The organism is Pseudoalteromonas shioyasakiensis, assembly GCF_024518675.1.
GTDB lineage: Bacteria > Pseudomonadota > Gammaproteobacteria > Enterobacterales > Alteromonadaceae > Pseudoalteromonas > Pseudoalteromonas shioyasakiensis_B.
This window is the reverse complement of record NZ_JANIGL010000002.1, coordinates 230,685-461,370: the sequence shown is the minus strand read 5'-3', so window position 1 is coordinate 461,370 and position 230,686 is coordinate 230,685. Positions and strand designations below refer to the sequence as shown.

Below are 230,686 nucleotides of genomic sequence, written 5' to 3'. Positions count from 1 at the left end.
CGACCGCGACACTTATTGTGATTATCAAGGACAACCCACCAGAAACTCGACGATTTGGCTCAGCGCCAAAAGCAAATGTGACTGTCGCTGTTTCTCATCTACAAGCGCAACCTTATCAAATTATGATCAATAGTTTTGGCACGGTAAAACCGCGAACGCAAAGCATGCTGGTGTCACAAGCCTCGGGGCAAATTATTAAAATTAGCGAGCAATTTCGTGAAGGTGGCTTTTTTGAAAAAGGCGATGTGCTGCTTGAATTGGATGATAGAGATCATCGTGCAGAAGTTAAATCTGCCCAAGCTAATTTATTAAGTGCACAACAAGCTTTATTAGAAGAAGAAGCGCGTGGTAATCAAGCGCAAACAGATTGGCAACGCTTAGGCAATGGTGAACAAGCCAGTTCATTAGTACTGCGTAAACCACAATTAGCTGCAGCGCAAGCTGAGGTGTTATCAGCACAAGCACAACTAGAAAAAGCTGAGCTTGATTTAGAACGCACTAAAATCAGTGCACCTTATGCAGGTAGAGTTTTAAGCCGCAGTGTTGATTTAGGCCAAGTGGTAAGTAATAACACTGAGCTTGCTTCTATTTATGCTATTGACAGTGTTGAAATCCGTTTGCCAATTAAAAACAAAGATTTACCTTTTATCGAATTGCCTGAGCAGTTTCGTGATGGTGTGAGTAATGAGCAAGGATCACCTGTTGTTTTTCGTTCTGATTTGGTTGGCTCACAGCAATGGCAAGGTCAGGTTGTAAGAACCGAAGGCGCTATAGACTCATCAGCACAGCAGCTTTATGTTGTGGGTCAAATTAATGACCCATACAAGGCAACAGAAAATAATCAATACCCAATTAAAATTGGCCAATATATAACAGCGCAAATTAAAGGGGTAGAGGTGCAAGATGCGATTGTAATTCCTAATAGTGCTATTTACCAAGGCAGCTATGTATATATCGAAGAGCAAGGTATCTTAAAACGTAAAGATATTAACCTAAGGTGGCAAAATGCCAATGATGCGATTATTGCATCAGGCCTTAAAGCAGGCGATAACTTAGTGATAACACCGCTTGGCCAAGTTAGCTCAGGCACACAAGTGAACATAATGGGTGAGCAAGCTTATCAGACTACCCGTGGCAATAAGCAAGGACGGGGAGAGCGCCCAAGCAAAGAGCAACTTGAGCAAATGGCAAAAGAGCAGGGTATTTCAGTTCAAGAGCTTATGAAGCAACGTCGCCAAGCTCGCGGCCAAGGAGCTAAGCAATGATAGCTTGGTTTACTAAAAACCATGTAGCCGCCAATTTATTACTTATTAGTATTGTGTTGTCTGGGCTATTTAGTTTATCGACCCAAATACCTCTAGAAGTATTTCCTTCTTTTGAAGCAGACCGAATTAGTGTGCAAGTAACGTTACGTGGTTCAACCCCTGAAGATGTTGAAAAGGGTGTCACCATTCGTATTGAAGAAGCGGTGCAAGATCTTGAAGGTATAGAACAAATTTCAAGTAGCTCTTCTGAAGGTTCATCCTCAGTGAGTATTGAAGTTGAAACCGGCTATGATGCGCGAGACTTATTGGCTGATATAAAAAGCCGAGTTGATGCTATTAACACTTTTCCTGTTGATGCTGAAAAGCCAGTTGTTGCGCTTGATCAACGTATTCGCGAAGTAATCGCAGTGACTGTTTCGAGTGAATATGGCGAAAAAGAAACCCTCGAATATGCAGAAAAAGTACGTGATGACTTACTTCGCATACCTTTAATAACTCAAGTAGAGCTAAGTGGGGTACGTGATTACGAAATTTCCGTTGAAGTAAGCCAAGATGTGTTACGTCAATACGATTTAAGCTTAGCGGAAATTTCTTCAGCTATTTCACGTTCAAGTACCGATGTTTCTGCGGGTAACTTAAAAACCGAGGGCGGTGAGGTGCTTATTCGCTCAAAAGGCCAAGCTTACCGTAAAGATGAATTTGCGAAAATTGTCGTTAAACAACAAGCAGATGGCACTATTATTCGTTTAGGTGACATTGCCAGTATTACTGATGATTTTGAAGAAACCCCAGTTCGCACTCGTTTTAATGGTAAGCAAGCTGCATTCATTGATGTCTACCGTATTGGGCCACAAAGTGCTATTGGTGTGGCTGGTGCAGTCAAAGAATATATTGATCAACAACAGCAAAGTCTGCCTGTAGGATTTGAGCTTAGCTATTGGGATGACGATTCGCAAATAGTGAAAGGGCGCATAGCAACGCTAACGACTAACGCGATTCAAGGCGGCATTTTAGTTCTAGCATTACTGACGTTATTTTTACGTCCAGCGATTGCGATATGGGTATTTGTTGGTATTCCAGTATCTTTTATGGGAGCCTTTTTAGCGATGCCACTGTTTGGTATAACGCTAAATATAATGAGCTTATTTGGCTTTATTCTAGTTTTGGGTATCGTGGTTGATGATGCGATTGTGACCGGTGAGAATGTCTATACCCATTTAAAAACAGCAGAATCCGGTGAGCAAGCGGCTATTCGAGGAACCCAAGAAGTTGCCACCCCGGTGACATTTGGTGTGTTAACAACTGTGGCTGCATTTTTGCCTTTGGCGTTTATCGAAGGTGGGCGAGGCGCTTTATTCGCGCAAATTCCAGTGGTGGTTATTCCGGTATTGTTATTTTCACTTATCGAATCTAAGTTTGTATTACCAGCCCATTTAAAATATATCAAATTACGTAACCAAAAAGCAGAGCCATCAAAACTCGAACGATTACAACAGCGCTTCGCTGATGGTTTTGAAATGGCAATTATGAAGTACTATAAGCCCATACTTAATTTGGCGTTAAAAAATAAATTAGCCACAGTGAGTTCATTTGTTGGCATATTTTTAATTATTTTAACTCTTATTTCGAGTGGTTGGACTAAGTTTGTATTTTTCCCTCGGATCCCAAGTGAAACGGTGAGAGCCAGTCTTACTTTTCCTGCCGGTACGCCTTTTGAAGTAACAAATAAATACATAGTGCTTATGTCAGATAAAGCCAAAGAGTTACAAGATAAATACCGCGATGAAGATGGCGAAAGTGTGATCTTGAATATTTTGGCCAGCACCGGTGGCCGAGGAGGCACATCAAACAGCGGCTCTGTGCGTTTTGAAATTACACCTGCTGAAGAACGTGATTCAACAATCGGTTCGCAACAGCTTGCTAGTGAATGGCGTGATTTAATTGGTGTAATACCCGGGGCAGAAAGTATGACCTTTAGGGCTGAAATTGGCCGCAGTTCAGACCCCATTGATGTTCAGCTCACCGGTAGCACAATTGAAACCTTAGAAATTGTTGCTGAGAAAATTAAACAGCGACTCGCTACTTATCCCACAGTATTTGAAATCGCTGATAGTTTGTCTGATGGTAAAGAGGAGCTGCAGGTTGAACTGACAGATCAAGGCTTAGCGCTGGGCTTAAATCGTACTGATGTGTTACAGCAAATTCGAAATTCGTTTTTTGGTTCGCAAGCACAGCGTATACAACGTGGTCGAGATGATGTTCGGGTGATGGTAAGACTACCACTTGAAGAGCGCCGCTCGGTGGCTGATTTAACCGACATTCTCATTGATTTACCAGATGGGGGGACCGTACCACTGTCTCATGTTGCTAAGCTCAAAACAGGTAAGAGCCCGTCGAGTATTCGTCGTGTTGACCGTTATCGCACACTTAGTGTGACCGCCGATGTTGAGAAAAACAACACCAATATGACGGTACTTCAAGCTGACTTGAAAGGGTATTTAGACGAGCTTGTGCAACAATACCCTGGTGTAGATTACACCTTAGAAGGTGAGGCGAAAGAGCAACGAGAGTCGTTTGGTTCACTTGCCTGGGGATTATTGTTTGTATTCTTTATCATTTATGCTCTATTGGCGATCCCATTTAAATCATACTTGCAGCCACTGATTGTAATGAGTGTGATCCCATTTGGTATGATAGGTGCTGTAATGGGGCACTGGATCATGGGTATGGATTTAACCATAATGAGTTTACTTGGCATGTTAGCTCTAGTGGGGGTTGTTGTTAACGACTCTCTGGTATTGGTTGACTATATAAATAAAAAGCGCAGTGAAGGTGGCGATTTACTTGAAGCTGTAAAACGCGCTGGTGCGGCTCGTTTTCGTCCCGTTATGCTAACGAGCTTAACTACGTTTATAGGTTTAATGCCGCTATTGTTTGAAAAGGCTACACAAGCACAATTTTTAATACCGATGGCTGTAAGTCTTGGCTTTGGTATTATCTTTGCCACCTTTATTACTTTGTTACTGGTGCCAGTTAACTATATGTTGATGGAACGCTTTCAAGGTTGGTTTAAGTAACATATTCACCGTCAAAACTGACAAATAAAAATGCCGCAATGAAGCGGCATTTTTTATCTATAAATTTTACTTACTGTTTATTTAATGGCTTTTTTTACTTCACGCCAGTCAACAATTTTAAAGTTTTGTGGTTGTAGTGGCATACGGTTGTAACCATCTTGAACGATTAGCATGCCTTCAGGGTAACCTGGTAAAGCCTTCGAGGTAACAGTTAAGCCGTCTGTTTCACCTGCGCCATCAATGCCTTTATCAAGATTCGCGATGACATTAAACTTACCCGCAAAGCTCAAGCTTGGCTGAGTATCATCTGAGATATTATAAAGCACATAACTATTATCGCCTTGGCTTGATACCACTAAATAACGCTCATCATCACCATGGTAAATTTCCATACCTTCAACATCTGCCACAAGTTGTTCATTAACACCTTGCAGCATAACTGGTGAATTACCCGCTGTAGGCTCTGCACCGATATACCAAATACCTTGATCTTCTTCGCCAGCAAATAATTGGCCTAGTTTATCATCTGCAGTGCAGCCTTCAGGTTGGCTTGGTAAAGTAAACTCTCTAACTAATTCGCCGCTGACATTATTTTGCTCACCGGTTAATTTGTATTGCTGAAATAAGCCAGATTTATCATTTACATAAACATAGTGGCCAGAATCAGATGAATACATACACATACCGTAAATTTCAGCTAGGTTTGTTGCCACTTCTGTTACATGTTGTACCTTGTTGTCGTTATCGACTGTAAAAACGCTGATGCTGTTCAGTGTACGGTTACTGGCAGTGATCCAGGTGTTAGTTTGATTGTTTATACCTTGATGTTGGCGAACATCAACATTGTTTAAACGTCCAACATTGAGTGACTGTATTTTATTGCCATCAAGATCATAAACCATTAAGCCACGGCGTTTATCTGTGCCTAAAATCAAGCTGTTTTTAGCATCTTGCGGGTTTATCCAAATTGCAGGATCATCCGCTGCATCGCCAAACGCGGCTACGGGTGTGGTTTGTGCGCTCGCTGTAATGTGAGTCATCGCCGCCTTGTTTTGAGAAGCCGCCGTTTGCGCTGTGTAGTTAACTTTTGTGGTAATGTAAGCGCCCGTTTCATCATCAATTAATACCAACTGTGCTTGCTCATTATTAATAAGCTCTGCTGCCACAGACTCAATTGCCAACTCACCGTTAAGTGACCACTGACTAAGTTTTTCTGTTTGTGCGTTGTAGGCATACACTTCATTGTTATCAGTGGCTGTCAGCCACAAGGTGCCATCGTCTGATACAGATAACGCGCCGATTTCAGCTTTTAATTCACCGTAAGGCTCAACTAATGCCACTGGCTGTTTATTGGCATCGGATTCAGCGTCAGCATTGATAGCCCAAACGCCGAGTTCAGCTTCGCCCACATACAAGGTTTTTGTTTCGTCATTAACTGCGCAACCTGAGGCTTCAGTAACGGCTGAAAATTCACGAACAGCGATGTTTTTTGCTTGCTTGCTCGCTAAGTCATAAATAATGGTTTCACTGATCAAGCCGCGAACATCTGGCACAAACGCTGATACAGTTGCATTATTATCGTTTTTAAATAAACACACTGCATCTGGTTGTGCTTGTGGTGGACTGATACGTGTAAGCTCAGTTAGCTGCCAAGATGAATCCGTTTTCAGGAGCTTAAAAATAGCCACATTGTCTTGATTGTTATCTAGGCTAGCCAATAAAAATTGTTGCTCTGTGATTTTCTTCAGTGAGATAGATTCAAAGTTACCCGCTAATAACACACTGCTTTGGTCTTTATCTGTCACTAATAAGCCCTGGCTTTCGCTGGCAATCAACCATTGGTTATTACCCAGCGCTGCTGCCTGTGAGCCTTGCATATTTTGTTGAGGGCCAAATTTTTCCACAGCTATTGCTGCTTGTACCATAGCTGCGTTGCTTTGGCTGCTAGGTTCCTCATTACTTGTGCAGCCGCTAAGAGCTGTAACCAGAAGCGCACTTGAGAGCACTGTTGAAATGGTACTTAATTTAAAGTTCATTATTTTATCCTTTACTTATTAATATGCTTTTCAGTGCTAAAACGTACTTCACCAAGGTGATTAATTGCGCTCATTTTTAGCGTTTCACCATTGATAGATACACTTAAAAAGCCAGGGGTTGCTTCTGCATAACGGGTAAATTCACGCTGTTTTACAAAACGTGCTTCGCTTCCTCCGCCAGAGACAAAGTGAGCAACCTTGCTATTTTTTGGTTGGTTGTATTGCAGGTCATGCTCGTGCCCAGCAATATAGGCTTGCACGTTATGACGTTCTAAAATCGGCTCTAAAATATCGCGAATACCTTGGTTACGGCCAAAGCGTTTACCACTGGAATAAAGTGGGTGATGACCGACCACAATCTTCCACTTTGCTTTACTGCCGGCAAGTTGGGTTTCAAGCCAAGCCAATTGTGTTTGATAACCTTGACCTTGAGTTGAGCGGTATTTTTCACGGGTTTTATATTCAGGCTGAATTGGGTTGGTATCTAAAAACACCATTAAAACTTGTTCATTGTTTTCAAGTTCAAAGGTTTTACTGTAATACCTTGCGGGTAACTGCCAGCGCTGACTTTTGTTTGTATAGTCAATTTGTGCTTGGGCGTTGCCAAGGTAATCATGGTTGCCTAATACAACGTACCAGTCTTCAAATGTATGTGGGCCATGATAGATATCTTCGTAAGCGGATTGCCATAAAGGGTCGTTGACGCTTGCTACCCCATTCGGGTAAAAGTTATCACCAGTTGAGACGATAAAGTCAGCATCGGTTTGATACATGGCTATTTCTAATTGGTGTGCGACTTCTTTTTGATAAAAGTGGCCGTTATGTCCCCAGTCGCCAATTACCATAAAGTTAAGGCTATCTGGTAGCGTATTTAACTTGGCAATTTTTTGCTGTTGATAAAGCTCATCTTTATAAATAACTGGCGTGGCAGCACTAAGCGTATGAGATGCTAATAATGCAGCCATGATAAAAGACAGTTTAAACATGTTTTAACTCCAAAAAAGCACGTAATGGCTTGCCAATACGTGCTTAAAATGACAATACCCGTGATTAGAATGCGTAACGTAGCATTACTTGAATGACTGGGCCTGCTTCTTCAGACTCAAGCTCATATTCATCAAAGTCACGATTGTTTTGGTCATCAAGTGAGTCAAACTTGTTGAAAACTTCATCTTTACTAGCATCTAGTAAGTTTGAACCCACCAGGCGAAGTGTTACATCTTGCCAGCGTTTTTCTACGAATAACTCCAAGTCAGCGCCGTAAGAGGTTGTTACTTCTTCCCCTACAAAACGTCCGTAAGCATCACCTTGGTTACGGTATGTTGCACCAAATGATGCGCCTAGGTCAGGTAAATCTTGAATAAAGCCAATGTTATAAACATAATCTGATTGGTCATTAAACTTACGTTTACCAAAGCTGTCTTCAACTTCACTATCAAGCCAAGAGTAGTTTAAGAAAATACCAGTATTTGGCATGTTGATTGCGCTCAGTGGCGTTGATAAATCAAACTCAATACCTTGTACTGTGCCATCGCCAGTATTTTGTGGTTGCAGTACAAATGTACCTTCGCCTTCTGAGCCTTCAACACCTGTGCTGGCAATTTCAATTAGGTCGCTAACGTCACGGTAAAATACGTTTACACCGACAACGCCACTTTTACCTAAACGGTATTCGTAACCTAAATCGATACCCCAAGAAGATTCTGGCTTAAGATTTGGGTTACCTAAAAAGTCATTATCAGCGAGTTCTTCTTCAAGAAGAGCCGGTGTCATGTAATCAAAATCTGGGCGGCGTAAGCTACGAGCAACAGAGGCGCTGACTCGGCCGTTATCACTTACACTGTAACGAAAGTGAGCCGACGGTAAAATAAAGTCATAATCATTTTCGGCAGTAACGCCTTCATTGGTATCGGTAATGCTTGAGTCAGTTGACTCCCAGCGCACACCCATTTCCCATGAGAACACATCGGCTTCGTGTTTGATTAAAGCAAACAAATCAAAACGGTCTTCTTCGAGGGTGTTCACACCGCCGTCTACTGCTTCAAATTCGTTATTAAATACAGCTAAAGACATAGGCGTTTGGTTAAACTGATCCCAGCCAGTAAGTGTTTGCTCATTTTCATCTTCAGCTTCAAAAATTGCTGTGTCGCGCTCTTTACCTTGTACAAAAGCACCGAATTGAACTTCTTTTGAGTCGCCTACAAGCAAGCTATGCTGCCATTGCAATGACCACTCTTTATCATCGATATCAACAGTTTCTTCGGCTTCTTCAAAAACCATTGGTAGTTCAGACGTATCAAGCTCAACTTCTTGCTCGTATACAGATTCTTCAAAGCTGGCGTAACCTACTTTAAACTTACTGGTACCGCCTAAAAGCGGTAGTTGATAGCCTGAGTTTATGTTGTAGTTGGTTTGGTCAATGTAGGAAACATTTGCGTTGTCTGAAAGCAAGTTACCGCCTTCAACCACTGAGTTAGATGTGGCTGTCGCGTCGTCATATTCAAAAGAGCGCTCATCTTCGGTACGGTCGGTATCGACCCACATTGCGCTAATATCAAATTTACCGCCGTTATCAAACGCCTTTTCAAAGCTAGCGTTTAGTGAAGTATCATCGCCATCACGAGTATCTGATTGATCTTCTCGGTTATCAAAATCATCTGTTGCATAATTAGGATTATTTTCAGGGCTATCGCCATAACGAATACTTGATTTTTGTTTTGGGTTATAACGACCTTGTAAGTTGGCACCTACTAGCAAGCGGCCGCCAGCAAACTCAGTGCCGTATACGCCTGCAAAGCTTTCTTTTAATTCGCCGTCATCATAACGCAGACCGCCGGCGCGGATATAGCCGCCGTCTAGGCTGTAGCCATCACGTAGTACAATATTAAGCGTTCCCGCAATAGCATCGGCAGAGCGGTTTGCACTTGATGAACGAATTATTTCGACACGCTCGATTAATTCGGCAGGAATACGGTCGACAAAGAATGAACGGTCAGCGCCTGCGCCCGGTACTTCTTCACCATTAATGAGTACTTTAGTATACGCAGGGCTTAAGCCACGCATACGTGCGCCGTCTGATTCAAGTACGTCAGATAAAAACGTTACACTAGGTACACGCTTTAGTGCATCACCTGCTGTTAGTGGCTCAAAACGCTGAAAGTACTCTTGTGAGTATTCAAGTGTAGGGGCCAATTCTTGTGAGCGGTTGCGATAACCAATCTCACCATATACCACAAGCTCTTCTGATACTTTTACTTCAGGCTCTCTTGGCGATGTTTGTTCTTCTGCATTAACGCTAACACTAAATTGGCTTAATGCCAGTGCTGCTACTACAGCGTTTAATTTAAATTGTTTCATTGATTTGCTCCGGTTGTCCTTGGTTTGGTGAGCAAACTAAAAAAAGTAAATGACGCTAATGTGACAGTTATAAAGATAATCTTTGCTAAAGCGCTAATTTACAGCATTAAAAAATATATTTGAGCTTTTAAAACATCGCTGTAAGCCGCTATAAATGGCAGCTTATAGTTTTTTTATTTACAAATTTTAATCTCAATGTCATATCAATGAGCCAAAATGACCCTGCCTTATAAAGTGCAGCTAAGCTAGCATTAGCATTAATGTAAACTGAAGAAGATTTAAACAATGCGATATAACCCATTTACCAGCCACGTAAAACTTACTAACACCATCATTTCGTTGTTAGTGATTGCTGTAGCAATATGTGCATATTTTGGCGAATTAAAACAATGGCAAGAAATTGCGTGGCTCGATATTTTAGGTGAAGGCGGCATTGTGTTGATGACATTAAGTTGGATCATTGCGCTACTGATCTCTCGTCCACCAGGAAAAGTAACCAGTTTATTAGTGCTTGGTTTAGGCCTGTTTATGTTCTCTGCGACTTTGGATTTACTCGATGAATGGCTTAAGCAACCATCACAGCTTTGGTTGACTTGGTTTGAATCATTACCAGCTCCTTTTGGCATGTCGCTCACAAGTGTTGGGCTTTATTATTGGCATCAAGAGCAATTTGTTTTAAACCGACAATTACGCCGTCGCGAAGCACATTTAAGAGAGCATGATAAAGTTTGCCCAGTGACGGGTTTATATCGTGTGAATTACCTGCATTCGTTAATGCAGCAACATCAAAGTGAACAGCGAACAGCCACTTTAGGTATCATTGATATTCGTGACTTCGCCAAGTTTAACGCTCAATTTGGTTTTACTGAAGGCGATAGATTGCTTCGAGAAATCAGTGATTTATTAGTGATGAATTGCCGTTTGAATGATGTGTTATGCCGCTACGCTGGCGATTGTTTTATTGTGCTAATGCCGGGAACTAGCCAAAGCCAAGGCAAAGAATTATTAGCGCAAATGAAAGCTGCACTTAATCATTGTGCTTTTAAAGTAGCAAAAAGCAAAGGTGCGCAGTTTCAGCACATACTAACCGCTACCGCTGCATTACATTTTGAGCACGATCCCGTACAGCAAACCAGCCTATTACATCAGCAACTACAACAACAAAAGGCGCTAATTGGTGCAGCAGTATATTAGTTTAGATGATAAGTACATCAGCGCTGCAGGAATGGTCACTGCGCTGGTGGAGTTAGCGCAAGGTCGTGGGATCCCGCTGCATAAATTGCTACGTGGTACCGGGATTTTTGAGCAAGACTTATATGATTTATCTCAGCGCTTTAGTCTATCGCAGTTATTGTCTTTAATTAGCCAATTTAAAACCCTAATGAAAAGTAATGACAGTGGCTTTTTATTAGGGCATCAACTGGTTAATGATGTTAGTCCTACAATGCAAAGTGTGCGTTTAAGCCCAAATCTTGGCAGTGCTTTAAAGCAATTACAAAAAATACGTAGCACACTTACGCCGTTATTTTTTACTCGTCAGCATATTTTTCAAGATGACTTTTACCTGTATCTACAGCCGAGCGTTGGCATGGATGAATCGTTAAAAAACTATTGTTTTGAAATATACAGTGCTGCGTTTATGAGTTTAATCAAAAGAGTCAGTAATCATTACCCACACTGCTATTTTGATTTTACTTGTAAGCGTCCACGGCATATTCAAGAGTATGAACAGCATTTAGGTTTACGGATACGTTTTGAGCAGCCTTATACTCGATGGCATTTTAATAAACAATTATTGAAGTGCCCAAACCCAGAATCAAGCCCGTTGCGCTGGCAGCAGTGTTTAGCTCAAGTGCAAGGGCGAGCGGTGACGTTTGTCGAGGCTGTGTGCCAACGAATTCATCAAGATAAAAATAATAGCCTAGTTAGTAGCGCCGAATACTTTGCAATGAGCCCGGCAACATTTAAACGTAAGCTCAAACAACACGGGGTTAGTTATTCGCAATTACAAGACGAACAAAATAAGCTCAAAGCCCTTTATCTACTGGGCGTGCGCCAACAAGGCAATGAACAAGTTGCAGAGCGTTTAGCGTTTTATGATATCCCCAACTTTCGTCGTGCCTTTAAGCGGTGGACTGGTATTACACCAAGTCAGTTAAAAATATAAAGTAAATGACGTATGTGAAATTGCTTATTTTTATTTTTTAAAGAAAGTTTTAACACCACTTTTTGTCAAGCTACGTTAAACTCTGATTATAGATGTAATTAATTGAGATCCCTATGATCGAGTACCCAGTTGACCAACTTCCTCAACTCATTGATGAGTTATTACAGTGCGACACCACCTCCCGCAAAAACAAACTGTTGGCAGATGCCAAGGACAAGCTATCAACTGAACATCTATCATTATTATTTGAGGCGCTTCCGAAAGAGCAGCGCCTAGAAATATGGCTATTACTAGATGAAGACACCCAACACGAGATTTTTATTAATTTAGGTGCTGATAGCTGCCGTTGGTTATTACAAACTCTGGATGAAGTTGAAGGCTTTAAGCTTTTAGATGAAGTGAGTGTTGAAGAGTTACTGGAATTAGAAGAAGTTATTCCTGAGCGCTTTGTAGATTATGCCCGCAGGCAACTTGATGAAGTACAAACCAAGCAATATGATTTAGCACAGCAATATAACCCAGAACAGCTAGGTCACTGGCTTAACTTTGACTCAATTAAAGTATCTGAAAAGCTTACCGTAGGCGGTGTGCGCAAAATATTACAAAAAGGGCTGCCGCAATTTACTGAAGTGATTTATTTGGTGAGCCGTAAAGGCACCTTAATAGGCGAAGTATCAGTTAATGCGTTATTTAAAGCACAAGACTCGGATAGTTTGCTCGACTTTGCTAATTTAGATATTACCTCACTGCACGCTGACGATGATTTATACGAGGCTGCAGAAGTGGTGATCCACAGTGAAACAATGGCGATGCCAGTGGTCAATGCGGATAATAAGTTGCTTGGTCGTTTAACAGTGTCCTCTGCTTACGAACTACGTCAGGAGGTTACGGACGAGGCCGCTGCCAAAGCGGGTGGTTTAAGAGAAGATGAAGACTTATTTTCAAGTGTAACTAAATCAGCAAAAAACCGTGGTATTTGGTTAGGAATTAACTTGGCAACAGCGTTTTTAGCCTCATGGTTTATTGGTTTGTTTGGTGCAACCATAGAGCAGGTTGTTGCATTAGCTGTATTAATGCCTGTGGTGGCTTCAATGGGCGGTATTGCCGGTAGCCAAACGCTCACCGTTATAGTGCGTGGTTTAGCGCTGGGGCAGGTGACCGATTCAAACCGCAAAGCATTACTTAAAAAAGAATTGCGGGTTGGGGCCGTCAATGGTTGCGTTTGGGCAATAGTGATTGGTGTGCTGACTAATCTTTGGTTTAATGATGTGATGCTCAGTATAACGATTACCGTGGCTATATTGTTAAACTTAGTGGCAGCATCGCTTTCAGGAGTCATTATTCCGTCAATTTTAGATAAAATGAAAATAGATCCTGCGCTTTCAGGGTCAGTAATTCTAACCACAGTAACTGATATTGTTGGTTTTGTAACTTTCTTAGGGTTGGGTAGTTTGTTGCTACTTTAAAAAATAAACCGGTTATTAATAAAATGGAGTAAAGGATGAGTACAAAAATAGTAAAAGGGTTAATAACTAGCTTGGTTTTTATAATGTGTAGCCAAGTGACTGCACAAGATAAGCTAGCTGAAGATCCAACTAAAGTAGTGACCCAAATCGGAGCTAGTTATACTGATGAATTAAAGTTCAGTGGCTCACTAAGTTTAGATCCCGTTAGAAAGCTCAATGCCAGTGCAAATACCGATGGTGATGAATGGCGGTTTGGCGGTTCGTGGTTGTTTGATATTGGTATTGTAAACTTTAACTTAGGTAAAACACAGTTTGACCACGGTGCTGAAAAAACAAGTTACAGTATCGGAACATTTGTACCCTTAAGTTACTTTGATATTAAGCCTATGGGGTGGCAGATTTTTGCGATGGGTGGCTACAGTCATACGGATGGGGATATTGCCTGTGATACCGGTTTATATGACTGCTCAGTTAACGAAATGCCTTCTACAGATGGTTGGGTGTTAGTGCCTAACTCATCAAACGGTGGCTATTTAGGTGCCTTTGCATTAAAGCCTTTAGCTGGCAATTGGACAATAATGACAGCTGCTGCTTACTCAATGGGATCTGATGATTATTCAGGTTATTTTGCTGCGTTAGGAGCGAGTTATCAAATTGATAAACAGCAAAAAGTCAATTTTTATGGATCAGCTCAAGATAATGACTATGGTTCAGATCAGTTCATTGGTGTAGGTTATGCCTATCAATTCAATTAATTTCAGTTTTATTGCTAGTTTATGAATTTTTCGTGAATAAGTGGTTGCAGGCTATTAACTACTACTTTTATATAATATTGTAGCTATCTCACTAATACGAGACTCATCTATTTAAAAGGAAAGATAATGGCTAAGAAACCAGCTAAAGCTAAGAAAAACGACGTAAAACTTGCTAAAAAAGAAGTTAAATCTATCAAAAAAGAAATTAGCGCACGTAAAGAAAAAGTGGCTAAGCAAAAAGCTAAAATTGGTAAGCTAAAAAAAGAGCTTAAAAAGTCAGCTTAATGCTTAACTGCTAACTCACTGCATTGTAAGTGTATTGAGTTTACGCAATGATGGTGCCATTACCATCATTGCAGCTTTACCCCGCGGAAATCTCACAGCTTTGTTAAATTATTGTCATTACTTTGTGCTAACATTAATGTAGAAATTATTAGTGTTAAATGTAATGAATCCAATTAATTTATTCTTGTTTTTAAGTATCTGTTTATTGAGTCAGTTAGCTCATTCATCCGAACACCTTAGCGATCATGAGCAATATTGCTTAAATTTTACCAGTGAAAATTGTTTAGACTTAATAAACACTCAACTTACTGCTCAAACTCTTTACTCTAAGTCGTGGTATAAGCTGAAGTCCATTCAATTAGATTACATATACGATATTGCTGACTACAGTGAGTTGATCACACAAATCGAGCCACTCATCGACTTGCCTTCAGCACCTACCGTATTTCGAACACAGCTTTATTTTTACTATGCAAAAGCATTGAATTCTAAAGGTGATAAAGTCAATGCAAAGATATACGCCGATAAAGCAATTGCAAAACTAGAAAATATGTATGAAGCCTTCGAAAGCCCGTACCGGTTGCTAGAATTGGCGAATCTTCATTATGTATTTGGTGATAGAAAGCGCTCGTATAGCTTGTTATTGCATGTGGGTAATCGGTTTGCAAAAAGCAAAGATGCTATTTTTCACTTTGAATTAAATTCTAATAAAGCCAATATTTTTTACGTGTGGGATGAGTTAGATAAATCCCTGAAGTATCGTTTGTTAGCCCTCTATGCCATTGAGAATACGGAGCATAATAGTAAAATTGTTGTGGCAAGTGGCAATGTTGCGCGAACATATCAGTTATTAGGGCAGTATGAATCTGCAATTAAACATTACACAGATTCTTTTGGTTTTATGCAATTTCCTAAGCACAATAGTAGTAAGGCTGTTTATACACTCAGGCTAGCAGAGTTGAACTGGCAAAGTGGTAATGTAGGGCAGGCCGCTTCTTTATTAGCAAAAGTACAAACAGAGGGTTTGAAACCCGGGCATTTGAGTTTATATAACCAGCTTAAAACAGAGTTAATGACAAATGAGTGATAGTACGCTTTAGCATACTAGCACTCTATTTTTTCGGTGAAGTTTAGAAATTGTACGTAATATTGCCATAAATAAAACGGCCATCTAGGCTATATGGTGTAAATGGGCTATAACTAAATATTTGATTAAAATCACTATAACCAATGTTACTTACAGTATCTTGTGGGTATTGATCAAACAGGTTATTGGCACCAATTGCAAACTTCCACTGCTGTGTTGGTAAGTAAGCAACCTCAAGGTCTGTGATCCATTTTGCTGCAATCACTTCATCGCCTTCAGGCGTACTTGAAGTATCCGTGACTTCGCCGTAGCGAGTAGCACGTAATGTTGTTTGAAAATTAGCGAAGTCCCACGTTGCAGATAAATTCCATTTATCGGCAGGAGTGCCTTCTTCAAATCGGGTGATCTCACGGCGAGCAAAATACTCGTAGTCATCGCCTAGGGCTTCTAGCTCTGGTGGATTTTCTTTAACATGAGTCACTTCGGTATCATTAAAGTTCACCGCAGCGCTTAAGCGTAAATCACCATAGTTGTCTAACCCTAATGAGTAAGTCGCAACAATATCAATACCTTGAGTACGTGAGTCAATGGCATTTGTGAAGTAACGAACGCTTTGTGTATTTAGCTCGCCTGCTTGAGCTAAAATTTCTTCCACTTCAGGGCCTTGTAGATTTTCTGATAAGACAATCCGATCATCTATCTCAATCCTATATGCATCGAGCGTTAGGCTTAAATTACCTTGAGTAAAGATAAACCCAGCAGTCATGTTAACAGACTCTTCCGCATCAAGTTCACGGGCACCGAGTGCTTTAGCCGCAGGTTCATCGACAGGAAATAAACCTACTTCACTAGGAACGCCGTTTTCAAATACCGTGCTCACAGACTTATAACTGGTTTGCGCAAGAGAAGGTGCTCTAAACCCTGTACTGATTGCGCCGCGTAGCGATAATGACTCGTTAATGCTATAGCGTGATGCGAGTTTTGAGGTAAAGGTACTACCAAAATCGCTGTAGTCTTCAAAGCGCCCGGCTAGTACAACATTCCAATCTTCGGTTAAGTAAGTATCAAACTCAGCAAATACAGCTATATTATGGCGGCTTTTATCTGTGGTGTTCTCTGGAGAAAAACCCGCTAATACTTGTGCACCGCCAGCAGCAACCGGATCACCGTTTTCATCCAGCACAGTGATATAGGAAGCTTCTTCACCGGCTTTTATTTGATATCTCTCGTGGCGGTACTCAGCCCCAATAGTAACAAACACATCATCAGGTAGGCCAAAATCAAAGCTGTTGTTTGCATCCATGTTTACTAGGTATTGTTCGTAAACTAATGCTCCGTTATCAAACTCGGTAGGGCTATCTATCCCCATTGAGGTATTTATACTGTTACTTACGCCTAAAGCAAAGTCATTTAAACCATATTTAGTACTTACATCCCACGCCCAATCATTGGTTTCGCCGTTTAGGCCAATAGCAAATGAGTAGTCGTCTACGTCAGTATCAATTTGTGGTAAAAAGCCGTCAGGGTAAACCTCTGGTAAATTACGAGAGTCTTTCGCACGGCGATAAAATCCTGCTGAGTTACCTTTACGATTTGAATAGCTAGCAAATGAATACAATGACAGCGCATTGTCAAAATCGTAACCTAGGTTATAAAACAGTGCGATATCTTCAATATCGGCTTTACCAAAGCGGTGATTATAGCGGTCAAAGTCAAACTCTCGTGAATCTAAGGCGCCAGTTTCATCACGGTTATACTGCTCGCGTTCGTCTATACCTGAACGATTTGTCGGCTCGTTATTACGCGACTCAATAGAGATATTGATAAAGCCGTTATCAGCCAACGAAAAGCCTGCATTTGCACTGGCCGTGCGTGAAATACCATCATTTAACTTGCGATCACTGCCTTTAATAAAGCTTAAGTTACCTGCTGCATCTGCTGTGGTATCTAAAAGTTGAGGTGAGCCAGCCATTTGGGTATCGTATTCGCCATAAGTATAGCTAACCGTACCACCGTCATCGGCATCTTTAAGAATGATGTTAATAACGCCTGCAATGGCATCAGAGCCATACTGTGCTGCAGCGCCGTCCCGAAGAACCTCAACACGTTTTATCGCAGAGGTAGGAATGTTATTTAAATCAACAGCGGTTGAACCGCGCCCTACAGTACCACCTAAATTTAATAGTGCACCTGAATGGCGACGTTTACCATTAACCAATACTAATGTGTGATCTGGCGCGAGGCCACGAAGTACGGCAGGTTTTGCATGGTCAGTGCCATCAGCAAGGGTTGCGCTTGGGTAATTAAAGCTCGGTAATTGGGCAGCAAGAACTTGGCTGATTTCAAGCTGGCCTGTTGTTGCAAGGTCACGGCTTGTTAATAAATCTACAGGCACTGTGCTTTGGGCAATACTGCGCAGACTACGGCGTGTGCCTGTGACCGAAATTACTTCAATGTCTTGTGCTGTGTTGTCAGTTGTTTGCTCAGCAGCGATTGCAGTCACTGATGTCCCAAGCGTAGTTGCAATGGCAAGTTGCAAAGGTAACTTTTTAAAAAATGTCATTGTTGATCCCGTGTGGCTATCATATTGTAGCGCAGTGTATATAGCCTATTAGGAACAAACAAATAACATTAAAATATAGTATATGTGTAACAAGCGAGACTTGTTAACCTAGTTTTTATATTGTTAATCATATATTTATACGCTAACAATTATTTTATTTCTGCCGTCGGTTTTCGCCCGGTATAAGGCGGTGTCGGCTGCGCAGATTAATGCTTCATGGGTACGGTATTGGTTATTGTTTTCGCAGGCAATACCTTGGCTCACGCTAATTTTAACGCCAGGCGGTAGACCAATATCGGTAAAGGTCATGCTGTTTATTTGTTGTTGGATATGTTTTGCCACTACGTTTGCACTTTCTCGGTTACAACGCGGTAATATCACTGCAAACTCTTCACCGCCGTATCGCGCAGCTAAACAATCTCTTGAAGGGATACAGTCTAATATCACCTTGGCTATTTTTTGCAGGCATTTATCACCTTTAATATGGCCATAGGTATCATTGAATTTTTTAAAGTGATCCACATCAATGAGTATACTGCTTAGTGCTTGTTTGCTTTGAATGCTGTCAGCCCAGTATTTTTCTAATGACTCATCGAGCGTTAACCTGTTTGCTAAACCAGTTAAGTGATCGGTCGATGCCTGTATTTTTAATTTATTATACATAGCTTTATGTGAGCTTATATCATGCAAAATACATATATACAGCTTTTGTGCACTCGCTATACTATTTGGAATGCTTGATATTGATAAGTCGGCTTCAATAATATTGCCATCAGATTTAGCTATTTTCACTTCGTTTGGGCCAAAGTTAAGCCGAGTGTCTTTAATATCTAACCAATTTAATAATGTATACATGTATTTGTCGCGGTCGGTATTATATAAAAAGTCTAATAAGCTTTGGCCGATTAACGCTTGTTGTGAGTCTCCTAGCAATTGAGCGGCTACTGGGTTTACAAACTCAAAATTACCATGTTGGTCGATTACAAACATGCCCTCAGCTGTGCCGTTAAACAATTCAATTAAAGAACCAAATTGCAGATGAGACAAAGAGGTAGACAGGCTACTTCCAACTTGCTTTGTTTGTGCATCTGTAGCCAGCAGTTGGCTGTTATTATTAGTTTGGTTAGACACGTTAATTCCTTTACGCTTTGCTATACGTTTTTGGTGTCTACTAATTTATGAAAAAAACAGCAAAAATACCTTCTGGTAACCTTCTGGTTTTAAGTTATTGATTTTAATGCTTTTATAAATATTCACGGGTTCTTAAAAACCTGTGAACTATATAAACTTAGTGAGTACTAGCGCCTTAATTAAACCTCTTCTTCATTTTTAACTTGAGGATCGCGGCTTTTATAGCTCTTTCCGTTGCACTCTACGATGAAAATCATACACACTACACCAGTATTTTTATCTGTATCAGCAATATGTATTGACTGGCCGTTCTCAATCAAAGAGAAACTAAAATCTTGAGCGCAGTCGCCTTCAACATTTGTAAAGCTTGCTTCTGTAAATGCAAAACCTTGCTCAATTGTTGCATCATCTAACGTGTAAACCCCTAGGCTGTTTCTTTCGTTAACTGTACCACCGCCAGATACTTTTTGACCATTTTTATAATAAGTAAATACCGCTTCATTATTACTATCTAATTTAATGCTTACCGTAAAGTTATAGGTTTTATTCTCGCTCATGTTACTTCCTTTTTAATGTGGTTTATAATGTGAAATCACTAATTCCTAAATCAATAAGTTTGTTTTTTAGTGTGTCTAGTTTACTTGCTTTATTTAAACAGCTGTATGCCTGAATGAGAGGGTAAATTTTATTTATACTTTTACTGCCATGATTTTTTTCATTGCTCGTATTTATAATTTTATTGCATGCTGCCAGTTTCTCTAATTTATTGCTAGCAAGTTTTGCTTTTATTATATTTATTCTTACAAAGTTTAAATAGTTTTCAGCTTTGCTCATGTCATTAATTTTCTCTTTAAAATCGGAACTACTTTCAAGCTTGGCTAAAAGCTCTTTCGCTTCATCAAAATATTTACGATTAATAAAGTAGTGAACTAGGCTAAGTTGGATGTTGATAATACTTGTGTTTGAAAACCCCTGCTGATTGACATAACCTATAATTTCTTCGAGTCTGTTACTCGTTTTGTCGTTATCTAACAGCATCAACTGATATGCTAGAGACCGATAGTGCTTTCGTATGAAGTTTTGATTTTCTGGATCTTGAGCTTTTGCTTGCTCTATTGCATCCGTTGCTTTCACTGCTTTTATATAGGCGTTATTCTTTTGCGGGAAATAACTTAAAAGGTAGCTTTGTTGCATATATGTATTTGAAATATCATTTAGTAGGCTTGCATCATCTGGCTTTATAGCTAATAAGGTATTTAGCTGAGCTATTGCTTGATCAAGCATATTAAATGCTGCGTTAAAATCACCTAAATTTTCTTCTGTTTTTGCAAGCCAGCTGATGGTGTCGGCTTTGTCGCGCAATAAGTTTTTATTGTTTGGCTTTAGTTTAAGGGCTTTGTTTTTAAGGGCGAGCGACTCTGTAAAGCTTTGTTTTGCTGCGTTATAGTTAAATTGCTTTAAATACAATGACCCCAGTGAATTATGTGAGTACGATAGCTCCATAATGGAGTTAAAATCATTCGGTGCTAACGAATACATGGTTTCACTATAAGCGTGGTATTTTTTAAATAATGGCTCAGTGGCCGCGTAGTCACTGTTATCATAATTAAGTTGACCCAACCAAAAGGCATTAGCCCCTGCAAGCGTGAGTAGCTCTATGTTGTTTGGTTGGGTTTTTAATAATGCCTCAAGACGAGTGCGGGCGTTTTCAAAGGCGGTGAAAGCTTCGTCGGTTTTACCGCGGGAATAGGCCACTTCCCCCATGGCCTCTAGGGTTTGTGCATATTGAAAGCGGTTGTTAAAGTCAGCTTGGTTATCGGTGAAATTAAATAACGAGTCGTTATGCTGTTGGTTAGTAAAATATTCCAGCGCTTTATTACTTATACCATCGAGTAAGTCCATACGTTTTACGCTACGTAGTTTGTCAGCAAATTCACCTACCATAAAGCCGAGCAAACTTTCTGCTTCTAGTCGTTTTTGCTGGGCTACTTGCTCAGCGTGGTAGCTGCGTACACTCATTGTAATGGCAATGACACTGATAACAAAAAACACCGCAGTGGTTAATTGTAGTAAGCGTTTATTACGTTTAGCTTTTTTGTTTGAGGCTTTAAGTAGTGCAGTTTCTGAGTTTGATAATCTAAACAGTGAACTGTTGGCAATACTTTGCGCTTCTTGTAGTTGTTTACCTTGGGCTAATAAAAAGTCAGAGTGTTTTTTCTCTCTTATCCAACGTTCGGTAGCGTGTTGCAATCGGCTTTTCATAGCAAGGCTTTCTTGGTGCTCACTTATCCAACTAATAGCACGTTGCCAATGACGCAGTAATGCTTCGTGGGCTAAGCTAAAACAGGCTTGCTCATTTTTAAGGTGTGAAACAAATAAGCGGCTATCGACCATAGCTTGTACTAGTTGTTTTTGCGCTGAGTTGTTTAGCTCATCCCAACGTGCAGCGCGGCTAGTGAGGGTTTCACCATCGGCGTTTAAGGTAATTAATCTTGACAGTATTAAACCCAGTTCAGCCTGTTGTGACTTGGGTAATTGCGTAAATACTTGTTCGGCTTTTTGACCAATAGCACCTTCAATACCACCTAATGCTTGGTAGTGTGAAACTAATAACTCATCATTGTCACTGCGTTGTAAATACAATTGTTGCAAGGTGTATTGCAACATTGGCAGGGCGTCTGGGTTATTAATTGTGTCGTTACAGAGTATTTCATCCAGTGGTGTTTGGTGCTCAGGGTCAAGTTGCCATTTTAGGCCGGCAGTTAAAGCGGGAAGGCGGATCATCTGTTTGAGTTCAGCGCGCGTTGGCGCGAGCAAATCAAAATGAGCGCCGTTGGCTTTGCCTGCCATTAAGCTTGGCTCGCTGACAACATGCGGATAGAAGTCATTACGACAGGCACTAAAAACAATCATACAATCGCTGCTAGCAAACAATTCTATAAGGCTAAGAAATTGACTGCGCTCTTGCTCGCTAAATAACGCTGATGAGAGTAATACCTCAAGGCGGTCAATAAACAAAAATAAATAGGGTTTTACTTGGTTTACTTGCTGCTTTAGTGCTTTTTTACATAGTTCAATTACTTGCTCTGGCGATGTTAATAGTAACTCGCATAGCACATCAGCACTGATATCGTTAAAAACAGGGGCATGGCTAATTTCTAAATCAAGTAAGGTCGAGGCTAAATCAAGAAACAATCGCTCTTTATTAATATCGGCAAAATCGAGCTGACAGTAAGATTCAACCCTAAAACCGTCGTAGCCTGCGCCATTCATTAATGCTGGTAAAACACCGGCGTTGACTAATGATGATTTACCAGAGCCACTTGAGCCAAGTAATAAACAAAATGCACGGCCATAACTTATTTGCGTTGAAACACGTTGGAGTAAGGTGGCGATTTGTTTGGAGCGACCAAAAAATACATTGGCTTGCTCAGGCGAAAATGCACTTAAGCCAACAAAGGGCAAGTCACCTTGCCAGGTTGTATTACTGGCTTTTTGCTCGTCATTAAGGGGGAACCTAATAGGAGCAATAACACGATAACCACGTTTTCGAATGGTTTCAATGTACTTAGGGTCGCTCGCTTTATCATCAAAGGCTTTACGTAATTGAGTGATAACTTTGTGTAACGGGTTATCGCCTACAGCAATATTTTGCCAACAATGATTTATTATGTCGTCACTGGAGAGTAGTTCACCTTGTTTCTCACAAAGTAATAACAGTACATCCATTGCTTTGGGTTCTAGTTGCTTGACGCTATCGCCCAAGCGAAGGGTGTTTGTCGCTGGCGTTACCTGCCAATCACCAACAAAAAAGATAGGTGTGCTCATGCTTTGCTCATTATTGTTATTTAAGCAGTATTTACTCTATTAGCATCCTACTGCAAGAGTAAATTTAATACAATATTATGAGGTTAATGAGGCTGGCAAGATTAAACTGCGGCTGTTAAATTTTTATTTTTGCCCATTTGCATCGCGCTTATAAGCCACATTATAAAACCACCAGCAAATAATACTGCTGCAACGTAGCCAGTTTGATTGGGTAGAGCACCATTTGCTATAACCAGCCCACCAACCCAAGGACCAATAGCATTGGCAACATTAAATGCGCATTGTACTAATGCTCCTATCATGGCATGGCCGTTTGGTGATACGTCCATCAGCATAGTTTGAATAACGGTTCCTAAACCTACACTACAACCAATAAAGAAGATAACTGCGTACATGAGCCAAATATGCTCACTTGCACTGACGTACATAGCAGCAAAAGCAATAGCACTTAACAGTGCAATACCCGTTGTATATAACGGTGAGTGATCTGCGGCTTTACCGAGAATATAATTGCCCAGAGTGCAACCAATACCGAACATGATCATTGCAATAGAAATTGTATAGGCTGGTGTGTGTGTAACTTGTAAGATTGTGTCGGCTATATATGTGTATATACAAAACACACCGCCAAAACCAATAATTATGATACCTAAAATAGACCACACTAATTTGTTTTTAAGTACGCTTACTTCACCTTTTATATTTGATGCGTGTTGGTTATCTTTATTTGGCACCACCTTGTAAACTAAAAAGAATGCAACAAAAGCCAATACAGCTGCGCCAGCCAGACAATAGCGCCAGCTAAAATTTTGCCCGATTAAGGTAACTACGGGTACACCCACAATGGTTGCAACGGTCAGGCCCATAAATACTTTCGACATAAAACTTGCTCGCTTACCTGATGGAGCAATGTCTGCTGCCAGTAGTATAGCTGCGCCAAAGTAAGCGCCATGGGGTAGCCCACTTAAAAATCGAAATAGTACTAATTGCTGCAATGATGTCGCAATAGCACTTAAACCATTAGCTATACACATCATGGCTAAAAAAATTAATAAAGCTTTACGCTTACGCATATTAGCCGTACTGAGCATTAATATAGGTGCGCCAACCACTACACCTAATGCATAGGCGCTTATAGCAAAACCTGATTGTGAAGGTGTTGATGCGAATGTTTCGCTGATCAACGGGAGCATCGGCATCATCGAAAATTCAGAAAGACCTAAAATAAATGTACCAAGTGCCAATACCAATAAAATAGCAGAAGTACTTAGCGTATTAGTGACATTGCTAGGTTGTGAAAACATAGGTGAACCCTGTAAGAAAGAATATAGCCAAAGTAAAACTGAGTAACTTACTTAAAGTTGCGACTTTAAGTATCAAGGATATTCCTAATTAATATGATTCATTAAAATTTAGGAACGTTCCATTTGACTGTGAATTCTACAGTCCAGCATTAAATAATCAATCATTAATTTGATCTACTAATAGAGAAATAAGGTATTGTGTGAGTTGTATGTACAGATTAAATATTATGGAGTAGTTAAATGAAAAAATTAAGTAGCTTAGTATGCTTACTGGCTATCCTGCTTGTAGTACTGCCGGGGCCTTTATATAAATGGCAGTTTCTTGACCTAGGTACTGCTTTTACCAGTATTCGATATGGTGTATTTGCTGCAATTGCAGGGCTTGTTTTACTGCTTGTGCAAGCAGGCTTTTATCGTAAAACCATCCATTGGCCTTTGTTTGCTATTAGTGGGGTGTTTGCTGTTGTGGCGATTGTCATGCCTTTAAGTATTATGAGTAAAGCTAAAAGTGTACCGCCTATTCATGATATTTCGACCGATGTAGTCACGCCTCCTGAATTTGTTGCTATAGCAAAATTACGAGCCGATGCACCTAACCCTGCAAAGTACGCAGGAGCTGAAACTGCAGCTCAGCAATTAAAAGCCTACCCAAGTCTAACCACATTAACATTTAAAGAGAATACAAAACATGTGATTCGTGTATCCATTGACTCGGTAAAGAGTTTAGGCTGGGAGCTTGTCAGTGCTGATGTGGAAGGTGGAATTATTGAAGCCACAGACACAACCTTGTGGTTTGGCTTTAAAGATGATGTTGTTATCCGAGTGACAGCCAAAGGCGATGGCAGTGAGCTAGATATCCGCAGTAAGTCACGGGTAGGTAAAAGCGATTTAGGTAAAAACGCTGAGCGTATAAGTCAGTTTATCACGCTCTTAAACACACAGCTTAGCCAGCTATAATTAACAGACTTATGTAGGCATGCTACTAGGTAGCATGCCCGCTATTAGTTTTTATTGCATAGAACTGGGGTGCGACAATTTGTCGCGTGTTCAGGTCTGTCTCCAAGTTATATACTTTGTTCATCTTAAACCCGTTGTAATTAAACAATAAAATGAGCAGCAAATTATCACTTTCTTATCCTCAGTATGTACTTTCTCCTTTAGCAATTAGTATCACATGTTTGCTTTCACCTTATGCGTTTGCTGATGATTCAATTGAGCATATTGAAGTTCAAGGTCAATATATAAATTCCCATGCAAATTTAGGTAATGCAGATCAGCTACTAAGTGAGCTGGGGGTTGATTTTTCGGCGGCAGGTGGCGTGTCTAGTTTGCCTATTTTAAATGGCATGATGGGCGATAGAGTCAAAGTGTTAGTTGATGGCGCTGATATTACAGCGGCATGTGGTAATCAGATGAACCCGCCTTTATCATATATTTCAGCTAATCAGGTGTCGTCGTATCAAGTGGTTGCGGGAATTTCACCTGTAAGCGCGGGGGGCGATAATATTGCCGGTGTCATTCAAGTCAACACTATTGCTCCGCAATATAGTGAAAGTGACTCCATAGCTTGGCACTCAGGTTACGTGTCGGCACAGTATCAAAGTGTCAACAACTCCCAAGCAGTAGGCGTTGGAGCAAGGCTTGCTAGTGACACCTTTAGCTTAAATTATCAAGGCTCATTTGAAGATGCTGACAGCTATGAAGATGGCAATGGTGATTTGGTACTAGATACACTTTATCGCGTACAGAATCATGCATTAACAGCGGCAATACGTGATGAAAAGCAACAGCTGGTGGTTAAATTAACTCATCAAAAAATACCGTTTCAGGGCTTTCCAAATCAATATATGGATATGACCGATAACACCAGTTACGGTTTGATCAGCCAATATAAACGCTCGATCGACAGTGGTGAGTTCCAAGCACAAATTAACTATAATGATGTAAAGCATGAAATGGGTTTTTTCACTGATGAAAAAACCGGCATGATGCCGATGAATACCGATGCGCAAGATATCAGTTATCAACTTAACTGGCGTTTAGAACTCGACAAAGACACCACATTATTATTAGGACAAGAATATTTTGGCTATCGCATTGATGATTGGTGGCCTGCGATTGAAGGTTCGATGATGATGGGACCAAATGATTATGTAAATATAAATGATGGTGAACGCGATCGCTACACTGCTTTTGCAGAGTTACAAAAGCAGCTAGATAAACAATGGTGGGTATCAGCGGGCGCACGTATTGAGCATGTTAAAACCAATGCCGGTGAAGTACAGCCTTATAGCGATATGAGCATGGCTGGCGGCATGGATGATATGTCAGATATGGATGCAATGGGTGATATGTCGAGTATGAGCGACATGTCATCGATGATGGATGATCCAAACCAAGATGCAGCAATGGCATTTAATGCTATCGATAGAGAACGCAGCGATACATTAGTTGATGCAAGCCTACTCTTTCGTTATCAAATGACAAATGAAGATGAGCTTGAATTTGGTCTAGCACGTAAAAACCGGGCCCCTAATTTATATGAACGTTATAGTTGGGGAGTGAGTACTATGTCGACCAGCATGATTGGCTGGTTTGGTGATGGTAACGGTTATATCGGCAACCCTGATTTAGAAGCAGAAACCGCACATACACTCAGTAGCAGTTATACTAAATCTGCGAAAGATGAGACTTGGCAGATAAGCGCCAATGTTTGGTATACCCAAGTTAATGACTATATTGATGGCACGGTTGTGGGTAGCACTAATCGAACTGAAATGGCTATTACGCAGCGAAATACGCTCCAGTTTACTAATTTAGACGCTACATTATACGGTGGAAGAATTGAAGCGGCTGTACGAGTCAGTGATAGCAAAAGCGCAGGTATATGGGACTTAACGGCGGCAATTACCAGTACTCATGGTGAACGTGATGACAGTAATGAGCCACTTTATCAAATTATGCCATTACACACTAAAATCGCATTAGCTCAGCAAAGAGGTAATTGGCAGAGTTCACTCAGTTGGGAGTGGGTTGATAGTAAAACCCGCGTTGATCCTCGCCGACTCGAAAATCAAACAGCTAGCTATAGCTTATTAAACTTACAGACGAAAGCTACGTGGGATAAGCTAACCGTTAAACTTGCTGTAACAAACTTACTTGATGAATACTACCAACAGCCACTAGGTGGGGTCAGTATTGCCCAATATAAGGTGGATATGAGCCAAGGCTTTACGCAATTAGCAGGACAGGGCCGCTCGATTAATTTGGCTATGAGTTATAGTTTTTAGAATTATTAATAATTAATTATTAATTAAGAATAAAGCTATGACTAAAAATAGCTTTATTTTGCTTCAGTTTCATCTACATGATTAAGTTGGCTTTGCTCTAACGCTAACTTTTCGCGCTCAGCCTTTGAAATGTATGCAGGCTTATTACTTTTATGTAATTTTGCGTTAGCGCGTTTATCTTTTTTCTGGAATTTAGTGACGATCTTCTTTCTACGGTTCATGTTTGATTGCGCCGACGGCTACTTAAAATTGGTGGCGTAGTATACAGCGTATAAGTAACGTTTAGCTATTTAAATATTCAATGTGCAAAGCTAGCTAAAAGGGAGTCAACAGCGTTACAATTATAACTTCTTGCCTACCTTTCATTTTATAGGAATTTGCTTTGAAAAATTTTGTTTTAGCCAGCCTAGCATTACTCACCGTCAGCGCCCATGCCAACTTAGACCAAATCAGTGATGATGCCGCTGCATATGCAGTAAATACATATCAGGATGCACAAATCCATACTTTGACTAACTTAGTGTCATACCCAACAGTTAATAAAGAAGGGGTGGCTACACCATCAAACCCAGACTTTATTAGCTTTAAAGCATTGTTAAAAATGAAAGCGGCAGAGCTTGGCTTTGACTATCAAGATTTAGGCTACACTGTGTTAATTGGCATGGGTCAGCAAGCTGAAAAAATCACCATAGTAACTCATGGCGACGTGCAACCGGCTGATGCGAGTAAGTGGCAACAAAGCCCATTTAAAGTAGATAGCACGTCAGAGCCGGGTAAATTAATAGCCCGCGGTACAGAAGATGATAAAGGTGCCATTGCCACGGCACTTTATGCAATGAAAGCAATAAAAGATCAAAATATTGAACTTGATAACCGTATTGAGTTGATGATTTATTTAGCTGAAGAGTCTGACTGGGCGCCGCTTGAAGAGTTTATGAAAATCTATGAGCAGCCAAAATATGCGGTAACCATTGATGCGTCGTACCCAGTTGTTGTAGCAGAAAAAGGCTGGAGCTTAATTGCGCCAACGTTTTCAGGCACCTCAAACCAAACAAGCACATATGTGAGCAATTTAGAGGGCGGTGCATTTGTAAGCCAAATTCCAGAGGACGCCAGCGCTATCTTACATAATGCAACGGAAGCAGACATTGAAACACTTAATTCTAATATTGCCACACTCAAGGATGTAAAAGTTGCTGTTACTGAGGTTAATCAAGGCATTAAAGTATCGGTTAAAGGTACTTCAGCGCATTCATCAGAGCCAGAAGCTGGTTTTAACGCCATTGCCCACCTAGCAGAAGCCTTTAAAGGAATTGAGCTTGAGGATAATAGCGACGGTCAAGCTATTGAGTTTATTAATCAGCTTATAGGTCTTGATTTATACGGTAAACAGTTTGGTGAAATTGCGTATAGCCATGATTTTATGGGGCCGATGACGGTGTCACCAACGTTATTAAAGCGCAAAGGCAATGACATTACTTTATCGGTAAATATGCGTCGCCCAGTAGGCAAAACCGAAGCGCAACTTAAGCAGCAAATAGATTCTGCTCTAGCAAACTGGCAGGCGAACAATACTGTTCAAATAAAAGAGATTAACGTTATTATCGGCACGCCTATGTTGCTGGATGATGCGCCACACGCCCAAGCATTACTGGATATATTTAAACATTTTACCGGTGATAGCGATGCAGGCTTTGTATCAATCGGCGGCGGCACCAATGCTAAGTTATTTGAGAATGCTGTGTCGTTTGGCCCATCTATGCCCGGCAAAAAATACACAGGGCATTCAGAGCATGAGTTTATAACCGTTGCACAACTTAAACTCAATCTTAAAATGTACACCGCGATGATGATCAAACTGGGTAATATGTGATGACTCTAATTTAGTCTATACAAACGTACTTAAAGCTTGACCACTCTATGACTAGTAGTATCCATGCTGAAAAAAGCATGGATACTACTTTGATTTAAAAATCACAAGGTGGGTTATCGATAATCGATTGTGACGTTACTTGACCGAACAGTGCTTGAGTAGCAGCATCACCTGGTAACGTATCACTAAATGTTAGTAAGTCGGCAGGTTCACCTGTTATGGTTTCATAAAATACAAGCGAAGAGAGTAGTTTACCTAACTGTGTTGCATGGTTGCCATCGTTCTGATGAAGATCTAACCTAGGCGATATTGCTAATGCTTGATTCCATGTTAACCCTACAGGTGCGACGCAACTAAATTGTTGCTCTGCAATTCCTTCATGAATACTCTGCACGTATACGGCATCTTGTGGGTTATTAACCAGTGGATGTTCAGGAAAAAGAATAGGGGTTGCGCCTACCGCTTTCACCCGTTGTATCCAGGTTTCAGTGGCATCAGTAGGGTATAAAGTAGACTGGCTTTGTGAGTACTTTTGCCCTTGTAAAATAACATGGCTCCATTGCTTATTTTGTAAGGTGCTAATAATACTGTCGTTATCAACTATGGTATCGAGAAACATCCCTCCATGGGTTTCAATATTTATTGGTTTATTAGCATGGGCGAATATTTTTTCTAATAAAAGCCCAACACCTGAAACATGGCTATTACCTATTATTAAAACATCATAAGTATCTAATTGTCTGTTATCAGGAATAGCTAAATTATCCGTTGATTTGATTGGCTGAGTTGCACCATCACCAACTGGAGTTGCATCTTTTGTCGTGTTATTTGAGCCACCGCTACCGCATGCACCTAGCATAAGCATCATTGCATAAATAATTAAATGTTTTTTCATCATTCCCTCGTATTTTTATTTGTTACTTGTTGAGTTTGTCTAGGGCTGCAAATTGAAAAGAATACTTGTTCATGAACTTTAATTATAAGTAGGTATTTACTTATAGGTAGTTTTAACCAAAGCAAGCATAATTTTAGTACCCATTAAGAGCAATAATTGAAATGGATGTCAATGTTAATGATATTAATGTGCAACAAACTGGTTGTTATATTCACTGAGCTTAATATGAAAATGACCGAGCGAATTGTTCTTCAAAGTGGATAAATGGGCAGGTAAAAGCCTGCTAGGCTCAGAGGTTCAGTGCCTAACAGGACGGTGGAATTTACCGTTTTATTGTTTAAGCTGAGCGGTTAATGAAATCTCAGCATTGATCAGTTTTGAAATAGGGCAGCCTTGTTTTGTGTGTAAACAAAGTTCGTCAAACTTTAGTTGTGAAATACCCTCTATTTTCGCCTCAACGTTTAATGCTATATGGCTTACTTCAAACCCATCATCTACCTCATCTAGGCTAACAGTTGCCGTGGTTTTGATGTCATCGGCAACAAAGTCAGCTTCGGTTAGTGCGAGTGACAGCGCCATACTAAAACATGCGCTGTGCGCTGCTGCAATAAGTTCTTCAGGGTTGGTACCGGGTTTACCTTCAAAACGGGTGTTGAAGCCGTAAGGCTGTTGATCGAGCGCGCCGCTTTCACTGTTAATTAATCCTTTGCCTGATTTAATATCGCCAGTCCAGTTAGATGATGCTGATTTTTTAATCGTCATAATATCTCCTTGCTATGTAATTAGTGCTGTTAAGCTGTAAGCTTTTCACGTTTACGTACTGAATTATGCGTAAAAGGCCATCGTGTGAGTTAGGTTGCAAAATTAATACCTTAAAGCATGCCTTATTTTGTTAACTTGTAATTTTAAGCAAACTAATCCAAGGTGATTCGTTGGCTGCGAGCGATAGTCACATTTAATATCGGTTTTTATTGCTAGTGTTGTTTTTAAAAAGGAGATTTCGGTGTATTTAGATTTAACGAATACAAATGAAAAAATTAATATTTATAGCCAGCTAGTTGGCGGGATAACGCCTAGGCCAATTGCTTGGGTAAGTACAGTAAGTGGTGATGGCGTGAGTAATATTGCGCCTTATTCATTTTTTACTGTCGCTAGTGTGAACCCTCCCGTATTAAGTGTCACTCAAGTAAACCCGCGAGATAATAAAAGTAAAGACACCCTAAGTAACCTTATGGATTCTAAAGAATGTGTAGTCAATATTGTTAGTGAACATCAAGTTGAGCAAATGAATCAAAGCTGTGCAAATTATCCACCTTCAGTGAGTGAGTTTGATGCTGCAAATATTGAGTCAGTGGCGAGTCACAATGTAAAAGCTTTGAGCGTTAAGTCTGCAAAAGTACGTTATGAATGTACACTTCGAGATGTGCTGACAATTAGTAAGCAACCCAGTGGAGGGCAAATAATGCTGCTTGATGTCGTTGGCGTGTATATTGATGACTCGATCCTAACCAATGGTAATATTGACCAAGACGGGTTAAGCACTATTGGTAAAATGGGAGGCGATTACTATACCAAAACAACTGATCTTTTTAGTTTAAAGCGGCCACTTATTAAATAATTTTTGTTTTTGCACAATGTTTACACTTTATTTGTATACCCTGATTGACAATTTAAAAACAGGGGGATGCTATGTCTTTAATAAAACCTATTTTGAAAGTGTTTGTGTTGAGTGTGTTATGTATAAGTGTCGCCGCATGTAATAGCAGTTCCGACGTTGGTGATGATATTTTAAATACCGCGCCAACTGTTAATGCTGGAGTAGATCAACAGTTAACCTACAGCGAAAACGTTTATTTACAAGGTAGTTATACCGATGATGATGCGTATGTGAGTATTTTATGGGCTCAGCAATCAGGTACTGCGGTAACAATCACTTCGCCAAATGATATTGCAACACAAATAATAATTCCCACTTTGTCGGCAACCGAAACCTTAGTATTTACTTTAACCGTTGATGATGGTGTAAATGAAGCAGCCACCGATAGTGTAGAAATAACACTCACTGTGGCCCAAAGCAGTGATAATAGTTTAGTTTCAAATTGGATTATTAATAATGATACAACATCAACCTACATTAATAATGGTAGTACTGGCGTAACAGAAAGTGTTCAGGTTGCTGAAGTTGTTAGCTTATCAGATGTAGAGTACATGCATGTTAATGCCACAGGTATACCGCGTTATGATGTCACACTCAGCCAGACGCAAATTGATTGGCTTAATGAACGTCCTCGCGCTGCCACAGATTTCACTAATGGGGTTACCAGTGCAGAGGTAGGGCAAACTATCTTATTTGGTGAAGACATTGGCTATAACAGTAGCACTGAAAACTGTGATGATACTGGTGGCAGTGGTTATTGGCCGCCAGGCCCAGGTTGCCCAACGGAGCAAAGTGTTGATGCATATTTCACCCTTGAACCGACAGAGAACGAAACCGAGTGTGAAACAGGGCTTGGCACAATTGGTTTAATGGTTAATGGCACCAGCATATTTAACTGGGGTGATGGTATGAGTTATGGTCAAGGAGTATGGTACAACTTAGCCCCGATAGCAGAACAATATGATGTAGATGTTTGCGGGGGGCATGCTGCTAATGGTGAGTATCATCATCATTTTTATACAAGTTGCTTGGCATATATGCTTGATGATGATGGTTCTGCTCACTCACCTATTTATGGCTTCGCAGCAGATGGATATCCATTGTATGGTCCTTACGAAAGTAAAGAGCAACTCGCATTAAGCGGCTGGGAAATACGAGATTACGGCGCACCAACAAGCGAAGGTGGATGTGCGAGCGAAGGTCAGCGTAGTTGTATTTTGGTGGATCAGTATGATGTTAGCAAAGGGGTTGAAACCACGCAAGCTGGACCTGCTATTGGCGAATCAGTTTCTACTTTATCAGGAAATACTTTGGCTGCCGATGATGGCTATTACTTTGAAGATTACTATTACGCGCAAAAAGAAGTGACTGGGGCACAGTTAGACGAGCATAATGGCCATGATACCAATGACGGTAAAGGCTACCATTACCATATAACGTTAGTGCAAGACGGTGATGGTAAATTACAGCCCTCATTCCCTTATCAAATAGGGCCGCGGTTTAAAGGTCAGTTACCTGAAAATTCAATCGGCAGTTGCAGCACAGGTAATGTTATGGGCCCGCCGCCGCGCTCTTAGGGGGTAATATGAAAATAACGCTTTTGAGTATCTGTTTGGTATTACTATTTAAGCTAACTACAGGCATGGCACAAATGCAAATGGATCATTCTCATTTGCCGATCGCTGTGCCAGATAATGCCACTGTGCCTGCACTTAGTTTAACACTTGAGGCTGATGTAATGTCAGGTTATAACTTAAGTATAAATACTAAAGGTTATATATTTATGCCACCACCAACTGGGCTAAATATGATGCAGTTAATGTCCGCAGACCTTGACGAATCGACCCACCAGTTAAAAGGACATGCCCATTTATACATCAATGGGGTTAAAATTCAGCGAGTGTACGGCAAGTACGTACATTTACCTGCTGATTTGTTTAGTGCAGGTTTGAATACCATTTCTATCACATTAAATAACCATGGACACATGTATTGGACAGCAAATAACAAAAAAATAGTGGCTACTTTGTATATTAATGACCAAATCGATACATTAGTGACTTACCGTTTTGAAAGTTTTCCAATTGATGGCTAAATATTAAAAAAGTATGGATACTTTTTTCTTTTATAAGTGACCGATGAAAATACATAACAAGTTATTCTTTATTTTATTTAGTTTCAGCTTTGTACTGATCGCAGGCCTAATACTGCTAATGCAATGGAGTATTGGCCAAGGCATGATTAATTATGTAAATGCAAAAGAAGTTAAAGCACTACAGCCACTTATAGCTAGTTTTTCGCAACAATATGAGGCTGAGGCATCATGGCAATCTATCCGAGGGGATAACCGACAATTCTTTAGGTTAATACAAAAGCAATTAAGAGATAGCCAGTTTGTACCCAGCAGACCTATGCGAGAAAGAGCGCCGCGTGCATTTGACGATCAAGATCAACGTATGCACGAACCCAAACCACCAGAGCATAGACTTCCACCTGGGCATGAAGCGGATTACGCACTGCTCGATAGTAAAAAGGCTTTAGTCGCAGGGCGTTACAAAGGTGACCTTGATTATACAAATATACCTATTGAGTTAAATAAAGTCGTTATAGGGTATTTAGCAGTATCAAAGCGTCATGGTTTAATAGATGGCTATGAACTGGATTTTTTAGAGCAACAAACCAGCTATTTATGGCTGATTGGCATAGCTGCGGTGTTATTTACACTGCTTATTTCGTTCTTTTTAGCACGCAATTTGGTTGGCCCTGTAAAACAAATTGCCAATGGAATGCAGCAACTCAGCCAAGGTAACTTTGAGTATAAGTTAAAGCTCGAGCGGCAAGATGAGCTAGGCCAATTAAGTGAAGACTTTAATACACTGGCATTAACTTTGGCGAGTAACGAACAAGCTCGAAAGCGTTGGCTTGCTAACACTTCGCATGAGTTACGCACTCCGATTGCCATTTTAATGGGGGAACTTGAAGCGATGCAGTTAGGAGTGAGACCGCTGACAGTTGATAATATTCGTTCTGCGCATGATGAAGCCGATCACCTAACACGCCTAATTGACGACCTGCATATGCTCAATAGTGCCCAGTTAGGGGGGATGTACTTTACCAAGCAACCATTATTAATGAATGAGCTATTAAATGCAGTGAAGAAAAAATATATGCCTATTTTTCATCAACATAATATTACTTTTAATGTAGCAACGCTCTCTGATGATATTGACTTCAAGGCAGATAAAACTCGCCTCATGCAGTTGTTTGGTAATATTTTAATGAACGCGATTCATTATGCTCAGTGTTCACGGTTAGATTTGCAAGTCACTTCGCTCATTGTGGTTGAGCAAAAAAATATACATATCAGTATTGAAGATAATGGTGTAGGCGTTGATGACGCTCACTTAGCGCATTTATTTGAATATTTATATCGCGTGGATGATGCTCGTAATCGCCAACAAGGTGGGTCAGGGTTAGGTTTATCACTTTGTCAGCATATTGTGCAGGCACACAAAGGAGTGATCACTGCACAGCGATCCCAATTAGGCGGCTTGGCCATAATTATTAACATACCCGTGGAGCAATAATATGTCAGCATCGGCTAAAATATTGATTGTCGAAGATGAAGTGAAACTGGCTAATTTAATGAGCGATTTTTTGTTAAGCCAACATTTTGAGACTCACCAAATTCACCGAGGTGATGAAGTACTTCCTTGGCTTAAAGAAAACCACCCGAGTGTGATTTTACTTGATGTCATGCTGCCTGGTGTAAGTGGAATCGAGCTTTGTAAAGCAATAAGACAGTTTTCAACTGTGCCTATTATGATGGTCTCGGCCAAAGTAGAAGAAATAGATCGGTTACTTGGGTTAGAATTAGGTGCTGATGATTATGTTTGTAAACCATTTAGTTATGCAGAAGTGGTTGCCCGAGTTAAGTCTTTACTGAGGCGAAGTGAACTAGCTCAACCGGAACAAAATTCAGATATGCATTTAGATGAAACGACCTATAGTGTACATTTTAAGGGGCGTTCGGTTGAACTCACCAGTGTTGAGTTTCAGCTTTTTAAGCCGTTATTTGAAAAGCCAAATCGTATATTTAATCGTGAGAGCTTAATGAATAATATGTACGACGATCAGCGCATTGTTAGCTTTCGCACCATTGATAGCCATATTAAAAAATTACGTAAAAAATTGGATGAAGTGTGCGAGCAAGATAGCGTTATTCAATCTGTTTATGGTGTTGGTTATCGTTTTGTAAAACCCTAAACTTCCTTATTTCTTGCACATTGTTTGCGCTTTTTAAGAATACTCTTGTAATTAGTTACTTCACTAACTCTATTTTACAAGAGGTTGAGATATGAAATCGTTAACAGCAATCGCTTTACTAACAGCATTATGTGTTGGGTTTACAGCGCATGTAGATGCCAAAGGTCGTGAGAACAAGCCACCACGTCCTGACTTTTCAAGCATTGATAGTGACTCAGATGGCGTGATTAGTTTTGCCGAATTTAGTGAACAAGAGCTCCCGCCAGGCGTTGACGATATTCAACTTATCTTTGATGAGATTGACGCTGATAAAAATGGTGAGATTTCAGAGCAAGAACTTCAAAACCATAAACCACCACGTCGTCAAAGATAAGGAATAACCATGATTAATAGTATTTCATCAGGCGCTAATTTTGAGCCAATGCAACGCCAAAAAGCTGAGCCACTTACAAGTGAACAAACAGAGTTACTAAACGAAACGTTAGCTCAGTTTGACCCTGAGAACCTATCTTCAGCTGATGCACAGTCTATCGTTACATCTTTTCAGGAAGCGGGGATCCAGCCAGGTCAAGAAATGCAAGAGCTGATGGCTGATGCTGGGTTTGATGCGGCTCAAGTTGGTGAAATGGGGCGTCCTGAAGGCGGCCGACCACCAGGTCCACCGCCTCAAGGTGGTGTAGAGCAAGTTAATACTGAAGATGTTGTTAGTTATTTAGATGAACTACTTGAAAACTATTCTGAGCAACTAAATGACGAAGATAAAGAATCTATCTTAGCATCTGTACAAGAAAAGTTTGGCTTATCACAAAGCGACTCCCTGCTTTCTTTAAAAGTTTAAGCATTTTAAATTACCTGTGGATGGCTTTCATTCACAGGTTCACTTCATACTGCGACAATTTGTCACATTCTCAATATTCCTAAAATCTTTATCATAAGCACCTATTTTTAAAATAAAAATTTTAATAGGTCATATTTATGAATAACCTCATGGCACTTTCTGCCATTTCACTTGCACTGATAAACTTTAACGTATTTGCTAATAATCAAAACGATAATATTGAACGTATAAATGTTACTGGCTCACACATTAAACGTACTGATTTTGAAAATGCCAGCCCAGTAACTGTAATAGATGCTGCGCAAATAGCGCAAACAGGTATCGTTAATGTTGAAGACTTATTACAGCGAATGTCATTTTCTGCTGGGGTTGCAGGCAATGCTACTAATGCCTATTGGACCAGTGGTGGTTATGGCACGGCTCAAGTTAACCTTCGTGGCATGGGGATTAAACGTACCTTAGTACTACTCAATGGGCGACGTATAGTTAATGGCGGTACAGGGGCAAATAGTTCAGTTGATTTAAATATGATACCTACCTCAATTATTGAACGAGTCGAAGTACTTAAAGACGGTGCATCGGCTATTTACGGCGCTGATGCCGTTGCGGGAGTGGTTAATATCATTACCAAAACACAGCTAGATGGCGCCGAGTTCACCGCTAAAGTAGGCGCTGCCGATGATGGTGAAGGGCAAAGCCAAGAGCTGAGTTTTAATGTCGGTGGAGAGTTTGACCGAGGACACTTTGTTTTTAGCGCAAGTTACATAAATACCGAAGCGGTAAGGCAATCTGACCGTATTGATTGTGCTAAAAGCGAAACTGTAAATGCTGATGGCAGCAGCCAGTTAGAGTGTTTTGGTAGTGCGACAACCGCTGGAGGACGGGCATTATTAGCTGATGGTAGCAGTGTGCAGTTTAATCAAGATCCAAACGGTGATGGCAATAGTTATGAAGCATATGACTCAGCTAAACACGGCTTTAATTACATCGGTTACTTAAATGCCGTTAACCCAAGCGAACGTATTAACTTATCGACTAATTTTACTTATCAGCTAACTAGTAATATAAATCTATTTACTGAAGCGCAATATAGCAATCGTCAATCTGAACAGATTGTAACGCCGCGTAGTATCAGCGGTATTATGGTGTCAAAAGACTTTCTATATAACCCAACAGGGCAAGACTTAGAAATAACACGACGTCGTAATGTTGAGCTTGGTGCGCCGTATTTTTTTCAAGAAACCAATACCGCACGCATTGTTGTTGGACTCGATGGAACATTAAATAATGATTGGAATTGGCAGTTAGCTTACAACTATGGCCGCAATACTGGCACTGATGGTTGGACTTTCGATCAAGACATAGCCAAAGTTGCTAATACGTTAGATGAAAATGTTTGTAGCTACGAAAGCGGCGCAGCAATCCCGTGTGGTGATTGGTTTGGTGTCGACGAACTAACGCCAGATGTTATCGAGTATGTAAAGTATCGCCGTGAAGGCAATGGTGGCAATGAATTAAGGTCGCTTACTTTTAATCTATCAGGCGATATTATTGAATTACCAGCAGGGGCTTTAGCTTTTGCTGCGGGGGTTGAAAAGCGTGATGAAAAAGGCTGGCGTAACCCGGATTCAACTGTTCTTGCAAACGGTGGTGAAGATGCCATTGATGGCAGTTACTCCGTTACAGAAGGTTTTATTGAATTAGCAATTCCAGTACTAGAAAGCCTAGAAGCACAAGTGGCTACGCGTTATTCAGATTACAGTACGTTTGGCAGTAAGATGACTTATAAACTCGGGCTTACTTGGCAAGTGGTTGATAGTTTGATGTTACGTGGGGTTAAATCTACGGCGTTTAGAACACCGATGATCACGGAGCTATTTGGCGGCACAAATGCTGAAAACCTGCGTACGATAGACCCCTGTGAAGGCGCCACCGGTACTATTGCAACAAACTGTTTAGCAGCTGGGCTACCTGTTGATTTTGTGCAAGATGGCACCACAATACGCACCTCAGTTGGCGGCAACCCCGATGTAAACCCTGAATCAGCAGATACCTTTACATTTGGTATGGTTTGGCAGCCAAATTTTGTTGAAGGGCTCTCTACAACCGTTGATTACTTTGACATAGAAGTGGAGGACGCCATTACCTCCGTTAATGGTTCAGATACTTTAAAGTTATGTTATACCGATCCTGAGCTTTACAGTGCATATTGCGACACATTTACGCGTCACCCAGTAACAGGGCAAGTTAACTCGTTGAGTCAACGCCCAGTAAATGCGGCATTTGAAAAAGTCAGTGGGATTGATTTTAATACACGCTACAATACAGAGCTTTTTGGTTTAACTAGCCAGTTTGAACTTGATGCGACACGCCTACTTAAACATGAAAATACGCCGTTTGCAGGGCAAGATACGCAAAGTCTATTAGGTTATATCACCGAAGATCAGGGCAGTTATACCAAATGGCGAGCAAATTTAGGCTTGAGTGTAAAAGCGCAGTCATGGTCAGCCTATTATGCAATGCGCTATATTGGCACCGCTGATGATGTCAATGGTGGCGGTCCAATTGGGCGTTCAGTACCGAGTATTATTTATAATGATATTCAAGGTAGCTATTTTATTACGCAAAGTACGTCGTTATCTTTAGGGATTGATAATATATTCGACAAAAAAGCGCCGTTTTTAACATCATGGAATGACGCCAATACCGATGTAATGACCTATGACTTACTCGGTCGTCGTGGTTATTTAAAGCTCAATATTAACTTTTAATAAAAGTGCTATAGCGTTAAACAATTACAGCCAGATGCAGTTGTGTGCATCTGGCTTTTTGTTAATTGATAACGGTTTTTATCGTACTATTGCCATCTTCTTCAGTGAATTTAAAAACAAAGTCTTTCTTGTTGTCATTGTTTATATCGACTAACAGTATATCGCCGTTGTTATCAGGAAGTTTGTGCTTGATTTTTTTGCGTTTAGAGCTGAGCAAATCATCAGCATCACTATAATATACCGACAGTGTTTTACTGCCGCTTTTATAAATAGCGTCGAGTTTACCATCTCCGTTAATATCAGCTAAAAACAAAGGCTTTAATGACGAATTGTTTGACATAGAAAGTGGGGTTTCAACTTCAAAGTCGGCATTAGGTTCTTCGCTAAATGTGCCATCTGCAAGCTGCTTATGAACAGAAAATTCAACATCCACATCGGTATCACCGCCGCCCATAGCCATAGAAGCCAATGTGCCAAAGCCAAAATCTATATTGAATCGTTGTAACTCCATTAAGCCATCGTTATTAAAGTCTTCGTCAAATTTTAAGTTACCTATCATGCTTGTTTGTGGCAATGTGGCCGCTTGAGATGAAAAGCCTCCGCTTGCAAGTCCCATATAAAGGTTGCGATGCACTGTAGCACTCATGGCATCCATACCATCAGCATCAGGCATAATTTTGGTGATCAGATCTACAAAGCCATCATTATTAATATCACTTAGTAAGTCTATATAATGGTAATTATCGTTTTCTATTTTACCAAATTTTACAGGGAAGCTAATGTCTGTCACTTTATCGGCAAAGGTGGTGCCTTTAGTTAGTAATACGTGGGCTTGCTTATCATTAGTGAAGACTAAGTCAGTATGGCCATCTTGATTTACATCGATGACTTGTGGGGTAATACTAATATCAATATCTAATTTAAATCGTTTAGATCTAAAGTCACCCTGAAATTGCGCTTGTTTAGTAAATACGTGAGGGTGAAACTGACCTTGTTGATCTTGAATATACAGCGTGTTCGTTTCAATATCAGGTAGTAAAATATCACTTAACCCGTCATCGTTAGCATCAATTACAAAGTTAACTTTAGTAAACTTGTCGAGCTCTAATTGATTTAACACTGATTTAAATTCAAACAGTAATGTGCTTTTAGTCTGCGCACTTAAATAGACGCCATCAGTGGTTAAAATAAGTGCCTGAGGTTCTAACGTATTTGCGAGTGTTGCGGCATCAAAGCCAATTAGATTTTTAGGTAAACTTAACATGTGGTTTTGGTTATTCGCTAAATCAACCTTAGCAAGTTGTTTTAGTTCGTCATTAAAAGCAAATGCAATGGGTGAATCTGTTGAAATTAATCCCTTTGTTGTTTTTATCACTAATTGCTGGTCCGCTATTGCAAGGGGTGATAAAAGTAATACTGATGTGGCTAACAGTGACTTAAGCATAGTAAGTTCCATTTAATCTTAATTGTCGATAATATTTGTAAATACATTGTTAACAAAATGAATGGTTTTACAATCTTAGTTTTGTAAGCAAGTGTAATAAATCTGTATGTGTAAATATGAGAAAGGAAAATTGAGTTTGTAAAAATTATACTCGCAACATTATCAAACGCTGCGAGCAATTTCTAAAAGGCTAGCTAAAGTCGTTTTTGCTATGGCGCTCCGCCAACTGTTCCTCTTCAGGACCCCAGACGCGATTAACCTTTTTGCCGCGTTTTACTGCAGGGCGGCGTTCAACTTGTTTAGCCCAGCGAACCACATGGGTATAAGACTCAACATCTAAAAATTCGGCGGCATCATATGAGTTGCCAAGGACTAAATTGCCATACCATGGCCAAATCGCGATATCGGCAATTGAATATTCACTGCCAGCCATATAATCATGGTCGCTCAAATGACGATTCAGCACATCTAGTTGACGCTTAACCTCCATGGTAAAGCGGTCAATAGGGTATTGCATTTTAAAAGGTGCGTAAGCGTAAAAGTGACCAAAACCACCGCCTAAATACGGCGCCGATCCCATTTGCCAAAATAGCCAGTTTCGACATTCAGTTTTACTGGTGTGATCGTTTGGTACAAGTGCATCAAATTTCTCAGCTAAGTACTGTAAAATAGCACCTGACTCAAACACGCGAGTTACAGGGGTCGTACTATGATCCATCAAAGCGGGGATTTTTGAATTAGGATTAACGCCGACAAAGCCTGAGCCAAACTGGTCACCATCAGCGATTTTAATTAAAAATGCGTCATACTCAGCGTCAGTAATACCAAGCTCTAATAGCTCTTCGAGCATAATAGTGACTTTTTGTCCGTTTGGTGTCGCTAAAGAGTATAGCTGCAGCGAATGTTCGCCAACGGGTAAGTCTTGCTGGTGGGTTGAGCCTGCGATTGGCCTATTTATTTTAGCCCATTCACCGTCGCTTTCTGCATCCCATTGCCAAACTGCAGGAGGTGTATAGTCGTCGTTGTTACTCATCAAAACTCCTTAAATGAAGGTTGCTTAAATCAAGGTATAGATGCCATTACGAACAACCCATCCTAGTTGATCATTAAGACCAAGGGAAGTAAAGTTATATTTCATTATGAAAAGCTATCCATGATAACTCAGCCGAGAGAATTTTGATAAAAAACACGCAACTTAAAATTGCTACCTTTAATCTGTTTAACTACCTTGAGCCGCCGAATGCATTTTATGAATTTGAACGCATTTATAGTGCGCAGCAGTGGGCTAAAAAACAGTGTTGGATCACTGATTATTTAACTGAAAATCGGCCTGATATAATTGGCTTTCAAGAAGTATTTAGTATTGAGTCTCTCAAGCTATTACTAAATGGGCTTGGTTATGAATATTTCGCAGTCGTTGACGAGCCAGAGGTGATAGATGATTTTATTTATAAGCGCCCAGTTGTAGCTATTGCGTCTCGATTCCCAATTGTTGCAGTGGCGGCCGTAGAACCTGATACTGAACTTACCAAAGCTCTTGGTTTGAGTGAATTTACTTTTAGCCGCCAAGTACTCAGAGCAACAATAGATTTGCCACATCTAGGTCAAAGTGATTGTTATGTGGTGCACTTTAAATCAAAGCGGCCGATGATAGAAGTTGTAGAGTGTAAAGTTGCAACACCTGAAAAGAATATCATTGAACATTTGAAGGCGGACATTGCGGGTGGTTGGGCGTCAACCGTCCAACGGGGTAGCGAAGCGACCTTATTGATGGTTGAAATGATCAAGCGTCGTGAGGCCACACAAAACCCTATGCTGATAATGGGGGATTTTAATAATAACTTAAGCGATGGTGTGCTTAGTCATTTAATCACCAACTCACTGCGTTTTGCCCCAGCATTTGATAGTAAAACCTACCTTGAAAAATATTGCTTAAATGATGCGTGGCAGTTATTCGTAAAATCTCAAAACAGCATAACAACTAACGTACAACAAGAAGCTACCACAGAGTTGATACGCACACCGACACATTACTATGGCGCAAGTAGCTCGGTACTTGATTATATATTGCTATCTTGTGAGTTTGACACAGGCTACGACGATAGCTTTTTTTCAGTCAGTGATTATCACACCTACGATCGGCATTTAATTAACCCAGAATTTGAGCGTGATGATCAAAGCAGCGATCACGCGGTGGTACTAATTAAATTAAAGTTAAGGCACTAAAGGCATTTATTCTTTTAATTAGATACTTAAATTAATTCTGCTTTACGAAAACAATCATTACTGTGATCGTTAACCATACCGCATGCCTGCATGTGCGCGTAAACAGTGGTTGGGCCTAAAAATTTAAAGCCGCGTTTTTTTAAATCTTTAGCGAAAGCTGTGGATGCCTCGGTAATTGCGGGGTAGTCACTGAGTATATCTAAATCATTCACTAATGGCTTACCGCCAACAAATTGCCATTGATAGTTGCTAAAGCTGCCAAATTCTTGCTGAATTTCTAAAAATCGCTTCGCGTTATTGATAGTGGCAGCAATTTTTAAGCGGTTGCGTATTATGCTTTCATCCAGCATTAACCGCTCAACATCGTGCTCATTCATTTGCGCTACTTTTTCTACGTCAAAATTTAAAAATGCGCGGCGATAACCATCTCGTTTTTTTAAAATGGTGTACCAACTTAGTCCTGCTTGGGCGGATTCAAGTGTTATAAACTCAAATAATTTTTGGTCGTCATATAAAGGTACGCCCCATTCTTCATCATGATAGGCGACATAATCTGGCTTTGATGTATCTAGCCATGGGCAACGGCACAGCTTTTTTTTCGTCATTGTGTGTTTTCCTTGTGTCAGTTTATTGTCGCGCTACTTTCACGCTAAGTCCATGAATTTTAGTAAATATAATTTTGGTATAGATCGTGCATTTATCACCATAGAGAACCTTTTAGAGAGTTAACTATGGCACTTGCAAATGTGTTAAAACCACAATTTATCACAACTAATCAATATAACCCATGCCTGCAACAAGAAGAGTATGTAGGGGAGTTGAGTGAGCTTCGTCAACAAGCGAGTTGGTTAAGTCATTTGGTCGACACTATGCCTGCTGGCGTTATCGTACTTGACGGCCGTGGCATGATTGCTAAGGCTAATCAAATTGCCATTGATATGTTAGGTGAGCCATTAGAAGGTGAAAAGTGGTTCAGCATTATTCAGCGATCATTTCGTCCTCAGCAAGATGATGGTCATGAAGTCTCTTTAAAAGATGGTCGATTAATCAAGTTAGATATTACTGCGTTAGCGCCAGAGCCTGGCCAGTTAATATTGATGACGGATCTAACTGAAACACGGCGCTTACAAACGCGTGTTGCCCACATGCAGCGTTTGAGTGCATTGGGTAAAATGGTGGCGTCGTTAGCACATCAAGTTAGAACACCGTTATCTGCAGCTATGTTATACGCGGCTAATTTGGGCTCTAAACGTTTACCTGAAACTTCTCGTGGTAATTTTCATACTAAGCTGATGTCGCGCTTGAAAGATCTTGAAACACAAGTAAACGATATGCTGCTGTTTGCAAAAAGCGGTGACCAGCAAGTTGTAGAGCAAGTCTCTATGCAGCAATTGCTAAGTGAAGTCAAAGCCGGCTCAGATGCCATGGTTGCACTTAATAATAGTGAACTTGAGGTTAATTTACCGGAGCCCGATATTGCCATTATGGGCAATAAAACGGCCTTAGCCAGTGCGATTCAAAATTTAATTCATAACAGCATTCAAGTAATTGGCTCAAGTGCGTTAGTGAAAGTAAATGCAGTGAGAGATACTCAATCTGAAAGTCATGTGCGTATCAGTGTATGCGATAACGGACCTGGGGTTGATATGAGTCAAGCGGAAAAACTATTTGAACCTTTCTTTACCACTAAAAGTCAGGGGACAGGCCTTGGCTTAGCTGTTGTGAGCTCCGTAGCAAGTGCTCACCAAGGGCGAGTTGAAGTGGCTAACAATACACAAGGCGGCGCATGCTTTAGCATTTTACTGCCTATTTGTACTGAACCTAAACCGGTGGAGGCATTATGAGTAATAACACTATTTTAGTTGTTGAAGATGACGCAGGTCTTCGCGAAGCGCTGATTGATACATTAGAAATGTCGGGTATTGCATGTGTTGCAGCCGACAGTGCTGAGCAAGCAATGTTGCTACTAAAAAAAGATAATTTCTCGCTAGTGGTTAGTGATGTTCAAATGGGGGCGATGAGCGGGCTCGATTTATTACGCAGCATTAATTTAAACTACCCTGATTTACCTGTACTCATGATGACGGCATACGCCACTATCGATGATGCAGTTGAAGCCATGCGCTTGGGGGCCATTGATTACATGGCAAAACCATTTGCACCTGAAGTGCTATTAAATATGGTCAGCCGTTATTTGCCTGAGCCGGAAAAAGAAACTGATGGTCCAATTGTCGCTGATCCATCAAGTATCCAATTATTAGAGCTTGCCAGCAAAGTGGCAAAATCTGATGCCAGCGTAATGGTGTTAGGCCCAAGTGGCTCTGGTAAAGAGGTGCTGGCTCGTTATATTCATGATAAGTCAGAGCGCTCAAGTGAACCGTTTGTAGCAATTAATTGTGCGGCAATACCAGAAAACATGCTTGAAGCCACATTATTCGGTTATGAAAAAGGTGCGTTTACCGGGGCTATTCAGGCTTGCCCTGGTAAGTTTGAGCAAGCCCAAGGCGGTACTATATTATTGGATGAAATTACCGAGATGGATTTGAGCTTACAAGCTAAATTACTACGTGTACTGCAAGAGCGTGAAGTTGAGCGCTTAGGTGGACGTAAAACGATTAAGCTTGATGTTCGCGTACTTGCAACCAGTAACCGAGACTTAAAAGAGGCAGTAAGTGAGCATCAGTTTAGAGAAGATTTATATTATAGGCTCAATGTATTCCCCTTAATGTGGCGGCCTTTATGTGAGCGCCCTGGTGATATTGTTGTACTCGCCAATCACTTAATTGAGCGACATTTAGCTAAGAGCAAAGAGTCAATTGCCCGTCTTAGTGAGCAAGCACAACAAAAGTTACTCTCTCATGAATGGCCGGGTAATGTTCGAGAACTCGATAATGTGATCCAACGAGCGTTGATTTTACGCCAAGGTGATGTAATAGATGAAAGCGCCATTTTTATTGAAAACCTAACAACAACTGCTTTTGCAGGTAAAACCGCTACTACCAATCAAGCTTATTATGATGCAGTCACGCCAACTATTGCAGCAAAAACAGAGCCGGCAGAACCGGTGACTGAATTACCAAGCTTAGATTCGGGCACCTATAAAGATGAGCTAAAAGATAAAGAGCATCGCATTATTCTTGAAACACTCACTCGCTGCCAAGGTAAGCGTAAAGACGTAGCCGAAACCTTGGGGATCAGTCCTCGAACTCTACGATATAAGCTAGCACAAATGCGCGACTTAGGAATTGCATTACCTGCTTAATCCGCAACGAGCTCCACTATAAAGTAACGCTCAGCACTGCTGAGCGTTACTATGTCAAAACCCTGACACGCCTAAATCCACGCTAAGGTGTTGAATTTTAAAATTATAATTTATGGCATGGTTTGTGCTTTATTAGGTTATTAGTAAAGTGCATCGTCAGAGATAATTATGAAAATTCAAAATAGCGCGTTATTCCAAGAAATGCAGTCAATGGCTTTAGAAGCTGGCCGTAGTAACACAAGTAATGTGATCCCAACGCAAGCTCAACCTACTTCATCAGCACAATTTGGTGACTTATTAACTAACGCTCTCGACACCGTTAATAATCATCAACAAGAAGCAAAACAAAAAGTAACGGCTTTAGAAATGGGAGATCGCAGTGTATCGCTTGCTGAAGTGATGATTGCATCGCAAAAATCATCAGTTGCTTTTGAGGCGACAGTTCAAGTTCGTAATAAGCTTGTTGAGTCTTATAAAGAAATCATGAACATGCCTGTTTAATTAGGTAGTGGAGAATTATTGTGGCGCAATCTAATCAATCAACCGACTTAGCATTAGCTGGTGGCGGTATCGACCAAGCTGATAATGACGATCAACAAGAGCAAAAGTCAGGCTACTTAAGCGCATTAAATGGTGTTGATGTATTACGCCAAGTGACTTTGATCATCGCCCTCGCTATTTGTTTAGCTATCGCAATTTTTGTGATTATTTGGGCTCGTCAGCCAGATATGCGCCCGCTGGGTAAAATGCCAACAGAAGAGTTAATTCAAACCCTTGATTTTTTAGATGCGCAAAAGATTGAATATGAGCTGGATGGCAATGTCATTTCAGTTGCAGAGGGGGAATATCAGAATATTAAACTGCTTATGACCCGTGAAGGGCTAGATCAAGCGCCGAGCTCTGGCACTGATATTATAATGCAAGATATGGGCTTTGGTGTAAGTCAGCGTTTAGAGCGTGAACGCTTAAAGCATGGCCGTGAGCAGCAATTAGCACGTACTATTGAAGAATTAAAAAACGTCACCCGCGCTAAAGTATTACTCGCTATTCCAAAAGAAAATGTGTTTGCTCGTCGTGAAAAAGAACCTTCTGCTACAGTGGTTTTAACACTCAAGCGCGGCAGAATGCTTGATAGTGAAGAAGTTGACTCAATTGTTGATATTATTGCCTCAGCGGTACAAGGCTTATCACCTACGCGGGTCACAGTGACTGATCAAAATGGCCGCTTACTTAATTCAGGTTCACAAAGCTCATTAGCGGCACGCTCTCGTAAAGAATATGATATTGAACGTAAGCGCGAACAAGAGTACTTACAAAAAATCGACAGCATTTTGATGCCAGTTGTTGGTATGGGCAATTATACTGCGCAAGTTGATTTAAGCATGGACTTTAGTGCAGTTGAAGAAACACAAAAACGTTATAACCCAGATTTACCTGCGGTTCGAAGTGAAACAACTTTTGAAGAGAATAACATTGGTGGCCTTGCGGTAGGTATACCAGGTGCGCTCACCAACCAACCACCTACAAACTCTAATATTCCAGAAGTGGCAGGCCAAGGTGGTGCAGGCACTGGCACTACGCCAAGTAGCAGCCATAAAGAAGCTACCCGTAATTATGAACTGGATACCACAATTTCTCACAAGCGTCAGCAAAGTGGAGTAATACGTCGCATCAGTGTATCAGTGGCTGTGGACTACTTGCCCACTGTGGGTGAAAACGGTGAAACCACTATGGTGCCGCGCTCCGTTGAAGCGCTGTCAAATATCCGTCGCTTATTACAAGGTGGGGTTGGTTTTGATTTACAACGTGGTGATGCATTAGAAGTCGTTACGGTGCCATTTGTACGTGAGCAATTAGACGTGTTAGAAGAAATACCGCTTTGGGAGCAAAGCTGGTTTATGAAAGTGGTTCGTTTAGTGCTCGGCGCATTAGTCATTATTGTATTGATTATGGCTGTGGTTAAACCTATGCTGAAACGCTTAATTTACCCAGACGACACACTTGAAGAATATGATGATGATGCACTAAGCTCAGGCGTTGATATTGGCGATAACACGCTAGATATGCTAAATAAAGATTTTGATTCTGCTTCGGTTGGCTTCTCAAGTGATGGTACACTGCAACTACCAGACTTACATGGCGACGAAGACTTACTCAAAGCCGTTCGTGCCTTAGTTGCGAATGAACCAGAACTATCCTCACAGGTTGTGAAAGCGTGGTTAACCGAAGATGACTGATCAAGACTTAGAACAAAAACAACTGCCAGCAGCATTTGATGTTGATAAATTAGACGGCGTAGATAAAGCAGCAATTTTATTGTTGAGCTTATCGGAAGAAGACGCAGCGCAAATTTTAAAACACCTTGAACCTAAGCAGGTGCAAAAAGTGGGCATGGCGATGGCGGCAATAGATGATTTATCACAAGCCAAAATAAGTGCAGTCCACAACTTGTTTATTGAACAAATACAAAGCTTTAGTACTATTGGTTTCCAATCTGAAGACTTTATTAAAAAGGCGCTTACTGCAGCGCTGGGTGAAGATAAAGCCGCCAGCTTAATTGACCAAATAGTCATGGGGTCAGGCGCGAAAGGTTTGGATTCATTAAAATGGATGGACTCAAAACAAGTTGCTAATATTATTCGCAACGAGCATCCACAAATACAAACCATTGTTTTATCGTATTTAGAGCCAGAGCAATCAGCCGAAATATTAGCGCAGTTTCCTGAAAAAGTGCGCTTAGATTTAACCATGCGGATAGCCAACCTTGAAGAAGTTCAACCAGCGGCATTGCAAGAGCTTAACGAGATCATGGAAAAACAATTCGCAGGTCAAGCGGGTGCACAAGCTGCGAAAATGGGCGGCCTAAAAGCTGCTGCAGACATAATGAACTACCTAGATACCAATATCGAAGGTCAGTTAATGGACTCTATCCGAGAGCATGACGAAGAGATGTCGCAACAAATTCAAGACTTGATGTTTGTATTTGAAAACCTATTAGATGTTGAAGACAGAGGTATTCAAGCTATCTTACGTGAAGTGCAGCAAGATGTACTGATGAAAGCGATTAAAGGCACGGACGAAGCATTAAAAGATAAAATATTGGGTAATATGTCAAAACGTGCTGCAGATATGCTTGCCGATGACTTAGAAGCTATGGCACCGGTGCGTATTAGTGAAGTAGAAGCGGCACAAAAAGAAATATTATCAACAGCGCGACGTTTAGCTGACTCAGGTGAGATTATGCTTGGCGGCGGCGGTGGTGAGGAGTTCTTGTAAACCATGAATAAACCTCGCTCAACTCAAGGTAGGCCACTGCATGCAAATGAAGCGGTTGATGAGTTATTAGAAAACTGGCCTATTCCTGATGTTACTCAAGATACGCGACAGTACGATGGTCGTTCGACAGCATTTGGAACACCACTTGCCGAGCTTTATAAAAAAGAAGTTGAGGAAGCTGTTGAAGAGCCTGAGGCCGAAGAAGAGCTGCCAAACTTAACCATGGCTGAGCTTGAGCGAATTCGCCAAGATGCGTATGAAGAAGGTTTAAAGCAAGGCCATGAGCAAGGTTATATTGATGGCTTTGAAAAAGGCGTATCTGAAGGTAAAGAAGCTGGTTACAAAGAAGGTGTTGAACTGGGAAAAACACAGGGACATGAGGAAGTTAAGCCCCTAATCGATGAGCAATTAACGGGGCTAAAAACGTTATTAGATAGCCTAACAACCCCCCTTAGTAAAGTTGATGAAGACGCTGAAAAGCAGTTAATACAACTTGCTGTTATGCTGGCTGAGGCGTTGATTTACCAAGAAGTGAAAACCTCTCCGGAGATTTTATTGCATAGCCTCAAACAAGCCATTGATGCGCTCGGTGAGCAGCAACAAAGTGTGCGTATTCACTTGAACCCTGAGGATATCGAATTAATTAAAAGCAGCTATGGCGAAGATGCACTCTCACAAAGTAATTGGCAGCTTGTGCCTGAGCCAACCTTAGAGCGTGGTGGCTGCCAAGTTAAAACCCCCCAATCATCCATTGATATGACCATGAAAACCCGCGTCAAAGAAACGTTGGATAGTTTTTTGCATAGTAGTGGTATCTAACCCAATAATTGGTTTGCAATGAGTTCTCAACTTCGGCCATTAAGCGAACGCTTACAAGACTACCAAAAACATATTCATAGCCCGACACCCGCTGTAGCGGGGATTCTCACACGTGTTGTGGGCCTTACTTTGGAAGCTAAAGGGCTTAGAGCACCGGTGGGCAGCCAATGTAAAATTGAAACTATGCATGGCTTTGTTGATGCTGAAATTGTCGGGTTTAATGACCAAACACTGTTTTTAATGCCAAACGACCATATCTCAGGTGTTTTGCCTGGCGCTCGAGTTATCCCACAAGTTAATGAAACCGGTTTGCCTGTTGGTATGTGTTTGCTGGGACGCGTCGTTGATGGCTTAGGTCGTCCATTGGATGGACTGGGTCCTATTAACGCAGAAGAGCATTTAAAGTTTGCCCAAAACACTATAAACCCGTTATCAAGGCGACCAATTAGTCAGCCTATGGATGTGGGCGTGCGAGCAATAAACTCTGTAATAACCGTAGGGCAGGGGCAGCGCATGGGCTTGTTTGCTGGCTCTGGTGTGGGTAAATCTGTATTGCTTGGTATGATGACTCGTGGTTCAGAAGCCGATGTTATTGTTGTTGGTCTTGTAGGGGAACGTGGCCGAGAAGTTAAAGAGTTTATTGAAGAAATTTTAGGTGTAGAAGGGCGTAAACGATCCGTTGTCGTTGCAGCTCCCGCAGATGCCTCACCGCTTATGCGCCTTAAAGGGTGCGAAAGTGCTGTGACCATTGCGGAGTACTTTCGTGATCAAGGGTTAAATGTTTTATTGTTACTAGACTCAGTAACACGTTATGCCATGGCGCAACGTGAAATAGCACTTGCGGTCGGTGAACCACCGGCAACCAAAGGCTACCCGCCTTCTGTGTTTGCAAAACTACCGGCGCTGGTGGAGCGTGCTGGTAATGGTGGGGAAGGGCAAGGCTCAATAACTGCGTTTTTTACTGTGCTCAGTGAAGGGGATGATATGCAAGACCCGATAGCCGATGCTGCACGTGCTATTTTAGATGGCCACATTGTATTATCGCGTGATTTAGCTGATAGCGGCCATTATCCGGCGATTGATATTGAAAAGTCTATCTCGCGGGTGATGCCCCAAGTTGTATCAGAGCCGCATATGCAACAAGCAAGGGTCTTGAAGCAAGTCTATTCCATGTACCAACAGAATAAAGATATGATCACCCTAGGGGCGTATCAAAAAGGCAGCGACCAAATGCTTGATCAGGCTATTAATATGATGCCTCGGGTCAATGCATTTTTGCAGCAGGGAATGAAAGATGTGATCAGTTATGACGAAGGCTTACAAGGGCTTGCTCAATTATTAGGACAAGCATAATGGCAAATAATAAACTTGATCTACTGCTCAAATTAGAACAAGACAAAGAAGAATCCTTGCGGATGAACTACTTGCAGGCGCAGCAACATTTTCAAGCGAATCAACAAAAGCTGCAAGGTTTAAATGATTTTCGTATGGAATATACGCAGCAACTTCATTTAAAAGGTCAGTCTGGTTTGAGTAGTGCAGGCTTTAGCCAATACCATGCTTTTATTGCAAAAATAGAAGAAGCCATCCGGCAACAAGCCACGACAGTGAATACTGCAAAGCAAGTGGTAAGTCAGCGTCAAAGTTTATGGTTAAAGCAGCAAATTAAAGCCAAAGCTGTTGCTAAACTGATTGAGAAACAACAACAAAAAGCAAATGCATTAATGTTAAAAAACGAACAAAAAATGCTGGATGAATTTTCTTCTAATCAATTCTTTCAAAGACGTCGATCACTTTAAACTAAATTATAATTTAGGCATATATATTGCTTTATTGACTCATGAAGTCTTTATTTTGGCAAACTGCGGCGGCAAATTGCCACGTTTAATGTAGGTGAATTATGGCGATTAGCGAATTATCAGTACTCATTTCAGCAGAGCAAGATGTTAAATTAGCTAACAAAGATCATGGGCGGAAAATAAGCGAAGAAGAAACTCAAAGCTCGCAGAGTGACTTTTTTTCACAGTTACAAAGCGCCAATAATGCTGTTGAAACACCAAACAATAAGTTAAGTGCGCCAGAGCTGCAAGACGCGGTGGAGACTGAGTCAAACCAAGAAACTAATAAAACACAGCGCGACCCTGCTATCTCAGGTGATGAAATGCTTGCGCAAATTAATGCTGCCAATAATTTAGATACCAATGTAAACAGCACGCGAAGTGATCAATCGGCGACTTCTGTAATTGATTTATTAGACAAGTATTCACAAGAAAAGCTGGATCCCGGTTTAGTAAAAGTAAATGCGCCACGTCCTATTGATGCTGTTACACCAATTCTTGATGGTATTCATATAGGTAAAAGTTCTGAGCATACTACTACAGTGGCAGAAGTCCTAAAACAAGAAACGGGTAGTATAGAAGAAGCGGCCAGTTTAAAATCGCCTGAAAGGAGCTTGGTAACATCAACAAATAATGATAAGAATACATTAAATCAGCTTAGCGAAGATACAGCAAAAGCTTTAAAAGAGGCGGTGGCGGGAGCGTCGGGCAACCCACCTTCAGAGAAGTCTGCGGTACTAACTGCGGCACTCTCTGAAAGTCCCGAAATAAGTCGAACGGTGCAAACATTACTAAATTTAGACGAAAATGCTTTAAAAACAAATGATAAAATATTAACTAGTTTTAGCACGGAGCAACAAACTAAATTGCAAGCGCAGGTAGATGCCCTTGCAGCGCAAGGTGTGACACCACAAGGTACCACCATACTAAAACAAACAATCGCACAATTTTTGGTAAATAATGGGGCTGTAAACTCTACAGACAAAGATGCAGCAACTGCATTCGATACTTCGCAGCTTGGTGATGAAATTGCGAAGCTTTCAACCTCAGAAAAACAGGCTTTAGGAAAGCAACTACAGCAATTCGTTGCGAATGAAAAGCCTCAAAGTACGGTGCTCAATCAGGTTAATGCGGCTTTAGCTGAGCTTGAAGGCAAGTCGGTAACAAAGAGCAAAGAGCCGCTGGTCAACGGACAAACGCTTATGCAAGTGGAAAATAATACACCACTTGAATCAAGTAAAATGACATCTGGGCACAGTGCTACGGGCGGTGCATTGAGCCAAGACCAAGCTAATAAGCAAGTTGTTCAACAAAGTGTTGTTAAAGAACAAGTAATGGTTGATAAAGATAACGCAGAAGCATTAGCTCCACGGGAAACACCTGTAGCTCGGGTAAATCAGTTATTCGCTCAAATTACGACTGCGGCTAATCAAATTACAAATTCAGCAGTGACGGGGATGAATGAGGTTATTGATCAGCGTTATCAGCAAGAAATTGCTGATATGCAACTGCTTAATGCGCAGCAAACGACGGCTACATCTCAGAGCAAACAAATAAATGTTGACCCAACTTTGTTGCAGGCACTGAATATTGTTAAGAGTGATGCCGCTAAGTTATTGCAAGAACGCGTTAGTGCCTTATTAAATATTAATAATAAGGAAGCTGAAATTCGTTTAGATCCACCAGAAATGGGGAGCATGCAAATCCGTATTCGCAGTGATGCTGAGCAGGCGCAAATAAATTTTGTGGTACAAAACCAACAAGCAAAAGAGGCGCTTGAGCAATCAATGCCTAAATTACGTGAAATGCTTGCTGAGCAAGGCATAGAACTCGGTGAAAGTAGTATTCAGCAAGGTGATAGCCAAGAAAATATGGCTGAACAACAGCAGCAAAACGCCCAAGGACAACTTGCTCAACAAGATGATGAAGCAACAGATGTTCATGCATCAACAGAGAATACCGAGCAACAATCTTCATCATCAATAGATTACTATGCCTAACACCTGCTATTATAATGAGATAAAAATAAATAACTTGCCGGCTCGAAACGACGCTCGTAATATCTGCAGGTCTTAAGGCGCAAAGGAAATATCATGGCTGAAGAAACAAATTTAGAAATTGAAGATGGTGGAAAAAGTAAGAAAAAGCTAATTATTATAATTGCTGTGGTTGTGCTTATTATTGCGGGTGGGGTGGGATATTTTTTTCTGTCAGGTTCAGATGCACCAGCTGAAACCTTAGTCGATGAGGCAGTTATCAGTGACGGTGAGAGTAATGTTGATTCAGCAAAAGTTGGTAGTGCTTTATATGTAGCTATGCCAAGACCGTTTGTTTTTAATGTACCTGGGGCGAGCAGAGACCGTGTTGTACAAATTAAAGTTCAACTTTTAGTACGCGGTGATGTTAATGAAGAAATTGCTAAAAAGCATATACCGCTGATTGAAGGCACTATTTTAAGTGTATTTTCTACCACAACTGCCGATGAATTAGGCACTAGCGAAGGCAAAGAAACATTACGAGTGGCCGCGCTTGAGAAAGTACAAACAGCATTAAGTGATGTTGAAGGCAGCAAAGTAATTGAGCGGGTACTGTTTACCGGCTTTGTAATGCAATAAGGGGTCTGCGTGAGCGATTTATTATCCCAAGACGAAATTGATGCGCTCTTACACGGTGTTGATGAGGTCGAAGAGGAAGATATACAGGACGGTGATGAAGGGGATGGTGGCAATACGCTACAATATGATTTCTCATCACAAGACCGTATTGTTCGCGGTAGAATGCCGACGTTAGAAATCGTCAATGAACGGTTTGCTCGTCATATGCGGATCAGCTTATTTAATATGATGCGCCGTACCGCTGAAGTATCTATTAATGGTGTGCAAATGATAAAGTTTGGTGAGTACATTCATACTTTATTTGTACCAACAAGTTTAAATATGGTGCGTTTTCGTCCTTTAAAAGGTACGGGTTTAATCACCATGGAAGCACGCTTAGTGTTTATTTTGGTTGATAACTTTTTTGGTGGTGACGGTCGCTATCATGCCAAAATTGAAGGCCGCGAATTTACCCCCACTGAACGCCGTATTGTGCAAATGTTGTTAAAAATAATCTTTGAGGATTATAAAGAAGCATGGGCACCGGTGATGGATGTGTCTTTTGAGTATCTCGATTCAGAAGTTAACCCTGCAATGGCAAACATTGTCAGTCCAACAGAAGTGGTGGTGATCAGTTCATTTCATATTGAACTTGATGGCGGTGGCGGCGATTTTCATATTGCTTTACCTTACTCTATGTTGGAACCTATTCGCGAATTACTTGATGCTGGTGTGCAATCTGACACCGAAGATACTGATTTACGTTGGAGCAAAGCATTACGCGATGAAATTATGGATGTTGAGGTTGAGCTTTCAACTCAATTATTAGAAGTGGACTTAAGCTTAGAACAAATTATGGAGCTTAAAACCGGGGATATTATTCCTGTTGAGATGCCTGAGCATATTACTGTTTTTGTTGAAGAACTGCCTACATTTAGAGCTAAAATGGGCCGTTCTCGGGATAATGTTGCATTGCAAATTAGTGAAAAAATTAAACGCCCTGAATCTGTCAAATCAGAATTACACGTCTTCACCAAAGGCGGTAAAAAACTCGATTCAGATGCAGAATTAGCAGAATTAGAAGACGATTTACACCTTTCTGAAGGTGTGGATTTAGACTGGTAAAGATTAAGGTTTTTAAGTATGAGTGATGACCAAGATACGATGGACGAATGGGCAGCAGCTTTAGCTGAAGCTGAAGGGGCTGACGACGGTGCAGATGCAAAAGTGGCTGAACTGGATGAGTTAAGTGACTCAAAGCATGAGATGAGTAACGAAGAAAAGCGTAAGCTTGATACTATTTTAGATATTCCGGTGACTATTTCGATGGAAGTAGGGCGCTCTAAAATAAATATTCGTAATTTATTGCAGTTAAATCAAGGCTCAGTGGTTGAGCTTGACCGTGTGGCGGGTGAACCGCTGGATGTATTGGTCAACGGTACGCTTATTGCCCACGGTGAGGTAGTTGTGGTTAACGATAAGTTTGGTATACGTCTGACTGATGTTATAAGCCAAGTGGAAAGGATCAAAAAGTTACGATGAATAGCTGGATTTTACTTTCGGTAGCTACTACGAGTGTAGCTCCCTCAGCCACCCCAATGGGAGATATTGTCTCAATGGCAATGTCGTTAATCATGGTGTTGGTACTGATTATTGTACTGGCATTTTTTGTTAAAAAACTAAACCCTAATTTGGCAAATAGTGAGGAATTTAAAGTGGTGCGAAGCCTCCCTTTGAGCACGCGTGAACGCTTGATGGTCATTGAGATAGACAACAGTCAGCATTTGTTGGGAGTAACGCCTCATAGTATTAATTACTTACATAAATTAGAAACGCCGTTAACAGAAAAAGAGTTGCCCGCTTTGGCACAGCGTTTTGGTAAACTATTAAACTCAAACACTCACTATAATAAAAAGAACCCGTAATATGCTGAAATGGCTGCTGATACTTTTTACCCTAGTGTTTATCCCTCAAGTAAACGCTGAAGGGATTGAAGCGCTCAATATCACCACCAACCCTGATGGCTCACAAGACTACTCTGTAACACTGCAAGTACTTGCTATCATGACCGCGCTGAGCTTTATTCCCGCGGCGGTGATCATGATGACATCTTTTACGCGAATTATTGTGGTACTGGCTATTTTACGCCAAGCAATAGGTTTACAACAGACCCCATCAAATCAAATATTATTGGGTATGTCTTTATTTTTAAGTATTTTTATTATGGCGCCTGTTTATCAAAAAGTGAATGAGCAAGCTATAGAGCCTTATATGAATGAACAGGTTACATCGGTACAAGCGTTAGAGCTTGCTAAAGAGCCGATGAAAGCGTTTATGTTGTCACAAGTGCGCCTTAAAGACTTAGAAACATTCGCCAAAATAGCGGGGTATGATCAACTTAATTCACCTGAAGATACGCCTATGATTGTATTGATCCCAGCGTTCGTCACCAGTGAGTTGCAAACCGCTTTTATAATCGGTTTTATGTTTTTCATTCCATTCTTAATAGTCGATTTAGTGGTGGCCTCTGTATTAATGGCAATGGGTATGATGATGCTATCGCCGATGATCGTATCTTTACCTTTTAAAATAATGTTGTTTGTTTTGGTTGATGGCTGGAGCCTAGTAATGGGCACTTTAGCAAAAAGCTTCGGGCTTGGGGTTTAGCCATGCCGTGCCCATTAAAACTTAAGCATTACTAGGAGGGAATATGGAACCGGAAATTTTTGTTGATATTCTCAGTGATGCATTGTTTTTAGTTATTAAATTGGTCTCCGCAATTGTTGTACCAGGCTTACTCGTCGGTTTAGTTGTGGCGGTATTTCAGGCTGCTACCTCTATCAATGAGCAAACATTGAGCTTTTTACCGCGTTTATTAATTACGATTAGTGCACTTATTGTTGGCGGTCATTGGTTAACTCAGGAATTAATGGACTTCTTTACCCGTTTAATCATGATCATCCCTGAAATCGCAGGCTAATATGGAATTTCCGTTTTCGGTTATTATTCAATGGCTCAGTGATTTTTTACTGCCATTAGTGCGTATAAGCTCGATGATCATGATTATGGCAGGTATTGGTGCTAAAAATGTCCCTGCCCGAATCAAAATGGGTTTGGCGGTGGTTATTACGTTTTTAGTGGTGCCAGTACTTCCTCCTGCAAGTTTTAATAATCTGTTTTCCTTTCAAATGGTGTTAGTGGTGATTCAGCAAATGCTGATAGGGGTCGCAATTGGATTTGCATCATTACTCATGCTCAATACCTTTGTGTTAGCGGGGCAAATACTAGCAATGCAAACGGGCTTAGGTTTTGCCTCCGTTGTTGACCCATCAAATGGTATGAGTGTGCCTGCGGTTGGTCAGTTCTATTTAATTTTAGCTACGTTATTATTCTTTGTTTTTAATGGTCATTTAATGATGATCCAAATGGTGGTACATAGCTTTAATGTGCTTCCTATTGATGGCAGCTGGTGGGCGGTTGACCATTATTGGGACATTGTTACTTGGGGTGGTTGGATGTTTACTACTGCACTCGTGTTATCTTTAGCTCCCCTAACGGCAATGCTGGTTATTAATATGTCGTTTGGGGTAATGACTCGTGCAGCGCCACAGTTAAATATATTCTCTATCGGTTTTCCATTTACCCTAGTTGCCGGCTTAGTCATTATTTGGGCAACACTAGGTAACTTTGTTACTCAGTTTGAATTTCAGTGGCTGAAAATGGTTGAGTTGATGTGTACTTTAGTTGGATGTTCACCTTAGGAGCGCGATATGGCTGAAGATTCAGGTCAAGAAAAAACCGAAGAACCCACGGGGAAGAAAATTGATGAGTCCAAGAAAAAGGGCCAAATAGCACGCTCTAAAGAGCTTGGTACCATGTTTGTGCTTATTTTTTCTGCAATATCATTGCTTTTATATGGTCCCGAAATAGGCAAAGGTTTGTACAATGTGATGGGGCGTTTACTGAGCCTAAATCGTAATGAGACTTATGATACGACCAAGATGTTTTCAGTATGGGGGACAGTCGCTGACGCGCTTGTTTTTCCGATGGCAATGTTTGTGTTTATTATTGCTCTTGCGGGTATTATTGGTAATACCTTACTCGGTGGTTTTAACTTTAGCTGGCAAGCAGCGGCTCCTAAAGCTAGTAAGATGTCACCTGCGAAAGGAATTAAACGAATGTTTGGCCCACAAGCCGGGGTTGAGCTAGTCAAGTCAATTTTAAAGTTTGCTGTGGTGGCAGGCTTTGCTATTTTTCTAATCAATACCTTCTTTGATGAAATTTTACACCTAAGTATAGAAAGTGCGCCGGGTAACATTATTCATGCTTTAGAAATTCTTGCCTGGATGTTTTTAGGGTTAACTTGCACCTTAACGATTATTGCTGCTATTGATGCGCCATATCAGAGTCATAAACACCATAAAGAACTAAAAATGACCTTGCAAGAAGTCAAAGACGAATATAAAAACTCCGAAGGTGATCCACAAATAAAAGCCCGGATTAGGCAAACACAACGACAGATGTCTCAGCGCAGAATGATGCAAGACGTGCCAGATGCCGATGTTGTTGTTACCAATCCAACTCACTATTCGGTAGCACTTAAATACGATACAGAGCGTGCAGGCGCGCCGATTGTTCTTGCTAAAGGCATTGATGAAATGGCGATGCAAATACGAAAAGTAGCCAAAGGTAACGAAGTACCATTAGTAGAGTCGCCCATGTTAACGCGAGCGCTTTATCATACCGCAGAAGTTGGGGAGCAAATTCCAGATCAATTATTTACCGCAGTGGCGCAAGTACTGGCTTATGTCTTTCAATTAAAGCGTTTTCAAAAAGGCCGCGGTAAACGTCCTACAGCACTTAATAAAAAGTTGCCTATTCCAGACGCGTATAAATACTAGCTTTGCAATAACTTGGAATAGTTATTGCAAATTCCGTGCAGTGTCAATTTTTTGAAATTGTGAGTTATGGAATTTAAAGCTGTATTACAACAACTTAATAAAGATAAAAAAGAGTATGCTAAAGGGGTTGGAACGCCTTTACTTGTGCTCGCTGCATTGGGTATGGTTATTCTACCGCTGCCGCCATTTTTACTCGATATTCTTTTTTCGTTTAATATAGCCCTTGCTTTAGTGGTTTTACTGGTGACTGTTTACACCATGAAGCCAGTTGAGTTTGGTATGTTCCCCGCAGTATTACTTATCGCAACTATTATGCGCTTAGCACTCAATGTTGCCAGTACTCGAGTTGTTCTTCTAGAAGGCCACAATGGGGGGGACGCTGCCGGTAAAGTTATTGAGGCCTTTGGCTCGGTAGTGATAGGTGGTAACTACGCTGTTGGTTTAGTGGTGTTCTTAATTTTAATTATTATTAACTTTGTTGTAATTACTAAAGGTGCTGGGCGTATCTCTGAAGTATCAGCACGTTTCACCTTAGATGCCATGCCGGGTAAGCAAATGGCCATCGATGCTGATTTAAACGCCGGTTTTATCAGTGCAGAGCAAGCCCGAGATCGTCGTGAAGAAGTCACTCGCGAAGCGGATTTTTATGGTTCAATGGATGGTGCCAGTAAGTTTGTTAAAGGGGATGCCATTGCCGGTATCGTGATTTTGATCATCAATATTATTGGTGGTTTATTTGTTGGCATGATCCAACACGACTTGAGCTTTAGTCGTGCGATGGAGGTTTATACCCTGCTAACGATTGGTGATGGCTTAGTTGCGCAATTACCTTCATTACTTTTATCAATTGGTACTGCGATTGTCGTAACACGCCAAAATGAATCTCTCAATATGGGGGATCAATTCAAAAGCCAGCTTGGTAACGAGAAGTCACTGTTTATTGCATCGGGTATCCTCATTGTTATGGGCCTAGTGCCAGGTATGCCACACTTTGCATTTTTAAGTTTAGGCGCTCTTCTTGGTTATCTTGCATATTACACACAGCAGAACAAAATTAAAGAAGCTGCGGCTAAAGAAGAAGAGGCTGCTAATGGTGGAGCCGCGGGCACTGGTGTTGCAAATAAACAGGAGCAAAAAGAACTTGGCTGGGATGATGTACAACAAGTTGATGTCATTGGCTTAGAGGTAGGCTACAGATTAATTCCACTGGTTGATCAATCTCAAGGTGGTGAGCTACTTAATCGAATCAAAGGGGTGCGTAAAAAGTTATCACAAGAGCTGGGCTTTTTAGTCCCTCCTGTGCATATTCGCGATAACCTCGAATTAGACCCAAATGCATACAGGATCACTATGATGGGTGTATCCAGTGGTGAAGGGGAGCTAAAACACGGTGATGAGCTGGCGATTAATCCAGGCCAAGTATTTGGCCCAATCAAAGGCATTGAAACTAAGGATCCTGCGTTTGGCTTAGATGCAGTGTGGATCAAACCAAATCAAAAAGATGAAGCGCAATCATTAGGTTACACTGTGGTTGATTCAGCGACTGTCGTGGCCACGCATATCAGTCAATTACTAACTAACAGTGCAGCATTGCTACTTGGCCATGAAGAAGTACAAAACCTATTAGATATGTTAGCTAAAAGTCATCCTCGTTTAGTTGAAGGCTTAGTGCCAGATGTACTTCCGTTAACGACAGTGGTTAAAGTACTGCAAAACTTATTAAATGAAGGCGTAGCAATTCGCGATATGCGCTCCATTGTTCAAACCTTAGTAGAGTATGGTCCGCGTAGCCAAGACCCCGATGTACTAACGGCTGCAGTACGAATTTCATTACGTAGATTAATCGTTCAAGATGCGGTTGGTATGTCATCAGAAATACCTGTCATAACCTTGGCGCCTGAGTTGGAACAGATGTTGCATCAGTCACTTCAGAATGCAGGCGACGAAGGTGCCGGAATAGAGCCAGGACTTGCAGAGCGACTTCAACAATCATTAAACGAAGCGCATCAGAATCAAGAAATGGCCGGTGAACCTTCGATATTGCTAACATCAGGAATGTTACGCACTGTGTTATCGCGATTTGTTAAGTACACCATTCCAGGTTTGAGAGTGATGTCTTATCAAGAGGTACCAGACGAAAGACAGATCAAGATTGTTAGCTCAGTAGGCCAATAATCGGATTTTAAAAGGGTTGTGAACCATGAAAATAAAACGTTTTTTTGCTAAAGATATGCGTACCGCACTAAAAGAAGTTAAAGATGAACTTGGTGTAGATGCAGTGATTATGTCGAATAAAAAGCTAGCTAATGGCGTTGAAATTGTTGCTGCTGTTGACTATGACAAAGCAGCGCCAAAACAATCAGCACCACAACCCGCTGTAGCACAAGCTCAAAGTAACCCTAACTTTGTAAAACCTGCACCACAACGAGCTCAGCAAGAGCCGCAAACAGCAGTTGCTGATAGTTTACAGGCTTTATTAGAACGTCAGTCACCACAACCTAAGTCGCCACAGCTTGCGTCTATGTTTAGCCAATCGGGTATTGATACTGCTACTCAATATCAGGGCAAGCCGCAGCAACAGCCACAACCAGCTCAAGCGCAATATAGAACAAGTGAACCGCAAGCACATCCAGATTTTGCTCGCCGTGAAGCGTCTAGCAAAGCTCATACGCAAGCTCACAGTCTTGGTTTTGACGATGAGTTAGAAAACGGTTTTGATGATTTAGAAACGCCTTTACATTCTTCTGCAAAGTCTGGCAGTGGTAAAAACGATGAAATTTCGTCAATGCGTGATGAAATGAATGCGATTCGTCAATTATTAGAGCATCAAGTATCTGGCTTAATGCAACAGGATATGGCACGCCGTGATCCAACTCGCGCTTGCATGATTGATCGCTTAGTAGGTATGGGTATAGAGCATGATGTCGCTGAGCAAATGGCGTGTTTTATTCCGGATGATGTATCGCGTCAACAAGCTTGGCAAGCGCTTTTGCAAATGGTTGAAAATCAAATGCATACAACAAATAATGAAATACTCCGCCAAGGTGGTGTGTTTGCATTAGTTGGGCCAACCGGGGTTGGTAAAACCACTACGGTGGCAAAACTAGCGGCACTTGGTGCGCAAAAATACGGTGCTGATAAAGTGGCATTGATCACAACGGATACTTATCGTATTGGCGCGTATGAACAGCTTGCGACGTATGGCCGAATTATTGGTTGTGGGGTCAAACAAGTAAAAGATGCTAATGAATTAGCAGAAGTGTTATACCATTTACGAAATAAACGACTAGTATTAATTGATACCGCGGGTATGAGTCAGCGTGATTTACGTTTAACCGAGCAGTTAAATACCTTGATGCGTAATCAGCGAGTTGATATTCGTAACTATTTAGTATTAAGTGCAACAGCACAAATTAATGTTTTACAAGAAACGGTAAGGCACTTTAAGAAAGTACAATTAAGTGGCTGTATTTTCACCAAATTGGATGAATCACTAAGTTTAGGCGAGATTATTAGCGTAGCGATTCAAAATCGTCTTCCAATAGGGTATCTTACTAATGGTCAACGTGTTCCAGAAGACATTCGTGTCGCTAATGCAGAGAAATTAGTAAAAAAAGCTGAACAATTGTATTTAAAAAGAACAAAAGCACAACATTCACGACGTCAAGCAGTAGCGTCAAGCACAGTAGGGATGTATGATTAACACAGTATTAGATCAAGCAAGTGGCCTGCGAAAAATGAGTCAAAACAATAATAACGGTGTAAAAGTTATCGCTGTTACCGGTGGTAAGGGCGGAGTTGGCAAAACCAACGTGTCATTGAACACTGCAATCGCGCTTGGCCAACTAGGCAATAGAGTTTTAGTACTGGATGCCGATTTAGGTTTAGCAAATTGTGATGTCATGCTTGGTTTGCGTGTTGAGCGTAACTTATCCCATGTTTTATCGGGTGAGTGCGAGTTAGACGAAATTTTAGTTGAAGGCCCTGCAGGGATAAAAATAGTTCCCGCGACGTCTGGTTCACAAAGTATGGTGGAATTATCTCCGTCTGAACATGCTGGCCTTATCCGTGCTTTTAGTGAATTAAACACTGAATTTGATATTTTAATTGTTGATACCGCTGCTGGTATCTCTGACATGGTATTGAGTTTCTCCCGCGCGGCTCAAGATGTGATGGTGGTAGTGTGTGATGAACCTACCTCAATTACCGATGCTTATGCGCTCATAAAGGTGCTCAGCCGTGAGCATGGCGTGTATAAATTTAAAGTTGTTGCAAATATGGTGCGCAGTATGCGTGAAGGCCATGAACTATTTGCTAAATTATCAAAGGTAACCGACCGATTTTTAGATGTCTCCATGGAGTTGGTGGCAACCATTCCTTACGATGAAAACATGCGCAAGTCGACCCGCCGGCAAAAAGTGATTGTGGAGTTATTCCCCAACTCTCCAGCGGCAGTTGCCTTTAAAACATTGGCGACAAAAGCAGTTAAATGGCCTATACCTAACCAACCTTCAGGCCATTTAGAGTTCTTCATAGAAAAATTAGTAAATGGCTAACTATGACTGCATCGGTGAATAAAGCGATGGGCTATCAAACCACAGCAAATTTAAATGCAATCGTTGAAAAGCACGCCTCACTGGTGAAGAAAGTGGCGTGCCATTTAATAGCCCGTTTACCACCGAGTGTACAGTTAGATGATTTAATTCAATCGGGCATGATAGGTTTAATCGAAGCTACAAAGAACTTTGACGCAACTAAAGGTGCCAGTTTTGAAACCTTTGCTGGTATTCGTATCCGTGGTGCTATGTTAGATGAAATGCGCCGTGGTGACTGGGCTCCTCGTTCGGTTCATCGCAATAGCCGTATGGTTGCAGAAGCTATCGCAGAACTTGAAAGTGTCTATAATCGTGAACCAAAAGATAGTGAAGTTGCTGAAAAACTTGATATTACGCTAGATGAGTACCATCATATTCTAAGTGATGTAAACTCTAGCAAAGTATTAGGCATTGAAGACTTAGGGGTTGATGAAGATGTTATTACCCCTGTTGGCCAAGACTTAGCGCTGGACAAGCCCTTTAATAACGTTAAGAATGAACGCTTTAATGAATCTTTGTTAGCGGCAATAAAGTCGTTACCAGAGCGAGACGGACTGGTTCTCTCGCTTTATTACAATGATGAAATGAATTTAAAAGAAATAGGGCACATACTCGATGTAAGCGAGTCGCGTGTGAGCCAGATACATGGTCAGGCGATGATTAAGCTAAAAGCAAAAATCAATGACTGGATAAATTAGTAGTAAGTAAATATAGGTTCAGACCTCACCGGAGGATGTTTTGGATAAAAACATGAAAATCCTTGTTGTTGATGATTTTTCGACGATGAGACGTATTATCAAAAATCTGTTAAGAGATTTAGGTTTTACAAATGTACAAGAAGCTGATGATGGTTCAACAGCTTTACCAATGCTACAAAATCAAGAATTTGATTTCGTAGTGACTGATTGGAATATGCCGGGTATGCAAGGTATTGATTTATTACGTGCGATCAGAGCTGATGACACGCTTAAACATATCCCTGTATTGATGGTTACAGCAGAAGCTAAAAAAGAACAAATTGTTGCTGCTGCTCAAGCCGGCGTTAATGGCTACATCGTAAAACCTTTTACTGCTGCAACACTTAAAACCAAATTGGAAAAAGTGTTTGAGCGCCTAGGCTAAAAATAGGAGAGGCTTATGTCAGCACCTGCTGCGCCTCAGATCACTTTAGAGCAAGCCCGTCAGCTTGTCGCTTACCTTGAAAATGGTGAGCAAGATAAAGCTGATCAGCTCATCCTTGATGCGGCGACACAAGAACAGTCTAAGCTTTTTGCTGAGGTTGGTAAATTGACGCGCCAACTTCATGACGCGTTAAAAAACTTTGAGCTCGATACACGGTTAGCGGATTTAACCACAGATGCTATCCCAGATGCTAAGCAGCGTTTAAATTATGTTATGGAAATGACAGAAAATGCTGCGAATAAAACCATGGATGCCGTTGAGGCAAGTCTTCCATTAGCGCAAGAATTGGCTGATGAGATTTCTCATATTAAGCCGACTTGGGATCGTTTAATGAGTCGTGAAATTGAGCTGGGTGAATTTAAAACGCTTTGTCATAGTTTGGATAAGTTTATGAACCACTCTCATACTAAGACCGACGAACTGCAAGGTCTGATGACCAATGTTTTAATGGCTCAAGACTACCAAGATTTGACTGGGCAAGTGATTCGCCGCGTGATTGAGTTAGTGCGAGAAGTTGAAGATAGCTTAATCCATTTATTGACTGCGTTTGGTAGTCATGAAATTGGCGAAACGAAAACAAAAACACCAGTCATAGAAGAAACACCACCTGCGACATTGGCAGGTCCTGAAGGACCAATTATTGATAAAGAATCGCGAGATGATGTTGTCAATGGGCAAGATGATGTTGACGATTTACTGTCAAGTTTGGGCTTCTAAGAGGAGAGCACTGCATGAGCTTTGAAGTCGATGAAGATATTTTACAAGATTTTCTAGTTGAAGCTGGAGAAATTCTTGAGCTTTTATCAGAACAGCTAGTAGAACTTGAAAATAATCCAGATGATACCGAGTTACTAAATGCTATTTTCCGTGGCTTTCATACTGTAAAAGGTGGTGCAGGCTTTTTAAGCATGACTGAGCTAGTCGATGCTTGTCACGGTGCCGAAAACGTATTTGATTTATTACGTCAAGGCGTACGCAAAGTAAACTCAGAGCTCATGGATGTTATCTTACAAGCGCTGGATACAATCAATGAGATGTTTGCGACCATTCAAAATCGTGAACAACCGGAACCTGCAGATCCTGAGTTATTGGCTATTTTGCATAAACTTAGTCAGCCGCCTAGTGAAAATGAGCAAGTTGTAGACACGGCAACAGAGGCCGAGCCTGAGGTTGTTGAGCAGCCAACAGATTCCGGTATCGATGAAGATGATCCTTTCGCTTTTGATATGCTGTTCAATGGTCAAGTTGATGATAAGCCGCAAGAAAATCAAATTGATGAGATTACAGAAGATGAGTTTGAAAGCTTACTTGATGAGCTACACGGAAAAGGACAAAGCCCTGTAGCGGATAGCAATACCGCAGCGCTAGATAGTGCTAGTAGCAGTGATATTACCGATGATGAATTTGATAGTCTACTTGATGAGTTGCACGGGGTAGGTAACTTTGGTGAAGTAAAACCTCAAGCAGAGCAAGAAACATCTGCTGAGCCAACTAAAGACACTGAAATTAAAAGTGTAGAATCAAGCTCCTCTGATGATGAAATTAGCGACGACGAATTTGAAGCATTACTTGATGAATTGCATGGTAAAGGCACAGCACCTAAAGCAATAGAACAAAATGGTGCAGAAGAGGCCGCCACACCAAGTGAGCCAACACCAAAGACACAACCGCAAACACAGAAGCCAGCGCCCGTTGCGACGAGCAAACCGCAAGCTGCAGAAAATAAAGCGCCTGCACCCGCTGCAAGCGCAGCTAAGAAGCCTGCTCCACCGCAAGCCGAGACAACCGTGCGGGTTGATACTAAACGCCTAGATCAAATTATGAATATGGTTGGTGAGCTGGTACTTGTGCGAAACCGCTTAGTAAGCTTAGCGACTAATACAAATAATGAGGTAATGGGCAAAGCAATTTCTAACTTAGACGTTGTAACTGCTGACTTGCAGGGCGCGGTAATGAAAACCCGCATGCAACCGATTAAGAAAGTATTTGGTCGTTTTCCACGAGTTGTTCGTGATTTAGCACGCAGCTTGAAAAAAGACATAAACTTGTTGCTCGTTGGTGAAGAGACCGATTTAGATAAGAACTTAGTAGAGGCCCTCGCGGATCCTTTAGTTCACTTAGTACGTAACTCGGTTGATCATGGCATTGAAATGCCCGATGTTCGTGAAGCCGCTGGCAAATCAAGAACGGGTACGGTTACTTTATCGGCCTCGCAAGAAGGTGACCATATTCTTTTGACCATCCGTGATGATGGTGCTGGTATGGATGCTGAAAAACTTAAAAAAATAGCAATTAGCAAAGGTGTTCTTGATCATGAACAGGCAAGTCGCTTATCTGATACCGAAGCCTATAACCTAATTTTTGCACCAGGATTTTCGACCAAAGAAGAGATCTCAGATATTTCAGGCCGTGGCGTTGGCATGGATGTAGTGAAAACTAAAATAACCCAACTGAATGGCTCTGTGAGTATTCAATCTGAGTTAGGTGTTGGCACTATATTAGAAATTAAAGTGCCGTTAACATTGGCTATTCTGCCAACCTTAATGGTGGTGGTTGGTGAGCAAACTTTTGCTTTACCTTTGGCCGGGGTAAATGAGATTTTCCATTTAGATCTTACTCGAACGAATGTCGTTGACGGGCAGTTGACTATCATAGTGCGGAAAAAAGCGATTCCATTATTCTATCTAGAGCATTGGCTTGTTAAAGGGGCTGATACATCGCAGCGTAAAGCGCAAGGGCATGTCGTGATTGTTCAAATTGGTACACAACAAGTTGGCTTTGTAGTGGACTCACTGATAGGTCAAGAAGAAGTGGTAATTAAACCGCTGGATGCGTTGTTACAAGGTACGCCTGGTATGGCTGGTGCGACAATCACTTCCGATGGGGGGATCGCATTAATTCTAGATGTCCCAAGTTTGCTAAAGTATTACGCAGGTTAGCGCAATCTTTATCTTTTATGGGAGCCTAAGGCTCCTATAGATAAAAATTTAACAAGAGTACGCCAATGGCAGTTAAAGTATTAGTTGTTGATGATTCGAGTTTTTTTCGCCGTAGGGTGAGTGAGATTCTGACACAAGATAAGGATATCGAAGTAATTGGTTTTGCGGTAAATGGCCGTGAAGCTGTAGATAAAGCGCGCCAGCTTCGCCCTGATGTTATCACCATGGATGTTGAAATGCCGGTGCTTGATGGTATCAGTGCAGTCAAAGAAATAATGGCCGCTGACCCAACCCCGATTTTGATGTTTTCGTCGTTAACCCGTGATGGCGCAACAGCCACCCTTGATGCACTTGATGCCGGTGCTTTAGATTTCTTACCGAAGAAGTTTGAAGATATCGCGCGAAATAATGAAGACGCAATTAAGCTGTTGCAAAATAAAGTCAAAGAAATTGGCCGTAGGCGTTTATCTCGATTTAGTCGTCCAGCTCCTGCGATTAGTAAGCCCGCAGTTGATAAAACTATGCCTCCACGGGCAACAGTAGTACAGCCAGATCGTAGTTTTAATCGTCCAGCTCCGGCTGTTGATAACAATGCCGCAACAGTACGACCTTCAGGAAAAAAATACCAAGTGGTAGCAATAGGTACGTCCACTGGCGGGCCTGTGGCATTACAAACTATTTTGACCCAGTTACCTGCGAATTTTCCGCACCCTATTTTATTGATCCAACATATGCCGGCTGCGTTTACCCCCGCGTTTGCGGTTCGTTTAAATGGCTTGTGTAAAATCAAGGTTAAAGAAGCGCAACAAGGGGATAAGTTAATGCCCGGTACAGCTTACCTTGCGCCTGGTGGTCAACAAATGTTAATAGAAGGGCGAGGTGGTAATCGCACGTTGCGAGTTTTTGAAGATGACAGTGCACGGATCACTTATAAGCCAAGTGTTGATGTAACCTTTGCCAGTGCTGCGAAGTCATTTCAAGGCGATGTTTTGGCTGTCGTGTTAACAGGCATGGGGGCTGATGGCCGTGATGGTGCTCGAATGCTTAAGCAAGTTGGAGCAACTATTTGGGCACAGGATGAGAGTACCAGTGTGGTTTATGGTATGCCACAAGCGGTTGCTGCTGCAGGGCTTGCCAGTGCCAGTATTGCGCTCAATGATGTAGCTAACCGATTAGTACGTGAGATTGGCTGTGGATAAGCTATCAATTCTAGGCTTATTTATCGCATTAGGCGCTATTGCTTTAGGCTATACACTTGAAGGGGGGGCTGTTGCAGCGCTATTTAATGCGCCAGCTCTCATTATTGTATTAGGTGGTACGCTAGGTGCCGTCATGCTGCAATCGCCTTTAAGCACCTTTTTAAAAGCCTTAAAGATAAGTTACTGGGTGTTTTTTCCACCTCGTCATGATATTGACGCAGCCATTGAAGAAGTTAAAAGCTGGTCCCATAAAGCGCGGCAAGAAGGGTATTTATCACTTGAAGATACCGCACTGACTCACCCTGATAGTTATGCCGCAAAAGGCCTTAGTTTGCTTATTGATGGCGTAAGTGACAAAAAATTACGAGACACCTTAGAGATAGATTTGCTGTTAGAGCGTGAACGGCTTCTTGAGGCAAGTCGTGTTTATGAAGCTTTAGGCGGCTATAGCCCAACAATTGGTATTTTAGGTGCAGTACTTGGACTTATTCAGGCGATGTCATTTATTACCGAACCGCAAAAGCTTGGCGCCGGGGTGGCCACTGCGTTTATTGCGACAATTTACGGTGTTGGTTTAGCAAACTTATTGTTTTTACCTATGGCCAATAAATTAAAACAACAAGTTGAGCAAAAAATGTTGTTTCATGAGCTACTCGCGGAAGGAATTATAGCCATCAGCCAAGGCGATAGCCCTGCTAATATTGAGCTAAAACTAGAAGCTTACCGAGTTGAGCGCCCTAACTCATTAGCCAATTAAGTTATGATACGTCGCCGCCTTCGTCATCAACAGACTAACAATCAACACACAGAGCGTTGGCTAGTATCTTATGCTGATTACATGACTATCATGTTTGCTTTTTTTGTAGTGATGTATGCAATTGCAATTAATAAAGAAGAAAGTTTCCAAATCTTATCAGACTCCCTTGAGCAAGTGTTTGATCAATCTGCGCGTCAGCATAGTCAAGAAGGCACCGGTGTTACGGGGACAGGTTTATTAACAGATAGAGTCAGCCCAGAAAAAGAACTGTTATATGGCGAAAGTATTCAAAAACAAGAAGCTGGGCCAGAGTTACTAGATGGGCAAAGTGATACCAGCAACATTAAACAAAAGCATTTTGGTAAACCCTTAGATAGCTTATTGACTAAACTGCAATCAGCACTTATTGATGAAATCCGTGATGGAGAAGCAAGCCTAGAGCTGCACCAAGATTGGTTGATCATTGAGTTGAGCTCAGGCATGTTATTCTCCAGTGGCAGTGCTGTGGCACATAGCAGAGCTAAAACGGTTATTGGTATGGTAAACGAGATTATTGCACCGGTTGATAATTATGTTCGGGTGCGCGGTTATACTGATAATGAAACCATTCGTAACGAAATCTTTCGCTCTAACTGGGAGCTTTCGGTTGCACGGGCAACATCTATTTTAGTCGAGCTTGAATCATTGGGCATTAACCCTGCTAGAATGGCAATAGAAGGTTACGGACAATACTCGCCATTTGCAGATAATAGTACCGAGCAAGGCCGATCAGAAAATCGTAAAGTCGTGGTCGCATTATCAAAATATGGCTTACCACCTAAAAAAGCTGATACTGAAGCGGCGAAAGAACAACAAACAACAGAGCCTGCTGCAATTGAATTGCCTTCGGACGATAACACGATTAAAGTGATTCAATTACCCCATGGTGGCATACGGATTACAACGCGCAATGAACAATAATAAAGGTGTGATGTGAAAATTTGGACAGTGGCGAATCAAAAGGGCGGTGTAGGAAAAACCACAACTGCAGTTAGCCTTGCTGGTACATTAGCATTGCAAGGAAAGCGTGTGTTATTGATAGACACAGATCCCCACGCCTCTTTGACATATTATTTTGGCATTGACTCTGAAGACTTAGAAGTAAGTGTTTATGATATATTTGCCCGTGGTAATACCATGCAAAGCGAAGAAATATTGCAGTCGCTGTGCCCATCGAATATTGCTAATTTAGATATCATGCCTGCGACAATGGCGATTGCGACCCTTGATCGTAGTATGGGCAATAAAACCGGTATGGGGTTGATACTAAAAAAAGCGTTAGCAAAAATTAGTGAGCATTATGACTATGCTATTTTAGATTGTCCGCCAGTATTAGGGGTGTTAATGGTGAATGCCTTGGCGGCAAGTGAACGTATTTTGGTGCCTGTACAGACGGAGTTTTTGGCGTTAAAAGGCTTAGATCGCATGATGCGAACGATGGAATTAATGCAAAGCTCGCAATCGAAGCAGTATCAATATACCATTATTCCAACAATGTATGATAAACGTACTAACGCATCGTTGGAAGCATATAAAACACTACAAAAAACGTATAACGATAAAGTTTGGCCTGGGGTGATCCCTGTAGATACAAAGTTCCGAGATGCTAGCTTAGCGCAACAAGTGCCGATTCAGTTTTGTCCTCGTTCACGAGGTGTATTTGCCTATCGTGCGTTATTAGATTATTTGATTGAGCAAGGTTAATTAATGAGTAAACAGCTGTTTGCTAATGAAAAAGTAATGACCCAATATTTGGGCGCTTTGCTGTGCGAGGACGAAGAAGCTAAGGAGCTAGAGCCTGTTGCTAAGTTGCTTGAACAAGTTGCACTAGAACAAAAGCAAACACAGATGCCAGCAAAGGCATCGCAGCAGGTAATTGTTGAACACCATGCTCTGGCAGAGCCTGAATTACCAGCGACAGCTAAAGCAGCGCTTGAGAAACCGCAAATTCAGGCTAAAATCAAAGATGTAGCTAAAGCAGACAGTGCAGAAGCGGTTGTTCATGCAAAAACACCGGTCGAACGTCAGCAAGATTATTTTGATGGTGAGTTTCAGGCCTTATTCTTTGAAGTTGCAGGGCTTACTTTAGCTGTGCCGCTCAAAGCATTAGGCGGGATTCATCAGCTTGGTGAGGTTAATCAATTATTTGGTAAACCTAAATGGTTTAAAGGGGTTATGCTTAACCGTGATGAAAACCTTAATGTGGTTGATACAGCGCGTTGGGTGATGCCGGAAAAATATACCCAAGAGTTAGAAGAAAAACTAAACTATCAGTATTTAATTACGCTTGGTGATAGCCAGTGGGGGTTATTAGCTGAAAAGTTAGTAAACAACATTACGCTTCGTACTGAAGATGTAAAATGGCGAGCAAAAACAGGTAAGCGACCTTGGTTAGCCGGTGTAATAAAAGAAAAAATGTGTGCCCTAATTGATGTAGAAAATTTAAATCAATTACTGGAGCAGGGCTTAGATAGCCGTGAGCAGTAACGATATTCGGAGTAATAGCATGAGCGAAGAAAGATTAGTATCCAACAGTAAAAATGCCGATAGCAATGATGAAGTATTGCAGTGGGTTACCTTTAAGCTTGAGTCGGAGACTTACGGCGTCAATGTAATGCAGGTTCAAGAAATCCTACGTTACACTGAGATAGCACCCGTACCAGGCGCACCGAGTTATGTGTTAGGTATTATAAACTTACGTGGCAACGTAGTCACAGTTATTGATACGCGAGCACGTTTTGGCTTAATGTCGGCAGAAGCGACTGACAACTCTCGAGTATTGATTATTGAAGCGGAAGAACAAGTTATTGGAATCCTAGCTGATAGTGTTGCAGAAGTCGTGTATTTACGCAGCTCTGAAATTGATAGTGCGCCAAACATTGGCACTGAAGAAAGCGCTAAATTTATCCAAGGTGTCAGTAATCGTGATGGTGAGTTATTGATTTTGGTTGATTTAAATAAACTATTAAATGATGAAGAGTGGGATGAGTTAAGCAATATTTAATGCTTACGGATAAACTATGTTGTTACTCTCTTTAGTTATAAGCGCACTTGCTTTAGTCCTTGTGTGCTTTGTTATTTTATATGGTTTGAATAGAAAAATAGCCTATGCTGCTGATAAAACCCAGCAACAACTTGGTGATGCGCTACAGCAAAACAGCATTTTACGCAGCGAAGTGGCTGAAATGCGTGCGGGTATGCTAAGCATAGGTAAAAGGTTAGTGGCTGTAGAGCAGCGCAATCAAGAGCTTGCTCAGCAACAGGATGCGCAAAAATATGATGATCCTGACGCTAAAATTTATTCGCGAGCAGTGAAAATGGTTGAGCTCGGAGCTGATATTGAAGAGATTATTCGTGAATGTGAATTGCCTCGCGCAGAAGCTGAATTACTTATGTCATTACACCAACAAAAAGGTGCAAATTAGCACGGTATTTTTTAAGGCTTAAACTTAGTTTTAAGCCTTAATATTTAACTTGCCCTGAAAGTCCTGCCAGCCTGGCGGAAACTTGCCTCGTAATACATATGAAAAAGCAATGAGCTCCGCAATAACATAATAGAGCTCCTTTGGGATTTCTTCACCTAATTCTAAATGTGACAGTGTTTTAGCAAGTGCTTCATCTTGATGTATTAAAATTCCTTTTTCTTTAGCCGCTTTAATGATTTCATCGGCTAATTCACCGAAGCCTTTACTGCTTACAGTGGGCGCATGGCCAGCTTCATAGAGTAAACCTATGGCTGATTTATGCTCTGTTTTACTCATAGTCAAACCTTAATATTGATGATGGCATGGGATTGATAAAATGCTTGGTGTTGTGGTGCACCTTGGCTTAAATTTAACTCACCCACCTGTAACCCATGCGCTGACAGCTTATGTCGCAGGCTCTCTAGATGAGGGTGAGCTATTGCTGTGACCTCTTGGCTTGATGCTAGTAACTTACAGTCTAACGCCTTATCCATCAGCTCTGCGGTAATTTGCAACTGGCCAAGGGCTGCATAATCAAAATTGAGCCTGACAAACCACACATCTTTTCCTTCAGGTTTGTCTTTACTCGGCTTTTTATATTGGCCCAAGGTGATGTCAGTTTGTGCAGCTTCTGGGGGTAAACGCATGGGTAAAAAAAACTGTACCAAGGCGTTAGTATCACTCTGCTGATTAATCACTGGTGTAGAAACCTGACTTACAGTGTTTTTAATTTGTCCCAACTCGGTCGCTAATGTTTGACTGCTAGCTTGCTGCAATTGCTCTTGTAGTTTTTCACTATTGAGCGCTTTAAAGTTTGGTACCAATACTTGCAGTATTGCATCTAGCGAGTTTTGGCCATTAAAGGTGAGTGCGCTAATGTTATTAAGTGGCACAGCTGCCAACATTGCAACGGTTAGATTTTCGAGCCCTTGGCTAAAACTATTTTGCATGGCGCTTGTTGAGAGGGTGCTTGGAGAAATTATACTTAATAGCTCACGTTGTATTACTGAAGGATTAACCGCTTGGCTACTAATCATGCGGTTAAATGCTTGGTTAACTAGTCGATTTAAATCCACATTATCAGATACCTTGCCTTGCGCTAGCTGTTCAATTTTTTGGCTTAACTGGGCCTTTGAAAAATCTTCGTGACCAGTATGCGGACTGGTAAATGCTTTTACAGGTAGTAATGGTGAGCTTACTAATGTAGTTACAAGCTTTGCTTCAATCGGTAGGGTAATTTGGCTTGGCACGGGGGTTGCCGTTAAAGGGCCTTTAAGATTAATGGGCTGAGCCCCACCAGTTGTTTGACTTCCCGCTAGGTTACTGACCGGTGCTGTCACTGCGCTCAGTGAGGCTTTTACTTGTTGGAAAAATTGTACCAGTGGTGCTGAGCTGTGGAATTGTTTGGGTAATGCTGAGCCTGCACTGATATTCGCTAATAATGGGTTAGCGTTGTCTCGAGCTAGAGCCGCTAAGTTGATTTGTGATACTGATTTGGGGAGCAAACTAGGCTGCGCTTTTTCATGATGTGTCGCTGAGGCGGGCTTTGCCTGTTTGCTAGTCGCAGTGAGTGTTTGGCTAAAGGGTTTATGCTCAAAGTAGCGCACAGCATCGGTAATACGTGTTTTTAAATCGGCAAAGCTGTTCTGCAACCACGACTTTATGGGGCTGCTAGTACTTATTAACGGGCTCTGAGCTGGTTGTGCAGTGGGCTTTATTTGTTGCTCACTCACTGTTTTTTGTGCTTTTACTAAGCTATGAAAGGTATGAGTCAGCGAGTTTTTCAGACCAATAATCACTTTGTCCGTTTGTGTTTTAAATGTCAGCTGATCTTTACTTGCTGTTATAGTCACGGCCTGCGGTGATGAGCTTAATTGCTGCGCTTGTAGTGGTTTAAGGGGAATATTAAACGCGTTTTTTTGAACCGGTAGCGTAAGCAAGGTGGTACTGCTACTTTTTTGTAGCTGGCCTTGTGGCGCAAGATTAGCTAACCAAGTGGCAAGTTTAGTTTGGCTGATCGGCTGTTGATGAAGTTTATCTGCGAAGCGATTAAGAACCACAAGCTTTAACCCTGAACTGTCAGAGTTTATGATGGCTTTTAGTGGCTGCTCACTTTGTAATAATTGTGCTATTTCTTTATTTATCGGTAAGTTAGCGTTTAATTGTGGTATTTGTAGTTTAGCTGTGGGCTGAGTGGTCGCGCTCACAGCGAAAGGCTGATTGTCAATGGCGCTGCCTGAGCGAATAAAATTGAGCAAACCTTGCAATTGCTTTGCTTGATTTAATGCAAATGAAGTGTGTGTTGGTAAAATAGTGAGCTGTTTCCCATCGGTACTTAATTGTATCTCTGCCGCAGGAATTGTTTGCATCTTGCTAGGTGATTGGCTGGTTGCTAATCGTAATGTTTGCCAATGATCATTGACCAAAATATCCAATTGCACAGACCCTTTAGCAAACACAATGTTTTTGGCGTGTAGCGTTTGACCGTCTAAGTTAATACTTGGCTGCCCAGCATTGTTTATTGACTGTTTTACAGTCAATGAGTTAGCTAAAGAAATTTGCGTTGGTTCATTCATTATTTTAAATCAAATTTTCACTAATCGGTTTCATTGCGTTATTCGTATTACCCTATCATTATGGTAGACTAACGCCTAATTTTGGGTATAGAGAATCGTCATCTTGCTACACATTAAGTCCGTCACTTGCATCAAACAAGAGCGCTGTTTGTTTGAGGATCTTAATTTCAGTTTGAAATCGGGACAAATTATGCAATTAGCAGGCCCAAACGGGGCCGGTAAGACATCATTATTGCGCATTATTGCAGGTTTTGCTGCTCCTGATGAAGGTGATATCTTTTGGCACGATAGCTCAATAACAAAGAATTATGACGAATATGCTCGCGAGCTATTATTTATTGGCCATAAAACCGGTGTGAATGCTCAGCTTACTGCGTTGGAAAATGTACGCTTTTGGTTACAGATCCAAGGGTATGACGATAATCAAGACTTGTATCCTTTACTGGCAAAAATTGGTTTAGTTGGCCTTGAAGACGTGCCTGTTCGCACTCTATCTGCAGGTCAGCAACGGCGCGTTGCATTATTAAGACTTTGGCTTAATGATGCCAAGCTTTGGGTTTTAGATGAACCGTTTACCGCATTAGACAAGGCGGGTGTGGCATTTTTACAGGCGCGGTTTGTTGGCCATTTAGCAACCGGTGGTGCAATTTTAATAACTACCCACCAAGACCTAACAACGCATTTTAACGATTTGCAGACTGTTACCTTGGAGTATCGTCACTGATGCAACGACAACACTCTTATCTACAGCTCTTTAGTGCCGTATGTAAAAAAGATTTACAGTTGGCGTTTCGCCAGCGAGCTGAAATCGTTAATCCACTCTTATTTTTCTTAATCGTTATTACATTATTTCCGTTAGCTATTGGCCCTGAGCCCGGTCTACTTGCACGAATGGCTCCTGGCATTATTTGGGTCGCAGCGCTTTTATCGACCATGCTGGGGCTTGATAAAATATTTCGTGATGATTTTCATGACGGTAGCTTAGAGCAATTAATTGCTTCATCGTACCCATTACCGTTAACGGTATTAGCAAAAGTGCTGGCCCATTGGATGATTACTGGGCTGCCTTTGGTGCTGTTGACACCCGTTTTTGCTTTGCTATTAAATTTAGATAGCCAAGCGCTGGTCGCGACTGTAATTACTTTATTATTAGGGACTCCATTATTGAGTTTTATCGGCGCTATTGGTGCCGGATTGACTGTGGGGTTACAAAAAGGGGGGATCTTGATGAGCTTATTAGTTTTGCCTTTGTATATCCCTGTATTAATTTTTGCAACGTCTGCTATTGATACCAGTACTATGTCGCTGGATTATAGTGGGCAGCTTGCCATCCTTGGTGCGATGCTTGTCGTAGCTATTATAAGCGCACCAATTGCCATATCGTCAGCATTAAAAGTGAGTGTAAGTTAATATGTGGAAGTGGTTACATCCCTACGCTAAAGCAGATCGTGCATATCAATTATGTAATACGTTACTGCCATATTTTGCCGTGGTTACGGTTGTATGCATGGTTGTCGGTTGGGTTTGGGGGCTGGCTTATGCCCCTGCAGATTACCAACAAAAAGACAGCTATCGCATTATTTTTATTCATGTTCCTTCAGCTATTTTATCTATGGGCGCTTACTCATCAATGGCTATTGCAGCCGTGGTGGCATTAGTTTGGCAACTACGTAATGCAGAGCTTGCGGTTATTGCTATAGCGCCGGTGGGCGCATGTGTCACAGCAATCGCGTTGATCACTGGTGCTGCGTGGGGCAAACCTATGTGGGGCGCATGGTGGGTGTGGGATGCACGCCTTACATCTGAGCTTATTTTATTATTTTTATATTTAGGTGTGTTGTCTTTGTATCACGCCTTTGAGGATAAAAAAGCAGCGGGTCGAGCTGCTTCTATCCTTGCTATTGTAGGAGTGATTAATTTACCCATTATTCATTTCTCCGTTGAGTGGTGGAACACCCTTCATCAAGGGGCAACCATTACTAAGTTCGATACTAAGGCGATTGATCCAAGTATGTTTTGGCCGTTGATGCTTAACATTGTAGCGTTTGCTGCGTTTGTGGGCACAGTGACATTGATACGTCTTAAAAATGAAATTTTACAACGCGAAAAACACCGTCCTTGGGTGCGTCAGTTGTTAAATAGGGGCTAGTTATGCAGTTTGATTCTTTTTCTGATTTTATAGCCATGGGTGGATATGGCTTTTATGTATGGTTGTCTTTTGGCACGTGTGCATTGATTTTATTAGGTATTTTATTTAGTTCTTTAAATGATACAAAGCGTATTTTAACCTCTGTTCAGCAGCAAGCCGACCGTGAACAGCGCATTAAGCAGGCTAAACAGGAGTCGCAAGTATGAATCCAAGACGTAAGAAAAGGCTTTTAGCCGTCACTGCAGTTGTATTTGGTATTGGTGCGGTGATTGGCTTAGTGCTGTATGCACTACAAGAAAATATTAATTTATTCTATACCCCAAGTGAGCTCATCGATGGCAAAGGGCCGAATCATGAGAAGCCGCATATAGGTCAAAAGTTACGTATTGGCGGGATGGTTGTGCCAGGGTCGGTGATTCGTGACGAGAGCAGCTTAGAGGTCAGCTTTAAATTAATTGATACCGGCCCATTAGTGACGATTCGATATCAGGGGATTTTGCCTGATTTATTCCGCGAAGGACAAGGTATTGTCGCACAAGGCGTGTTGGTTGAACCTGATGTGATAGAAGCGTTTGAGGTATTAGCAAAGCATGATGAAGAATACATGCCTGCAGAAGTCGCCGAAGCTGTTAAAGGGATTAAGCACGAGAAACCTAAATATAACTTAGATAGTGGCAATTAATATGATCCCTGAAATTGGTTATTTCTCCCTAACACTGGCCTTGGTGCTGAGTGTTTTATTATGTATTTTTCCGTTATGGGGCGCGCACACCGGTAATTTGCGATTAATGCGTGCAGCGCCTTCGTTAGCCGTCGGGCAATTTATGTTTGTTTTAATCTCATTTGCAGCCCTAATCTATGCCAGTTTAACCGATGACTTTACCGTCGCGTATGTCGCTTACCATTCAAGCAGCACATTACCTTGGTATTATAAAATAACCTCTACATGGGGGGGCCACGAAGGGGCCATTTTACTATGGTTAGTGATGCAAGCCGGTTGGACTGCGGTAGTGGCTATGCGATCACGCTCACTGCCGTGGATTTTACGAGCACGTGTACTTGGCGTTTTAGGCTTTTTAGGTGTTGGCTTTATGCTCTACACTTTGTTGATGTCGAGCCCATTTGAGCTGTTGTTACCTTACTACCCAGTTGAAGGGCGAGATTTAAACCCGTTATTACAAGACCCTGGAATGATTATCCACCCGCCATTATTGTATATGGGTTATGTTGGGCTTTCTGTATCGTTTTCATTCGCTATTGCAGCTTTATTGACAGGTAAGCTCGACAACTCATGGGCAAAATGGTCGCGTCCGTGGACAATGACCGCTTGGGGCTTTTTAACTCTTGGCCTTACTATTGGTAGTTGGTGGGCATATTCTGAGCTTGGCTGGGGGGGCTGGTGGTTTTGGGATCCAGTTGAAAATGCCGCTCTTATGCCTTGGTTAGTGGCCACCGCATTATTACACTCACTGTCCGTCACCGAAAAGCGCGGTGTATTTAAATCTTGGACCGTACTCTTGGCGATAGCGGGATTCTCATTAAGCTTACTTGGTACATTTATTGTTCGTTCTGGCATTATTGTATCAGTACATGCGTTTGCAACTGATCCGGACCGTGGTTTATTTATCTTGGCGTTTTTGGCTGTCGTGGTAGGTGGTGCACTTACTCTATATGCATTTAGAGTCGCTCAGGTACGCAGTGAAGGACGTTATAAACTCGTGTCTAGAGAAGTTGCATTATGGCTCAATAACATATTTTTGGTTGTTGCCACGTTTGTTGTCTTATTGGGTACTTTATTGCCTATGGTTCATAAAGAAATGGGCTTAGGCAGTATTTCAATTGGTGAACCATTTTTTAATAAAATGTTTGCCATTATTTTAGTGCCGTTTGCCATTTTAATGGGGATTGGTCCCTTACTACGCTGGAAGCAAAATAAGTGGGGGTTTTTACAAAATAAAATGTTGTTTTGCGCTATCGTCAGCATTGCTGTTACGTCAGCGTGGTTGTTTTCAAGCTATGACGTTGTAGCACCTTTGACGTTATTGGCAACCACTCTCGCAGTATGGATTGTGGTGACTACTGGTGTTGACTTGTATGTTAAAGCAACCATACAAACTAGTTTTAGCCAAGGCTTGAAACGTTTAGACCTAAGCTATTGGGCAATGGTATTAGGGCATGTAGGTATTGCTTTTATCATCGCTGGCGTCACTTTAACCTCAGCCTATTCTGTTGAACGTGATGTATCTATGAAGCCAGGTGAAGTTGTTCAGTTAAACCAATACCAGTATCGTTTTGAAGGGGTTAATACCATTCGTGGGGCTAATTATAGTGGCCACGCGGGAGAAGTAAGTGTTTTGAAAAATGATAAACTCGAAACCATATTACATGCTGAAAAACGTCGTTATGATATTGGTATGCAGTTTATGACCGAAGCTGCAATCGATGCAGGCTTTACCCGAGACTTATATTTGGCATTGGGTGAGCAACTTAGTAATGGTGGTTGGTCATTACGTATCTATCACAAGCCATTTGTTCGCTGGATGTGGATTGGTGGTATGTTGGTTTCGCTTGCGGGCTTTCTGATTTTAGGTGATAAACGTTACCGTAGTAATAAAAAACGTGAGCAAACTGCAGCGCAGGAGGCAATATGAACCGTAAACTTTTAGCTATATTGCCATTGCTGGCATTCATTTTAGTCTGTGTATTTTTATATCAGGGATTATTTGCTAATCCACGTGAGTTACAAACAGGGCGAATTGGCCATACGATGCCCGCATTTAACTTGCCGGATTTAATGCAAGATAACAAACGCTGGCAACATACAGATCTTCAAGGTGAGGTTTACTTACTCAACGTGTGGGGCACGTGGTGCCCAACTTGTTTAGCAGAGCTTGATTACTTAACTAAATTACGCGAGCAAGGTGTAAAAATCGTTGGCTTGTATTACGTGCAAAGTTACGATGCTGATTTTGATGGCGCATTCGATATGGCTGCGCTGCGTGAAGAGGTATCAAGTATGTTAAGTCGAGCTGGAGACCCGTATCAATTTAATATTTTAGATTTAGAACGGACTTTGGCATTGGATTTAGGTGTATCAGGTGCGCCTGAAACATTTTTAGTTGATAGCAAAGGCACCATTTTACTACATCACACTGGCGATATTAACCCACGTGTGTGGCGCTCGAAGTTTGCACCGATCATGCAGGAGTTGCAGCCATGAAATATTATTTAGTCGGTATTGTTTTATTGTTTAGCTTTGCCGTTGCTGCAGAGCAAGACAGGTATGAATTTGCCAATGATGAACAAGCACAACGCTTTGGCGAACTGACCAAAGAGCTACGTTGCCCAAAATGCCAAAATCAAAATATTGCAGATTCAGACGCTGTGGTTGCTAAAGACTTGCGTGACAAGGTATTGGTTTTGGTTCAAGAGGGTAAATCAAAAGATGAAGTCATTGACTACATGATCGACCGTTATGGCTACTTTGTTCATTACGATCCACCTGTAACGCCAGCGACATTAGTACTGTGGGTGTTTCCGGTATTGATTGTTGTGTTTGGTCTAGGCTTTATTGTTATTCGCCAACGTAAGGCTGCTGTTAAGCAAACCTGGAACGAACAAGACGAAGCGTTATTAGCAAAATTAATTGCTCAAAATCAACGTCAGGAGCAGAGCTAAATGATTTTAATGTGGGCTTCTTTTGCGCTACTAACTTTAGTAGCAGTGGTATTTGTGGCTTTACCTTTTTTAAAAAAAGAACGTGTGCAGAGTGTAACGCATAATGCTAATTCAGATCTGATCGCAATTTATCAGCAGCGTTTGGAAGAACTCGCCAGCGATTTACAAGAGCAAAGGATTGAGCAGCAAAGCTATAACGAATCTATTATTGAATTAAAGCGCCGACTTTTAAATGAGTTATCGCCAGAAAAATCATTGTACAGTCGCGGTAATAATGTGATTTTTGCTTTGACAGGAAGTGCGTTTCTAATTGTGCTAACAGTGATTTTTTATTCTGCTACTGGCTCACAAAAGCAGCTTGAAAACTGGTATGCCGCGATGGAAAACTTGCCTGAATATGGTGAGCGTGCGGTGATGCAACAAGGTGAACCGTTAACGCAAAATGAGTTACAAGCTTTTGCATTAGGCTTGCGTACTAAATTGGCAAAAAATGGCGATGACCAAGTTGCGTGGATGCTACTGGGGCGGGTGGCCATGTCATTAAATGAGTTTGATATGGCGCAGCAATCGTTTGATAAAGTATTGCAAATTAATCCAGAGCATTTAGGTGTATTAGTTAGCTACAGCCAAGTATTGTTACTTGAAGGAAGTGAAGCAAATATGACCCGTGCTGCAGGTATGTTATCGCGGGTTTTAAAAAACGAGCCAACTAACATTGATGCAATTTCATTACTTGCTCTGATAGCTTACGAGCGCCATGACTGGACGCAAGCTAAAGCCGCGTTCGAAGTATTACTAAGCACTATGGGGCCAGATGATAGCCGTTATACTATGGTTGAGCAGCGTATAGCAGATATTGAGCAAAAGATAGCAGAGCAATCGAGCACAATAACTCCAGTGGCAAATGCGGCACAGAAAACGCCAGCTGACGATGATAGTGCAATTATGGTGACTGTTGAATTATCACCAACGCTTGATGATAAGCTACCAGAAAACGGCACTTTATTTGTATTTGCTAAAGCTGCGAATGGCCCACCAATGCCGCTTGCAGTGGTAAAGTTGACCCAGTTTAGTTTTCCTCTTAAAGTGCAATTAAGTGATAGTAACTCAATGGTAGATGGATTAACGTTATCTACAACAGAGCAAATAATTATTACCGCGCGTGTATCAAACGATGGGTCTGTAATGCCCTCTACAGGTGAATTAGAAGGGAGTTCAGAGGTTCTAGAGCGTGCGAATATAACTCAACATACACTACTCATTGATGAGATGCTCCCTTAAGGATAAAAGATGTTCAAACAAAGTTTACTAATTTTAGGGTTATTGATCAGTGCGGGTTGTGCACAAGTCCCTGAAGAAAAAGAGGATGAGCGAGATCCGCTGCAGTCATTTAACCGTCCTATGTATGATTTTAATATGGATGTGTTAGATGCTTATATTTTGCGGCCAGCGGCTGTCGGTTATGTGGCTATAACTCCAACTCCAGTGCGCCGAAGCTTAGTGAATTTCACCGACAATATTAGTGCACCAACTGATGTGATTAATGCGACTTTACAAGGTAAGGCGGGTAATGCGGGTATTAGTGTTGCACGTTTTTTAGTTAATTCCACGGTTGGTATTTTGGGTCTATTCGATGTTGCAAGTTCACTAGGGCTTGAAATAGTTGATGAAGATTTTGGCCAAACGATGGGGGTTTGGGGCATTGGTGACGGTGCTTACCTAATGCTACCAGGTATGGGGCCATCTACCGCACGTAACCTGACGGGAGATGTGGTTGATAGCTTTGTACTACCAGAGATCACCTTAACCACACCGCAGACAATACTGGTTTTTGCACTTAAGGCAGTAGAGGCAAGAGCCTCGTTAATCCCGCAAGAAAGCTTATTGAATGAGTCTCTTGATCCTTATATTTTTATGAAAGATATTTACTTCCAACGTCAATTGTATGAACTACATGATGGTAATCCTCCGATTCAAGAAGAGCCTGAAGATTTTGACGAAGACTTTTTAGAGAGCCTTTAGTTTCGTTAGCTTAAATAGATCGTTATAAAAAATGCCAGCAAATTGCTGGCATTTAATTAGCGTTAATATTTCTTTATTCACCTAGCACTTTCATTTGCTCATTAGCCCAGCTAAGCGCTTCATGGTATGAGTCGGGAACTTCTTCAGCAGCCAAACCCAATTCGTCTTTTATCGCGTTTGCACCTTGCCAATTTGCTTGCTCGTATAGTTTTACCAAGCGTAAATATTGCGCGAGTATGCCTTGCTCTTCAACAAGAGCTACTTTGATATCATTTGATAGAGGTAGCTTGTTCATTACTCCCTCCATTGTTTCATCTAAAATGGCATCCATTAGTGACATCATGCCAGTTAAAAAAGCCATACCGGTATCTTTTAGTTGATTGTGATTGATGGCTAAAAGCTCGGTAAAGCGGGCACGGGTTAACGATAAACGGATCAGCTCTGCAGGTTTATCAGCAGCGACTTGGGATGCAAATAACAAAGATAAAAACTTTTTAATCTCTTGGGCGCCGAGCACGACTAGTGCTTGCTTAATGGTGCTGATCTCAGCGCGGCGTTTAAAGGCCGCTGAGTTACTATAGCGAAGTAATTTATAAGAAAGCGTGACATCTCGCTCAAACACATTAGTAATTTTTTTTAAATTAAGCTCTACAGAAGACGTTTCATAAAGTAGCTCCGCTAGTGCCATCTGTGATGGCGGTAATGCTTTACTTTGAACCATTTCAGGCTTGGAAAAGAAGAAACCTTGGAAATAGCTAAACCCAAGCTCTAGAGCTAATTGGTATTTCTCGTAGGTTTCTACTTTTTCAGCCAATAACTTTATATGGCTATGAGGCTTAATTTCTTCAATAATTTGCTTGATGGTCTGAACATCACAGGTTAAGAAGTCGATTTTTATGATATCGATAAAAGGATAAAAATGACGCCATACCGGCTGATGTATATAATCATCTAAGGCTAATGTATAACCTTTATTTTTAAGGTCTTTAACCAGTGCTAATAAGCGTTTACCTGGCTGTATGGTTTCAAGTATTTCAACCACCACTTGCTCTTTACCTAGTAATGTTGGGTAGCCTTTTTGCAGTGTTTCTAAGGTGAAATTAATATAAGCGGGTTTGTTGTTAGTTAAATCTTCTAAGCCAAAATTGAACTGACTACCTTCTATTAGCCTTGATGTTGCCTCATCACCATCGATATCAGGGAAAACATTATCAACGCCATCTCGAAACAGTAACTCATAGCCGACGAGTTTTTTTTCACGATCTAATATAGGTTGGCGCGCAGCGTAAAAATACATAAACAACAGATCCGATTGATTGAAACAATGACATGTGCAATATAAGATAAAATATCGAAAATAGCATTAATTATCTTTCCAAAGGCTACTGCTAAAGTACTGATTTTTTATAAATATATTGATCTAATCGTAAGGCAATTAAGATCAAATTTCCATTTTTATCCTCTGAAATAAAAAAATTAGTTAAAAATTCATTAACCTCAGCTATTTATTTGATTAACGCAGAGAGTGGAGTTATTCGCCCTTGGCATGATATAGTCGGTCCCTAAGTTGGTTTTTACACCAATAATGACTTTTGTATTACATTGATTAATGAGTCATTATTAGGATTAAAAGCCAGATTTAAACTTCTTAAGCGGAGGCAAATTTGGAAACAGGAATGATTATCTCTTTAGCTGCGTACTTTATCGTTATGTTAGGGATTGGCCTATATGCGTATAAACAGTCTACCAGTGATGTATCTGGTTATATGCTGGGTGGACGTAGTTTGTCACCTTCTGTAGCAGCACTCTCAGCGGGTGCATCAGATATGAGCGGTTGGATCCTGATGGGTTTACCGGGTGCGATGTTCGTAACTGGCTTCAGTAGTACTTGGATAGCAATTGGCTTGGTATTAGGTGCATGGGCTAACTATCTGTTAGTTGCCCCACGACTAAGGGTGTACACTGAAAAAGCGAATGACTCTATCACTATTCCAGATTACTTCTCAAATCGCTTTACTGATAAATCGAACTTACTTCGCGTTGTATCTGCGGTTGTGATCATCGTGTTCTTCACCCTTTACACTTCATCGGGTGTTGTTGCCGGTGGCAAATTATTTGAAAGCTCGTTTGGCTTAAGTTATGAAATGGGCTTGTACATTACAACTGGTGTGGTGGTTTTATATACCTTGTTCGGTGGCTTTTTAGCTGTGAGCTTAACTGACTTTGTGCAGGGTTGTATTATGTTCGTAGCATTAATTTTGGTGCCAACCGTTGCTTACTCACTATTAGAACAACCATTAGAGTCAACACTAAATAGTGTTAACCCTGAAATGCTAAACTGGATTGGTGCAGGTTCTGCATTGGGAATTATTTCGGCGATGGCATGGGGTTTAGGTTACTTTGGCCAGCCGCATATTATCGTACGTTTTATGTCTGTTCGTAGCGTGAAAGATATGCCAGCTGCACGTCGTATTGGTATGAGTTGGATGATTATTGCAGCCATTGGTGCCGTCGGTACTGGTTTGTTTGGCGCAGCTTATACCTATGAGAACAATATTGTTGTAGACGATCCTGAAACTATCTTCTTGATTTTATCAGAGTTATTGTTTCATCCATTAATAGCTGGCTTTTTATTAGCGGCGATTTTAGCGGCAATAATGAGCACGATTTCATCACAGTTACTAGTAAGTTCGAGCTCATTAACAGAAGACTTTTATAAAACCTTTTTACGTAAAGAGGCCAGTGATACAGAGTTAGTTACAGTTGGCCGTATTAGTGTGGCTGCAGTGGCATTATGTGCAATTTATTTAGCTTATGACCGTGACAGCTCGATATTAGACCTAGTGAGTAATGCATGGGCCGGGTTTGGTGCTGCATTTGGCCCATTAGTATTGTTTAGCTTATATTGGAAACGAATGAACTTTGCCGGTGCCTTAGCAGGTATGCTAGTGGGGGCGGTTACCGTTCTGATTTGGATATATGCGCCTATTACTATCGATGGCGAAAAGCTAAGTAGTCTTATTTACGAAATTGTCCCAGGCTTTATTCTGTCTAGTATTGCCATTGTAGTGGTTAGTTTAGCGACACCACCGCCAAGCTCTGACATTACAAACCTGTTCGACGAAGTAGAAAAGTCACTCTAAGTAACTAAAATTCAGGTTAAGAAATAAAACACACATAAAAAAAGGAGCTTAATCGCTCCTTTTTTCTTGAATTAAGCTTTATTAACTTGCGGCTTTATCTTCAGGATTTTTTGTTTCAGTGATTGCCGTGTCTTTCTTTGTTTTTGCTGGGGCTTTACTCACTGGCTCTTTGGCACCCTTTAACACATTGATAAAACCATCTTTATTTTTTGCGATTTCAAGTGCTAGAGATTCAATTTGTTGCTCGCTTAATGGTACATCTACTTTTTCTAGCATCACTTCAAGCGACTCTGCTATGTCGAGCATTTTATCATATGCATCAGCTTCTTTTTTAGTAGTAAACGTCATTCGCTCAACTCCGTTTCTTTCTACAACATATTTAACAACAACAGCCATGATCTCTCCTGCCAATTTGCTTAGTGCGAACTAACGCACTGTTATTGATTACTGTTTTTATGTACAGTAATTGTTTGTGGGCTTATTTGCAAGTGAACTTTTTTATTTTTTATTATCGGTACAGTTGACAAAGTAATTGCTCTTTACTTTATTTATAAAGTATCACTTTTTGGTACTGAGTGGTCTGAAGTTCAGTGTAAAGGTGGACATTTCATTCACAATTTATTGGATCTATTTATTAAGATCATGGAGGAATACTATGAAATTATTGAGTGCATTAGCAGTTCTTGCTGGGTTAGTTATGATCTCGCCTAGTTATGCTGTAGATAGTAAAGCAACTACGCCAAGCAAAGTAGTAGAAAAAGCACAGGTTATTAATCTTAATAAAGCAAGTGTTGAACAACTAATGCAATTATCGGGTATAGGTCAGTCAAAGGCGCAAGCAATAGTTGATTACCGTGCAAAACACGGCAATTTTAAGTCTGTTGCTGACTTAGCTCAGGTTAAAGGGATTGGTGATAAGTTACTTGCTAAACTTGAAGGAAAAGTGTCTTTATAGTGATAAACCTAAGCCATTTTTAATGGCTTAGGTAGCTTTTGCTGAAATTAATCAAGCTGTGTAGTGTGCTGCTTGAGTGCATCCGTTAAATAGGGTCTAGCAAAGGCAATTTCAACGGGTGTTGTTAGTAACGGATAGCTTAAGCCTGTGAGTAATAATGCGGGCAACATGAGCCAACCTTCAATGTAGATCAAAGATGTAAATACCGGTGTTAACAGTAATAACTTAATAACTCGCAACCAAACTTTACTAAGTGGAGTAAGCATAGACAGTGCTGTGGCTATAATTTGTTGGCGCTGCCTGACTTTTAGGTGACTAAGTTCTTCGACTTGGCTGGTGAAAAAAACAAACATTATAAGCGCTTCTTAATAATTAAACGTGAAACCATAACGACTATTAATACGAGGCTAAATAGCCCAAAAATCACTTCCATCCATGCAGGCATACTCAGGCCTAAAAATTGCCAATCAATATTGCCACAATCGCCCGTAGCGGCAAAAAAATGGGGGAGCCACTCGTGTAATGGAACAGGAAAATTAGGCTCAAACTCACAACTAAATGCAAATGGATCCGTTGTGGTTTGCATATTAATATGTTCACGGGCTAATAAAAACCCCCAGAAGCTTGCTATTGCCCAGCTAGCAAAAGCCGTTATACGTATCACCATGTTACTCGGATTAATTGCGCCTATCACTCCCGCTATTAATAGCCCAAGCATAGCTGTGCGCTGATAAATACACATGATGCAGGGCTCAAGCCCCATTTGATATTGGAAAAACAAAGCCGTGACTTCAAATATCAATGCAATTAATGCTAATAAAACCCAAGGGGTGCGCTTATCTGCTAAATCAGCTAACCAGTTCATAGTACTTCCAATAATTAATCTATTAGAGAGATTATGGCTTAGTCTTTAATCAAGGTGCAAGAGGAAACCGTACGAGAACTTATAAAAAATAATGCCAATGCAATAAGATAACCCTGATTGAAGGTAAGACGTGGGAATTTGTGTGTTGAAAGCAACTGTAAAGCAATGGCGCATTGGGCTTAAAAATAAGTGGGTTCTTGATTACTTTGCTTGTTAGTTTTGCATCGTCTGGTACAATCAGTCAGTTAATCGTTTTAAGTGAAGTAATATTGATAACTCGAGTGGGAATTGAATGAGAATTTTTAAAGCAAAAAGTCCAGCAGGATTTGCAGAAGAATATATTGTTGAATCAATATGGAATGGCGATTTCCCTCCCGGCTCTATTCTTCCTGCTGAGCGCGAGTTATCAGAATTAATAGGTGTTACACGTACCACTTTGCGTGAAGTGCTACAACGTTTAGCACGCGACGGCTGGCTTACCATCCAACATGGCAAACCAACACGTGTAAACAACTTTTGGGAAACATCGGGGTTAAATATTCTTGAAACCTTAGCCCGCCTTGATGAAGACAAAATGCCTGAGCTGACCGACCAATTGTTATCAGCTCGTACTAATATAAGTGCAATATACACACGTGCAGCTATTAAGTTAGCGCCAGAGCGAGTTATCGAAATTCTTTCACAAAGTGATGAGTTAGAAGACAGCGCGCAAGCATTTGCTGACTATGATTACAAAGTACATCATGAATTAGCTGTTGCAGGTAATAATCGTATCTACGTACTCATTTTAAATGGGTTTAAAGGGTTTTACTCTAAAATTGGCTGCCATTATTTTTCAGATCCAGGTACTCGTCAGTTAGCACGCCAGTTTTATAAAGACTTAACAACACTGGCCGAAAATCGAGAGCATGATGGTGCAATTTCTATGATGCGTAAGTATGGTCATCAAACGGGTGAAGTCTGGCAGAAAATCCGTGGTGATATGCCAGAAGATATCATGGATTAATACACGAATAACGTTAAAAAAACCTGTTTTTACAGGTTTTTTTGTCTCTGGCAGATGTACATTTTAGCGTTCTGAATTTTCGATTGTAGTGATTCAAAAATACGATTATCTATTTAAACTTATAATCTCTAAAATATTTCGACAATTATGCATGTTTGCCCTTGGTATTTAATTTTTAGATCCCATAATAAAGCAAGCATTGCGTAAGCAATTAGAAATAAACCTAAATATTTGGAGAATAAAATGGGTGTATTAGTAGGCCGCCAGGCACCAGACTTTACCGCTGCAGCAGTACTAGGTAACGGCGAGATCGTAGATAGCTACAATCTTCACGAAACAATCAAAGGTAAAAAAGCAGTTATCTTCTTTTACCCACTCGATTTCACTTTCGTATGTCCTTCTGAACTAATTGCTTTTGACAAGCGTTATGAAGAGTTCCAAAAGCGTGGCGTTGAAGTAATTGGTGTTTCTATCGATTCACAATTCTCGCACAATGCATGGCGTAAAACTGCTGTTGCTGACGGTGGTATCGGTGAAGTTAAATACGCACTCGTTGCAGACGTTAAGCACGAAATCTGTAAAGCATATGACGTAGAGCATCCTGAAGCTGGCGTTGCATTTCGTGGTTCATTCCTAATCGACGAAGAAGGTAACGTACGTCACCAAGTAGTTAACGATTTACCGCTTGGCCGTAATATCGACGAAATGCTACGTATGGTTGACGCGCTAGCGTTCCACAGCGAGCACGGTGAAGTATGTCCTGCTGGCTGGACTGAAGGTAAAAAAGGTATGGATGCAAGCCCTGAAGGTGTTGCTAAGTTCCTTTCTGAAAATGAAGGTGAGCTATAATTTAAGCTTACTTTTCTTATTGTAAGCTTTTGCAATTAGCAATAAGTTGGATGATTGCTTTTTAACTAGTAACCTTACAATAAATAAGGCCCTACCTCTAAGGCAGGGCCATTTATATATTCGCCTCTATTTATTTGAGTTATTGAGGCACTTCCCGATTAATAATGCTTTTTCCCCTCTTATTAAAAGCTTTTTATCCGACGGTTGTAAACATATAACATATCAATTTAACTTACTGGTACCTGAGCTACTTTAGTATATCTATCAAATGCTTAATTAGCATGATTAGATTTATCTATAAAATCGACAACTTCTTACACTATATTTCCCTCTAGAAATTAGGAGCAAGGCAGTTAAGCGCCTGTTAGCCTGATATGAGTTTATAGAGTTTTTTATAACTTGTATAAGGCTTATACAACTAGACTATTTTTTATTCCGTGAAAAACTTAACCAACCTGGCGTTTGGTTTCGATTTAATTGACCAAGTACTTCAATTGCTTTTTCTAGTGTTATGCGGCTATTTGCAATATCGCTATAGACTTGCATTGCTACTTTTTTTCGTTTTACCGCAGCACCAGCATCCAAGAAGGATTCAGCGACCTGAATTGCAAAGCGTTTGATTGCATTTTGCTGGCTTTGTGTTACAGGTTCATTTTTTACCTTTTGTTGTTTATTTAGGCGCTCACTAATATGCTGCAGCTCGGCTTGGCTATACTCGTTTTGTGCATGATGCGCTTTCTTTATCTTTATCAGCGTATCGTTTAAATAAGCTAATTCAAGCTGTGAAAATTGGTTAATTAAAGATAGGCGAGTTAAGGCCTGACGAAATTGGTCAACAGAGCTGTCAGTATCTAGTAGAGTTTGCGTGGTATCGTAAATACGTTGCCATTGTTGCCAGCTATAGACATAACCAAGGCCAGTTCCTTTAATATTTTGCATGCCGACAATAACTTGGTGGCAATGAGGTCTTGCAAGGGCTGCTAGTTCAAGTGTGAGCTGATCTGCACTAATTTGTGCATTATCTATTAACACGCATTTACTTTTCGCAAGTGCTAGTAAGGTGCTTTTAATAGTTGTTTGATTGTTTATGAGCTCGCTTAACAGTGGGGCGATTTGTTGGTAGCTAAGATAATGCTCAAATAACTCCTTAAGACTGGTTCGCCGTTCAGCTGGCAAGTTTATATTTTGTTTGATAAACCACTCATCTAACGCAGCTTGGTTATTGATGTTTTGAAGGTCACTGTTTAAATAATGGGAATCTAGTGCAATATTAAATAGCTCAACTAGGGAATCTATATTTTTTATACAATGCAGCTGGCTGCATAGTGCATGCAACTCTTTTAAGTCATTATTGTTTATAATTCTATCTAAACGTGCTGTAAAAGCTTGTAGGTAGTAGCTATAAAAGCCATCAACATTAGTGCCAATTATAACCATCTTATCAAAGGGTAGATCGTCAGCAAGAATGTCAGCAAATACTTTGGAGCGAGCGACACGATCATTTCTGTTATTAATTAGGGCAATGGTTTGCTTGGTTGGATCTGAAGATAGTTCGAAAAGTCCCAACCGTTGCCAGTTTTCCAATGTTGCTAAGCGCTCATTTGCAGACATGCTGTTGACAAAAGACATGCTAAAGTCAGTCAAAGGCGCTTCAGTGAAGTGTTGTAAAACACCAATGTCAGGCACAATCCGTTGTGAAGTTTCTTTAAAAACGAAGTCTTTATCTAAACCTATGTGTGCAGCCATTTTACAAACTAATGCGATGTTGTCAGGATGTTCTTGATAAGGGTAGAGAGCTCTGATATCCGGTGTAATTTGATAGCCATCTCCCCAGTGGGTTTGGATTAAAGTACTTTGCTTTTTTTGTGCATCCTGTTCAAGCACAGCCATCATGGTTTGTTCACTGGTAAACACTAGGCTGTTTGGTGCGATAAAATTAGACATTTCTTTTGCAACATCAATTCCCGTTGGCCCAAGAATATCTTCATGATCAGGATAGGCATTAGTGATAGTTGAAAAGTTGTCTTGCATCCATTGGCGTAAAATTCTCACGTAGCGCGGTGTTAAACCCATGCACTCCCATAAAAAAACATCTGCTTTTACATTTTTTGCAAAATGCAGAATATCACTCTGCTCCCAGATACTCGCTTTGTCGAATGGCCTAAAAATAGGGACTTCAAACTGTTCTCCGTTAGAGCGAGCATAGATCATTGTTGCTTCGCAACCTGTTGTTTTTGTAATAACTTTTAATGCTAAGCTGCTAAAAAGTGCGGCTTTTAGTCGTTCAGTACCTGATTTACCTCGCGTCCCCCAGCCGCCAATACTCACTGGGATCGCTTTTCGGTCACTTTTTATTCTTTTGCTTATATGTACATGACGGCCCCAAAAATAAAGCATAAATCCAACAACAAAGAAAACCAGTTGGCCAATACTGTTTTGATAAATTGAATAGGTATACTCTTTAAAGCTGAGCCAAAGATTTACAAGCAATGGAGAGACACTTAGTTTTTTATAAAAGTTGCTGATCCCTTCTTCAACCACAAAGTGGCAACCAAGTTGTTCGCCATACGCTTTAAACTCAAATTTAAACCCTTGTTTTTCTAAAGATTCAATATAATTTTTTTGTTCTATTTCATTACCTTTTCTTAAACTATCAAGGCGCTCAATATGCAAAGATAACCATATGTAGGTCTTTACTCGTTTAATAAGTGATTTAGGTGCGCTAACACATAAAATTCCATCGGGAGTATATGTTTTTGCTGCTTGCTTTAAATCATCTTGGCTTAAAACAGATAACAAAAAATCAGGGAGCGGGAGGTGAGGTCGAGTTGAATGCTCGTTAGCATCAAAGAGTGGCTCACCAGGGACGGTTGTTGCGCTTATTTCTGCCACTGTGCAACTAGGGACATGCATATATGCTGATGGCTTACGAGCAGTATTATGATTAAAACTTTGTCGTTTATCTGTACTGGGATTACGTAATTCATGAATGAATCGCCAAACTCGAAATGCGCTGTGGTAGCCCTTAGTTATATGCCAGTGGCGTTTTTGTTTTTTAACATTAAAGCCTTCATGTTGTTGCGCTTTACGACTTAGCAAGCGACCTAATAGCTCTTCATCTAGATCGGTTTCTGCGATAAGGGGCTTATCGTTATTTGGTATTGAGCTTTCAAGCGTTGCCATGACATTTTGGTGGGCAAATGCAACAAGTTGCTCACGTGTGCGAGCAATGTAGCGCCGTATTGCAATACTAGGCTCTTGATTGAGTTGGCTATTCAAACAATCTATAAATTGTTTAAATACGACTTCAGGTTCTTTTGCCTCAAGTTGTTGGTTGAGCATTATCCTTGCGCTCAACTCAAGTGTTAACCGCTTTATTTGTATGCTTTGCGGTGATTCTAAAAGCGCTTTCCATAATCTGAATGCTAACCCATTAGCAGCAATTCGAGCACTGCTTAGTTGCTTAACTAAAGTGAAGCGTACAGAGTCTTCAGGCTCGATTTTTAATCGCTCTTCGAGTAGCTTTTGCCAAAACGGTAAAGAGAAATATAATGACTGCTCTATCACACTTTGCCTGACTCTTGGGTATTCGTGATTGGCTAAAAGTGTTAGTAAGTTCTCACACTGTGATGTGAGGTTTAATTGACTGACTAATATTTTTGCTAAGGCGGCCAAAATAAATAGTCGTTGCTCATCATTTAATTGAAACTCATCTTGGCATTTTATGAGTTGTGTCATAAAGCCCCGGGTATAAGTGGGTCTTTGATGAATAAGAATTTCGAGAATATCTAATCGTGCTAAATGCGGCGTATGCTGTTGTTCTAAAGCTAACACGAGTGTCTCTATTAAATTTGCATTTAATTCATGTTCGCCGACTTTATTATGAATGAGGTGTACTTGGTTTGCTAACGCGCGATACAAGGCATTTTTTACATGCTCACTTTTTGTCTGAGACAATAGATGTAAAAAGAAGCTTTCTAAATCGAGGGTGTGCCAAGCATTGGCTGTATCTTCTGCAAACTCTTTTAAATATCGATTACTTAAATCACCCAACTTACCAATTAGGAACTTTAGGCTCTGCTCTATATTTGCCACACTGTCCTGATATCGATTGATCACAGCACCTTCATCAAACCAGCGTGAAAAGGCTTGCTTATCTTTTTTTAGTTGCTCAGCTGTGGCACCAAGTTGTTGAGCATAATCTAGAATGTGGAATTCTCGCTCAGCGCTTATTTCAGCATGGCTTAACCTTTCAATAAACAGATAGTAGCCAGCATCGAGTGCTTGCAATGCTTGCTGTTTTTGTTCAACTTGGTGTCGCAAAAAGCCAATTGACTGACGCAATAGCCATGCATCTTCATTTTCATTATCGGGTATGTTTTGCAGTAACTCCCACTTTGAAAGATCATCCACTAGTTGGCGGTATTTTTGCCGATATAAATCGAGCCAGAAATTGGCAATATCAGCAAATAACAGATGCTCTAGGCGCTGTTTTAACTCTTGCTGGGTCATGTGTTTATTTGTAGTTGCCATATTAGTTTTGCTCTAAAAAGTGATTGAGTTGCAGTGATTCAAAGATAATTTCATCATGTGAGAATACACTGAAGCTGGTATCAGCTAAATTACCAGTAGAGAACTCAAGGCTGACATTGTGATCATTTCTAAACCAATCTTGATCCCAACGTAGTTTTATCCAGCCTTGTGAAAAATCACCGAGATGGATCTGTTTTCGCCAACCTAAGCTGGTGATGTATTGCCAAGTGCTGTTTGGTCGATCGTCGTCTGCAAATTTGTAATAACTAGTTAGACCTGCTTGAAAAATATGCCCGCGAAAATATTGGTTCCATGAAGCACCAAAGCGTAATAGGTCTAGGCTTGTCCAATCAGAGTTTGTGGTGCTCCCAGCAAGAAAGTTGAAGTAGCTGTCAACCCAAGGTTGGTAACGGTATTGATATTCACCTCGCCACCCATGTGGATGATCTTCCCGATAGAAATTGTAAATGTCTGAATTTAAATGAGAGTCAAATAGAAAATCATCTAGTGAAGCACTACTATAACTATAAAATGGGCTGACTTGCCATTGATGGCGATGACTTTCATCTACTCGCCAAATTTGGCCAATTTGCACATAAGTATTAACCCCATATTGGCTAGAAGCATTGTCTCTACCGGGTTGCCATGATGTTTGAATTGCACTGTCTATATACCATGGGGTGTCATGATCTTGCCAAGAATGATAGCCATCAATTGAGAATATTTCTGCGTCTTGCTCACTAAGCGAATAGGTTAAGTCAAGACGATACCAGTTCTCATCTTCAGCTAGACGAAAGCGAGCACCAATATCTACACTATGGCGCGTTGGGATATCCTCACTGGTCTCAAAAATACCACGACGATCGTAGTTGATAAAAGCTTGCCAACTTAAATCTTCTGGGTGAAACAGAGCCACCTCATCGTTAATTACGTGGTTATTTTCGGGTAATGTATAGGTGAGCTTTTCCACATCGAGTTTGGGCTTAGCTTGGTAATTTGAAATTTTGTGATTAGTTTTGCTCAGTTGCCACGTGTACAGTCTTACATACTTTAGCTTATCAGTACTTACTTCGACTTTACCAGCAGGGTGAAAGAACGTACGCTCTATCCTTTGCGCATACTCATTACTGCCATTTTCTTTTAGCATTTGCTCTAGTTTTACTAGCCTATCGGCAGGTAATTTGGCTATTAAGTGCTCATTAGGTAATACCGTATAAAATAATAGTTTGTTCGGTAAAGGCAGATCATACCAACGACCATCACGATACTCTTGTGCATTGAGTGTTATGATTTGTGATAAATATGGATTAAGCCACTTAAGTGAAATGACATTGTTAACTAGCTCGGATTTATTAAAGCCAAAAGCTGTTATTTTGCCCGGCTCTACAGACCAGGTTTTACTGCTGTTACCTAAGTCAATTGCAATATTAGCAATGTTACCTTGCGACAGTTCAGCACTTGAAAAATGAAAGTTTAAACGTATTTGTGATGATCGTGTTTGTGATAAATCAAGGTTCAGGCTATGAAGTGGGCGAAGCATTAAACCATTTTTAAAGTCATGTTGAGTGCTACTACGCGAGAGTTGATCGCTAAGACTCGCCTCACTCAATGAGTCAACAGTAAGCAACTGGGTACCAGCAAAGTCGAGGTATTCATTAACAGGAACCCACTGGCCATAACTCTTTACTCGAGAAAGCAATGCTTCAAGTTTAGCAGATAGGGTTACTGAAGCTAATTTAGCAAGTGCTTGTGTGTATTCATTGATAGATAATGTGCCATCAGACAATTTAAATAGGGTGTTATTCAATAAGGTTTTTTCATTTATTGACTGATCATAAAGTAAGTTCATAAATGGCATTTGCCAGTGATGGGCCGATGCCATATCTTGATAGTCAAAATCCTCTAGCAGTGCTTCTGTTACCAATTTAATGCTGATAAAAGAGGGATTATCACTGTATAACCGAACTGACTCTCCTGGATTTAAGCTAATTAAGCTTTCACTTGCAATTGAAAGTAATTGGCCGTTACTTTGCAATGCCGTGGTTGAACTAATATCAGAATAAATAGGCAGAATACTTTGTTGTTGGCCTTTGGTTGCGAACAGCCAGCTCATTTTATATTGACCATTTTGGACATTTTGGCTGCGCGCTCTAATAGCAAAAGTAAGCGGTTTACTGGTTGCCCTTAGGGTAATCGCCTGTTGGCTATTCATCGCATAGGCGTTTAATAAGCCATTGGCACTTATTAGTGTTGTATTACCTGAGTGGCTTAAATGGTAGCGCTCTTGACTAATATCTACTTCAGCATAATCCCGCCAGTTCAAGCGAGTGTAGCTGTTTTCTAGTGTGGGCTCTGTGGCTAAGTTATGGCTTAGCCACAAGGCTAAAATGTTTTTTTGTTGTTTAATTGCCAGCGCTATCATAACTTGTTGGCATGTTTCTAATAAGTTTATGGCATCAGCACAAAAGCCTAATAATTTATAATCTTGCCCAAAAGCGGTGTATTGTTCCAACAGCTTGGTTGCTGCAAATTCTTTGATCTCGGGTATGGTGCTGCTTTTATATAGTCCTTCAAGGTAGCTTTTTGCAAGCACTGTACGACCTTGTTGCGCCAGTAATGAAATGCGTAATTGCCACGCTTCAATTGCAAGTGCAGTGTTTGGCACACTGACTAACTGCTTGAGCAGTTGTAATGATTTTAAGGGGTCACTGTTGACTAAGCTGTGAGCTTCAGCCAACTTGTTGTGCCAATGTATTGATTCTTGTGCAGATACGGCAAGCTCACCAATAACGTGCGGGTTGTATGGCACTAAGTTGTTAGTGTATTCCTCGCCTAATAAAGTAAGTTGCTGCTCTAATAAGCTCGCTATTACAGGGCTTTTTTCGTTGAGTTGACCGGAGCGAGAGTAAAGTAATTCATTATTTGGTAAATCCAATAGCTGAGAGCTTTGCATTACATACTCTATAGGATGACGCTTTTGCTGTAAATTTTGAATAGTTAATGAACTTGCTGTAAGCGGTATATTTAACTCAAAAGTAGAGAAATTTTCACTTTTAAGTAAGGTCAATTGCCACTGCTGATTACCACTTCTGACTAAAATTTGGCTATCAACGGGACTGCGCGCATGGAAAGTAATCGTAGGTTTTACCCGTTGTTTTACATTAAGGGAAAACTGGTGGGGAAATTTATCTAAAGAGTGTATTTGCGCATACTCTTCGCTTAATACTGGGTAGCCAATGTCATCGACAAGGCGCATGCCGCTTAAACTATCAAAATGATGAAAGCGACTACTAAATTGTGTTTTATGCGCTGAGTCCGGAATTAAATAATGGCTCTTCGCAACGGTTCTTAACAAGTCTTGATAGCGTATTTGTGCGAGTAAGTCATTACTTTGATATACACTTGCGTTAAGTGCCGTCAAGTCTTGTTCTAAATAGATTCTTTTTAATTTTTTATCTAAGTTATCAATCCAGTATGGCTGAAAATACTTTTCTTGCTGCTTGTCCAATGCTAAATCGTCATAGATTGCACGATGGCTCTGCTCAAGCTTTATATAGGCATCTGTTTCGCTACGTAGTGTTAAGTATTCACCTTTGCCTATAGCAATATAGTCAGTTTTGGCTAAGCCAATTTGTTGCGTTCGGTATTCGCTTGCCCTGCTTGCAAGTACGCCAATGATTGTTGCAGGTTGTTCATTGATATAAGCATAGATCTTGCCGTTAATATCTTTGTTGAGTAAGTCTTTTCGTACTGTGATTTTAAGCTTTTTAGCATGTTGAAAATATAATTTCACCTGCTCCCCAGCTTTGAAATGGTAATAGTTCTCTACGTCTTGGCCGTAGTTTAGGCGAGTAACGTGTCTGGGCATTTTTACGGCTCGACGAAAACTATCTCTATGACGTAGGGTTTCACCAACCATTACATCAAACGATTCGCCAGTGTCTAGATGATTGGTAACTTTCACGATACGGTTATAAGGTTGGCTTGGTAATTGGCAGCGTGCTTGCTGGCAGATAAAGTCGCGCTGCAGGTTTAACCTTTGCTGCGCAATATGGCTGGTACCAGCGCTTAAAATAAAGCTGTTGAAGCTATTGCTATCAAGATCAAGCCACTGGCCTTTAGGTAACCATAAATATTGACTTTGTTTGGCCTCGATAAACTGAGTGTGTTGTGTATCTTTTAATAGTAATTTTGTTTTTACATCCAGCCAAATTGGTGAGTTTAGCGTTGCGTCGTTACTTGCAAACCCTTGTGGACTTACAATAAATAAGATACTGAAGATAAAAGCGATTAGAGTGTAATGCATTTTTTAAATCCACTCATTAAATTAGACTGTTGAATAAGTTTTTTGCGTGCCGAGTAGCTAAGCTCTATATGAAAGAACTCATTTTTGGGCAATGTTAGTGTGTTTAAGATATTTTTAGTGCCCCCTAGTTCTGACACATCTAATGGGTAAACGGCACTTTTAAACTTTACCTTATCGTTTAGGCATTGACTTATTTGCTTGATTTTTTCAGAGGGAGGCCGAGCGCCTTGGCTAATAATGACATCGAGCGATTGAGCTTGCTTAGTTCGACGCTTTGACGCATCGAACCCATGGATTTGATAAATCTGGGTGCTGGGCACTGTACTTGCGTACGCTTCAATAAATGCATTGGCGACGCTGTAGCGTGATTTTCCTAAGTCGCTCTTTTCACCTAGTTTATTTAAGTTATTTCGATGAGCGGTATTTGTTATAAATACTTGGCACTGAGTAGACAGCGCGCTGGCAATGGCAAAAGTATGTTTATCAAAAAAGCGGTGTGGGGCATAGCTAATACATTCATTTGCTTGGGTATTATAGCGTATTTGCGCACCAGATATGAGCTCATGCTTATCGTCTAAGGTGATTTCAGCGTTGAGTTTATAATTGATTTGCATCATCTTTTGATTCACAAGCCATTGACTAAATTGCTGTTTTAACATGGCATATTGGTCGGCAACACTTGGCTCAGTTGCATGGCTCGCAAAGCTTAACACCACGGTCAACAATAAGGTTGAACTAAAACGTTTCATCATTCCACCACCTTATTTTTTGTTCTTCGTTTTCATACTCTTCCAGAACTGCTATCCAGATCGTTTTGTCGCTGCTTAAAGTAATACTATTAATAGCACGAATATCATTGCTGATTTGATTAGTAATTGCAGGATAAGCATATAAAGAGCTGTCTTTTGGATGAATTAAAAATGCATCGCTTAGCGCGCTAGGTTGCAAGCGTAATCGTTTCTTTTCTATGCTGTACTCACTTGAAACACCATTGTGATAACGCGCATTTTGTGTTGTAGTGATAGTCACATTTTGATGAGCTTTATGACTATATGCTTTAAAAACAACACTCTTAGGGCGTAGCTGAGGATAAGTTAATGTTAGTTTTTTGCCAGCGGTTAACTTATACAAACGTTGTTTAACCCAAGGTCTATGACCATGCCAGTTTTGGTAAACAGCTTTCGCTGTATCCTCAATCTGTGCGAGCTTTTCAAAATCCGTGTCATCAAAGTCAATATCTCTAGCGCTATTATTACTCTGTTGGTAAACAATATTGGCTGCAATGGTATCAGGCACGTGTGCAGAGAGTTGTAATAACTGTTTGGCGTTTATTTTCGCAAAATTAAATGGCGTTGGCTCAGTCAAAGGGGCGTAATATTTATCAGGGCTATTAACTAGCGCGACATTCGAAATCGGTAACACTGAAAACAATTCTCTTGATTGATAAAAGGTATCTTCAATTATCACCTCTGGGGGCTCAGCAAAGACGCGAATGTTAATATAGGCATCATTTTCTGTGAAGCTATAATGATTGTCAGCTTGTTGCTCGTACCATGCTGCAATATTATAAAAATCAAGTGATTGCGTGCAAGTCGTATGGCAAACACTACGTTGATAGTGAAACTGACTGTTACGTGATTTTACCCTAACGAGCGCGGTTTGATTTGTCGTCACTTCAAGACGCGCCGCATTCTCACCTACGCGTAAAAATAATGCTTTAGCCTTCTTTGTTAGTTGGCGTTGTGTTGTATCTAAAATAATTCGGTCAAACTGAGATGTCTCGCCATCATAAAAAACACTGAATTTATCAATTTCGCGTTTATTCTTATCATAAACTTTGACTGTGGCTTCACTGTTTCTTGCTGCTCGTAGTTCAATACTGATGTCACTATTACTATCAATTGTATAAATAGCGGGTGTAGCCGAATCTATTTGATAAAAACTATCTTGTGATGTTAAAAGTGGTTGCTTTGATTGCAGCGACCAATTTGTTAGTACACCTTGTGAACTACAGATGGTTACTAAACCGGCATTGAGGGGCTCGGTGATAAAATTAAGCGAGGTGTTATTTTCCTCATAATTAACAGTTTTGGGAGGGATAAACTGATTAAGGTCGTACCATACTATGTTAATGGGTGTATTATTACTTTTGCTGAATTGCAAACGATCTGGTTGCTCAAGGGTGATACTTGCACATAAATTCTCATCAGTGTAGTAGTCATCTAGGTTTAATTGCTGCTGACTAAAATCGTAGGTAACAACATTGTATGGTAGTGTTTCATAGAGTATATCAGACTTAAAGTCGATGCTGGGTATCCCTTGTGGCGCTAATTTTAGCCACCTATAGGCAACGGCATTACTCATTTCATTATTAGATAGCGCGTTAGTACCTAAGCTCAAATAATTAGTGGCTCTCTCTCGTTTATCCAAAGGGAGCTTCAGCCATGCAGCATTAGTATCAATAGAGTCGTTAATCGTTTTAGCATGAACCCTAACAACGACTCCCATCACTTGTGGGTTCTCTGGTATTAATTTAAGTGAGATTGCAGACACATCCGTAATTTGTTCAGGGCTAATATAAAAGGACTGCCCTGATGAAACTAATAAGGCTTTTTGTTTCTCTATAATTTGCTTAATTTGAAGTTCATTATCTACCGGTGTTAATTTGCTTGCATGGTGGTAAGTACTCGTCGAGAGAGCTTTATTTTCTTTGTCCAGTAGCGAATATTCAATTGCATAATTTATTGGTTTATCAAGAGCTAACTGTTGCTCAAATATAGCATTTGATAAAACTCGAATTGAATGCGTGCGTGACGGCGATAGAGCGTAGACTAAAGGTTTTTCTGTACTCAGCCATTGCACATTAGAGCGAGTCTCATCATCAGAGCGTGTATCCACCGGCTCTGCAGATTTTAGCCACAATGAGAGGCTGAATAGTGAAAATGCCACTATTGCTAATAATGCAAGATAGAAAAATGCTTTTAGTAGGCGCTTAATAAATTGCATAAGAGCCCTCCATCATCATCTTATTAAAACGAGCCTGATCAGTTAATCTGTTTGTCACGGGATTAAAAATAGCCAATAACTTGCCTTGTAATTTTATTGCTAATGCATATTCAGCCCGATTTTCAAACTTAATGGTTTGCAAGCTGCAATCAGCAATAGGTGTGCAAAGCTGTGTTAGTGCCGTTAGTCGTTGCGTTTGCGTGTATTGTTGCAACACACTATTAAAATAAGACTCTTGAGCTGAGGTTAAGGTGAGCCAATCAGAAGGTGATAACGTTGCTATGTTGAGTACCCTAATATCAGGCTGTGTTGATATTGCTAATAGCCGTTGTACCAAGCCTTGTTGGTTGACAGAGAACTGTTGTTTAAAATCGGATGCTAACCATAATGTTGCTAAGTCACTGCGTGAGGTGAAGGTTTGATAGCCTGATTGCGGCGATGTACCAATCTCAAGACCGCGAGTCGCTTTTTGACCTTCTACAATCTGATAATTAACTGCAAGATCGGTTAGGCTGCCATCAAGTACCTCAACAAGTGGGCGTTGTTTAGCATTTGGTTGAGTATATTGAAATGCAAGTGCAGTCGGCCTTACCCAAGATGGTGCACTGTGGCTGCGAATTTGTAAACTTAGACTTTCGTTTTTATTTGTAAAGCGTAAATAGCTCTGATGTACGACATTGAATAGGGCGTCTATATTATTAGGGGCGAGCACATTTGCTTGTGGATGGGCGTAGGGGTGAGCGCCGGCTATTAATAGTTGATCTGCTTTAGTTTTTACAAATAATTCAGTGGCAAACTTTAGTGTATTACTTTCAAAAAGTGGTCGAGGTACTTGAATATTGAAATGTTCACTTTTATTGAGGCTTAAAATATAAAAGCCTTGTCCATATTTGACTGCCGGCCCTTCTAAGGCTGGTGCAATTAATAAAAATCGCCCTTGTTTATTATTAATCAACGTCAGTTGATAACCCATCAGTCTCACTGCCGTATTTACTTGATTTAATATGTTGATAATATCGCTATCTACAGTCTGTTCACTTAAGCTGGTTTTTAAGTTATATAATGGACGTAAGATCTCAAACTCCCATAAAGCTGCTTGATTAGCTGTTAGCGGCTGGTATTCATTACTGCCTTTTGCGGTAATGTGATCTGAATAGCTATCGACTAACTCATTTAGCGGTTGGTTTACATATGCTATGTCGTTTTGTTGATCACCTTGATTATTGCGTGCGACGTTTGCTAATAGGGTGGTGTAATTTTCACGATTCAAAAAGGCTTCAAATAACTGACCATCAAATCTAGCATCTGGTAAAGAGCTTTTCGTTGCTTGGCCAAAAAAGGTTTCTTGATAACCAAGCAGTTGTTGGATCAGGCGTTGACTCAATTCACTTGGTAATTGGTTATAAATCCAATACTGGCTTGTGGCCCCTAAAGGTGTTTTAGCCAGCAAGCGGCTCGTACGGCTGTTGACTTCACGGACTTGAAACAATTGCTCAAGCCCCATGGCATCAATAAATGCGTAATAATATGTGCTCTGCTCATTGTTTTGAGAAAGCTCCGTATTCGGTGTCAAGCTGGTACCAAATACCAAAGCTTGTGCAGCAAAGTGCTTAAAAATAAGCCCGGCAGAGTCACTCGCTAAACTTTCTGAAGTGGGATAGGGCACAGTGATTAAAAATTTTGCAGTGGGTTTGCGCGCTATAATAAATAAGCCGCGTTGAGATGTTTTTCTCGCATCGCGGATGTAGATGAACTGCTCATCAAATTGAAGTTGAAAATCCAGCTTAGCTAAGCGTTGTTTCGCCGTTTGAATGTTTGCAATATTATCGGGTGCCTTACTAATTTCATAAATAGCTTGCTTAAAATTGTTTCTATCTTGATTCCCTTGGTAGCTGCTTATTTCAACAGTACTTTTACTATCAGTATACAAATAGCTTTTATATTCACTGATCTGTTGGCTTAGCGTGGTTGTTTTTTGTATTGAACTAAGATCTTTAATGTCGGTATCTATAAATAAAGAAGGGATAAACATAATAAGAAAGCCCATAGCTATAGCTAATGAGCCCCCGACTATTGATGTTTGAAAGGTTGCCCGTATAACGAGTCCAAGTGCACTTTTTTGGTAAATCTTTAATGCTAATAAAGTGGATAACATATAGCCAAAGGCGAACGTATCTGTCACTTTTATTTCTGGGTAATAATGCACCACCAAATAGTTTAAAAATAGTTTATATATAAACCCAATATTAAAGAAAAACAGCAGTAATCGTGCCCCTTCAATGTTGGCATTACGTAGTTTGGTAAAATTTAACAGCGATGCCCCAATAATTAAAATAATGGCTGTTTCAACAAAAGAAGTTAGTAACTTTGTTGGTTCCATAAGTTGCAATGCAAGCAATGCTGGGAGCATGATGCCATTAAATTCCCAGCCATATTTTATATTTGCGCGAGAGGCAATGAAGGCTGTAATTACTAATATGATATAGGCTTTGGGCGCAGCAATAATTGAAGCGGCAACGGCTTCGTACATGATCGCCAGGTTTGCAATACTAAAGTTGGTCATTGGCATTAAAGCAAAACGTACCAGTAAGAAAGTAATTGCAAGCTGAATAATGGTCACTTTCATGCCATATTTGAAGCCACCATTCCACATAACATTCGCTGTTAGCGCAATAATGACTAAACCGAGTGAATACAGTTGGGAGGAGTAATCAAAAGTAATGTCCCAGCCACTTAAGATAGCTGCAATAAGTGGCCAAAAGAGGGTGTCCATTACAACCCGAACTAAAATACTAATTAAAATAATGGCAAAGAACCGGTCTCGACCAAACATTTCGGCGTAACCAAACTTTTCCATTATATATTTTGCGCTAAAGCGCATCAGGGCATAAACGACTATGGCTTCTATTAAAATAACACCAGCAGAAGTAGGGCTGACAATCAGTAAAGGAACTAGATAACCGGGTACAACTAATCCGGTTAAAGGGAAACCAAAGCGCAAGTTAAGTAAACAAACAACAGCAATTCCTACCCATACAGTGGTAATAACTGACTGGCCAAGGCCTCCACCAGTTGGGAAAAGTTGTAGAATTAAATCACCCACTGGTTAAGTTACTCCGTTGCACTTTTTGTATAGCGCTGCTGTTTTTCGTTCAAAGCATCACATAGTTGCTTACTGTTTGGCATTTTGTCTATAAAAAAAGCGATATCTATAAATTCAAATAAAATGCCAGATACTTGAAAAGGTTCTCCCGATGCGCTTTGAATGCTACTCGAATCCATCGCCCTTACATTCAATATATAAAGTTGGTCACCAAGTTTTGCCTCTAAGTATGCTTCCCCCTTTTGTAAAGTAAGGTAACGTAACTTTCCTTTGGCTGTTTCAATATCGAGGTTGGTCACCTGGCATAATAGATCCAGTGCTGTCATTTCAAATATAGAAAAGTGGTAGCGAGAAGCGAGCTCTTCTAATGATTTATTAATTTGTACAACTTGGCCGAATAAATTAAACAATACAGTGGCTGAGCGGATGTGATTAAAAACGTGCTCTAGTGTAGTTAATTTTTGTTCCATTTCAGCTATGGATGTTTTTACTTTTTGGCTTAAAGGTTCTTGCAGTTTCAGCGTAAGCAATTGTGATAAGGTGCTATTGCTTACCATTGCTTGAGACTCAAAAATACGATAGTGAAACAACAGCTCACCCACTTGTGCCGCAAAGGCATTTACGTTCTTTTCAAAGGCTTGTTGATTAAAGTTTTCGTTTGGTGTCACCGTCATAGCCCAAAAGCCGCGCACATCACCAGCATATGTTAAAGGCACTATATATTGCACTTCACCGTCATCTAACTTTTCAAAAAAAGGTCTTTCTATTTTCACAAGACTAAATGCTTTAAGTGCGTCAGAATAAGGAGGGCGTTTATAATCACGACGCATTTCTTTTATATCGGTAAGTTGACAATTAACTGCTCTAATTTCAGTTAAACGGTGATCGCCTTCTTTACGTGCTAAAAATATTGATTTATTTAATGCCAGCTGCTGGTTAACTAAGTGGATTATCGAGTCCCACGGCGAGCTCTGAGAAGTAAATGATTTTGGTAAATAGCGGCCGATCATCTTTTGTTGGATGTTACCAATTAGGTTAGCAAGCTCTTTATCCTCATTCAGTTTTCTGACAATAATGACCCAAATCAAGGTATATAAAGATACAATCATCATTTGCCCAATCGGAAGAAAAATTTGTTGTATCGATAACATTAAATAACCAGTACCGACCCATACCAGACTGAGCAACGTTGTTAGCACTAAGCTGTAATTTATAGATAGTTTTTGAAAAGCGAACAGTAAGGCAATTGCAATAAGCAAAAATAGTAATGTACTTTGCCATTCTTTAAGGGAGGTGATCGCATTTTCTTTTTGCAATGTATCTGCAATATAAGCGACGAGTAGAAGGTAATTAGTACTTTGCGATATTTTAGGGGCGTTGAGTGTGACACCTAACCCTGCATTCTTTTGCCCCACTATAATAATCTTATTTTGTAACTGGCTGGCCATTATGTCCATAGTCATTAAGCGAGTAGCTGTAAATTTCGGTAGAGCAGAAGGTGAGAGTGCAAAATTAATTAACGAAGCTGAATCAGCACCGCTATGTTGAAACAAAACTGGCCAAATGGAATCGCAATGCGCATTTGCGTGGATTTTTATTTCAACATTATACCCAGCCCAATCATTGATAGTTGGCAAGCAATAGTCATTATTTGGGTGAGGATAGAAAATGGTATCTTGGTTTTTGGTTATTACGCTTGTATTTAACGTTAGTTGCTCATTTGATACCACTATTATTTTGCTTGGCTCATAAGTTTGCAACTGCTTTATTAGGTCAGTATGTTCACGACTTAAGTGCTCACTTTCAATTAAAACCACATCACTATATTGGCTGTGCGTTAAGGAGGTTATTTGACTATAAAAGAAAGCATTTGTAGCATTAAAAAATGACAATGTATTTGCAGCGATAATGGTAATAAACAGTGCCATTATTAACCAAAAGTTCTTTTGTTGCTGCAATAAAAATAGTTGTTGTTTTAAAACCACAAAAGCTCCGGTCAAATAAAGTTATTCAAAGGTACTAAACGTTAGTTTGTAGGTCACAGGTGCGTTTGTATCTACATATAAAAAATCGAAGCCATGCATTTTATTGCTTTGCCAAATGCCATCACTCACTACGAGTGTATCTTGCCAAAGGATCATTGCAAGATCATCGAGTACTAAATTGGCTTCATCATTTGCTGGTGGAAAATGTCTAAAGGTTACTTTTACCCCGCGAGCAGGTAAATTGTCTGGCCCTAACGTCGTTGTGTCCGGTGGGAGTGTAAAGTTGTAATTAAATGCTTGCCATGAATAATTCCCTGCATTGGCAATATCAATGTATTGGGTTGAAAACTCTAATGCGTCTTCTGCCGTTGTTGTGACCAGCTTTAAATCGACTTTGCCTGCATTATCACCTTTGATGTAGCCAAACACACTGAAGTCTTTAAATACTTCCAGGTTATTTTCATTATCATAAAGCTCCATCGTGCGTATAGTCTGACGAAATGGAATTAGCGAAGGGGTGTTGTCAAATTGAGTACGCGCAGAGCAAAGTGCCTGTAATCCACTGCGTATATTACTAATACATGGCGTTACGCTATCACTGGAGTGATCCCACCTCGCGACCTCAAATTGCTCATCATCGTTGTCCCAGTCTTCAAAGTCACCAAATATCATCATATCGCGGCCGAACTTTAATGAGATAGGGGCGCTACCTTCAATAACTTCGATTTTTGATAAAAATGCAGCTGAAGAAGGGGCATAATTTCTCAGGTCAATAATTCTTTGCTCTGCACTTACTGTAATTGTTTCAGCGTACTCTGTTACCTGCATTTGGTCTTTGCTAAAAAATAAATCAGCATAACCGTCTCTAGGTATGAGTGTTATATTGTCATCAGATAAGTTTGCGAGTCGGCGGATTAAGTAGTTGCTTAAAAAACCATGAGTAAATTTAGGTTGATACTCTTCGATATACACAGGGTATACCACGGCACGTTCTGTGGGGGTGCTACTGTCTTTGTTTACCTTAACCATGACTGCGACACCTAACAGGGTTTCTAGACGATTTTGATCAAAGATAAAGTTACCTAACCCTAAAATTGCAGGCACGTTATTGTACATTGCAAAGCCTTGGGCTACATGAGGGTGATGGGCAATTAATAAGTTAACGTCATATTCGGAGATTGTTTGAAAACGTTCAGCAATATAGGGCGTGGGGGCGTAAGAATACTCATTGCCGCCGTGCATTTGTACAATAGAATAATCGCTATTAGCGTTGGCATTCTCAACAGCCTCAATGACTAATGGTGTATTAGTCAAGTCCGCAGCTCCGCCTTTATTATCACCCGAGACGTAATTAATATCATGCTCATTACCAAGGATAGAGGTCGCAGAAAATAAACCTAACTTTATGGTACTGACATCAATGAATTTAGGCGTATAAGATGCTAGGTTGTCCTTACCCGCACCACTGTGGGCGAGCCCTGCGTTGTCGACTTCAAGAATCGTGTCAACTAGGCCATCTTCTAAAAAGTCATACACATGGTTATTACCAAGTGCTACATAATCGACCCCAATTTCAGTTAAGCCAGCTAAGCTTTCAGGGAGAGAGAAAAAGGAAAATTCTTTACTAGGGTGTGCCGTTTGCGGTGTAGCTGTAACAGGGCTTTCTAAATTCACAGAGGCAAAATCTGCGGCTAAAAATAAAGGCGCAACATACTGGGATAGCTTTTTGGCGTCTTCACTAGCAGTGGCTGGACGTATAAGTGCGTCATCCACATCGGGGATATCCGCAGTCATGGTTGTTAATGAAGGGTCTAAATAGCGCCGACCAAACATGGTATCACCAGCAAATAAAAGTTCGACCTCATTGGTACTTTTGCTTAATAGTGTAATTTTTTTTGTGTTAGTAAAATTATTAAAACGAATTGTTTCTGTATGTGGTAGATAATCAGGGGTGTTTATAGCTAAGCGATAATTCCCAGTGGTCATATTTTCAAATAGAATGTTGCCGTTATTGTCACTGGTATAAACCGTGTTATTGAAGCTTGTTGTAGCACCAACCACTGGCTCATTGTTTTCGTTAACAATAGTGATGGTAATTGAATGTGTTTTTTGCAAATACTCTTCACGGATTTGTGATTCTGTTTTTTGAGCCTCAGTTTCACCCGCGTCGTAAGGGTCTTCTACTTTACAGGCATTAAGGAAAGCAATAAATATTACCGATATTACTAAAGTAAATGTTCTTTTCAAGGTAACCTCGTTAACATTTTTTATACATATGCTAGTTAGTTTTTATTATACTTGCTTTCTATTTAAAATTACAACAAGGAAAAAATGTGAATTGATTTTACAGCTTTAATACTAAATTATAGTAAATCTACAGGGAATTAAATGTATTTTAAAAATTAAGTGTAATCGTTCAGTAATCTTTACAATCTACTATCCACAACCACCTAGTTCGCGTATTATTCGCCTCATATTGATTTTCTCTTTTTTGAGGGTGAAATGCGTTTAGATATTCATTGTGCAGACCGCATCGGTATTGCTCAGGAAATACTTAATATTTTAGTCAACTATCAAGTTGACTTAAAAGGAATTGAAGTTGATTCGGTTAACTGTCGTATGTATGTGAGTTTTCCGCCGATAGAGTTTGAACAATTTCAAAAAATAATGCCATCAATTCGTTTGATTGATGGGGTAACTGATGTCCGTACTACAGCTTTCCTCCCTTCCGAGCGTGAACATAATGAGCTTAATACGCTATTGCGTGCTTTACCCGATGGCATTATCTCGATTGATGCAAAGGGTTGGGTAAGACTTTGTAACGATGCTGCTTGTAAAGACCTTCAACTCACAGAGCAAGAAGTTATTGGCTCAAATATTAATAACTTACTGAAAGGATTTAATTTTACTCGTTGGTTAGAAAGTAAAGAAGTGCTTGGGCAAACCACTAGAGTAGAAGTGGCTGGCGAGGATTATATTGCGGATATTTTGCCTATAGCAGTGCCGCAAGGAATTGAAGGCGATGTACTTGCTGGTGCGGTTATTAATATTAAATCGCAAAGCCGCCTCGGTCAGCAGGTGAGTGCATTTAGACGATATGGCCAAGAAAGTTTTGCAACTATTCATAACTTTAGTACCGCAATGCGTAGAGTGGTTCGTGAAGCACGTAAAATGGCACAACTTGAAGCGCCTATTCTGATCACTGGTGAAACGGGCACTGGTAAAGAATTATTGGCACGTGCCTGTCATTACGCCTCTAACCGCTCAGTAAAACCATTTATTGCCTTATCTTGTGCTTCGCTGCCAGATGATGTTGCTGAGTCCGAGTTATTTGGTTACGCCGGTTACGAAGAAAATGCAGCGCCGAAACGTGGCGTGCTAGAGCAAGCCGATGGTGGCACTGTGTTTTTAGATGAAGTGGGAGAAATGTCGACTCAGCTACAAACTAAATTACTTCGTTTTTTACAAGATGGTACCTTTAGAAAGGTTGGCGATGAGAATGAAGTTAAGGTAAACGTTCGCATTATTGCCGCGACTCAAAAAGATTTACCTGCCATGGTGCAAGAAGGGGCGTTTAGAGAAGATTTATATTACCGCATCAATGTATTAACGCTTGAGATAGCCCCTTTACGCGACCGAAAAGCAGATGTAGGACCATTAGCTGAGCACTTTATTCAAAAGTATGCGCAGCAAAATGGTCACGCTATACCTGAATTGTCAGCAGAGTGTTTGGCTTTTTTACAAGACTATCCTTGGCCTGGTAATGTTCGCCAGTTAGAAAACGCTATTTATAGAGCGGTCTCATTACTTGATGATAATGAATTACGAGTAGAGCACTTACAGCTGCCTACCTTCACACATGATTTAGGTTATTTAGAATCAGATTTTGAGGGGTCATTGGATCAAGCGGTTAAACGCTTTGAGGCAACGCTGTTACGTAAACTGTATCCGGCATACCCAAGCTCTCGACAGCTGGCAAAACGATTAGGCTTAAGCCACACTGCAGTAGCAAATAAACTACGGGATTATGGCATTAATCGTAAAACAGTGAAGGTATAACTGTGATAACGATGGGCACTATTGTTTAGTGCCCATATTTTTTGTCACTCCATCTATGGCAATATTTTCAATGCCATCATCAGTAAATTTGACCATGATGCTAATATTGTTACGGGCAAAAAAGTAGTCTTTGTTATCCAAGCTTATAATGTAGTCGCCTTTTACGGGGTCTTTAAATTCTTGCTTTTTAAGTTGCAGAGTATGCTCACCTATTTGCCAGTTAAACCCTTCTATAAAGCCGTTGTTAAACTCTTGCACCCAAATTTGCTGTTCATCTTTTGCTAAAGTGATGGCAATAGAATAAGACTCAGGTAGCTGCATATCATAGGTTTTTTTACCTATGGTGAACTTTTGCTCATTTGCTTGCCAAGCAAAGCCAAATTTAAATGGTTTTTCAACCCCCGTAGGGTAACGAACTTGGCCATCACCTGGGTAGTCAAAGTCTGCCCAAGCAGCGGTGCTGCAAAGTGATAAAGCGACGGCTAAAGAAGATATTAATTTAATCATTTTTATAAATATTATTTTTTATCGTAACAGTGAGATTAGAGTAGATTATTCTCCAATGCAACTTGCTGTGCTACACTCAATGTATTGTTAACTGGTAAGACCTTTATTGTGAACCTTTATTTTCGCCTTTTATTGTTATTTTTTAAAATTAAACGCAACCGCACCTATCAATCGTTACTTGAGACGATTGATATTGACTATAAAGCACTGCCTTCTGATTGCGATATTAATTTGCATCTTACGAACTCCCGTTATTTAGCCATGATGGATTTAGCACGAACGTGGATGACAGAGCGAGTTGGCTTACTTAGCGTTATTATGAAAAAGCGTTGGTTTCCGATAGTAAATGCGACGGCGATTACTTACATACGAGATATAAAACCAATGCAACGCTATACCATTAGTACGCGTTTGGTCGGTTGGGATCATAAGTACTTTTATATTGAGCAAAAATTTCACTCTGAGCGCGGCCTTCATGCAATTGCCTATGTGCGTGGTGTGTTTAAACGCAAAGCGGGTGTTGTCAGTGTGGAGGAAATGCTACAAGAAGCAGGCTTTGATGGTGTTGCACCTATTTTACCTGCTGAGGTGATGCACTGGAAAGAAATGCTCGAGCAGAAAAAAGTCACTAACCTGGCTCTGGCTCCATAAGGTAATAAAAAAGGCCTAGCGGCCTTTTTAGTATGTGTAATATTAAAATTTATATTTAACACCTAACATAGCCACAACAGGGTCAATTTTTACTGTTGAGGTAAGCGCTTGAGCACCGTCTGCATAGACGGTCGCATCAGTTTCAATATCCATGACAGATACCATGGCGTGCAGCCCCCAATGTGGGTCGATCATATAATTGAAACCGGCCTGTGCGACAAAACCAAATGAATCATCTAGCTTAACTTCAACATTCTCAGTACCAAGTATTGATTTAAGTGCCGCAGAAGGCTGCTCATCAAAAAATACAGTGTAGTTAACACCTACACCAACGAATGGCCTAAATGCAGAATTGCCTTCTAAAAAGTGATACTGAGCAATAAGCGATGGCGGTAAATGCTTGATGTTAGCAATATTATTACCAGCTAAACCGCCAGTCCCGTTTACGTCGTGGGAGAAAGGGGTTGCAGCCACTAACTCCAGTACCCATTGGTCATTAAACGCATAATCTAGAGTAATACCTAATTGCGTGTCAGAGTCTGGCTTTAAACCCAAAGCAGGATTCTCATTGATTGCTGAACTACTGTTGTCTGGGTTTACATTAATGGCACCCACATTAACGCTTAGGTTTGCACTGGCAAAAGGAGACGCGATCAATAAAGAAGTAAATAAAGCTGCGCTTAGTTGTTTTTTCATGTTGTTCTCCGAGAACGATTATTTTTTAATTGCAGCTATTATCGGGTAACTAAAAAATAAAAAACTGTTCTAGATCAAGCTTTATAAGGCTGTGCGGCAAGGTTTTTAAATTGTTTGATTTAGATTAAAGTTTTACTCGGTTATGGCTAAAAAATATTGACTAACTTGTTCATCAATAGGTCATGGTTTTAAGCTATAATAAATAGCCATAGACAAGGAGCACCATGAACCATACTAATTCTCTTTTCCTAAATGGCTCAATCAGTAAAGCGCTGCTGAAACTGGCAGTCCCTATTATTCTTATCAATATTTTGCAATCTGCATATCAATTAACTGACGCTTTTTGGGTGGGACGCTTAGGCGCTGCTCAAGTTGCTGCTGTGTCTGTCAGTATGCCAGTAACATTTTTAGTTATTGCTATTGGTTCTGGTCTTGCAATGGCTGGGGCTATTCTATCGGCACAGTACATGGGAGCAGGACAACAAGATAAGGTTAACCATGTTGCTGCGCAAACTATGCTGATGGTGACAATTACAGCCTCTGTATTAGGCTGTCTAGGTTATGTATTATCGCCTTATTTTTTGCAGTTGCTTGGTGTGGATGAGGTCGTGTTTGCTGATGCACTTAAGTTTATGCATGTGTCGTTTATTGGCGTTATTTTTGTTTTCATTTACGCTATGTTCCAAGCCTTAATGCGGGGGATAGGTCAAACAAAGGTGCCGTTGATTATTGTCAGTACAACTGTGTTACTTAATTTTATTCTAGACCCATTATTTATTTTTGGTTACGGCAGTTTCTCAGGCTATGGAGTAATGGGCGCGGCATTAGCCACTCTTGTTACGCAAAGTATTGCAGCCATAGCGGGTGTCGTTATTTTTATGCGGGGCCGTCACGGTATTCAACTAAAACTCTCTAGTTTTATTCCTGATTATACATATATTAAACAGGCTTTCTTTTTAGGTGCACCAGGCTCTGTTGAGCTATCAACCCGTGCATTTGGTTTAATTATTATGTCTTTTCTAGTAGCAAGCTTTGGTACGCAAACGATTGCGGCCTATGGGGTTGGCTCTAATATTTTGCAGATGGTGATGATCCCCGCTATGGGGTTATCGATGGCAGTATCCACTTTAGTCGGGCAAAATATGGGGGCAGGAAATATCAAGCGTGCAGAGCAAATAACCCAGCTTGCTGTTATATGGGGTTTGGTTGGTTTAACCGTGATTGGAGTTCTGGCGTATCTACTTGCCCCGATGTTAGTCGCATTTTTTATCCCAGATGATACAGGGGTAATTAATAAAGGAGCGCAGTTTATTCGAGTAATGTGTTTAACATGGGGTGGGATCGGCGTGCAGTTATGTGTTGTGGCTGCTTTTAGGGCATCTGGAAATATGCTAAATGCGATGGTGTTAGCGTTATTTTCACAATGTGTAGTGCAATTTCCTGCCGCGTATATTTTGTCTAAGCACACGGACTTAGGCGATCACGGGATTTGGTACTCTTTTGCTGTAACCAATGTTTTAGTGGCATTGGTATCCTATATTTGGTTTTCTCGCGGCCGTTGGCAACAAACTAATTTAACCAAAGATGACAAAGACATAGCCAAAGTAACACAAGAAGCATTTATTGAAGAAGGCAGTCATTAAGCGGTCATAAATTCAGGTTTTAATTAATACACCTTTGATATTGATTAGGTGTATTAATGATGACCTTAGCTATTCAAACTTCAACGACAAGTAATACTCAACCGAACCAGGCAGTGGTTGCTTACTTACAACAACTTATTGGTTTCAAATCTATCACGCCCAATCAAGCTGGCGCAATTGACTGGTTAGAATATCAGTTGAACTCACTTGGCTTTGACTGTGAGCAGTTTACTTTTAATGGTGTGACAAATTTAATTGCGAAAGTAAGTTTTGGTGAGGGGCCTATCTATGCCTTTTCAGGGCATATAGATGTGGTGCCTGCTTGTGCTGAACATTGGTTGGTCGAGCCATTCTCTGGCGCAATTGTGAATAATGCAGTGTATGGTCGCGGAGCTGCCGATATGAAAGGGGGCGTAGCTGCTATGTTATGCGCCACGCAAAAACTGATGGTTGATGTTGCACATAAGCAAGGTACATTCTATTGGTTGATTACCTCTGATGAAGAAGGCGAGGCTGAATATGGTTCTTTACTTATAGCTGAGCGTTTAGCGCAACAGGGTATTCAACTAGATGGTTGTATCGTTGGTGAACCAACTAGTCATGTACAAGTGGGGGATACCATTAAAAATGGTCGCCGTGGTGCACTTTCTGCGCGCTTATCGATAGCCGGTAAAGCGGGTCATGTTGCTTATCCTGACAATACAGTCAATGCTGCTCACTTGAGTGCTGATGTGGTAAAACGCCTCACTAATATCGACTGGCAGCAAGATGAGGCAAGTTCTAACACCAGTTTACAGGTTACAGGGATCAATATTGCTAACGTGGTAGATAATATGGTGCCAGCGCACTGTGAAATGACATTCAATGTGCGTTATAGCCATGGCTATAAAAGTGCTGATATAAAAAATGAGATTCAATTTGCACTGGGAGATTTAGCAAATAATCTTAATATTGAGTGGGAGCGCCCCTGTGAATCGTTTTATACTGCCCACCAAGGTAGTCATTGCTTATTGGCACAAGTCGAGCAGGCAGTACTTAATGTGACAGGGAATTATCCTCTATTGAGCACGAGTGGGGGAACGTCCGACGGCCGTTTTTTTGCTAATAGCCACACGCAAGTGATTGAGTGCGGTGTTCGCAATAATACGATTCATCAAGTGAATGAGCATGTGCCGATTGCTGATTTAATAAAAATAGAACAGATATATACTAAGATACTAAGCAATTTATTTAATGGTTAATAAAATGCTCGCGTTGTATAGCGAGCATTTTTACTTTAATAACGTAGTGTTAAATAGGCGTTATTCTTTGCCTAAGTAGCGTTTTGCTTTACCTGCCTTCACTTTTTCAAGATCAACCAAGACGAGACCATCAATACAGTTATTGAATTCAGGGTCAACACTAAAGCTTAAGAACTGCACACCACCAGGCTCGCATAGTTCAGTATATTGCTTAAAGAGTGTTGGCACTTGTGCGCCCATATTGGCTAGGATATGCTTGAGTTCAACAAAGTCTTCTTTAACATCATCCCCGCAAAATATACTTTGGCATTGTTTGATTTGCTGTTCTGTGGCTTTAAATTCATTGTTAGGAGTAGCGATAGTGTTCTTAGCACCATAATAGTGCTGATAATAATGCACAAGCATAGCCTTAGCTTGATCAGGCAGGGCGTTTGATACACTCACTGCGCCGTATAGATAGCGGTATTGGGGGTAGTTTTTAACAAAAGCACCGATGCCATACCATAAATAATCAAGACTTTTACGGCCCCAATATTTAGGTTGGACAAAACTGCGACCAAGCTCAATACCTGCTTTAAAGTAAGGGGCCATGTCATCACTGTATGAAAATAAACTATCCGTATATAAACCTTTGCGACCATGTTTATCTATAACATCTTGCGCGCACGCCAAGCGATAAGCGCCCACTAACTCTAATTGGCTAGGATCCCACAATACTAAGTGCTGATAATCCATATCATATTTATCAATATCGCGACGTTTACCACTACCTTCACCGACAGTGCGAAATGAAATCTCTCGTAGCCTGCCAAGCTCTCTAAAAATAGCTGAGCTACCTTGGTATTGATATAAGTATATCTGCATACCATCTTGAGTGGTGCCCAGTAGTTGACACTTTTCAATGGCTTTTTTAAGTTCTTTACGACATTCTGATGTGGCAATAGGCGTCTGGGTTTTTAGCGGCAATGTTTTCTTGGATTTTAACGCATACAATTGTTTGCGAATTAAATTGACGACTTCTTTATCTTTTAGATTTTCAATCAAATATGATTCGGGAGGAATCGATGCGCCAATTTCAAACTCTAACGATTTTTGCCGTTGTTTAAACATTTCTTTTACTAATAGTAAACTCGCCAGAGGTTTATAAATCATCGAAGTACCATAAAATAGAGGGCTATTTTTGGCTTTAATATAAATAGGCAGTATTGGGCAATTCGCTTTTTTAGCAATGCGTAAAAAACCACTATTCCATTTACAGTCTTTAATACCTGTGGGACTAAGGCGAGAGACCTCCCCAGCCGGGAATATTAAAATAGCACCTTCATCTTTTAGGTGCTGGTGGATGTTGCTGAGTTCTTGTTTTTTACTCGTACCAGATAAATTATCTACCGGTAATAAGAGCGAGTGCATGGGAGTGACCGACATTAGCATACGATTGGCAACCACTTTTAAATCTTGTCGAACGCCAAAAAGAACCTTGATCAGCGCTAATGCATCTAATGAACCTATGGGGTGGTTTGCCACAATTACTAGCTTCCCTTCGCTCGGGATGTTCTCAATCTGCTTTGGTTTGTATCGGGTATCAAAGTCAAGTTCATCAAGCACTTGCTCAACAAACTCGATGCCTTGTAAATGAGGGTAAGCGTCGCCAAATGCGACAAACTCTTGCTCATGAAGCAAATAACCTAATCCTTTTTTTACTAATCCTTTTACCTTCGGAGAGTTTTCTAATTGTGGAAGGTTAGCCGCAATGACTTTATCAACACTGATCATAATTACCTCATTGTCTCTGGTGATCAATATACGAACAGATTAAAAGTTTGCTATGACAGTTAGGTTGCAGTTGTATGACTTTTTAAAGAGGGTATTTAACATTGGTGTTTATTAACGTGTTTAATATAATGAAAAAAAAACGGTAGAGAAAAACATGCACTTACTCATCGCGATTAGTAACCGAGACTGCACAAAGTTAGTTAATACACTGCAAGCATATTTACCAGGTGTAGAAATCTCGCTCTGGCCAGATTGTCGTAATTTACATACTGTAGAGTTTGTCGTTGCTTGGCTCGCGCCTGAGCAAATGTGGCAACAATTGCCCAATCTAAAAGCTGTCTCATCATTCGGCGCTGGGGTTGATAGTATAAACTTAGATTTATTAGCTGATGATGTTGTGGTAACACGAATCGTTGATGAAGCCTTAGCCGATGATATGGCTGAATATGTGTTAACTCACATTCTAGCGCAAAAGCTAAAACTAAAAGAGTATTTTGGCAAGCAACAAGCTCAGCTTTGGCAGCCTAAACGAGCGCATAAATTTAACCATGTAGTATTTTTAGGGTTTGGTCAACTAGGGCAACACTGCGCTATACGCTTACTTGCTAATAATTTTGTTGTAAGTGCTTTTTCACAAAGCCCGAAACAATTTACCGATGTAACCTGCGTTCATAGCCAAGAAGGGCTGACAAATATTTTGTCTAAAGCAGATTACCTCGTGTGCTTATTGCCTTTAACGGCCCAGACTGAAAATATTATTGATAAGGCGCTATTAACTCAGCTCCCTGAGCATGGCGTTGTGATCAATGTGGCTCGTGGTCAGCATGTTGTTGAAAAGGATTTAATTTGGGCACTCGACAATAAAATAATACGCGCCGCAACCTTAGATGTATTTAGGCAAGAACCATTACCGAAAGAGCACCCATTTTGGTCTCATGATGCAATTACAGTCACTCCGCACTGCGCTGCTTTGTCGAGTATTACCAGTGTTGCACAGCAAATAGCAGACAATGTTCAGCTACTCGATAAAGGGTTAGAACTAAATCATCAGGTTGATAGAACAAAAGGTTATTAAAATTTGAACAATTAATACTGCGTACATCTTGTTAACATATGTGATTTTAGCTAATCTAATGAAGTAAATAAAAATAATAATAAAAAACAAGGTTAACTATGAAACACCAACAAGGCGGCGTTAAATTTAGTCTCATTGTTCTATCGGTCATTCTTATGGGAGTATCAGCATGGTTTAATCAGGCGAATGCCGATGAGCCAAACCAAGCTGAAATCACCCAACAAGATTAATCAGACAGCTTCCGAGAGCTCAGCGCTTCGCATGGCGCTCTCGATTCTCATGTTTTTTCTCATCACTCTTTTTCAGTAAAACATATGTTGCACCTATACCCCCGTGCTGTTTTAAAGCGGTATGAAACGCCAATACAGCGCTGAGTTCTTGCAGCCACTTATTAGTGTAACTTTTTAATATACCTGGTGTTTTTATGTTTTTTATACCAATTCCATGGCGAATTAAGAGCACACGTATGTTTTTAGTATGGCAATCATGTATAAAATCAAATAATGCTTGGCGGGCAGATTTAAGAGGTTGTCCGTGTAAATCGAGTGTGGCATCAATTTGGTATTTTGCTAAGCGCAAGTTTTTAAATACCCCTTCTTGTACACCGGTATTTTTATAACTTAGTAACGCATCAGGGGCTAACAGCTCGACGAGTTCGCTTCTAAGATAGTTTTCATCAATCATTAGGTCTGCTTCGGCGGCTTTACGTTTTTCTTGTTGTGCAAGTGAGGGCGATGTCTTCAAATGCTGCAGTGTTACGGTATCGTGGCTAAGTGGCTCTACATCTTCCATAGAAGATAAAAATAAATCAAAATCAGATAAAGACATAAGATAAGCCACCTCAAAATAAGTTAATACACAGCGAATTTTAGCTTAGTTCATAATGTTAGTCATTCTATAGGCAAAAAAATACCCCAATGAGCAAACTCAATGGGGTATCAAATTATCTTGGGAGAGATATTAATTTGGTGTCACATTCAATTGGCCAAAGGTATAAACCTTGAACAAGTAAAATGTGTTGATCAACACTAAGCTCATATTTGAAATAACACTTGATGACATCAGGTCTAAACTAAACGATAAAAACAATAATACGCAGGCGCTAACAGCGGCAACACGCAGTAAAGTCAATTGGTTGATAAATAGTGCCCCTAATCCTAGGGCTAATAGTGTAAAGTTTAAAAGCCAATCTAGCTCATTTAACATGGTCGTTTCAGTGTACTTGTGTTGAAAAAGGAGCGCCATTATGGTGATCTTTTACACACCTTTCAACCAAGTAATTTTGTAATTCTCAGATTAGTTTTTTTAATCCAAAATTAGTTTCTTGATTGCTGAAAAAACACCTTTTTGCTCGGTAATTCGGTATTTTTGACAGCTTTCTGGTTGTTTGAGGTTTTGGCATAAGTATAAGGTATTACGCTCTAAGTCTGCTCTAGGTTCTAAGCTCGAGTCGAACAAGTTAGCGCCATAACCGAATATTCCTGGCCAATAAACACTTTGGGTCACTAAGCCTAACTTTTGATAGGTAATTAATTGCGGCTTTGGTGTAATTAAAAAGCCTAATAGTAAAATAGCCAAAGTTATCACCAGTGTTCGGCTTTTTGGCTTAGCTTGCACAGTGGTATTAGCACTGTTGCTTTGCTCTGCGGCAGTTTGTGTTGTCGTTGCTGGTGCTTTTCTTTTATTGCTAACGGGTTGCGTTTTTTTTCGTTGCGGTGTTTTACCAAGCAGTGATTGTTTTTTTATTTTATTTGTCATGAAGCAAATCTGGCCTTTTAAGCAGGTGTCTCTATAATAAGATCAGTGAATTAAAAAAGTTTATATATTAAGTATAATAACTTAAACCTAGCTTATAGCCTATGGGGATCAAGAATGAATGCGCAGCTTTCAATATTAATTGTGGATGATGTAGGTACGGTACGTAGCTTTCTTAATCAGACACTGATGCATTTAGGTATCGACAATGTCACGGAGGCCTCAACAGCAGCGCAATGTATTAGTGAATGCCAAGCAGCTAACTATAATATTATTTTTTTAGATATTGAGTTGCCTGATGGTGATGGTAAAGAAATTATTGCCAAAATAAATGAAATTAATCCTGCAACCAATGTTGTTATGGTATCCGCTCATTCAACTGTTGAGAATGTTAAAGATGCGATAGATAAAGGGGCTAAGGGCTTTGTTGTTAAACCATTTACGCCGAAGAAGATAGCAGCGATGCTGAAAAAGTTTTATCCGGAGTTAGAAATAGCTTAACAAACTGCTGTTAAGCTGTCTTAGATACAAAAAAACCGGCCGAGGCCGGTTTTTTATATTCTACAAAAACAAATTATAGTGCTTTAATTTTAGCAGCTAAACGGCTCTTATGACGAGCAGCTTTGTTTTTGTGAATTAGACCTTTAGTTGCGTAACGGTCTAAAATTGGTGTAGCAACTGCGAAAGCTTGCTGTGCAGCTTCCTTGTCGCCCGCTTCAATAGCAACAACTACTTTTTTGAAGTATGTACGCATCATTGAACGACGGCTTGCGTTATGCTGACGGTTTTTTTCGCTAGTGATAGCGCGTTTTTTTGCAGACTTGATGTTAGCCAAGGTTTGCTCCTAACAATCTTAAAATAAGCTTAATTTAAAGGCCGTGGAATATGCCTTTTTTAATCATGAATGTCAATAAAAATTTGACATAACAAGAAAAACTGCTCCTTTGTAACGAACATCAATTTGCCGCTTTAGCAGTTAATATCGCTATTGTAACAAAGCCCATCCGCTGAGCCTAGTGCTTTAGAGCGATTTCTAAAAAAGTCTGTGGCATAATTAACTTTCTCATTGGTTTTAAAGCAGGTTTTAGTGTGGCAAAAGGATTATTTCGTTCCGGTATGATTGTAAGTGCAATGACCATGATATCGCGTATTTTGGGTTTAGTACGTGATGCTGTGGTGGCAAACTTGCTGGGCGCCAATGCGGCAGCGGATGTTTTCTTGTTTTCAAATCGTATTCCTAATTTTTTGCGCCGCTTATTTGCTGAAGGTGCCTTTGCACAAGCGTTTGTGCCGGTTTTATCTGAAATAAAAGAACAACAGGGAGACGATAAAGTACGCTTTTTTGTTGCCCAAGCTGCGGGCACACTCGGTACCATTTTATTGATTGTTACCCTAGTTGGTGTGATTGCATCGCCAGTGATAGCGGCCTTATTTGGTACAGGCTGGTTTATTGAGTGGTATCAAGGCAACCCTGAAGGTGAGAAGTTTGTGCTGGCCAGCGAATTACTTAAATGGACATTCCCTTATTTATTTTTCGTGAGTCTCGTAGCGCTAAGTGGCGCGGTTATGAATGTTTATAACCGCTTTGCTGTAGCAGCATTTACGCCGGTATTACTGAATATTTCAATTATCAGCTGCGCTATTTTATTGCACGATCAATTTTCAGTCGGGGCATACTCACTTGCCATAGGGGTATTTGTGGGTGGAGTTGTGCAGTTATTGTTTCAATTGCCGTTTTTATACCGAGCAAAGATGCTCAGTAAGCCGCGTTGGGCTTGGCAGGACGATAACGTAAAAAAAGTCCGCACCTTGATGATCCCTGCGCTGTTTGGTGTATCTATTAGTCAAATTAATTTGTTGCTTGATACCATGATTGCCTCATTGTTGATGACAGGCTCAATTGCTTGGCTTTATTACTCAGATAGATTAATTGAATTTCCATTAGGTTTATTTGGCATTGGCATTGCCACTGTTATTTTGCCTGCTTTGTCTAAATTACATAGCAGCGATAAAGGCAGTGATTTTCAGCACACTTTAGACTGGGGTGTGCGGTTTGTAATATTTCTCGGTTTGCCTGCCATGGTCGGACTCATGCTTATAAGCCCGCTTATTATTTCTGTATTATTTGATCATGGTGCATTTAAAGAAGGCGATATTGACCATGTTCAAGCTGTGAGCTTGGGTGTAATGGCTTACTCCGTTGGTTTAGTCAGTTTTATGTTGATCAAGGTACTTGCACCAGGCTTTTATGCCCGCCAAGATACCAAAACCCCGGTGCGCATCGGCATTATAACGCTGGTGTTGAATATGTTATTTAATATTATGTTAGCGCCGTTTATTGGCTACTTAGGGTTAGCTTTAGCTACTTCTATGTCGGCTAGCTGCAATGCATATTTACTATACCGGCAATTAAACAAAGAGCAGGTGTATCATTTCTCAGGTTTTAGTGCGCGTTTTACTTTTAAGTGTATTTTGGCAAGCGCGATAATGGGACTGAGCGTGTGGTATACTGCTGCGCAATTTTTATGGCGTGAATGGCACTTTACGCAGCAAGTTATTTTACTCAGTGGGTTATTGATTTTGGCCGGGGTTGTTTATTTCTTATCCATGTTCATACTCGGTGTGCGACTAAATACGATAAAAAACGTAGCAACTACTGAATCAAATTAAAAAAAAGATTATAATCGGCGTTTCTACGGCTGAAATAGAATTTCGGGCGGGTTCGTAAAGGCAATTAGGTGGTATGGAGTTAATCAGAGGTATTCACAATATTCGCACTCAGCATCACGGTTGTGTGTTGACCATTGGTAATTTTGATGGTGTACATTTAGGCCATGGCGAAGTGCTTAAAGGCTTGCTTAATGACGCTAAAAAATACAAGCTGCCAAGCACGGTGATGTTATTCGAACCCCAGCCACAAGAATTTTTTGCCAAAGATAACGCGCCGGCTCGGTTAACACGTTTACGTGATAAGCTAAATTTGTTGGCCAATTTGGGTATAGAGCGTGTGATTTGCATCAGTTTTAATCAACAATTTGCAAATATGCAGGCTGAGCAGTTTGTTAGCGAAATTTTGATTAATAAACTTGGTGTTAAAGCATTAACCGTTGGCGATGACTTTCGTTTTGGTAAGCGGCGTCAGGGAGATTTCAGGTTGTTATCTGAAATGGGCCAAGCGGCGCAAATGGATGTAAAAAGCACCGCGAGTTTTCGCCAATTAAATGCTAGAGTAAGCAGCACCTTGATACGTGAAGCGCTTGCCCATGGTCAGTTAGAGCAAGCAAAGGCAATGCTCGGTCATAACTATGCGATTTCAGGGCGTGTGATACATGGTTGGAAACGTGGCCGTGAACTGGGTTTTAGAACTGCTAACATTGCTTTAAAGCGACAAGTATGCCCAGTAAATGGGGTGTTCGCAGTGCGAGTAACGCTAAAAGATAAAACAATATATGGGGTTGCAAATATAGGCAATAAGCCCACATTTAATGGAACACGCGCATTATTAGAAGTGCACTTATTTGATTTTGCGCTAGAGATATACGGACAGTTTATGCATGTGGAGTTGATTGAAAAACTTCGCGATGAGCAAAAATTCGAGACATTAACACAATTGACGGCACAAATAGCAACTGATGTTGCTGCCGCTAAGCAGTGTTTTGGTTTAAATTAGGTAGCCGATACGGAAAGTAGGATTAATGAGCGACTACAAACATACTTTGAATTTACCGGAAACAATGTTTCCAATGCGCGGCAATTTGGCACAACGTGAACCAAAAATGCTTAAAACATGGTATGAAGACGACCTGTACGGTCAAATTCGCAACGCTAAAAAAGGCAAAAAAACCTTTATTTTGCATGACGGCCCTCCGTATGCAAACGGCGATATCCATTTAGGCCATTCAGTAAATAAAATTTTAAAAGACATTATTGTAAAGTCTAAAACTTTATCTGATTTTGATGCCCCTTATGTACCAGGTTGGGACTGTCATGGTTTACCAATCGAGCTAATGGTTGAGAAAAAGGTTGGCAAACCTGGTGTTAAAGTCACTGCGGCCGAATTTCGTGAGAAATGCCGTGCTTATGCTAAAAAGCAAGTTGAAGGCCAAAAAGTAGATTTTAAGCGCCTAGGTGTTTTTGCTGATTGGGATAAGCCGTATTTAACAATGAACTTTGATTTTGAAGCCAACGCAATTCGCGTATTGGGCCGCATTATCGAAAAAGGGCACTTACATAAAGGCGCTAAGCCAGTTCACTGGTGTACAGATTGTGGTTCAGCATTGGCTGAAGCCGAAGTTGAGTACCAAGATAAGCAATCGCCAGCAATTGATGTCCGTTTTGAGTTCACTGATCAAGCCGCGGTTGTTAACGCATTTGACTTAAAAGCAGATCATGAAGGCACAGGCACTGTAAGCACCGTGATTTGGACAACCACACCGTGGACGCTGCCAGCTAACCGCGCGGTTGCCGTTCACGCTGATTTAGAATATGCCCTTGTTCAAGTTGACGATGAAGGTGCGCAACAGCGTTTGATTTTAGGCTCAGAGCTCGTAAAAGATGCTATGGACCGTTATGGCTTTAGCCATTATCACGTTTTAGGTTATGTGAAAGGTGCAGTGCTTGAAAACCTTCAAGTTGCTCATCCATTTTATGATTTTAACGTACCTGTAATTGTGGCTGAACACGTGACGACAGACTCTGGTACGGGGATTGTTCATACCGCGCCGGGTCACGGTCAAGAAGATTTCGTGGCGGGCTTACAATACGGTTTAGAAGTGGCTAATCCAGTAGGTGCCAATGGCGTTTACCTACCAGACACCGAACTGTTTGCAGGTCAACACGTATTTAAAGCAAACGCCAGTGTTGTTGATGTATTAACTGAGCGTAACGCGCTAATGCATCACCATGCATTAACGCATAGCTATCCGCATTGTTGGCGTCATAAAACGCCGATTATTTTCCGTGCAACACCGCAGTGGTTTGTGAGCATGGATCAAGCTAATTTGCGTCAAGATTCATTAGCCGAAATCAAAAACACCCAGTGGTTACCAGAGTGGGGCGAAAGCCGCATTGCAAATATGGTAGAAGGGCGTCCTGACTGGTGTATTTCACGTCAGCGTACCTGGGGCGTACCAATTGCTTTATTTGTTGATAAAGACACCGGTGCATTACACCCTAATACGCAATCATTGATTGAAGAAGCGGCAAAACTGGTAGAAAAATCAGGTATTCAAGCTTGGTATGATTTAGAGCCTGCGACCTTATTAGGTGAAGCAGACGCTCAGCAATACATGAAAGTACAAGACACACTTGATGTTTGGTTTGACTCAGGGGTAACTCACGCGTGTGTTGTTGACGCTCGTGAAGAGTTAACAGGCCCAGCTGATTTATACCTTGAAGGGTCTGATCAGCACCGTGGTTGGTTTATGTCATCAATGATGACCTCGGTTGCAATTAATGGTCATGCGCCATACCGCCAAGTGCTTACTCATGGTTTCACTGTGGATGAGAATGGCCGTAAGATGTCTAAATCATTAGGTAATGTAATTTCACCGCAAAATGTGATGAACAAACTAGGTGCAGATATTCTACGCTTATGGGTTGCTTCAACTGATTACACGGCTGAAATGACGGTGTCTGATGAAATCTTTAAGCGTTCAGCGGATCGCTACCGTCGTATTCGTAATACCAGCCGTTACTTACTGGCTAACTTAAGTGGTTTTGATCCAAAAACTGATCAAGTGGCTATTGAAGACATGGTTGAACTTGACCGTTGGATTGTAGGTCGTGCAGCGCAATTGCAAGATGAAATTGTGAGCGCTTATGATAGCTTCCAGATGCTGCAAGTTACGCAAAAGCTAATGAACTTCTGTACGGGTGAGTTAGGCTCGTTCTACTTAGACGTCATCAAAGACCGCCAGTATACAGCGAAGAGTGACAGCCATGCGCGTCGTTCATGTCAAACAGCTTTGTATCATATTGCTGAAGCAATGACCCGCTGGATGGCGCCTATCATGAGCTTTACAGCGCAAGAAATCTGGGAAGCATTACCAGGTGAGCGTGACCAATATGTATTTACCTCAGTTTGGTATGATGGCTTAAAAGCCGTAACTGAAGGCCAATTTAGTAATGATGACTGGTTAACTATTTTAACAGTGCGTGATGAAGTAAACCGCGTTCTGGAAGGTGCACGTAAAGAAGAAGTGATTGGTGCGACCTTACAAGCGAATGTAAGTATCTTTGCTACTTCAGAAATTGCCAATAAGTTAGCAGCATTAGGTGATGAGTTACGCTTTGTATTACTGACCTCTCAAGTAACAGTAACTGCAGTTAATGAGCAACCAAAAGGTACTCAAACAACTGAAATTGAAGGTCTTTACATCAGTGTTGCGGCAACGGATGCGCAAAAGTGTGAGCGTTGCTGGCATTATTGTGATGACGTAGGCGCGAACCCTGCTCATCCTGAAATCTGTGGTCGTTGTGTAAGCAACGTAGATGGCGAAGGCGAAACCCGCCAATTCGCATAGGAGTAGTCAGTGAGCAAGCTAGCCCAAAAAAGTGGTTTAGTGTGGCTTTGGTTAAGTCTGTTACTTTTAGTAGCAGACTTTGCCAGTAAAACGCTAGTTGTAAATACCATGAATCTGCGTGATTCAATTGATATATTACCGTTTTTTAACCTGACCTATGTGCATAATTACGGCGCAGCGTTTAGCTTTTTAAGTGATGAAAGCGGTTGGCAACGTTGGTTTTTAAGCATAATAGCAATCACGATTAGTGGTTTGCTGATTTGGTGGTTGAAGCGTTTGCCGGCGTCTAATAAGATATTATGTGGTGCCTATTCGCTTGTATTAGCTGGCGCGATCGGTAATTTATACGACCGTATGTATTATGGTTATGTCATCGACTTTTTGCACTTCTACTATGAAAGCTGGCATTTCCCAGCGTTTAATATTGCTGATAGTGCAATTTGTGTTGGTGCAGCATTGTTATTATTTGATGCCTTTACTGGCGAAAGTCCAAAGGAGCATAAAGCATGAGCCAAACAGTTATCGCTGAAAACTCAGAAGTGATTTTTCATTTTTCTATAAAACTCTCTGATGGCTCTGCAGCTGATTCAACCAAAGTACATAATAAACCAGCTAAGCTGGTGATGGGCGATGGTAGCTTAACGGCAAACTTTGAAAAGTGCTTATTTGGCTTAGCGCCAGGGGATAGCAAGTCGTTTGAACTTGAGCCAGAAGATGCCTTCGGTCAACCAAACCCGGACAATATTTATTATGTTGAGCGCAGTAAATTTGGTCCAGAAACCCCGGCGACAGTAGGTTCGATCATTGCGTTTACACAACCTGATGGCACTGAACTACCTGGACTTGTACGTGAAGTGCAAGGTGAGTCAGTCACCATTGATTTTAATCATCCTTTAGCAGGTCAGCAATTAACCTTTGAAGTTGAAATTTTAGAAGTTGATAACACACCTAAGGTAAATGATTAATGGATATTTTATTAGCTAATCCTCGCGGTTTTTGTGCGGGCGTTGACCGTGCAATTAGCATTGTTGAGCGCGCCTTAGATATTTTTGAAAAGCCAATCTATGTACGTCATGAAGTTGTACACAACCGCTATGTGGTTGATGGCTTAAAACGCCGCGGTGCGGTTTTTGTTGAAGAGCTTGATCAAGTACCTGATGACAGTATTGTAATTTTCAGTGCGCATGGCGTATCGCAAGCAGTTCGTAGCGAAGCAAAACGCAGAGAGCTTAAGGTATTTGATGCAACCTGCCCACTTGTTACTAAAGTACATATGGAAGTTACCCGCGCTAGCCGTAAGGGAACTGAGTGTATTTTAATTGGTCACCATGGTCATCCTGAAGTTGAAGGGACGATGGGACAGTACGATAATAGCAACGGCGGTATCTATCTAGTTGAAACGGCAGAAGATGTTGCTAAACTTAATGTGAAGAATCCAAATAACCTTTTTTATTGTAGCCAAACAACTTTGTCGGTTGATGATACTGCTGATGTTATTGATGCTTTGCGCGCTAAATACCCTGCTATTGATGGCCCTCGTAAAGATGATATTTGTTATGCCACACAAAACCGTCAAGATGCTGTTCGTGATTTAGCAGATAAAGTTGATGTGTTATTAGTGGTTGGTGCTAAAAATAGCTCAAACTCAAATCGTTTACGCGAGCTTGCTGATAAAATGGGCACTGTCTCTTATTTAATTGATGATGCTAGCAGTGTCGAAAATGCATGGTTTGACAATGCTAATACTGTTGGCGTCACCGCGGGTGCATCTGCACCTGAGGTATTGGTGCAACAAGTGATCAGTAAGTTACAAGAGCTTGGTGGTAAACAAGTAATAGAAAATCCAGGTGAAGAAGAAAACATTGTTTTTGCTGTCCCTGTTGAGTTACGCTAGTTTTGTAGCGTAACCTAGTTAAAGGAGAGCCCAGTGAGCAAATCGATGCAAACTAATGCGTTGCTTTTTGCGGCTCTTTTTACTGAGCGAGGTGTATTAGCTACCTTAGTTGTGGTGCAAGTTATTGCTACTCTATTAGCGTTTGCACCTACAGCAGCTCAAGATATCTGGATACGTCTAGGTGTAATTAGTTTATTTTTACAGCTTACCTTCTTATTGAGCCTGTCATGGCTTTTTTTACTACGCTCTATTTTGCAGAGATATTCGCGCTTCATTCAAAGTGTTAGTTTATTCACCTCTCTTTTATTAACCACATTGTTAATGAGTATCGCGGTGATCTTTTTCGCTGGCAGCGTGATTGAAATCGCTGATCCCATCGCGTTTATATTGCGAAATTTACTTATTGTTGTTTTAGTAGCTTGTTTATTTGTTCAATTTTTAACAATTTACGTTGAAAAACAGCTGCAAACCAATGCATTAGCAAGAGCTGAGCTGGATGCTCTACAGGCGCGCATTCGGCCACATTTTTTATATAACAGTCTTAATACCGCCGCCGAATTGACTCATTACGATCCAGATGCTGCAGAGCAAGCGATCTTAGCATTAGCTGCATTATCGCAAGCCGCTCTAAAGGTGGGCAAAGGTGTTCCTTTAGCCGCAGAGATAGCATTAACTAAACAATATATAAGTTTAGAAAGCTGGCGTTTTGGTGAACGGTTAAAGGTTGATTGGCAATTGTTAGAGCCGCTCCCTGAGCTTACTATTCCATGTTTGACTTTACAGCCAATTATTGAAAATGCAGTATGTCATGGGGTCGAGCCTGCATTAAACGGTGCACAGATCACAGTACAGCAATTTATCAGCAAGCAAACACTCACTTTTATTATAGAAAACCCGATTTCAACTCAATTACAAAAACGGATTGGAAACGGCATGGCGCTTGATAATATTCGTCAACGGTTAAATTTATTTTATGAAAATAATGCTCAATTAACGACAACCACTCGTGATGGTGTATTTAGAGTCAAACTTGTCCTGCCATTAGTAATAGAGGAGGGGGCATGAAAGCATTAATTGTTGATGACGAACCTTTAGCGCGAGCAAGAATACAGCGCTTGTTAGCAGGTATTTCCCAGTACACTTTTATAGAACAAGCAAGTAATGGCCAAGAGGCGTTGGCACAATTGAAAAAGCAACCGCCAGATATCGTATTTTTGGATGTTGATATGCCGCAAATGAATGGCTTAGCTGTAGCACAGCAGCTAAACCAGTTGCCAGTGCCTCCGGCTGTTGTATTTGTAACTGCGCACCCGGAACACGCATTAGATGCACTGCAATTATCAGCGGCTGGCTATTTAGTAAAGCCGGTTACTGAGAGCGACTTACTAAAAGTCACTGAACAATTAGGCCGGATAACCCGTGCTCATATTCAAAAGCAAAAACCTCAGACCCTTTGTTATCAAATAGCTGGTGAATTAAAGTCTATCGAGTTAGATACCGTAATATATGCAGCAGCAGAGGATAAATATACTCGAATTGTTTTTGATAACGGTAATGCATTAGTTGAGCAAAGTTTAAAGCAACTCGAGCAGCTATATCCTAGCTATTTTTTAAGAATACATCGCAAAACACTGGTTAATAAATCACGTATCGCAACAGTTAAAAGGTGTCAAGATAGTAGCCATAAAGTCACCTTAATTGATTGTGACGAAGAGCTAGAAATCAGCCGCCGTGAGTTTAAAACAGTCAAACAAGCACTCTCCTAAGCCGCTTATCGGCTAAAAACACCGCTCATACTGCTATACATTGTATTCCTCACTTATTTTATTACTCTTATAGTACGATAATTTTTTTGGCAGTGTTATGGGCTTATCACCTTCTTCAGCAACGCGTGGATTTACACTTATTGAAGTCCTTATTGCGTTTATTATTTTAAGTTTTGGTTTACTTGGTGCAGTGGCATTACAAGCAAAAGCTAAACAAGCAAGTTTTGATGCTATGCAAAGGGCAGCAGCTGTTGCTTTAGGTAATGATATTTTGCAGCGTATGCGTGCTAGTGATACTACTGGCTTTGCGGCACTTTATAATGGCAGCTTTTCCAGTGATGATAAATTAAAACAGGAACGTCGTTGTTATTCAAATACCTGTTCCGCTGCTGAAATTGCAGCACTTGATAAGCAACAATGGATAAGAGCAATACAAGCCCGTGAAAATACAGGTGCACTAGATGATGCAACTGTGTGTATTAACAATCAGCCAGAGATAGCCAGTGGTAGTAATGCATTTACCTTGCAAGTTGTTATTAGTTGGCAGGGGCGTCAAGAGTTTACAGCCTCTAACGATACTGTCGCTATAGAATGTGGCACTTCAAATAATAAACGTCGTGTCGTTGTTCTCAATAGTTTTATGTACTTAAGGGCATCATAATATGAACCAGAAAGGCTTTACCTTAATTGAAATGATGGTCGCTTTATTTATAGGTGGCTTAGTTTTAGGTGGGGTTATGTTTACATACATAAGTATGAAAGTGACGACCAAAGACACCATGACCATTGGTGAATTACAAGAAACTGGACGTCTAGCTCTTAATATAATGCAGCGAGATATAGAACAAATTGGTTTTTGGGGGACTTTTTATGAAGACTCATTTTCAGATGAAAACACTATTGTTGATGCAACTGCTGTTAATCCAAGTAAAGATTGTACCGCAGGACTAAACAATAAAAGCTTTCCTGATAATTCTGTAAATAGTAATTTTCGTACAGTGTATGCGATTGAGTCATCAGGTGGTTCGCAATTAAATTGCATAACAGGCTCAAGCAAAAACACTGATATCTTACAGATTAAATTTTTAGAAGGGTTAGAAATTGAGCCTACTGACACGAGTTTGAATAACGACGATAACTATTATTTTATCGCTGAGCAAGAATGGGGTGAGTTCACCCGAGGTCCCGCAAACCCAGCTAACCCTAACGCCACCGTATGGCGATATCGTCATCATACTTACTATATCGCGGAGCAATCTTACAAATTTAATGGGCAAGATTTAAATATTCCAGTATTGATGCGCAAAAGGCTTACACCAACAGGCGGCATGAGAACAGAGACTATTATGGAAGGTGTTGAAAACATGCGTTTTCTGTTTGGTTTAGATACTAATGCTGACAGTAAAGTTGATAGTTATCGTAGTGTCGAGAGCATGACTGCAAGTGATTGGGAAAGCCGAAGGGCTATTTTAACTGTTCAAGTTTTTATCTTAGTAAGGTCATTACAAGAAGATGCAAATCTAAACCAATTAAATCAAACATATACATTAGGTGAAGATGCTGAACAACGCGTGTTAGTTTTTGATGACCGATTTCGCAGGGCATTATTTACCACAACTATTCGGTTAAACAATATAGGGGCTAGTCAATGGCGAATTTAAAACCTGTCGCTAAACAGCAAGGGGTTGTATTGATAGTTGCACTTATTATGGTTGTAGCTGTATCGGGTATAGCTGTTACCTTAATGAGTAGCTCTAGTATTGATATTAAAATTACAAATGCTGCGTTTGAGCGTGAAGAAGCTGAAAATATATTGATGGGCAATGTACAAAGAGTCATTGCCGTAGAGGCTGCAAAAGATGGAACCAGTAAGCTGCTTTATACTAAAGAACAAATTCCAGGTGATGCAATCGCGTTAGAGACGATTGGGCAAACTGAAAGTGAGCTAAGTAATCTGAATGATGGTGCCATGGATTTGCCTTGTCCGCGCGATTATGATTATACCGCAGGTATTGCTTGTAACATGGTACAAATCAATTCAACTATAACTTATGGCTCTAAAAGTAAACACACCATAACGGTCACTACTGGTATAGCGCAGCAAATGGCTAGCCTAAACACCGGTGGTTAAGTGAGAAATATTATGAAAATAAACCCTCTATTATTAAAGTTATTGCTTGCTGTAATAGCAAGTGTCACTACATTTAGCTATGCAGAAGATATAGAGCTATATGTAAATCATAATGTCGAGCTTGATGAAAAACCACGAGTACTTATGGTGTTTGATACTTCAGGTAGTATGGCTTGGGATGTGACCGACGGTGGGCAGTGCTACAAGTGGGATGGGGTATCAAGAAATACTCCTCGCTTCTCTCAAATAACCTGTTTTGAGAGTAATAATGTCAATGATACTAACCAGTGTTTTAGAAAGTCTTCTAGCTATGAGGGGATACGGTATAGCCGGTTTTATAATAGTACAAGTACCTCTTCAGGCAGTTATAGCGGTGGTTACCCTGCCGCTACATGTAACGATAGTCGATTAAATATTGCGCAAAGCGCTATAAAGCAGTTAGTTAATGACAATGACGATATTGAATTTGGTCTTATGCGTTTTAATGGCGCTAATGGCGGATATGTTTTAGCTAGGTTAGGTTCATCTAAATCAACATTGTTAAATAAAATTGAAGGGTTGCCAGCAAGTGGTTCTACACCGCTTACGGAAACACTGTGGGAAGCTTATAGATATATTTCAGGTAAAAGTGTGGACTTTGCCGGGTCTGTTAGTAGTCGGGATAGAACTGCAGATATTTCTGGGAGTTACATTTCACCTTTTATACCTGTTGTAGGGGAACCTCTTCGTTGTGATAACAGTGTGAATATAATTTTAATGACTGATGGTGATCCAACTAGTGACTCAAATAGAAATAATAATATCAAAGATTTACATAATTCTTATTTTACGGGGAGCCCTCCGGTAGTAAGTGGAAGTTACCTAACCGCTCTGGCAAAAGTTATCAGTGGCACAAAAGATGTTGAAGTAGATTTATATACCCCAACCACAGAAGTACGTGAGTTTGGTCGGGTTTTCCCTATAGGCTTTGGCACGGGAATGAGTAACTCAGGGAAAGAGCTGTTATCGCAAGCTGCCACGTATGGTGGTGGGCAATATCTGCATGCGGATACTGCTGAACAGCTATCAGAAGCCTTAAAAAATACAATTACTCGTATTCGTGAAGTGAACGATACTTTTACATCTCCTTCAGTGGCTAGTAATAATGTGGATCAAACGCGCAGCCGAGATTCCATTTATTACGCTATGTTTTATCCTGATAGTGGTGCACGTTGGCGTGGTAACTTGAAAAAGTTAAAAGTGTCAGGTACACAAATTGTTGACTCATCAAGCAACCAAGCGCTTGATAGTAATGGTTTAATTGACAAAGGTGCGAGAACATTTTGGCTACCAAGCACTGCGAGCGCAGACGGTAACTCTGTAGAGAACGGTGGTGTAAATCTTATGCTTTCAACTACAGCAAGTAGTGGCCGTAAACTATTCACTGATGCGGGGTCTAGCGGGTTAATTGCTTTCACAAAAAATAATGTCTCTTCTGCTTATGGTGGTGATACTGCAGCCGCAGCTGCATTTGGTGTAAACAAAAACGACTTACAAGATACTATAGATTGGGCTCGTGGTATTGATGTTGATAATGAAGATGGTGACTCATCTTCCAGTGATCAGCGTGCAGATATATTTGGCGACCCTTTACACTCAAAGCCAGTGACCATTGACTACGGCAACGATGATGTACGTATATTAATTGGTACCAATGCCGGCTTTTTACATATGTTTAAAGATGCAGGTAATACGGTAAGTGAGAGTTGGGCATTTATACCAAGTAGTGTATATGGAATTATCGATCCTATTCGTAAAAATCAAGCAGACACTAAAAAGTATGGTATAGACGGCCCAATAACAATTTATTTTGATGACGCAAACAAAGATGGTGTTGTTAATAATAGTGACAGAGTGTGGGCTTTTTTTGGTATGCGTCGTGGTGGCCATAATTATTATGGTTTAGACATTACTAATCCGGACTCCCCTAGGCTAAAGTGGAAAATACAAGGTGGCAGTGGTACTTTTAAAGAGTTAGCACAAACATGGTCGGCACCAACAGTGACATTTATTAAGGCGTTTGGTGATGAACCTGTACTCATTTTTGGTGCCGGCTATGACACTAATAAAGATACCGTCGTTTTAGGTGAGGATGAGGAAGGACGCGGCATATACATTGTTAAGGCTTCTGATGGTAGTTTGCTGTGGGAGTTAACACCTGATAATGGAGGTTTTAAAGGTAAAAATAGTATTGCAGCCTCACTTACAGCACTCGATTCTGACTATGATGGCTATGTTGATCGTATTTATGCCGCGGATACTAGTGGTAGTATTTGGCGTATTGATATGCCAAGTGATAAAACAAGTGAATGGAGTCACTTTGAACTTGCTAAACTCAATGGTACTACTAATGCATTGGATAGGCGCTTTTTCTATAAGCCAATGGTTGCGCGCACAATGTATAGTAAAGTGTCTTATACCAGTTACAACGGAGACACAGTTGTTACAAGAAAAGATACCCCTTTTGATGCAATTCTTATCGGTAGTGGTAATCGCTCGAACCCTATAGGCACAATTACAAATGACCAGTTATACATGATTCGTGATACCAACACGATAACAAAAACATTTAAAAGTGCTGATATACCAGAAGCTATAACGATTGCAGATCTTATGAACGTTAACTCAGATCCATTTGGTAACGCATTAGATGATATTGAAGAGTTTACAGAAAAAGAGATTGATTTAGGTAATAAAGATGGTTGGTATTATGATTTACCCGCAAGTGGAGAGAAGTCGCTAGCGGCTGCCACTGTTGTCGGCGGTGTGGCTTATTATACAAGTTATACTCCAGCTTCAGCAACCGAAACGGTTAACCAGTGTTCTTTGACTGGGGGCTCAGGCTCATTATATGCATTCCATTTGCACTATGGTACCAAGGTCTATGATCAGCTTAGTTTTATTACCAGTAATGATGTGCCAGATACGCCGCAACTTTACTTTGGCAGTGTTGACAGTTGTGCCGACAATAACACAAATGGTTATTGTGATACTGAAAGTGGAGAGACTGAAGATGAAAAAGTTGAAACAACAAGTCAGTTCTTAATGATAGGGCCGGGTATTAAAGCGAGCGATAGTAGTGATTTAAGTGCGCAAAACCCATTCATACCGAAAAAAATAAATGGCCCGGGTATCTCATTTGATGAAGACGGAAAAATTGACCTAACTGATGATGCTATACCTATTGGCTTTGGCTTTAATACACAACAAACTTTTATTTATAAGCGAGAAGTAAATGACAATCAAAAATAATACTCAGCTAGGGTTTACATTAATTGAGCTTATGATTGCAGTTGCTATTTTAGGAATTATAGCGTCGATAGCGTTACCTAGCTATTTTGAGCATGTAAAACGTACATCACGTACAGAAGCTATAACAGCATTGTTAGATGCCGCGAACAAGCAAGAGCAGTTTTTTGTTGATAATAGAGAATATACAGCTAGCCTGGATAACTTAGGCGTTACTAGCCCAACAGAGCACGGCTTTTATAGTATAACGGTTGATGTTGATAATGATGGGGGATCGTTTAGTTTTACCGCGACACCTGTTGCAGGTCCACCGTTAAAAGATGACGAGTGTAAGACGTTGACTATAGACGATGCAGGGCTGAAAACAGCTACTCCTAAGGCAAACTCTTCGCTTTGCTGGGGTAAATAACATTACTCTAAACAGCGTTCAGTGTCTTTAACTTTAGATCTGCCAGTATGACTGATAGAAATAGCAAGCCCTTTATGGCTTGCTTTTTCATATTCAGGGCAATATAAAAATGTACCATTGTGTAAGCCCATGGGCGTACCATCGTTGCGAAAGGTTAAAAATGTTCTTGGGTAGGTGAGCATATCTTTATGATGGGTTGGGTCAATATTGAATAATATTTTATCGGTACCATCTAAAATCCCAATTTCATCACTATCAGTGAATATTGTCAGCTCTTGGTGCCAACTATCATGAATACATTGTTTATTTTTAAGTGGACAAAAAGTAACGTTTTCGCTGTGTATTATGGCTTTTAAACGGGTAAAGCTTATAGCACGATTGATTTTTGCGATGTGGTTATCGAGGCGATTATTTATAAGCAGCGGCTGATAATTAAATAAAACTAGATGGCACAAGATTGATAATATGGCTACAAGAATGATTGTTTCAATTAATGTTGTGCCGTAAAGGGTGCTAGAGTGTATATCCTTCATCCATGAAGTTCTCAATTATGATCGATATATTAAAAATAGCTGGACCTAAAATAGATTCAAGTTAGAGTTTAAAATTAATCACAATTTTCATCTGTATCACCGTTATAAAATGCAGTCCCAGACAAGAATATAGATAAGGCTTTATTGTTTTCGTTATTGGAATTAGGGCAGTATATAAATGTACCCACACTTGTTGTTACTCTGCCACTAGCGTCAAATATTAGTGAGTTTCCACCATTTCGAAAAGTAAAATTACTATGTGCAGGTATTTCTTCCATAACTCTTAAAATAATATCCTGATCTAAAGGATTGTGAACACCATCAGAGTTACTATCATAAAAAACAAAAATTGAACCAGATGACCAGTCACTTAGGCAAGAAACACTCGCATTATCCTGGATACTACTAGTTTCACCGCTACAAACTTTAACGAGTGAATCTGAACTAGTGGCTTTAGAACGCGCAAAGTTTATATTGCGTTTTAGTTCTAGTAAAAAATTTTCAGCTCGATTATTCTCTAGCATATCACTGCTATCCCATAGAGCAATTGCTGCAAGAATGCCGACAATGGCAATGGTGACCATTAGCTCTAAAAGCGTAAAACCGCGTTGTATTTTTTTCATATATACCTCTAAATACTAGGAACTCACAAACAAGTGGTACTAACAACGTATTTTATAGCGATAGTTGTTAGGTTTTTAATAATCATACCATTGTTGATGATTAAATCACCGTAATTCAATTGCTTTGTTTGCTATGAACTGCAGGATTGTCTAAAATCGACTCAAACAGAATTTAAAAGTAGCAACAAACAATGAAAAAAATAGAAGCAATCATCAAACCTTTTAAACTAGACGACGTACGTGAAGCATTGTCAGAAGTAGGGATTACGGGAATGACAGTAAGTGAAGTTAAAGGCTTTGGTCGTCAAAAAGGGCATACCGAGCTCTATCGTGGTGCTGAGTACATGGTGGATTTTTTACCTAAAGTAAAACTCGATATCGTATTGGGTGATGAAAATGTCGATCGTGCCATTGAAGTTATCGTTAACACGGCGCAAACAGGTAAAATTGGCGATGGTAAAATTTTCGTCACTGATGTCGAGCGTGTTGTTCGTATCCGTACAGCAGAAGAAGATGAAGACGCTATTTAATGTATGTTAACTTAAGTAAATGAGTTTTCACTCAATATAAAAAAGGCGCTAAATGAAAAAAGTTAGCGCCTTTTTTTATTGGTTTTTGAAACTTATTGGTCTTGATTTAACTCGCGGGTCACTCTTGCGTGTTCACTCAACTCTGGTAATCCGAGCTTTTCATAGCTTTTTTCCATTATTTCAAGCGCTTCATTTAAATAACTGCTTTGTGAATAATGCTCAACCACATATTTACCACGGTTAGCGGCCGCAAGGTAAGCTTCGCGCTCAAAATAGTAATCAGCTACTTTTAACTCATAACGAGCCATTTTATTTAGTAACCAAACTAAACGGCGCTTTGCTTCAGGCGCATAGCCACTTTGTGGGAAACGGTTTACCAAGGTTGATAAATCAGTAAAAGCAACTCGTGTACGGTTAGCGTCACGGTCGGCTCTGTCGATACCAAAATATTCTTGGAAAGCATTTTCATCCGCTTTAATGTTAACCAAACCACGCATGTAATACATGTAATCTAAATCTTTGTGGTTAGGGTTTAAGCGAATAAAGCGGTCTATAGTCGCCAGTGCCTGCTCCGTATTACCTGCTTGATAATGCGCATATACTAAATCCATTTGTACTTGTTTAGACATGGGACCAAACGGATAGCGTGAATCAATAGCACCTAATAATTGAATTGCGCGGGCATAAAGGCCTGAATCTAACGTTTGCTTTGCGTCTTCATAAAGTGCTTGTGCTGACTTATTAGGAACGCGTTGGATATCTTCTTCATCTGGCGCTGACGAACAGGCCCCTAAACCAAGTAATGAAACTGTAAAAACAATGGCGAATGCACGTTTCCCTATTCTATTTATCATTTTATTTGTTACCTTCGATGTCTTCGGCTAGGCCAACTGGGTAAAACCGAGTAAACTATGCTTATTATATAAATGCTTTTATTAAAAGCGATTCTAACCCAGTCGAGCACAGCTTGCACTGGTAAATTGGGTAAAGTTACTAATGTCAGAACAAATTTCTCTTCAAGCCGAGGTGCCAACTGAGTTAGGCGGTAAACGTCTAGACCAAGTATTGGCGCAATTGTTCCCTGATTATTCACGTTCACGCATAAAAACGTGGATTTTGGATGATAAAATCACCGTGGATGGTGAAATTTTCAACACACCAAGAGAAAAACTCTTAGGTGGCGAAATGGTCAATGTCGAAACCAGTATCGAAGCGCCACGTGAATACGAAGCGCAAGATATCAAATTAAACATCGTTTATGAAGACGATGATATCTTAGTTATTAATAAACCTATGGGTTTAGTTGTGCATCCTGGTGCAGGTAACCCAGACGGCACTGTACTAAATGCATTACTGCATCATTATCCTGAGATTATCAACGTCCCGCGTGCAGGTATTGTACACCGCCTTGATAAAGACACCACTGGATTAATGGTTGTTGCCAAAACAATTCCTGCACAAACTCATTTAGTGACTGCCTTACAAAAACGCGAGAACTTCACTCGTGAATATGAAGCGATTTGTAATGGCACTATGACCGCAGGTGGCATGGTTGAAAAACCAATCGGCCGTCACCCAACGCAACGTACGCATATGGCAGTACATGAGCAGGGTAAGCCAGCTATCACTCATTACCGTGTAGCGGAAAAGTTCCGTGCTCATACACGTTTACGTTTGCGCTTAGAAACTGGCCGTACGCACCAAATACGTGTGCACATGGCGTTTATAAATCATCCACTGATTGGTGACAAAGCCTACGGCGGTCGTCCGCGTCCACCAAAAGGTGCTACACCAGAGTTGTTTGAAATGCTCAGAGCATTTAACCGTCAAGCATTACATGCAGTTAAACTGAGCATTGCTCACCCAATCACGGGCGAAATGATGACATGGCAGGCACCTATTCCAGATGATATGGTGGCTATGACACACGCATTACGTGAAGACACTAAAGCTAATCCAAATATTGATTTGTAAGCATGATGATCACACCTACATGGCAGGCAGCAAGTAACATTGGCGCCCTAAGTACCACGCGAATAGGGGGCCTTTCGAGTGCTCCTTATGCAAGTTTTAACTTAGGTTTACATGTAGGTGATGATGAACAAACTGTTTTAGCAAACCGTGAGCGTTTAGCAACTCATTTACCCGCTAAACCTATTTGGTTAAACCAAGTTCATAGCAGTGATGTAGTAATTGTTGATGAGGCATTTGATAAGGCACATTTATCTGATGCTGACGCCTTGTACACACGCTTAGCTTTGCAACCTTTAGCAATAATGACTGCCGATTGTTTGCCGATTTTGCTCAGTTCTGGGTGTGGGCAGGAAATTGCCGCAATTCATGGTGGTTGGCGCGGGCTCAATAGTGGCATAATCGCTAATACTCTTGCGCAGTTCACCACGCCTTTAGACAAAGTGATTGCATGGCTTGGGCCAGCCATTGGTGCAGATAAATTTGAAGTTGGCGCTGAGGTTAAATCTGCATTTTGCCAACAATCAGCTGAACATTTACACGCTTTTCAAGCCATTGAAAGTGGTAAATATCTAGCTGACATCTATATGATTGCTCGCAGCCAATTAAAACAATTTGGTGTAACACACATTTCAGGTGGTGAATATTGCACTGTCACCCAACAAGAGCAGTTTTTTTCTTACCGGCGTGATGGCCGAACCGGTCGCATGGCTACTTTGATCTGGCGCTAATAATATTAATTAAGTGTTATTATATTTTTTGTAAAACCTTGAACAAATCAGCAAACATACCCATTAATTAAGCAATTAGTTTTTTTTATAGGTAACCCCTTATGCGTTTAGATAGATTTACCAGTAAATTTCAATCTGCGCTTTCAGATGCTCAATCATTAGCGCTTGGTCGAGATCATCAATTTATTGAACCTGTACATTTGATGTATTCGTTACTACAGCAAAGTGGCTCGAGTGTGCGTGCCTTACTAGCACAGGCAGGTGTCAGTGCAGATGAACTTAACACCAAATTATCAAAAGAGATTGAAAAGTTATTTAAAGTGGAAGGTGTTGGTGGCGATGTTCAATTGTCTAATAACATGGTTTCACTGATCAACTTGTGTGACAAATACGCGCAAAAGCGCAAAGACAAGTTTATTTCTAGCGAATTATTTGTACTTGCCGCCTGTGAAGATAAAGGGCCGCTGGGCGATATTTTCCGTGCTTTGAATGTAACAACGAGTAAAATTGAAGCGGCAATAGAAGCGATTCGTGGTGGTCAAAAAGTCGATGATCCCAATGCTGAAGAAACTCGCCAAGCCCTGAAAAAATTCACTATTGATCTCACCGAGCGTGCCGAACAAGGCAAGCTGGATCCTGTCATTGGCCGTGACGATGAAATTCGCCGGACGATTCAAGTATTACAACGTCGCACGAAGAATAATCCAGTACTCATCGGTGAGCCAGGCGTAGGTAAAACGGCGATTGCCGAAGGGTTAGCTCAGCGCATTATTAATGGCGAAGTGCCAGAAGGGCTGAAAAACAAACGCGTATTGTCTCTTGACTTAGGTGCGCTAGTAGCGGGGGCAAAATACCGCGGTGAATTTGAAGAACGTTTAAAATCAGTACTCAATGAACTGGCTAAAGAAGAAGGCCAAGTCATTTTATTTATTGATGAAATTCATACTATGGTCGGCGCAGGTAAAACTGATGGCGCCATGGATGCCGGTAATATGTTAAAGCCTGCACTGGCCCGTGGTGAGCTGCACTGCGTGGGTGCAACAACGTTGGATGAGTATCGCCAATACATCGAAAAAGACGCAGCCCTTGAGCGACGTTTTCAAAAGGTATTAGTTGAGGAGCCATCCGTTGAAGATACCATTGCTATTTTGCGTGGCCTAAAAGAGCGATATGAATTACATCACAGTGTAGATATTACTGATCCTGCCATTGTTGCCGCAGCGCATTTATCACACCGGTATATTAGTGATAGGCAGTTACCCGATAAAGCGATTGATTTAATTGACGAGGCTGGTTCGTCAATTCGTCTGCAAATAGATTCAAAACCCGAATCGTTGGATAAATTAGAGCGCCGTATCATTCAGTTAAAGCTCGAAGACAACGCACTTGCAAAGGAAAAAGACGAAGCGAGTCAAAAACGTCGCACAGAGATGCAAGAGCTGATCGGTGAACTTGAATCACAATACCGTGAACTTGATGAAGTGTGGAATGCAGAAAAAGCCTCTTTACAGGGCACTCAAGTGATCAAGGCGGAGCTAGAACAAGCGCGTTTAGATTTAGAAGTAGCACGACGTGCAACCGATTTACAGCGAATGTCAGAACTACAATATGGTCGAATCCCTGATCTTGAACGCAAGTTAGACCTTGCCTCGCAAGCCGAAATGCAAGATATGAGCTTGTTAAAAAATCAAGTTGGCGAAGATGAAATTGCAGAGATTTTATCGCGCTGGACAGGTATTCCGGTTTCTAAAATGCTACAGGGTGAGCGTGAAAAGTTACTGCAAATGGAAGATCAACTCCATGCAAAAGTGATAGGACAAGACGAAGCCGTGGTTGCCGTATCAAACGCGATACGCCGTTCTCGCGCAGGACTTGCTGATCCCAATCGCCCAATTGGCTCATTTTTATTCTTAGGGCCAACAGGGGTGGGTAAAACTGAGCTGACCAAAGCACTGGCAACTTATATGTTTGATACTGAAAGTGCCATGGTACGCATTGATATGTCAGAGTTTATGGAAAAACATTCAGTAGCTCGCTTAGTGGGCGCACCTCCAGGCTATGTTGGCTATGAAGAGGGGGGCTATTTAACCGAAGCCGTTCGTCGACGTCCATACTCTGTAATTTTACTTGATGAAGTAGAAAAAGCGCACCCTGATGTGTTTAACATTTTGCTACAGGTTTTGGATGATGGCCGCTTAACCGATGGTCAAGGACGTACTGTAGATTTTAAAAATACCGTGATCATTATGACCTCAAATCTAGGCTCAGATATTATTCAAGAGCAGGCGGGAAGTAATGATTATGATACGCTCAAAGAAAAAGTGATGGGTGTATTAGTGAGCCAATTTCGACCAGAGTTTATCAATCGGATTGATGAAACGGTGGTGTTCCACCCATTGGCGAATGAGCATATTAAAGAGATTGCCGATATTCAGTTAACTAAATTACGAGAGCGCTTAACTGAAATGGGATATTTATTAGATATTAGCGATGCAGCTTTAGAGCGAATTGCAGCCAGCGGTTTTGATCCAGTATATGGCGCACGACCACTGAAACGAGCCATTCAGCATACAATTGAAAACCCATTAGCACAAAAGCTACTCGCTGGTGATTACCAAAGTGGTAATATGATAGTTATTGACGCCGATGAAAATGGGCTGATATTTAGCGCACGCTAGGAGTATTAGCTATCAAATATTAAGGCCAGCAATTTGCTGGCCTTAATTTTATTATCAGAACTTTTAAGTTTGTAACTTAAAATGCATGTACAAGTAGTAACTCAATACTAGACTTTAAACGTATGCAGAATGTCTTTCACCTTACTAGAGCCTTCCACTAAGTGTGCTGCATCCTTGGCTACATTAAAGCTCAAGCTTAGGTTTTCATCACTAAAGCCTTTAATCTGTTCGACATTCACACCTATATCACCACTCACCGTTTGTTGCTGCTCCGCGGCGGCTGAAATCTGTGTTGCAAGTTGTGATATTTCGCTGATTTGAGCAAAAATACTATCTAGCTCAATTTGTGTATGTCCAGTGGTATTAACACATTCATCAGCTTGGGCTTTGGTGTTTTTCATAACCGTTGACCAACTAAACAGTGTGTCTTGAATTTCTTTAATTGAACTGTGGATTTGAGACGTTGCTCTTTGCGTACGCGAAGAAAGCGCTCTTACTTCATCAGCAACCACGGCAAAACCTCGGCCATGTTCACCCGCTCGGGCTGCTTCAATTGCGGCATTCAATGCCAGTAAGTTGGTTTGCTCTGCGATACCTTCAATCTCAGTCATTACTTGGCCAATTTTATCTGCTTCAGCTGCGAGTGCGTTTGCAGTACTGGCTGCTTGCTCGACTTGAGAGGCTAAATCGGACACCATTGAACTATTGTCCGCGATATGCTCTTTAATATCAGAGCAACTTTGATAGGTTACACTTACTTTTTCAGCGGTGTGGTGCGTGTTGTTTGATATCTCACCAATAGTAGCGCTCATTTGTGACATGGCAGTGGCTATTTGGCCTAAACGTTGTCCTTGTGCTGAGATACCTTGCTCGGTGAGCGAAGACTGATTATCTAAGCTTACAGCAATACTATTAAATGTTACTGTGGCGTCTTTGATGCGGCCAAGTACGGTACGCAATTTGGCGCTGAGCATTTCGCGGTTGTACTCACTAATGCTAAAAGGGTGAGCACCAACGTAAATATAGCGAGAGACCGAGTCAAACTCTGCTTTCTGTTGCTTTAAAGCCAACGGTGTCACAATCAGCTCGTCGTAATTGAGCAATATAATTAAAGCTAAAAAAACCGTCGCAAAAAGTGCTACTGCCATAGATGTGTAAACAACGAGTCCTAGCAAACCTACGATAGCCAAAATAATGCAAAGCAGCTGTCTGACTCCAACTTGCTCTCTGAATGAGGTGACGGACTTGCCTTCATTTATTTTTTTGTATAGCGCAATGGCTCGTTGTTTTAGTTGTTCTGAAGGTTTTGTTCGTACTGATTGGTAGCCAACAAGTTGGCCGTTTTCGAAAATTGGCGTTACAAAAGCATCAACCCAATAATAGCGGCCGTCTTTACAACGATTCTTTACCATGCCTCGCCAAGAGTGCCCAGCTTTGAGTTTTTCCCACATTTCTTTAAATGCAGCTTTAGGCATATCTGGGTGACGCACAATATTATGATTTTTGCCTACTAGCTCTTCTAATGAATACCCTGCAATATTGCAAAAAGCATCATTAGCGTAAGCGATCACACCGCGTAAGTCTGTAGTTGAGACTAGCTCTTGTTGCTGTGAAAAAGAAACTTCTTCATTGATTAGTTCTTGACCCCGACGCATGGGCTTTCCTTAAACATACTTTTTTATTAATGCCAATTATAAAGTTAATACATAGTTTATAAAGGGAAAATACCGAAAATTGGTATTTACCAGGTGTTAACTGCTATTTTTATGATCTAAAACAAAAAACGGCAAATTTATTTTTCTGTGCTTTGCTGAATACGTATCGCTATTTAGTCGGTCTTTATTAATTAGCTGTCTCAGTTGCACAGCAGTGGTGCGATTAAAGCAATTGTATATTCGGCCTTTCAATGGCAAGATTACTGTAAAGCAAAACTGCCCGAAAAGTGTTGGGTATAGTGTTGGCAAGGTCTGTATTTTTGCTGTAATTCGCATAATGGTCAGAATGCTAAAGTGAAGGAATGTGTGATCCTCATTATTTAGCCTTGAGTATTATCATTTTGCCCCCATAGACTTAGGATTAAGCCACGTGGCTCGAGGAAATATTTTTTGACAACACATGATCTAACTTCAACGTTAACAGCGTTATCTCCAGAACAACATAAATACGCAATTAAAGGTATTCAACGTGGCATTGAAAGAGAAGCCTTAAGGATTAAAGCCAATGGCGTTATTTCACAACAAGGACACCCAGAAGGGGTCGGTTGTGCGTTGACGAATGGTCATATCACAACGGACTTTTCTGAAGCATTATTAGAATTTATCACACCAGTGAGTGAGTCAGCGCAAGAAACTTTGGCCCAGTTACAGGACTTGCAAAAATTTACCTTATCAAAAATGGGTGAAGAGTTGCTTTGGCCTATTAGCATGCCTTGCTTTATTGAGCACCAGGACGATATTGTGTTAGCTCAATTTGGTGACTCGAATATTGGTCGTATGAAAACACTGTACCGTGAAGGTTTAAAGAACCGTTACGGTAGCATGATGCAAGCGATTGCTGGGGTGCATTTTAATATTTCATTCCCAACCAGTTTTTGGCAAAGCTTAAAAACCATTAAAGGTGATGAAAGCGAGCTAGGTGATTTTATTTCAGCAGGTTATTTAGGCCTGATCCGTAATTTCAAGCGCGAATTATGGTTGATAAGTTATTTGTTTGGCGCATCCCCTGCGTTATGTAATTCGTTTTTACAAGGGCGTAAAACAGAGTTACCTTTTAAAAAATTAGGTAAAGGGACATTATACCTGGAAACAGGCACCGCGCTGCGATTAGGCAACTTGGGTTACACCAATAGCGCACAATCGTCGTTAAAGGTAATGTACAACTCGTTAGATGAATATGTAGCTGGGCTTAAACGTGCAATCAATACCCCGTCAGATATCTACGGTAGTATTGATGATTACAAAAGCGAGCAACCAAAGCAATTAAACAAAAACATTCTTCAAATCGAGAATGAATTTTACTCACCAATTCGCCCTAAGCGTAATGCTAAAAGTGGTGAAACCCCAACTGATGCATTGTTACGTGGTGGTATTGAATATATCGAAATCCGCGCTCTGGATGTAAACCCATTTAGTGAAACAGGTATTTCATTAGAACAAATCCACTTTTTAGATGTGTTTTTAACTTACTGCTTGTTAAAAGACTCCCCTGATATGGATTGGGATTCGCAAACCCGCAGCACTGAAAACCTAGACTCCGTTGTCAACAATGGACGTGATAGTTCATTAGAGTTAAATAAATCAGGTGTGGCAACGAGTTTAGTGCAGTGGGGCGAAGAAATATTTAGCCAACTCGCTGATGTCGCTGCTTATATGGATAATGCATATGGTACTGAGCATTATGTTACCACTGTGAACCGTTTAAGAACGTGGTTACATGATTCATCACTAACTTACTCTGGGCAGTATGTGAGCCAGCTAAAAGAAGCAAATATTGATAACGGCCATTTTGCCTTAGCGCTTGCGCAAAAATACAAGCAAAACCATCAGGCGACACCGTATCATGTTTATTCAGATGATTATTTACAGCAGCAGGCTATGCAGTCGGTAACCGATGAGCAGGCGATTACCGCGGCAGATAGTCAGTCGTTTAAATCATTTTTAGCGGATTACTTTAACGGTAATTAGCCGCAAATAAGCAGGCAAAAAAAACGCAGCCCAAGGTGGCTGCGTAAAGATTCTTCAGGGATGAAACAATGCTAAACTGCGCATTCAAAAAATAAGACTCATACTTTTATAAAAAGTTCAGCGAGAACTCAAAAAAATGAAAAAAAGTTTAATAATTTTATCGCTGGGAGCCATTTTAACTGGTTGTGCAACTGCTCCCCCCAAGCAACCTAATGATATCTGTAAGATTTTTGAAGAAAAAAACGATTGGTATTATGATGCACGAGATGCCCAAGATAAATGGGGCTCGCCAAAACATGTTCTCATGAGCATGATGTATCAAGAAAGTTCATTTCGTCATGATGCTGCGCCACCCATGGAGTACTTTTTATGGGTGATCCCTATAGGGCGTGCGAGCTCTGCTTATGGTTATTCACAAGCAAAAACCCCCACCTGGTCTGATTATATCCGCGAAACGGGTAATAATGGGGCTGATCGTGATGATTTTGATGACGCAATCGATTTTATGGCCTGGTTTGTTTATAAAACCAATAAAGTAAATGGGGTATCAAAATGGGATGCCTACGCGCAATACCTTAATTATCATGAAGGTTGGGGTGGTTACAAACGCGGCACTTATAAACAAAAAAAGTGGTTAATGAATGTTGCTAACAAAGTAAAAAACCGCGCAAGCCGTTACGGTGCGCAGTTACAAAAATGTGAAGATGATTTAGATAAGAGCTGGTTAGAGCGTTTGTTTAGCTGATTTATAAAGTTTAAGTTAACCAAAAGCCCGCAGTTGCGGGCTTTTTTACGATTACTATTATGTAATTATTTACCAGGAAACTGGTGAATATGCACATCTCGTTGTGGGAATGGGATGGTGATATTTTCTTTATCGAAGGCAATTTTAACGCGCTCGTATAAACCAAAATAAACCGGCCAGAAGTTGTCAGAGTCAACCCAGGCCCATACCAACATGCCAATATGGCTGTCACCATGTTGACTCACGTGTACCACAGGTTGTTTATTCTCTTCTTTTAGTACTAAATCATAATCGTTTAATACGCTCATAAGCACTTCACGGGCTCTTATGACATCGTCGCCATAGCTGATACCAAATTCGATGTCGACTCGGCGCGTAGGCTCTGCAAATTTGTTTTTAACACAGCCGTTTGACAGCGCGCCATTGGGGATGATGATTTTTTCGTTATCATAAGTAAGTAATACAGTAACAAATATTTGTATTTCAACCACTTTCCCCATATGACCTTGAGCTTCGATGACATCACCGACTTTAAACGGCTTAAAGAACAATATAAGAACGCCACCGGCAAAGTTAGCCAAGCTGCCTTGTAGCGCCATACCGACCGCAAGCCCAGCTGCACCGAGCATGGCTATAAATGAAGTGGTTTCTATGCCAATCATAGATGCAACTGAGATCAGCAATAATACTTTTAAAATAACCGAGATAAAGGATACTAAAAAGTGTGTCAGTCCAGCTTCAAATTTAACTCGAGCCATTGATTTCTCGGCCATATTTGCAATGCGGCCAATAAACCACCAACCAATAATTAAAACAAATATTGCGAGTAAAAATTTAGGGCCATACAACATCAGCATTTCGATAGCTTGGGTGTAAATGGCTTCGATAGAAATTTCGTCCATTAAGGATTCTCCGTTAAGTATAATATTAGCAGTTATATAATAGTCTAATATTTATGACTTAAATGAGTAATTGCAGCGGAAAATTCAGAAATTTAAAAATGAGGGGTAGAGTAGTACAGTACTACTCTACCTTAGATACTTATATTTTTCGTTTGTTTGCTTGAATACGGACTAACTTAATCATGTTTTCTTTAACTTCAACGACTTCAATAGGGTAGCCTGAAATTCGTAAGCTTAAGTTTGCGTCAGGAATATCTTCTAAGTATTCGATGATTAAACCACTGAGGGTTTTTGGACCATCCAGTGGAAATTCCCAATCCATCTCTTTATTGAGATCGCGCACATTGGCACTACCATCAACTAAGAATGAACCGTCTTCTTGTGGCATAACTTCTTCGCTTGGGGTACGCGTTTGTGTGGTAGTAAAATCACCAACTACCTCTTCTAATATGTCTTCAAGCGTAACAAGACCTTGGATGTCACCATACTCATCTACTACTAAGCCAATACGTTCCTTTGATTGTTGGAACTTGAAAAGCTGTGTATTGAGTGACGTACCCTCAGGAATAAAGTAAATTTCACGCACCGCGCGTAATAACGATGGTTTATCGAACTGTTCTTTTGTTAATAGACGTAGGGCGTCACGTGAGTGAATAAAGCCAACAGCATCATCAATTTGGTCACGGTATAAAAGCACACGAGTATGCTGAGCATGCGTTAGTTGTTTACTGATTAGTTTCCAGTCGTCATTGATATCGATAGCAATAATTTCATTGCGTGGGATCATAATATCTTCAACAGTGACTTGCTCTAAGTCTAAAATAGAGGTCAACATGCTTTGGTGGCGAGCAGGGATAAGAGCTCCAGATTCATTCAGCACGGTTTTTAATTCTTCTTTACTCATGCTGTGCTCATCTATTTGTTCGGCACTGATACCAAACAAACGTAACATTCCATTGGTCATCCAATTAACAATGACGACCAGTGGGTACAATATTTTTAGTAAACCTTTGAGGACGACTGAGCTTGGAAATGCTACTTTTTCAGGGTAGAGCGCTGCGAGCGTTTTTGGTGTGACTTCAGCGAAAATAAGCACAACTAAGGTCAGTGCACCGGTTGCGATAGCAATACCTAAATCACCGTATAAACGAATACCAATAATCGTAGCAACCTGAGCGGCAGCGATGTTAACGAGGTTGTTACCGATTAGGATCAAGCCGATGAGTCTGTCAGGGCGGCTCAGTAGCTTATTAACGCGTTTGGCGGCGCGATGGTTTTCTTTAGCGAGGTGGCGCAGACGAATTCTGTTGATTGACATTATGCCGGTTTCAGAGCCAGAAAAGTATGCAGAACATAAAATTAGAATACCGAGTATTATAAATAAAACACTCGTAGATATGCTGTCCAAAGAAGGATCCTTTTATTATAAATCAATGCGTATTAAGCGGTAGTGAGCTGCCTGAGTCAAGTTAAAACTTATTCAGAATAACTTCTTGTACAAAACGGCTACCAAAATAAGCCAATGTAAGAACAAACGCCGCAGCCATTATAGCCAGCACAACAGGTTTGCCACGCCAGCCCTTTACTATATGTCCTAGTGTCACAATTGCAAATATAGCCCATGCGAGCAATGACAAAATAGTCTTATGGATAAACTCACTAGCGAACATGCCATCTAAAAATAAAAAGCCTGAAAGCAGTGCGGCGCTTAATAAAACAGTGCCCAATGTTAACAAATGATAGAGCTGGCGTTCAACCACCATTAATGGCGGTAAGTGGCTGTGAACAATTGCTAAGTCTTTGCGTTTTAAACGTTTATCAATAAAGTAAAACTGCACACCATATAAAGTGGCAATAATTAGCACGCAGTAGGCTAATAAAGAAAGTGATATATGGGTAACTAAAGCAACTTCGACTTCAATACTTTGTAGTAAAATGTGGTGAGGAATAAATAAGCTGGCAAAGGTCAGTATTGCAGCAAAGCCATACACAACCGGAAGTAACAGCGTTGCAGGGAATTTTAAAGACACGGTTGTAACAGAAACGACAATGACCCAACAGGTAAGTAGAGCGACATTTACAATACTTAAATCTTGGCCATCAGCACGAAACACTGAATTAACCAGCAACAACATATGCGCTAATATGGCTACTGTACTGAGAATGACAGTAAGCTTTTGGCTCGGGCCTTGTTGATGAAACAACCGAGACAACACATGAGATGTCGCTAATACGTAAAATAAACTGGCAATAATAGTTAAACTAATAATCAGCATAGTGCTTGGGCCACTCAATTTGAGTCAAATAATCCTTGTTAAAGTAAGGCCATTGTATTTTATAGCAAGGCAAAAGCCTAGACTTTGTAAAAAGAAACTCAAACAGGGCACTTGAAGACTGTATTGTGCGCCCAAATTTACGGTATACTGTTTTTAATTAAAATTTAAATCAATACTGATACATGCAATTTTTGGCTCTTTGTTCGAGCTGGTGAGTATTTATGTTATCGGTATCACGTTTTATCGGACCCTTTATATGTTTGAGAATCTCCAAGAACGCTTAGGTAAAACCTTAAAAAATATTAGCGGCCGCGGACGCCTAACAGAAGACAATATAAAAGATACCCTGCGTGAAGTACGCATGGCCTTTTTAGAAGCTGACGTTGCGCTACCTGTTGTTCGTGAGTTTGTAAAACAAGTAAAAGAACGCGCAGTGGGTGTTGAAGTCACCAAAAGCTTAAGCCCAGGCCAAGTTTTCGTAAAAATAGTACGCGAAGAACTTGAAAAAGCCATGGGCGAAGCGAACGAAGAGTTAAGTTTAAATGCCCAGCCGCCAGCAGTGGTTATGATGGCCGGTCTGCAAGGTGCGGGTAAAACAACCAGTGTTGGTAAACTGGCTAAATTTCTAAAAGAACGTAAGAAAAAGTCAGTGCTGGTAGTCAGTGCCGATGTATACCGTCCTGCGGCGATTAAACAGTTAGAAACGTTAGCCACTGAAGTTGATGTAGATTTCTTCCCCAGTGATATTTCGCAAAAGCCTGTAGATATAGCCAATGCCGCAATTTCTCACGCCAAGAAAAAGTTTATCGATGTAGTCTTAGTGGATACTGCGGGTCGTTTGCATGTTGATAATGACATGATGGACGAGATAAAAGCACTGCATAGTGCTATTAACCCAATCGAAACGTTATTTGTTGTTGATGCAATGACAGGTCAAGATGCGGCTAATACGGCAAAAGCGTTTGATGAAGCATTACCGCTAACCGGTGTCATCTTAACCAAAACAGATGGTGATGCCCGTGGTGGTGCCGCTTTATCTATTCGCCACATTACTGGTAAACCAATTAAGTTTATGGGTGTGGGCGAGCGCACCGATGCACTTGAACCTTTTCACCCTGACCGTATCGCATCACGTATATTAGGTATGGGCGACGTACTTTCATTAATCGAAGAAGTCGAAATGAAAGTCGATAAGGAACAAGCGGCCAAGGTTGCTGAAAAAGTATTTAAAGGTAACGGTTTTACCCTAGAAGATTTTGCAGAGCAATTAAAGCAAATGAAAAATATGGGCGGCATGATGTCTATGCTTGATAAGTTGCCTGGTATGTCTAATTTGCCTGATGCCGTTAAAGGCCAAATGGGTGATAAAACCTTTATTCAAATGGAGGCAATTATCAGCTCAATGACCAAGCAAGAGCGTGTGCGCCCAGAAATCATTAAAGGCTCGCGTAAAAAACGTATTGCAGCAGGTTCGGGTACGCAAGTGCAAGACATCAATAAATTGCTAAAACAGTTCACCCAAATGCAAAAAATGATGAAAAAGATGAAAGGCAAAGGCGGCATGCAAAAAATGATGCGCGGTATGAAAGGCATGATGCCACCGGGTATGATGGGCGGCGGCGGTCCTAAATTTTAATATAGCACTGACTTTTGCATATTAAATAATCAAAATAATTTTAAAAAGAGGCAAAAAGCCTCTTTTTTTGTGGATAATTTATGCATTCAATTGCTTACGATGCCTTATTTTGCGCACAGATCAGTGTTTAATCTACTAAACTGGAATTTTCGCTAACTTCTTACTTGCATTGTTGCTAAAAACTCGTACAATTCCCCAGCTCCCCATACTGGGGAGTAAATCTTATTAATGAAAACAGTCAATCTATTTAGAGGACGGTATGGTAACTATTCGTTTGCAACGTGGTGGCGCTAAAAAACGCCCTTTCTATCAAATTGTGGTTGCGGATAGCCGTTTCTCGCGTGACGGTCGCTTCATCGAGAAAGTAGGTTTCTTTAACCCAATTGCTTCAGGTCAGGAAGAAAAAGTTCGTTTAGATTTATCTCGTGTTGATCACTGGGTAGGTCAAGGCGCAGGTCTTTCAGATCGTGTAGCTAAATTAGTTAAAGACGCTCGTAAAGCGGCTTAATAGGCGTAAGTGTAACCATGAGTCAAGAGAACACCTCATCAATAATTGTCGTAGGAAAGCTCGGCGCCCCGTATGGTATAAAGGGCTGGCTTAAGGTACATTCATTTACTGATGATCCCCAAGGGATCTTCGATTTCAGCCCGTGGTTGATAGGGCAACAAGGTAAATGGCAATCCTTAGAAGTGGTCGACTGGCGTCGCCACAACAAAGGCTTTATCGCTAAGTTTGCGCAAGTAAACGACAGAGACCAAGCAATGGCTTATACCAATGTTGAAATTTCTGTTGATTCAGCGCAGCTACCAGAACTACCGCAAGGTGAGTTCTATTGGCGAGATCTCATTGGCATGTCGGTTGTAACTGATAAAGGTTATAACTTAGGCACTGTTGATGACCTGATGGAGACAGGCTCAAATGACGTATTAGTTGTGAAAGCAAATAATAAAGATGCATTTGGTCAAGCTGAGCGTTTAATTCCGTTTTTAACTGATTCAGTTATTAAAGAAGTTAAGCACGAAGCGAGAGAAATTACCGTAGACTGGGATCCTGGCTTTTAATGAGTCAAACGAGTTCGTTGTGGGTAGGGGTTATCAGCCTTTTCCCGGACATGTTTGATGCAATTACACAGCAAGGTGTAACAGGTCGCGCAGTAAAAAGTGGTTTAATCGACTTTAACTGCTGGAATCCGCGAGACTATGCAACTGATAAGCATAGAACCGTAGATGACCGTCCTTACGGGGGCGGACCCGGTATGTTAATGATGGTTGAACCATTGAAACAAGCCATTCTTGACGCAAAAAAAGCGGCAGGTGATGGTGCAAAAGTAATTTATATGTCCCCGCAAGGGCGCAAATTAGATCAGCAAGGGGCGAGCGAACTCGCAAACTCCGAAAAGCTGATTTTGATTGCCGGTCGCTATGAAGGTATAGACGAGAGAATAATAGAGTCATATGTTGACGAAGAATGGTCAATTGGTGATTTTATTTTGAGTGGTGGTGAACTACCTGCCATGACATTAATTGACGCAGTAGCGCGATTAGTGCCAGGTGTGTTAGGGCATAACCAGTCAGCAGAGCAAGATTCATTTTCGGATGGCTTGCTAGATTGTCCTCACTATACACGGCCAGAAACATTGGACGACAAACAGGTTCCTGCTGTATTACTCAGTGGAAACCACCAAGAGATAGCTAAATGGCGGCAAATGCAGTCATTAGGTAGAACTTGGTTACGACGTCCTGACTTGTTGCATAACCTAGCTCTGACTGAGGAGCAAGCGGTATTACTCGCAAAATTTCAGCAAGAGTACCAAAAAGCTTGTGGCTAGAAGACAGTTACACCTAGGAAAGTGAGAAACATAATGGCAAAAGTAAACCAAAATATTATTAAAGCGCTTGAAAATGAGCAGCTTAAAACAGACGTACCAGCATTCGGCCCTGGTGATACAGTAGTTGTACAGGTACGTGTAAAAGAAGGTGCTAAAGAGCGTCTACAGGCCTTTGAAGGTGTTGTAATCGCTAAGCGTAATCGTGGTCTTCACTCAGCATTCACAGTTCGTAAAATCTCGAGCGGTGAAGGTGTTGAGCGTGTATTCCAAACGCACAGCCCTCTTATCGATAGCGTAACAGTTAAGCGTCGCGGTGCAGTTCGCCGTGCTAAGCTTTACTATCTACGTGAGCGTTCTGGTAAATCTGCACGTATTAGAGAAAAACTTAACTAATACGCGCTGTTTATCAACGCAGATAAAACAGGTTGTAGCCCTCGGGTTACAACCTGTTTTGGTTTTTGGGGTACGTTGGCTAAAGTTAGCGAGTTGAAGTAGCCCCGTAGGAACCAGCTTTAGCTGTGATTGTTTTAAAGCAGTTAGCAAGAGTAAAGTTAGCGAGTTGAAAGAGCCCCGTAGGAACCAGCTTTAGCTGTGATTGTTTTAAAGCAGTTAGCAAGAGTAAAGTTAACGGGTTGAGATTGCTCCGTAGGAACCAGCTTTAGCTGTGATTGTTTTAAAGTAGTTAGCAAGAGTAAAGTTAGCGAGTTGAAATAGCCCCGTAGGAACCAGCTTTAGCTGTGATTGTTTAAAGCAGTTAGCGAGAGTAAAGTAAGTCAATTAGACCATATCTATTTCTGCAATCAAGATTCACCCAATATGTAATACGCTTTTAAGTCGTATTTTCCCCTCTATTTTTACACCAAAACTATCAGCAGTCGTTAGTATTATAGCTTAGCTTGATAAACTGAGTCGCAGAGCCCGCGTGAGCTACATAAAGCAAACATCATAACTTGGTAGCAAGCAGGTTTACAAAGGCTTACGGCGCTTTTTCTGGCGCTATTTGAGGGCGCTAAAATATATGGCGCTTAGAAACGTTTAAAAGATTTAATTACAGTGTGAATCAAAAAATAACAGAGCTGAAATAAACTATGGAGATGCATTTAATAGTTAATTAATTTGTTTTGGAAAATAAAATATAAGCAGTGGATTACACTAGGAAGTCTAAGTAGAAAAGTGGTGGAGGGAGCTGGATTCGAACCAGCGAAGGCTGAGCCGTCAGATTTACAGTCTGATCCCTTTGGCCGCTCGGGAACCCCTCCACACTAGTTTGTTACATTTGGCCCCACTTAACTTAGCGGTAAGAAAAGTGGTGGAGGGAGCTGGATTCGAACCAGCGAAGGCTGAGCCGTCAGATTTACAGTCTGATCCCTTTGGCCGCTCGGGAACCCCTCCAATGCAACGGCGCCGATAATAGCAAACTTATTATTTAAGTAAAGAAAAAAGCTAAAGAAATATCAAATAAAGCCGATAAATATCTATTCATGAATATAATCGTCTAAAGTCTATGCAGATCGATGAATTGTTAATCACAGAGAGTCAACTAGGTAATCGCCTTGCTAAAAGCGTGAGTGAATCACGTCGTGGTGAGTTTGCTTTACTTTTAGCCATGCTTTCTCATGATGCTTTGGACTTTAGCCAGTTTCATCTACCTAAAACACCGTTTGGTGCTGATGCTAAACATTATGATGACGATCAACTACGAACAGAATTAGGCGCTGGGCCGAAACAACCTCTCGCACCAGATGAATTTGATATGCTGATTGGTGAACATAATGCGCAACGTTTGCAACAAGCCGGAATGAGTGAAATCCGTTTGCATAATTGTTTATCACCCGAACCTCTTGCTGTGCGAGATGATAAAAATCATATTCCGCTACACATTATTGATAACTGTGAGCCAGTGGTTCGTAAACGCCATCAGTACAAAGAAACTCAACTGGATAACCCGCAAATGGATGCAGCTGCCTTTTATGATAGCCTGACTAATGATGCTATCCACCAACCTTTACATTTAGCTCAAGCCTGACATTTATTTGTAATACAGTACCTTTAAGGTATTTTATTTCGTTAACTGTAAAAAAAGCACCCAAAATTTAATCGCAGTTGCTATAATGCCCATAAATGGGATTCAATAATGCCATTATCATTAAACCAAGGTAATTTAGGAACGTAATGAAGAAAACATTCACGCTGAATCACGAGAAAATCAAATACCCTCGCATGGTTGACGCTGCAAAGCATGAAGTGAAAAAATATTTGAAAAGAGAGCGTAACAAAACGTTACCGTTCGATGCTGATTATTGGGCATTTGATTGTAAATTTGGCAACACAGCCGAAGATGCACAGGTTGTGCATGTTGCTGAAATTAATAATTGTATCAGCGAAATTGAAAAGCAGGGTTTATCGTCTTTTTATGTTGAAATCATTGCAAGGCCTGCACAGCGCCAGTCACATGATTTTGATGACGAAGCAGATGATTAAGCAATAAGTTGCTTTCATTGCTAAAAGAATGGGCTTGAGTGCCCATTTTTTGTGCCTGAAATAAAACCGAGTTTAGGGTAAGCTAGTGAAAAATTAAAAGGAAATTGTATGCTTATAAGAATTTTACCTATCTTGGTTTTGGGCTCACTGCTGTCATTATCTGTTGTGGCTGAACAAAGCTGTGTATTCCCTAAGAATACCCACTCCCTTAGTGACAGTGACTGGCGCTATGCAACTGACCCTCATGGTAGTACTGCATCAACCAAACAAACATTATTATACGGCGAACAGGTATGGGTGGCTTTTAATCGAGTGCCTCGAGTCGATGCCAGTAATAACTCATGGGTTGAATTGATTTACGACTTACCGAATAAAACCCTCGCTGGCCAATCAAGCATTATGCTTGAATATAAAAGTAGTACCGATCTCGTCGTTAAACTATCGCAACAAGATTATGGTGGGCAGGGTGATAAAAGTTATGCTCATTATCAATTTACTTTACCTGCCCAAAGTCATTGGCAAACTAAATGTATTAATTTAGCAGACTTTTCTCGGCCAAACTGGACGCCTGCCAACTCAATTGATAAAGGTATTATTAAAGAGCATGTTAGCGCTATTTATTTAGTGCCAGATTTAAAGGATGCGTTGGGTGGCAAAGCCATAATTGCAGTTAAAAATATCAGCATACAGCCTTAATCTATTTGCGATAATGAGTCATTGGCGCACAAATGCGGTGCAAAATGGCTCAATATTGTTCCGTTATTAAATTTAACTATTTGATCTTTATCTATTTAAAAAGTTGGTTCTATTATTGCTCAGCCTTGTAGGGAGTGGTTTGGAGAAACAACAATGGCAAGAATGAGTTACATTAGTAGTGTTGAGCGATATCAGGAATATCAAACCGTTATTCATGATTTATTAAACTCAATTCTAGCGACCTTAGAAGAGGGCATTAAAAAGCAGCAAGATAACCGCTTATTGATAGCTCAGTATCCATTTTTAGAATTACAGTATTGCTTAGACAAAGATGGCTTACAGCAAGGCGATAATGTCTGTTTTAAACGTGAATATATGAAGGTGCTCAATAATAAAGGTAACGCGCAAGATTTAAGCGATCGGCCTTATTTTCAAGAAATTCTTATACACCAACAAACTTGCTTTACCGCACCCTATATTTCAATTGCCACGCAACATTTATGTATTTCAGCCATAAAGCCACTTCGCTCAGCTAAAACGCAGGAAAGCTACTTAGTTGTTGATGTATGTTTGACTCAATTGATCGAGTTTATAATGGGTGATCGTACACGCGCAAATATGACACCATTTTTTAAAGCGGGTTACGGCGTTATTGTTAGTTGTTTATTTTGTTTAGTGCTGTTTTTACTCTATAAGGTCTTTGGTGATATATACAATCTGCTATTTACCAGCTCCCAAGCAGATGATCCATTAGAGCCCTTTAGTATCATTATTTTTATAACACTTGCTTTGGCTATTTTTGATTTAGGTAAAACCATACTTGAAGAAGAAATACTCATGCATAAAGATATTTTTAGGCATAGCTCTACACGGCGAACGATCACGCGGTTTATATCAACGATTTTAATCGCGGTTTCAATAGAAGCGTTATTAACTATGTTTAAAGCTGCTTTAGGTCAATCACAGTACTTACTACCGGCAATTTATATGATGCTTGCGGTAGTTGGTTTACTCGTGGCATTAGCTGTATACGTGTACCTTGGTGCTAAGGCCGAAACATTATTGCTTAACTCTCAGCGGGCTAAAAAAACCGAGTCATAGAGGGGAATATAGGGGTGTAGTGATTGATACAAAACCTGATTTTGTATCAATCGCAGAATCGTGTCTAAGCGTCTGCTAACTTTACGCGGATTTTATTTTTATCTACATTACTTTGGTTAAGTGCTTTAATGGCACTAGCTGCATCTGCTTCAATGGGCATTTCAACAAAAGCAAAGCCTTTTGACTTACCTGTTTCTTTATCTAGCACTAGCGTGCACTCTGCTACTTTGCCATGTGCGGTGAATAAAGTACGTATATCTTGCTCTGTAGTTGTGCGGGCAAGATTTCTTACTAATAGTTTCATAATAAACCATGTTTTAAAATAATTGCCCTAATTGTCTCAAGGAAACCTCAATTGACCTAGTGATTAATTAAAATACAAGAAAATACTTTACTGAGAATATGGTTTTGTAAAAACTTTTGTAAATTGGTTAATTTTTTGTGGTTATTTAAAGTGCTAATTGGTAATTTGTATTTTCGGTTTTGTCCTTACCAAAATATTGCAGGTTATCTATGAACAACTATAAATCTAAATTACAAACTGCGTCAGTTACATTGCTTATAGCAAGTACTTTAATGGCATGTGGTAGTTCGGGTTCATCGACTCAAACCAACGTAGAAGCCGAAGTGTCGGCCCAAACTCCTGCGACTATTACGGGAGATTTAAGCTCGAGCATTACAGCAATATTAACGGTATCTGTTAGTGGGAAATTAAATGTTACGGATGAACAAAGTGACGAAGCCGCATTTGTAGAGCAAGCTAATTTTAGCACTGAGTATGGTGCTTTTACCTTAAGTAGTATAGGAAATTGGTCATACAGCTTAGATATAGAAAATACTGCTGTTAAGCAATTGCTTGAGCAACAACAATTACAAGACAGTATTACTGTGAGTTCACTTGATGGCACAATCGCGATGGTTGAAATTACAATCAATGGCAGTCAACAAGTAGCCAGTAGTGACTTTGTCGCTTCTTCAGAAGTCAGCTTAGAGTCTGACGGTGTTAATACAGGGCTTGATGCATATACGTTAATTGAGAATGTGTTTGCACAAGGGGCGATAGAAGCTCCTGATATATACGCAGGTAATCATCAAGATGTTCAACATATAATAGAAGATACAGATTCAATCGTAGGTGATCACTTTGTATTTTTAGCTCATCGCGATGAAGACCAAGATAAAGACAAAGGCCCCAGTGACAGGCAACGCAATGAAATAAAGGCGTATGATAAATCGCCTCAAGAGACCCTCGCTTATAAAGGTGATACATTTCAATATAGCTGGAAGTTTAAAGTCAGTAGCGAACTTGAACTAACCAGTAAATTTAGCCATTTTTTTCAAATAAAAGCCCGTAATACAAGTAACGATAATAGTAATGGTAATGACGACCAGCCGATAATCACGCTCTCTGGCGCACAAAAAAACAGTACAGGTAATCAACTACAAGTGCGTTACAGTGCTGGGTTTGATGAAAGTGGTAACAGCACAGGGCTTGATAAAAACCTCATTGAAACCGACTGGTCTCTGATCACCGACGAATGGGTACAAGTTTTCGTACAAGCAACTTTTAATGAAGATGGCAAGTTTGAAATGATGTTAACTCGGTTAAGTGATAATGAAGAAATATTTAATATTAATGAACAACACATCGACATGTGGCGAGGCTTTGACGATGATGATTTTGCACGCCCTAAATGGGGCATCTATCGTTCAATAGTAGAAACCGATAGTCTTCGCGCTGAAGAAGAGCAGGTACGATTTGCTGATTTTGTGATTAAAAAAGGTACCTTGGCACAGTAGTAATAGCTTGCTAAATAAAATGTGCTGACAGCCGATATAAACTAATAGTGATATTAGCAAGGAAAATAATATGGAAGTTAATTCAAATAATACCAATCTAGCATCGCAGTTTATATTGACTAGTTCAGAAGTGAAAATCAATAAATCTGTCAATAGTAAAGAGCAGTTAAATAGTGAAATGGAGCGCCTAGCGAAGGATGCATATCATAAAGATCAGCCTAAAGAGCCTGAAGCGATCTATGATAAGCCAATGAATATAACAACAAATAATGTTGTATCAACAAGAGAAGCAGAAGAAAAAGCGTTAAATAATATTCGAATCGCTACTGTCAATCTTTATATGCCGGGTGGTGAAGTTTCTAACTCGGTTGAAAAAATGTTTACTCAGTATGACAATATTATGGCTGAAATAGCGGCCGAACAACCATCATTAGCGAATAAAGATTGGGGGTTATCAATCAGTCAATCAGGTGAGCTAGAAGTTACAGGTTCCATTAGTGATAAAGAGAAAAGTCTTATATCTGAAAAATTAAATGACAACGGGGATTTTGTGGCCGCAGCTCAGGAGTTTAAATCGAGCTTCCTAGAGCACATTGACTTGGGAGTTAGGGGGTGGTCAAGTTACGACGTAAACGAAGATAATTTCTCAAAAATATTTGATTTAAAAGAAATGTTGGATAATTCTCAAGGCACAGAAAGCTTTAAACAGGCTTGGAATAAGGACTTTAGTTGGCTCGAGTTAAACGATAATATTTCATCACAATTGAGAAGGAATGCTACAAAGTTTTAGAACTTGAGCAATACAAATCCTAATAAGGGCTTTCTAGCAGCTATTGGAAATTAGGTCGAAACAAGAAAGCCCTAAACAATTTAATTGTTTAGGGCTTTTTTATGTGTTGTAAAAAGTAATTATTTTACTTCTTTACCTGCGGCTTGTTGATCAGCGTGATAGCTTGAACGAACAAACGGGCCAGAGGCTGCATGAGTGAAGCCAATTTCATCAGCGTATTCTTTCAGTGCGTCAAACTCTGCGGGTGGCACGTAGCGTTTGACTGGTAAGTGATGTTTTGATGGCTGTAGGTATTGGCCTACAGTTAGCATGTCGACGTTGTGTTCACGTAAGTCACGCAATACTTCTTCGATTTCGCTAATTTCTTCACCTAAGCCAACCATTAAGCCAGATTTAGTTTTTACCTCTGGGTGTGCTTCTTTAAAGCGACGCAGTAATTCTAATGACCATTTGTAATCCGCACCTGGGCGCGCAAGTTTATATAAACGCGGCGCAGTTTCGAGGTTGTGATTAAACACATCAGGTGGCGTCTCGATTAATATCTCTAGCGCACGGTCCATACGACCACGGAAATCAGGCACTAAAATCTCAATGGTAATAGTTGGGTTGTGCTTGCGAATTTCGCGAATACAATCGGCAAAATGTTGTGCGCCACCGTCACGTAAATCATCACGGTCAACCGAGGTAATAACCACGTAGCTAAGCTTCATATCTTTTATTGTCAGTGCGAGCTTTTCAGGTTCTGCGGCATCCGGTTTCAATGGGCGACCATGGGCTACATCACAAAACGGACAACGACGGGTACAAATAGCCCCTAAGATCATAAATGTTGCGGTGCCGTGGTTAAAACACTCAGACAGGTTAGGGCATGACGCCTCTTCACAGACCGAGTGTAAGCCGTGCTTACGCATAGCCTGCTTAATGCCGTCGATACGTTCAGTTGATTTTGGTAAACGTATCTTTAGCCACTCGGGCTTGCGCAACATTTCAGTTTTTTCAGTCGGTAATACTTTAACTGGGATCAACGCCATTTTTTCTGCGTCGCGAAGTTTTACCCCTGGTTCCATCTTGACTGGTTTATTCATTCGTTTTCAAACCCTTCAGTATGCTTAACCTGTGTTGCGTTAAGCTTTTTTATCATGTGTTTAACTAATCCATTACCTGCTTGCTCTAGGTTTTGTGGACCATTTAAATCAGTTGTTTGCACCATGTTCATACCAGCATAACCGCACGGGTTTATGCGTAAGAATGGGCTTAAATCCATGTTAACGTTCAAAGCTAAGCCATGGAATGAGCACCCGCGACGAACGCGAAGCCCCAGAGATGCTATTTTACTATCGTTAACATAAACCCCAGGTGCGTCAGCTTTTGCGTAAGCATCGATGTCATATTCTTTTAATGTATCAATGATACATTCTTCTAGCCAAGTTACTAATTCGCGCACACCAATTTTTAAGCGGCGTAAATTAAATAATACGTACATCATTTGTTGGCCAGGACCGTGATAAGTGACTTGACCACCACGGTCAACCTTAATCACTTCAATATCACCAGGGGCAAGCAAATGCTCTTCTTTACCCGCTTGACCTTGAGTAAATACTGGGTCGTGCTCAACTAACCAAATTTCATCGGCAACGGTATCATCGCGAGTGTCGGTAAAATCTTGCATTTTTTGCCATATCGGCTTGTAACGCTGGCGGCCTAATTGGCGTACGATTAGCGTGTTTTCGCTCACTGCAAACTCCAATTATGGCTTAAAGCATGTGACGGACGTCATCGATATTACTGATCACGTTGTAGATTTCTTCGATGTGTTTGCCACTGGTAACGGTTGCAACAACTGTTACTGATTCGTAGTTGCCTTTGCTGCTTGGCTTTACTTTTGGTGAGTAATCGCCTGGTGCCAGCGGTTGTAACTTTTCAAGAATTTGGTCAGTTAAATTTACGTTTGCTAAGCCCATGATTTTAAATGTAAATGGGCAAGGGTACTCTAAGTACTCATCAAATTTAGTATTTTCTACAGGTGTAGCCACGACGATGACTCCTCACTTAATGCTCTAATAACTGACTAATAAACCTACACTCGACCTTGTAGGTTAGATATGGTGCGCATTCTAGCATTTTTCAGGCAAAAAAAAACGCCTTGCAGTGCAAGGCGCTTAGATTGTTTAGAATACTTTTACATTATTTGTAAACGTAAGTAATCATAAATTTTGCTAAAGAAACTACCTTCTTCAACTTCTTCAAGGGTTACAAGTGGATACTGTGCAATTTCTTCGCCTTCAAGCTGTAAGAACAAAGTACCTACTTTAGTGCCTTTAGCCAGAGGTGCTTCTAGCGTTTTGTCTAATTCGAAATTCGCTTTTAGGTTTTTACGTTGACCACGAGGGATGGTAATAGGTGTATCTTCTAAAATACCCAGCGATACGTTTTCTTTGTTACCCATCCAAATACGTTGTTCGGCAAAACTATCACCGGCTTTATAAGGTGTGGTTGTTTCAAAAAAGCGGAAACCATAGTTAAGTAATTTTTTACTTTCAACTTTACGAGCGCGTTCACTTGATGTGCCCATAACAACGGCGATTAAACGCATATCGTCTTTCGTTGCAGAGGTAACTAAACTGTAGCCTGCTTCTGATGTGTGGCCGGTTTTAATACCGTCAACATTTAAGCTTTCATCCCATAACAGTGAATTACGGTTATACTGCTTAATGCCATTGAAGGTAAATGATTTCTCTGCGTAAAGAGCATACTCTTCAGGCACATCACGAATGAGAGCTGCACCTAAGGTCGCCATATCACGTGGCGTAGTGTAATGCTCATTGGTATCTAGGCCGTGGCTATTGATAAAATGAGAGTTACTCATGCCTAATTTTTCAGCGTGAGCATTCATTAAATCAGAAAAAGCACTTTCGCTACCAGCAATGTGCTCAGCCATGGCAACACAGGCATCGTTGCCTGATTGAATGATGATGCCGCGGTTCAAATCTTCAACACTAATCTGCTTACCCACTTCGATAAACATTTTTGAAGAATCTGGAAAGTTTTTAGCCCATGCTTTTTCACTTACGGTAACCATGTCAGTAGGCGCAATATTGCCTGCTTCAATTTCGGTTCCGATGACGTAGCTGGTCATCATTTTAGTTAAGCTTGCAGGTGCTAAACGAGTGTCTGGCTCACCTTCAGCAATGACTTTACCGGTGGTAAAATCAACAAGGAAATAACCTTTTGCATTAATTTGTGGAGGCGCAGGGATGATTTGTGCAGTGGCAGAGAAAATGGCAGCAGAACATACTAAGCCGCACACACCGTTGAGAATTTTGTATTTAAATGATTTCATCATACTCATTAATGGTTAAAGTTAAAGATTCGCGTTACTCATTTTAAAGGTGTTATTGGCTGTAAAGCAAGAACGCGTTTTGAAATTGGCTTTGTTTTAATTTTTTGAGCACTTGTTGAGCTTGTTCAGCGTCTTTAATTGGTCCGAGTCGTAACCTATAGATAGCATCTTTTTCTACTATACTTGTTGGTAATTGGTATTGTTGGCGCAAGGTTGAGGCAAGTGCTTCAACATTTGCTAATTTACTCCCAGCTGCAACCTGAATATAACTTGGACGTGTGGGCGAAGTCTCTAGGGTAATCGCTTCAAGCTTAACCTTGGCTGTACCATGGTTGTAATAGCCTAATTTATAAGCCGCTGCATAGGATAAATCGATAATTCTATCATCGTGAAAAGGGCCACGGTCATTAACTCGTACTATCGCAGATTTCCCATTGGCTGTATTTGTAACCCGAACGAAGCTGGGCAGGGGTAAGGTTTTATGCGCCGCGGTCATGGCGAACATGTCATATATTTCACCATTTGAGGTATGGTAACCATGAAACTTGCGGCCATACCAAGAGGCAATGCCTTCTTCTTTGTAGCCTGTTTCATCAAGCATAGGGGTATAGTTTTTACCAAGTACCGTATAGGGACGCCCGGCACTGGAACTTTTAATCACTTCAGTGACTACCGCATCTTGCATTTCAAGTGTTGTCGGTGTGCGTAGGGGGGCTGCATCGTGTTTCATCGTATAACGACTACTGTGATCCGTTTTATTGCCTGAGCTACTACAGCCGCTCAAAATAACCGCAATGAGCGTTAAACTTATGTACTTCAACATCCAATTCATTATTTTAAAAGCATCCTTTTATCGGTCGCAATTGACATGATTATGCCAAAACCAGCCATGAGCGTAACCATGGATGTACCACCATAACTAATTAGCGGTAAAGGTACACCAACAACGGGTAAAAGCCCAGATACCATGCCAATATTAACGAATACGTAAACAAAAAATGTTAGCGTGAGTGCGCCGGCCAGTAACTTGCCAAAGGCATCTTGGGCATTCACAGCAATGTATAAACCGCGGCCAATAATAAATAAATACATACACAGCAATAGGCATACGCCAAATAACCCAAACTCTTCACTGAGTACGGAGAAAATAAAGTCAGTGTGGCGCTCTGGTAAAAACTCTAATTGAGATTGCGTACCTTGCAACCAGCCCTTACCTTCAATACCACCAGATCCTATGGCTATTTTTGATTGAATAATATGATAACCAGAGCCAAGTGGGTCGCTTTCAGGGTTGAACAATGTGAGGACTCGCTGCTTTTGATAAGCATGCATACCGTAGTGCCAAAATGGCCAAGCAGCAAGGGCTACTAAGCCAGTTAAAAAGCCGATTAGCCGCCAGCTCAAGCCAGATAAAAACAAAACAAATACACCAGAGCTTGCAATTAATATAGAAGTACCTAAATCAGGTTGCTCTTTAATTAGCAAAGTAGGCAGCATTACAATGGTAAAGCCCACTACCAAATGTAATGCCCTAGGGGGTAAGTGGTTGCGGCCAATATACCAGGCGACCATCATAGGCACGGCGATTTTCATTAATTCAGATGGCTGAAAACGCGTCACTCCTAAATCTAACCAGCGTTGAGCACCTTTTGAGCTAACACCAAATAACAATACACCAACCAGCATCAGTAAGCCTGCGCAGTACAATGGAATGACGAGTCGCTTAAGAGTTGCAGGGCTAAATTGAGCTAAAACAAACATGCCAATAATTGCGCCGGCCATTCGCGTCCCATGACGTATCATCATGGCTGAATTTTGCCCACTGGCACTATAAACAATGGCAAGGCTTGCCGCCATCATGGTGAGCAGGGCAATGAGTAATGGCAGATCTAAATGTAGCTTGTCCCAAATTGAGCGCTTATCGTTTAATTGCATTATTGTTGTGCACTCCCAGCAAGGGTTACAGGGTTCGCTGAAAAATAGTAATCCATTAATTGGCGGGCAATAGGTGCACCTACAGAGCTACCCCCACCGGTATTCTCGACCACCACTGAGACCACAATTTGCGGATCGTCAAACGGCGCAAAACCAATGTAAATGGCGTTATCACGTTGACGTTCTTTTAGCGATTTAGCATCATAACGTTCACCTTGAGCAATACTCACCACCTGTGCCGTGCCGGTTTTCCCTGCAGGGTCATAAGTGGCACCTTTAAATGCTTTATGCGCCGTGCCCGTAACCTTTTTCACCGTATTGTGCATTGCATCTAAAGAGATACGCCAGTGATCAGGGTTTTTCAAAACCACAGGGGGTTTTTCGTCATTATTAATTTGGGTAACTTCGTTTTCTTTTTTAGCCACTTGCACTAAATGAGGTGGGTGGTGAAGCCCTTTATTCACTAAAATGTTGGTGGCATTAGCTATTTGCATTGGAGTTGCTGTCCAATAACCTTGGCCTATACCCACTGATATTGTATCACCACGCCACCATGACTCGCGAAAGCGGCCTTCTTTCCATTCTTTAGAAGGCAAGATTGCCGTGGTCTCTTCGTGTATGTCGATACCTGTTAGATCACCAAAGCCAAACTGCGCCATAAAGTCACTGATTTTTGTAATACCTAAACGATAAGACACATCATAAAAATAGGTATCACAGGATTCTTCTATTGCTTTATAAACATCCACATGGCCATGGCCCCAACGTTTCCAATCGCGCCATTTGTGTTCAACATTGGGGATCTGAAAAAAGCCCGGATCCCACATTTTTGTGTGCTCTGTGACTAAGCCTTCTTCCAACGCTAATATTGCCATATGCGGCTTAACAGTTGATGCCGGTGCATAACGACCTTGCGTGGTTCGATTAATTAATGGCCGATCAGGGTTGAGTAAAGCTTTATAGTTTTTACTACTGATACCATGAACAAATAAATTCGGGTCGTAGCTTGGGTTTGAATACAAAGCCAGTACACCACCGTCTTTTGCATCAAGTACGACAATTGCGCCACGCATGTCTTTGAGTGCATGCTGAGCGATTTGTTGTAACCCTATATCCAGCGTAAGTACAAGATCATGACCAGGCTCTGGTGGGGTCATACTTAAAGTACGGATAACGCGACCACGGTTATTCACTTCAACACGTTGTGAACCCACTTGACCATGCAGCAGTTGCTCATAGTATTTTTCAATGCCTAGCTTACCAATATCGTGAGTCGCGCGGTAATTAGTTGCTTGCTCTTCGGCTTCAAGTTTAGTGAGCTCTTTACGGTTTAATTTAGCTACATAGCCTAATGCATGGGTGAGGGTATCAGCATATGGATAATACCGAGCAAGTCGGGCCTCAATACTAAACCCTGGGAATTTATGCTGATTAACTGAAAACTTTGCAACTTCTTGTTCGTTTAAGCGCGCTTTTAATACCTGACTTTTAAAACGGCGGTTATGCTTAATATCTTTAACAAAGTCAGTTTGTTGCTGCTCAGAAATATCAATTATTTTACTTATTTCAGCTAACGAGTTATCGAGATTGTCAACTTCTTCGGGGATCACTTCAAGGTTATAAACGGGTTTGTTTTCAGCCAGTAATACACCATTACGATCATAAATAAGGCCACGGTTCGGGGCAATTGGAATGACTTTAATGCGGTTATCGTTAGATCGAGTTTGATAATCTTGATGATCATCAACTTGGATGGTGTATAAATTGGATAATAAGATTGCCACTAAAATAGTAACAAAAACAAAACCCACAAATGCGCGACGAGCAAACAGATTAGCCTCTGCTGAATGATCTCGAATTGTGGGCCTTTTTTTGAGCATGAATTAATTACTCGCGATGATAAGGATGGTTGTTGTTTAAGCTCCATCCTCTATACAGACTTTCAGCAACAATAATACGCACTAATGGGTGCGGCAGGGTCAAATTTGATAACGACCACTTTTGCTCAGAAGCAGCAATACATTCAGGTGCTAGTCCCTCTGGGCCGCCAATTAACAAGCTGACATCGCGACCATCTAATTGCCATTTCTCCATGTTTTTTGCTAATTGATGGGTATCAAGTGCTTTGCCGGTCACCTCTAAGGTCACAATACGATTGCCTTTAGGTATTGCGGCGAGGGTTTTTTCACCTTCAATATGTAGAATCCGCTTAATGTCGGCATTTTTACCGCGCTTACCTGCTGGGATTTCTATTAATTCCAATGCCATATCTTTTGGAAAGCGGCGCTGATATTCAGCAAAACCGGTTTCAACCCACGCTGGCATTTTGGTACCAACGGCAATCATTTGTATTTTCACGGGTGTACTTCCAAACTCAGTTTAAATTAAGCGCCGTTAGCTCCAAAGCTTTTCTAGATCGTAATAGTCACGTGTTTGATCTTGCATAACATGGACGACTACATCGCCTAAATCAACCAGTACCCATTCGCCTTCGTTTTGACCTTCATAGCCAAGTGGTTCTTCACCAGCATGACGTGCTTCTTTAGCAACGTGATCAGCAATCGATTGTACGTGGCGTTTTGAATTACCAGAACACACCAGCATATAATCAGTGATGTCTGAGTTGCCTGTTACATCAAGCTGAACCACATCACGTGCTTTCATATCATCAATTTTGTCTAGGGCAAAGGCGAGTAGTTGTTTCGAATCCAAAGTGTTATCTCATTAATAAAGGGAATAGTTACTATTTTATCACGCTGATGATTTTTATTCATCACTTAGATAAAGTTCATGGCTATCTATATAGTGACTCACAGCTGCAGGCAGAAGTTCCCGACAAGATTGACCTTTTTTTAGTTTTTGGCGAATCTCACTCGATGCTACATCTATCACTTGGCCAGGTAAAAAATACAGTTTTCCGGCACGCTCTGTGTGCAATACTTCAAGTGAAGTGGTCTGTGCATTGCGTTGATAGTGCTGCAGTTGTGCGCTTAAATTGGTCGTTTGATTAGGTCGTTGGTACACCACAATATGGCACAGTTGGGTAATAACTTGCCATTCATACCACCTATCTAAGCTATTAAATGAGTCAAGGCCAATCAAAAACACAATAGGTTCGTTTGGGTGTTCATGGCGTAACTCTTGAAAGCTTAACAATGAATAAGAAGGGCCTTGGCGTTTTAGCTCACGCAAATCTAAAGAAAAACTTGGAAAATCAGCAATGGCGGCTGCTAACATAGCAACACGGTGCGCATTACTAATGCCCGGTTGGGCTTTATGAGCGGGAATAGCGCAGGGCATGAAGCGCAATTGCACCAGTTTTAAATGCTCAACACATTGCTGCGCCATATTAAGGTGGCCTAAATGCACTGGATCAAAAGTACCGCCAAAAACTGCAATCATGATTGGCTCCTTATTATGAGTCGAGCGGGTGGGCAGGGAGTGCGACAGCAACTGGTTGGCAAAAAACCAAACATATATGCGCCAGAGCTTGATAAGGCTTAATTAAGTTACCTTGCTTGTAGCTGGCATCAAATTGCGCTAGTAAGCTAATGATATGTTCAAGCGTGTCTACTGTTAAGCGATTAAGCGCCTGACTAATTGGCCCTTGTTGGTTTTTCCAAATTGCTTTTTGTTTAAATAAAGCAGCCAAGCTTTCACCTTGTTGTAACCCTAATTGCAGGCTCAACAAGGTATTCGCTTCTTTATTGATAGCCCATAAAATACTGACCGCTTCGGTATTATCAGCGGCAAGTTTCGTCAGTACTTTGATCGCTTGGCGGCTATTGCCGTGTAATAATGCTTCGCTTAAATCGAAAATATCGAACTTGGCTTGATTTAGCAGGCCTTGCAGCACTAATTGTTGATCAATTAACGCATTACCATGCAGCAGCGAGAGTTTTTCTAGCTCTTGAAAGCATGCCAGTAAATTACCTTCGGTTGCATCAATCAAGGTGCGTTTAGCATCGTTTTGCATGTTGATGGCTAAGCGTGCGCATTGCTCATCTAACCAACGTTGTAAATGACTCCCCGACAACGGGTAACAAGGCACAAACACCCCATGTTTATCCAGCGCTTTAAACCAAGCACTGCGTTGAATATCTTGGCTTGCTTTAGCACCTGTGACAATTAACAGGGTGTCTGGGTTATTTAGCTCAACGAGTTTTTTAAATGTTTGGCTGCCAACAGTGCCTGGTTTTTGACCGTTAAGATCAAGCTCTATTAAGGTACGCGCACTAAATAAAGACATACTTTGGTATTGTGCTATGAGCTCTTGCCAATCAAAGCCGGGCATTAAAGTAAATTTTATGACTTCGTCAAACCCCTTCTGCTTAGCGCAAGTACGGATTTGTTGCGCGCATTGCGCTATTTGAAAAGGCTCTTCGCCAAACACTAAATAGAAGGGCTGGAGCGCCTTTTTTAATTCATTGGGGAGTTGATTAGCGTAACAGCGCATTATAGTTGTGAGAGCTCTCGTACGATGCGACGACTTGCCTGCATACGAATTTCATTAAGCAGTAAATCTAACTCTTTTGCTTTGGCTAGGGCGTTATCAGGATCGTCTTGGTAATTTCTGTACAGCTCAAAGCTTTGCTCAATTGGTTCTTCACCTGGGCGTTTTAACGTATAAGCCACGCTGTATGCTAGCTCGTATTCAGCCACTTGACCGTTTTTGAATAACGACAAAATCTGGCGTTCTAACCGGTCTTTAGATAAATACAGCTGTGCTACATTTTTTTGCACCGATGATAAGGTTTCCACTTCACTTAAGCGCAGCTCTTTTTCGAGCATAGCAAATAAGGCGGACTTTTCATCATCACCGCTAAGCGTAATGATTTTTAAGTCATCCGGTAAACGTGATGCTTTTTTTAAGTGAAAGCCGCAACTGGTTAATAAAAAACAGACTAGCACTAAGGCTAGTCCGTTTTTAAAGGCATTAAGTGATGCCATATTAGTTAGCAACTATGTTAAGTAGTTTACCCGGTACGTAAATTACCTTGCGGATGGTTACGCCGTCAGTAAATTTAGTAACATTCGCTTCAGCAAACGCAAGCTCTTCTACTTGCTCTTTCGTTGCATCAGCAGCCACCGTTAGTTTGGCACGTAGCTTACCATTAACTTGAACAATAATAAGTTTCTCATCTTCAACCAACGCAGACTCGTCAACAGTTGGCCAAGCAGCATTAAGAATGTCACCTTCTTTACCAAGCTCTTGCCACAACTGATGTGATAAATGCGGTGTGATTGGCGCAAGCATGATCAATAGGGCTTCTAGTGCTTCGTTAGCAATCGCAACATCTTGTTTATCAGCCAGTGGCGCTTTTAACAATTTGTTTGAGATTTCCATGATAGCTGCAATCGCAGTATTGAATGTTTGGCGACGTTCAATATCATCAGTTACTTTTGCAATCGCTTTGTGAAGTTCACGACGTAAAACTTTTTGCGGGTTGGTTAGCGCTGATTTATCAAGTGCTTGGTAGCCTACGGTGTTTACGTCAACGGCGTATTTCCAAATACGTTTAATGAAACGATGTGCACCTTCAACACCTGAATCAGACCACTCAAGGGTTTGCTCTGGTGGTGCAGTAAACATCATAAATAAGCGTACTGTATCGGCACCGTATTGAGCGATAACTTGTTGTGGGTCGATACCGTTATTTTTCGACTTTGACATTTTGCTCATGCCCGATGAGAACACAGGCTCGCCGTCGTCTTTATGCCACGCTTTGGTTACACGGCCTTTGTCGTCTGTTTCAGTTTCTACGTCGCTTGGTGAAATCCATACATCGCCGCCTTTCTCATCTTTACGATAGAAAGTCTCAGCGAGTACCATACCTTGACAAAGTAGACGGTCAAATGGCTCATCTGAGTTTACTAAACCAAAGTCGCGTAATAATTTATGGAAAAAGCGCGAGTACAATAAATGTAAAATGGCGTGCTCAATACCACCTATGTATTGATTTACCGGTAGCCAGTAATTTGCCGCCGCAGGGTCTAACATGCCTTCATCATGGCGCGGGCTACAGTAGCGCGCGTAATACCAAGATGATTCCATAAAGGTATCAAAGGTGTCTGTTTCGTGAAATGCAGGTGCGCCATTAACAGTGGTTTTTGCCCACTGCGGATCTGCTTTGATAGGTGAGGTGACACCATTCATAACCACGTCTTCAGGTAAGCGTACAGGCAGCATATCTTCACTGGCTGCAAGTTCTTTACCGTCTTCGTCGCTAAGCATAGGGATTGGTGAGCCCCAATAACGCTGGCGGCTTACACCCCAGTCACGTAAGCGGAAGTTTACTTTACGCTCACCGACGCCAAGTGCTTCAAGCTTATCGGCAACTGCGTTAAATGCAGCGTCAAAGTCAAGGCCATCAAACTCACCTGAGTTTACTAATACGCCTTTTTCAGTGTAGGCCTCTTGCTCAAGGTTTACTTCAAGTTCAGAGTCCGCAACAGGTGCGATAACTTGTTTAATATTTAGGCCATAGGCTGTCGCGAATTCATAATCACGTTGGTCGTGTGCTGGCACGGCCATAACAGCACCAGAGCCGTAATGCATAAGTACAAAGTTAGCAACCCAAATTGGTACTTGCTCACCAGTAAGCGGGTGCGTTGCAAAAAAGCCGGTTGCGATACCTTTCTTTTCCATGGTTGCCATATCTGCTTCGGCAACTTTGGTGTTTTTACACTCTTCAACAAACATTGCTACAGCGTCGCTATTTTTAGCTGCTTCTTGGGCAATAGGGTGTGCACCAGCAACCGCAAGGTAGGTTACACCCATAAAAGTGTCTGGGCGGGTTGTGTAAACGCTAAATTTTTCGTTGTTATCTGTGCGCGTAAACTCGATATCTAGCCCTTCAGAGCGGCCAATCCAGTTACGTTGCATGGTTTTAACTTGCTCAGGCCAATCTTCTAGTTTGTCTAAGTCGTCAAGTAGCTCTTGTGCGTAGTCAGTAATTTTAATAAACCACTGCGGAATTTCTTTTTGCTCAACCACAGCACCTGAGCGCCAACCGCGACCATCAATAACTTGTTCGTTTGCCAATACTGTTTGATCCACAGGATCCCAGTTTACCGTTGACATTTTTTTGTACACTAAACCTTTTTCGTACAGCTTAGTGAAAAACCATTGTTCCCATTTATAATAGTCAGGGTGACAGGTTGCGATTTCACGATCCCAGTCATAGCCAAAACCTAATTGCTTAAGCTGGGTACGCATGTAATCGATGTTCTCGTAGGTCCACTTTGCAGGGGCTGTTTTATTTTTAATTGCCGCATTTTCTGCAGGTAGACCAAACGCATCCCAACCCATAGGCTGCATAACGTTTTTGCCTTGCAAGCGTTGGAAACGAGAAACAACATCACCAATTGTGTAATTACGCACATGACCCATATGTAGTCGACCACTTGGGTATGGGAACATAGAAAGGCAGTAATACTTTTCTTTGCTCTCGTCTTCAGTGGCTTTAAATACTTGGTTTTCTTCCCAGTAGGATTGGACTTTTGACTCTATGTCTTGCGGGTTATATTGCTCTTGCATCTACGATTCCAGACTTCTTGCAAACTAATAAAAAATTGTCGAATAGGATACCCCAAAATAAACGCTAATCACAGCGGCAAATAAACGGATTTTATAAAATCATGACTAAATTAGTTTTCAGGGCAGGTTAACCTATACTCTAGTAAGTTGAATACTGATATAACGCAGTTTTGAAGGAGTATAAAATGGCTGATTACAAAACTTGGTTAAACGATTTAACCGACTGGCTTAAAGATGTAAAAGATCATGAACTAAAGGACGCGATAGACAAATTTGTCGAATCAGAGCAAGCGCTAAAAAACTTAGGCCAAGAAAAACTTGAGCTGTATCGAAATTACTTAAAGCGCGATATTGAGCATATTCAAGAGCACGATAAACACTACAATTCGCTTGCATGGCAAGAGCTTAAAGAGTCTTTATGGTATGAGCTATCCCACATTGAAGATAAAACTCAGTTAGAATGGCAGGCTTTAAATCAAGATTTTAAACATAATGGTGTTTATCACCAAGGTGAATGGATAGCCATGGGCACATTAGTATGTAAGAATTGCAATCATAGTTATGATATTTATCATGCCGCGCAAATTAGAGCTTGTTCACAGTGTAACGGTATCTACTTTAGCCGTCGGGCATTACAACCGTAAAATGGTGTGCAGCGTTCATGCGCTGCGCACACTTAAATAAATCAGCAAATTAGCTGATACAAAAAGAAGTTAGAATGACGAAAAAACTGTTGCCTTTACCTGTGTCTGCCTTGGCGCCGACAATCTCGTTTAATCATGTGCAAACCTGCATGAATAATCCATACCCTGAAACACTGACCTTTATTGGTCAACAGCGTGCACAAAGCGCGCTGGATTTCTCGCTGGGTATGGAACTACCTGGTTATAATGTTTATGTGATGGGTGAAGCTGCCCATGGTCGTTTTACCTTAGTAAAAGATAAATTAGAGGCACACAGTAAAGGTCGGCCTACGCCAAAAGAGTGGTTATATGTTAATAATTACGATGATCACCGTGAGCCCATTGCGATGTTTTTACAGGCAGGGCAAAGCAAGCAATTAGCTGATGATATTGATTCATTTATTGATGAAGTACTAGATACCTTTCCGGCGGCATTTGATAACCCTGCCTACCAGCGTAAAAAGAAAAAAATAGATCGTGAATTTAACGATGCTTATGACGCGGCAATCACCGAAGTTGAAATGACTGCACTTGAGCAGAGTGTTGCTTTAATTGAAGAAAAAAGCGTAGTGGGGTTTGCTCCTTTAGTGAATGGCAAGCAATTAAGCGATGCCGAATTTGCAGCTCTCGATGATGAACTACGTGAACAGTTTTACGAAGTTATCGAAAAACTAGAAGATGCATTGATTGAAGCATTAATAGAGTTACCGCGTTGGAAGCGAGAGTCATCGGAAAAACTACGTAATTTAAAAAAATCCACAGCTGAGCTTGCTACTAAGCCCCTTTTGAAAGATTTAGAGCACAAATACGCTGCTCATATTGGCGTACTGCGTTACTTAAAAGATATCCGTGTTGAAATTATCGATGCAGTGCTTGAGTGGCTTGATGATGAAGATGAGAGCGAAGAAAATAAAGAAGATTTTGACAGCAAAGGTATGCTAACAGACTTTTTTGCGCCTAATATCTTAGTTGAGTTTAAAGAGGGAGATGCCGCGCCTGTTGTTTATGAGCCAAACCCAACGTTTGGTAACATTTTTGGTAAAATTGAATACGCAGCCTCACAGGGTTCATTAATCACCAGTTATCGCTCAATACAACCTGGTGCATTACATCGTGCTAATGGCGGCTATTTGATCATGGATGCCGAAAAAGTCATGGCCAACCCGCAAGTATGGGACGGCTTAAAACTTTCGCTTAAAACTCATCAAATTAAAAATGATCTACCTTACCAAGATAGCGCAGTGGGCAGTAGTTTTACCCTGCGCCCACAATTGATCCCACTTGATGTAAAAATTATTCTATTGGGCTCACGTGATTTGTATTACACCATTGGTGAGTACGATGAAGAATTTGCCGAGTTGTTTAGAGTACTGGCCGATTTTGATTACTATTTACCAAGCAGCGATAAATTGCAGTATCAGTTTATAACTAAAGTAATCGAGTATTGCCAAAATACACTCAAGTGCAGTTTAACCGAAGCTGCCATGGCGCGGTTACTTAAATTTAGTTATCGCCAAGCAGAGCACCATAATAAATTATCAGCGCGTTTTGCTGATGTACTGGAGCTGGTGGCAGAGGCAAGCTTTTACACTAAACAAGATAACTTAAGTTTAATTGACGCTCATCATATTGATGAAGCCATCGAAGGTAAGCAGTATCGCACTGGGCAAATTAGTGAAAACATGCTCAGCGATATCAAAGAAGGGCACACCTTAATCGCCACTGATGGCCAAGCGGTTGGTAAAGTGAATGGCTTAACGGTATTGCACATTGGTGATACATCATTTGGTACGCCTGCCCGTATTACTGCCACAGTGTACGCAGGTGCTGATGGCGTGATTGACGTAGAGCGTGAAGCCGAGCTCGGTAAAGCAATTCACTCTAAAGGTGTGATGTTATTAACGGGTTATTTGGGTAATAAATACGCCCAGCAATTTAGTTTAACCCTCAGTGCGAATATCGCTATCGAGCAAAGTTATGGCTACATAGATGGTGATAGCGCGTCACTGGCTGAGTTATGTGCCTTGATCTCAGCAATTACTAATTTACCAATCAGCCAGTCAATTGCGCTGACAGGCTCAATAAACCAACATGGCGATGTACAAGCCATTGGTGGTGTAAACGAAAAAATAGAAGGCTTCTTTAAACTATGTAAAATGCGTGGTTTAACCGGCCAGCAAGGGGTGATTGTGCCTAAATCTAACCAAGTTAACTTGGTATTAGATGATGAAATACTCGCAGCGGTTGAGTTGGGTAAGTTCCACATCTATGCCGTTGAAACGGTAGATCAAGCCCTCAACGCATTAATGGATATTGACGCCGGTGAGCTAGTGGATGGCCACTATCCTGAAGACTCGGTTAATGGCATTGCTTTAGCACGCTTAAATAATATTGCCGATATCGTAAATGGCGATAGTGACGAAGACGAAAAAGAACAACAGAGTGAAGAATCATGATTAATATTATTTTAGCAATCATCATTGCTATATTTTGCTATTTAATTTTTCAAAATAGTAAAAAAGCTAAGCAACAAGCCCTTGCCAATGCGCAGCTTGGCAGTGATTTTTTAGCCACCAATAGTAAAGTTGAAGGCATAACTGAGACTGCTTCAGGGCTACAATATAAAATTGAGCACAGCAGTGGGAGTGATGTAAAACCTAGCCCGACTAGCATGGTGAACGTTCACTATCACGGTACCTTACTTGATGGCAGTGTTTTTGACAGCTCTGTTGAGCGAAACAGCCCCATTAGCTTTGGCCTGCATCAAGTAATTAAAGGCTGGACTGAAAGCTTACAATTGATGAGCGAAGGAGATAAATACACCTTTTATATCCCGCATCAGCTTGCGTATGGCGAAAAGCGTGTTGGCAGTATTCCACCTGCATCACTGCTAATATTTGAAGTAGAGTTGTTAAAAGTAGAATCTTAAAGTTATTACTTATATTTGTAGTCGTATTCAGTAATGATCAAACCTAATTATAAAGATTACACGCTGCAACAGCTACTTGAAGCGCAAGAAATAATAGATAAAGCACAGTTTCCATTACGCTATAAAAAGCTGTGCGCAGAAATAGAATTTAAAAAGCATGATCCGCAGCAGCTTGCTTTAGTGGAGCGAAAAAAACACCTCAACAACTTGATCTTTAGCAAGATCATTATGGCGCTGCTAAGTTGCTTTTTCGCCTCAGAGCTATACTCAGCTTGGCAACTAGGCGTTGCTTCATTCAGAAAAAGTGATTATACCTTAGCTGATAACCCGCCGATGTTTTACTTTATAGTTATCACTAATGTAGTGCTATTACTTGTTTTTTTGTTTTTAGTATTTAGTAACGTCTGGCTAAAGCAGGCTGAAATTGAAGAGTAGGCCATTAACTGAAATACATTAATTATAAAGTTTACCTAACGGCATGTTTATAATTTACTTCTCGCTAACTTGCTAACTTGCTAACTTGCTAACTCGCCAACCCACTAACTCGCTTCTCATTCACTTTACTCCAAACACAAAAAAACCTCGGCATTTACATGACGAGGTTTTTAGCTTTCTATCTAAATCGCAGTGTTTAGTTAGAAGTAAAGCTCACTGGACGACGTTCTTTACGAGGACCGCCACGCTTATCACCGCGTTGGTTGTCTTTGTTAAAGTTACGCTTTCTGTCACCACTAGGGCGTTCAGAGCGTTCGCCGCGTGGCTCAGCTGGACCTTGATCTTGAGTCAATGTCATACCCATTGGGCGTTTACAAATAAACACCTTTTGGAAGTGATCAAGTACATCTTTAGGCATGTTTTGCGGTAATTGTACCGTACTGTGACTGTCGTGAAGACGAATGTCACCAATAAACTTGCTTGAGATATCAGCTTCGTTAGCGATTGCACCCACAATGTTCTTAACTTGAACACCATGCTCACGACCTACTTCGATACGGTAAGTATCCATAGGACCTGCATCACGGCTATTACGCTCGCGAGGTTTACGCTCAGCGCGCTCACCGCCACGTTCGTTACGACGACCACGGTCACCACGTTCATTGCGTGAATTACGCTCATTGCGCTCACGTGGCTGAATCTTAACTTCTTCAACTTTGATTGGCGATTGTTGCTGTGCTAAACACAGTAATGCACCCGCTAAGTCTTCAGGAGCAAGGTCAAGTTTTTGTGCCATGCTAGCAGCAACTTCATTGAAGAAAGTGATATCTTTATTTTCAAGAGCAAGGGTAAGCTTCTCTTGTAATGCATTGATACGTTTTTCTTCAACAACTTTAGCTGTTGGTAGTTCAACTTGGGCAATTTCAGATTTAGTATGACGAATGATATTTTTAAGTAAATAACGTTCGTTATGCTTAACGAATAAAATTGCTTTACCAGTACGACCAGCACGACCTGTACGGCCGATACGGTGAACGTAGGCTTCAGAATCTTGCGGAATATCGTAGTTGATAACTAAGCTTAAGCGGTCAACATCTAGACCACGAGCTGCTACGTCTGTTGCAATAACAACGTTTAGCATGCCGCTTTTTAAGCGATCAACAGTACGTTCACGGGCTTGCTGGTTCATATCACCGTTAAGAGGCGCAGCAGAGAAACCTTCGCGCTCTAATAACTCAGCAAGTTGTACTGTATCGTTACGTGTACGTACGAAAACAATAGCACCTTCGTATTGTTCAGCTTCTAAGAAGCGAACGATGGCTTTGTTTTTATGTACGTGAGCATTCCAAAATACTTGCTCAACTGAAGATACAGTCGAGTTACGTGCAGAAATATGAACCTGTTCAGGGTTATTCATATACTTGCTGCTGATATTTTGAATTTGCTTAGGCATAGTCGCAGAGAAAAGACATGTTTGCTTTTCACGCGGCGTTTTTTCCATGATGTTTTCAACATCATCGATAAAGCCCATACGTAACATTTCATCGGCTTCATCAAGTACTAGCGCTTGTAGCGCATCAAACTTGATAGTACCGCGGTTAATGTGATCGATTAAGCGACCCGGTGTAGCGACAATAATTTGCGCGCCACGACGAAGTGCACTTAATTGGATGCTGTAGCTCTGGCCACCATAAAGTGCCAACACTTCAACACCACGAGTGTGTTTAGCATATTGTTCGAATGCCTCAGCAACTTGGATCGCAAGCTCACGGGTAGGTGTGAGTACAAGGATCTGTGGCTGTTTCACAGACGGGTCAATATTATTAAGTAATGGCAGTGCAAATGCTGCTGTTTTACCTGTACCCGTTTGCGCTAGTCCCAGTACGTCCTTTCTTTCTAGCAATAACGGTATACATTGAGCTTGGATTTCAGATGGTGTCTTGTAACCCAACTCTTCAACTGCCTTTAAAATTGCAGGAGAAAGATTTAGAGATTCAAACGTGACTGGTTCTGACATTAATACGCCTCAACGAATTTAAAGAGGCGCGCATTGTATAGGAAATACGAGGCAATTGCTTGTATAAATTACAACTAATTTGTATGTGGTTGATGTTGGTTGAAATTTAATCAGTTTGATTTTTGCGCAAATCAAACTGATTAACAAGTTAGAAACAAAGCTTATTGATAAAGACCTAAGTTTTCTTTTGCGTAAGCTTCAAATTCAGTGAATCCGCCGATGTGTTCTTGGTCAACAAAAATTTGTGGAACAGTCGGGCATGGCTTACCAGCTGATTGTTCTAGATCCGCTTTGCTGATCCCTTCTTTAATGATATCAATGTAGCGAAATTTAAAATCATCGCGTTCATCAGCTAGTTTCTGTGCAACATCTTTTGCACGAACACAAAATGGGCAGCCTTCACGGCCAAAAATTACAGTTAACATATCGCTCTCCTCGATTTAGTGTGTGTTCATAGTAGCGAATTAAAAAAATAATAAAAGTGCAGAAAATCGATTAGTTAATTCTATTTATATGATTGGAATAAAAAACTTATACCATCGTGAGTTTACACTAATACGTGATTGGTTATTTAAAGCACACTTAAGTTACATTGCTCGTAAAGCAATACCTAGTTGGCTTGAATAACCCATAGAGCGCGCAGTAATTTTCAGTTCTTCATTGACTATGTAGTATGTGGGAAAGGCAGAGACTTTATAATTTGTTTGGGTTTGATTATTCCCAAGCAGTACTGGCATTGTCAGTTGTAAATCGGTTACAAACGTATTGACTTGAGCTTCGCTTGTGTAATCAAGTGCGATAGCAATCGCTTTAATGTCTGTGCCCGCGATAGCAGCTTCTAAATTCGGCATACTATATTTGCAAACAGTACACCAAGGGGCAAAAAAATAAATGACAGTTTTATTGCCTTTCAGCTCGGCAATACTCAAACGTTGTTCAACACTCTTTAGTACAGGTAAATTAAAATACGGTGCAGGGTTGTGATCCGTGTTAAGTAAATTACGTTCTTGAAACGCGCTGACGAGAAAAAATATCACGGCGGCTAAACTTATATTTATCAGTGTACTGCGGATGAATTTCAAACATATCTCCAAGGCCGATTACATTTTCATGGTTGAATTATTAAGTTTAACCCTAAGCTATTTTAATGGAAACCATGAAGATGTTTAGATTTTAATTCTTACAAAGGAGATCATGATTATGAATAACGCAATACAGCCAGCACAAAAGATGCCTTTACTGACAGCAAAGGATATTGATGGCAAGACTTTTGATATAACGCAGCGCCAAACCGAATTACCTTGGAAGATGATAGTTGTTTACCGTGGTGTGCATTGCCCGCTATGTACAAAGCAATTAAATGCATTAGCGAAAATGAAAAGTGATTTTTCTGACGCTGGCGTTGAATTGGCAGCAGTCAGTGCCGATAGTCAGGAACAATTACAGCAGCACCTTAATGACTTAGATGTGAACTTCCCACTATACACTGGCCTTACATTAGAGCAGATGACTGATTTTGGTTTATACATTAGTGAACCTCGTAATGAGAATGAAACCAATCACCCATTTTCAGAGCCTGCGATATTTGTACTGAATGAAGACAATCAAATTCAGATCATTGATAAATCTAACGCGCCATTTTCGCGTCCTGATTTAAATGCGCTACTTTCAGGCATTAAGTTTATTCGTGAAAACGACTACCCAATTCGTGGCACATTCGCGCCATAAATAGAACAGTGGGGCATATGAATAGTATGCCCCTCATTATTTTTTAAAACTTTTTTATTTTTTTACTTGAAAACAATTTTACCGTCCATATATAGTTTAGTGAGGACGCCTGATGGGTCCCAAACTAAACAGAAGTAATTGAAATTTATATTATTTATTTAACTTTGCCTGCGCTTGTTCAAAAGAAAAGCACATGCAAAATATCGCTTAAATATGAGGATATTATTATGCGTACAGTAGATTTATCACCACTTTATCGTTCATTCATTGGTTTCGATCATTTAGCATCTTTAATGGATGCCGCGGCTCGCACAGACAAGCAGCCAAGTTTTCCTCCATACAATATCGAAGCACTCGATAAAGACAAATACCGTATCACTATGGCTGTAGCTGGTTTTAGTGACAATGAGCTGACCATTGAGTCTGAAAACAACACCTTAAAGGTAACCGGCGAAAAAGCTGAGAAAGGTGAAACACAAGAGCGTAAATTTATTCATCAAGGAATTGCAGAACGTAATTTCGAGCGTAAGTTTCAGCTAGGCGACCATGTTAAAGTACTTGGCGCAGATTTAGCTAACGGCTTGTTGAGTATTGACCTTGAGCGTGAAATACCAGAAGCATTAAAGCCACGCAAAATTGAAATTGGCAGTGGTAACTTGCTAGAAGGGAAATAACCAACCCTTAAACATTATTTCCCCTAATTAACTTGTTATTTTAAGTAGCCGCCTCATTTGAGGCGGCTTTTTTGCTTTGCGCGCCTTGAAATACGAATTAATCAAAGTAGGTACAGGGGGAGTTAAATAGCTAAATCTGACTTAGTAAATTTAATCAAAACTGTAAGCTGTGAAAATATTTTTTGGATAAGAGGAGTGACATGACCCCTCCGACCCAATGTAGTAAGTAAGATCTGTGAAGAAATTAATAGAACAGTACTATGCTCACAATATAACTCTCAAATTGTTGTAAATTATCTAAGTAAAGGTGGGATCAACAATTCCATTAGTCCAAAGCATTGCTGTTACTGCCAAAATAATAACTAATAAAATAAGCCCGCATGTCACCACTGAACTTGCGTATATAAAGCCGCGCTCTTGGGGGATATGCATTAAAATTGGTACGCCGGTGTAAAGTAAATACACTGAATAGGCCAGTGCCGCGATGCCGACACATACAACAAACCAAAGCTCAGGTAAAAATGCAGCTAGTGCTGACATAAACACCGGTGTAGAGGTGTATGCTGCGAGCTCTAGGGTTTGTGTGAAGGTTGGTTTCGCGCCAAACGTGACAGCCATCCAGTGGGCTAAATACGCCAGTGCAAAAACTCCTGCAATCAGTGCTGCATACATAGCGATGGCAATTAATAGTGCACTGTCATGAGTTAAAAATACGGGGTTGCCGGTACCAATACTCCAACCTAAGTATACAGATGAATAATAGCCCATAGCGGAGGGAAACAACGCTATCAGCAAAATATGCGATAAGCTATAGGTTAAGCTCTCGTGACGGTTATCTATGGTTTGCCATTCTTCGAGTGGATGAGCATATATGCCCCATAAATGGTTTAAAATCATTGTGTGTGCCCCTTAAAAAAGTTGTCTGCTGTTTTATTTTTATACAGCTTGTATTAAGTTATGGTTCAGTTGCTGGGGCTTGTCAAGGAACAGCTCTTTAGCAGGGGCTATTAGACATTAGTTTAAAGTTTGGCTTTATTTTATTCTCTGGTTATTTTCGTGGTAAAATAGTGACAATAAGACCATTTATATAAGCAGTTCAAACCGTGCCTTACAGCGAACTTTTACAACCAATCAATAATTTTCTTCAGTGCGAAACCCCACAAGCATGGATAGATGAAGCAGTAAAACCAGAGAACTTAAATGTTTTACTGATTGATCATTTGATATGTGAGCTTAAGGCTGCGCAGTCGGCGATGTTCTTAATTCGCAAATACGCGGTTGATAAACAAAGTAGCGATGCATTGCTTGAGTGGCTTAAACCATTTGAAACACTCATTTATAAGCGTGAAGGTAATTGGCAAGATTTAGCGGCTAAAAATAAGCTGAATAAGTCGGTGATCCCTAAATCAGATTCCCCTTATGGGCAAGATTTGGTTGATAAAATGGTAATGCTGATAAAAGAAGAACTGCACCATTTTTATCAAGTACTCGAGATCATGGATGAGTACGGTGTTGAGTATCAAAGTATTACGCCGTGTCGTTACGCAAAAGGCATGCTCAGGCATGTTAAAACCTATGAACCAGACGCATTGGTCGATAAGCTTATAGTAGGCGCTTACATTGAAGCGCGATCGTGTGAACGCTTTGCCAAACTGGCACCGCATTTAGATAAACGTTTAGGTGATTTTTATATTTCATTGCTACGCTCTGAAGCTCGCCACTACCAAGATTACTTAACATTGGCACAAGAAATTGCAGGTTTTGATATTACGGAGCGAGTGACATTTTTTGCTGAAAAAGAACGCGAGCTAATCATAACTTCAGATACTGATTTTAAGTTCCACTCGGGTGTACCTAATTTGTAAGTGCGCTATACTCGACCCTAATATTATAAAAATTATATGGATATTTAATGAAGAAGTTAATTGGGTTTTTATCACTTTTTAGTGTATCTGTTTGGGCTACTGAAGGAGGGGCTCCTGCCTTTTTTAATTCAGAATCAAATAAAGAATACCTTGCGCTCATAGAGCACCTTGTTGATGTGCTACCAAAAAATGGCAATCCTAACTTTTTAAGTGTATTAGCCTCTCCTTATGGTTTATTGGATGTACAGGCAACTAAGTTTAGCGATGATTTAGATAAGAATAGTTTCTCTAATTTTAATATGGGTGTAATGGGTTCTGCTATTTTTGATACAAAGCAAAGCTATACAACAGATTTACCGAATCGTGTTTTGTGTCATCAAAGCAGCTGCAGAAAACCGAGATTAGCATATGCGCGAGAACTTATTGCTCATATAAATACCATAGAGGCGTTTTTTACTGAAAATCCAACGATAAATTTAGTGAGCGTTTTAGACCAGTATGTTTATCGTGTAAATAATGCTTTTTATACTCCAGCTAGCGTAATTGATTATACCCCTTCTGCTGAAGCTGGTTTTGTACCATCAGCCGATTTTAAACAGTATTTTAGTGCCATTGAACGAACCCCATATTATAAAATTGAAGAGCAAACATTGGCTATTCGTCAGCTTATGCTTAAAACTGGCATGAGTGTGATACACCGCTGCGACGATTCATTATTACGTATAATCGTTTCGGGTATTAGTAATAACCAGTGGGGAGTGGTTTTTAGTCCTGATAATAGTTATAAGCCGGTGCTCGGTGAGCGAAATTTACAAGGGTTTGAATACGATGATGTTGTAAAATTAGCTGATAATACCTTTTACTACCAGACTAATTAATATTATTCATTACCTACAAATGGCTCGTTAATTAGCGTTTGTTGTTTTTCAGTCACAACGAGATAGGAGCCTTGGTTGTACCAGTCACCTAAAACGGTGCGAGTCAGTTGGCTAGCAGCTACATTATAATGGTGTACATCAGGACGGTGGGTATGGCCGTGGATCATGTTAGTAACTTGATGCTTAGCAAATACGTCAAGGACTGCTTCTTCGGTCACATCAAGAATGTCTAATGATTTGCCTGCTTGGTTTTGTTTGGATTTTTCGCGTGCTTTTTTGGCAACACTTCGGCGATACCAAAGGGGGAGTGCTAGCATTAAACGTGGCCACCACCAACCGCGGCCTTTTTTACGAAATTTTTGATACTCAATATCTTGGGTGCACATTTCATCGCCATGCAAAATGACAGTAGGTGTGCCATATAAATCAATCACGGTTTGTTCATCGAGTATAGTCATACCGGCTTTGTTGGCGTAGCCTTCACGCATGATAAAGTCACGGTTCCCATGAATAAAAAACACCGGCGTGCCGTTATCGCTGACCTGCTTGAGCCGTTTTGCGACTTCACTCGATAATGGCGTGACATAATCATCACCTACCCAGACTTCAAAAAAGTCACCTAAAATATATAACGCATCGACATCTTTCTTCACAATATGCTTGTTTAAAAAGTGGTAAAACGCAGCACTTATATCAGGGCGGCTTTCAGTGAGGTGAAGATCGGCTATAAAGTATGTTTGGCGAGTCATAGGTAAGTCTTTTAAAAATAAATAAAGCGGGCATTTACGCATAGCATAAATACCCGCTAAAACGCCACGTTACGTGGGTAAGCCTAACTTAGTTTACAGTTACGCTTTTGATAATAACATCATCAAGTGGTACATCTTGATGAAAACCTGAGCTACCAGTTGCAACGGCTTTGATTTTCTCAACTACGTCCATGCCTTCAACAACTTCTGCAAATACGCAGTAACCCCAACCTTGTGAAGTTTCGCTGCTAAAGTTTAAGAAGTCATTGTCGTTCACGTTAATGAAGAACTGTGCTGTTGCTGAATGTGGATCCGGTGTACGTGCCATTGCTAATGTGCCTTTTTTATTTGAAAGGCCATTGTTTGCTTCGTTTTGAATAGGATCATGTACTTCTTTTTGAATCATGCCAGATTCAAAACCACCACCTTGAACCATAAAACCATCAATTACACGGTGAAAGATTGTACCGTCGTAAAAGCCTGCATTTGCATATTGTAAAAAGTTTTTAACGGTGTTTGGCGCTTCGGTTTTGTGCATGTTAATGGTGATATCACCAAAGTTTGTGTGTAGAACAACCATGAGGTTTCCTATTAGCTGATTTATTTCGCGCTATTTTATCTTAGTTAGCTAAGATTAACAAAGTGCTTATTGATTTGATAAAGCGCTAGAGCAGGGGCTTTTCAAGTGGTAACATAGCCAATCAAGCAAACAGTCAAGGATTAAAAATAAATGGTAAATATTTACAACACACTCACGCGTCAAAAAGAGCAATTTAAACCTATGGTCGAAGGCAAAATCGACATGTATGTGTGTGGTATCACCATTTATGATTACTGTCACATTGGTCATGCTCGTACCTTTGTTGGTTTTGACGTGATCGTGCGTTATCTTCGCCATTTAGGCTACAACTTAAAGTATGTACGTAATATTACCGATGTCGATGATAAAATAATCAAGCGCGCGAACGAGAACGGCGAAGCGATTAACGATCTAACTGTGCGTATGACCAAAGCTATGCATGAAGACTTTGATAGTTTAAATATGTTGCGCCCAGATATTGAACCAACGGTTACCGGTCATATGGATGAAATCATCGAAATGGTTGAGCGCTTAATCGCAAAAGGTCATGCCTATGTCGCTGCGGATGGCGATGTCTTGTTTGACGTATCTACATTTGAGCAATATGGTGCGCTATCGCAACAAGATTTAACTATGCTGCAAGCCGGGTCACGTGTTGAAGTGGCACAAGATAAAGATGATCCGTTAGATTTTGTACTTTGGAAAAAAGCCAAAGCAGGTGAGCCATCATGGTCGTCACCTTGGGGTGAGGGTCGCCCTGGTTGGCACATTGAATGTTCGGCAATGAGCTCTAAGCATTTAGGCGAGCATTTTGATATTCACGGCGGTGGTTCAGACTTACAGTTTCCTCACCATGAAAACGAAATCGCACAATCATGCTGTGCCAATAATGGTAAATACGTAAATACTTGGATCCACACCGGTATGGTGCAGGTAAATAAAGAAAAGATGTCTAAATCATTAGATAACTTTTTCACTGTACGCGATGTACTTAAAGAGTACGATGCTGAGTCAGTACGTTACTTTTTGATCTCAGGGCATTACCGTAGCCAGCTAAATTACTCGCAAGAGAATCTAGACCAAGCACGTTCTTCACTTGAACGTATTTATACTGCGCTTCGTGGTGTTGAGCCTATCGCCTGTGAGCTTGAAAGTAACGAGTATGTCGCTAAGTTCAGAACAGCCATGAATGATGACTTTAATACTCCAGAAGCACTACCTGTGCTATTTGAGCTTGCTAAAGAGCTTAACCGTGTTAAAGACTCTGATGCAGCACAAGCAGGTAAACTGGCGTATATTTTACGTAGCATTGGTGAGGTACTCGGCGTTGCACAGCAAGCTCCTGAAGCGTTTTTACAAGGTGGTCAAGCTGATGATGAAGTTGCTCAAATCGAAGCGTTAATTGTTAAGCGTAATGAGGCTCGGGCTAATAAAGACTGGGCCGCTGCAGATGAAGCGCGTGATGCACTTAACGCTTTAGGTGTGGTACTTGAAGACTCTGCCGGTAAAACTACGTGGCGTAAAGCGTAAGTTAACTTTACTCCTCGTTTTAAAAGGTTGCCAAATTGGCAACCTTTTTTGTTTTTGTATATTGACCTCAACTTAACTTTAGGTTTTATCTTTGCGTCTGTTATTGTTTTTAAAGGAATAAAATGAATATTCTACTTGCTATGCTGCCAGCATTTTTATGGGGTACGACCTATGCCGTGACTAAGTACGCAACGCCGGATTGGCCGCCTATTTTACTTGGCGCAATACGAGCATTACCAGCTGGTTTACTATTACTATTGATCAAACCGACTTGGCCGCAATTAAGACAGTGGCGAGGTTTAATTGTATTAGCCTTGGTTAATATCGCTTTATTTTTTAGTTTTATCTTTGTTATGGCGGTTAATTTACCAGCCGCCATTGCAGGCGTGGGTATGGTATCAGTACCTGTTGTGGCTTTGTTGTATGCTTGGTTGTTTAAGGGGCAGCGACCCGCGTTACTCCAGTCAGTGTGCGCGCTCACTTTAGTGTATTTAGCGTGGCGATTATTCGACCCACAACATGTTGAACTTAACTTATTCGGGGTTATTGCATTGATAGGGGCATTACTGACAATTGTTGTTGGCAGTACATTGGTACAGAAAATTACCACCCACATCCATTGGTGGACAGTGCTGACTTGGCAATTGATTTTAGGTGGCTCGCTGTTAGCAATTGCGGCATTAGTGCAAGCATTTTATATTGAGCCACAGGCTTATCAGGTTCTTACGCACGCATTCACTCCAAGCCAATGGTTTGTACTATTTTGGTTAGTTTTGCCCAATACTGCACTGGCTTATGCGCTATATGTGTGGCTGCTTGGGCGCATGAGTGTAGTTGAATTTACCTTTGGTACAATTGCTAACCCAATTGCGGGTATTATTTGCGCCGTTGTGTTATTAAATGAGCAATACCAGGGGTGGCAGTATATGTTGATGGCATTAATGATTTACTTTTCTGTGTTACCGCAGCTAGTAAAATTAACGCGCTTTAAATAGCTAGATAGTTTGGGGATATAGGGATAGGTGGGTATTTAATACAAACCGCTGAAATTTAAGACGTTGCCGCTAAAGCAGCGGCAACCTTAGGGGTTAATGTAACCAGCGTATGGCGTCGTTTATTCTGCCTGTATAGCGATCAACAGGACTGCCTAAGCTCGCAACTAAAATAGTATCAGCCTGCGAGCCACGTTCAATGTGTCCGGAAAAACGCTCATCACGAAAGTCACTTTCTCCAGCGCCAAATGATTGCTTTTGCGAAGGAACGATAAAAACAGTCATCGGGCCATGCTCAGACTCAAACACTAAGTGCAAGCCACGCTGCCCTTTAAAGTCACAAAACATTAAGTACGTTACTTTGCCTGGCAGTTCTTTGAGTTCACCGCCGAGCTTGGCAAACTTCTCATTAACGTACTCTAAGCTGATCTCTTTGGTTTTTTCTAGTGAGCCAAGCTCATGATACACATGTGCAAGTGCATGCTCTCCTGCACCATAATTAACACTTTGTTCGTGACTAAAGAAAAACGCCCCGACAGCGACTAACAACGAAGCTGCCATCGCAAGAGGAAGTTTACCTAACTTAAAGCGAGAGCCCGCTTCTATTACATTACTCTGCGCAGTTTTATCAGCTACGGCTTCATCAGTTGCACTGGTTTGTTCAGAAGTCTGCTCATCAGCGTATTGCTCTGTATTTGCTATAATTCGCTCAGCTAAGCCTTCAGGCACAGGAATATCCAGTGCTTGGTTTAATGTATTGTCAAACTCTTGCATTTGCTCAATTAGTTCTTGTCGCTCAGGGTCTTGCTCAGCAAAATCGAGAATATCTTGATCTTCGCTGCTTGGCTGTGCGATTACTCGGCGACGAAACTCGAGATCATCCATTACTTTGATGCCCCTTTAAGTTGTTCATCATCACGGCTTAACGCCTCTTTTAACTGGTTTCTGGCACGGTAGAGCCGGGTCATTACCGTGTTTTTGTTTAAATCTAAAATGTCTGCAATCTCATCTCCAGAGCAACCCATTACTACCTGAAGCAGTAACGGCTCTTTATATTCATCAGATAACTTAGCGATATGACGTTGGATCACGGTTTGTTCCATTTCGTCATCTAGGGTGATGCTCTTTTCATCGACGATAGTGTCGTTTTCAACATCGCTATAATCAAATTGTTTGCGTTCAAAACGCCGTGCATTTTCACGGCGAAGTATCGTCAATAGCCATGGCTTTGCTGCTTTTTGATCTAATAGTGAATCAAGTGAACGCCAAGCTCGCAAGAAGGTTTCTTGAACGAGATCTTCGGCTATATTAGGATCGCGGCATAACCAATAGGCAAAGCGATATAATTCGCTATGATAAACATGAACGAGTTTTTCATAGCGTATTTTTTTCTCTGCCATATCAACTAAGACCTGACTTTTAGAATTATTATTTCCCGGCATCATTACTTTTTTATATTAAGGGATCGTCAGCTTGCATATTTACTATGCAAGCTCTTGAGTATACTAATAAAGTCCTTTTAAAACATTTTTCTGATTATTTGTAGTCGTGGTTATGTGTTGCTCTAACGCTTTAATTATCACACTAAGATCAACGGTTTCACTATTTGAACTATAGAGTGCAGCCCTGAGTTTAGCAATTTGTTCACTAAGTTGCTTATCATTTACTTGCTGAATTAATGCATCGAGTGCATTCGTTGATTGCTTAGTAACTTGCATCGCGTATGCATTAAGTGCGTGATGGAATGCAGCTAAGTCGTGATTTTTACTCTGCGCCTTTAACTCAGCTAAAGAAGGTGTCGCGGCTACCTGCTGTTGCTGAGGTTGCATAACAAGTGTGCGACTCCCTTTGTTACGCCACCATAGCAGAAGCGTAATTAACCAAAGTAAGTAGCCAATAACACTGACGATGATAAGCCAAAGTGGGATATGGTTTATTTTAACAGTGCCTACATTAGCTAGGTGTTCTCTGGGCTCAGCTGAATTTGCTGTTTGCGCAGGTGCTTGTGGTGGCATTAGTGGGGAGTTGCTACTTGGCGTGACTGTAATTGTACGCTCAGGCAGAGTTGCATAACTTATACGCTTCATTTTGGTGTTATACCACGGTACGCTGACTTCAGGCAGGGTGTAAGTGCCAGGTGTTTGTGGCAACAAGGCATATGAAGCTGTTTGCTGTGATATAACACGACCATCACGAACTAAATGGTTATTTTCTTTTTCGTCAGGGTAGCTACGAATGCCGTTGATCTCGGGCAGCTCAATATCAGGCAACTGCTCTTTAGTAATGCCCAAGGCTGTCAGGGTTAATGTTCGGGTGATCGGTGTGCCTACTTCAACGGTATCGCTATCAGGTTGCCATTGCTCGTCTAAATTGACAAGCTCGCTTGGTAACCATGCACCTTGATAATCATCCGGTATTGGCTTGATCTCAATATCTGTATTTTCACCCATCGCCGAGACTTCTAATTGGCGGTAGTTTTGTCTAACTCGGCCCTGAAAAACAGGGGCCTCAATGGTATACACACCGCTTTTTTGTGGTTGTACTAAATATACACGGGTGATCACTAGGTAACGTTTGCCATCAACTAGTTCATATTCTTCTTGTTGCTTGCCTATTTGGCTCAATTGCGCGTCAGGCATGCTTGGCGCAGTTAAATTACCATCAAGTAACTCTTTTGCGAGGTAGAGCTTGATAGTATATAAACCGGCTTCTTGCACAAATAAGGAGTCAGATGACATAGATGATTTAATAAATATGTCGTTATTTTGATCCGTCGCTTTGCTGCGCTCTGACACCTTTAACGCGATTGGCTGTGAGCTGATACCTGCCACAGTAAATGCAGGAATTGTGTAATCGCCGGCATTTCGGGTCATTAATTTAACCGACCAGTGAGTTTGTTTAGAAATACTACCATTAACGATGTTGGTGCGGGTGCTCACACTTGTTGGGCCAACCACAAAGTCTTTAAGTAGCACTGATGTGTCGGGCTGATCGTTTTTTATAGTGTCATCGGCGCTAATTGTTAGCATAAAAAACTCACCCGCTAATACAGGGTTTTTGTCAACACTGGCTTGCAGTTGTGTCATTGCCCACAGGGGCATAGCGCTGATAAGCAATAAACAGCAAAATAATCGCATTACCATGATTTTTCGACTCCTTGTGGACGACGTTGATAGTTTCGTTTTTGTGCTTCTAATTGCATTTTGTTACGTAACAAAATTGCAGGATCGTCAGGTACTTTACGCAGCAATTGGTTGAGTTGCTGGGCTTTTTCTTTTTCTTCATTTGTTAATTCAGCAGTTTGTGCTTGCATTGCTTGTTGCTTTGCCGCTTCTTCAGCCTGTTGTTGCTCTGGACTCATTTGCGGTTGAGTTTGTTCGCTTGGCTGCGCTTGCTCTTCATTTTGTGCTTGTGGTGAATCACTTGATTCACTTTGCTGTGATTGCTCAGGCTCTGCTTGCATCTCAGGTTCGTTTTGTTCATCACTTTGCTGAGTAGAAGGGTCACCGTTTTGTGGCTCATCTTGCTCATCAGATTGTTCGCTTTGCTGATCACTTTGCGGTGATTGTGAGTCTTGAGATTGTTCACCTTGTTGTGACTGCTGCTGATTTTGTTGCTGTTGATTTTGCTCGTTCTGTTGGTCTTGGTTTTCGCCCTGTTCACCGTTTTGCGAATCCTGGTTTTGTTGCTGCTGTTGGTTTTTCAATTGCTCAACCAAGGCTTGATTTTCTTTCGCTTGGGTAAAATCTGGTTGCAGGGCTTGTGCTTGTTTGTATGTCTCAATGGCTTCATCTAGCTTGCCAGCCTTAGCTAACGCATTACCATAATTGTATAAACCTGTGGCGCTTTTATCTTGGCTAAATGTGTTTAATGCAGCATCAAAATTACCTTGTTGATATAGCGCAGCTCCTTTAAGTTGGCTTGATTGGGCCTCTGTTGCGGCCTGTTCAAACTCGCCTTGCTGGTAGGCATCTAATGCACGTTGATCTTGGTTTTTAAATATACTGGGTAATTCGACTGCATAGGCATTTTGCTGCGGTAAAAAACAGACCACCATAAATGCGCCGAGTAGGGCGCTTTTGCGAAACATCCACAACATCAAAGGTAATAAAATAAACAAACCATAAATACCCGCATCAATACGCCATAATGCTTGGCTTTGTTTTTCATCTTTGAGGGTTTCAGTATTGGCACTGGGAGCAAACACCGAAATATCCCGTGGGCTTGGTTGGTAAAGTGCAAACTTACCGCCACTGTTATTAGCAATACTCGATAAGCGAGACGTGTTAATAGTGGGAACGACTATTTGACCATAGCTGTCTTTTAAAAAGCCACCTTCAGGGAGTTTTATAGGTGCGCCTTGCTCTGTGCCGACACCATATACATTGAGCCGGTAACGACTGGCAGCGGTAAACTGGTTTATATCGGACTGCTCATTTTGCTCAATGCCATCCGTGATTAAAATAATGTCGCCTTCTAAGTAACCTGCTTGGGTCAGTAATTCTTTTGCTTCATCTAAACCAGCGAGTACGTTTGAGCCTTTATCAGGCATGATATCAGGGCTTAAGCTGGGAATTAAGTTCTCAAGAGTTGTGGCGTCATTTGTTAGTGGTGAAATAGTGTAGGCGGTGCCTGCATAGGCAACCAGCGCAGTATCACCTTCTTTAAATAAGTCAATCATATCAAGTGCTTTAAAGCGAGCTTGAACGAGTCTGTTCGGTGCTATATCAGTGCTGTACATAGACAGTGACATATCCATTACAATCACGCGGGCATTTTTACTTTGGAACACGGGAACTTGCTTTTCTTCAAAACTAGGGCCAGCACTAAAAAGTACTGCTAACAAACAAAATAGCGCCACGAGCCACATAGGTTGACCGCTGGTTTGTTTATTATCACTGATAACAAATTGCGCCAAATGAGGGGCAATTAAATCACCTTGTTGGTTTTTTTTATGTTTGATTAACGCAACAGCAAATAAAGCCACAACAGGGAGCAGTAACCATAAAACAGCTGGGCGTATAAATTCAAAGTCCATTAGGCCTCCTGTTTAAAAGTGCGAGCAGTGATCACTATTACTCGCAGAGTTATGATGGCAAGCGCCATTAATAGTGGCAGATAAAACAGCGAACTTTGTGGCCGAAAAGTTTGCTCATCGGCACTGATGGGCTCTAGTTTATCGAGCTCTTGGTAAATTTGCTGTAATCCAGCAACGTCTTTAGCACGAAAATATAAGCCACCGGTTTGCTCTGCAATTCGTTTGAGTAAACTTTCGTCCAAGCTTCCACCACTGGCTCCCCCCATATTAAATAAGCTAAAGCCACGGGGATTATCAGAGCCTACACCTATGGTATAGACTTTGATGCCTTCTTCTCGAGCTAAAAGCAGCGCTTCGTCTGGGTCTAAATTACCAGCGGTATTTTGACCATCGGTAAGGAGTACGACAATACGATTGCTCTCATCTTTATTTGCAAAGCGCTTTACAGACAAACCTAACGCGTCACCGATTGCAGTGGCACGACCAACTAAACCTATTTGCGCTTCAGAGAGCATTTGACTTACGGTTTTGACATCTCGCGTGAGTGGTGTTTGTAAAAATGCGGTATCGCCAAATAAAATAAGTCCTAGGCGGTCACCTTGGCGTTGCTCAATAAAGTCACTGAGTACGGCTTTTACCATGGTTAAGCGATCTACATATTGCCCTTGATAAGCCATATCTTGCTCTGTCATCGAGCCTGATAAATCCACCGCCAACATAATATCACGCCCTTCATTGGGCAGTGTGATAGGCTCATCAAGCCATGTTGGATTGGCTAACGCGCATACTAGCAACAACCAAATAGCCCATTCGACTAAGCTTATAGAGCGTGGGTGTTGCTTTGCGACCTGACTGGCTAAATTATGTTTAGCAAAACTTGGGATCCGTAAACGAGTTTGCGATTCATTGGTAGCCGGTTTGAATAAGCGCAGCAATAAAGGCAAAGGTAATAAAATGAATAGCCAAGGCCAGCTAAATTCAAACATTTAGTGACTCCTTGAGCTTAAATTGCCTGATCCCCATTTTTAGCTTTGTGGCTAATTCGGGTTGTGTAGAGTTAGCTTGATAAAGGCTCATGATTTCTTGTTCACTAAATTGTTGCCCAGTGAGTTTATTTAATGTGTTACACCAGTCTTTGGTCGCAGAACTGGCATGCTCTGGGCTGTAGTAATGTAAAACTAAGCGCTTAAGTAATATATGTAACTGAGCGCTATCATCTGCCATGCTGTCACTGTGGGCAATAGCGTAACGTTTGGCTTTTTTAAATTGCCAAGTTCGATATAACTTTAATCCCACGAGGGCAGCCGCAATGACTAAAGCGGCAATGATAACCCACCAAATTGGGGCGAGCGGCCACCAGGCGACTTGCTCTGGCACAATGACGTCATGAAGGCCATCTAATGGTGATGCTTGCATATTACTTTCTCACTAATTGCAGTTCGAGTGGGGAGGCTGCATTGAATGATATTAAATTAAGGCCTGATTTAGTTAACCTATCCATTCGTGCGCTGAAAGCCTGAGCTGCGGTTTTGGCAAAAGTATCACGAAAACCTTTATCCATTAACGGCAGTGCAAAGTCGCTACCATTGGCACTCACTGTCACCGTTTGCTGAAAAGCAGGGAGCTGGTGCTCAAATGGATCACTTATGTGGCAACCAATCAATTCACAGTGGCGACTGAGTATCTCTAACTGTTTAAAGCTAGCATCGTCTAATGCGCTAAAATCGGAAACCAAGTAAACTAAACTTCCTGGTTTTGCTAAATGATTAAGACGCTTTAAGTTGTCGCTGAAATTATTGCTTGCTGGCTGATCTATTTGGCTCAGTGCTTGTTGATGGCTGTCACATAAATTATGACAGAGCTTTAGCACGGCTTTTTCTCGAGCGCTGGGCTTGAGTTCTAAGTGCCCGTGTTGGTTAAACACAATGCCACCAATGCGGTCACCACGTTGGCACGCTGACCAAGCAACTAAGGCACTTATATGCGCGGCTTGAATGGATTTAAGTAATAACTTTGATCCAAATAACATAGAGTTAGAAAAATCAGTAAAAACAAATACAGGGCGTTCTTTTTCTTCTTGAAACAGCTTTGTATGGGTTTGACCTGTTCGAGCAGTGACACGCCAATCAATTGAGCGAATATCATCGCCTTGTTGATAATGTCGCACCTCGGCAAACTCCATACCGCGGCCTTTATGAGGAGCAAGATACTGTCCAGCCAAACTGTTTTTTATTTTTACTTTAGGTGCTAACTCTAATAGCCGAGCCTTTGCTTTGTAATACATTAGCTCTTTTAATGCTAAGTTCACGCCATGGCTATGGCTGGTTTTAAGCCAGCTTTGATTATCTAATTCGCTTTGCATAATTTAGGGTACGGCAACAAGTTCTAAAATTCGGCTGATCACTTGATCTTTTGTTACGCCATCTGCTTGGGCTTCGTAGCTTAAAATTATACGATGGCGTAAAACATTGTGCAGTACTGCTTGAATATCATCAGGGGCAACAAAATCACGGCCATGAAGCCAAGCGTGCGCGCGGGCGCATTTATCTAACGCAATTGTTGCACGCGGACTTGCGCCATACTCAATCCAGCGTCCTAGTTGCTCATCTAGCTCAGCGCCTTCGCGGGTCGCAATGATCAACTGCACTAAATATTGTTCAAGTGGTTCTGCTAGGTATAAAGCCAAAATATCTTTGCGGGCAGCAAATAAATCAGCTTGGCTTATTTGTTGCGCTGGTACTTGGTGCTCGCTTAGCGCCTCGCCACGCGTTAGGCGTAAAATATCGCGCTCATGCTCAGCGCCAGGGTAATTAATGCTTAAGTGTAATAAAAAACGGTCAAGTTGGGCTTCTGGTAATGGGTAAGTACCTTCTTGCTCAAGCGGGTTTTGAGTTGCCATAACCATAAATAAATCTGACAGTGGATAGGTATTTTTACCCACGGTCACTTGTCGCTCAGCCATCGCCTCCAATAATGCAGACTGTACCTTTGCCGGTGCACGGTTAATTTCATCTGCTAAAATTAGATTATGAAAAAGAGGGCCTTTTTCAAATACAAACTCACTGGTTTGTTGGCGATAAATATCCGTACCTGTTACATCTGCTGGTAATAAATCAGGGGTAAATTGCACCCGCTGAAATGAACCTTCAACACCTTTTGCTAATGCGTTGACGGCACGCGTTTTAGCAAGTCCTGGAGGGCCTTCTACTAATAAGTGACCATCGGCTAAAATTGCAATTAGCAATGCTTGGGTTAACTCTGGCTGACCAATAATTTGGCTGTCTAAATAGGTTTTTAGTTGTGAGAATGCGTTAGCGGCCATAGTAAATAGAGTGTCCTCGTTAGCAAGGTTTAATAAAAGTAAGGGTTAGTTAACCTTTAATATGGGTAAATAAGGTATAACACAAGTGTTAGACTTAAATTTACAAAATAGTTCGTTATTTTTTAACGATTTTTACCCTAACATATAAAGAACCGATATTTTTGTAAATAGGTTAAAAAAAGCCTATGGTTGATAACTAATTACACTATTTTCAATTTCGCTATTGGCTTTAGTACACGGGTTGTTTAGAATCGAGGAAAACAAACAGGTCAGACCTGTCAGCGGGAGAGCATAAATGTCTGAACAAAACATACTTAAAACAGCAAAGGGCGATCGTATCGCTATCGTTAGTGGCTTACGTACTCCGTTCGCAAAACAAGCCACAGCATTTCACCATGTACCAGCCCTTGATATGGGTAAGCTGGTCGTAAATGAAATGCTTGAAAGATTGAATTTCGACAAATCCGAAATAGATCAACTGGTCTTTGGTCAGGTTGTACAAATGCCTGAAGCACCAAACATTGCTCGTGAAATTGTGTTAGGTACAGGTATGCCTGTTTCGGTTGATGCCTATTCAGTATCACGTGCGTGTGCGACTAGTTTTCAGGCCATTGCAAATGTTGCTGAGTCTATTATGGCAGGCTCTGTACAAGTCGGTGTGGCCGGTGGTGCAGATTCGTCATCGGTGTTACCGATTGGTGTAAGTAAGAAACTAGCAGGCAGCTTAGTTGATTTAAATAAAGCACGCACTTTTAGCCAACGCTTAAAAATATTCTCAAAATTGCGTTTAAAAGATCTTATGCCAGTACCACCTGCAGTAGCCGAGTACTCAACAGGTTTGTCGATGGGACAAACGGCCGAGCAAATGGCTAAAACGCATAATATTAGCCGCGCTGATCAAGATGCCTTAGCACATCGCTCGCACACACTTGCTAGCCAATCGTGGGCTGAAGGAAAATTAGCTGATGAAGTAATGACGGCGCACTTACCACCGTATAAAAGCTTTATCGAGCAAGATAACAACATTCGCCATAATTCAACCGTTGAAGGCTATGCTAAATTAAAACCAGCATTTGACCGTCAACATGGCTCAGTAACCGCAGCAAACTCTACGCCATTAACAGATGGTGCTGCTGCTGTATTGATGATGAGCGAAAGTAAAGCCAAAGCATTGGGTTACAATATTTTAGGTTATGTTCGTAGCTTTGCCTTTTCAGCAATTGGTGTGCATGAAGACATGCTAATGGGGCCTGCGCATTCAACACCGATTGCCCTTGATAGAGCAGGGATCACACTGGCTGATCTTGATTTAATTGAAATGCATGAAGCATTTGCAGCGCAAACACTTGCTAACATGAAAATGTTTGCATCAGATAAGTTTGCCCAAGAAAAACTTGGCCGTAACAAAGCCATAGGCGAAATTAACATGGATAAGTTTAATGTGATGGGCGGCTCGCTTGCATATGGACACCCATTTGCAGCAACCGGCGCACGACTTATCACTCAAAGCTTACACGAACTTAACCGTCGTGGCGGTGGTTTAGCATTAACAACAGCTTGTGCGGCCGGTGGTTTAGGTGCAGCCTTTGTATTGGAGAGTGCGTAATGACAGACTCAGTATTTAGTTTAGCAATTGAAGACGGCATAGTCGTTGTTACTATTGATGTGCCGGGTGAGAAAATGAACACCCTGCGCGATACCTTTGCCGATGATTTAAAAGTGTTGCTTGATGATGCTAAACAGCAAGCAGTAAAAGGTATGGTATTTATTAGCGGTAAGAGCGATAACTTTATTGCTGGTGCTGATGTTAAGATGCTTGATAGCGTTGAAAAACGCGAAGATGCACTTGCTATCAGTGAGCTGTGTCATCGCGCGTTTTTTGATATGAAAAAACTCCCGTTCCCAACAGTCAGCGCGATTCATGGTGCTGCACTCGGTGGGGGTTTAGAGTTTGCGCTAGCGTGTGATTACCGTGTGTGTTCAAACAGTGATATTACCAAGTTAGGCCTGCCTGAAGTACAACTTGGTTTATTACCCGGCGGTGGCGGTACGCAGCGTTTACCAAAATTAGTGGGTTTACAAAAAGCCTTGGAGTGGATGTTAACAGGTAAGCAGGTTCGTGCTAAACAAGCTAAGAAAGCGGGTTTAGTGGATGACTGCGTACCGCAGACAGTTTTACTACGTGTGGCTAAAGAATTTGCACTAAAAGGCAAAGCAAAAGCAGCTAAACCAAAACTTGACCGTATTAGCCAGTTACTTGAGTCAAACCCATTTGGCCGTAACATTATCTTTAAAAAAGCCCAAGAAAACGTACTGAAAAAAACCGGTGGCCATTACCCAGCGCCATTGGCCATCATTAAAGCAGTGCGTGCAAGTGTTGAGCTTGATGAATTAAAAGCTTACAAAACAGAAGCCGAAGGTTTTGCAACCTTAGTAATGAGCGATGAGTCAAAATCATTGCGCGGTATTTTTTTCGCGACCACTGAAATGAAAAAAGAATGGCGCAACGATGATGCCCCAGCCATTGAAAAAGCGGCCGTATTAGGCGGTGGTTTAATGGGCGCAGGTATTACTCATGTTAGCGCGGTTAAAGCAGGTGTACCTGTTCGTATTAAAGATGTAGCAGAGCAGGGTATTAGTAATGCCATGAATTACAGCTACAAAATTTTAGATAAAAAGCAAAAGCGCCGTATTTTATCTAAAGCCGATTTACAGCAAACCATGAGTAAGATCACCGGCACAACAAACTACAGTGGCTTTAAGCATATTGATATTGTTATTGAAGCGGTGTTTGAAGATTTAAGCCTTAAGCAAGGTATGGTTGCAGATGTAGAGCAGCAATGCCAAGACAACACTATTTTTGCGAGTAATACGTCATCGTTACCTATTTCGCAAATAGCGGCACAAGCGGCTCGCCCTGAAAATGTAATTGGTTTGCATTACTTCTCGCCGGTTGAAAAAATGCCATTGGTTGAAATCATTCCACACGAAGGCACGTCAGAAGAAACCATTGCACGCGTAGTGAACTTTGCCCGTAAGCAGGGTAAAACCCCTATTGTTGTTAAAGACATGGCAGGGTTTTATGTAAACCGTATTTTAGCACCTTATGTAAATGAAGCGGCTAATTTACTGCTAGCGGGTGAACCAATTGATAAAATTGATGCTGCATTGGTTGAGTTTGGTTTTCCTGTAGGGCCATTAGCGCTGCTGGATGAAGTAGGTATAGACATAGGATCTAAAATTGCACCAATTCTTGAAAAGGAGCTGGGTGAGCGTTTTAAAGCCCCTGATGCGTTTAGCCGTTTAATTGACGCAAAACGCTTAGGTCGTAAAACCGGCCGTGGTTTTTATATCTACGATAAAAAAGCCAAAAAAGTCGATGAATCAATCTATGAGTTATTAGGTGTTAGCCCTTCACCGCGTTTAAATAAAAACGAAATCGCTAAGCGCTGTGTTGCTCAAATGCTTAACGAAGCAGTACGCTGTTTAGATGATGGCATTATCGCAAGCCCACGAGATGGTGATATTGGTGCGATATTTGGTATTGGTTTCCCACCATTTTTAGGTGGTCCATTTAGCTATATGGATAAATTGGGTGCAAGCAAAGTAAGTTCTGAAATGGCAACCTTTGCTAATTACAACCCTGTATTTACGCCGTGCGCTACACTGGTTGATATGGCGGATAAAGGCGCAAGTTTTTATCAATTAGAGCCTGTCGTTTCCAAGAGTACACTAGAGGCTGATGAAAAACCAAACGCTGTTGAAGATACACCAGTTGAAGCCGCTGAGGATGAGGTGATTATCACGGCAGCACCTGAGCCTGATAGTGACGCTGACATTACAGAAGAAAAACAACAAGATGATCAAAAGTCTTAAGTTTTCAATCTAATAAAAACGCACCCATGAGGTGCGTTTTTTTATGCCTAAACTAAAACACTTGTGCATAAAGTAGCATTTATAAATTATATTTATTAGCAGTCTAAAGTTATGGTATGCATATAGGAAAGTTTGAGGGGAAAGTATTGCACTGAGTAAAGCACTCAGTGCAACAAGAGTTACTACATGTGAATTTCTATCGCTTTACGATCTTTTTCAGGCATGTTTGCAACAACTAAGTTAAATGAATTATCGATCATGCGCTCAATCTCTCCCTGTGGTACAGAACCATCAAGAATAACAGTATTCCATAACCGTTTATTCATATGATAACCAGGTATCACAGAAGGAAACATATCCCGCAAAGCTTGGGCTTCATCAGGATCGCATTTTAAATTCATCCACCAAATTGGGTTGCCATCTTCATCTGTTTGACCTTCTTTACCTACTGATAATGTGGCAAACATTTTGTGGTTTACTTTATATACATCAACTTCTTGGCCAAAAGGTTTGGTAACCAAAACCAGAGGTTTACTTGTTAAATACTCATGTGCTATGTGTTGATCCATGATCCAGTCCTTGAAGTCATTTACGGTATAGTAACCATAGCAGCTTTTTCGTAGTTTAGTCATGAAAAATCGTCTAATAGGTATAATTTATTAGGATTATCAATCGTCAGTCCCTATACAGAGATTTTGTTGTTGCAGAAATATAATGCCGTGGTATGTTTCTGAAGATTTATAAATTATAGGAATTATACAAATGCCTAAGGCAAGTGAAGTAAAAAAAGGTACTGCCATTGAGTTTAATAACCGTGTTTTAGTAGTTAAAGACATTGTTCGCTCTGTGCCACAAGGCCGTGCAGGTGGAAGCTTATACCGTATGCGTTTATACGATGTAGTAACTGGTACTAAAGTTGACGAAACATTTAAAGACAGTGATATGCTAAAACTTGCTGATTTAATTCGTCGTGAGTCAATGTTCTCTTACATCGATGGTGATGAATACGTGTTCATGGATAATGAAGATTACACACCTTATAACTTAAATAAAGGTGCAATCAGCGAAGAGATTTTATTCGTTAATGAAGAAACACAAGGCGTTCACGTAATTGTTATTGATGGTGCGCCTGTGGGGCTAGACTTACCATCAAGTGTGGAGCTCGTAGTTGAAGAAACAGATCCATCGATTAAAGGCGCTTCAGCAAGTGCGCGCTCAAAACCAGCGCGTTTATCTACAGGCTTAATAATTCAGGTGCCAGAGCATATTTCAACGGGTGATCGCATTCGTATTAATACGGCCGAGCAAAAATTTATGGGCCGTGCTGAGAAATAATTCAAACACCCTATTAAATGAGCCGGCTTTTGCCGGTTTTTTTATGTGTATCAATGTGAAAATATGTTCGCTATTTATGTCTTAGGGTTTCAAAAATGGTTAGCTTTCGCTAAACTGCGCGCTTGATTTTTCAGCAGTGCCGAGGCTTGGTTGTATTTCTTTATTTGTGTATTTTTTATTGTCGTAATGTATTTAGAAGTGATTAAAAAGGGTATGCCGGTGAAGCGTTGGCTTGTGCTTGCTGGCTTGCTAGGGCCAATAGCATGGTGTTTATTTAATTTACATTATCGTAGAGCATTTCTTCGCGGTGTAGGGGCTAACGCGTGTATTTGGCGCCCCTAAGCTTGATGGATTAGACTGGGCGCTGATTCATTGAGTTGTTTTTGTAAAAACGCAGTGAATTCAGTTTTTGATAAGGGTTTAGAGTAGTAATAGCCTTGCATGGTCTCACAGTTAAGTTGCTCTAAAATAGCTATTTGATCGGCTTCTTCGACACCTTCTGCAACGACATGTAAGTCTAAGTTGTGGGCGATGGTGACAATTGAATCAACCATATTGCGTCCGCGTTCATTTTCCATGTCATCAATAAACGCTTTATCAACTTTTAAAGTATTAAGCGGAAATTGCTTCAAATACGCCAGTGATGAGTAGCCCGTACCAAAGTCATCCATTGCTAAATGAATACCACGCGCACTGAGTGAGCGCATAATTGAGATGGCTTCTTGTGGGTCATCCATTACAGTACCTTCGGTGATTTCTAGCTCTAAAAAGTACGAAGGCAGTTCATTCTTTTGTAAAATCACGTCAATGCGAGTTGTTAAATCAGGTAAGCTAAATTGCTTGGCTGACAGGTTTACGGCAACACGGCCATTAAATAAACCGGCATCAAGCCATTCTTTTACATCTCTACACGCTTTGTTTAATACTACTTCACCGATTTCAATGATTTGACCTGTCTCTTCGGCAATTGGGATAAACACACCTGGACTAATAATGCCTTTTTTAGGAGTGATAAAGCGTACAAGGGCTTCCATGCCGGTAAATTTACCTGTGCGAATATTCATTTTAGGTTGATAATAAACTTCAAAATGATCTTCTTTTAGCCCAAATCGCATTAAGTTTTCAATTTGCAGACGCTTAACCGCTTGGCGGTTCATTGTATCGTTGAAGAATAAATAGCTATTGCCTTTCTTTTTCGCGTGGTACATCGCAGTATCGGCGTTTTTAAGCAGTAACTCTGGCGTATTTCCATCTTCAGGAAACAGCACGATGCCTAAACTAGAAGTGATCACCAACTCATGCCCCGCCATTTTAAATGGTGTCGCGATAGCGGCTAAAAACTGTTTCGCCATTCGAGTGATGGTGTGAATATCGTTTGTACCAGACATTACAAGAGCAAACTCATCACCACCTAAGCGATAGAATACATCTTTTTCACGGGTGAGCTTATTTAGCCGCATAGCTAATTTTGCTAATAAACTATCGCCGAGTTGATGGCCCAGTGAGTCGTTGATTTTTTTGAAGTTATCTAAATCAAAAACCAATAGCGCATGGTGGTCGTCTTGCTTAGCGAGCTTTTTTAGATCAGTAAAAAATAGGTTACGGTTCGGCAAACCGGTTGTTCTATCCCGATTTGATAAATTGTGTAATTGCGACTCAGCTTTTTTCCGCTCAGTTAGATCTGAAAATACCACCACATAGTTACATACTTGATTGTATTCATTTTTAATTTCATCAATGGAAATTTCTATAGGTAATACTTTACGGTCGCTATTGCGTAGTTTTACTTCTTGCTGCCAATGCTCGGTACGGCGAACGGTATTTTTTATTTCTGCAATATAGCTTTCTTCGTAGCCTTGTAAGGTAAATGGTTTGTTGAGATAGTTTTCGCGGTTGCCACCAAATTGACTTAAAAAGCTAGGGTTTAAATCCACAAGGTTGAAGTTTTTATCGTAAATTGCTAAAGCATCAGTTAAAGACTCTACGCATTTGGCAAATAAATTTAAGCGGGCTTCGGTTGATTTTAATAGCGTGATATCGCGGACAGTCCCGGTCATTCTGAGTGGGTTAAGGTTGGCATCTTTTTCAATAATTTTGCCACGATCGAGTACCCAGCGCCAACGGTCAAAGCTATCTTTAATTCGGTAACTTGCTTCAAAAAAAGCGGTTTGCTCAGCAAAATGTTGTTTAAGTAAAAGTTCAACTGTGGCTAGATCGTTAGGGTGGATAAGCGACTTATTAGGCGGGAAGTCACTCGCAGAGTTTCTATCCATCATGTACTTGTCATTTATACGCAGTACGGTGCCTGAGTCTATATTCCAGTCCCATAGAGTATCACCACTGCCTTCCACCGTACTTTTTAGACGGTGTTCAGAAACACGTAATTGCTTACGCGAACGGCGTAATCTATAAATGGTAACTAACAAATAGGGTAAAACCAGCGCTACAAAGGCACTGGGTATATAAACCATTATAGTTTTTTGATCGATTAACTGTTCGCTATAAGTAAAAGGGTTATAACTAAACAGTAAAAATACAAATAAGGTTAGTTTCGATGTTATTTTTTTTATTGTCTTTTTAATTATCATTATGTGCTTCTTCAATTCTCACCAGATAATTTAATAGAAGCACTGGGTTGTGTCAAAGAGAATGAGAATAAACAGCTTGTTTTGTTTGTTTCTTCAATTTTGCCACACTTAATAGCTCATATCTTGCCCTATCATCATCAAATGTTGCATAGATATACTGTTTCATTTGCTCAAGTGTTAATTCATTTAATGCACTTAATAATTTTTGCTGCATATGGAATTTGTGATCTTGGTTGCCTATGGCAAGCCAAAGCCTTTGCGAGCGTAAACGTAAGTTTTTATCTTTTTCTGCGATATGTGTTTTTAGGCCATGTTTTTGTTGCTGCCACTGCTGCTCATCAAGTGTGTCTAGGTTGCTAATAAAATGAGCTAAAAACTCATTGTGGCGTTCAAGCAATGTGGTAGCGCTATGATTTGGTGACTGGACATAAAAAGCAATGCCAGCGCGAGTATTGAAAGGAGCATACCCAGCACCGACTAAATAACCTAACTGTTGTTTTGTTCGTAGCTCATTAAAGTAGTCTTGATTAATTAAATGATTGAGCACCATCATCATAATTTTTTCGCTGACATCGCTGCTGATTGCTTGATAATAAACGACCATTGCATTGTCACTGCAGTTTAATTCAAATTGTGCGCGCGTGATTTTATTTATTTCGTATAAGGGGCGTGTTAAATCGGCAATAGTAGCCGACTTTGCTAAGTGATTGGCGACTTGTTTTTGAAACTGAAGAGCATCACTCTCGCGCCAATTACCGTGTAAAAATGATTCAACATGTAACGCTTTGAAAAACTCAGTTCTAAAACAGTTGAATTGATGGAAGCTTGTGTCTTTTAGTGCTGTTGCAAGTGCTTCTGGCTCAGGGTTCCATGGCATGACTTTAGCGCCAAGTACGCTAAATAATTCGCCAACAGGCTTGTTTTGATTACTATTACGCCAGTGTCTTACCAATTGCTTTTTATATTCAGCAAAACGTTTAGCGCATATCTCTACATTGAATAACGCGTTTAATAACTCATCAACTAGTTCTAATTGGCTTGATGAAAGGCCCGCAGTGTGTAATGTGAGACCACCTTGGTGTGAAGTTAAGTGATAGCTTAAACCGGCTAACTCAGCTGGGTAAAATTGCTCTGCTACACTATCCATAAATAAATCGGCAAATAGTCGTGTTAGCGCCATGTGCTTAATATCTTTAACTGCGTAGTCAGAGTCCATTGCTAAATAAAAATGTCCTTTAGCAACACGGAAGGTGTTGTCTTGTTTGAACCAAAAATCAAACCCGGGCTCTTTTACTAGTAACGTTGGTTTAGTTTGCGGTTGTGCTACATCAAATAAAGCCACATCTTTGGTTAAGTAAGGGTTTGCTGTGGGCAATAGCATCTCTGGCAATGGCACGTTTATTTCGCTTAATGCATCTAGCCAACAACTCGATAATGATTCAACACGATAGGGAGTATGGTACCACTGAGTTTTGTGCTCGGGCTCAACATCCGGGTGAATAAGCACAATGCGCATGTTTTTAGGAACTAACCACTGCATTGCTGTTTTATGTGATGGCTCGTCAAAGCCCTCCATTAAGTAATCACCTTGGACATAGTTAGCTTCATCATAATGTTGCATATTGATGCTTAGATTACTTACCCAATCAATAAGTCGTGCCTTTTCTTGATTATCAAAGGCTATTTTGAGTAAGTTTTTTTTGTCTTGGTACAGGCGCGGTAACTTTTCTACATTTTGGTTAATTAAACATATGTATTCAAATACCATCTCAACAATGTCTTCGTAATATTCAATACCTTCATCGGTGAGTGCCATACTGATATTAAAATCTTTAAAATTGCTGCCATTTATACCACCACCGGCTGAGAGTGCGTTTATCCAACCTTGCTCTTTTAAAATTGAATATAATGATCCCTGTCCTTCATACCCTAATAAGTGGGCAATAAAACTCACCGTTTTATGGCGGTAAAACTCATCGATATTTGGCATCGCAAAGCTCACTATGAGTTTTTGCATATGCTTATGTGGCTCAATATGAAGCACCTTGCATAAATCCTGCTCACGATAGAGATCAGCTTCGATAGCTGGCTTTTTAGTGTTGCTGCCTTTGATATCGTTAAACAGGCTTGTTACCCACTGTTGCATGGTAGTGATTTCTTCGTTTGCGCAAACAACCAATGTCATCCATTGGGCTTGATAATGGGAATCAAAAAAAGTCCTTAATTCATCACTGATACACAAATCACGATCGGCTAATGTTTGCAGGTTACCCACCGAAAACTTAGCAAACGGGTGAGCAGGGTTGACGGTTTCTTTATGAGCTTGATAAATACGACGGCCATCATCTTTTATTTTTAATTTAAATTCAGCCTCTATCGCATTACGTTCTTTTTCTGTTTCGGCAGGGTTGAGCAGTGGAGCAATGAAAAAACGGCTAAATTGTTTTAGCGCATGTGCAAACTCTTGATTATTAATATCAAAAAAGTAGCAGGTATGCTCAGTACCAGTCCACGCATTGGTATTACCACCAGATTGAGATACAAAATTACTAAAGCTGTTTGACTCAGGAAACTGATCAGTGCCTAAAAAAAGCATGTGCTCTAAAAAGTGTGCTAAGCCTTGCCTATCAACAGGATCATCAAAGTGTCCAGCGTTTACAGCCATAGAAGCGGCAGCTTTAGTTGAATCTTTATCTTGCACTAGTAGCACTTTTAGACCATTGTCCAGTGTAAGAGGGTGGTAGGTTCTGTTATCATTGCGGCTGATATTCAAATGATGCTCCTGAAACTTACGTTTACTTGTTAACAACAGATGATATCTTCAGGGCAGTAATTGTACTGCAATGCTTAAATGCCTGAATATCATAAGCGATTGGTGTTACGTTGTTTTAATATAGCGGACAAACAGGCAAACTGGCTACTGTTTTATATTCTTTAATCGGTTGATTTTTTATGAAAACAATCTTAATTATGCGTCATGGCGAAGCAACACCGATGCAAGCTGACGATGAAAGTAGAAATTTGACCCTAGTTGGCCAACAGCAAGCAGAAAAAATGGGAAAGTGGTTACAGCAAACGCATACTCCAGATGCTTTATTAGTTAGCCCCTACGTGCGAGCTCAGCAAACGGCAATGGGTGTTAAAAAGAATAATGCTTTTGTATACGAAGAAACTTGCACTGACATCACTCCAGAAGGCAACCCGCAAGTGGCTGCGGATTACCTTGAAACCCTAATTGCCTTACACCCCGAGTGTGAGACTTGGTTAGTGGTAGCACATATGCCGATAGTTAGTTATTTAGTTGATCAGCTAAGTAATGGCAATATGCCTATATTTAACACGGGAGCTGTTGCGGTGATCAGTTATGATGATACTCAGCAAAAAAGCCAATATTTGAGTATACACTCCCCAGTCAGTGTTGAGGTCTAGAAATTATTTCATCCTAAATTGTTAACTTTCTTGGTCTTACTTTGCTAAATTAGTGCCAAATAAATTAACGAGAGAATGAACATGACTATCGAACGTCTTCAAACGGGTGCGCGTATGAGCCGCATCGTTAAACATAACGGCACGGTGTACTTATGTGGCCAAGTGTGTGCAGATGCAGAGCAAGGTATTAAAGAACAAACCCAAACTATGCTTGATAAAGTAGAAGCACTTTTAGATGAAGCAGGAAGCTCAAAAAAGCATATGCTCAGTGCCACTATTTATGTAAAAAGCATGGACTTCTTTGCTGATATGAATGCGGTGTGGGATGCGTGGGTGCCAGCAGGACACGCTCCTGCTCGTGCCTGTGTGGAAGCTAAAATGGCGCGAGATGCCTTATTAGTAGAGATATCAGTTGTCGCTGCAATTAAATAATCCCCTAAAGCGGCTTGATCGAAAAGTATAAACTCAACAGGTCGCTTAAAAACTTACAGTAGATTAAAATTTAACCCTCAGGATAGACAATGAGCTCAAATCCAGTCGTATTAATAACCGGTGCTAGCCGTGGAATAGGTGCTGCGACTGCCATTCATTTCGCTCGCCATGGTTACGATATCTGTCTTAATTACAAAACAAATCACGTTCAAGCGAAAAAAGTAGCGCAGCAAGTTGAAGGTTTTGGTGTGAAGGTTGTTATGTTGCAAGCTGATGTTTCTAGCGAAGAAGATGTAATTGCCATGTTCGAAAGTATTGATAATACATTTACTAAGCTAGATGTGCTGGTCAATAACGCCGGTATTTTAAAGCCGCAAATGAAGTTAATTGATATGGATGCCAATCGTATCAATGAAATACTGATGATGAACGTCACCAGTGCATTTTTGTGCTGTAAAGAGGCGATAAAACGTATGCATAACGGTGGTAGTATCGTTAATGTGTCGTCGGGTGCAGCAAAAACAGGGTCAGCTAATGAATATATCGACTATGCCGCGTCTAAAGGTGCGCTGGATACTTTAACTATTGGCCTTGCCAAAGAAGTAGCGCAGCAAAATATTCGTGTGAACGGTGTTAGGCCAGGGCTTATATATACCGGTATGCATCGTGATGGTGGTGAAGCTGAACGAGTCGATAGGCTCAAGCAAAAGCTCCCTTTAGGACGCGGCGGAGAGCCTGAAGAAGTGGCCGCTGCAATTTACTTTTTAGGGTCTGAGCAAGCCTCTTTTACTACCGGAAGTTTTATTGATGTTGCAGGCGGGCTTTAAACTTACAAAAGCACCGATAACCAAAAGCTAAAGCTTACCACACTCAGCACGGTTGAAAGCACCACGGCACCAGCCAGTGTAACTTGATGCTTACCAATTTGGCTAGCAATGAGGTAGGCGTTTACCCCGACGGGAGAGGCACTTAACAGTACCAACACATTTAAAATCTCTCTATCGAGTGAAAATGCATAGCTGCCGATTAAAAATACCCCAGCAGGAAGTACAAGAATCTTCATTAATGACGCAATTAAAGCGGGCTGCCAGTTAGCCGCGATTTTGTAAAATGCTAAGTTTGCGCCCAGTACAAATAATGCGCAGGCAATCGCTGGCGTTGCTAATAACTCTAAACTATTGGCTATATTATCAAATAAGTGAATCCCGCTTACGTTTAATAAAAGCCCACAGCCAATACTTAACACTATCGGGTTTAACACCATGCTTTTAATAAATGTCGGCCATGAAAATGCGTGCTCACTGCCTTTTGCACCGATCAGATAGGTTAAAGCAAATAATAAGGTACTGTGAAAAGTAATGATCATAAACGCGATGGCTATCATGTCTTTACCTAATGAGGCAATAACAATAGGTATACCTACCAGCACCATATTTGAGTAACTTGATGCTAAGCCAAATACGCTGTGTTCTTGGTAATTTTTTTGCTTTGCTAAATAAAAGCGATCGATAACAATGCCACAGACAAACACCAATAATACCGGGATGTAAAAGCTAAGAAATGCAGATAAGCTAATGCTTTGCTGCAGATCAATACGTGACATATTAAGCAATAGAAAAGCAGGTAAACTGATATAAAAAGTAAACTTGCTGAGTCCTGCAATGTGTTGTTGTTGAAAAAATTTTAATTTACAGCAGCTGTAACCAAGGGCAACAATAAATATCAGCGGAAAGATAATTGAAAAAATGTGCACTGCTTTATTGCCTTAAAGTAAAAAGTGAATGTCGAGCTTAACTAATGGTTAACGTCTAAATTCATCACTTTGTGGTAAGTTAATTAAAATAAGCACTGCGCCTTTACCACCGTATTCAAGGGGGGCTTGATGCATTGCGATCACATCGGGGTGTTGTACAAGGTATTGTGGTACTTTATGTCTGAGTATATGCCCACCAATACCATGAACAACGCACGCACAGTAGTAATGTTTTTTCTTACACTCATGGATTAAGCCTGCTAACTCGTCTTTAGCAATTTCTTTATTCAAGCCATGCAAGTCTAAGGTTAAATCAGGAATAAAATCCCCACGACGCAATTGCTTAGCTAAAAAGCGGTCTTGACCATCTTGCACATAATTAACTGTACCGTTAGTGTCTATATCTGGCACATACTCATCAGAAAAGAAAAATTCTGATTGTTGTTGCTTTTTTTGCTGGGCAAATTGCTTCGCTTGTGACACTTTAGGTTTATTAGCAAAACGATGGGTGTCTTGTTTAAATACACGGGCACCGTTAATACTTTGACGAAACAAGTCAATGTCGTCAGTGCTGATTTGGCTGTTTGAGTGAGGATCTTTTTTCATAGCGGCAGTCTAAACAAAAAAATGCTAAAAATCGAGTAAAAACCGATGTTGAAACGAGTTACAATAGGGCAATCAAGAGGTTAATCCACCTCGATTGAATATACATTTTTTGAAAGTAAGCAGGCAGATAACACACATGAGCGAATTACTAATAGAAGAAGCAACCTTAGATGAAGCTGTTGCAGAACTTTCAACATTGCATGACTGGTTACGTTGGACAACCAGTCAGTTTGCCAGCAGTGGTATTTTCTTTGGTCATGGGACCGATAATGCATGGGACGAAGCGGTTAGCTTATTACTTCCAGCATTAAGTTTACCAATTGATGCACCAAAAGAATTAATGCACGCACGGCTTACAAGCACAGAGAAAAATCGCCTAGCGGGTTTAATTGCAGAGCGAATTAATGATTTTACACCTGTTCCATATCTAACCAATATAGCCTGGTTTGCAAATATGCCATTTTATGTGGATGAACGCGTATTAATTCCTCGCTCACCGTTTGCTGAGTTGATTAATAATCGCTTTACACCTTGGTTGCAGCAACCTGAGTCAGTTAACCGCATTTTAGACTTATGTACTGGCTCTGCATGTATTGCAATTGCTCTTGCACAAGCATTTGAGACTGCACAGGTCGATGCAGTTGATATTTCATATGAAGCACTTGAAGTGGCTGATATTAATATTACCGATTATCAGCTAAATGATCGTGTACTACCAATTCAATCAGACGTATTTAGTGGTGTACCAGGACAAAAATACGATCTTATCGTTGCCAATCCACCGTATGTTGATGCTGAAGATATGGCCGACTTACCGCGTGAGTTCCACCATGAGCCAGAACTAGGTCTTGCATCGGGTCATGACGGCCTCGATGTTACCCGCACAATATTAAGTGAAGCAGCAGAACATCTAACTGATAACGGTTTGTTATTTGTCGAAGTGGGTAACTCTATGGTACACATGGATGCACTATATCCAGGCGCGCCGTTTGAATGGGTCGAGTTTGAGCAAGGCGGCCTAGGCGTATTTGTGATCAGCAAAAAGCAGCTAGTTGAATATTTCGCGGACTGAGCAGCATAAAAAATAAAAGCCGAGCCTTAGGCTCGGTACTTAGTAGTCATTAGGAATGAGGAAAGCAATGGCAGGTAATAGCATAGGGCAATTATTTAAAGTGTCCACTTTTGGTGAAAGCCATGGCGTCGCCTTAGGCGGGGTTGTCGATGGCACACCAGCAGGCCTTGAAATCACAGAGGCCGACTTACAAATAGATTTAGACCGTCGTAAACCAGGGCAAAGCCGTTATACAACGCAGCGCAGGGAAGAAGACCAAATTAAAATTCTTTCGGGCGTCTTTGAAGGTAAAACCACAGGTACTAGTATTGGTTTACTGATTGAAAATACCGATCAACGCTCAAAAGATTACGGTAAAATTAAAGATGTATTTCGCCCTGGCCACGGCGATTATACCTATTGGCATAAATACGGCTTGCGTGATTACCGTGGCGGTGGTCGTTCATCGGCTCGTGAAACCGCAATACGCGTAGCGGCAGGCAGCATTGCTAAAAAATACCTAAAACAGTTTCATGGTATTGAAGTCCGTGCCTGTTTAAGCCAACTTGGGCCAATAAAAGCTGAAAATTACGACTGGAATGAAGTAGAGAACAACTTATTCTTTTTCCCTGATGCCAGCAAGCTTGAAGCCCTTGATGAATATATGCGGGATTTAAAAAAGCAAGGCGACTCAGTGGGTGCTAAGGTCAAAGTTGTGGCCAAAAATGTTCCTGTAGGCCTAGGTGAACCTGTTTTTGACAGGCTTGATGCTGAACTTGCTCACTCATTAATGAGTATTAACGCAGTAAAAGGTGTTGAAATTGGTGATGGTTTTGATGTGGTTGAGCAAAAAGGTTCAGAGCACCGCGATGAGTTAACACCGGACGGCTTCACCTCAAATCATGCTGGTGGCGTATTGGCGGGAATTTCGACTGGGCAAGATATTATCGCCTCAATCGCGCTAAAACCAACATCAAGTATTACTATCCCTGGTAACAGTATTAATACTGAAAATGAAGCGGTTGAGATGATCACTAAAGGTCGCCATGACCCGTGTGTAGGCATTCGTGCCATTCCAATAGCCGAAGCCATGATGGCAATCACACTGATGGATCATTTACTGCGCCAACGCGGGCAAAACCCACATGTTAATCATGAACATGGGCCAATAAACGGCTCAGTGTAACGGGTTGGGTTTTTATAAACCTCAGTTTTTACTCTTCAAAACGCGATTTTTATCGCGTTTTTTGTCGCTTTGTAAAAGGATAATCAATGCAATTATTTATTGGTAATAAAAACTACTCGAGCTGGTCTCTACGAGCATGGTATTTAATGAGTAAATTCAATATTGAGTTTGCTGAGCAACAACTTGTTTTAGATACACCTGAGTTTTATAGCGAACTGCAAAAACGCTTTACGGTAGCAAAAGTACCTGCATTGATAGATGGCGAATTGCAAATATGGGATTCGTTGGCCATTTGTGAATACATCAATGATGCTTATTTGTCTAATGCAGCCTGGCCAAAAGCGGTCGCTTTGCGAGCACAAGCGCGAAGTATAAGTGCCGAAATGCATTCCGGGTTTATGGCACTTCGTAATGAAATGCCGATGAATATACGGGCAACGCGTCACCTTGAATTATCCGATGCAGCAAAAAAAGACCTTGCACGCATCGATGAAATATTTTCCACACAGCAAACGCTTTATCCAAACAGTTGGTTGTTTGGTGAATTTAGTATTGCAGATGCTATGTATGCCCCAGTTGTATTACGGTTAAAAACATATCAACTTAACTTATCCCCGTTAGCACAGCAATATTGTGACACTGTAATGGCTTGCTCTGTACTACAGCGTTGGATCATTGAATCTAGGACTGAAACAGATATTGTACAAGCGGATGAAGCTGGCGTTGATGTTATTTAGTCAATTTCATTGATATGGGGCAGCCTTATCTTGATAGGCTGCTTTTGTGTATGAGGGTTTATGATTAATAACATTGATCACCAAGCAACGTTAAAACGCTTAGAAAGGTTTAGTCGTTTCACTGATAGCAGTATAGGCATACCCTTTACTCGTTTTAAGTTTGGTATTGAAGCACTTATAGGGCTTATACCCGGCATTGGTGATTTAGCGGGGCTGATATTATCAAGCTATATCCTTTTTGAAGCCCAGCGCCTAGGTGTGGGCTCGCAACTAAAGTCACGCATCATTATAAATATGTTGATTGATTTTGTGGGTGGATTGATCCCGTTTTTTGGCGATATTTTTGATGCTTATTTTAAAGCGAATACGCGTAATACTCAGCTTTTGAAACGCTATCTTAGTGAAAGCGCCAATGTAGGTGAAGTATAAGCGGTTAATTGACTATGCCTAGGTTTTTTATAGCGCAAGATTTTTACTTTATCTTTAAAAGCTCGTACAATTCGCCTCGTTTTTACAGCGTACTAGTTACCGTTTATCGAGGCCTTTTCAGATCTATATGCATCAAATAGCCGATCTAATATCTATTTTTGAGTCGAATTTTTATCAAAGCCATAATACGCGCTTGGTAAAAGGGGAGCATGAGCCTGTTTATATGCCAGCAAACGAGCAAACGCCTTACCACCAAATCATTTTTGCCCATGGCTTTTATGCCAGTGCTCTGCACGAGGTGGCTCATTGGTTAGTGGCAGGTGATAAGCGACGATTATTAGAAGATTACGGCTATTGGTATTGCCCTGATGGCCGAGATAAAGCCCAGCAGGCTGAGTTTGAAAGCGTTGAAATAAAACCCCAAGCAATTGAATGGGCGCTCAGTGTTGCCGCCGGTTTTGAGTTTAATGTATCGGTTGATAATTTAAATGGTGAGCAAACCTGTCGCTTTGACTTTCAAGCACGAGTTCATCAGCAAGTTTTATATTTACTGAGTAACGGCTTTAATGTGCGTACCCATAAATTACTTAAGGCCTTAAGTGAATTTTATAACACACCGTGGCCGATGAGTGCTACTCAGTTTGCATGGCAGCACCCAAAGGAGCTAAAGAATGCAGTTTAAATTAGGCTTAATTGTAAACCCTGTTGCAGGTTTAGGTGGCAGTGTTGCATTAAAGGGCAGTGACGGTGTAGAGACCGCCGCAAAGGCAATTGAATTAGGGGCACAGCCTAAAGCTAACATACGGACTAAAGCCGCTCTTGAGGTATTATTACCCCATAAAGCACAAATAACGATTTTCACGGTCAATGATGCTATGGGTGAAAATACAGCAAAAGCGATGGGCTTTGCGACACAGGTTATTTATCGTAGCGAACGTTCTACAACCAGTGAAGACACCGAGCTTGCAGCCAAAGCATTGCAACAGCTTGGTGTTGATTTACTTTTATTTGCTGGTGGTGATGGCACAGCGCGCAATATTTGTCATGCGGTGGATGACAGTGTTCCTGTGCTGGGCATTCCAGCAGGCTGCAAAATTCACTCTGGTGTTTATGCCATTACTCCTAAAGCGGCGGGTCGTGTTGTTGAGATGCTGGTAAAAGGTGAGCTGGTAACGTTAGCAGATGCAGATGTTATGGATATTGATGAAGATGCCTTTCGTCAAGGAACAGTCAAAGCAAAGCGCTATGGTGAAATGCAAGTGCCGAGTGAAGTACGTTATGTACAAGCCGTTAAAAATGGCGGTAAAGAAACTGACGAATTAGTGCTGGCAGATATTGCCGCCTATGTTGTGTCTGAAATGGATGAAGATTTTAAATATATTATGGGCAGTGGCTCAACCGTTGAGGCCATAATGGAAGAAATGGGTCTTGAAAACACCTTGTTAGGTGTTGATTTAGTACAAGATCAAGCCGTTATTGGTCAAGATTTAACGGCGCAACAGTTACTGGATGCAACTAATGGCATTGATACTAAATTAGTGATCACTTTAATTGGTGGCCAAGGGCATATTTTTGGCCGTGGTAACCAACAATTAAGTCCTGCACTTATTCGTGCAATCGGTAAAGAAAATATTATTGTTGTGGCAACCAAAACCAAATTACAAGCCTTAAATGGCCGACCACTGATTGCTGATACTGGCGATAGTGAGTTAGATGATGAATTAAGCGGTTATATCCGTGTTACAACCGGATTTAACGACCATGTTATGTATGCTGTGGGTCACCAAGATACCCTGCAAGTACAGGAGAAGTAAATGAGTTTAGTAAGTTATATAGATGCAGCGCAGCAATACTTTGATGATTTAGTCATTAAAGCCACTGATGACGAGTTGTTTGCCGGTGGTTATTTACGCGGTCATTTTGATTTAGCTGTGGGGTATGCACAAGTTGAAGAGCTTAATTTAGAAGTATCAGAGCTCAATGAAACGGTTGAAAAAAGCTTAGTGAAAGCCTATCGCAATGGCGAACTTAATGAAGACGATAAAGCGCTTGTTGTACGTATTTGGGAAGAAGTAAAAGCGCTGGCGTAAATGTAATTCATGCGAATAGATATAAAAGCGGCTGAATGGCCGTTTTTTTGTTCATGCACACAACATTTGTCCCTGAACTGTGATTTTATTGTTTACTTAAAATTTACCTAACGCGGCATTTACGGTAATGTATGCAGGTTAAAATTCTAGGGAACAAGCGAAATGAATAACAATAATGATGCAACGATGCCGACAGGGCTAGTTGCACGGTTTTTAAACTTTGTCGAAAGGGTTGGAAACAAACTACCTGATCCGGCAATTATATTTTTATTTGCCATGTTACTAATTTGGTTTTTGTCGTGGTGGTTTTCAGGCGTTAACTTTGACGCTATTGACCCCCGTACAGGCGAAGCCATTATAATTAATAACATGTTGGCCAGTGATTCACTTGCCACCTTTTTGTCTTCGATGGTAAAAACCTTTACCGGTTTTGCGCCATTAGGTGTGGTATTAGTTGCTATGTTAGGGGTTGGTGTTGCAGAGCATTCAGGCTTTATCAATACTGGCTTAAAACTTATGCTAAAAGTAACGCCTAAACAGTTACTTACGCCTTCTATTATTTTGGTTGCGATTGTTAGCCATACCGCTACCGATGCCGGTTATGTATTAGTTATTCCATTAGCGGGTGTTATTTTTTATGCGGCTGGTCGTCATCCACTTGCAGGCATTGCTGCGGCATTTGCCGGTGTTAGTGGTGGCTTTGGAGCTAACTTTATTCCATCTGGCATCGACCCGTTATTACAAAGCTTTACCCAAAGTGCGGCGCAAATCATTAATCCGACGATGTCGATTAACCCATTAAATAACTGGGCATTTACCTCGGCTTCTAGCTTATTTATTGTTTTATTAGGCTGGTATATCACTGATAAAATTATTGAGCCTCGATTAAAGAATACTGAACTTGATGGTAATAGTGAGGATCTACCTGTTTTCGAAGATGCTAGAAGCGATGAAAAACGCGCATTTTTTATTGCAAGTGCGGTAATGGTCGCGGGTCTTGCGTTACTCGCGTTTGTATCAGCACCAGCCGATTCTGCCATGCGCAGCGCTGATGGTTCACTCACTAACTTTAGATCACCCTTAATGCAATCAATCGTACCGTTAATTTTCTTATTGTTTTGGATACCAGGTGCGGTCTATGGCTTTACCGTTGGTACTTTTAAAAGCTCTAAAGATATGATCGATGCGATGAGTAAAGCAATGCATGGTATGTCGTATTATATTGTTATGGCATTTTTCTGCTCGTTATTTATTGCTGCATTTAGTAAATCAAATCTAGGAGCGCTTCTAGCTATTGAAGGGGCGCAGCTGTTAAAGGCGATGGAGCTACCTAGCGCCGTAACTGTTGTAGGCATTATCTTTTTAACAGGCTTTGTTAACTTATTTGTAGGCTCAAGTTCTGCTAAGTGGGCATTACTCGGCCCGGTGTTTGTGCCTATGCTCATGCAGTTAGGTATTTCACCTGATTTAACGCAAGCCGCGTATCGTGTAGGTGATTCAAGCTCAAACATTATTACCCCGTTAATGCCTTACTTTCCGCTCGTAGTGGTGTACTGTCAAAAGTATGTTAAAGGCACTGGCATCGGTACACTCATCGCTATGATGCTGCCGTACTCAATTGCCTTTATGATTGGTTGGAGTTTGTTTTTACTGGGCTACTGGGCACTTGGTATCCCGCTTGGTCTTGATGCAAGCTACGTTTACCCAGCTGTGACGCCGTAATACATACCATAACTATTCTGACAGCCTCATCACTTTATTGATGGGGCTTTTTTATTATTGAAATAATTCATCTAGTTTATAATATTTTAGTCCCTGAGCTGGTTGGGCACTGCTATTACACATTTTTATAGCGACTTGTTTGCCAGTTATTGGCCTAAACTTTTTAAGGCCTGGGAGCATACATAATACAGGTAAAAATACGCTGCCAAGATTTTCGCCAAGCCTAAAATCATTATCTCGCTCCCCAAGTAATAAAGAGGGCTGTATAATGCTAATCTGTTTAAAGTTAAGCTGGGTTACCGCTTGGTCAAGCTCACCTTTCATTTTTAAATACGCACTGCGACTGTTAGCATTTGCACCGCTGGACGACACTAATAAATAGTGTTCAACCCCGTTCTTTGCAGCAAGTTGAGCTGCATGAAGTTGGTAGTTAAAGTCTACTTTTCGCTGTGCATCAATTGAGCCCGCGGCTTTTTTGGTTGTACCTAAGCATGAAAATAGAATATCTGCTTTAAAAAGACTTGAGTGTTGCTCTAATTGTGCAAAGTCCACCACATAATTAATGACTTTATTACTGTTATAACTAACAGGGCGACGAGTAAGTGTAATCACTTTATTGATATGGACTGCGCTAATTAACTGCTCAACTAAATGGCTACCTATTAATCCTGTGGCACCAATAACAATTGCTGTTTTATTCATATGTAATTACCACTGCAGTTAAATGATTGAGTGAGCATTGTGATCAATTTTAATCCTTTAGACAAACAATTCGTTAGCTTTAGCCCTAGTAACATAAACATTAACCATGGCATTATTAACAATAAGCGCCTGTAATGTTAAAGGGGCAATCTAATCACACAATAAAAATTAAAAGGTACGACTATGAGTATTATGACATTATCCACGCAGGGGAGCGTGGCAGTTATTACAATGACCAATGGTGAAAACCGCCAGAATCCCGCTTTTGCCTCGACTCTAAAGACGCTATTAAGTGAAGTGCTTGAAAACGAAAATCATAAAGCCTTAGTTATTACCTCAAATGATGAAAAAAGCTGGAGTTTAGGCATAGATACAGATTGGCTCATGCCTGCAATGAAAGCTCAAAAGGCGGATGAAATACGTTGCTTTATGTATGATATGGATGAGGTGTTTAAAACATTATTACTGTTCCCGATGCCAGTTATTGCGGCGATTAATGGCCATGCTTTTGGTAACGGAGCTATTTTATCGTGTGCCTGTGACTTTAGATTTATGCGAGCAGATCGCGGGTTCTTTTGCTTCCCTGAAGTTGATTTATCTATTCCATTTTTACCCGGCATGATAGCTTTTGTAAAAAAAGCGATGCCTTATTACCGCTTTAATGAAATGAAACTAACCGGCCGACGCGTCCCAGGCGCAGAGTTAGCGGTCGATCACATTATCGAAAAGGCTTCAAAAGATAACGATACTTTACTTGCTGATGTGATGGAATTCGCCGCTACATTTGACAAAAAACGGCCTATTTTTGCAGAGCATAAAAAACGATTACACAAAGACATTATTCAAATTATTGATGAACAGAATAAACCGTTTATTGATAATCTTGCGTTAATGGTTTAGCTACTAATAATAGCTCAAGGATATAAGAACTTTATGAAGGCTAAACAAATAGAAGAGTTGAAGTTAACACACTCTGAAACCAAAGAAGTCATTACACCTTATGCATTTAAAATAGATGAAGCATTATTAGGGTTATCGCTGGCATCGCCAACAAGGCGAGCGTCAGCGATGATTATTGATGTTATGTTAATCTTTCTTGCGGCAAAGCTCAGTGCCGCTTTAATTGCATTTGTGGCTACAGTGGCTTTTTATAAAGGCACTGCGCAAAAACACTTACCTAAAATGAACTCATTTTGGCGGCGAGTATTAAAATTAACGGCAGCTACCTTGTTGTTTTTTAGCTCGTTGTATTTATTGTCAGTCGCAATTGATTACTTTGATGGTGACGCTGTGGCTGAAAGTGCGGGTGTTCAGCAAGATATAGTATTAAGCCCAGAAGAAATACAGGTTGCTAAGGCGTATTTAAAACAAACCTCAGGTGAGCAGCTGTGCGATCAAGCGTGTCAAACAGCTAAGTTGGCTAATTTAGTATCTCAAGTACCAAAGCTCGCTGAACTTGATGAGCTCAGCGAAGTTAACGAGATTGAAGATATTAATATGGCGAAAGGGCTGCTGTATTTGCTCATTGAGTCAAGCCAGCAATCACATGATGAACAACTATTAGAGGGAGTTGACGATATAGAGCCACAGTCAAACTCAACAACATCTCATAGTATTTTAAAGTGGGCTATAGGTATCATAGAGGATTTAGGTTTGGGCTTTGGCTGGGCTGCGATTTATTTCACTTTGTTTTCTCTTTTATGGAAAGGGCAAACGCCGGGTAAAAAGGTGTGTAATATTCGTGTAGTCGCTTTGAATGGAGAGGCGTTAGGTTTACTTGATTGCTTTGGTCGTTACGGTGGTTATGGCGCAGGCTTTGCAACTGGTTTATTGGGGTTCTTACAAGTATATTGGGACCCAAACCGTCAAGCCATTCAAGATAAAATATCAGCAACAGTTGTTATAAAAGGGAGTATGAATTAGCCCGCCACTCCAGAAATAATAGAAAAGGCGATTAAGGAATGAATTATAAATTCGAACGGGTAAATATTTTAGTTCTGGTTTGCTCAAACTTCGGCATTTAGCTATAAATTGTAGGTCGCCATTTATGGCAAAAAGCGCTTTTATTGGACAATACAGTGCAACCTTAAGATTTAATAATGCAATCAAATGAGGGGTGGACAATGAATACTGAAACACAAATTGATGAAGATAAAATAGATGACGCTGCATTAGCGCTGATGTATCTAACCTTGCACGATCACTGCCGTGCATGGAAGCAAATTGATTGGGATATTACTAATAGATTGCATGATAAAGGTTTAATAGATAACCCTATTGGTAAAGCTAAATCAGTCGTACTGACCGAAGAAGGCCTAAAACAAGCCGAGCTATTGTTTGAGAAGTTGTTTACGAAGTAGGGTGTACCTAAAATAAAAGGCTGCAAAAATAGCTAGCTATAAAACTAAAAAAGGTCTAAATTTAGCTCATATTTATGGTCATTTTGGTGAGTTATGAGACAAATATTAGCAGACTGTTCAGCAAGTATTTCAGAATTAAAGAAAAACCCAACAGCGTTATTAAATGAAGCTGATGGTTCAGCGATAGCTATTTTAAATCACAATAAACCAGCAGCTTATTTAGTACCTGCGCAAACGTATGAGTTTCTAATGGAACTTATCGACGATATTGAATTAGCAAAAATTATCGAAAGTCGCAGAGCAGACTTATCAGAGGCTGTTGAAGTTAATATTGATGACTTATAAGCTCAAATTTTTACCCGTAGCACTAAAAGAGTGGAACAAACTTGCTCCACCGATAAAAAGTCAGTTTAAAAAGAAACTCATAGAGCGACTAGAAAATCCTCATGTACCAGCATCGAAATTAAGAGGTTTTGATAGCGTATATAAAATAAAATTGCGCACAGCAGGCTACAGGCTCGCCTATGAAGTGATTGATGATGAAGTTGTAGTATATGTACTCGCTATCGGCAAACGAGATAAAGATGCAGTGCATAAAAAACTGATGAAACGAAGTAAATAACATCTATTGTTATAAAACTACATGTTTTAGTCTAACTAAGGTTTTCAAGCTAATAAATGAAATATGAGCTTAAAAAATCACGTATAGTATTAATGATCTGCGCAAAATAAATCTTTTTAAGTTGTTGGGTTTCGTTGCACTCAATCCAACCTACGAATAAACTGGCTTACGGCTTACGGCTTACGGCTTACGGCTTACGGCTTACGGCTTACGGCTTACGGCTTACGGCTTACCGCTATCCCTATAACCCCCATCAACACCACTACAATCCAAACCGGCCAGTTACCATATTGGCTGTAAATACTATTCCCTTGAATGAGTTTAACATCGACTTTAAGTACGTCGGCTTCAAACTGTGGCATGCTGACTTGAACTTGACTGATTGGGTCGTAAACCCCGCTAATGCCGTTGTTTGTGACTCGAATAAGCGGGCGTTGTAATTCAAGGGCACGCATACGGGCGATTTGCATATGCTGGTGCGGACCGTGGGAGGCGCCAAACCAGGCATCATTACTTACTGTGAATAAAATATCAGACTCACTATGGTAATTGCCACGTACAAGGTTGGCAAAGGCAATTTCGTAGCAGATAGCAGGGAGAATATTTAAGCCGTTGGCGCGTAAATTGTTTTGTACTTCATCCCCACGTGTGAATGATGACATGGGTAAATCAAACAAAGGCGCGATAGGGCGCAGAATATCTTCAAACGGTACAAACTCACCAATAGGCAGTAGCTGGTGTTTTTGATAACGGTTTTTACCTAGGTATTGATAATGGCCGTGCTTGTCGTCACGTTCTTTATTACCCAGTACTATGAGGGTATTGAAGATAGTTTTAGTATCAAGCTGGTAGTCGACAATACCCGTAATAAGGGCGGTTTCATTAAATGAGGCCGCGCTATCAAGACCGACTAAAAAACTGTCAGCAAGGGCCTCTATTTCAGGCACAGCGGCTTCTGGCCAAACGACTAAGTCAGCATTCCAGTGAGGGCGCGTCATGTCTTGGTACTTACTCATGGTGGTCCAAAACTCACTGGGCTCAAACCGCAAATGTTGTTTAATATTACCCTGAACGAGTAATGTACTGATGGTTTTATCGTTATAGTGAGGGTTTTGACTTAAGTTGCCAACTAGTGAAATGAGTGCGATTAAGCCTGCTGTGGCTAACGCGCCCTTAATACTGCGATTGAACAGGAGTTGGTAAAGTGAAAATGCAATGGTAATACAGAGTAATGTTAAGCCAAATTCGCCGACTGTGGGGGCCAAATAATTTAATGGGCTATCAGTTTGTGTGTAACCAAAGCTTAGCCATGGAAAACCGGTTAACACCACCCCACGTAAATACTCAGTAACAGCAAAACCGCTAATAAGTAATAAGCCATAGCTATGTGAACCGCTAGCAAAGCGTGTGGCAAACATAAAGGCAAGGGCAGGGTAGATAGCTAGATAGGCACATAGCAGCACCATAAGGAGCACTGAGGCTGCCAGTGGCATGCCACCAAATGTGGCAATAGACACATGTACCCAGCTTATACCTGCTCCAAACCAGCCTAGACCAAAAATAAAACCATATTTGGCGGCTTGTTTACTGGGTTGTTTACCGTATTGCAGGTTATGTGTGGTGTAAATTGCCAATAGCAGGCAAACAAAGGTCAGGGGCCAAATCCCAAAAGGAGCATAGCTTAAAGTTAAAAGAAGGCCCGCAACGAGTGCGAGCCATGCTTTTGTATCTTTTGCTAAGTTTAGGCAGTTAGTCAGTATTGTCTTCACTGTCGCTATCATCAGCCTTAGGTACGGTAACCTGTAGTTGCAATAAGCGACGGCTATCTGCATTGGTTACTTTAAATTGTAGGCCATCAATTTCGATGGTTTCCCCGCGTCCTGGCATATGGCCAAACGCGTGCAACACAGTGCCACCGATAGTGTCGGCTTCTTGTGTGCTGTAGCCTGTTTTAAACTTTTCGTTAAAGTCATCAACAGGTGTTAGCGCTTGCACTACATAAACATGTTTGGCAAGTTGACGAATATCTTGTTGCTCTTCTTCTTCGTCATGCTCGTCTTCAATTTCACCTACGATGATTTCTAAGATATCTTCGATAGTGACTAAACCAGATACACCACCATACTCATCAATAACAATAGCCATGTGGTAGCGTTGTTGACGAAATTCATTCAGTAATGTGTCTACGCGTTTACTCTCAGGCACCACAACAGCTGGGCGTAAGTAGTCACGTAAAGACGGTAATTGATCGTCTTTGTTTAATATTAACGGCAGTAAATCTTTTGCTAATAAAATACCTTCTACATGGTCTTTGTCTTCGCAAACCACAGGAAAACGTGAATGCGTTGAATCAACCATCATAGGTATTAATTGTTCTAGCTGTGCATCAACCTCTAAGGTGATCATTTGTGAGCGCGGGATCATGATGTCTCGCACTTTAAGCTCAGATACACCAAGCACACCTTCAATCATCTCTTTGGTTTCAGGATCAATGACATCCCGTTCTTGCGCATCGGCAATTACTTCAACCAGCTCTTCTCTATTCTGGGGTTCCCCTTGCAACATTTGGGTAATTCTACCCAACCAGGTCTTGCTAGAAGAACCCTGGCTAGTCTGCGAGTTATCGTCGCTCATTGCGTCTATTTGCTCCGTTAAATTAAATATCGTCCCGATATGGGTCTGCTATGCCTAGATCGGCAAGTAATTGCTTTTCTATGCTTTCCATCTCGTTCGCATCTTCGTCCTTTATATGGTCAAACCCAAGTAAATGCAAGCATCCGTGGATCACCATATGGGCAAAGTGGTCATGAAAGGTCTTTTCTTGCTCATTTGCTTCAGCTAAAACAATGGCTGGACAAATGATTAAATCGCCAACTAGTGGGAGCTCTATCCCTGGTGGTGCCTCAAATTCGAATGACAACACATTAGTTGGTTTATTTTTACCACGGTAATCATTATTAAGTTGCTGGCTTTGCTCTTCGTCTGCAATCACAATCGTTAATTCAGATTCATCGCGATACTGACTGAGCACTTTGTTAGCCCATAACGCAAATTGTTCAAGGCTAGGTAAGTTGTCAAACTCACAGGCAATTTGTAAATCAAGTTCTGTTGTCACAGTATTACTCTTTAGTCTCAGTGTCAGATTGCTCGGCATTGGCGAGTAAATCTTTTGCACGTTGTTTTTCGGCACGTTTAGTACGCTCAGCTTCGTCATTACGCTCATAGGCTTCAACAATACGTGCTACAACGGGGTGGCGTACCACATCGTGTGACTGGAAAAAGTTAAAGCTGACTTCATCCACATCACTCAATACATTAATTGCGTGGCGAAGGCCTGAGCGGGCACCGCGTGGTAGATCAACTTGGGTAATATCACCCGTTATTACTGCTTTAGAATTAAAACCGATACGGGTTAAGAACATTTTCATTTGCTCGACGGTGGTATTTTGGCTTTCATCTAAAATAATAAAGGCGTCGTTTAAGGTTCGTCCACGCATAAAAGCAAGTGGAGCAACTTCTATCACGTTCTGCTCAAGCAGTTTTTCAACCTTTTCAAAGCCTAGCATTTCAAATAGCGCGTCATATAATGGTCGCAAGTATGGGTCGATTTTTTGGCTTAAATCACCAGGTAAAAAACCTAACCGTTCACCGGCTTCAACAGCGGGGCGAGTAAGCAATATTCGGCGTATTTCTTGACGTTCTAATGCATCAACTGCCGCTGCCACAGCAAGGTATGTTTTGCCAGTTCCAGCGGGACCGATACCAAAGGTAATATCGTGACGAAAAATATTCGATACGTAATGGCCCTGGTTATCGTTGCGTGGTTTAATCACGCCTCGGCGCGTTTTAATCACTACTTCTTTGCCGTATTCGCTTAGCTCATCTTGTTCAAGCGCGGTTGATTCAGTAATGGCTAGATGCACTGTGTTCGGTTCAATATCGTTAACCACACCACGTACAGGCTGGGTTTCAACATACAAGTCTTTGACGATTTCCATCGCAGCAAAGGCACTTGTTGTTTTACCGGTAATTTTAAAGTAGTTGTCACGATGAGTTATTTCTACACCCAAACGGCGTTCAATTTGTTTGATATTTTCATCAAACGGGCCGCATAAAGAAGATAGGCGCTTATTGTCGGAGGGTTCTAAATAAATCTCTAATTTTTTTAACTGATTACTCAAAATGGCTTCCTGTTGTGGTGTGCCAGCTATTGCTGGCACAATCATTATCGCCTACGGAACGAATGTCGCAACACCAATTTCGTTCGGTGCGGCTTGTGGTTCAGGTTGTGCTGCTTTACTTAAAATATCAGCAGGGGCAACGTCACGGCGCAAGTTCATTTCTGATTCTGTACGAATTAAGTCACCACGTAAAGAGTTTGGTAGTGCTTCAGTAATACGTACATCAACAAACTGACCGATCACATTATGAGGTCCTACGAAATTTACCACGCGGTTGTTCTCTGTACGACCACGTAATTCCATCGGGTTTTTCTTTGATGGACCTTCAACGAGTATGCGTTGTTCGGTATTAAACATTTGGCGGCTGATTTGCTGGGCCATCTGAGTAATGCGGTTCTGTAGTAGGTATAAGCGTTCTTTTTTCTCTTGCTCAGATACATCATCAGGCAAATCCGCAGCTGGAGTACCTGGACGTGCACTGTAGATAAAGCTAAAGCTCATATCAAAACCGATGTCGTTAATAAGGTTCATGGTGGCTTCAAAGTCCATCTTGCTTTCACCCGGAAAGCCAATAATGAAGTCAGACGACATGCTTAAATTAGGGCGGATTTTACGCAGCTTACGAATTGTTGATTTGTATTCTAGGGCAGTATGGCCGCGTTTCATTAAATTAAGAATACGGTCAGAACCACTTTGCACTGGTAGGTGTAAGTGATCAACAAGCTCAGGTACATCTGCGTAGGCGTCAATAATATCAGGCGTAAATTCTACTGGGTGCGATGTGGTATAACGAATACGGTCGATACCATCAATTGCTGCTACATAACGAATTAAATCTGAGAAGTAACAAATTTCGCCATCGTAAGTTTCACCACGATAAGCATTCACGTTCTGACCAAGCAGGTTAACTTCACGCACGCCTTGCTCTGCAAGTTGAGCAACTTCAAGCAATACGTCATCAAGTGGGCGGCTTACTTCTTCACCGCGGGTATATGGGACCACGCAGAAAGTACAGTATTTTGAGCAACCTTCCATAATAGATACAAATGCGCTTGGGCCTTCAGCTTTTGGTTCAGGCAAACGGTCGAACTTTTCAATCTCTGGGAATGAAATATCAACCACTGAACTGCCTTTATTGCCTTGCACTTGTTTAATCATTTCAGGCAAACGGTGTAAAGTTTGTGGGCCAAAAATCACATCAACAAAAGGGGCGCGTTGGCGAATAGAATCACCTTCTTGCGAAGCAACACAGCCACCTACACCAATAATTAAGTCTGGCTTGTCATCTTTTAATAACTTCCAACGACCCAGTTGATGAAACACCTTTTCTTGTGCTTTTTCACGAATTGAACACGTATTGAGTAGAATGACATCTGCTTCACCGGCTTCTTCAGTTAACTGATAGCCGTTGGTTGCATCGAGGAGATCCGCCATTTTCTGAGAGTCGTACTCATTCATCTGACAACCCCAAGTTTTAATATGCAGCTTTTTACTCATTGAAATATAGCCTCGTTTTCAATTCGGTAGTGGCACTAAAATGTGCTAGAAACAGGATTAAGTGGCATGAGCATTTAAATGCCCGCTAACTTAAAGGACGCGTATTTTATCTGGATACCCGCTCAGATCCAAGTATAGATTTGATCTTTGTGGTTTGAAATCAAACAAACCTTGCATTAAGGGGCCAGAGCAGCAAAGCAACTCGCATTTTTTCAGCCAAGTACGTTACAATCAATCTCATAGTAATTGACCTTAGTTGTGATAAAAAATATGCAAAAAAACAAAGTTATCGTCGTGGGTGGTGGAATGGTCGGCGCTGCAATGGCTGTAAAATTAGCGAAGCAAGGTTGTGATGTACGTGTGATAGAGCAACGACCTATCAATGCTGAGCAAGTACTGCAAAGCGAAACTATCGATATACGCGTATCGGCTATCAATCGTTTTTCTGAGAAACTACTCGATGAGCTAGGTGCTATGGCACTTTTAAGACAATCTCGCTTAGCGCCATACCAGCAATTAGAAGCGTTTGAACGTCTTGACGATAATTTGTTGTTCGATTGCAGCGACATTAACACATCGCACTTAGGTCATTTAATCGAGAACAAATTAATTCAAGCCAGTTTATGGCATCAGTTTGAGCAATACGGTATTGAGGTAATTGATATTAAATCGCCGATTTGTGCAATTGAACAAACGGCGCAAGATATTAGCCTAATTTATGGTGAGCAGCGCTACAGTGCTGATTTAGTTATTGCAGCAGATGGTGGTCAGTCGCAATTGCGCGCAAAAGCAAATATTGGGGTAACTGGTTGGCAA

212 protein-coding genes and 2 tRNA genes (2 of these 214 only partly in view) are annotated in these 230,686 nt (G+C 40.9%); 132 read left to right on the top strand and 82 right to left on the bottom strand.

Features of this window, described 5'->3' with window-relative positions:
- Both NQT69_RS07950 and NQT69_RS07945 read left to right on the top strand, forming a co-directional pair.
- Positions 1-1,265 carry the 3' portion of an efflux RND transporter periplasmic adaptor subunit gene (locus NQT69_RS07950; RefSeq protein WP_256827116.1) on the top strand. Its footprint begins 49 nt before the window's first position, so 1,265 of the gene's 1,314 nt are visible here — the last part of the coding sequence; its start codon lies beyond the left edge, outside the window; its stop codon occupies positions 1,263-1,265.
- Positions 1,262-4,342, top strand: coding sequence for an efflux RND transporter permease subunit (locus tag NQT69_RS07945; protein ID WP_256827115.1), 3,081 nt, complete (start codon positions 1,262-1,264; stop codon positions 4,340-4,342). Before NQT69_RS07950 ends, NQT69_RS07945 begins: the two co-directional genes overlap by 4 nt.
- 77 nt (positions 4,343-4,419) lie before the next feature.
- On the opposite strand, the gene NQT69_RS07940 is transcribed toward NQT69_RS07945, so the two are convergent.
- The 3 genes from NQT69_RS07940 to NQT69_RS07930 all read right to left on the bottom strand — a co-directional run bounded on the left by NQT69_RS07940 (position 4,420) and on the right by NQT69_RS07930 (position 9,735).
- Complete coding sequence (locus tag NQT69_RS07940) at positions 4,420-6,378, bottom strand: phytase (RefSeq protein ID WP_256827114.1); 1,959 nt, start codon at positions 6,376-6,378, stop codon at positions 4,420-4,422.
- Between the two features lie 11 nt (positions 6,379-6,389).
- Positions 6,390-7,364 (bottom strand): metallophosphoesterase, encoded by a 975-nt coding sequence (locus NQT69_RS07935; RefSeq protein WP_256827113.1) that lies wholly within the window; start codon positions 7,362-7,364, stop codon positions 6,390-6,392.
- A 64-nt stretch (positions 7,365-7,428) separates the two neighbouring features.
- Positions 7,429-9,735 (bottom strand): TonB-dependent receptor plug domain-containing protein, encoded by a 2,307-nt coding sequence (locus NQT69_RS07930; protein WP_256827112.1) that lies wholly within the window; start codon positions 9,733-9,735, stop codon positions 7,429-7,431.
- Positions 9,736-10,020: 285 nt separating this feature from the next.
- Between NQT69_RS07930 and NQT69_RS07925 the strand changes: the two genes are divergently transcribed.
- From NQT69_RS07925 to NQT69_RS07900, 6 genes are all read left to right on the top strand, one after another.
- The gene (locus tag NQT69_RS07925; protein WP_256827111.1) at positions 10,021-10,929 is read left to right on the top strand and encodes a GGDEF domain-containing protein; all 909 of its coding nucleotides are present in this window, start codon (positions 10,021-10,023) and stop codon (positions 10,927-10,929) included.
- On the top strand, positions 10,913-11,902 hold the full coding sequence (locus tag NQT69_RS07920; protein ID WP_256827110.1) for an AraC family transcriptional regulator: 990 nt from the start codon (positions 10,913-10,915) through the stop codon (positions 11,900-11,902). Before NQT69_RS07925 ends, NQT69_RS07920 begins: the two co-directional genes overlap by 17 nt.
- Before the next feature lie 113 nt (positions 11,903-12,015).
- Positions 12,016-13,368 (top strand): magnesium transporter, encoded by a 1,353-nt coding sequence (locus NQT69_RS07915; protein WP_256827109.1) that lies wholly within the window; start codon positions 12,016-12,018, stop codon positions 13,366-13,368.
- A 35-nt stretch (positions 13,369-13,403) separates the two neighbouring features.
- Positions 13,404-14,123, top strand: a complete 720-nt coding sequence (locus NQT69_RS07910; protein ID WP_256827108.1) for a hypothetical protein — start codon at positions 13,404-13,406, stop codon at positions 14,121-14,123.
- Between the two features lie 126 nt (positions 14,124-14,249).
- Positions 14,250-14,408 carry a hypothetical protein gene (locus NQT69_RS07905; protein ID WP_256827107.1) on the top strand — a complete coding sequence of 53 codons (159 nt, stop codon included), beginning with the start codon at positions 14,250-14,252 and terminating at the stop codon, positions 14,406-14,408.
- A gap of 163 nt (positions 14,409-14,571) precedes the next feature.
- A complete protein-coding gene (locus NQT69_RS07900; RefSeq protein ID WP_256827106.1) occupies positions 14,572-15,495 on the top strand; it encodes a hypothetical protein in 924 nt (307 codons plus the stop codon).
- A gap of 43 nt (positions 15,496-15,538) precedes the next feature.
- Here NQT69_RS07900 and NQT69_RS07895 read toward each other — a convergent pair whose 3' ends face one another.
- From NQT69_RS07895 to NQT69_RS07875, 5 genes are all read right to left on the bottom strand, one after another.
- Positions 15,539-18,058, bottom strand: coding sequence for a TonB-dependent receptor plug domain-containing protein (locus NQT69_RS07895; RefSeq protein ID WP_256827105.1), 2,520 nt, complete (start codon positions 18,056-18,058; stop codon positions 15,539-15,541).
- 135 nt (positions 18,059-18,193) lie between these two features.
- Positions 18,194-19,189, bottom strand: coding sequence for a GGDEF domain-containing protein (locus NQT69_RS07890; RefSeq protein WP_372822939.1), 996 nt, complete (start codon positions 19,187-19,189; stop codon positions 18,194-18,196).
- A gap of 179 nt (positions 19,190-19,368) precedes the next feature.
- Positions 19,369-19,746 (bottom strand): DP-EP family protein, encoded by a 378-nt coding sequence (locus tag NQT69_RS07885; RefSeq protein ID WP_256827104.1) that lies wholly within the window; start codon positions 19,744-19,746, stop codon positions 19,369-19,371.
- 22 nt (positions 19,747-19,768) lie between these two features.
- Positions 19,769-23,017 carry an nSTAND1 domain-containing NTPase gene (locus tag NQT69_RS07880; RefSeq protein WP_256827103.1) on the bottom strand — a complete coding sequence of 1,083 codons (3,249 nt, stop codon included), beginning with the start codon at positions 23,015-23,017 and terminating at the stop codon, positions 19,769-19,771.
- Between the two features lie 101 nt (positions 23,018-23,118).
- Entirely contained in the window at positions 23,119-24,321 is a 1,203-nt protein-coding gene (locus NQT69_RS07875; protein WP_256827102.1) for an MFS transporter, read from the bottom strand.
- Positions 24,322-24,561: 240 nt separating this feature from the next.
- On the opposite strand from NQT69_RS07875, the gene NQT69_RS07870 reads away from it, so the two are divergent.
- Together NQT69_RS07870 and NQT69_RS07865 are read left to right on the top strand one after the other, a co-directional pair.
- Complete coding sequence (locus NQT69_RS07870) at positions 24,562-25,278, top strand: DUF1499 domain-containing protein (protein WP_256827101.1); 717 nt, start codon at positions 24,562-24,564, stop codon at positions 25,276-25,278.
- Between the two features lie 152 nt (positions 25,279-25,430).
- On the top strand, positions 25,431-27,611 hold the full coding sequence (locus tag NQT69_RS07865; protein WP_256827100.1) for a TonB-dependent receptor: 2,181 nt from the start codon (positions 25,431-25,433) through the stop codon (positions 27,609-27,611).
- A gap of 53 nt (positions 27,612-27,664) precedes the next feature.
- Here NQT69_RS07865 and NQT69_RS07860 read toward each other — a convergent pair whose 3' ends face one another.
- The gene (locus NQT69_RS07860) at positions 27,665-27,832 is read right to left on the bottom strand and encodes a DUF2986 domain-containing protein (RefSeq protein ID WP_256827099.1); all 168 of its coding nucleotides are present in this window, start codon (positions 27,830-27,832) and stop codon (positions 27,665-27,667) included.
- Between the two features lie 161 nt (positions 27,833-27,993).
- Between NQT69_RS07860 and NQT69_RS07855 the strand changes: the two genes are divergently transcribed.
- Complete coding sequence (locus NQT69_RS07855) at positions 27,994-29,484, top strand: dipeptidase (protein ID WP_256827098.1); 1,491 nt, start codon at positions 27,994-27,996, stop codon at positions 29,482-29,484.
- A gap of 94 nt (positions 29,485-29,578) precedes the next feature.
- On the opposite strand, the gene NQT69_RS07850 is transcribed toward NQT69_RS07855, so the two are convergent.
- Positions 29,579-30,379 (bottom strand): hypothetical protein, encoded by an 801-nt coding sequence (locus NQT69_RS07850; protein ID WP_256827097.1) that lies wholly within the window; start codon positions 30,377-30,379, stop codon positions 29,579-29,581.
- Positions 30,380-30,709: 330 nt separating this feature from the next.
- Positions 30,710-31,141, bottom strand: coding sequence for an OsmC family protein (locus NQT69_RS07845; RefSeq protein WP_256827096.1), 432 nt, complete (start codon positions 31,139-31,141; stop codon positions 30,710-30,712).
- Positions 31,142-31,382: 241 nt separating this feature from the next.
- Between NQT69_RS07845 and NQT69_RS07840 the strand changes: the two genes are divergently transcribed.
- From NQT69_RS07840 to NQT69_RS07805, 8 genes are all read left to right on the top strand, one after another.
- Positions 31,383-31,997 (top strand): flavin reductase family protein, encoded by a 615-nt coding sequence (locus NQT69_RS07840; RefSeq protein ID WP_256827095.1) that lies wholly within the window; start codon positions 31,383-31,385, stop codon positions 31,995-31,997.
- A 71-nt stretch (positions 31,998-32,068) separates the two neighbouring features.
- The gene (locus tag NQT69_RS07835; RefSeq protein WP_256827094.1) at positions 32,069-33,613 is read left to right on the top strand and encodes a YHYH protein; all 1,545 of its coding nucleotides are present in this window, start codon (positions 32,069-32,071) and stop codon (positions 33,611-33,613) included.
- An 8-nt stretch (positions 33,614-33,621) separates the two neighbouring features.
- Complete coding sequence (locus NQT69_RS07830; protein ID WP_256827093.1) at positions 33,622-34,131, top strand: hypothetical protein; 510 nt, start codon at positions 33,622-33,624, stop codon at positions 34,129-34,131.
- Positions 34,132-34,174: 43 nt separating this feature from the next.
- A complete protein-coding gene (locus NQT69_RS07825) occupies positions 34,175-35,623 on the top strand; it encodes an ATP-binding protein (RefSeq protein WP_256827092.1) in 1,449 nt (482 codons plus the stop codon).
- A 1-nt stretch (position 35,624) separates the two neighbouring features.
- Entirely contained in the window at positions 35,625-36,302 is a 678-nt protein-coding gene (locus NQT69_RS07820; RefSeq protein ID WP_256827091.1) for a response regulator, read from the top strand.
- Between the two features lie 91 nt (positions 36,303-36,393).
- Complete coding sequence (locus NQT69_RS07815; protein ID WP_256827090.1) at positions 36,394-36,675, top strand: EF-hand domain-containing protein; 282 nt, start codon at positions 36,394-36,396, stop codon at positions 36,673-36,675.
- A gap of 9 nt (positions 36,676-36,684) precedes the next feature.
- Complete coding sequence (locus NQT69_RS07810; RefSeq protein ID WP_256827089.1) at positions 36,685-37,140, top strand: hypothetical protein; 456 nt, start codon at positions 36,685-36,687, stop codon at positions 37,138-37,140.
- Between the two features lie 137 nt (positions 37,141-37,277).
- Complete coding sequence (locus NQT69_RS07805; protein WP_256827088.1) at positions 37,278-39,911, top strand: TonB-dependent receptor; 2,634 nt, start codon at positions 37,278-37,280, stop codon at positions 39,909-39,911.
- Between the two features lie 61 nt (positions 39,912-39,972).
- On the opposite strand, the gene NQT69_RS07800 is transcribed toward NQT69_RS07805, so the two are convergent.
- Complete coding sequence (locus tag NQT69_RS07800) at positions 39,973-41,355, bottom strand: FG-GAP repeat domain-containing protein (RefSeq protein WP_256827087.1); 1,383 nt, start codon at positions 41,353-41,355, stop codon at positions 39,973-39,975.
- Positions 41,356-41,545: 190 nt separating this feature from the next.
- Positions 41,546-42,388 carry a glutathione-dependent disulfide-bond oxidoreductase gene (yghU, locus tag NQT69_RS07795; RefSeq protein WP_256827086.1) on the bottom strand — a complete coding sequence of 281 codons (843 nt, stop codon included), beginning with the start codon at positions 42,386-42,388 and terminating at the stop codon, positions 41,546-41,548.
- A gap of 182 nt (positions 42,389-42,570) precedes the next feature.
- Here yghU and NQT69_RS07790 point away from each other — a divergent pair, with 182 nt between their 5' ends.
- A complete protein-coding gene (locus NQT69_RS07790; protein ID WP_256827433.1) occupies positions 42,571-43,581 on the top strand; it encodes an endonuclease/exonuclease/phosphatase family protein in 1,011 nt (336 codons plus the stop codon).
- A gap of 26 nt (positions 43,582-43,607) precedes the next feature.
- Here the strand turns inward: NQT69_RS07790 and NQT69_RS07785 are convergent, their stop codons facing one another.
- Entirely contained in the window at positions 43,608-44,186 is a 579-nt protein-coding gene (locus NQT69_RS07785; protein WP_256827085.1) for a DNA-3-methyladenine glycosylase I, read from the bottom strand.
- 126 nt (positions 44,187-44,312) lie between these two features.
- Here NQT69_RS07785 and NQT69_RS07780 point away from each other — a divergent pair, with 126 nt between their 5' ends.
- The 31 genes from NQT69_RS07780 (at position 44,313) to NQT69_RS07630 (ending at position 74,407) form a co-directional block, all read left to right on the top strand.
- On the top strand, positions 44,313-45,425 hold the full coding sequence (locus NQT69_RS07780) for a sensor histidine kinase (protein WP_256827084.1): 1,113 nt from the start codon (positions 44,313-44,315) through the stop codon (positions 45,423-45,425).
- Positions 45,422-46,843 carry a sigma-54-dependent transcriptional regulator gene (locus NQT69_RS07775; RefSeq protein ID WP_256827083.1) on the top strand — a complete coding sequence of 474 codons (1,422 nt, stop codon included), beginning with the start codon at positions 45,422-45,424 and terminating at the stop codon, positions 46,841-46,843. The genes NQT69_RS07780 and NQT69_RS07775 overlap by 4 nt, the downstream gene beginning before the upstream one ends.
- 168 nt (positions 46,844-47,011) lie before the next feature.
- Complete coding sequence (fliE, locus tag NQT69_RS07770; protein ID WP_256827082.1) at positions 47,012-47,344, top strand: flagellar hook-basal body complex protein FliE; 333 nt, start codon at positions 47,012-47,014, stop codon at positions 47,342-47,344.
- Positions 47,345-47,364: 20 nt separating this feature from the next.
- Entirely contained in the window at positions 47,365-49,080 is a 1,716-nt protein-coding gene (gene fliF, locus NQT69_RS07765) for a flagellar basal-body MS-ring/collar protein FliF (protein ID WP_256827081.1), read from the top strand.
- Positions 49,073-50,119 carry a flagellar motor switch protein FliG gene (gene fliG / locus NQT69_RS07760; protein ID WP_256827080.1) on the top strand — a complete coding sequence of 349 codons (1,047 nt, stop codon included), beginning with the start codon at positions 49,073-49,075 and terminating at the stop codon, positions 50,117-50,119. The genes fliF and fliG overlap by 8 nt, the downstream gene beginning before the upstream one ends.
- A 3-nt stretch (positions 50,120-50,122) precedes the next feature.
- Positions 50,123-50,938: a flagellar assembly protein FliH gene (gene fliH / locus NQT69_RS07755; protein ID WP_256827079.1), complete on the top strand. Its 816-nt coding sequence runs from the start codon at positions 50,123-50,125 to the stop codon at positions 50,936-50,938.
- An 18-nt stretch (positions 50,939-50,956) separates the two neighbouring features.
- Positions 50,957-52,291: a flagellar protein export ATPase FliI gene (gene fliI, locus NQT69_RS07750; RefSeq protein ID WP_256827078.1), complete on the top strand. Its 1,335-nt coding sequence runs from the start codon at positions 50,957-50,959 to the stop codon at positions 52,289-52,291.
- Entirely contained in the window at positions 52,291-52,737 is a 447-nt protein-coding gene (fliJ, locus tag NQT69_RS07745) for a flagellar export protein FliJ (protein WP_256827077.1), read from the top strand. Before fliI ends, fliJ begins: the two co-directional genes overlap by 1 nt.
- Before the next feature lie 101 nt (positions 52,738-52,838).
- Positions 52,839-54,776 (top strand): flagellar hook-length control protein FliK, encoded by a 1,938-nt coding sequence (locus NQT69_RS07740; RefSeq protein ID WP_256827076.1) that lies wholly within the window; start codon positions 52,839-52,841, stop codon positions 54,774-54,776.
- 93 nt (positions 54,777-54,869) lie between these two features.
- A complete protein-coding gene (fliL, locus tag NQT69_RS07735; protein WP_256827075.1) occupies positions 54,870-55,391 on the top strand; it encodes a flagellar basal body-associated protein FliL in 522 nt (173 codons plus the stop codon).
- A gap of 9 nt (positions 55,392-55,400) precedes the next feature.
- The gene (gene fliM / locus NQT69_RS07730; protein ID WP_256827074.1) at positions 55,401-56,495 is read left to right on the top strand and encodes a flagellar motor switch protein FliM; all 1,095 of its coding nucleotides are present in this window, start codon (positions 55,401-55,403) and stop codon (positions 56,493-56,495) included.
- Positions 56,496-56,513: 18 nt separating this feature from the next.
- Entirely contained in the window at positions 56,514-56,912 is a 399-nt protein-coding gene (fliN, locus tag NQT69_RS07725; RefSeq protein WP_256827073.1) for a flagellar motor switch protein FliN, read from the top strand.
- A complete protein-coding gene (gene fliO, locus NQT69_RS07720; protein WP_256827072.1) occupies positions 56,909-57,295 on the top strand; it encodes a flagellar biosynthetic protein FliO in 387 nt (128 codons plus the stop codon). Before fliN ends, fliO begins: the two co-directional genes overlap by 4 nt.
- 1 nt (position 57,296) lies before the next feature.
- A complete protein-coding gene (fliP, locus tag NQT69_RS07715; protein WP_256827071.1) occupies positions 57,297-58,037 on the top strand; it encodes a flagellar type III secretion system pore protein FliP in 741 nt (246 codons plus the stop codon).
- A gap of 43 nt (positions 58,038-58,080) precedes the next feature.
- On the top strand, positions 58,081-58,350 hold the full coding sequence (fliQ, locus tag NQT69_RS07710) for a flagellar biosynthesis protein FliQ (protein ID WP_016708042.1): 270 nt from the start codon (positions 58,081-58,083) through the stop codon (positions 58,348-58,350).
- 1 nt (position 58,351) lies between these two features.
- Positions 58,352-59,131 carry a flagellar biosynthetic protein FliR gene (fliR, locus tag NQT69_RS07705; protein ID WP_256827070.1) on the top strand — a complete coding sequence of 260 codons (780 nt, stop codon included), beginning with the start codon at positions 58,352-58,354 and terminating at the stop codon, positions 59,129-59,131.
- Between the two features lie 9 nt (positions 59,132-59,140).
- Entirely contained in the window at positions 59,141-60,271 is a 1,131-nt protein-coding gene (gene flhB, locus NQT69_RS07700; protein WP_256827069.1) for a flagellar biosynthesis protein FlhB, read from the top strand.
- A gap of 66 nt (positions 60,272-60,337) precedes the next feature.
- The gene (gene flhA, locus NQT69_RS07695; protein WP_256827068.1) at positions 60,338-62,446 is read left to right on the top strand and encodes a flagellar biosynthesis protein FlhA; all 2,109 of its coding nucleotides are present in this window, start codon (positions 60,338-60,340) and stop codon (positions 62,444-62,446) included.
- A gap of 25 nt (positions 62,447-62,471) precedes the next feature.
- A complete protein-coding gene (gene flhF, locus NQT69_RS07690; RefSeq protein WP_256827067.1) occupies positions 62,472-63,974 on the top strand; it encodes a flagellar biosynthesis protein FlhF in 1,503 nt (500 codons plus the stop codon).
- Entirely contained in the window at positions 63,967-64,827 is an 861-nt protein-coding gene (locus NQT69_RS07685; protein ID WP_256827066.1) for a MinD/ParA family ATP-binding protein, read from the top strand. The genes flhF and NQT69_RS07685 overlap by 8 nt, the downstream gene beginning before the upstream one ends.
- A 26-nt stretch (positions 64,828-64,853) precedes the next feature.
- Complete coding sequence (locus NQT69_RS07680; protein ID WP_256827432.1) at positions 64,854-65,564, top strand: RNA polymerase sigma factor FliA; 711 nt, start codon at positions 64,854-64,856, stop codon at positions 65,562-65,564.
- A 40-nt stretch (positions 65,565-65,604) separates the two neighbouring features.
- Positions 65,605-65,988 carry a chemotaxis response regulator CheY gene (cheY, locus tag NQT69_RS07675; RefSeq protein WP_054203298.1) on the top strand — a complete coding sequence of 128 codons (384 nt, stop codon included), beginning with the start codon at positions 65,605-65,607 and terminating at the stop codon, positions 65,986-65,988.
- Positions 65,989-66,003: 15 nt separating this feature from the next.
- Positions 66,004-66,765 (top strand): protein phosphatase CheZ, encoded by a 762-nt coding sequence (locus tag NQT69_RS07670; protein ID WP_256827065.1) that lies wholly within the window; start codon positions 66,004-66,006, stop codon positions 66,763-66,765.
- A 14-nt stretch (positions 66,766-66,779) separates the two neighbouring features.
- A complete protein-coding gene (locus tag NQT69_RS07665; RefSeq protein WP_256827064.1) occupies positions 66,780-68,987 on the top strand; it encodes a chemotaxis protein CheA in 2,208 nt (735 codons plus the stop codon).
- Positions 68,988-69,052: 65 nt separating this feature from the next.
- The gene (locus NQT69_RS07660) at positions 69,053-70,186 is read left to right on the top strand and encodes a protein-glutamate methylesterase/protein-glutamine glutaminase (RefSeq protein WP_256827063.1); all 1,134 of its coding nucleotides are present in this window, start codon (positions 69,053-69,055) and stop codon (positions 70,184-70,186) included.
- Positions 70,179-70,943, top strand: a complete 765-nt coding sequence (locus tag NQT69_RS07655; RefSeq protein WP_256827062.1) for a flagellar motor protein — start codon at positions 70,179-70,181, stop codon at positions 70,941-70,943. Before NQT69_RS07660 ends, NQT69_RS07655 begins: the two co-directional genes overlap by 8 nt.
- 3 nt (positions 70,944-70,946) lie before the next feature.
- The gene (locus NQT69_RS07650; protein WP_256827061.1) at positions 70,947-71,903 is read left to right on the top strand and encodes a flagellar motor protein MotB; all 957 of its coding nucleotides are present in this window, start codon (positions 70,947-70,949) and stop codon (positions 71,901-71,903) included.
- Positions 71,904-71,915: 12 nt separating this feature from the next.
- On the top strand, positions 71,916-72,686 hold the full coding sequence (locus NQT69_RS07645) for a ParA family protein (RefSeq protein WP_087530860.1): 771 nt from the start codon (positions 71,916-71,918) through the stop codon (positions 72,684-72,686).
- Positions 72,687-72,689: 3 nt separating this feature from the next.
- Entirely contained in the window at positions 72,690-73,469 is a 780-nt protein-coding gene (locus NQT69_RS07640) for a chemotaxis protein CheW (protein ID WP_256827060.1), read from the top strand.
- 19 nt (positions 73,470-73,488) lie between these two features.
- A complete protein-coding gene (locus NQT69_RS07635; protein ID WP_256827059.1) occupies positions 73,489-73,986 on the top strand; it encodes a chemotaxis protein CheW in 498 nt (165 codons plus the stop codon).
- Positions 73,987-74,002: 16 nt separating this feature from the next.
- Positions 74,003-74,407, top strand: a complete 405-nt coding sequence (locus NQT69_RS07630; RefSeq protein WP_256827058.1) for a DUF2802 domain-containing protein — start codon at positions 74,003-74,005, stop codon at positions 74,405-74,407.
- 30 nt (positions 74,408-74,437) lie between these two features.
- Here NQT69_RS07630 and NQT69_RS07625 read toward each other — a convergent pair whose 3' ends face one another.
- Together NQT69_RS07625 and fliK are read right to left on the bottom strand one after the other, a co-directional pair.
- Positions 74,438-74,743 (bottom strand): EscU/YscU/HrcU family type III secretion system export apparatus switch protein, encoded by a 306-nt coding sequence (locus NQT69_RS07625; protein ID WP_256827057.1) that lies wholly within the window; start codon positions 74,741-74,743, stop codon positions 74,438-74,440.
- Positions 74,744-74,745: 2 nt separating this feature from the next.
- Positions 74,746-77,022, bottom strand: coding sequence for a flagellar hook-length control protein FliK (fliK, locus tag NQT69_RS07620; protein WP_256827056.1), 2,277 nt, complete (start codon positions 77,020-77,022; stop codon positions 74,746-74,748).
- A 103-nt stretch (positions 77,023-77,125) separates the two neighbouring features.
- On the opposite strand from fliK, the gene ccmA reads away from it, so the two are divergent.
- Genes ccmA through NQT69_RS07570 form a run of 10 tightly spaced genes read left to right on the top strand, consistent with a single transcriptional unit; the run spans position 77,126 to position 84,871 of the window.
- Complete coding sequence (gene ccmA, locus NQT69_RS07615) at positions 77,126-77,746, top strand: cytochrome c biogenesis heme-transporting ATPase CcmA (protein WP_256827055.1); 621 nt, start codon at positions 77,126-77,128, stop codon at positions 77,744-77,746.
- On the top strand, positions 77,746-78,432 hold the full coding sequence (ccmB, locus tag NQT69_RS07610; RefSeq protein WP_256827054.1) for a heme exporter protein CcmB: 687 nt from the start codon (positions 77,746-77,748) through the stop codon (positions 78,430-78,432). Before ccmA ends, ccmB begins: the two co-directional genes overlap by 1 nt.
- Position 78,433: 1 nt before the next feature.
- Positions 78,434-79,171: a heme ABC transporter permease gene (locus NQT69_RS07605; RefSeq protein ID WP_256827053.1), complete on the top strand. Its 738-nt coding sequence runs from the start codon at positions 78,434-78,436 to the stop codon at positions 79,169-79,171.
- A 2-nt stretch (positions 79,172-79,173) separates the two neighbouring features.
- Positions 79,174-79,377, top strand: a complete 204-nt coding sequence (ccmD, locus tag NQT69_RS07600) for a heme exporter protein CcmD (protein ID WP_256827052.1) — start codon at positions 79,174-79,176, stop codon at positions 79,375-79,377.
- Entirely contained in the window at positions 79,374-79,853 is a 480-nt protein-coding gene (ccmE, locus tag NQT69_RS07595; RefSeq protein WP_256827051.1) for a cytochrome c maturation protein CcmE, read from the top strand. Before ccmD ends, ccmE begins: the two co-directional genes overlap by 4 nt.
- A 1-nt stretch (position 79,854) precedes the next feature.
- Positions 79,855-81,822, top strand: coding sequence for a heme lyase CcmF/NrfE family subunit (locus NQT69_RS07590; protein WP_256827050.1), 1,968 nt, complete (start codon positions 79,855-79,857; stop codon positions 81,820-81,822).
- Positions 81,819-82,391, top strand: coding sequence for a DsbE family thiol:disulfide interchange protein (locus tag NQT69_RS07585; protein WP_256827049.1), 573 nt, complete (start codon positions 81,819-81,821; stop codon positions 82,389-82,391). Before NQT69_RS07590 ends, NQT69_RS07585 begins: the two co-directional genes overlap by 4 nt.
- On the top strand, positions 82,388-82,849 hold the full coding sequence (locus NQT69_RS07580; RefSeq protein ID WP_256827048.1) for a cytochrome c-type biogenesis protein: 462 nt from the start codon (positions 82,388-82,390) through the stop codon (positions 82,847-82,849). The genes NQT69_RS07585 and NQT69_RS07580 overlap by 4 nt, the downstream gene beginning before the upstream one ends.
- Positions 82,850-84,130 carry a c-type cytochrome biogenesis protein CcmI gene (gene ccmI, locus NQT69_RS07575; protein WP_256827047.1) on the top strand — a complete coding sequence of 427 codons (1,281 nt, stop codon included), beginning with the start codon at positions 82,850-82,852 and terminating at the stop codon, positions 84,128-84,130.
- Positions 84,131-84,139: 9 nt separating this feature from the next.
- Positions 84,140-84,871, top strand: coding sequence for an MlaA family lipoprotein (locus NQT69_RS07570; RefSeq protein ID WP_256827046.1), 732 nt, complete (start codon positions 84,140-84,142; stop codon positions 84,869-84,871).
- 73 nt (positions 84,872-84,944) lie between these two features.
- On the opposite strand, the gene NQT69_RS07565 is transcribed toward NQT69_RS07570, so the two are convergent.
- Positions 84,945-86,168 carry an EAL and HDOD domain-containing protein gene (locus NQT69_RS07565; RefSeq protein ID WP_256827045.1) on the bottom strand — a complete coding sequence of 408 codons (1,224 nt, stop codon included), beginning with the start codon at positions 86,166-86,168 and terminating at the stop codon, positions 84,945-84,947.
- A 367-nt stretch (positions 86,169-86,535) separates the two neighbouring features.
- Between NQT69_RS07565 and putP the strand changes: the two genes are divergently transcribed.
- Positions 86,536-88,014: a sodium/proline symporter PutP gene (gene putP / locus NQT69_RS07560; protein ID WP_256827044.1), complete on the top strand. Its 1,479-nt coding sequence runs from the start codon at positions 86,536-86,538 to the stop codon at positions 88,012-88,014.
- A gap of 81 nt (positions 88,015-88,095) precedes the next feature.
- On the opposite strand, the gene NQT69_RS07555 is transcribed toward putP, so the two are convergent.
- The gene (locus NQT69_RS07555; RefSeq protein ID WP_256827043.1) at positions 88,096-88,410 is read right to left on the bottom strand and encodes a YebG family protein; all 315 of its coding nucleotides are present in this window, start codon (positions 88,408-88,410) and stop codon (positions 88,096-88,098) included.
- Positions 88,411-88,669: 259 nt separating this feature from the next.
- Between NQT69_RS07555 and NQT69_RS07550 the strand changes: the two genes are divergently transcribed.
- A complete protein-coding gene (locus tag NQT69_RS07550; protein WP_256827042.1) occupies positions 88,670-88,969 on the top strand; it encodes a ComEA family DNA-binding protein in 300 nt (99 codons plus the stop codon).
- Positions 88,970-89,016: 47 nt separating this feature from the next.
- Here the strand turns inward: NQT69_RS07550 and NQT69_RS07545 are convergent, their stop codons facing one another.
- Together NQT69_RS07545 and dsbB are read right to left on the bottom strand one after the other, a co-directional pair.
- Positions 89,017-89,322 (bottom strand): DUF6170 family protein, encoded by a 306-nt coding sequence (locus tag NQT69_RS07545; RefSeq protein ID WP_256827041.1) that lies wholly within the window; start codon positions 89,320-89,322, stop codon positions 89,017-89,019.
- Positions 89,322-89,834 (bottom strand): disulfide bond formation protein DsbB, encoded by a 513-nt coding sequence (dsbB, locus tag NQT69_RS07540; RefSeq protein ID WP_256827040.1) that lies wholly within the window; start codon positions 89,832-89,834, stop codon positions 89,322-89,324. The genes NQT69_RS07545 and dsbB overlap by 1 nt, the downstream gene beginning before the upstream one ends.
- A gap of 292 nt (positions 89,835-90,126) precedes the next feature.
- Here dsbB and fadR point away from each other — a divergent pair, with 292 nt between their 5' ends.
- Entirely contained in the window at positions 90,127-90,840 is a 714-nt protein-coding gene (gene fadR / locus NQT69_RS07535) for a fatty acid metabolism transcriptional regulator FadR (RefSeq protein ID WP_256827039.1), read from the top strand.
- 243 nt (positions 90,841-91,083) lie between these two features.
- On the top strand, positions 91,084-91,689 hold the full coding sequence (locus tag NQT69_RS07530) for a peroxiredoxin (RefSeq protein ID WP_256827038.1): 606 nt from the start codon (positions 91,084-91,086) through the stop codon (positions 91,687-91,689).
- Positions 91,690-92,112: 423 nt separating this feature from the next.
- Here NQT69_RS07530 and NQT69_RS07525 read toward each other — a convergent pair whose 3' ends face one another.
- The 7 genes from NQT69_RS07525 to NQT69_RS07495 are packed head-to-tail and all read right to left on the bottom strand — an operon-like array spanning position 92,113 to position 110,869.
- Positions 92,113-96,222, bottom strand: coding sequence for a poly-gamma-glutamate synthase PgsB (locus NQT69_RS07525; protein ID WP_256827037.1), 4,110 nt, complete (start codon positions 96,220-96,222; stop codon positions 92,113-92,115).
- 1 nt (position 96,223) lies between these two features.
- Positions 96,224-100,528: a hypothetical protein gene (locus NQT69_RS07520; RefSeq protein ID WP_256827036.1), complete on the bottom strand. Its 4,305-nt coding sequence runs from the start codon at positions 100,526-100,528 to the stop codon at positions 96,224-96,226.
- Positions 100,513-101,280, bottom strand: coding sequence for a hypothetical protein (locus NQT69_RS07515; protein ID WP_256827035.1), 768 nt, complete (start codon positions 101,278-101,280; stop codon positions 100,513-100,515). Before NQT69_RS07515 ends, NQT69_RS07520 begins: the two co-directional genes overlap by 16 nt.
- Positions 101,264-103,534 carry a hypothetical protein gene (locus NQT69_RS07510; RefSeq protein WP_256827034.1) on the bottom strand — a complete coding sequence of 757 codons (2,271 nt, stop codon included), beginning with the start codon at positions 103,532-103,534 and terminating at the stop codon, positions 101,264-101,266. Before NQT69_RS07510 ends, NQT69_RS07515 begins: the two co-directional genes overlap by 17 nt.
- Entirely contained in the window at positions 103,521-106,637 is a 3,117-nt protein-coding gene (locus NQT69_RS07505; protein WP_256827033.1) for a poly-gamma-glutamate biosynthesis protein PgsC/CapC, read from the bottom strand. The genes NQT69_RS07510 and NQT69_RS07505 overlap by 14 nt, the downstream gene beginning before the upstream one ends.
- A gap of 8 nt (positions 106,638-106,645) precedes the next feature.
- Positions 106,646-108,622 (bottom strand): hypothetical protein, encoded by a 1,977-nt coding sequence (locus NQT69_RS07500; protein WP_256827032.1) that lies wholly within the window; start codon positions 108,620-108,622, stop codon positions 106,646-106,648.
- A gap of 21 nt (positions 108,623-108,643) precedes the next feature.
- Positions 108,644-110,869, bottom strand: a complete 2,226-nt coding sequence (locus tag NQT69_RS07495) for a CapA family protein (RefSeq protein WP_256827031.1) — start codon at positions 110,867-110,869, stop codon at positions 108,644-108,646.
- Positions 110,870-111,124: 255 nt separating this feature from the next.
- Between NQT69_RS07495 and tyrR the strand changes: the two genes are divergently transcribed.
- Positions 111,125-112,681 (top strand): transcriptional regulator TyrR, encoded by a 1,557-nt coding sequence (tyrR, locus tag NQT69_RS07490; RefSeq protein WP_256827030.1) that lies wholly within the window; start codon positions 111,125-111,127, stop codon positions 112,679-112,681.
- 18 nt (positions 112,682-112,699) lie between these two features.
- Here the strand turns inward: tyrR and NQT69_RS07485 are convergent, their stop codons facing one another.
- The gene (locus NQT69_RS07485; RefSeq protein WP_256827029.1) at positions 112,700-113,188 is read right to left on the bottom strand and encodes a hypothetical protein; all 489 of its coding nucleotides are present in this window, start codon (positions 113,186-113,188) and stop codon (positions 112,700-112,702) included.
- A gap of 108 nt (positions 113,189-113,296) precedes the next feature.
- Between NQT69_RS07485 and NQT69_RS07480 the strand changes: the two genes are divergently transcribed.
- Complete coding sequence (locus tag NQT69_RS07480; RefSeq protein ID WP_256827028.1) at positions 113,297-113,839, top strand: thioesterase family protein; 543 nt, start codon at positions 113,297-113,299, stop codon at positions 113,837-113,839.
- 42 nt (positions 113,840-113,881) lie between these two features.
- Here the strand turns inward: NQT69_RS07480 and NQT69_RS07475 are convergent, their stop codons facing one another.
- On the bottom strand, positions 113,882-114,535 hold the full coding sequence (locus NQT69_RS07475) for an OmpW/AlkL family protein (protein ID WP_256827027.1): 654 nt from the start codon (positions 114,533-114,535) through the stop codon (positions 113,882-113,884).
- Between the two features lie 224 nt (positions 114,536-114,759).
- Here NQT69_RS07475 and NQT69_RS07470 point away from each other — a divergent pair, with 224 nt between their 5' ends.
- Positions 114,760-116,178, top strand: coding sequence for an MATE family efflux transporter (locus tag NQT69_RS07470; RefSeq protein WP_256827026.1), 1,419 nt, complete (start codon positions 114,760-114,762; stop codon positions 116,176-116,178).
- Positions 116,179-116,237: 59 nt separating this feature from the next.
- Complete coding sequence (gene dapE / locus NQT69_RS07465; RefSeq protein ID WP_256827431.1) at positions 116,238-117,419, top strand: succinyl-diaminopimelate desuccinylase; 1,182 nt, start codon at positions 116,238-116,240, stop codon at positions 117,417-117,419.
- Between the two features lie 60 nt (positions 117,420-117,479).
- Here dapE and NQT69_RS07460 read toward each other — a convergent pair whose 3' ends face one another.
- On the bottom strand, positions 117,480-119,192 hold the full coding sequence (locus NQT69_RS07460) for a GNAT family N-acyltransferase (protein ID WP_256827025.1): 1,713 nt from the start codon (positions 119,190-119,192) through the stop codon (positions 117,480-117,482).
- Between the two features lie 154 nt (positions 119,193-119,346).
- Between NQT69_RS07460 and NQT69_RS07455 the strand changes: the two genes are divergently transcribed.
- Positions 119,347-120,267 carry a 2-hydroxyacid dehydrogenase gene (locus NQT69_RS07455; RefSeq protein WP_256827024.1) on the top strand — a complete coding sequence of 307 codons (921 nt, stop codon included), beginning with the start codon at positions 119,347-119,349 and terminating at the stop codon, positions 120,265-120,267.
- A gap of 98 nt (positions 120,268-120,365) precedes the next feature.
- The gene (locus NQT69_RS07450; RefSeq protein WP_256827023.1) at positions 120,366-120,497 is read left to right on the top strand and encodes a hypothetical protein; all 132 of its coding nucleotides are present in this window, start codon (positions 120,366-120,368) and stop codon (positions 120,495-120,497) included.
- Between the two features lie 19 nt (positions 120,498-120,516).
- Here NQT69_RS07450 and smrA read toward each other — a convergent pair whose 3' ends face one another.
- The 3 genes from smrA to NQT69_RS07435 form a co-directional block, all read right to left on the bottom strand.
- Positions 120,517-121,095, bottom strand: a complete 579-nt coding sequence (gene smrA / locus NQT69_RS07445; RefSeq protein WP_256827022.1) for a DNA endonuclease SmrA — start codon at positions 121,093-121,095, stop codon at positions 120,517-120,519.
- A 132-nt stretch (positions 121,096-121,227) separates the two neighbouring features.
- Positions 121,228-121,473, bottom strand: a complete 246-nt coding sequence (locus tag NQT69_RS07440) for a hypothetical protein (protein ID WP_256827430.1) — start codon at positions 121,471-121,473, stop codon at positions 121,228-121,230.
- A gap of 99 nt (positions 121,474-121,572) precedes the next feature.
- Positions 121,573-122,025 (bottom strand): hypothetical protein, encoded by a 453-nt coding sequence (locus NQT69_RS07435; protein ID WP_256827021.1) that lies wholly within the window; start codon positions 122,023-122,025, stop codon positions 121,573-121,575.
- A gap of 114 nt (positions 122,026-122,139) precedes the next feature.
- Here NQT69_RS07435 and NQT69_RS07430 point away from each other — a divergent pair, with 114 nt between their 5' ends.
- Positions 122,140-122,523 (top strand): response regulator, encoded by a 384-nt coding sequence (locus NQT69_RS07430; RefSeq protein ID WP_256827020.1) that lies wholly within the window; start codon positions 122,140-122,142, stop codon positions 122,521-122,523.
- Between the two features lie 73 nt (positions 122,524-122,596).
- On the opposite strand, the gene rpsT is transcribed toward NQT69_RS07430, so the two are convergent.
- Positions 122,597-122,857 (bottom strand): 30S ribosomal protein S20, encoded by a 261-nt coding sequence (gene rpsT, locus NQT69_RS07425; RefSeq protein WP_016708897.1) that lies wholly within the window; start codon positions 122,855-122,857, stop codon positions 122,597-122,599.
- A gap of 296 nt (positions 122,858-123,153) precedes the next feature.
- Here rpsT and murJ point away from each other — a divergent pair, with 296 nt between their 5' ends.
- The 13 genes from murJ (at position 123,154) to NQT69_RS07360 (ending at position 138,034) form a co-directional block, all read left to right on the top strand.
- Positions 123,154-124,692 (top strand): murein biosynthesis integral membrane protein MurJ, encoded by a 1,539-nt coding sequence (murJ, locus tag NQT69_RS07420; RefSeq protein WP_372822964.1) that lies wholly within the window; start codon positions 123,154-123,156, stop codon positions 124,690-124,692.
- 73 nt (positions 124,693-124,765) lie between these two features.
- On the top strand, positions 124,766-125,692 hold the full coding sequence (gene ribF, locus NQT69_RS07415) for a bifunctional riboflavin kinase/FAD synthetase (protein ID WP_256827018.1): 927 nt from the start codon (positions 124,766-124,768) through the stop codon (positions 125,690-125,692).
- A gap of 25 nt (positions 125,693-125,717) precedes the next feature.
- The gene (ileS, locus tag NQT69_RS07410; RefSeq protein WP_256827017.1) at positions 125,718-128,546 is read left to right on the top strand and encodes an isoleucine--tRNA ligase; all 2,829 of its coding nucleotides are present in this window, start codon (positions 125,718-125,720) and stop codon (positions 128,544-128,546) included.
- A 9-nt stretch (positions 128,547-128,555) separates the two neighbouring features.
- A complete protein-coding gene (gene lspA, locus NQT69_RS07405) occupies positions 128,556-129,056 on the top strand; it encodes a signal peptidase II (protein ID WP_256827016.1) in 501 nt (166 codons plus the stop codon).
- A complete protein-coding gene (fkpB, locus tag NQT69_RS07400) occupies positions 129,053-129,511 on the top strand; it encodes an FKBP-type peptidyl-prolyl cis-trans isomerase (protein WP_256827015.1) in 459 nt (152 codons plus the stop codon). Before lspA ends, fkpB begins: the two co-directional genes overlap by 4 nt.
- Positions 129,511-130,440, top strand: a complete 930-nt coding sequence (gene ispH / locus NQT69_RS07395) for a 4-hydroxy-3-methylbut-2-enyl diphosphate reductase (protein WP_256827014.1) — start codon at positions 129,511-129,513, stop codon at positions 130,438-130,440. Before fkpB ends, ispH begins: the two co-directional genes overlap by 1 nt.
- A 33-nt stretch (positions 130,441-130,473) precedes the next feature.
- Positions 130,474-131,505, top strand: coding sequence for a sensor histidine kinase (locus tag NQT69_RS07390; RefSeq protein ID WP_256827013.1), 1,032 nt, complete (start codon positions 130,474-130,476; stop codon positions 131,503-131,505).
- Entirely contained in the window at positions 131,502-132,206 is a 705-nt protein-coding gene (locus NQT69_RS07385) for a LytR/AlgR family response regulator transcription factor (RefSeq protein WP_256827012.1), read from the top strand. The genes NQT69_RS07390 and NQT69_RS07385 overlap by 4 nt, the downstream gene beginning before the upstream one ends.
- 97 nt (positions 132,207-132,303) lie before the next feature.
- Positions 132,304-132,867, top strand: a complete 564-nt coding sequence (pilV, locus tag NQT69_RS07380) for a type IV pilus modification protein PilV (RefSeq protein WP_256827011.1) — start codon at positions 132,304-132,306, stop codon at positions 132,865-132,867.
- A 1-nt stretch (position 132,868) separates the two neighbouring features.
- Positions 132,869-133,867, top strand: coding sequence for a PilW family protein (locus NQT69_RS07375; RefSeq protein WP_256827010.1), 999 nt, complete (start codon positions 132,869-132,871; stop codon positions 133,865-133,867).
- The gene (locus NQT69_RS07370; RefSeq protein ID WP_256827009.1) at positions 133,855-134,337 is read left to right on the top strand and encodes a pilus assembly protein PilX; all 483 of its coding nucleotides are present in this window, start codon (positions 133,855-133,857) and stop codon (positions 134,335-134,337) included. The genes NQT69_RS07375 and NQT69_RS07370 overlap by 13 nt, the downstream gene beginning before the upstream one ends.
- A gap of 12 nt (positions 134,338-134,349) precedes the next feature.
- Positions 134,350-137,628 carry a pilus assembly protein gene (locus tag NQT69_RS07365; RefSeq protein WP_256827008.1) on the top strand — a complete coding sequence of 1,093 codons (3,279 nt, stop codon included), beginning with the start codon at positions 134,350-134,352 and terminating at the stop codon, positions 137,626-137,628.
- Positions 137,612-138,034, top strand: coding sequence for a type IV pilin protein (locus NQT69_RS07360; protein ID WP_256827007.1), 423 nt, complete (start codon positions 137,612-137,614; stop codon positions 138,032-138,034). Before NQT69_RS07365 ends, NQT69_RS07360 begins: the two co-directional genes overlap by 17 nt.
- A gap of 2 nt (positions 138,035-138,036) precedes the next feature.
- Here NQT69_RS07360 and NQT69_RS07355 read toward each other — a convergent pair whose 3' ends face one another.
- Both NQT69_RS07355 and NQT69_RS07350 read right to left on the bottom strand, forming a co-directional pair.
- Positions 138,037-138,567, bottom strand: coding sequence for a GspH/FimT family pseudopilin (locus tag NQT69_RS07355; RefSeq protein ID WP_256827006.1), 531 nt, complete (start codon positions 138,565-138,567; stop codon positions 138,037-138,039).
- A 74-nt stretch (positions 138,568-138,641) separates the two neighbouring features.
- Complete coding sequence (locus NQT69_RS07350; protein ID WP_256827005.1) at positions 138,642-139,190, bottom strand: GspH/FimT family pseudopilin; 549 nt, start codon at positions 139,188-139,190, stop codon at positions 138,642-138,644.
- 191 nt (positions 139,191-139,381) lie between these two features.
- Here NQT69_RS07350 and glnB point away from each other — a divergent pair, with 191 nt between their 5' ends.
- A complete protein-coding gene (glnB, locus tag NQT69_RS07345) occupies positions 139,382-139,720 on the top strand; it encodes a nitrogen regulatory protein P-II (protein ID WP_256827004.1) in 339 nt (112 codons plus the stop codon).
- A gap of 92 nt (positions 139,721-139,812) precedes the next feature.
- On the opposite strand, the gene NQT69_RS07340 is transcribed toward glnB, so the two are convergent.
- Positions 139,813-140,574, bottom strand: coding sequence for an outer membrane protein assembly factor BamD (locus NQT69_RS07340; RefSeq protein WP_256827003.1), 762 nt, complete (start codon positions 140,572-140,574; stop codon positions 139,813-139,815).
- 142 nt (positions 140,575-140,716) lie between these two features.
- Here NQT69_RS07340 and rluD point away from each other — a divergent pair, with 142 nt between their 5' ends.
- The 3 genes from rluD (at position 140,717) to clpB (ending at position 145,100) form a co-directional block, all read left to right on the top strand.
- Positions 140,717-141,694 (top strand): 23S rRNA pseudouridine(1911/1915/1917) synthase RluD, encoded by a 978-nt coding sequence (rluD, locus tag NQT69_RS07335; RefSeq protein WP_256827002.1) that lies wholly within the window; start codon positions 140,717-140,719, stop codon positions 141,692-141,694.
- 5 nt (positions 141,695-141,699) lie between these two features.
- Entirely contained in the window at positions 141,700-142,422 is a 723-nt protein-coding gene (gene pgeF / locus NQT69_RS07330) for a peptidoglycan editing factor PgeF (RefSeq protein ID WP_256827429.1), read from the top strand.
- Positions 142,423-142,523: 101 nt separating this feature from the next.
- Positions 142,524-145,100, top strand: coding sequence for an ATP-dependent chaperone ClpB (gene clpB, locus NQT69_RS07325; RefSeq protein WP_256827001.1), 2,577 nt, complete (start codon positions 142,524-142,526; stop codon positions 145,098-145,100).
- Between the two features lie 107 nt (positions 145,101-145,207).
- Here clpB and NQT69_RS07320 read toward each other — a convergent pair whose 3' ends face one another.
- A complete protein-coding gene (locus NQT69_RS07320; RefSeq protein WP_256827000.1) occupies positions 145,208-146,755 on the bottom strand; it encodes a methyl-accepting chemotaxis protein in 1,548 nt (515 codons plus the stop codon).
- A 450-nt stretch (positions 146,756-147,205) separates the two neighbouring features.
- Here NQT69_RS07320 and gshA point away from each other — a divergent pair, with 450 nt between their 5' ends.
- Together gshA and NQT69_RS07310 are read left to right on the top strand one after the other, a co-directional pair.
- On the top strand, positions 147,206-148,783 hold the full coding sequence (gshA, locus tag NQT69_RS07315) for a glutamate--cysteine ligase (RefSeq protein WP_256826999.1): 1,578 nt from the start codon (positions 147,206-147,208) through the stop codon (positions 148,781-148,783).
- 136 nt (positions 148,784-148,919) lie between these two features.
- Positions 148,920-149,528 (top strand): transglycosylase SLT domain-containing protein, encoded by a 609-nt coding sequence (locus NQT69_RS07310; protein ID WP_256826998.1) that lies wholly within the window; start codon positions 148,920-148,922, stop codon positions 149,526-149,528.
- 65 nt (positions 149,529-149,593) lie between these two features.
- Here NQT69_RS07310 and NQT69_RS07305 read toward each other — a convergent pair whose 3' ends face one another.
- From NQT69_RS07305 to NQT69_RS07295, 3 genes are all read right to left on the bottom strand, one after another.
- On the bottom strand, positions 149,594-150,430 hold the full coding sequence (locus tag NQT69_RS07305; RefSeq protein WP_256826997.1) for a mechanosensitive ion channel family protein: 837 nt from the start codon (positions 150,428-150,430) through the stop codon (positions 149,594-149,596).
- 139 nt (positions 150,431-150,569) lie between these two features.
- On the bottom strand, positions 150,570-151,838 hold the full coding sequence (locus NQT69_RS07300) for an HlyC/CorC family transporter (RefSeq protein WP_256826996.1): 1,269 nt from the start codon (positions 151,836-151,838) through the stop codon (positions 150,570-150,572).
- Between the two features lie 61 nt (positions 151,839-151,899).
- Positions 151,900-152,706, bottom strand: a complete 807-nt coding sequence (locus tag NQT69_RS07295; RefSeq protein ID WP_256826995.1) for a cytochrome C assembly family protein — start codon at positions 152,704-152,706, stop codon at positions 151,900-151,902.
- A 256-nt stretch (positions 152,707-152,962) separates the two neighbouring features.
- On the opposite strand from NQT69_RS07295, the gene ffh reads away from it, so the two are divergent.
- The 5 genes from ffh to rplS all read left to right on the top strand — a co-directional run bounded on the left by ffh (position 152,963) and on the right by rplS (position 156,564).
- The gene (gene ffh, locus NQT69_RS07290) at positions 152,963-154,342 is read left to right on the top strand and encodes a signal recognition particle protein (RefSeq protein ID WP_256826994.1); all 1,380 of its coding nucleotides are present in this window, start codon (positions 152,963-152,965) and stop codon (positions 154,340-154,342) included.
- A gap of 259 nt (positions 154,343-154,601) precedes the next feature.
- A complete protein-coding gene (gene rpsP, locus NQT69_RS07285) occupies positions 154,602-154,850 on the top strand; it encodes a 30S ribosomal protein S16 (RefSeq protein ID WP_058561214.1) in 249 nt (82 codons plus the stop codon).
- Positions 154,851-154,867: 17 nt separating this feature from the next.
- A complete protein-coding gene (gene rimM, locus NQT69_RS07280; protein WP_135473944.1) occupies positions 154,868-155,404 on the top strand; it encodes a ribosome maturation factor RimM in 537 nt (178 codons plus the stop codon).
- Entirely contained in the window at positions 155,404-156,171 is a 768-nt protein-coding gene (trmD, locus tag NQT69_RS07275) for a tRNA (guanosine(37)-N1)-methyltransferase TrmD (RefSeq protein WP_087530755.1), read from the top strand. The genes rimM and trmD overlap by 1 nt, the downstream gene beginning before the upstream one ends.
- Positions 156,172-156,204: 33 nt before the next feature.
- Positions 156,205-156,564, top strand: a complete 360-nt coding sequence (gene rplS, locus NQT69_RS07270; RefSeq protein ID WP_099297365.1) for a 50S ribosomal protein L19 — start codon at positions 156,205-156,207, stop codon at positions 156,562-156,564.
- A 781-nt stretch (positions 156,565-157,345) separates the two neighbouring features.
- Here rplS and NQT69_RS07265 read toward each other — a convergent pair.
- Positions 157,346-157,430 (bottom strand) — tRNA-Tyr (locus NQT69_RS07265).
- A gap of 48 nt (positions 157,431-157,478) precedes the next feature.
- Positions 157,479-157,563: transfer RNA gene (locus NQT69_RS07260), tRNA-Tyr, on the bottom strand.
- A gap of 112 nt (positions 157,564-157,675) precedes the next feature.
- Between NQT69_RS07260 and NQT69_RS07255 the strand changes: the two genes are divergently transcribed.
- The 4 genes from NQT69_RS07255 (at position 157,676) to NQT69_RS07240 (ending at position 160,449) form a co-directional block, all read left to right on the top strand.
- Positions 157,676-158,197, top strand: a complete 522-nt coding sequence (locus NQT69_RS07255) for a VC2046/SO_2500 family protein (protein ID WP_256826993.1) — start codon at positions 157,676-157,678, stop codon at positions 158,195-158,197.
- A 146-nt stretch (positions 158,198-158,343) separates the two neighbouring features.
- Positions 158,344-158,652 (top strand): DUF6172 family protein, encoded by a 309-nt coding sequence (locus NQT69_RS07250; RefSeq protein WP_256826992.1) that lies wholly within the window; start codon positions 158,344-158,346, stop codon positions 158,650-158,652.
- A 108-nt stretch (positions 158,653-158,760) separates the two neighbouring features.
- Positions 158,761-159,348, top strand: coding sequence for a hypothetical protein (locus NQT69_RS07245; RefSeq protein ID WP_256826991.1), 588 nt, complete (start codon positions 158,761-158,763; stop codon positions 159,346-159,348).
- Between the two features lie 153 nt (positions 159,349-159,501).
- A complete protein-coding gene (locus tag NQT69_RS07240; RefSeq protein ID WP_256826990.1) occupies positions 159,502-160,449 on the top strand; it encodes a general glycosylation pathway protein in 948 nt (315 codons plus the stop codon).
- 64 nt (positions 160,450-160,513) lie between these two features.
- On the opposite strand, the gene NQT69_RS07235 is transcribed toward NQT69_RS07240, so the two are convergent.
- Positions 160,514-160,753, bottom strand: a complete 240-nt coding sequence (locus NQT69_RS07235) for an RNA recognition motif domain-containing protein (RefSeq protein WP_256826989.1) — start codon at positions 160,751-160,753, stop codon at positions 160,514-160,516.
- Positions 160,754-160,962: 209 nt separating this feature from the next.
- Between NQT69_RS07235 and NQT69_RS07230 the strand changes: the two genes are divergently transcribed.
- Both NQT69_RS07230 and NQT69_RS07225 read left to right on the top strand, forming a co-directional pair.
- On the top strand, positions 160,963-162,249 hold the full coding sequence (locus NQT69_RS07230) for a VCBS domain-containing protein (protein ID WP_256826988.1): 1,287 nt from the start codon (positions 160,963-160,965) through the stop codon (positions 162,247-162,249).
- A 70-nt stretch (positions 162,250-162,319) separates the two neighbouring features.
- The gene (locus tag NQT69_RS07225) at positions 162,320-163,039 is read left to right on the top strand and encodes a hypothetical protein (protein ID WP_256826987.1); all 720 of its coding nucleotides are present in this window, start codon (positions 162,320-162,322) and stop codon (positions 163,037-163,039) included.
- A 119-nt stretch (positions 163,040-163,158) separates the two neighbouring features.
- On the opposite strand, the gene lipA is transcribed toward NQT69_RS07225, so the two are convergent.
- The 13 genes from lipA to leuS form a co-directional block, all read right to left on the bottom strand.
- Positions 163,159-164,124, bottom strand: coding sequence for a lipoyl synthase (gene lipA / locus NQT69_RS07220; RefSeq protein WP_256826986.1), 966 nt, complete (start codon positions 164,122-164,124; stop codon positions 163,159-163,161).
- The gene (gene lipB / locus NQT69_RS07215) at positions 164,121-164,774 is read right to left on the bottom strand and encodes a lipoyl(octanoyl) transferase LipB (RefSeq protein WP_256826985.1); all 654 of its coding nucleotides are present in this window, start codon (positions 164,772-164,774) and stop codon (positions 164,121-164,123) included. The genes lipA and lipB overlap by 4 nt, the downstream gene beginning before the upstream one ends.
- A gap of 19 nt (positions 164,775-164,793) precedes the next feature.
- Positions 164,794-165,072, bottom strand: coding sequence for a DUF493 family protein YbeD (ybeD, locus tag NQT69_RS07210; protein WP_256826984.1), 279 nt, complete (start codon positions 165,070-165,072; stop codon positions 164,794-164,796).
- Between the two features lie 146 nt (positions 165,073-165,218).
- Positions 165,219-166,379, bottom strand: a complete 1,161-nt coding sequence (locus tag NQT69_RS07205) for a serine hydrolase (protein ID WP_256826983.1) — start codon at positions 166,377-166,379, stop codon at positions 165,219-165,221.
- A 52-nt stretch (positions 166,380-166,431) separates the two neighbouring features.
- The gene (locus NQT69_RS07200; protein WP_372822938.1) at positions 166,432-167,202 is read right to left on the bottom strand and encodes a septal ring lytic transglycosylase RlpA family protein; all 771 of its coding nucleotides are present in this window, start codon (positions 167,200-167,202) and stop codon (positions 166,432-166,434) included.
- Between the two features lie 8 nt (positions 167,203-167,210).
- Complete coding sequence (gene rodA, locus NQT69_RS07195; protein WP_256827428.1) at positions 167,211-168,317, bottom strand: rod shape-determining protein RodA; 1,107 nt, start codon at positions 168,315-168,317, stop codon at positions 167,211-167,213.
- Entirely contained in the window at positions 168,314-170,194 is a 1,881-nt protein-coding gene (gene mrdA / locus NQT69_RS07190) for a penicillin-binding protein 2 (RefSeq protein WP_256826981.1), read from the bottom strand. Before mrdA ends, rodA begins: the two co-directional genes overlap by 4 nt.
- A gap of 7 nt (positions 170,195-170,201) precedes the next feature.
- Positions 170,202-170,672: a 23S rRNA (pseudouridine(1915)-N(3))-methyltransferase RlmH gene (gene rlmH, locus NQT69_RS07185; RefSeq protein WP_002958522.1), complete on the bottom strand. Its 471-nt coding sequence runs from the start codon at positions 170,670-170,672 to the stop codon at positions 170,202-170,204.
- 36 nt (positions 170,673-170,708) lie between these two features.
- Positions 170,709-171,026 carry a ribosome silencing factor gene (gene rsfS / locus NQT69_RS07180; RefSeq protein WP_256826980.1) on the bottom strand — a complete coding sequence of 106 codons (318 nt, stop codon included), beginning with the start codon at positions 171,024-171,026 and terminating at the stop codon, positions 170,709-170,711.
- Between the two features lie 54 nt (positions 171,027-171,080).
- Positions 171,081-171,716 (bottom strand): nicotinate-nucleotide adenylyltransferase, encoded by a 636-nt coding sequence (nadD, locus tag NQT69_RS07175; RefSeq protein WP_256826979.1) that lies wholly within the window; start codon positions 171,714-171,716, stop codon positions 171,081-171,083.
- A 13-nt stretch (positions 171,717-171,729) separates the two neighbouring features.
- Positions 171,730-172,770, bottom strand: a complete 1,041-nt coding sequence (gene holA, locus NQT69_RS07170) for a DNA polymerase III subunit delta (RefSeq protein ID WP_256826978.1) — start codon at positions 172,768-172,770, stop codon at positions 171,730-171,732.
- Complete coding sequence (locus NQT69_RS07165; RefSeq protein WP_256826977.1) at positions 172,770-173,264, bottom strand: LPS-assembly lipoprotein LptE; 495 nt, start codon at positions 173,262-173,264, stop codon at positions 172,770-172,772. The genes holA and NQT69_RS07165 overlap by 1 nt, the downstream gene beginning before the upstream one ends.
- Before the next feature lies 1 nt (position 173,265).
- A complete protein-coding gene (gene leuS / locus NQT69_RS07160; protein WP_256826976.1) occupies positions 173,266-175,854 on the bottom strand; it encodes a leucine--tRNA ligase in 2,589 nt (862 codons plus the stop codon).
- 185 nt (positions 175,855-176,039) lie between these two features.
- On the opposite strand from leuS, the gene NQT69_RS07155 reads away from it, so the two are divergent.
- The 4 genes from NQT69_RS07155 (at position 176,040) to NQT69_RS07140 (ending at position 179,901) form a co-directional block, all read left to right on the top strand.
- The gene (locus NQT69_RS07155) at positions 176,040-176,498 is read left to right on the top strand and encodes a zinc ribbon-containing protein (protein ID WP_256826975.1); all 459 of its coding nucleotides are present in this window, start codon (positions 176,040-176,042) and stop codon (positions 176,496-176,498) included.
- Positions 176,499-176,572: 74 nt separating this feature from the next.
- Positions 176,573-178,993, top strand: coding sequence for a Lon protease family protein (locus NQT69_RS07150; protein WP_256826974.1), 2,421 nt, complete (start codon positions 176,573-176,575; stop codon positions 178,991-178,993).
- Positions 178,990-179,466 carry an FKBP-type peptidyl-prolyl cis-trans isomerase gene (locus NQT69_RS07145; RefSeq protein WP_256826973.1) on the top strand — a complete coding sequence of 159 codons (477 nt, stop codon included), beginning with the start codon at positions 178,990-178,992 and terminating at the stop codon, positions 179,464-179,466. Before NQT69_RS07150 ends, NQT69_RS07145 begins: the two co-directional genes overlap by 4 nt.
- A gap of 33 nt (positions 179,467-179,499) precedes the next feature.
- A complete protein-coding gene (locus NQT69_RS07140; RefSeq protein ID WP_256826972.1) occupies positions 179,500-179,901 on the top strand; it encodes a hypothetical protein in 402 nt (133 codons plus the stop codon).
- 196 nt (positions 179,902-180,097) lie between these two features.
- Here the strand turns inward: NQT69_RS07140 and NQT69_RS07135 are convergent, their stop codons facing one another.
- The 3 genes from NQT69_RS07135 to NQT69_RS07125 form a co-directional block, all read right to left on the bottom strand.
- Entirely contained in the window at positions 180,098-181,918 is a 1,821-nt protein-coding gene (locus NQT69_RS07135; protein WP_256826971.1) for a DEAD/DEAH box helicase, read from the bottom strand.
- A 161-nt stretch (positions 181,919-182,079) separates the two neighbouring features.
- Complete coding sequence (locus NQT69_RS07130) at positions 182,080-182,343, bottom strand: GrxA family glutaredoxin (protein WP_256826970.1); 264 nt, start codon at positions 182,341-182,343, stop codon at positions 182,080-182,082.
- Positions 182,344-182,505: 162 nt separating this feature from the next.
- Positions 182,506-183,000 (bottom strand): TlpA family protein disulfide reductase, encoded by a 495-nt coding sequence (locus NQT69_RS07125; RefSeq protein ID WP_256826969.1) that lies wholly within the window; start codon positions 182,998-183,000, stop codon positions 182,506-182,508.
- Between the two features lie 118 nt (positions 183,001-183,118).
- Between NQT69_RS07125 and NQT69_RS07120 the strand changes: the two genes are divergently transcribed.
- Both NQT69_RS07120 and NQT69_RS07115 read left to right on the top strand, forming a co-directional pair.
- Positions 183,119-183,646 (top strand): peroxiredoxin-like family protein, encoded by a 528-nt coding sequence (locus tag NQT69_RS07120; protein WP_256826968.1) that lies wholly within the window; start codon positions 183,119-183,121, stop codon positions 183,644-183,646.
- Positions 183,647-183,873: 227 nt separating this feature from the next.
- Positions 183,874-184,320, top strand: a complete 447-nt coding sequence (locus NQT69_RS07115; protein WP_256826967.1) for an Hsp20 family protein — start codon at positions 183,874-183,876, stop codon at positions 184,318-184,320.
- 297 nt (positions 184,321-184,617) lie between these two features.
- Here NQT69_RS07115 and NQT69_RS07110 read toward each other — a convergent pair whose 3' ends face one another.
- Positions 184,618-185,217 (bottom strand): Yip1 family protein, encoded by a 600-nt coding sequence (locus NQT69_RS07110; protein ID WP_256826966.1) that lies wholly within the window; start codon positions 185,215-185,217, stop codon positions 184,618-184,620.
- 206 nt (positions 185,218-185,423) lie between these two features.
- Here NQT69_RS07110 and miaE point away from each other — a divergent pair, with 206 nt between their 5' ends.
- Together miaE and NQT69_RS07100 are read left to right on the top strand one after the other, a co-directional pair.
- Entirely contained in the window at positions 185,424-186,185 is a 762-nt protein-coding gene (gene miaE / locus NQT69_RS07105) for a tRNA isopentenyl-2-thiomethyl-A-37 hydroxylase MiaE (RefSeq protein ID WP_256826965.1), read from the top strand.
- Positions 186,186-186,232: 47 nt separating this feature from the next.
- A complete protein-coding gene (locus NQT69_RS07100) occupies positions 186,233-187,063 on the top strand; it encodes a hypothetical protein (protein ID WP_256826964.1) in 831 nt (276 codons plus the stop codon).
- 2 nt (positions 187,064-187,065) lie between these two features.
- On the opposite strand, the gene NQT69_RS07095 is transcribed toward NQT69_RS07100, so the two are convergent.
- A complete protein-coding gene (locus tag NQT69_RS07095; RefSeq protein WP_256827427.1) occupies positions 187,066-187,812 on the bottom strand; it encodes a UDP-2,3-diacylglucosamine diphosphatase in 747 nt (248 codons plus the stop codon).
- A gap of 88 nt (positions 187,813-187,900) precedes the next feature.
- Positions 187,901-188,392, bottom strand: coding sequence for a peptidylprolyl isomerase (locus NQT69_RS07090; RefSeq protein ID WP_256826963.1), 492 nt, complete (start codon positions 188,390-188,392; stop codon positions 187,901-187,903).
- Between the two features lie 150 nt (positions 188,393-188,542).
- On the opposite strand from NQT69_RS07090, the gene cysS reads away from it, so the two are divergent.
- Together cysS and NQT69_RS07080 are read left to right on the top strand one after the other, a co-directional pair.
- Complete coding sequence (cysS, locus tag NQT69_RS07085) at positions 188,543-189,922, top strand: cysteine--tRNA ligase (protein ID WP_256826962.1); 1,380 nt, start codon at positions 188,543-188,545, stop codon at positions 189,920-189,922.
- A gap of 122 nt (positions 189,923-190,044) precedes the next feature.
- Entirely contained in the window at positions 190,045-190,917 is an 873-nt protein-coding gene (locus NQT69_RS07080) for a DMT family transporter (protein ID WP_256826961.1), read from the top strand.
- Positions 190,918-191,010: 93 nt separating this feature from the next.
- Here NQT69_RS07080 and NQT69_RS07075 read toward each other — a convergent pair whose 3' ends face one another.
- From NQT69_RS07075 to NQT69_RS07040, 8 genes are all read right to left on the bottom strand, one after another.
- The gene (locus NQT69_RS07075) at positions 191,011-191,799 is read right to left on the bottom strand and encodes a DUF3379 family protein (RefSeq protein ID WP_256826960.1); all 789 of its coding nucleotides are present in this window, start codon (positions 191,797-191,799) and stop codon (positions 191,011-191,013) included.
- A complete protein-coding gene (locus tag NQT69_RS07070; protein WP_372822937.1) occupies positions 191,799-192,314 on the bottom strand; it encodes a sigma-70 family RNA polymerase sigma factor in 516 nt (171 codons plus the stop codon). The genes NQT69_RS07075 and NQT69_RS07070 overlap by 1 nt, the downstream gene beginning before the upstream one ends.
- Before the next feature lie 105 nt (positions 192,315-192,419).
- Positions 192,420-194,057 (bottom strand): BatD family protein, encoded by a 1,638-nt coding sequence (locus NQT69_RS07065; protein ID WP_256826959.1) that lies wholly within the window; start codon positions 194,055-194,057, stop codon positions 192,420-192,422.
- Positions 194,051-195,952, bottom strand: coding sequence for a VWA domain-containing protein (locus NQT69_RS07060; RefSeq protein ID WP_256826958.1), 1,902 nt, complete (start codon positions 195,950-195,952; stop codon positions 194,051-194,053). Before NQT69_RS07060 ends, NQT69_RS07065 begins: the two co-directional genes overlap by 7 nt.
- Positions 195,952-196,938 (bottom strand): vWA domain-containing protein, encoded by a 987-nt coding sequence (locus NQT69_RS07055; protein WP_256826957.1) that lies wholly within the window; start codon positions 196,936-196,938, stop codon positions 195,952-195,954. The genes NQT69_RS07060 and NQT69_RS07055 overlap by 1 nt, the downstream gene beginning before the upstream one ends.
- Positions 196,931-197,368, bottom strand: coding sequence for a DUF4381 domain-containing protein (locus tag NQT69_RS07050; protein ID WP_256826956.1), 438 nt, complete (start codon positions 197,366-197,368; stop codon positions 196,931-196,933). The genes NQT69_RS07055 and NQT69_RS07050 overlap by 8 nt, the downstream gene beginning before the upstream one ends.
- A 1-nt stretch (position 197,369) precedes the next feature.
- On the bottom strand, positions 197,370-198,314 hold the full coding sequence (locus NQT69_RS07045; RefSeq protein WP_256826955.1) for a DUF58 domain-containing protein: 945 nt from the start codon (positions 198,312-198,314) through the stop codon (positions 197,370-197,372).
- 3 nt (positions 198,315-198,317) lie between these two features.
- Positions 198,318-199,274 (bottom strand): AAA family ATPase, encoded by a 957-nt coding sequence (locus NQT69_RS07040; RefSeq protein WP_256826954.1) that lies wholly within the window; start codon positions 199,272-199,274, stop codon positions 198,318-198,320.
- Positions 199,275-199,569: 295 nt separating this feature from the next.
- On the opposite strand from NQT69_RS07040, the gene fadI reads away from it, so the two are divergent.
- Positions 199,570-200,880, top strand: a complete 1,311-nt coding sequence (gene fadI / locus NQT69_RS07035) for an acetyl-CoA C-acyltransferase FadI (protein WP_256826953.1) — start codon at positions 199,570-199,572, stop codon at positions 200,878-200,880.
- The gene (gene fadJ / locus NQT69_RS07030) at positions 200,880-203,150 is read left to right on the top strand and encodes a fatty acid oxidation complex subunit alpha FadJ (protein ID WP_256826952.1); all 2,271 of its coding nucleotides are present in this window, start codon (positions 200,880-200,882) and stop codon (positions 203,148-203,150) included. Before fadI ends, fadJ begins: the two co-directional genes overlap by 1 nt.
- 182 nt (positions 203,151-203,332) lie before the next feature.
- Here the strand turns inward: fadJ and NQT69_RS07025 are convergent, their stop codons facing one another.
- A complete protein-coding gene (locus NQT69_RS07025) occupies positions 203,333-203,719 on the bottom strand; it encodes an MmcQ/YjbR family DNA-binding protein (protein ID WP_256826951.1) in 387 nt (128 codons plus the stop codon).
- A gap of 193 nt (positions 203,720-203,912) precedes the next feature.
- Here NQT69_RS07025 and efpL point away from each other — a divergent pair, with 193 nt between their 5' ends.
- Positions 203,913-204,485: an elongation factor P-like protein EfpL gene (gene efpL, locus NQT69_RS07020; RefSeq protein WP_256826950.1), complete on the top strand. Its 573-nt coding sequence runs from the start codon at positions 203,913-203,915 to the stop codon at positions 204,483-204,485.
- Between the two features lie 338 nt (positions 204,486-204,823).
- Here efpL and NQT69_RS07015 read toward each other — a convergent pair whose 3' ends face one another.
- A complete protein-coding gene (locus NQT69_RS07015) occupies positions 204,824-206,956 on the bottom strand; it encodes a putative bifunctional diguanylate cyclase/phosphodiesterase (RefSeq protein ID WP_372822961.1) in 2,133 nt (710 codons plus the stop codon).
- 169 nt (positions 206,957-207,125) lie between these two features.
- The gene (locus NQT69_RS07010) at positions 207,126-209,846 is read right to left on the bottom strand and encodes an insulinase family protein (RefSeq protein WP_256826948.1); all 2,721 of its coding nucleotides are present in this window, start codon (positions 209,844-209,846) and stop codon (positions 207,126-207,128) included.
- A 179-nt stretch (positions 209,847-210,025) separates the two neighbouring features.
- Between NQT69_RS07010 and sixA the strand changes: the two genes are divergently transcribed.
- From sixA to NQT69_RS06995, 3 genes are all read left to right on the top strand, one after another.
- Positions 210,026-210,502 carry a phosphohistidine phosphatase SixA gene (gene sixA, locus NQT69_RS07005; RefSeq protein WP_256826947.1) on the top strand — a complete coding sequence of 159 codons (477 nt, stop codon included), beginning with the start codon at positions 210,026-210,028 and terminating at the stop codon, positions 210,500-210,502.
- An 81-nt stretch (positions 210,503-210,583) separates the two neighbouring features.
- Entirely contained in the window at positions 210,584-210,934 is a 351-nt protein-coding gene (locus NQT69_RS07000; protein ID WP_256826946.1) for a RidA family protein, read from the top strand.
- An 89-nt stretch (positions 210,935-211,023) separates the two neighbouring features.
- Positions 211,024-211,761 (top strand): SDR family oxidoreductase, encoded by a 738-nt coding sequence (locus NQT69_RS06995; RefSeq protein ID WP_256826945.1) that lies wholly within the window; start codon positions 211,024-211,026, stop codon positions 211,759-211,761.
- 2 nt (positions 211,762-211,763) lie between these two features.
- Here the strand turns inward: NQT69_RS06995 and NQT69_RS06990 are convergent, their stop codons facing one another.
- Positions 211,764-212,687 (bottom strand): AEC family transporter, encoded by a 924-nt coding sequence (locus tag NQT69_RS06990; protein WP_256826944.1) that lies wholly within the window; start codon positions 212,685-212,687, stop codon positions 211,764-211,766.
- A 48-nt stretch (positions 212,688-212,735) separates the two neighbouring features.
- Positions 212,736-213,293, bottom strand: a complete 558-nt coding sequence (smrB, locus tag NQT69_RS06985) for an endonuclease SmrB (protein ID WP_256826943.1) — start codon at positions 213,291-213,293, stop codon at positions 212,736-212,738.
- Positions 213,294-213,429: 136 nt separating this feature from the next.
- Here smrB and prmB point away from each other — a divergent pair, with 136 nt between their 5' ends.
- The 8 genes from prmB (at position 213,430) to NQT69_RS06945 (ending at position 220,508) form a co-directional block, all read left to right on the top strand.
- Entirely contained in the window at positions 213,430-214,365 is a 936-nt protein-coding gene (prmB, locus tag NQT69_RS06980; RefSeq protein WP_256826942.1) for a 50S ribosomal protein L3 N(5)-glutamine methyltransferase, read from the top strand.
- Positions 214,366-214,432: 67 nt separating this feature from the next.
- Positions 214,433-215,530, top strand: a complete 1,098-nt coding sequence (gene aroC, locus NQT69_RS06975) for a chorismate synthase (RefSeq protein ID WP_256826941.1) — start codon at positions 214,433-214,435, stop codon at positions 215,528-215,530.
- Between the two features lie 86 nt (positions 215,531-215,616).
- The gene (locus NQT69_RS06970) at positions 215,617-216,267 is read left to right on the top strand and encodes a glutathione S-transferase family protein (protein ID WP_256826940.1); all 651 of its coding nucleotides are present in this window, start codon (positions 215,617-215,619) and stop codon (positions 216,265-216,267) included.
- Between the two features lie 60 nt (positions 216,268-216,327).
- Positions 216,328-216,696 (top strand): DUF4112 domain-containing protein, encoded by a 369-nt coding sequence (locus NQT69_RS06965; protein ID WP_256826939.1) that lies wholly within the window; start codon positions 216,328-216,330, stop codon positions 216,694-216,696.
- A 127-nt stretch (positions 216,697-216,823) separates the two neighbouring features.
- Positions 216,824-217,378: an elongation factor P hydroxylase gene (locus tag NQT69_RS06960; RefSeq protein WP_256826938.1), complete on the top strand. Its 555-nt coding sequence runs from the start codon at positions 216,824-216,826 to the stop codon at positions 217,376-217,378.
- Positions 217,368-218,510, top strand: a complete 1,143-nt coding sequence (locus NQT69_RS06955) for an ATP-NAD kinase family protein (protein WP_256826937.1) — start codon at positions 217,368-217,370, stop codon at positions 218,508-218,510. Before NQT69_RS06960 ends, NQT69_RS06955 begins: the two co-directional genes overlap by 11 nt.
- A complete protein-coding gene (locus NQT69_RS06950) occupies positions 218,511-218,786 on the top strand; it encodes a YfcL family protein (RefSeq protein WP_256826936.1) in 276 nt (91 codons plus the stop codon).
- Between the two features lie 162 nt (positions 218,787-218,948).
- A complete protein-coding gene (locus NQT69_RS06945; RefSeq protein ID WP_256826935.1) occupies positions 218,949-220,508 on the top strand; it encodes an AbgT family transporter in 1,560 nt (519 codons plus the stop codon).
- Between the two features lie 54 nt (positions 220,509-220,562).
- On the opposite strand, the gene NQT69_RS06940 is transcribed toward NQT69_RS06945, so the two are convergent.
- On the bottom strand, positions 220,563-221,210 hold the full coding sequence (locus tag NQT69_RS06940; protein WP_256826934.1) for an NAD-dependent epimerase/dehydratase family protein: 648 nt from the start codon (positions 221,208-221,210) through the stop codon (positions 220,563-220,565).
- A gap of 183 nt (positions 221,211-221,393) precedes the next feature.
- On the opposite strand from NQT69_RS06940, the gene NQT69_RS06935 reads away from it, so the two are divergent.
- The 5 genes from NQT69_RS06935 (at position 221,394) to NQT69_RS06915 (ending at position 224,192) form a co-directional block, all read left to right on the top strand.
- Positions 221,394-222,110: an enoyl-CoA hydratase/isomerase family protein gene (locus NQT69_RS06935; protein ID WP_256826933.1), complete on the top strand. Its 717-nt coding sequence runs from the start codon at positions 221,394-221,396 to the stop codon at positions 222,108-222,110.
- 33 nt (positions 222,111-222,143) lie between these two features.
- Positions 222,144-223,133, top strand: coding sequence for an RDD family protein (locus NQT69_RS06930; RefSeq protein ID WP_256826932.1), 990 nt, complete (start codon positions 222,144-222,146; stop codon positions 223,131-223,133).
- 200 nt (positions 223,134-223,333) lie between these two features.
- Positions 223,334-223,570, top strand: coding sequence for a DUF6429 family protein (locus NQT69_RS06925; RefSeq protein ID WP_256826931.1), 237 nt, complete (start codon positions 223,334-223,336; stop codon positions 223,568-223,570).
- 93 nt (positions 223,571-223,663) lie between these two features.
- Entirely contained in the window at positions 223,664-223,915 is a 252-nt protein-coding gene (locus NQT69_RS06920; protein ID WP_256826930.1) for a type II toxin-antitoxin system Phd/YefM family antitoxin, read from the top strand.
- On the top strand, positions 223,905-224,192 hold the full coding sequence (locus tag NQT69_RS06915; RefSeq protein ID WP_256826929.1) for a type II toxin-antitoxin system RelE family toxin: 288 nt from the start codon (positions 223,905-223,907) through the stop codon (positions 224,190-224,192). The genes NQT69_RS06920 and NQT69_RS06915 overlap by 11 nt, the downstream gene beginning before the upstream one ends.
- Before the next feature lie 215 nt (positions 224,193-224,407).
- Here NQT69_RS06915 and lnt read toward each other — a convergent pair whose 3' ends face one another.
- From lnt to miaB, 5 genes are read right to left on the bottom strand one after another with little or no spacing between them, the layout of a single operon-like run.
- Positions 224,408-225,961 (bottom strand): apolipoprotein N-acyltransferase, encoded by a 1,554-nt coding sequence (gene lnt, locus NQT69_RS06910; protein ID WP_256826928.1) that lies wholly within the window; start codon positions 225,959-225,961, stop codon positions 224,408-224,410.
- On the bottom strand, positions 225,942-226,826 hold the full coding sequence (gene corC / locus NQT69_RS06905; protein WP_256826927.1) for a CNNM family magnesium/cobalt transport protein CorC: 885 nt from the start codon (positions 226,824-226,826) through the stop codon (positions 225,942-225,944). The genes lnt and corC overlap by 20 nt, the downstream gene beginning before the upstream one ends.
- A 22-nt stretch (positions 226,827-226,848) precedes the next feature.
- Positions 226,849-227,307 carry an rRNA maturation RNase YbeY gene (gene ybeY, locus NQT69_RS06900; RefSeq protein ID WP_256826926.1) on the bottom strand — a complete coding sequence of 153 codons (459 nt, stop codon included), beginning with the start codon at positions 227,305-227,307 and terminating at the stop codon, positions 226,849-226,851.
- 4 nt (positions 227,308-227,311) lie between these two features.
- Positions 227,312-228,373: a PhoH family protein gene (locus NQT69_RS06895; protein ID WP_256827425.1), complete on the bottom strand. Its 1,062-nt coding sequence runs from the start codon at positions 228,371-228,373 to the stop codon at positions 227,312-227,314.
- A gap of 51 nt (positions 228,374-228,424) precedes the next feature.
- Positions 228,425-229,870 (bottom strand): tRNA (N6-isopentenyl adenosine(37)-C2)-methylthiotransferase MiaB, encoded by a 1,446-nt coding sequence (gene miaB / locus NQT69_RS06890; protein ID WP_256826925.1) that lies wholly within the window; start codon positions 229,868-229,870, stop codon positions 228,425-228,427.
- A gap of 270 nt (positions 229,871-230,140) precedes the next feature.
- Here miaB and NQT69_RS06885 point away from each other — a divergent pair, with 270 nt between their 5' ends.
- Positions 230,141-230,686, top strand: the 5' portion of a protein-coding gene (locus NQT69_RS06885; RefSeq protein ID WP_256826924.1) for an FAD-dependent oxidoreductase. Its footprint extends 624 nt past the window's final position; the window shows 546 of its 1,170 coding nt (coding positions 1-546); the start codon lies at positions 230,141-230,143; its stop codon lies beyond the right edge, outside the window.

What these genes read in the sequence shown, in the direction of transcription:
- NQT69_RS07820 (WP_256827091.1), top strand. Translation starts at nt 35,625, where the DNA reads ATGTCAGCATCGGCTAAAATATTGATTGTCGAAGATGAAGTGAAACTG.
- NQT69_RS07685 (WP_256827066.1), top strand. Translation starts at nt 63,967, where the DNA reads ATGATTAACACAGTATTAGATCAAGCAAGTGGCCTGCGAAAAATGAGT.
- NQT69_RS07200 (WP_372822938.1), bottom strand. Translation starts at nt 167,202, where the DNA reads ATGTTGAAGTACATAAGTTTAACGCTCATTGCGGTTATTTTGAGCGGC.
- NQT69_RS07810 (WP_256827089.1), top strand. Translation starts at nt 36,685, where the DNA reads ATGATTAATAGTATTTCATCAGGCGCTAATTTTGAGCCAATGCAACGC.
- murJ (WP_372822964.1), top strand. Translation starts at nt 123,154, where the DNA reads ATGACCATGATATCGCGTATTTTGGGTTTAGTACGTGATGCTGTGGTG.
- holA (WP_256826978.1), bottom strand. Translation starts at nt 172,770, where the DNA reads ATGCGCTGTTACGCTAATCAACTCCCCAATGAATTAAAAAAGGCGCTC.
- ccmE (WP_256827051.1), top strand. Translation starts at nt 79,374, where the DNA reads ATGAATCCAAGACGTAAGAAAAGGCTTTTAGCCGTCACTGCAGTTGTA.
- tyrR (WP_256827030.1), top strand. Translation starts at nt 111,125, where the DNA reads ATGCGTTTAGATATTCATTGTGCAGACCGCATCGGTATTGCTCAGGAA.
- fliG (WP_256827080.1), top strand. Translation starts at nt 49,073, where the DNA reads ATGACTGATCAAGACTTAGAACAAAAACAACTGCCAGCAGCATTTGAT.
- NQT69_RS07045 (WP_256826955.1), bottom strand. Translation starts at nt 198,314, where the DNA reads ATGCAAAGCGAATTAGATAATCAAAGCTGGCTTAAAACCAGCCATAGC.
- NQT69_RS07350 (WP_256827005.1), bottom strand. Translation starts at nt 139,190, where the DNA reads ATGAAAAAAATACAACGCGGTTTTACGCTTTTAGAGCTAATGGTCACC.
- ribF (WP_256827018.1), top strand. Translation starts at nt 124,766, where the DNA reads ATGGAGTTAATCAGAGGTATTCACAATATTCGCACTCAGCATCACGGT.
- NQT69_RS07435 (WP_256827021.1), bottom strand. Translation starts at nt 122,025, where the DNA reads ATGACAAATAAAATAAAAAAACAATCACTGCTTGGTAAAACACCGCAA.
- NQT69_RS07455 (WP_256827024.1), top strand. Translation starts at nt 119,347, where the DNA reads ATGCACTTACTCATCGCGATTAGTAACCGAGACTGCACAAAGTTAGTT.
- NQT69_RS07935 (WP_256827113.1), bottom strand. Translation starts at nt 7,364, where the DNA reads ATGTTTAAACTGTCTTTTATCATGGCTGCATTATTAGCATCTCATACG.
- NQT69_RS07520 (WP_256827036.1), bottom strand. Translation starts at nt 100,528, where the DNA reads ATGCATTACACTCTAATCGCTTTTATCTTCAGTATCTTATTTATTGTA.
- NQT69_RS07095 (WP_256827427.1), bottom strand. Translation starts at nt 187,812, where the DNA reads ATGACTCGCCAAACATACTTTATAGCCGATCTTCACCTCACTGAAAGC.
- NQT69_RS07510 (WP_256827034.1), bottom strand. Translation starts at nt 103,534, where the DNA reads ATGCAATTTATTAAGCGCCTACTAAAAGCATTTTTCTATCTTGCATTA.
- prmB (WP_256826942.1), top strand. Translation starts at nt 213,430, where the DNA reads ATGAGCGAATTACTAATAGAAGAAGCAACCTTAGATGAAGCTGTTGCA.
- NQT69_RS07470 (WP_256827026.1), top strand. Translation starts at nt 114,760, where the DNA reads ATGAACCATACTAATTCTCTTTTCCTAAATGGCTCAATCAGTAAAGCG.
- NQT69_RS07165 (WP_256826977.1), bottom strand. Translation starts at nt 173,264, where the DNA reads ATGGCATCACTTAATGCCTTTAAAAACGGACTAGCCTTAGTGCTAGTC.
- fliR (WP_256827070.1), top strand. Translation starts at nt 58,352, where the DNA reads ATGGAATTTCCGTTTTCGGTTATTATTCAATGGCTCAGTGATTTTTTA.
- NQT69_RS07845 (WP_256827096.1), bottom strand. Translation starts at nt 31,141, where the DNA reads ATGACGATTAAAAAATCAGCATCATCTAACTGGACTGGCGATATTAAA.
- miaB (WP_256826925.1), bottom strand. Translation starts at nt 229,870, where the DNA reads ATGAGTAAAAAGCTGCATATTAAAACTTGGGGTTGTCAGATGAATGAG.
- yghU (WP_256827086.1), bottom strand. Translation starts at nt 42,388, where the DNA reads ATGAGTAACAACGACGACTATACACCTCCTGCAGTTTGGCAATGGGAT.
- NQT69_RS07835 (WP_256827094.1), top strand. Translation starts at nt 32,069, where the DNA reads ATGTCTTTAATAAAACCTATTTTGAAAGTGTTTGTGTTGAGTGTGTTA.
- ileS (WP_256827017.1), top strand. Translation starts at nt 125,718, where the DNA reads ATGAGCGACTACAAACATACTTTGAATTTACCGGAAACAATGTTTCCA.
- fliE (WP_256827082.1), top strand. Translation starts at nt 47,012, where the DNA reads ATGAAAATTCAAAATAGCGCGTTATTCCAAGAAATGCAGTCAATGGCT.
- NQT69_RS07305 (WP_256826997.1), bottom strand. Translation starts at nt 150,430, where the DNA reads ATGGACGAAATTTCTATCGAAGCCATTTACACCCAAGCTATCGAAATG.
- fliL (WP_256827075.1), top strand. Translation starts at nt 54,870, where the DNA reads ATGGCTGAAGAAACAAATTTAGAAATTGAAGATGGTGGAAAAAGTAAG.
- NQT69_RS07090 (WP_256826963.1), bottom strand. Translation starts at nt 188,392, where the DNA reads ATGGTTGTTCTACACACAAACTTTGGTGATATCACCATTAACATGCAC.
- NQT69_RS07930 (WP_256827112.1), bottom strand. Translation starts at nt 9,735, where the DNA reads ATGAAACAATTTAAATTAAACGCTGTAGTAGCAGCACTGGCATTAAGC.
- NQT69_RS07650 (WP_256827061.1), top strand. Translation starts at nt 70,947, where the DNA reads ATGATACGTCGCCGCCTTCGTCATCAACAGACTAACAATCAACACACA.
- NQT69_RS07375 (WP_256827010.1), top strand. Translation starts at nt 132,869, where the DNA reads ATGAACCAGAAAGGCTTTACCTTAATTGAAATGATGGTCGCTTTATTT.
- NQT69_RS07050 (WP_256826956.1), bottom strand. Translation starts at nt 197,368, where the DNA reads ATGCAAGCATCACCATTAGATGGCCTTCATGACGTCATTGTGCCAGAG.
- NQT69_RS07925 (WP_256827111.1), top strand. Translation starts at nt 10,021, where the DNA reads ATGCGATATAACCCATTTACCAGCCACGTAAAACTTACTAACACCATC.
- glnB (WP_256827004.1), top strand. Translation starts at nt 139,382, where the DNA reads ATGAAAAAAATAGAAGCAATCATCAAACCTTTTAAACTAGACGACGTA.
- NQT69_RS07590 (WP_256827050.1), top strand. Translation starts at nt 79,855, where the DNA reads ATGATCCCTGAAATTGGTTATTTCTCCCTAACACTGGCCTTGGTGCTG.
- dsbB (WP_256827040.1), bottom strand. Translation starts at nt 89,834, where the DNA reads ATGAACTGGTTAGCTGATTTAGCAGATAAGCGCACCCCTTGGGTTTTA.
- flhF (WP_256827067.1), top strand. Translation starts at nt 62,472, where the DNA reads ATGAAAATAAAACGTTTTTTTGCTAAAGATATGCGTACCGCACTAAAA.
- NQT69_RS07360 (WP_256827007.1), top strand. Translation starts at nt 137,612, where the DNA reads ATGACAATCAAAAATAATACTCAGCTAGGGTTTACATTAATTGAGCTT.
- NQT69_RS07555 (WP_256827043.1), bottom strand. Translation starts at nt 88,410, where the DNA reads ATGGCTGTTGTTGTTAAATATGTTGTAGAAAGAAACGGAGTTGAGCGA.
- NQT69_RS06925 (WP_256826931.1), top strand. Translation starts at nt 223,334, where the DNA reads ATGAATACTGAAACACAAATTGATGAAGATAAAATAGATGACGCTGCA.
- sixA (WP_256826947.1), top strand. Translation starts at nt 210,026, where the DNA reads ATGAAAACAATCTTAATTATGCGTCATGGCGAAGCAACACCGATGCAA.
- flhB (WP_256827069.1), top strand. Translation starts at nt 59,141, where the DNA reads ATGGCTGAAGATTCAGGTCAAGAAAAAACCGAAGAACCCACGGGGAAG.
- ccmI (WP_256827047.1), top strand. Translation starts at nt 82,850, where the DNA reads ATGATTTTAATGTGGGCTTCTTTTGCGCTACTAACTTTAGTAGCAGTG.
- mrdA (WP_256826981.1), bottom strand. Translation starts at nt 170,194, where the DNA reads ATGCTCAAAAAAAGGCCCACAATTCGAGATCATTCAGCAGAGGCTAAT.
- NQT69_RS07665 (WP_256827064.1), top strand. Translation starts at nt 66,780, where the DNA reads ATGAGCTTTGAAGTCGATGAAGATATTTTACAAGATTTTCTAGTTGAA.
- rluD (WP_256827002.1), top strand. Translation starts at nt 140,717, where the DNA reads ATGTCAGAACAAATTTCTCTTCAAGCCGAGGTGCCAACTGAGTTAGGC.
- NQT69_RS07135 (WP_256826971.1), bottom strand. Translation starts at nt 181,918, where the DNA reads ATGTCAGAACCAGTCACGTTTGAATCTCTAAATCTTTCTCCTGCAATT.
- ffh (WP_256826994.1), top strand. Translation starts at nt 152,963, where the DNA reads ATGTTTGAGAATCTCCAAGAACGCTTAGGTAAAACCTTAAAAAATATT.
- fliJ (WP_256827077.1), top strand. Translation starts at nt 52,291, where the DNA reads ATGGCAAATAATAAACTTGATCTACTGCTCAAATTAGAACAAGACAAA.
- NQT69_RS07235 (WP_256826989.1), bottom strand. Translation starts at nt 160,753, where the DNA reads ATGAAACTATTAGTAAGAAATCTTGCCCGCACAACTACAGAGCAAGAT.
- NQT69_RS07530 (WP_256827038.1), top strand. Translation starts at nt 91,084, where the DNA reads ATGGGTGTATTAGTAGGCCGCCAGGCACCAGACTTTACCGCTGCAGCA.
- NQT69_RS07910 (WP_256827108.1), top strand. Translation starts at nt 13,404, where the DNA reads ATGAGTACAAAAATAGTAAAAGGGTTAATAACTAGCTTGGTTTTTATA.
- NQT69_RS07865 (WP_256827100.1), top strand. Translation starts at nt 25,431, where the DNA reads ATGAGCAGCAAATTATCACTTTCTTATCCTCAGTATGTACTTTCTCCT.
- fliO (WP_256827072.1), top strand. Translation starts at nt 56,909, where the DNA reads ATGAATAGCTGGATTTTACTTTCGGTAGCTACTACGAGTGTAGCTCCC.
- NQT69_RS07565 (WP_256827045.1), bottom strand. Translation starts at nt 86,168, where the DNA reads ATGTATTTTTACGCTGCGCGCCAACCTATATTAGATCGTGAAAAAAAA.
- ccmB (WP_256827054.1), top strand. Translation starts at nt 77,746, where the DNA reads ATGCAACGACAACACTCTTATCTACAGCTCTTTAGTGCCGTATGTAAA.
- NQT69_RS07075 (WP_256826960.1), bottom strand. Translation starts at nt 191,799, where the DNA reads ATGGATGATCTCGAGTTTCGTCGCCGAGTAATCGCACAGCCAAGCAGC.
- NQT69_RS07870 (WP_256827101.1), top strand. Translation starts at nt 24,562, where the DNA reads ATGAAAAAATTAAGTAGCTTAGTATGCTTACTGGCTATCCTGCTTGTA.
- nadD (WP_256826979.1), bottom strand. Translation starts at nt 171,716, where the DNA reads ATGATTGCAGTTTTTGGCGGTACTTTTGATCCAGTGCATTTAGGCCAC.
- NQT69_RS07155 (WP_256826975.1), top strand. Translation starts at nt 176,040, where the DNA reads ATGGCTGATTACAAAACTTGGTTAAACGATTTAACCGACTGGCTTAAA.
- NQT69_RS07225 (WP_256826987.1), top strand. Translation starts at nt 162,320, where the DNA reads ATGGAAGTTAATTCAAATAATACCAATCTAGCATCGCAGTTTATATTG.
- aroC (WP_256826941.1), top strand. Translation starts at nt 214,433, where the DNA reads ATGGCAGGTAATAGCATAGGGCAATTATTTAAAGTGTCCACTTTTGGT.
- NQT69_RS07430 (WP_256827020.1), top strand. Translation starts at nt 122,140, where the DNA reads ATGAATGCGCAGCTTTCAATATTAATTGTGGATGATGTAGGTACGGTA.
- NQT69_RS07775 (WP_256827083.1), top strand. Translation starts at nt 45,422, where the DNA reads ATGAGTAATAACACTATTTTAGTTGTTGAAGATGACGCAGGTCTTCGC.
- NQT69_RS07805 (WP_256827088.1), top strand. Translation starts at nt 37,278, where the DNA reads ATGAATAACCTCATGGCACTTTCTGCCATTTCACTTGCACTGATAAAC.
- NQT69_RS07545 (WP_256827041.1), bottom strand. Translation starts at nt 89,322, where the DNA reads ATGTTTGTTTTTTTCACCAGCCAAGTCGAAGAACTTAGTCACCTAAAA.
- NQT69_RS07780 (WP_256827084.1), top strand. Translation starts at nt 44,313, where the DNA reads ATGGCACTTGCAAATGTGTTAAAACCACAATTTATCACAACTAATCAA.
- NQT69_RS07915 (WP_256827109.1), top strand. Translation starts at nt 12,016, where the DNA reads ATGATCGAGTACCCAGTTGACCAACTTCCTCAACTCATTGATGAGTTA.
- NQT69_RS07450 (WP_256827023.1), top strand. Translation starts at nt 120,366, where the DNA reads ATGAAACACCAACAAGGCGGCGTTAAATTTAGTCTCATTGTTCTATCG.
- rplS (WP_099297365.1), top strand. Translation starts at nt 156,205, where the DNA reads ATGGCAAAAGTAAACCAAAATATTATTAAAGCGCTTGAAAATGAGCAG.
- NQT69_RS06945 (WP_256826935.1), top strand. Translation starts at nt 218,949, where the DNA reads ATGAATAACAATAATGATGCAACGATGCCGACAGGGCTAGTTGCACGG.
- NQT69_RS07120 (WP_256826968.1), top strand. Translation starts at nt 183,119, where the DNA reads ATGAATAACGCAATACAGCCAGCACAAAAGATGCCTTTACTGACAGCA.
- NQT69_RS07630 (WP_256827058.1), top strand. Translation starts at nt 74,003, where the DNA reads ATGTTGTTACTCTCTTTAGTTATAAGCGCACTTGCTTTAGTCCTTGTG.
- NQT69_RS07145 (WP_256826973.1), top strand. Translation starts at nt 178,990, where the DNA reads ATGATTAATATTATTTTAGCAATCATCATTGCTATATTTTGCTATTTA.
- NQT69_RS07070 (WP_372822937.1), bottom strand. Translation starts at nt 192,314, where the DNA reads ATGGCAGAGAAAAAAATACGCTATGAAAAACTCGTTCATGTTTATCAT.
- NQT69_RS06960 (WP_256826938.1), top strand. Translation starts at nt 216,824, where the DNA reads ATGCATCAAATAGCCGATCTAATATCTATTTTTGAGTCGAATTTTTAT.
- NQT69_RS07310 (WP_256826998.1), top strand. Translation starts at nt 148,920, where the DNA reads ATGAAAAAAAGTTTAATAATTTTATCGCTGGGAGCCATTTTAACTGGT.
- NQT69_RS07320 (WP_256827000.1), bottom strand. Translation starts at nt 146,755, where the DNA reads ATGCGTCGGGGTCAAGAACTAATCAATGAAGAAGTTTCTTTTTCACAG.
- NQT69_RS07110 (WP_256826966.1), bottom strand. Translation starts at nt 185,217, where the DNA reads ATGATTTTAAACCATTTATGGGGCATATATGCTCATCCACTCGAAGAA.
- NQT69_RS07055 (WP_256826957.1), bottom strand. Translation starts at nt 196,938, where the DNA reads ATGTTTGAATTTAGCTGGCCTTGGCTATTCATTTTATTACCTTTGCCT.
- fadJ (WP_256826952.1), top strand. Translation starts at nt 200,880, where the DNA reads ATGACAGACTCAGTATTTAGTTTAGCAATTGAAGACGGCATAGTCGTT.
- NQT69_RS07365 (WP_256827008.1), top strand. Translation starts at nt 134,350, where the DNA reads ATGAAAATAAACCCTCTATTATTAAAGTTATTGCTTGCTGTAATAGCA.
- NQT69_RS07355 (WP_256827006.1), bottom strand. Translation starts at nt 138,567, where the DNA reads ATGAAGGATATACACTCTAGCACCCTTTACGGCACAACATTAATTGAA.
- NQT69_RS07440 (WP_256827430.1), bottom strand. Translation starts at nt 121,473, where the DNA reads ATGTTAAATGAGCTAGATTGGCTTTTAAACTTTACACTATTAGCCCTA.
- NQT69_RS07885 (WP_256827104.1), bottom strand. Translation starts at nt 19,746, where the DNA reads ATGAGCGAGAATAAAACCTATAACTTTACGGTAAGCATTAAATTAGAT.
- NQT69_RS07945 (WP_256827115.1), top strand. Translation starts at nt 1,262, where the DNA reads ATGATAGCTTGGTTTACTAAAAACCATGTAGCCGCCAATTTATTACTT.
- NQT69_RS07670 (WP_256827065.1), top strand. Translation starts at nt 66,004, where the DNA reads ATGTCAGCACCTGCTGCGCCTCAGATCACTTTAGAGCAAGCCCGTCAG.
- smrA (WP_256827022.1), bottom strand. Translation starts at nt 121,095, where the DNA reads ATGTCTTTATCTGATTTTGATTTATTTTTATCTTCTATGGAAGATGTA.
- NQT69_RS07255 (WP_256826993.1), top strand. Translation starts at nt 157,676, where the DNA reads ATGCAGATCGATGAATTGTTAATCACAGAGAGTCAACTAGGTAATCGC.
- NQT69_RS07640 (WP_256827060.1), top strand. Translation starts at nt 72,690, where the DNA reads ATGAGTAAACAGCTGTTTGCTAATGAAAAAGTAATGACCCAATATTTG.
- NQT69_RS07825 (WP_256827092.1), top strand. Translation starts at nt 34,175, where the DNA reads ATGAAAATACATAACAAGTTATTCTTTATTTTATTTAGTTTCAGCTTT.
- fliQ (WP_016708042.1), top strand. Translation starts at nt 58,081, where the DNA reads ATGGAACCGGAAATTTTTGTTGATATTCTCAGTGATGCATTGTTTTTA.
- NQT69_RS07130 (WP_256826970.1), bottom strand. Translation starts at nt 182,343, where the DNA reads ATGTTAACTGTAATTTTTGGCCGTGAAGGCTGCCCATTTTGTGTTCGT.
- efpL (WP_256826950.1), top strand. Translation starts at nt 203,913, where the DNA reads ATGCCTAAGGCAAGTGAAGTAAAAAAAGGTACTGCCATTGAGTTTAAT.
- NQT69_RS07100 (WP_256826964.1), top strand. Translation starts at nt 186,233, where the DNA reads ATGAAGAAGTTAATTGGGTTTTTATCACTTTTTAGTGTATCTGTTTGG.
- NQT69_RS06955 (WP_256826937.1), top strand. Translation starts at nt 217,368, where the DNA reads ATGCAGTTTAAATTAGGCTTAATTGTAAACCCTGTTGCAGGTTTAGGT.
- NQT69_RS07905 (WP_256827107.1), top strand. Translation starts at nt 14,250, where the DNA reads ATGGCTAAGAAACCAGCTAAAGCTAAGAAAAACGACGTAAAACTTGCT.
- NQT69_RS07515 (WP_256827035.1), bottom strand. Translation starts at nt 101,280, where the DNA reads ATGATGAAACGTTTTAGTTCAACCTTATTGTTGACCGTGGTGTTAAGC.
- NQT69_RS07525 (WP_256827037.1), bottom strand. Translation starts at nt 96,222, where the DNA reads ATGGCAACTACAAATAAACACATGACCCAGCAAGAGTTAAAACAGCGC.
- pilV (WP_256827011.1), top strand. Translation starts at nt 132,304, where the DNA reads ATGGGCTTATCACCTTCTTCAGCAACGCGTGGATTTACACTTATTGAA.
- rpsP (WP_058561214.1), top strand. Translation starts at nt 154,602, where the DNA reads ATGGTAACTATTCGTTTGCAACGTGGTGGCGCTAAAAAACGCCCTTTC.
- NQT69_RS07580 (WP_256827048.1), top strand. Translation starts at nt 82,388, where the DNA reads ATGAAATATTATTTAGTCGGTATTGTTTTATTGTTTAGCTTTGCCGTT.
- NQT69_RS07875 (WP_256827102.1), bottom strand. Translation starts at nt 24,321, where the DNA reads ATGTTTTCACAACCTAGCAATGTCACTAATACGCTAAGTACTTCTGCT.
- NQT69_RS07040 (WP_256826954.1), bottom strand. Translation starts at nt 199,274, where the DNA reads ATGGCCGCTAACGCATTCTCACAACTAAAAACCTATTTAGACAGCCAA.
- clpB (WP_256827001.1), top strand. Translation starts at nt 142,524, where the DNA reads ATGCGTTTAGATAGATTTACCAGTAAATTTCAATCTGCGCTTTCAGAT.
- fkpB (WP_256827015.1), top strand. Translation starts at nt 129,053, where the DNA reads ATGAGCCAAACAGTTATCGCTGAAAACTCAGAAGTGATTTTTCATTTT.
- NQT69_RS07385 (WP_256827012.1), top strand. Translation starts at nt 131,502, where the DNA reads ATGAAAGCATTAATTGTTGATGACGAACCTTTAGCGCGAGCAAGAATA.
- NQT69_RS07015 (WP_372822961.1), bottom strand. Translation starts at nt 206,956, where the DNA reads ATGGTTTATATACCCAGTGCCTTTGTAGCGCTGGTTTTACCCTATTTG.
- NQT69_RS07295 (WP_256826995.1), bottom strand. Translation starts at nt 152,706, where the DNA reads ATGCTGATTATTAGTTTAACTATTATTGCCAGTTTATTTTACGTATTA.
- NQT69_RS07340 (WP_256827003.1), bottom strand. Translation starts at nt 140,574, where the DNA reads ATGATAAATAGAATAGGGAAACGTGCATTCGCCATTGTTTTTACAGTT.
- NQT69_RS07080 (WP_256826961.1), top strand. Translation starts at nt 190,045, where the DNA reads ATGAATATTCTACTTGCTATGCTGCCAGCATTTTTATGGGGTACGACC.
- NQT69_RS07860 (WP_256827099.1), bottom strand. Translation starts at nt 27,832, where the DNA reads ATGAACCGTAGAAAGAAGATCGTCACTAAATTCCAGAAAAAAGATAAA.
- NQT69_RS06930 (WP_256826932.1), top strand. Translation starts at nt 222,144, where the DNA reads ATGAAGGCTAAACAAATAGAAGAGTTGAAGTTAACACACTCTGAAACC.
- NQT69_RS07485 (WP_256827029.1), bottom strand. Translation starts at nt 113,188, where the DNA reads ATGATTAAATTAATATCTTCTTTAGCCGTCGCTTTATCACTTTGCAGC.
- NQT69_RS06940 (WP_256826934.1), bottom strand. Translation starts at nt 221,210, where the DNA reads ATGAATAAAACAGCAATTGTTATTGGTGCCACAGGATTAATAGGTAGC.
- fadI (WP_256826953.1), top strand. Translation starts at nt 199,570, where the DNA reads ATGTCTGAACAAAACATACTTAAAACAGCAAAGGGCGATCGTATCGCT.
- NQT69_RS07605 (WP_256827053.1), top strand. Translation starts at nt 78,434, where the DNA reads ATGTGGAAGTGGTTACATCCCTACGCTAAAGCAGATCGTGCATATCAA.
- NQT69_RS07900 (WP_256827106.1), top strand. Translation starts at nt 14,572, where the DNA reads ATGAATCCAATTAATTTATTCTTGTTTTTAAGTATCTGTTTATTGAGT.
- NQT69_RS07240 (WP_256826990.1), top strand. Translation starts at nt 159,502, where the DNA reads ATGGCAAGAATGAGTTACATTAGTAGTGTTGAGCGATATCAGGAATAT.
- NQT69_RS07680 (WP_256827432.1), top strand. Translation starts at nt 64,854, where the DNA reads ATGGGCTATCAAACCACAGCAAATTTAAATGCAATCGTTGAAAAGCAC.
- NQT69_RS07880 (WP_256827103.1), bottom strand. Translation starts at nt 23,017, where the DNA reads ATGAGCACACCTATCTTTTTTGTTGGTGATTGGCAGGTAACGCCAGCG.
- NQT69_RS07025 (WP_256826951.1), bottom strand. Translation starts at nt 203,719, where the DNA reads ATGGATCAACACATAGCACATGAGTATTTAACAAGTAAACCTCTGGTT.
- smrB (WP_256826943.1), bottom strand. Translation starts at nt 213,293, where the DNA reads ATGAAAAAAGATCCTCACTCAAACAGCCAAATCAGCACTGACGACATT.
- fliH (WP_256827079.1), top strand. Translation starts at nt 50,123, where the DNA reads ATGAATAAACCTCGCTCAACTCAAGGTAGGCCACTGCATGCAAATGAA.
- dapE (WP_256827431.1), top strand. Translation starts at nt 116,238, where the DNA reads ATGACCTTAGCTATTCAAACTTCAACGACAAGTAATACTCAACCGAAC.
- pgeF (WP_256827429.1), top strand. Translation starts at nt 141,700, where the DNA reads ATGATCACACCTACATGGCAGGCAGCAAGTAACATTGGCGCCCTAAGT.
- NQT69_RS07660 (WP_256827063.1), top strand. Translation starts at nt 69,053, where the DNA reads ATGGCAGTTAAAGTATTAGTTGTTGATGATTCGAGTTTTTTTCGCCGT.
- cysS (WP_256826962.1), top strand. Translation starts at nt 188,543, where the DNA reads ATGGTAAATATTTACAACACACTCACGCGTCAAAAAGAGCAATTTAAA.
- NQT69_RS06920 (WP_256826930.1), top strand. Translation starts at nt 223,664, where the DNA reads ATGAGACAAATATTAGCAGACTGTTCAGCAAGTATTTCAGAATTAAAG.
- trmD (WP_087530755.1), top strand. Translation starts at nt 155,404, where the DNA reads ATGAGTCAAACGAGTTCGTTGTGGGTAGGGGTTATCAGCCTTTTCCCG.
- NQT69_RS07635 (WP_256827059.1), top strand. Translation starts at nt 73,489, where the DNA reads ATGAGCGAAGAAAGATTAGTATCCAACAGTAAAAATGCCGATAGCAAT.
- fliK (WP_256827056.1), bottom strand. Translation starts at nt 77,022, where the DNA reads ATGAATGAACCAACGCAAATTTCTTTAGCTAACTCATTGACTGTAAAA.
- flhA (WP_256827068.1), top strand. Translation starts at nt 60,338, where the DNA reads ATGGAATTTAAAGCTGTATTACAACAACTTAATAAAGATAAAAAAGAG.
- rimM (WP_135473944.1), top strand. Translation starts at nt 154,868, where the DNA reads ATGAGTCAAGAGAACACCTCATCAATAATTGTCGTAGGAAAGCTCGGC.
- NQT69_RS07550 (WP_256827042.1), top strand. Translation starts at nt 88,670, where the DNA reads ATGAAATTATTGAGTGCATTAGCAGTTCTTGCTGGGTTAGTTATGATC.
- NQT69_RS07245 (WP_256826991.1), top strand. Translation starts at nt 158,761, where the DNA reads ATGCTTATAAGAATTTTACCTATCTTGGTTTTGGGCTCACTGCTGTCA.
- NQT69_RS06915 (WP_256826929.1), top strand. Translation starts at nt 223,905, where the DNA reads ATGACTTATAAGCTCAAATTTTTACCCGTAGCACTAAAAGAGTGGAAC.
- NQT69_RS07850 (WP_256827097.1), bottom strand. Translation starts at nt 30,379, where the DNA reads ATGAAAAAACATTTAATTATTTATGCAATGATGCTTATGCTAGGTGCA.
- NQT69_RS07140 (WP_256826972.1), top strand. Translation starts at nt 179,500, where the DNA reads ATGATCAAACCTAATTATAAAGATTACACGCTGCAACAGCTACTTGAA.
- NQT69_RS07785 (WP_256827085.1), bottom strand. Translation starts at nt 44,186, where the DNA reads ATGACGAAAAAAAAGCTGTGCCGTTGCCCATGGCTAGATACATCAAAG.
- NQT69_RS07740 (WP_256827076.1), top strand. Translation starts at nt 52,839, where the DNA reads ATGGCGATTAGCGAATTATCAGTACTCATTTCAGCAGAGCAAGATGTT.
- NQT69_RS07625 (WP_256827057.1), bottom strand. Translation starts at nt 74,743, where the DNA reads ATGAGTAAAACAGAGCATAAATCAGCCATAGGTTTACTCTATGAAGCT.
- NQT69_RS07150 (WP_256826974.1), top strand. Translation starts at nt 176,573, where the DNA reads ATGACGAAAAAACTGTTGCCTTTACCTGTGTCTGCCTTGGCGCCGACA.
- fliP (WP_256827071.1), top strand. Translation starts at nt 57,297, where the DNA reads ATGCTGAAATGGCTGCTGATACTTTTTACCCTAGTGTTTATCCCTCAA.
- NQT69_RS07830 (WP_256827093.1), top strand. Translation starts at nt 33,622, where the DNA reads ATGAAAATAACGCTTTTGAGTATCTGTTTGGTATTACTATTTAAGCTA.
- NQT69_RS06965 (WP_256826939.1), top strand. Translation starts at nt 216,328, where the DNA reads ATGATTAATAACATTGATCACCAAGCAACGTTAAAACGCTTAGAAAGG.
- corC (WP_256826927.1), bottom strand. Translation starts at nt 226,826, where the DNA reads ATGAGCGACGATAACTCGCAGACTAGCCAGGGTTCTTCTAGCAAGACC.
- NQT69_RS07895 (WP_256827105.1), bottom strand. Translation starts at nt 18,058, where the DNA reads ATGACATTTTTTAAAAAGTTACCTTTGCAACTTGCCATTGCAACTACG.
- NQT69_RS06950 (WP_256826936.1), top strand. Translation starts at nt 218,511, where the DNA reads ATGAGTTTAGTAAGTTATATAGATGCAGCGCAGCAATACTTTGATGAT.
- NQT69_RS06970 (WP_256826940.1), top strand. Translation starts at nt 215,617, where the DNA reads ATGCAATTATTTATTGGTAATAAAAACTACTCGAGCTGGTCTCTACGA.
- fliN (WP_256827073.1), top strand. Translation starts at nt 56,514, where the DNA reads ATGAGTGATGACCAAGATACGATGGACGAATGGGCAGCAGCTTTAGCT.
- NQT69_RS07250 (WP_256826992.1), top strand. Translation starts at nt 158,344, where the DNA reads ATGAAGAAAACATTCACGCTGAATCACGAGAAAATCAAATACCCTCGC.
- NQT69_RS07800 (WP_256827087.1), bottom strand. Translation starts at nt 41,355, where the DNA reads ATGCTTAAGTCACTGTTAGCCACATCAGTATTACTTTTATCACCCCTT.
- NQT69_RS07940 (WP_256827114.1), bottom strand. Translation starts at nt 6,378, where the DNA reads ATGAACTTTAAATTAAGTACCATTTCAACAGTGCTCTCAAGTGCGCTT.
- NQT69_RS07370 (WP_256827009.1), top strand. Translation starts at nt 133,855, where the DNA reads ATGGCGAATTTAAAACCTGTCGCTAAACAGCAAGGGGTTGTATTGATA.
- NQT69_RS07815 (WP_256827090.1), top strand. Translation starts at nt 36,394, where the DNA reads ATGAAATCGTTAACAGCAATCGCTTTACTAACAGCATTATGTGTTGGG.
- fliI (WP_256827078.1), top strand. Translation starts at nt 50,957, where the DNA reads ATGAGTTCTCAACTTCGGCCATTAAGCGAACGCTTACAAGACTACCAA.
- leuS (WP_256826976.1), bottom strand. Translation starts at nt 175,854, where the DNA reads ATGCAAGAGCAATATAACCCGCAAGACATAGAGTCAAAAGTCCAATCC.
- NQT69_RS07570 (WP_256827046.1), top strand. Translation starts at nt 84,140, where the DNA reads ATGTTCAAACAAAGTTTACTAATTTTAGGGTTATTGATCAGTGCGGGT.
- NQT69_RS06995 (WP_256826945.1), top strand. Translation starts at nt 211,024, where the DNA reads ATGAGCTCAAATCCAGTCGTATTAATAACCGGTGCTAGCCGTGGAATA.
- NQT69_RS07205 (WP_256826983.1), bottom strand. Translation starts at nt 166,379, where the DNA reads ATGAAATCATTTAAATACAAAATTCTCAACGGTGTGTGCGGCTTAGTA.
- lipA (WP_256826986.1), bottom strand. Translation starts at nt 164,124, where the DNA reads ATGAATAAACCAGTCAAGATGGAACCAGGGGTAAAACTTCGCGACGCA.
- NQT69_RS07585 (WP_256827049.1), top strand. Translation starts at nt 81,819, where the DNA reads ATGAACCGTAAACTTTTAGCTATATTGCCATTGCTGGCATTCATTTTA.
- ispH (WP_256827014.1), top strand. Translation starts at nt 129,511, where the DNA reads ATGGATATTTTATTAGCTAATCCTCGCGGTTTTTGTGCGGGCGTTGAC.
- NQT69_RS07060 (WP_256826958.1), bottom strand. Translation starts at nt 195,952, where the DNA reads ATGGACTTTGAATTTATACGCCCAGCTGTTTTATGGTTACTGCTCCCT.
- ccmD (WP_256827052.1), top strand. Translation starts at nt 79,174, where the DNA reads ATGCAGTTTGATTCTTTTTCTGATTTTATAGCCATGGGTGGATATGGC.
- NQT69_RS07460 (WP_256827025.1), bottom strand. Translation starts at nt 119,192, where the DNA reads ATGATCAGTGTTGATAAAGTCATTGCGGCTAACCTTCCACAATTAGAA.
- NQT69_RS07000 (WP_256826946.1), top strand. Translation starts at nt 210,584, where the DNA reads ATGACTATCGAACGTCTTCAAACGGGTGCGCGTATGAGCCGCATCGTT.
- NQT69_RS06935 (WP_256826933.1), top strand. Translation starts at nt 221,394, where the DNA reads ATGAGTATTATGACATTATCCACGCAGGGGAGCGTGGCAGTTATTACA.
- NQT69_RS07475 (WP_256827027.1), bottom strand. Translation starts at nt 114,535, where the DNA reads ATGAAAAAACAACTAAGCGCAGCTTTATTTACTTCTTTATTGATCGCG.
- NQT69_RS07230 (WP_256826988.1), top strand. Translation starts at nt 160,963, where the DNA reads ATGAACAACTATAAATCTAAATTACAAACTGCGTCAGTTACATTGCTT.
- NQT69_RS07065 (WP_256826959.1), bottom strand. Translation starts at nt 194,057, where the DNA reads ATGGTAATGCGATTATTTTGCTGTTTATTGCTTATCAGCGCTATGCCC.
- fadR (WP_256827039.1), top strand. Translation starts at nt 90,127, where the DNA reads ATGAGAATTTTTAAAGCAAAAAGTCCAGCAGGATTTGCAGAAGAATAT.
- NQT69_RS07115 (WP_256826967.1), top strand. Translation starts at nt 183,874, where the DNA reads ATGCGTACAGTAGATTTATCACCACTTTATCGTTCATTCATTGGTTTC.